At 52.1% G+C, this 230,686-nt stretch carries 214 protein-coding genes, 8 tRNA genes and 1 other annotated feature (1 of these 223 cut by a window edge); of the genes, 185 read left to right on the top strand and 37 right to left on the bottom strand.

Annotation, left to right across the window (positions count from 1 at the left end):
- The 3 genes from ACFVSO_RS08450 to ACFVSO_RS08440 form a co-directional block, all read left to right on the top strand.
- Window positions 1-249: the 3' end of a glycosyltransferase family 4 protein gene (locus tag ACFVSO_RS08450; protein ID WP_387472146.1), read on the top strand. The gene continues 891 nt to the left of window position 1, outside the view; only the last 249 of its 1,140 coding nucleotides appear in the window; its start codon lies beyond the left edge, outside the window; the stop codon is at window positions 247-249.
- 84 nt (window positions 250-333) lie between these two features.
- Window positions 334-1,626, top strand: coding sequence for a metallophosphoesterase family protein (locus tag ACFVSO_RS08445; protein WP_387472144.1), 1,293 nt, complete (start codon window positions 334-336; stop codon window positions 1,624-1,626).
- 45 nt (window positions 1,627-1,671) lie between these two features.
- The gene (locus ACFVSO_RS08440) at window positions 1,672-4,908 is read left to right on the top strand and encodes an AAA family ATPase (protein ID WP_387472142.1); all 3,237 of its coding nucleotides are present in this window, start codon (window positions 1,672-1,674) and stop codon (window positions 4,906-4,908) included.
- 16 nt (window positions 4,909-4,924) lie between these two features.
- Here ACFVSO_RS08440 and ACFVSO_RS08435 read toward each other — a convergent pair whose 3' ends face one another.
- Together ACFVSO_RS08435 and ACFVSO_RS08430 are read right to left on the bottom strand one after the other, a co-directional pair.
- Entirely contained in the window at window positions 4,925-5,971 is a 1,047-nt protein-coding gene (locus ACFVSO_RS08435; protein WP_387472140.1) for a YkvI family membrane protein, read from the bottom strand.
- A gap of 112 nt (window positions 5,972-6,083) precedes the next feature.
- Window positions 6,084-6,749, bottom strand: coding sequence for a hypothetical protein (locus ACFVSO_RS08430; RefSeq protein WP_387472138.1), 666 nt, complete (start codon window positions 6,747-6,749; stop codon window positions 6,084-6,086).
- Between the two features lie 210 nt (window positions 6,750-6,959).
- On the opposite strand from ACFVSO_RS08430, the gene ACFVSO_RS08425 reads away from it, so the two are divergent.
- The 6 genes from ACFVSO_RS08425 to ACFVSO_RS08400 all read left to right on the top strand — a co-directional run bounded on the left by ACFVSO_RS08425 (window position 6,960) and on the right by ACFVSO_RS08400 (window position 10,377).
- The gene (locus ACFVSO_RS08425) at window positions 6,960-7,529 is read left to right on the top strand and encodes a xanthine phosphoribosyltransferase (protein ID WP_387472135.1); all 570 of its coding nucleotides are present in this window, start codon (window positions 6,960-6,962) and stop codon (window positions 7,527-7,529) included.
- An 82-nt stretch (window positions 7,530-7,611) separates the two neighbouring features.
- Complete coding sequence (locus tag ACFVSO_RS08420; protein WP_387472133.1) at window positions 7,612-7,926, top strand: hypothetical protein; 315 nt, start codon at window positions 7,612-7,614, stop codon at window positions 7,924-7,926.
- Window positions 7,927-8,053: 127 nt separating this feature from the next.
- On the top strand, window positions 8,054-8,272 hold the full coding sequence (locus tag ACFVSO_RS08415; RefSeq protein ID WP_387472130.1) for a hypothetical protein: 219 nt from the start codon (window positions 8,054-8,056) through the stop codon (window positions 8,270-8,272).
- A gap of 31 nt (window positions 8,273-8,303) precedes the next feature.
- Complete coding sequence (locus ACFVSO_RS08410) at window positions 8,304-8,783, top strand: TFIIB-type zinc ribbon-containing protein (RefSeq protein WP_387472128.1); 480 nt, start codon at window positions 8,304-8,306, stop codon at window positions 8,781-8,783.
- A 137-nt stretch (window positions 8,784-8,920) separates the two neighbouring features.
- Window positions 8,921-9,406, top strand: a complete 486-nt coding sequence (locus ACFVSO_RS08405; protein ID WP_387472125.1) for an RNA polymerase sigma factor — start codon at window positions 8,921-8,923, stop codon at window positions 9,404-9,406.
- Window positions 9,406-10,377, top strand: coding sequence for a hypothetical protein (locus tag ACFVSO_RS08400; RefSeq protein WP_387472123.1), 972 nt, complete (start codon window positions 9,406-9,408; stop codon window positions 10,375-10,377). Before ACFVSO_RS08405 ends, ACFVSO_RS08400 begins: the two co-directional genes overlap by 1 nt.
- 265 nt (window positions 10,378-10,642) lie before the next feature.
- Here the strand turns inward: ACFVSO_RS08400 and ACFVSO_RS08395 are convergent.
- Window positions 10,643-10,729 (bottom strand) — tRNA-Leu (locus tag ACFVSO_RS08395).
- Between the two features lie 278 nt (window positions 10,730-11,007).
- Between ACFVSO_RS08395 and ACFVSO_RS08390 the strand changes: the two genes are divergently transcribed.
- Genes ACFVSO_RS08390 through ACFVSO_RS08380 form a run of 3 tightly spaced genes read left to right on the top strand, consistent with a single transcriptional unit; the run spans window position 11,008 to window position 13,998 of the window.
- A complete protein-coding gene (locus tag ACFVSO_RS08390; protein WP_387472121.1) occupies window positions 11,008-11,970 on the top strand; it encodes an ABC transporter substrate-binding protein in 963 nt (320 codons plus the stop codon).
- A 25-nt stretch (window positions 11,971-11,995) separates the two neighbouring features.
- Window positions 11,996-13,027 carry a FecCD family ABC transporter permease gene (locus ACFVSO_RS08385; RefSeq protein WP_387472119.1) on the top strand — a complete coding sequence of 344 codons (1,032 nt, stop codon included), beginning with the start codon at window positions 11,996-11,998 and terminating at the stop codon, window positions 13,025-13,027.
- A complete protein-coding gene (locus tag ACFVSO_RS08380) occupies window positions 13,024-13,998 on the top strand; it encodes a FecCD family ABC transporter permease (protein ID WP_387472117.1) in 975 nt (324 codons plus the stop codon). Before ACFVSO_RS08385 ends, ACFVSO_RS08380 begins: the two co-directional genes overlap by 4 nt.
- Window positions 13,999-14,123: 125 nt before the next feature.
- On the opposite strand, the gene pdxR (ACFVSO_RS08375) is transcribed toward ACFVSO_RS08380, so the two are convergent.
- Window positions 14,124-15,557, bottom strand: a complete 1,434-nt coding sequence (gene pdxR / locus ACFVSO_RS08375) for a MocR-like pyridoxine biosynthesis transcription factor PdxR (RefSeq protein ID WP_387472115.1) — start codon at window positions 15,555-15,557, stop codon at window positions 14,124-14,126.
- A 352-nt stretch (window positions 15,558-15,909) separates the two neighbouring features.
- Here pdxR (ACFVSO_RS08375) and ACFVSO_RS08370 point away from each other — a divergent pair, with 352 nt between their 5' ends.
- The 18 genes from ACFVSO_RS08370 to ACFVSO_RS08285 all read left to right on the top strand — a co-directional run bounded on the left by ACFVSO_RS08370 (window position 15,910) and on the right by ACFVSO_RS08285 (window position 57,002).
- Window positions 15,910-17,028: a hypothetical protein gene (locus ACFVSO_RS08370; protein ID WP_387472113.1), complete on the top strand. Its 1,119-nt coding sequence runs from the start codon at window positions 15,910-15,912 to the stop codon at window positions 17,026-17,028.
- 21 nt (window positions 17,029-17,049) lie between these two features.
- The gene (gene wsfD, locus ACFVSO_RS08365; RefSeq protein WP_387472111.1) at window positions 17,050-18,522 is read left to right on the top strand and encodes a glycan biosynthesis hexose transferase WsfD; all 1,473 of its coding nucleotides are present in this window, start codon (window positions 17,050-17,052) and stop codon (window positions 18,520-18,522) included.
- Window positions 18,523-18,550: 28 nt separating this feature from the next.
- On the top strand, window positions 18,551-20,164 hold the full coding sequence (locus tag ACFVSO_RS08360; RefSeq protein ID WP_387472108.1) for a hypothetical protein: 1,614 nt from the start codon (window positions 18,551-18,553) through the stop codon (window positions 20,162-20,164).
- Complete coding sequence (locus tag ACFVSO_RS08355; RefSeq protein ID WP_387472105.1) at window positions 20,161-21,411, top strand: glycosyltransferase family 2 protein; 1,251 nt, start codon at window positions 20,161-20,163, stop codon at window positions 21,409-21,411. Before ACFVSO_RS08360 ends, ACFVSO_RS08355 begins: the two co-directional genes overlap by 4 nt.
- Window positions 21,412-21,426: 15 nt before the next feature.
- Window positions 21,427-23,550: a cellulose biosynthesis cyclic di-GMP-binding regulatory protein BcsB gene (locus ACFVSO_RS08350; protein WP_387472103.1), complete on the top strand. Its 2,124-nt coding sequence runs from the start codon at window positions 21,427-21,429 to the stop codon at window positions 23,548-23,550.
- Window positions 23,547-24,398, top strand: a complete 852-nt coding sequence (locus ACFVSO_RS08345) for a diguanylate cyclase domain-containing protein (RefSeq protein WP_387472100.1) — start codon at window positions 23,547-23,549, stop codon at window positions 24,396-24,398. The genes ACFVSO_RS08350 and ACFVSO_RS08345 overlap by 4 nt, the downstream gene beginning before the upstream one ends.
- Before the next feature lie 187 nt (window positions 24,399-24,585).
- A complete protein-coding gene (locus tag ACFVSO_RS08340) occupies window positions 24,586-25,647 on the top strand; it encodes a glycosyltransferase family 2 protein (RefSeq protein WP_387472098.1) in 1,062 nt (353 codons plus the stop codon).
- Window positions 25,648-26,217: 570 nt separating this feature from the next.
- A complete protein-coding gene (panD, locus tag ACFVSO_RS08335; protein WP_116042935.1) occupies window positions 26,218-26,601 on the top strand; it encodes an aspartate 1-decarboxylase in 384 nt (127 codons plus the stop codon).
- 28 nt (window positions 26,602-26,629) lie between these two features.
- Window positions 26,630-38,803 (top strand): amino acid adenylation domain-containing protein, encoded by a 12,174-nt coding sequence (locus ACFVSO_RS08330; protein WP_387472095.1) that lies wholly within the window; start codon window positions 26,630-26,632, stop codon window positions 38,801-38,803.
- A 67-nt stretch (window positions 38,804-38,870) separates the two neighbouring features.
- A complete protein-coding gene (locus tag ACFVSO_RS08325; RefSeq protein ID WP_387472093.1) occupies window positions 38,871-39,737 on the top strand; it encodes a CPBP family intramembrane glutamic endopeptidase in 867 nt (288 codons plus the stop codon).
- A 4-nt stretch (window positions 39,738-39,741) separates the two neighbouring features.
- A complete protein-coding gene (locus tag ACFVSO_RS08320; RefSeq protein WP_387472091.1) occupies window positions 39,742-40,551 on the top strand; it encodes a CPBP family intramembrane glutamic endopeptidase in 810 nt (269 codons plus the stop codon).
- Complete coding sequence (locus ACFVSO_RS08315; protein WP_387472089.1) at window positions 40,548-41,351, top strand: CPBP family intramembrane glutamic endopeptidase; 804 nt, start codon at window positions 40,548-40,550, stop codon at window positions 41,349-41,351. Before ACFVSO_RS08320 ends, ACFVSO_RS08315 begins: the two co-directional genes overlap by 4 nt.
- 14 nt (window positions 41,352-41,365) lie before the next feature.
- Window positions 41,366-51,592 (top strand): amino acid adenylation domain-containing protein, encoded by a 10,227-nt coding sequence (locus tag ACFVSO_RS08310; protein ID WP_387472087.1) that lies wholly within the window; start codon window positions 41,366-41,368, stop codon window positions 51,590-51,592.
- Window positions 51,593-51,625: 33 nt separating this feature from the next.
- Window positions 51,626-52,597: a cysteine peptidase family C39 domain-containing protein gene (locus tag ACFVSO_RS08305; protein WP_387472084.1), complete on the top strand. Its 972-nt coding sequence runs from the start codon at window positions 51,626-51,628 to the stop codon at window positions 52,595-52,597.
- A 39-nt stretch (window positions 52,598-52,636) separates the two neighbouring features.
- Window positions 52,637-53,353, top strand: a complete 717-nt coding sequence (locus ACFVSO_RS08300) for a thioesterase II family protein (RefSeq protein WP_387472082.1) — start codon at window positions 52,637-52,639, stop codon at window positions 53,351-53,353.
- 20 nt (window positions 53,354-53,373) lie between these two features.
- Window positions 53,374-54,657, top strand: a complete 1,284-nt coding sequence (gene fabD, locus ACFVSO_RS08295) for an ACP S-malonyltransferase (RefSeq protein ID WP_387472080.1) — start codon at window positions 53,374-53,376, stop codon at window positions 54,655-54,657.
- 17 nt (window positions 54,658-54,674) lie between these two features.
- Entirely contained in the window at window positions 54,675-56,039 is a 1,365-nt protein-coding gene (locus tag ACFVSO_RS08290; RefSeq protein WP_387472078.1) for a M20/M25/M40 family metallo-hydrolase, read from the top strand.
- A gap of 207 nt (window positions 56,040-56,246) precedes the next feature.
- The gene (locus ACFVSO_RS08285; RefSeq protein ID WP_387472076.1) at window positions 56,247-57,002 is read left to right on the top strand and encodes a hypothetical protein; all 756 of its coding nucleotides are present in this window, start codon (window positions 56,247-56,249) and stop codon (window positions 57,000-57,002) included.
- Between the two features lie 156 nt (window positions 57,003-57,158).
- On the opposite strand, the gene ACFVSO_RS08280 is transcribed toward ACFVSO_RS08285, so the two are convergent.
- The 3 genes from ACFVSO_RS08280 to ACFVSO_RS08270 all read right to left on the bottom strand — a co-directional run bounded on the left by ACFVSO_RS08280 (window position 57,159) and on the right by ACFVSO_RS08270 (window position 58,065).
- Window positions 57,159-57,245: transfer RNA gene (locus tag ACFVSO_RS08280), tRNA-Leu, on the bottom strand.
- 211 nt (window positions 57,246-57,456) lie between these two features.
- On the bottom strand, window positions 57,457-57,717 hold the full coding sequence (locus ACFVSO_RS08275; protein WP_387472074.1) for a hypothetical protein: 261 nt from the start codon (window positions 57,715-57,717) through the stop codon (window positions 57,457-57,459).
- A gap of 261 nt (window positions 57,718-57,978) precedes the next feature.
- A tRNA-Leu gene (locus ACFVSO_RS08270) sits at window positions 57,979-58,065 on the bottom strand.
- Between the two features lie 184 nt (window positions 58,066-58,249).
- On the opposite strand from ACFVSO_RS08270, the gene ACFVSO_RS08265 reads away from it, so the two are divergent.
- A complete protein-coding gene (locus tag ACFVSO_RS08265) occupies window positions 58,250-59,122 on the top strand; it encodes a divergent polysaccharide deacetylase family protein (RefSeq protein WP_387472072.1) in 873 nt (290 codons plus the stop codon).
- Here ACFVSO_RS08265 and ACFVSO_RS08260 read toward each other — a convergent pair.
- A complete protein-coding gene (locus ACFVSO_RS08260; protein WP_387472070.1) occupies window positions 59,087-59,797 on the bottom strand; it encodes an N-acetylmuramoyl-L-alanine amidase family protein in 711 nt (236 codons plus the stop codon). The genes ACFVSO_RS08265 and ACFVSO_RS08260 overlap by 36 nt on opposite strands.
- A gap of 120 nt (window positions 59,798-59,917) precedes the next feature.
- On the opposite strand from ACFVSO_RS08260, the gene ACFVSO_RS08255 reads away from it, so the two are divergent.
- On the top strand, window positions 59,918-60,163 hold the full coding sequence (locus ACFVSO_RS08255; protein ID WP_387472068.1) for a YqzE family protein: 246 nt from the start codon (window positions 59,918-59,920) through the stop codon (window positions 60,161-60,163).
- On the opposite strand, the gene ACFVSO_RS08250 is transcribed toward ACFVSO_RS08255, so the two are convergent.
- From ACFVSO_RS08250 to ACFVSO_RS08240, 3 genes are all read right to left on the bottom strand, one after another.
- The gene (locus ACFVSO_RS08250) at window positions 60,160-61,059 is read right to left on the bottom strand and encodes a hypothetical protein (protein WP_387472066.1); all 900 of its coding nucleotides are present in this window, start codon (window positions 61,057-61,059) and stop codon (window positions 60,160-60,162) included. The genes ACFVSO_RS08255 and ACFVSO_RS08250 overlap by 4 nt on opposite strands.
- A gap of 125 nt (window positions 61,060-61,184) precedes the next feature.
- Window positions 61,185-62,129, bottom strand: coding sequence for a YqhG family protein (locus ACFVSO_RS08245; protein ID WP_387472063.1), 945 nt, complete (start codon window positions 62,127-62,129; stop codon window positions 61,185-61,187).
- A complete protein-coding gene (locus tag ACFVSO_RS08240) occupies window positions 62,126-63,946 on the bottom strand; it encodes a DEAD/DEAH box helicase (RefSeq protein WP_387472061.1) in 1,821 nt (606 codons plus the stop codon). The genes ACFVSO_RS08245 and ACFVSO_RS08240 overlap by 4 nt, the downstream gene beginning before the upstream one ends.
- 179 nt (window positions 63,947-64,125) lie before the next feature.
- On the opposite strand from ACFVSO_RS08240, the gene ACFVSO_RS08235 reads away from it, so the two are divergent.
- The 5 genes from ACFVSO_RS08235 (at window position 64,126) to ACFVSO_RS08215 (ending at window position 72,632) form a co-directional block, all read left to right on the top strand.
- Window positions 64,126-66,807, top strand: a complete 2,682-nt coding sequence (locus ACFVSO_RS08235; protein ID WP_387472058.1) for an adenosylcobalamin-dependent ribonucleoside-diphosphate reductase — start codon at window positions 64,126-64,128, stop codon at window positions 66,805-66,807.
- A 771-nt stretch (window positions 66,808-67,578) separates the two neighbouring features.
- Window positions 67,579-68,832, top strand: coding sequence for an ABC transporter substrate-binding protein (locus ACFVSO_RS08230; RefSeq protein ID WP_387472056.1), 1,254 nt, complete (start codon window positions 67,579-67,581; stop codon window positions 68,830-68,832).
- Between the two features lie 177 nt (window positions 68,833-69,009).
- On the top strand, window positions 69,010-70,500 hold the full coding sequence (locus tag ACFVSO_RS08225; protein WP_387472053.1) for an aminotransferase-like domain-containing protein: 1,491 nt from the start codon (window positions 69,010-69,012) through the stop codon (window positions 70,498-70,500).
- A 16-nt stretch (window positions 70,501-70,516) separates the two neighbouring features.
- On the top strand, window positions 70,517-71,452 hold the full coding sequence (locus tag ACFVSO_RS08220) for a D-alanine--D-alanine ligase (protein WP_387472051.1): 936 nt from the start codon (window positions 70,517-70,519) through the stop codon (window positions 71,450-71,452).
- Window positions 71,445-72,632, top strand: coding sequence for an aminotransferase class I/II-fold pyridoxal phosphate-dependent enzyme (locus ACFVSO_RS08215; protein WP_387472049.1), 1,188 nt, complete (start codon window positions 71,445-71,447; stop codon window positions 72,630-72,632). The genes ACFVSO_RS08220 and ACFVSO_RS08215 overlap by 8 nt, the downstream gene beginning before the upstream one ends.
- Before the next feature lie 91 nt (window positions 72,633-72,723).
- On the opposite strand, the gene ACFVSO_RS08210 is transcribed toward ACFVSO_RS08215, so the two are convergent.
- Window positions 72,724-73,011, bottom strand: coding sequence for a DUF3977 family protein (locus tag ACFVSO_RS08210; RefSeq protein WP_387472047.1), 288 nt, complete (start codon window positions 73,009-73,011; stop codon window positions 72,724-72,726).
- Between the two features lie 165 nt (window positions 73,012-73,176).
- On the opposite strand from ACFVSO_RS08210, the gene map reads away from it, so the two are divergent.
- Window positions 73,177-73,923 (top strand): type I methionyl aminopeptidase, encoded by a 747-nt coding sequence (gene map, locus ACFVSO_RS08205; protein WP_387472046.1) that lies wholly within the window; start codon window positions 73,177-73,179, stop codon window positions 73,921-73,923.
- 135 nt (window positions 73,924-74,058) lie between these two features.
- On the opposite strand, the gene ACFVSO_RS08200 is transcribed toward map, so the two are convergent.
- A complete protein-coding gene (locus ACFVSO_RS08200) occupies window positions 74,059-75,027 on the bottom strand; it encodes a hypothetical protein (RefSeq protein ID WP_387472044.1) in 969 nt (322 codons plus the stop codon).
- A gap of 36 nt (window positions 75,028-75,063) precedes the next feature.
- Window positions 75,064-75,648, bottom strand: a complete 585-nt coding sequence (locus ACFVSO_RS08195; RefSeq protein WP_387472042.1) for a SurA N-terminal domain-containing protein — start codon at window positions 75,646-75,648, stop codon at window positions 75,064-75,066.
- A gap of 558 nt (window positions 75,649-76,206) precedes the next feature.
- On the opposite strand from ACFVSO_RS08195, the gene ACFVSO_RS08190 reads away from it, so the two are divergent.
- Both ACFVSO_RS08190 and ACFVSO_RS08185 read left to right on the top strand, forming a co-directional pair.
- Complete coding sequence (locus tag ACFVSO_RS08190) at window positions 76,207-78,744, top strand: fibronectin type III domain-containing protein (RefSeq protein WP_387472040.1); 2,538 nt, start codon at window positions 76,207-76,209, stop codon at window positions 78,742-78,744.
- A 15-nt stretch (window positions 78,745-78,759) separates the two neighbouring features.
- Window positions 78,760-81,057, top strand: a complete 2,298-nt coding sequence (locus ACFVSO_RS08185; RefSeq protein WP_387472038.1) for a fibronectin type III domain-containing protein — start codon at window positions 78,760-78,762, stop codon at window positions 81,055-81,057.
- A gap of 75 nt (window positions 81,058-81,132) precedes the next feature.
- On the opposite strand, the gene ACFVSO_RS08180 is transcribed toward ACFVSO_RS08185, so the two are convergent.
- On the bottom strand, window positions 81,133-81,342 hold the full coding sequence (locus tag ACFVSO_RS08180) for a DUF2536 family protein (protein WP_387472035.1): 210 nt from the start codon (window positions 81,340-81,342) through the stop codon (window positions 81,133-81,135).
- Between the two features lie 153 nt (window positions 81,343-81,495).
- Here ACFVSO_RS08180 and ACFVSO_RS08175 point away from each other — a divergent pair, with 153 nt between their 5' ends.
- Window positions 81,496-81,618, top strand: coding sequence for a hypothetical protein (locus ACFVSO_RS08175; RefSeq protein WP_387472032.1), 123 nt, complete (start codon window positions 81,496-81,498; stop codon window positions 81,616-81,618).
- Window positions 81,619-81,778: 160 nt separating this feature from the next.
- Here ACFVSO_RS08175 and ACFVSO_RS08170 read toward each other — a convergent pair.
- The 3 genes from ACFVSO_RS08170 to pdxR (ACFVSO_RS08160) form a co-directional block, all read right to left on the bottom strand.
- A tRNA-Pro gene (locus ACFVSO_RS08170) sits at window positions 81,779-81,855 on the bottom strand.
- A gap of 8 nt (window positions 81,856-81,863) precedes the next feature.
- Window positions 81,864-81,939: transfer RNA gene (locus ACFVSO_RS08165), tRNA-Thr, on the bottom strand.
- Between the two features lie 79 nt (window positions 81,940-82,018).
- Window positions 82,019-83,446 (bottom strand): MocR-like pyridoxine biosynthesis transcription factor PdxR, encoded by a 1,428-nt coding sequence (gene pdxR, locus ACFVSO_RS08160; RefSeq protein WP_387472030.1) that lies wholly within the window; start codon window positions 83,444-83,446, stop codon window positions 82,019-82,021.
- 111 nt (window positions 83,447-83,557) lie between these two features.
- Here pdxR (ACFVSO_RS08160) and ACFVSO_RS08155 point away from each other — a divergent pair, with 111 nt between their 5' ends.
- Window positions 83,558-84,058, top strand: coding sequence for a pyridoxamine 5'-phosphate oxidase family protein (locus ACFVSO_RS08155; RefSeq protein WP_387472028.1), 501 nt, complete (start codon window positions 83,558-83,560; stop codon window positions 84,056-84,058).
- A 105-nt stretch (window positions 84,059-84,163) separates the two neighbouring features.
- The gene (locus ACFVSO_RS08150) at window positions 84,164-84,853 is read left to right on the top strand and encodes an aspartate/glutamate racemase family protein (protein ID WP_387472026.1); all 690 of its coding nucleotides are present in this window, start codon (window positions 84,164-84,166) and stop codon (window positions 84,851-84,853) included.
- Between the two features lie 82 nt (window positions 84,854-84,935).
- Here ACFVSO_RS08150 and ACFVSO_RS08145 read toward each other — a convergent pair whose 3' ends face one another.
- Window positions 84,936-86,255 (bottom strand): hemolysin family protein, encoded by a 1,320-nt coding sequence (locus ACFVSO_RS08145; protein WP_387472024.1) that lies wholly within the window; start codon window positions 86,253-86,255, stop codon window positions 84,936-84,938.
- A gap of 237 nt (window positions 86,256-86,492) precedes the next feature.
- Between ACFVSO_RS08145 and ACFVSO_RS08140 the strand changes: the two genes are divergently transcribed.
- From ACFVSO_RS08140 to thiI, 10 genes are all read left to right on the top strand, one after another.
- The gene (locus ACFVSO_RS08140) at window positions 86,493-87,233 is read left to right on the top strand and encodes a DUF1836 domain-containing protein (protein ID WP_387472021.1); all 741 of its coding nucleotides are present in this window, start codon (window positions 86,493-86,495) and stop codon (window positions 87,231-87,233) included.
- Between the two features lie 52 nt (window positions 87,234-87,285).
- Window positions 87,286-88,200, top strand: coding sequence for a prenyltransferase (locus ACFVSO_RS08135; RefSeq protein ID WP_387472019.1), 915 nt, complete (start codon window positions 87,286-87,288; stop codon window positions 88,198-88,200).
- Window positions 88,201-88,237: 37 nt separating this feature from the next.
- On the top strand, window positions 88,238-88,969 hold the full coding sequence (locus tag ACFVSO_RS08130; RefSeq protein WP_387472017.1) for a DUF6081 family protein: 732 nt from the start codon (window positions 88,238-88,240) through the stop codon (window positions 88,967-88,969).
- Between the two features lie 25 nt (window positions 88,970-88,994).
- Window positions 88,995-90,386, top strand: coding sequence for an ATP-binding protein (locus ACFVSO_RS08125; protein ID WP_387472015.1), 1,392 nt, complete (start codon window positions 88,995-88,997; stop codon window positions 90,384-90,386).
- Window positions 90,383-91,066, top strand: a complete 684-nt coding sequence (locus tag ACFVSO_RS08120; RefSeq protein ID WP_387472013.1) for a response regulator — start codon at window positions 90,383-90,385, stop codon at window positions 91,064-91,066. The genes ACFVSO_RS08125 and ACFVSO_RS08120 overlap by 4 nt, the downstream gene beginning before the upstream one ends.
- 98 nt (window positions 91,067-91,164) lie before the next feature.
- A complete protein-coding gene (locus ACFVSO_RS08115) occupies window positions 91,165-91,863 on the top strand; it encodes a YwaF family protein (RefSeq protein WP_387472011.1) in 699 nt (232 codons plus the stop codon).
- Window positions 91,860-93,455: a DUF2339 domain-containing protein gene (locus tag ACFVSO_RS08110; RefSeq protein ID WP_387472009.1), complete on the top strand. Its 1,596-nt coding sequence runs from the start codon at window positions 91,860-91,862 to the stop codon at window positions 93,453-93,455. Before ACFVSO_RS08115 ends, ACFVSO_RS08110 begins: the two co-directional genes overlap by 4 nt.
- A gap of 159 nt (window positions 93,456-93,614) precedes the next feature.
- Window positions 93,615-94,307 carry a lytic transglycosylase domain-containing protein gene (locus ACFVSO_RS08105; protein ID WP_387472007.1) on the top strand — a complete coding sequence of 231 codons (693 nt, stop codon included), beginning with the start codon at window positions 93,615-93,617 and terminating at the stop codon, window positions 94,305-94,307.
- 83 nt (window positions 94,308-94,390) lie between these two features.
- Window positions 94,391-95,542 carry a cysteine desulfurase family protein gene (locus tag ACFVSO_RS08100; RefSeq protein WP_387472005.1) on the top strand — a complete coding sequence of 384 codons (1,152 nt, stop codon included), beginning with the start codon at window positions 94,391-94,393 and terminating at the stop codon, window positions 95,540-95,542.
- A complete protein-coding gene (gene thiI, locus ACFVSO_RS08095) occupies window positions 95,539-96,759 on the top strand; it encodes a tRNA uracil 4-sulfurtransferase ThiI (RefSeq protein ID WP_387472003.1) in 1,221 nt (406 codons plus the stop codon). Before ACFVSO_RS08100 ends, thiI begins: the two co-directional genes overlap by 4 nt.
- A 50-nt stretch (window positions 96,760-96,809) precedes the next feature.
- Here thiI and ACFVSO_RS08090 read toward each other — a convergent pair whose 3' ends face one another.
- Entirely contained in the window at window positions 96,810-97,526 is a 717-nt protein-coding gene (locus tag ACFVSO_RS08090) for a TerC family protein (protein ID WP_387472000.1), read from the bottom strand.
- 134 nt (window positions 97,527-97,660) lie between these two features.
- Here ACFVSO_RS08090 and ACFVSO_RS08085 point away from each other — a divergent pair, with 134 nt between their 5' ends.
- The 8 genes from ACFVSO_RS08085 (at window position 97,661) to ACFVSO_RS08050 (ending at window position 103,476) form a co-directional block, all read left to right on the top strand.
- Entirely contained in the window at window positions 97,661-98,326 is a 666-nt protein-coding gene (locus ACFVSO_RS08085; protein ID WP_387471997.1) for a TerC family protein, read from the top strand.
- Between the two features lie 58 nt (window positions 98,327-98,384).
- On the top strand, window positions 98,385-98,951 hold the full coding sequence (locus tag ACFVSO_RS08080; protein WP_483875064.1) for a class I SAM-dependent methyltransferase: 567 nt from the start codon (window positions 98,385-98,387) through the stop codon (window positions 98,949-98,951).
- Window positions 98,952-99,138: 187 nt separating this feature from the next.
- Window positions 99,139-99,624 carry a hypothetical protein gene (locus ACFVSO_RS08075; protein WP_387471993.1) on the top strand — a complete coding sequence of 162 codons (486 nt, stop codon included), beginning with the start codon at window positions 99,139-99,141 and terminating at the stop codon, window positions 99,622-99,624.
- Between the two features lie 49 nt (window positions 99,625-99,673).
- On the top strand, window positions 99,674-101,515 hold the full coding sequence (gene typA, locus ACFVSO_RS08070; protein ID WP_387471990.1) for a translational GTPase TypA: 1,842 nt from the start codon (window positions 99,674-99,676) through the stop codon (window positions 101,513-101,515).
- Between the two features lie 69 nt (window positions 101,516-101,584).
- Window positions 101,585-101,896, top strand: coding sequence for a YlaH-like family protein (locus ACFVSO_RS08065; RefSeq protein WP_387471988.1), 312 nt, complete (start codon window positions 101,585-101,587; stop codon window positions 101,894-101,896).
- Entirely contained in the window at window positions 101,893-102,171 is a 279-nt protein-coding gene (locus tag ACFVSO_RS08060) for a hypothetical protein (RefSeq protein ID WP_387471986.1), read from the top strand. Before ACFVSO_RS08065 ends, ACFVSO_RS08060 begins: the two co-directional genes overlap by 4 nt.
- 10 nt (window positions 102,172-102,181) lie before the next feature.
- Entirely contained in the window at window positions 102,182-103,237 is a 1,056-nt protein-coding gene (locus ACFVSO_RS08055; protein WP_387471983.1) for an LCP family protein, read from the top strand.
- 86 nt (window positions 103,238-103,323) lie between these two features.
- A complete protein-coding gene (locus ACFVSO_RS08050; protein ID WP_387471981.1) occupies window positions 103,324-103,476 on the top strand; it encodes a hypothetical protein in 153 nt (50 codons plus the stop codon).
- 49 nt (window positions 103,477-103,525) lie between these two features.
- On the opposite strand, the gene ACFVSO_RS08045 is transcribed toward ACFVSO_RS08050, so the two are convergent.
- Window positions 103,526-104,149 carry a YhcN/YlaJ family sporulation lipoprotein gene (locus ACFVSO_RS08045; RefSeq protein WP_387471979.1) on the bottom strand — a complete coding sequence of 208 codons (624 nt, stop codon included), beginning with the start codon at window positions 104,147-104,149 and terminating at the stop codon, window positions 103,526-103,528.
- 112 nt (window positions 104,150-104,261) lie between these two features.
- On the opposite strand from ACFVSO_RS08045, the gene ACFVSO_RS08040 reads away from it, so the two are divergent.
- Complete coding sequence (locus ACFVSO_RS08040; RefSeq protein WP_387471976.1) at window positions 104,262-105,593, top strand: PhoH family protein; 1,332 nt, start codon at window positions 104,262-104,264, stop codon at window positions 105,591-105,593.
- A 218-nt stretch (window positions 105,594-105,811) separates the two neighbouring features.
- A complete protein-coding gene (locus tag ACFVSO_RS08035; RefSeq protein WP_387471974.1) occupies window positions 105,812-107,119 on the top strand; it encodes an ABC transporter substrate-binding protein in 1,308 nt (435 codons plus the stop codon).
- Between the two features lie 613 nt (window positions 107,120-107,732).
- Here ACFVSO_RS08035 and ACFVSO_RS08030 read toward each other — a convergent pair.
- Complete coding sequence (locus tag ACFVSO_RS08030; RefSeq protein ID WP_387471971.1) at window positions 107,733-108,833, bottom strand: coiled-coil domain-containing protein; 1,101 nt, start codon at window positions 108,831-108,833, stop codon at window positions 107,733-107,735.
- A 163-nt stretch (window positions 108,834-108,996) separates the two neighbouring features.
- Between ACFVSO_RS08030 and ACFVSO_RS08025 the strand changes: the two genes are divergently transcribed.
- Window positions 108,997-110,166, top strand: a complete 1,170-nt coding sequence (locus tag ACFVSO_RS08025) for a class I SAM-dependent methyltransferase (protein ID WP_387471968.1) — start codon at window positions 108,997-108,999, stop codon at window positions 110,164-110,166.
- Between the two features lie 62 nt (window positions 110,167-110,228).
- Here ACFVSO_RS08025 and ACFVSO_RS08020 read toward each other — a convergent pair whose 3' ends face one another.
- Entirely contained in the window at window positions 110,229-110,465 is a 237-nt protein-coding gene (locus ACFVSO_RS08020; protein ID WP_119798306.1) for a DUF2626 domain-containing protein, read from the bottom strand.
- 266 nt (window positions 110,466-110,731) lie between these two features.
- Here ACFVSO_RS08020 and ACFVSO_RS08015 point away from each other — a divergent pair, with 266 nt between their 5' ends.
- From ACFVSO_RS08015 to ftsZ, 21 genes are all read left to right on the top strand, one after another.
- A complete protein-coding gene (locus tag ACFVSO_RS08015) occupies window positions 110,732-111,382 on the top strand; it encodes an RsfA family transcriptional regulator (protein ID WP_387471965.1) in 651 nt (216 codons plus the stop codon).
- Between the two features lie 109 nt (window positions 111,383-111,491).
- A complete protein-coding gene (locus tag ACFVSO_RS08010) occupies window positions 111,492-112,460 on the top strand; it encodes a 2-dehydropantoate 2-reductase (RefSeq protein WP_387471963.1) in 969 nt (322 codons plus the stop codon).
- A gap of 15 nt (window positions 112,461-112,475) precedes the next feature.
- Entirely contained in the window at window positions 112,476-112,874 is a 399-nt protein-coding gene (locus ACFVSO_RS08005) for a DUF3397 domain-containing protein (protein WP_387471960.1), read from the top strand.
- Window positions 112,875-113,047: 173 nt separating this feature from the next.
- Window positions 113,048-114,691, top strand: coding sequence for a bacillithiol biosynthesis cysteine-adding enzyme BshC (bshC, locus tag ACFVSO_RS08000; RefSeq protein ID WP_387471958.1), 1,644 nt, complete (start codon window positions 113,048-113,050; stop codon window positions 114,689-114,691).
- Window positions 114,692-114,721: 30 nt separating this feature from the next.
- Window positions 114,722-115,984 carry an adenosylhomocysteinase gene (locus ACFVSO_RS07995; protein ID WP_387471956.1) on the top strand — a complete coding sequence of 421 codons (1,263 nt, stop codon included), beginning with the start codon at window positions 114,722-114,724 and terminating at the stop codon, window positions 115,982-115,984.
- Window positions 115,985-116,210: 226 nt separating this feature from the next.
- Window positions 116,211-116,648, top strand: a complete 438-nt coding sequence (gene mraZ, locus ACFVSO_RS07990) for a division/cell wall cluster transcriptional repressor MraZ (protein WP_387471953.1) — start codon at window positions 116,211-116,213, stop codon at window positions 116,646-116,648.
- A 47-nt stretch (window positions 116,649-116,695) separates the two neighbouring features.
- Window positions 116,696-117,649 carry a 16S rRNA (cytosine(1402)-N(4))-methyltransferase RsmH gene (rsmH, locus tag ACFVSO_RS07985; protein ID WP_387471951.1) on the top strand — a complete coding sequence of 318 codons (954 nt, stop codon included), beginning with the start codon at window positions 116,696-116,698 and terminating at the stop codon, window positions 117,647-117,649.
- A 19-nt stretch (window positions 117,650-117,668) separates the two neighbouring features.
- Window positions 117,669-118,070, top strand: coding sequence for a cell division protein FtsL (gene ftsL, locus ACFVSO_RS07980; RefSeq protein WP_387471949.1), 402 nt, complete (start codon window positions 117,669-117,671; stop codon window positions 118,068-118,070).
- 11 nt (window positions 118,071-118,081) lie between these two features.
- A complete protein-coding gene (locus ACFVSO_RS07975; protein ID WP_387471947.1) occupies window positions 118,082-120,421 on the top strand; it encodes a penicillin-binding transpeptidase domain-containing protein in 2,340 nt (779 codons plus the stop codon).
- 104 nt (window positions 120,422-120,525) lie between these two features.
- On the top strand, window positions 120,526-122,466 hold the full coding sequence (locus ACFVSO_RS07970; protein WP_387471944.1) for a stage V sporulation protein D: 1,941 nt from the start codon (window positions 120,526-120,528) through the stop codon (window positions 122,464-122,466).
- Window positions 122,467-122,543: 77 nt separating this feature from the next.
- Window positions 122,544-124,031: a UDP-N-acetylmuramoyl-L-alanyl-D-glutamate--2,6-diaminopimelate ligase gene (locus ACFVSO_RS07965; protein WP_387471942.1), complete on the top strand. Its 1,488-nt coding sequence runs from the start codon at window positions 122,544-122,546 to the stop codon at window positions 124,029-124,031.
- Window positions 124,031-125,443 carry a UDP-N-acetylmuramoyl-tripeptide--D-alanyl-D-alanine ligase gene (locus ACFVSO_RS07960; RefSeq protein WP_387472858.1) on the top strand — a complete coding sequence of 471 codons (1,413 nt, stop codon included), beginning with the start codon at window positions 124,031-124,033 and terminating at the stop codon, window positions 125,441-125,443. The genes ACFVSO_RS07965 and ACFVSO_RS07960 overlap by 1 nt, the downstream gene beginning before the upstream one ends.
- 4 nt (window positions 125,444-125,447) lie before the next feature.
- Window positions 125,448-126,404, top strand: coding sequence for a phospho-N-acetylmuramoyl-pentapeptide-transferase (gene mraY / locus ACFVSO_RS07955; RefSeq protein WP_387471940.1), 957 nt, complete (start codon window positions 125,448-125,450; stop codon window positions 126,402-126,404).
- A gap of 76 nt (window positions 126,405-126,480) precedes the next feature.
- Entirely contained in the window at window positions 126,481-127,914 is a 1,434-nt protein-coding gene (murD, locus tag ACFVSO_RS07950; protein WP_387471938.1) for a UDP-N-acetylmuramoyl-L-alanine--D-glutamate ligase, read from the top strand.
- A gap of 44 nt (window positions 127,915-127,958) precedes the next feature.
- Window positions 127,959-129,056: a stage V sporulation protein E gene (gene spoVE / locus ACFVSO_RS07945; RefSeq protein ID WP_387471936.1), complete on the top strand. Its 1,098-nt coding sequence runs from the start codon at window positions 127,959-127,961 to the stop codon at window positions 129,054-129,056.
- A gap of 5 nt (window positions 129,057-129,061) precedes the next feature.
- A complete protein-coding gene (murG, locus tag ACFVSO_RS07940) occupies window positions 129,062-130,174 on the top strand; it encodes an undecaprenyldiphospho-muramoylpentapeptide beta-N-acetylglucosaminyltransferase (RefSeq protein ID WP_387471934.1) in 1,113 nt (370 codons plus the stop codon).
- Between the two features lie 156 nt (window positions 130,175-130,330).
- A complete protein-coding gene (gene murB, locus ACFVSO_RS07935) occupies window positions 130,331-131,236 on the top strand; it encodes a UDP-N-acetylmuramate dehydrogenase (RefSeq protein ID WP_387471932.1) in 906 nt (301 codons plus the stop codon).
- A gap of 15 nt (window positions 131,237-131,251) precedes the next feature.
- Window positions 131,252-132,529, top strand: a complete 1,278-nt coding sequence (gene murA, locus ACFVSO_RS07930) for a UDP-N-acetylglucosamine 1-carboxyvinyltransferase (RefSeq protein ID WP_387471930.1) — start codon at window positions 131,252-131,254, stop codon at window positions 132,527-132,529.
- Between the two features lie 180 nt (window positions 132,530-132,709).
- Window positions 132,710-133,480, top strand: a complete 771-nt coding sequence (locus tag ACFVSO_RS07925; RefSeq protein ID WP_387471928.1) for a cell division protein FtsQ/DivIB — start codon at window positions 132,710-132,712, stop codon at window positions 133,478-133,480.
- A gap of 296 nt (window positions 133,481-133,776) precedes the next feature.
- A complete protein-coding gene (gene ftsA, locus ACFVSO_RS07920; protein ID WP_387471926.1) occupies window positions 133,777-135,024 on the top strand; it encodes a cell division protein FtsA in 1,248 nt (415 codons plus the stop codon).
- Between the two features lie 18 nt (window positions 135,025-135,042).
- Window positions 135,043-136,158 carry a cell division protein FtsZ gene (gene ftsZ, locus ACFVSO_RS07915; RefSeq protein WP_387471924.1) on the top strand — a complete coding sequence of 372 codons (1,116 nt, stop codon included), beginning with the start codon at window positions 135,043-135,045 and terminating at the stop codon, window positions 136,156-136,158.
- A gap of 69 nt (window positions 136,159-136,227) precedes the next feature.
- On the opposite strand, the gene ACFVSO_RS07910 is transcribed toward ftsZ, so the two are convergent.
- Window positions 136,228-137,061: a nucleotidyltransferase domain-containing protein gene (locus ACFVSO_RS07910; protein ID WP_387471922.1), complete on the bottom strand. Its 834-nt coding sequence runs from the start codon at window positions 137,059-137,061 to the stop codon at window positions 136,228-136,230.
- A 613-nt stretch (window positions 137,062-137,674) separates the two neighbouring features.
- On the opposite strand from ACFVSO_RS07910, the gene spoIIGA reads away from it, so the two are divergent.
- The 3 genes from spoIIGA to sigG all read left to right on the top strand — a co-directional run bounded on the left by spoIIGA (window position 137,675) and on the right by sigG (window position 140,253).
- Window positions 137,675-138,595, top strand: a complete 921-nt coding sequence (gene spoIIGA, locus ACFVSO_RS07905; RefSeq protein ID WP_387471920.1) for a sigma-E processing peptidase SpoIIGA — start codon at window positions 137,675-137,677, stop codon at window positions 138,593-138,595.
- A gap of 38 nt (window positions 138,596-138,633) precedes the next feature.
- Window positions 138,634-139,356: an RNA polymerase sporulation sigma factor SigE gene (sigE, locus tag ACFVSO_RS07900; RefSeq protein ID WP_387471918.1), complete on the top strand. Its 723-nt coding sequence runs from the start codon at window positions 138,634-138,636 to the stop codon at window positions 139,354-139,356.
- A 114-nt stretch (window positions 139,357-139,470) separates the two neighbouring features.
- Entirely contained in the window at window positions 139,471-140,253 is a 783-nt protein-coding gene (gene sigG, locus ACFVSO_RS07895; RefSeq protein WP_116045726.1) for an RNA polymerase sporulation sigma factor SigG, read from the top strand.
- A 51-nt stretch (window positions 140,254-140,304) separates the two neighbouring features.
- On the opposite strand, the gene ACFVSO_RS07890 is transcribed toward sigG, so the two are convergent.
- Complete coding sequence (locus tag ACFVSO_RS07890; protein WP_387471915.1) at window positions 140,305-140,730, bottom strand: DUF3995 domain-containing protein; 426 nt, start codon at window positions 140,728-140,730, stop codon at window positions 140,305-140,307.
- The gene (locus ACFVSO_RS07885; protein ID WP_387471913.1) at window positions 140,730-141,299 is read right to left on the bottom strand and encodes a TetR/AcrR family transcriptional regulator; all 570 of its coding nucleotides are present in this window, start codon (window positions 141,297-141,299) and stop codon (window positions 140,730-140,732) included. The genes ACFVSO_RS07890 and ACFVSO_RS07885 overlap by 1 nt, the downstream gene beginning before the upstream one ends.
- Window positions 141,300-141,450: 151 nt before the next feature.
- On the opposite strand from ACFVSO_RS07885, the gene ACFVSO_RS07880 reads away from it, so the two are divergent.
- From ACFVSO_RS07880 to ACFVSO_RS07840, 9 genes are all read left to right on the top strand, one after another.
- A complete protein-coding gene (locus ACFVSO_RS07880) occupies window positions 141,451-141,732 on the top strand; it encodes a YlmC/YmxH family sporulation protein (RefSeq protein WP_116043074.1) in 282 nt (93 codons plus the stop codon).
- Between the two features lie 46 nt (window positions 141,733-141,778).
- On the top strand, window positions 141,779-142,663 hold the full coding sequence (gene pgeF, locus ACFVSO_RS07875) for a peptidoglycan editing factor PgeF (protein ID WP_387471910.1): 885 nt from the start codon (window positions 141,779-141,781) through the stop codon (window positions 142,661-142,663).
- Window positions 142,664-142,671: 8 nt separating this feature from the next.
- Window positions 142,672-143,385 (top strand): YggS family pyridoxal phosphate-dependent enzyme, encoded by a 714-nt coding sequence (locus ACFVSO_RS07870; protein WP_387471908.1) that lies wholly within the window; start codon window positions 142,672-142,674, stop codon window positions 143,383-143,385.
- Between the two features lie 3 nt (window positions 143,386-143,388).
- Window positions 143,389-143,886, top strand: a complete 498-nt coding sequence (locus ACFVSO_RS07865; protein WP_387471906.1) for a cell division protein SepF — start codon at window positions 143,389-143,391, stop codon at window positions 143,884-143,886.
- 7 nt (window positions 143,887-143,893) lie between these two features.
- A complete protein-coding gene (locus ACFVSO_RS07860) occupies window positions 143,894-144,166 on the top strand; it encodes a YggT family protein (RefSeq protein WP_387471904.1) in 273 nt (90 codons plus the stop codon).
- A gap of 11 nt (window positions 144,167-144,177) precedes the next feature.
- On the top strand, window positions 144,178-144,960 hold the full coding sequence (locus ACFVSO_RS07855; RefSeq protein WP_387471902.1) for a YlmH family RNA-binding protein: 783 nt from the start codon (window positions 144,178-144,180) through the stop codon (window positions 144,958-144,960).
- A gap of 123 nt (window positions 144,961-145,083) precedes the next feature.
- Entirely contained in the window at window positions 145,084-145,587 is a 504-nt protein-coding gene (locus ACFVSO_RS07850) for a DivIVA domain-containing protein (protein WP_387471900.1), read from the top strand.
- Window positions 145,588-145,657: 70 nt separating this feature from the next.
- Window positions 145,658-145,958 (top strand) — a binding site (T-box leader).
- A 51-nt stretch (window positions 145,959-146,009) separates the two neighbouring features.
- Window positions 146,010-149,102 carry an isoleucine--tRNA ligase gene (gene ileS / locus ACFVSO_RS07845; RefSeq protein ID WP_387471898.1) on the top strand — a complete coding sequence of 1,031 codons (3,093 nt, stop codon included), beginning with the start codon at window positions 146,010-146,012 and terminating at the stop codon, window positions 149,100-149,102.
- Window positions 149,103-149,332: 230 nt separating this feature from the next.
- Window positions 149,333-149,632, top strand: a complete 300-nt coding sequence (locus ACFVSO_RS07840; RefSeq protein ID WP_387472856.1) for a DUF5665 domain-containing protein — start codon at window positions 149,333-149,335, stop codon at window positions 149,630-149,632.
- Window positions 149,633-149,635: 3 nt separating this feature from the next.
- On the opposite strand, the gene ACFVSO_RS07835 is transcribed toward ACFVSO_RS07840, so the two are convergent.
- The gene (locus ACFVSO_RS07835) at window positions 149,636-150,364 is read right to left on the bottom strand and encodes a TraR/DksA C4-type zinc finger protein (protein ID WP_387472854.1); all 729 of its coding nucleotides are present in this window, start codon (window positions 150,362-150,364) and stop codon (window positions 149,636-149,638) included.
- 223 nt (window positions 150,365-150,587) lie between these two features.
- Between ACFVSO_RS07835 and lspA the strand changes: the two genes are divergently transcribed.
- From lspA to ACFVSO_RS07750, 17 genes are all read left to right on the top strand, one after another.
- Entirely contained in the window at window positions 150,588-151,094 is a 507-nt protein-coding gene (gene lspA / locus ACFVSO_RS07830; RefSeq protein ID WP_387471896.1) for a signal peptidase II, read from the top strand.
- A complete protein-coding gene (locus tag ACFVSO_RS07825; protein WP_387471893.1) occupies window positions 151,091-152,038 on the top strand; it encodes an RluA family pseudouridine synthase in 948 nt (315 codons plus the stop codon). The genes lspA and ACFVSO_RS07825 overlap by 4 nt, the downstream gene beginning before the upstream one ends.
- A gap of 181 nt (window positions 152,039-152,219) precedes the next feature.
- The gene (locus ACFVSO_RS07820; protein ID WP_387471891.1) at window positions 152,220-153,455 is read left to right on the top strand and encodes an LL-diaminopimelate aminotransferase; all 1,236 of its coding nucleotides are present in this window, start codon (window positions 152,220-152,222) and stop codon (window positions 153,453-153,455) included.
- 356 nt (window positions 153,456-153,811) lie between these two features.
- Complete coding sequence (gene pyrR, locus ACFVSO_RS07815; protein ID WP_387471889.1) at window positions 153,812-154,378, top strand: bifunctional pyr operon transcriptional regulator/uracil phosphoribosyltransferase PyrR; 567 nt, start codon at window positions 153,812-153,814, stop codon at window positions 154,376-154,378.
- A 7-nt stretch (window positions 154,379-154,385) separates the two neighbouring features.
- Window positions 154,386-155,285, top strand: coding sequence for an aspartate carbamoyltransferase catalytic subunit (locus tag ACFVSO_RS07810; RefSeq protein WP_387471887.1), 900 nt, complete (start codon window positions 154,386-154,388; stop codon window positions 155,283-155,285).
- A 77-nt stretch (window positions 155,286-155,362) separates the two neighbouring features.
- The gene (locus ACFVSO_RS07805; protein ID WP_387471885.1) at window positions 155,363-156,646 is read left to right on the top strand and encodes a dihydroorotase; all 1,284 of its coding nucleotides are present in this window, start codon (window positions 155,363-155,365) and stop codon (window positions 156,644-156,646) included.
- A gap of 55 nt (window positions 156,647-156,701) precedes the next feature.
- The gene (locus ACFVSO_RS07800; RefSeq protein ID WP_387471883.1) at window positions 156,702-157,847 is read left to right on the top strand and encodes a carbamoyl phosphate synthase small subunit; all 1,146 of its coding nucleotides are present in this window, start codon (window positions 156,702-156,704) and stop codon (window positions 157,845-157,847) included.
- Entirely contained in the window at window positions 157,834-161,052 is a 3,219-nt protein-coding gene (gene carB, locus ACFVSO_RS07795) for a carbamoyl-phosphate synthase large subunit (protein ID WP_387471881.1), read from the top strand. The genes ACFVSO_RS07800 and carB overlap by 14 nt, the downstream gene beginning before the upstream one ends.
- Before the next feature lie 72 nt (window positions 161,053-161,124).
- A complete protein-coding gene (gene pyrF, locus ACFVSO_RS07790; RefSeq protein ID WP_387471879.1) occupies window positions 161,125-161,859 on the top strand; it encodes an orotidine-5'-phosphate decarboxylase in 735 nt (244 codons plus the stop codon).
- Window positions 161,852-162,499 (top strand): orotate phosphoribosyltransferase, encoded by a 648-nt coding sequence (pyrE, locus tag ACFVSO_RS07785; protein ID WP_387471877.1) that lies wholly within the window; start codon window positions 161,852-161,854, stop codon window positions 162,497-162,499. The genes pyrF and pyrE overlap by 8 nt, the downstream gene beginning before the upstream one ends.
- A gap of 315 nt (window positions 162,500-162,814) precedes the next feature.
- Window positions 162,815-163,177, top strand: coding sequence for a hypothetical protein (locus ACFVSO_RS07780; RefSeq protein ID WP_387471875.1), 363 nt, complete (start codon window positions 162,815-162,817; stop codon window positions 163,175-163,177).
- Window positions 163,178-163,665: 488 nt separating this feature from the next.
- Window positions 163,666-165,396 carry a methyl-accepting chemotaxis protein gene (locus ACFVSO_RS07775; RefSeq protein ID WP_387471873.1) on the top strand — a complete coding sequence of 577 codons (1,731 nt, stop codon included), beginning with the start codon at window positions 163,666-163,668 and terminating at the stop codon, window positions 165,394-165,396.
- Between the two features lie 191 nt (window positions 165,397-165,587).
- Entirely contained in the window at window positions 165,588-166,361 is a 774-nt protein-coding gene (locus tag ACFVSO_RS07770) for an ABC transporter ATP-binding protein (protein ID WP_387471871.1), read from the top strand.
- Entirely contained in the window at window positions 166,327-167,409 is a 1,083-nt protein-coding gene (locus ACFVSO_RS07765) for an efflux RND transporter periplasmic adaptor subunit (RefSeq protein ID WP_387471869.1), read from the top strand. Before ACFVSO_RS07770 ends, ACFVSO_RS07765 begins: the two co-directional genes overlap by 35 nt.
- 2 nt (window positions 167,410-167,411) lie before the next feature.
- The gene (locus tag ACFVSO_RS07760; RefSeq protein WP_387471867.1) at window positions 167,412-170,318 is read left to right on the top strand and encodes an ABC transporter permease; all 2,907 of its coding nucleotides are present in this window, start codon (window positions 167,412-167,414) and stop codon (window positions 170,316-170,318) included.
- Window positions 170,319-170,324: 6 nt separating this feature from the next.
- A complete protein-coding gene (locus ACFVSO_RS07755; RefSeq protein ID WP_387471865.1) occupies window positions 170,325-171,221 on the top strand; it encodes an ABC transporter ATP-binding protein in 897 nt (298 codons plus the stop codon).
- Window positions 171,214-172,809 (top strand): ABC transporter substrate-binding protein, encoded by a 1,596-nt coding sequence (locus ACFVSO_RS07750; protein WP_387471863.1) that lies wholly within the window; start codon window positions 171,214-171,216, stop codon window positions 172,807-172,809. The genes ACFVSO_RS07755 and ACFVSO_RS07750 overlap by 8 nt, the downstream gene beginning before the upstream one ends.
- A 57-nt stretch (window positions 172,810-172,866) precedes the next feature.
- Here ACFVSO_RS07750 and ACFVSO_RS07745 read toward each other — a convergent pair whose 3' ends face one another.
- Window positions 172,867-173,394: a 2'-5' RNA ligase family protein gene (locus tag ACFVSO_RS07745; protein WP_387471861.1), complete on the bottom strand. Its 528-nt coding sequence runs from the start codon at window positions 173,392-173,394 to the stop codon at window positions 172,867-172,869.
- A gap of 145 nt (window positions 173,395-173,539) precedes the next feature.
- On the opposite strand from ACFVSO_RS07745, the gene ACFVSO_RS07740 reads away from it, so the two are divergent.
- The 5 genes from ACFVSO_RS07740 to ACFVSO_RS07720 all read left to right on the top strand — a co-directional run bounded on the left by ACFVSO_RS07740 (window position 173,540) and on the right by ACFVSO_RS07720 (window position 175,282).
- Window positions 173,540-173,704 carry a hypothetical protein gene (locus tag ACFVSO_RS07740; protein WP_387471859.1) on the top strand — a complete coding sequence of 55 codons (165 nt, stop codon included), beginning with the start codon at window positions 173,540-173,542 and terminating at the stop codon, window positions 173,702-173,704.
- 96 nt (window positions 173,705-173,800) lie between these two features.
- Window positions 173,801-173,877, top strand: a tRNA-Met gene (locus ACFVSO_RS07735).
- A gap of 38 nt (window positions 173,878-173,915) precedes the next feature.
- Window positions 173,916-173,992: transfer RNA gene (locus ACFVSO_RS07730), tRNA-Ile, on the top strand.
- 19 nt (window positions 173,993-174,011) lie between these two features.
- Window positions 174,012-174,097: transfer RNA gene (locus tag ACFVSO_RS07725), tRNA-Leu, on the top strand.
- A 210-nt stretch (window positions 174,098-174,307) separates the two neighbouring features.
- On the top strand, window positions 174,308-175,282 hold the full coding sequence (locus ACFVSO_RS07720) for a tyrosine-type recombinase/integrase (RefSeq protein ID WP_387471857.1): 975 nt from the start codon (window positions 174,308-174,310) through the stop codon (window positions 175,280-175,282).
- 57 nt (window positions 175,283-175,339) lie between these two features.
- Here the strand turns inward: ACFVSO_RS07720 and ACFVSO_RS07715 are convergent, their stop codons facing one another.
- A complete protein-coding gene (locus tag ACFVSO_RS07715; RefSeq protein ID WP_387471855.1) occupies window positions 175,340-175,870 on the bottom strand; it encodes a hypothetical protein in 531 nt (176 codons plus the stop codon).
- A gap of 852 nt (window positions 175,871-176,722) precedes the next feature.
- Between ACFVSO_RS07715 and ACFVSO_RS07710 the strand changes: the two genes are divergently transcribed.
- The 4 genes from ACFVSO_RS07710 to ACFVSO_RS07695 all read left to right on the top strand — a co-directional run bounded on the left by ACFVSO_RS07710 (window position 176,723) and on the right by ACFVSO_RS07695 (window position 178,563).
- Window positions 176,723-177,142 (top strand): hypothetical protein, encoded by a 420-nt coding sequence (locus ACFVSO_RS07710; protein ID WP_387471853.1) that lies wholly within the window; start codon window positions 176,723-176,725, stop codon window positions 177,140-177,142.
- Complete coding sequence (locus tag ACFVSO_RS07705) at window positions 177,142-177,561, top strand: hypothetical protein (protein ID WP_387471851.1); 420 nt, start codon at window positions 177,142-177,144, stop codon at window positions 177,559-177,561. The genes ACFVSO_RS07710 and ACFVSO_RS07705 overlap by 1 nt, the downstream gene beginning before the upstream one ends.
- Window positions 177,562-177,862: 301 nt before the next feature.
- The gene (locus tag ACFVSO_RS07700; RefSeq protein WP_387471848.1) at window positions 177,863-178,285 is read left to right on the top strand and encodes a hypothetical protein; all 423 of its coding nucleotides are present in this window, start codon (window positions 177,863-177,865) and stop codon (window positions 178,283-178,285) included.
- 59 nt (window positions 178,286-178,344) lie between these two features.
- A complete protein-coding gene (locus tag ACFVSO_RS07695; RefSeq protein ID WP_387471846.1) occupies window positions 178,345-178,563 on the top strand; it encodes a hypothetical protein in 219 nt (72 codons plus the stop codon).
- Between the two features lie 8 nt (window positions 178,564-178,571).
- Here the strand turns inward: ACFVSO_RS07695 and ACFVSO_RS07690 are convergent, their stop codons facing one another.
- Complete coding sequence (locus tag ACFVSO_RS07690; protein ID WP_387471843.1) at window positions 178,572-179,207, bottom strand: hypothetical protein; 636 nt, start codon at window positions 179,205-179,207, stop codon at window positions 178,572-178,574.
- A 25-nt stretch (window positions 179,208-179,232) separates the two neighbouring features.
- Complete coding sequence (locus ACFVSO_RS07685; RefSeq protein WP_387471840.1) at window positions 179,233-179,445, bottom strand: helix-turn-helix domain-containing protein; 213 nt, start codon at window positions 179,443-179,445, stop codon at window positions 179,233-179,235.
- Between the two features lie 372 nt (window positions 179,446-179,817).
- On the opposite strand from ACFVSO_RS07685, the gene ACFVSO_RS07680 reads away from it, so the two are divergent.
- The 37 genes from ACFVSO_RS07680 (at window position 179,818) to ACFVSO_RS07500 (ending at window position 207,020) form a co-directional block, all read left to right on the top strand.
- Window positions 179,818-179,979, top strand: a complete 162-nt coding sequence (locus ACFVSO_RS07680; RefSeq protein ID WP_387471838.1) for a hypothetical protein — start codon at window positions 179,818-179,820, stop codon at window positions 179,977-179,979.
- A gap of 272 nt (window positions 179,980-180,251) precedes the next feature.
- Window positions 180,252-181,196: a SprT-like domain-containing protein gene (locus ACFVSO_RS07675; protein ID WP_387471836.1), complete on the top strand. Its 945-nt coding sequence runs from the start codon at window positions 180,252-180,254 to the stop codon at window positions 181,194-181,196.
- Between the two features lie 54 nt (window positions 181,197-181,250).
- Window positions 181,251-181,493 carry a hypothetical protein gene (locus tag ACFVSO_RS07670; protein ID WP_387471834.1) on the top strand — a complete coding sequence of 81 codons (243 nt, stop codon included), beginning with the start codon at window positions 181,251-181,253 and terminating at the stop codon, window positions 181,491-181,493.
- Window positions 181,494-181,769: 276 nt separating this feature from the next.
- On the top strand, window positions 181,770-181,976 hold the full coding sequence (locus ACFVSO_RS07665) for a hypothetical protein (RefSeq protein ID WP_387471832.1): 207 nt from the start codon (window positions 181,770-181,772) through the stop codon (window positions 181,974-181,976).
- 13 nt (window positions 181,977-181,989) lie between these two features.
- Window positions 181,990-182,148, top strand: a complete 159-nt coding sequence (locus tag ACFVSO_RS07660; protein ID WP_387471829.1) for a hypothetical protein — start codon at window positions 181,990-181,992, stop codon at window positions 182,146-182,148.
- Window positions 182,149-182,661: 513 nt separating this feature from the next.
- Entirely contained in the window at window positions 182,662-183,198 is a 537-nt protein-coding gene (locus tag ACFVSO_RS07655) for a P-loop NTPase family protein (RefSeq protein ID WP_387471827.1), read from the top strand.
- Between the two features lie 449 nt (window positions 183,199-183,647).
- The gene (locus ACFVSO_RS07650) at window positions 183,648-185,012 is read left to right on the top strand and encodes an AAA family ATPase (protein ID WP_387471824.1); all 1,365 of its coding nucleotides are present in this window, start codon (window positions 183,648-183,650) and stop codon (window positions 185,010-185,012) included.
- 96 nt (window positions 185,013-185,108) lie between these two features.
- Window positions 185,109-185,486 carry a hypothetical protein gene (locus tag ACFVSO_RS07645; protein ID WP_387471821.1) on the top strand — a complete coding sequence of 126 codons (378 nt, stop codon included), beginning with the start codon at window positions 185,109-185,111 and terminating at the stop codon, window positions 185,484-185,486.
- A 4-nt stretch (window positions 185,487-185,490) separates the two neighbouring features.
- Window positions 185,491-186,468 carry a toprim domain-containing protein gene (locus ACFVSO_RS07640; RefSeq protein WP_387471819.1) on the top strand — a complete coding sequence of 326 codons (978 nt, stop codon included), beginning with the start codon at window positions 185,491-185,493 and terminating at the stop codon, window positions 186,466-186,468.
- 383 nt (window positions 186,469-186,851) lie between these two features.
- Window positions 186,852-187,460, top strand: a complete 609-nt coding sequence (locus tag ACFVSO_RS07635; protein ID WP_387471817.1) for a hypothetical protein — start codon at window positions 186,852-186,854, stop codon at window positions 187,458-187,460.
- Window positions 187,461-187,878: 418 nt separating this feature from the next.
- Window positions 187,879-188,454 (top strand): hypothetical protein, encoded by a 576-nt coding sequence (locus tag ACFVSO_RS07630; protein WP_387471815.1) that lies wholly within the window; start codon window positions 187,879-187,881, stop codon window positions 188,452-188,454.
- 254 nt (window positions 188,455-188,708) lie between these two features.
- Complete coding sequence (locus tag ACFVSO_RS07625; RefSeq protein WP_387471813.1) at window positions 188,709-189,503, top strand: hypothetical protein; 795 nt, start codon at window positions 188,709-188,711, stop codon at window positions 189,501-189,503.
- A gap of 96 nt (window positions 189,504-189,599) precedes the next feature.
- Entirely contained in the window at window positions 189,600-190,007 is a 408-nt protein-coding gene (locus ACFVSO_RS07620; protein ID WP_387471811.1) for a hypothetical protein, read from the top strand.
- Window positions 190,000-190,215 carry a hypothetical protein gene (locus ACFVSO_RS07615; RefSeq protein WP_387471808.1) on the top strand — a complete coding sequence of 72 codons (216 nt, stop codon included), beginning with the start codon at window positions 190,000-190,002 and terminating at the stop codon, window positions 190,213-190,215. Before ACFVSO_RS07620 ends, ACFVSO_RS07615 begins: the two co-directional genes overlap by 8 nt.
- A 34-nt stretch (window positions 190,216-190,249) precedes the next feature.
- Window positions 190,250-191,863, top strand: a complete 1,614-nt coding sequence (locus tag ACFVSO_RS07610) for a hypothetical protein (protein ID WP_387471806.1) — start codon at window positions 190,250-190,252, stop codon at window positions 191,861-191,863.
- Window positions 191,864-191,886: 23 nt separating this feature from the next.
- Complete coding sequence (locus tag ACFVSO_RS07605) at window positions 191,887-194,076, top strand: DNA polymerase (protein WP_387471804.1); 2,190 nt, start codon at window positions 191,887-191,889, stop codon at window positions 194,074-194,076.
- Window positions 194,076-194,234, top strand: coding sequence for a hypothetical protein (locus ACFVSO_RS07600; RefSeq protein ID WP_387471802.1), 159 nt, complete (start codon window positions 194,076-194,078; stop codon window positions 194,232-194,234). The genes ACFVSO_RS07605 and ACFVSO_RS07600 overlap by 1 nt, the downstream gene beginning before the upstream one ends.
- Window positions 194,231-194,527: a hypothetical protein gene (locus ACFVSO_RS07595; RefSeq protein WP_387471800.1), complete on the top strand. Its 297-nt coding sequence runs from the start codon at window positions 194,231-194,233 to the stop codon at window positions 194,525-194,527. Before ACFVSO_RS07600 ends, ACFVSO_RS07595 begins: the two co-directional genes overlap by 4 nt.
- Window positions 194,527-195,450: an RNA ligase family protein gene (locus ACFVSO_RS07590; protein ID WP_387471798.1), complete on the top strand. Its 924-nt coding sequence runs from the start codon at window positions 194,527-194,529 to the stop codon at window positions 195,448-195,450. The genes ACFVSO_RS07595 and ACFVSO_RS07590 overlap by 1 nt, the downstream gene beginning before the upstream one ends.
- A gap of 180 nt (window positions 195,451-195,630) precedes the next feature.
- The gene (locus ACFVSO_RS07585; protein ID WP_387471796.1) at window positions 195,631-196,506 is read left to right on the top strand and encodes a hypothetical protein; all 876 of its coding nucleotides are present in this window, start codon (window positions 195,631-195,633) and stop codon (window positions 196,504-196,506) included.
- On the top strand, window positions 196,503-196,754 hold the full coding sequence (locus ACFVSO_RS07580; RefSeq protein ID WP_387471794.1) for a hypothetical protein: 252 nt from the start codon (window positions 196,503-196,505) through the stop codon (window positions 196,752-196,754). Before ACFVSO_RS07585 ends, ACFVSO_RS07580 begins: the two co-directional genes overlap by 4 nt.
- On the top strand, window positions 196,702-197,247 hold the full coding sequence (locus tag ACFVSO_RS07575; protein ID WP_387472852.1) for a crossover junction endodeoxyribonuclease RuvC: 546 nt from the start codon (window positions 196,702-196,704) through the stop codon (window positions 197,245-197,247). The genes ACFVSO_RS07580 and ACFVSO_RS07575 overlap by 53 nt, the downstream gene beginning before the upstream one ends.
- The gene (locus ACFVSO_RS07570) at window positions 197,244-197,429 is read left to right on the top strand and encodes a hypothetical protein (RefSeq protein ID WP_387471792.1); all 186 of its coding nucleotides are present in this window, start codon (window positions 197,244-197,246) and stop codon (window positions 197,427-197,429) included. The genes ACFVSO_RS07575 and ACFVSO_RS07570 overlap by 4 nt, the downstream gene beginning before the upstream one ends.
- On the top strand, window positions 197,429-197,791 hold the full coding sequence (gene nrdI / locus ACFVSO_RS07565) for a class Ib ribonucleoside-diphosphate reductase assembly flavoprotein NrdI (protein ID WP_387472850.1): 363 nt from the start codon (window positions 197,429-197,431) through the stop codon (window positions 197,789-197,791). The genes ACFVSO_RS07570 and nrdI overlap by 1 nt, the downstream gene beginning before the upstream one ends.
- Window positions 197,792-197,802: 11 nt before the next feature.
- Window positions 197,803-199,860: a class 1b ribonucleoside-diphosphate reductase subunit alpha gene (gene nrdE / locus ACFVSO_RS07560; RefSeq protein WP_387471789.1), complete on the top strand. Its 2,058-nt coding sequence runs from the start codon at window positions 197,803-197,805 to the stop codon at window positions 199,858-199,860.
- Window positions 199,848-200,363: an HNH endonuclease gene (locus ACFVSO_RS07555; protein ID WP_387471787.1), complete on the top strand. Its 516-nt coding sequence runs from the start codon at window positions 199,848-199,850 to the stop codon at window positions 200,361-200,363. The genes nrdE and ACFVSO_RS07555 overlap by 13 nt, the downstream gene beginning before the upstream one ends.
- 20 nt (window positions 200,364-200,383) lie before the next feature.
- On the top strand, window positions 200,384-201,358 hold the full coding sequence (gene nrdF, locus ACFVSO_RS07550; protein ID WP_387471785.1) for a class 1b ribonucleoside-diphosphate reductase subunit beta: 975 nt from the start codon (window positions 200,384-200,386) through the stop codon (window positions 201,356-201,358).
- Between the two features lie 141 nt (window positions 201,359-201,499).
- Window positions 201,500-201,835 carry a hypothetical protein gene (locus ACFVSO_RS07545; protein WP_387471783.1) on the top strand — a complete coding sequence of 112 codons (336 nt, stop codon included), beginning with the start codon at window positions 201,500-201,502 and terminating at the stop codon, window positions 201,833-201,835.
- A complete protein-coding gene (locus tag ACFVSO_RS07540) occupies window positions 201,835-202,149 on the top strand; it encodes a hypothetical protein (RefSeq protein WP_387471781.1) in 315 nt (104 codons plus the stop codon). Before ACFVSO_RS07545 ends, ACFVSO_RS07540 begins: the two co-directional genes overlap by 1 nt.
- The gene (locus tag ACFVSO_RS07535) at window positions 202,146-202,334 is read left to right on the top strand and encodes a hypothetical protein (RefSeq protein WP_387471779.1); all 189 of its coding nucleotides are present in this window, start codon (window positions 202,146-202,148) and stop codon (window positions 202,332-202,334) included. The genes ACFVSO_RS07540 and ACFVSO_RS07535 overlap by 4 nt, the downstream gene beginning before the upstream one ends.
- Window positions 202,331-202,987 (top strand): dUTP diphosphatase, encoded by a 657-nt coding sequence (locus ACFVSO_RS07530; protein ID WP_387471777.1) that lies wholly within the window; start codon window positions 202,331-202,333, stop codon window positions 202,985-202,987. The genes ACFVSO_RS07535 and ACFVSO_RS07530 overlap by 4 nt, the downstream gene beginning before the upstream one ends.
- Window positions 202,984-203,283 (top strand): hypothetical protein, encoded by a 300-nt coding sequence (locus ACFVSO_RS07525; protein WP_387471775.1) that lies wholly within the window; start codon window positions 202,984-202,986, stop codon window positions 203,281-203,283. Before ACFVSO_RS07530 ends, ACFVSO_RS07525 begins: the two co-directional genes overlap by 4 nt.
- Complete coding sequence (gene thyX, locus ACFVSO_RS07520; protein ID WP_387471773.1) at window positions 203,280-204,041, top strand: FAD-dependent thymidylate synthase; 762 nt, start codon at window positions 203,280-203,282, stop codon at window positions 204,039-204,041. The genes ACFVSO_RS07525 and thyX overlap by 4 nt, the downstream gene beginning before the upstream one ends.
- Window positions 204,038-204,586, top strand: a complete 549-nt coding sequence (locus ACFVSO_RS07515; protein ID WP_387471771.1) for a hypothetical protein — start codon at window positions 204,038-204,040, stop codon at window positions 204,584-204,586. Before thyX ends, ACFVSO_RS07515 begins: the two co-directional genes overlap by 4 nt.
- Window positions 204,587-204,612: 26 nt before the next feature.
- On the top strand, window positions 204,613-205,005 hold the full coding sequence (locus ACFVSO_RS07510; RefSeq protein ID WP_387471769.1) for a 3D domain-containing protein: 393 nt from the start codon (window positions 204,613-204,615) through the stop codon (window positions 205,003-205,005).
- 3 nt (window positions 205,006-205,008) lie between these two features.
- Window positions 205,009-206,457 (top strand): hypothetical protein, encoded by a 1,449-nt coding sequence (locus tag ACFVSO_RS07505; RefSeq protein WP_387471767.1) that lies wholly within the window; start codon window positions 205,009-205,011, stop codon window positions 206,455-206,457.
- On the top strand, window positions 206,457-207,020 hold the full coding sequence (locus tag ACFVSO_RS07500; RefSeq protein ID WP_387471765.1) for a nucleoside/nucleotide kinase family protein: 564 nt from the start codon (window positions 206,457-206,459) through the stop codon (window positions 207,018-207,020). Before ACFVSO_RS07505 ends, ACFVSO_RS07500 begins: the two co-directional genes overlap by 1 nt.
- Here the strand turns inward: ACFVSO_RS07500 and ACFVSO_RS07495 are convergent.
- Window positions 207,017-207,289 (bottom strand): hypothetical protein, encoded by a 273-nt coding sequence (locus ACFVSO_RS07495; protein WP_387471763.1) that lies wholly within the window; start codon window positions 207,287-207,289, stop codon window positions 207,017-207,019. The two genes, ACFVSO_RS07500 and ACFVSO_RS07495, sit on opposite strands and share 4 nt — an antisense overlap.
- Complete coding sequence (locus ACFVSO_RS07490; RefSeq protein WP_387471760.1) at window positions 207,289-207,636, bottom strand: hypothetical protein; 348 nt, start codon at window positions 207,634-207,636, stop codon at window positions 207,289-207,291. The genes ACFVSO_RS07495 and ACFVSO_RS07490 overlap by 1 nt, the downstream gene beginning before the upstream one ends.
- 51 nt (window positions 207,637-207,687) lie before the next feature.
- Between ACFVSO_RS07490 and dcm the strand changes: the two genes are divergently transcribed.
- The 4 genes from dcm to ACFVSO_RS07470 all read left to right on the top strand — a co-directional run bounded on the left by dcm (window position 207,688) and on the right by ACFVSO_RS07470 (window position 210,982).
- Window positions 207,688-209,127, top strand: a complete 1,440-nt coding sequence (dcm, locus tag ACFVSO_RS07485) for a DNA (cytosine-5-)-methyltransferase (RefSeq protein WP_387471757.1) — start codon at window positions 207,688-207,690, stop codon at window positions 209,125-209,127.
- Between the two features lies 1 nt (window position 209,128).
- The gene (locus ACFVSO_RS07480) at window positions 209,129-209,575 is read left to right on the top strand and encodes a sigma factor-like helix-turn-helix DNA-binding protein (RefSeq protein WP_387471755.1); all 447 of its coding nucleotides are present in this window, start codon (window positions 209,129-209,131) and stop codon (window positions 209,573-209,575) included.
- Window positions 209,514-210,071 carry a hypothetical protein gene (locus tag ACFVSO_RS07475; protein WP_387471753.1) on the top strand — a complete coding sequence of 186 codons (558 nt, stop codon included), beginning with the start codon at window positions 209,514-209,516 and terminating at the stop codon, window positions 210,069-210,071. Before ACFVSO_RS07480 ends, ACFVSO_RS07475 begins: the two co-directional genes overlap by 62 nt.
- 62 nt (window positions 210,072-210,133) lie before the next feature.
- The gene (locus ACFVSO_RS07470) at window positions 210,134-210,982 is read left to right on the top strand and encodes an ATP-dependent DNA ligase (RefSeq protein ID WP_387471751.1); all 849 of its coding nucleotides are present in this window, start codon (window positions 210,134-210,136) and stop codon (window positions 210,980-210,982) included.
- A gap of 4 nt (window positions 210,983-210,986) precedes the next feature.
- Here ACFVSO_RS07470 and ACFVSO_RS07465 read toward each other — a convergent pair whose 3' ends face one another.
- The 4 genes from ACFVSO_RS07465 to ACFVSO_RS07450 form a co-directional block, all read right to left on the bottom strand.
- Entirely contained in the window at window positions 210,987-211,313 is a 327-nt protein-coding gene (locus ACFVSO_RS07465) for a YolD-like family protein (RefSeq protein ID WP_387471748.1), read from the bottom strand.
- 254 nt (window positions 211,314-211,567) lie between these two features.
- Window positions 211,568-211,768, bottom strand: coding sequence for a hypothetical protein (locus ACFVSO_RS07460; RefSeq protein ID WP_387471746.1), 201 nt, complete (start codon window positions 211,766-211,768; stop codon window positions 211,568-211,570).
- Window positions 211,769-211,856: 88 nt separating this feature from the next.
- A complete protein-coding gene (locus tag ACFVSO_RS07455) occupies window positions 211,857-212,312 on the bottom strand; it encodes a type II toxin-antitoxin system HicB family antitoxin (RefSeq protein ID WP_387471744.1) in 456 nt (151 codons plus the stop codon).
- 72 nt (window positions 212,313-212,384) lie between these two features.
- Window positions 212,385-212,582: a type II toxin-antitoxin system HicA family toxin gene (locus tag ACFVSO_RS07450; RefSeq protein WP_387471742.1), complete on the bottom strand. Its 198-nt coding sequence runs from the start codon at window positions 212,580-212,582 to the stop codon at window positions 212,385-212,387.
- Between the two features lie 179 nt (window positions 212,583-212,761).
- Between ACFVSO_RS07450 and ACFVSO_RS07445 the strand changes: the two genes are divergently transcribed.
- The 21 genes from ACFVSO_RS07445 to ACFVSO_RS07345 form a co-directional block, all read left to right on the top strand.
- A complete protein-coding gene (locus tag ACFVSO_RS07445; protein ID WP_387471740.1) occupies window positions 212,762-213,613 on the top strand; it encodes a hypothetical protein in 852 nt (283 codons plus the stop codon).
- 139 nt (window positions 213,614-213,752) lie between these two features.
- Window positions 213,753-213,920, top strand: coding sequence for a hypothetical protein (locus ACFVSO_RS07440; RefSeq protein WP_387471737.1), 168 nt, complete (start codon window positions 213,753-213,755; stop codon window positions 213,918-213,920).
- A gap of 183 nt (window positions 213,921-214,103) precedes the next feature.
- A complete protein-coding gene (locus ACFVSO_RS07435; protein WP_387471735.1) occupies window positions 214,104-214,319 on the top strand; it encodes a hypothetical protein in 216 nt (71 codons plus the stop codon).
- 6 nt (window positions 214,320-214,325) lie between these two features.
- On the top strand, window positions 214,326-214,751 hold the full coding sequence (locus ACFVSO_RS07430) for a phBC6A51 family helix-turn-helix protein (RefSeq protein WP_387471733.1): 426 nt from the start codon (window positions 214,326-214,328) through the stop codon (window positions 214,749-214,751).
- A gap of 488 nt (window positions 214,752-215,239) precedes the next feature.
- On the top strand, window positions 215,240-216,664 hold the full coding sequence (locus tag ACFVSO_RS07425) for a hypothetical protein (RefSeq protein ID WP_387471731.1): 1,425 nt from the start codon (window positions 215,240-215,242) through the stop codon (window positions 216,662-216,664).
- An 85-nt stretch (window positions 216,665-216,749) separates the two neighbouring features.
- Window positions 216,750-216,971, top strand: a complete 222-nt coding sequence (locus ACFVSO_RS07420) for a hypothetical protein (RefSeq protein ID WP_387471729.1) — start codon at window positions 216,750-216,752, stop codon at window positions 216,969-216,971.
- A gap of 211 nt (window positions 216,972-217,182) precedes the next feature.
- Complete coding sequence (locus ACFVSO_RS07415) at window positions 217,183-217,755, top strand: hypothetical protein (RefSeq protein WP_387471726.1); 573 nt, start codon at window positions 217,183-217,185, stop codon at window positions 217,753-217,755.
- 108 nt (window positions 217,756-217,863) lie between these two features.
- A complete protein-coding gene (gene terL, locus ACFVSO_RS07410) occupies window positions 217,864-219,573 on the top strand; it encodes a phage terminase large subunit (protein ID WP_387471724.1) in 1,710 nt (569 codons plus the stop codon).
- A gap of 326 nt (window positions 219,574-219,899) precedes the next feature.
- Window positions 219,900-221,483, top strand: a complete 1,584-nt coding sequence (locus tag ACFVSO_RS07405; RefSeq protein WP_387471722.1) for a phage portal protein — start codon at window positions 219,900-219,902, stop codon at window positions 221,481-221,483.
- Window positions 221,483-222,298: a phage minor capsid protein gene (locus tag ACFVSO_RS07400; RefSeq protein WP_387471720.1), complete on the top strand. Its 816-nt coding sequence runs from the start codon at window positions 221,483-221,485 to the stop codon at window positions 222,296-222,298. Before ACFVSO_RS07405 ends, ACFVSO_RS07400 begins: the two co-directional genes overlap by 1 nt.
- 80 nt (window positions 222,299-222,378) lie before the next feature.
- Window positions 222,379-223,098 (top strand): phage scaffolding protein, encoded by a 720-nt coding sequence (locus ACFVSO_RS07395; protein ID WP_387471718.1) that lies wholly within the window; start codon window positions 222,379-222,381, stop codon window positions 223,096-223,098.
- A 68-nt stretch (window positions 223,099-223,166) separates the two neighbouring features.
- A complete protein-coding gene (locus tag ACFVSO_RS07390; RefSeq protein WP_387471716.1) occupies window positions 223,167-224,255 on the top strand; it encodes an SU10 major capsid protein in 1,089 nt (362 codons plus the stop codon).
- A 2-nt stretch (window positions 224,256-224,257) separates the two neighbouring features.
- Window positions 224,258-224,521, top strand: coding sequence for a hypothetical protein (locus ACFVSO_RS07385; protein ID WP_387471714.1), 264 nt, complete (start codon window positions 224,258-224,260; stop codon window positions 224,519-224,521).
- A 12-nt stretch (window positions 224,522-224,533) separates the two neighbouring features.
- Window positions 224,534-224,923 (top strand): hypothetical protein, encoded by a 390-nt coding sequence (locus ACFVSO_RS07380; RefSeq protein ID WP_387471712.1) that lies wholly within the window; start codon window positions 224,534-224,536, stop codon window positions 224,921-224,923.
- 27 nt (window positions 224,924-224,950) lie between these two features.
- Window positions 224,951-225,271, top strand: coding sequence for a hypothetical protein (locus ACFVSO_RS07375; RefSeq protein ID WP_387471709.1), 321 nt, complete (start codon window positions 224,951-224,953; stop codon window positions 225,269-225,271).
- The gene (locus ACFVSO_RS07370) at window positions 225,268-225,678 is read left to right on the top strand and encodes an HK97 gp10 family phage protein (RefSeq protein WP_387471707.1); all 411 of its coding nucleotides are present in this window, start codon (window positions 225,268-225,270) and stop codon (window positions 225,676-225,678) included. Before ACFVSO_RS07375 ends, ACFVSO_RS07370 begins: the two co-directional genes overlap by 4 nt.
- 3 nt (window positions 225,679-225,681) lie before the next feature.
- Window positions 225,682-226,056 (top strand): minor capsid protein, encoded by a 375-nt coding sequence (locus ACFVSO_RS07365; RefSeq protein ID WP_387471704.1) that lies wholly within the window; start codon window positions 225,682-225,684, stop codon window positions 226,054-226,056.
- Between the two features lie 72 nt (window positions 226,057-226,128).
- Window positions 226,129-226,665 (top strand): hypothetical protein, encoded by a 537-nt coding sequence (locus tag ACFVSO_RS07360; protein ID WP_387471702.1) that lies wholly within the window; start codon window positions 226,129-226,131, stop codon window positions 226,663-226,665.
- Window positions 226,666-226,738: 73 nt separating this feature from the next.
- Window positions 226,739-227,149: a hypothetical protein gene (locus ACFVSO_RS07355; protein WP_387471700.1), complete on the top strand. Its 411-nt coding sequence runs from the start codon at window positions 226,739-226,741 to the stop codon at window positions 227,147-227,149.
- A 14-nt stretch (window positions 227,150-227,163) separates the two neighbouring features.
- Window positions 227,164-227,454, top strand: a complete 291-nt coding sequence (locus ACFVSO_RS07350; protein ID WP_387471697.1) for a hypothetical protein — start codon at window positions 227,164-227,166, stop codon at window positions 227,452-227,454.
- Window positions 227,455-227,474: 20 nt separating this feature from the next.
- The coding region (locus tag ACFVSO_RS07345; RefSeq protein WP_387471695.1) for a phage tail tape measure protein at window positions 227,475-230,686 on the top strand (3,212 nt) is incomplete at its 3' end.

The raw sequence follows: 230,686 nt of genomic DNA, 5'->3' as shown, positions 1-230,686 counted from the left end.
CTTGTGGGCACGAATGTCGGGGGCATCGCAGAGCAGATTGAGGATGGTGTGAACGGTCTGCTTGTACCGCCTGAAGACCCGGGTGCGCTTGCTGATGCGCTGGAGAAGGTGGTAGTTGATCCAACGTATCGCTATAACTTAGCCCGATCCGGCTGGGACAAGGCAAAGAAGGCATATTCGCTGCAGCGCGTTATCTCCCAACTGAAGAAGGTATACAACGAAGTGAATGCGGGAGTCAAACCCGAGTAGCTGCCTGTTAGTTGCTGCTGGAGCAGCTTCTGATTAATCAAAATCTATTTCATTATTTTTGCATAGTAAAAGGCTGGTGACGGTATGAGTGTGTCATTTCGGTTCATTCACGCAGCCGATCTGCATCTGGATAGCCCGTTCAAGGGGCTGTCGAAGGCGCCGGAAGCGGTCAGGAAAGGGCTGGCGGAATCGACTTTCGCCGCCCTGAGGAAGCTGACGGATCTTGCGATAGCGGAGGAAGTGGATTTTATCGTCATTGCCGGAGATCTCTTCGACGAGGCCGATCGCTCCCTGCGCGCGCAGCTGTCTTTGCTTCAGGAATGGAAGCGCCTTGCAGCGGAGGGGATAGCGGTCTATGCCATTCACGGCAATCATGATCATCTGGGCGGCAAGCGGGCTCAGATGGAGCTTCCGCCGAATGTGCATATATTTGGCGCGGCCAGGCCGTCTGAGATACCGGCTTACCGGAGGACAGGTGAGCTGGCTGCGTATGTGTACGGTATGTCCTACGGGGAGCGTGCCGAGACGCGCAATTTGGCTGCTGCTTATCGGACAGCGCCGGAGGCGCCTTATCATATTGCTCTGCTGCACGGCAACGTCGGGAGTAATGCTTCGCATGACCCCTATGCGCCTTGTACGCTTGAGGGGTTGATTGGCAGCGGCTTTGATTATTGGGCTCTCGGACATATCCATAAGCGTGAGCTGCTGCACGAATACCCGCATATTGCTTATGCCGGCAATCTTCAAGGCCGGAACCCGAAGGAAACCGGGGCCAAAGGCTGTTATGTGGTGGATGTGTCGGAAGCAAGAAAAGTGGATATGCGTTTTATGCCGCTGGACCAGGTACGATGGCTAGAGGAAGAGGTATCGATCGAAGACATCGTGACGGAGCAAGAGCTGCTGCGAGTATTGGAACGGAGAGTGGCACAGTACGAAGAGAAGGAAGAAGGGGGTTCCTTGATGCTGCGGCTGCGACTGACAGGCAGCGGGGAGCTTCACCGGACGGTTAGCCAGCCTGCATCGCTGGCAGCATGGCTTGAACAACTGCAAGAGAGCTGGCCTAAGCTGTCAGACGGGCGCTGGATTTATGTCTACGGGTTGTCGTCGTCTACGAGTACCCCGATCGATTGGCAGGTCTTGCAGCACGAAGACAGCTTTGCCGGGGAGCTGCTCCGGCTGAGCACAAGACTCCGCCAGAACGAGGAGCAATGGCGGGAGCTGGCTGGACAAGCGGTTGCGGATATGACCGATCATCCCAGGCTGAATCGGATTAGCCGGGAGAAGTGGAATACGCCGCAGAAGGAATGGCTTCAGCAGGCGAAGGAACTGACTTTGGGACTCATTGCCGGACATGATGAACATAATCGCCGTACTTAACGGCAAGCGAGATGTCCTTAATCCAGCCAGGTAGGAGGCAGCGGAATGAGACTGCAAGAAGCTTTCATAGATGGATACGGAAGGTTTCATAACCGGCGCCTGGATTTGGATGCGCCGGTTATCGTCGTATATGGACCGAACGAAGCGGGCAAAAGCACGTTATTCGGTTTTTTGAGAACGATGCTGTACGGCTTTGCCCGCCGCTCCTATCCCGCTCTTCGAGCTGAACCGCTGTATGGGGGACGGCATGGCGGGCGGCTGTTGTTCCGCGATGGCATGGGGAAATCCTATTATGTGCTCCGGCATGCGGATGAAGCAGGCGGCAAGCCGAGATTGCGAGAAGTGTCCGATTCTTGGGGAACGGCCTATGAGCCCGCAAGTCTTGAGGAACGGATGATGGAGCAGCGGGAATGGGAAGGACAATATTTGGGCGGCATCCAGGAGCGGTTGTTCCGGGGATTGTTTGCGGTAACGTTGACGGAGCTTCAGGAAGTGGGCATTTTGTCAGGTGCAGAGCTTGGCCGTCATCTCTATGAGGCTGGTTGGGAGAGCGGCGGGGCGGTCGCGGCTGCTGAGAAAGAAATCACTCAGGAGCTGGAGCAACTGTTCAAGCCCAAGGGGACCAACCAGCGGATGAATGCCGGCCTGCGGAAGCTGGAGCAGCTTGAGGCGGAATGGAGGCGGCTTGAAGACGGCATAGAGAGCTATAATCAGTGCAAGCAACATGAAGCAGCAGCTGTGCAGAAGCTGGAGGCTATAGCTGATCGACTGCCAAAGGTGCAGCTGCAGCTTAGATATACGCAGAAGGCGCTGGCATCCAGGCCGGCTTGGCTGCGCATGTGTCAGGCGGTGGGAGAGGCGGAGAAGTACCGTTATACGGAATCGCTTCCCCTCGGAGCTGAGCAGGCTTGGCATGAATGGCTGAGCAAGCGTCAGGAGGCTGAACAGAAAAGGGATGCGCTGAAGCAGGAGGCCGGAAGACTGGAGCGCCAGCTAGCTGATTTAAGTTATGACGATGGCTTGATTGCCAGGACGGTAGACACGGAAGCTGCGCTGCAGTCCGCGGAGCGAATGCATGCATTAAAGGAACAAGTGTCGGAGTGGGATAACGAACTGGGGATGCTGGATGAGACAATCGGCGGTTTGGTCATGAGCATTTCGCCAGAGTGGACCGAGCGTCAACTGCGTGAACTGAACGTAACCATTGCGGACCGCGACTTCGCGCGCACGATGCAGGAGCGTGCACATTCGCTGCTTCGGCAAGAGGAGCGTCTGGCCTCCGAGCTGGATGCGCTTCGCCTGCAGAGGAAAGAAATGGTTACACAGCAAGATGAAGCAAAAACTCGGATGCAACAGGCGAAAGGAGCTCTTCATCCTAGTGAGAAAGGGCGATTCGCACTCAATTCGACCTCCAAGAACGGCTTGATGGCAGCCTGGAATGAATTGGATGATGCACTGAGAGAGTGGGAGTTTCAGCTTGGACCGGATACTGGCGATCAGTCTGGAACTTACGGAGCTCACAAGGCTTCTTCGGTCAAAGGGGTGGCTGGGGCCGTTATTGCGGCAATATCCGCTGTTGTGCTTGGCGGCGCATCCGCGCTCGGATGGCTGGGCGAAGCGACGTTGCTTGGCGGGGTAGCCGCTGTCGGAGCGGGCGGGATTTTCGTTGGCTTAATGATTAGTCTGCGGTCTAGAAGCTCGGCTGCGGATTCCAAGTCTCGTTCAGCTAGCGGGAGAGGTCGCCGCCGTCCGTTCGGACAAGGCGAGCAGCGAGTGCGCGAGGCGTTTGCCGGTATGACGAAGGAGGCGAACAGCCGGACGGAGGCGTTTCTGGAGCAGTTTCGCCAAAGCCTATTAAGCCATTCCGGCAGCATGTTCCGCGCGATGATCCGGCAAGACGTGCAGGATCGTATTGAAGCTTTAGGTGAATATGAGATCTGGCGCATGAAGCATGACGAGGCGGAGAGCCGTTTGGCGCGCCACCGGGAATCGGCCAGCGAGCGCGCGGCTGCGGCGGGCGAGTTGAAGCGGCGTTCGGAGGACTTCTCCGCGCAATGGCGAGAGTGGCTGGCCGTACGGTCGCTGCCGGGCACCTTGTCACCGTCGGCGGCGCTGGAAGTCTTCGAGCTCGCTGAGTCGGCGATTGAGCAACTGAAGCGTTACGACCGAATGACGATACGCCGAGAAGAGTCGTGCAAGGAGCTGTCCCGGTATGAGCAAAAAGCAGTGCATCTATGCGAAGGTGTCGAATCTGCCGATCGGCTGCTTCGGCAAGATCCGGCGCTTGGCTTGCAAGCGCTGCTGACCGAGTGCAGGAGGCATGCTGATATTCGTAGGGAAGCCGGAGTCTTGGAGGCGCGGGTGCGCGAGCTGAATCTGGAGCTGGCTGATGAAGAGAGCAAGCTTGACGCAATTGGGCAAGCGATTAGCGCGGCGATCGGAGAAGCGGGGCTTGCGCTGGAAGCGGAATATGCGGCCGTTCTTGAGCATTTTCGTCTATGGACGGGGCTTGCAGATGAGGGACGAAGGCTCCAATTGGAGCTTACGGCGGGTCTTGCAGGCGAGGAATGGGAAGAGGTGGAACGGCTTTTAACCCATGCTGATGAGGAGAGGTTATTGAGCCGTCTGGAGGGGCTGCGGCAGGAAGAGGCCGGATTGACCCAGGATCACCAGGAGCTGCTGGAACGAAAGGGCGCTTTAGGCGCGGCAATGGAGCAGCTGTTGCAGGAAGGAGAGCGCCAGCGTTTGGTTGCAGAACGCGAGATGATTTTGGCGGGGCTTGACGCTGATATGGAGCGTTATGCGGTCTTATCGGTAAGCAAATCGCTGATTGAGCGTACGAAGCGCATCTACGAGCAGGAGAAACAGCCGATCGTCCTGCGCCATGCTTCTTCTTATATGAACAAGCTGACGGAGGGCCGTTATGTGAGAGTCAGCGCCGATCCAAGCCGCTCAGGCATTCGGGTCGAGGACAGGGAGAACACGGTGCTGGACAGCGGTTTCTTAAGTCGCGGGACGGCTGAGCAGCTTTATCTGTCCATGCGGCTCGCACTCGCGAAGGAGTCCTCGCAAGCTGCCAAGCTCCCTCTCATGCTGGACGATCTCTTTGTCAACTTCGACGGCAACCGGTTAAAGGCTGCCGCCGCATTAGTGGCGGAGCTGTCCGAAGAGCGACAGATTGTATTTTTTACCTGCCAGGAGCATACCCGAGATGCCTTGCTGGCCGCTTGTCCGGGAGCCAAGCTTGTTGGTCTCGATACAGCTGCCGCAGTTAGCGGATAGCTCCATAGAGGGTCGCCTACGTTCGTCGGTAGGCGACTCTTTTGCGTATAATAAGCACCAGCCAGCCAAGGCTGATGAGACCGAATAGCGGATACAGCGTCGAGAGCAGAGGGCCAAAGCCGATCTGGCTGGCCAAATAACAGATGATCAGCACGCCAAGCGTCAGCAGCTCGCGCGACCATTTCATCCGCTCCTGCAACTGCAGCGTCAAGCCGTAGATATCGGCAATCAAGGTAGTGAAAATTTCGGCGAAGATGAGGAAAATATAGATGAATTGCACATAATGGCCCAGCTGTCTGGCGATTCCGCCCATGGGGATTGCGAATTGCTGAATGCCGGGCATATGAACGGACAAGGCGATATGGCCGGCAAGCAGCATAAAGCCGATGCCGATCCCTCCGACCCAAGAGCCGATAACGATCGTTTTTCGATCGCGAATTTCTGCGCCTAGCGGGACGAGCACAGCTTGTGCCAGCGAGAGGTTGAAGGCGGTATAGAGGAAAGGGGAGGCCCATGCCGCCCAAGGCGAATAATCGGTGACAAGGGTAATGAACTTGTCCGAGCCAGGTGTCCGGAAGGTGTCGATCATAACCAGCACGGTAAATAGGAGCATAACGGGCACGACGATCGCATTGACGGTCAGAATCGCCTTCATGCCTTTGCGCAGAAGAAAGAAGCTGGCCACAATCGTAATGAGGAGACCAGCCTGATAGGAAATGTTCCAATGTTCGTAAAAGATTGTGCCTGCGCCTGCCAGCATCACAGCGGTGACGCCAAGCAGAATCACGAGCATGAAATGGCTGATCAGGCGCCCATATCGATCACCGAACAGCACTTTGTTCAAATCCTCGTACGAGCGCGCGCGAATCTCGCTGGCAATTAGCATCATCTTGGTACCTAGCCAAATAAACAGGACGGTTGCCAAAGCGATTGTTAACGATCCCCAGTAGCCGAATCTTGTAAAAAACTGCAAAATTTCTTGTCCGGTGGCAAAACCTGCACCAACAATGGTTCCCATATAGGTTGAAGCTATCTGCAATACTTTGCCTGTCCGCTTCTGCATCGTACCCTTCCTCCGATCGACTGCCTTCTCTATTAAGAAGGTATGTCCAAGGGGGGACAGGCATGACATAATTATTGGAAAATTCCATAGGCAACTTCCGATACTTCCGGGCTTAACCCTGTGCGATCAGCTTCATTGCGACAATTTCGTCCCGATCGGGATTGACGTCCAGCTTGAGCGTGGCGCCGGCGGCGTCATAGATAAAGAGATAATCGGATCTGGAATCGGGCTTGCCCAGTTCCTTCAGCGCCTTATCTGGATCATCGCCGATTCTAAGTCCGCTGAGTCCGGCCAGCGTATCGGCTCCGAAAACCTCGACAAAATGCACAAAGCCGCTTTGATCAAGGCCAATGGAGAACCCGTCATACTCCAGTACGCGTATGGATTCCGCTTCTTCTTCGAGATGGTAGCTGTCCTCCGCTTGGCCGAAGTAGCGGTGAATCACCTCATTGCTGTCGCCAATCGCAACGCCTTTCAACCGCGGCTCGTCCAGGCTCCACTCATCGGGCTTGCCGGAATTTCCGGGTCCAGTCTTGTTCAGTGATGAGGTCTCCGTCGAAGCTTCGCGGTCCGGATGATGCGTAGCAGGCGGAGCTGTTGCTCCGTTCTTCTCGTCATAAGACTTCTGAGGACTGTCGATGACGATGCTCTCGTTCTGCTGCGGCTTGCTCTCGCCCAGCTTGTCAGGGCTTTGGCAGGCCGTGAGGCTGACGGTCAGCGCAAGGGCTGGCACGAGCAGTAATCTATGGTAGTGATGAGCGTTCCGAAATAGGTTCATATGCGCTCCTCCGAATCTTGTTTCTATGTATATATAAACGTTGCAACCTGGGGTAAAGTTGCTTTTTTTCTCTATTAAATGGTTCTCATCTTTCGGGGAGTCAGTGAGCGTCAAATTCGTATAGCCGGCAATCTGGACATATCAGGTTGCGCTTTTTGCCTTGCGTGTGGTACGTTATCGAAAAGGAATTTTTGGCGGAGGTTATTTCGAATGGAAAAGTTAAAGCAACGTATATTGGAAGAGTCGTCGGTATTGTCGAGCGATGTGCTGCGGATGGATGCCATCATCAATCATCAGGTTGACCCGGCGCTTACGATGGAGATGGGACAGGAATTCGCCAAAAGATTCGCGGAACAGAAAATTACAAAAGTGATTACAGTGGAATCATCGGGTATTCCGGCCGCATTCGCTGCAGCTTACGTGCTGGGCGTGCCGCTTGTATTCGCAAGAAGGAAGAAGACCCTTATCGCGGATCCCGATGTTTATATGGAGCGTGTGCCTTCTTTCACGAAGGGCATAGTCACGGACATTATGGTATCCAAGCAATTTCTGTCGAGTGACGACCAATTGCTGTTTATTGACGATATTATCGCCAACGGAGACGCTGCGCGCGGACTGATCAAAATTATCGAGCGTTCCGGCGCGACGCTGGTCGGCATGGGCATCGTGGTGGAGAAGTCGTTCCAGGCAGGAGCCAGAACGCTGCGGGAGCAAGGCATTCGGGTGGAGTCGCTGGTGAAAATCGCTTCGCTCGACAACGGGGAAATCAAATTTGAGTAAGATGTACCAGTAGTAAAACTCTTTTCCCGGGCGATAATTTCGCTTATAATAAAAGGTAAGTGATCGAGGGGAGGCACAAGTGATGGGGAATATGTCTGCTGAGTTTTTACAGTCGAAACTGACCGATGCCAAGACACATTTTGAGAGAGCATTGGATTGCAAGCATACGGAATTCGATGATCTGTACCCTTATATGATTGAGCATCCGCAGTTTTTCTGGTACAAACGTTATGTTGCCTGGTCAGAATTGCTTACAATCGTGAAGCTTTGTGAAGAGCTGTCTGTCGGTTGGCAGGAGCAGTTCACCGAGAAGCAAGCCGAATATATCGGTAAACGTGTGATGTCTTCGCGCGTGCTGGACGAATGGTACGAGACGAACCGGGAACATGTCGGATAAGGATAGGGCAAGAAAGCATATTGAAACCTCGATGATTCGCATAATGTGAATGTCGAGGTTTTTTTAGTATAATGGAATTTGTAAGCATGTTTGGTAACACAGCATGAGAAGGAGGACAAGTTCGTCTATGGTGTCAGAGGAGCAATTGGACGCATTCCGGCAATCCGGCGAGACCGTCAGAGTTGTGCGGGACGAGATAGAGGCTAATGACGTGCTGGGGATCGTCGTTGCATGGGACGAGACTACTGTTCTGGTACGCAAACGCAGCCGCCGTGTCGTCAAGCTGAGCAGGTCCTACCGGTATATTCCGATCTCGGAGGAACGCATGTCTCCGCCGTCCGTATAAAGCTTTGTAGATCAAAAACAGGAGTGATCGTATGAAGTGTCCAGTATGCGAAGATGTACGCATGAGAGAAGTCGTCAAGGATGATGTTCTGATCGACGTCTGCCCGGATTGCAAGGGCGTATGGCTTGACCGGGGCGAATTGGAGAAGCTGATGCAAGGCGTTCGCGAGGTTCGCCAGGACTATGAGCGGATGGAGCAACATCTGCATGTGGATCCAGCAGCGGGCAATCCTGCGCAGCAACAGCCCGGCGCTTACGGAGGGCAGCCGTCCCAACCGGCGCCTGGCTACGGGCAGCCGCCGCAACAAGGCGGGTATGGCGCACCACCGCAGGGCGCTCCAGGCTACGGACAGCCACAGGGCGGTTACGGCTCCGGCCAGCAGCCGTACAACCAGGGCTACCCGCAAGCAGGCTACGGCAAAAACCAAGGCCAATACGGCTATGACAAATACGGCAGGCCGTATAAGAAGAAAAAGACGGTGCTGGACGTATTCGGCGATCTGTTTGACTAAAAAGTAATGTTCAACCCAAGCTTTCTGCTGCGATGTATGTCGCAGGGAAAGCTTTTTTTTGTATAGACGGGATTATTTTGTATCGAAATGTGACCATACGGCGTCTATAGTTGTGTTTAGGGAAAGGGGGCTCCACTATGCATAGCAACTCGCTCCGGCCGGGCGCGGATTTTACAGAGAGCTATAAGAAACACGGCATTATGCTGTATAAGCTGGCGATGGTTCATCTGGGCCATCCGCATGATGCAGAGGAAGCGATGCAGGAGGCGTTCATGAAGCTGCTGTACCACGCTCCGGTATTTCGGGATGACGAGCATGAGAAGGCATGGCTAATTCGGGTTATGACGAATCATTGCCGGAATATCCGTCGCAGCGCCTGGTTCAGACGCGTGGTCAAAAAAGCGGAGTTGCCGGATGTCAGCGGCAATAGCCCGGCGCATCCGTTAGTGGAGCTGGTGCTTGCGCTGCCTTTCCGCTACAGAACCGTTATTCATCTTTATTATTATGAAGAATATAGCGTCAAGGAAATCGCCGGCATCCTGCATATTAGCGAGTCGGCGGCGAAGATGAGACTGAACCGCGGCAGGCAGCGGCTTAAGCTGGATTGGGAAGGAGAGGTGTAATGATGAATCGGCAAGACTATCAAGATGCGATGGAATCCATAGTGCCGGACCAAGGGATGGAAGAGCGGCTTAAAGGGGCAGTCGGCGCACCGAAGAAGCGCAAACGCCGCTTTATCACCTATGGTGCCGCTTCCTTGGCAGCGGTATGCCTGGTCGTCTGGGCGGTAGCTCAGTATGGACCGGAACGCTTGAATACACTGGATATGATTGTACAACCCGTATCGGATGCAGTCGTCATCCCCAAGATAAAGCTGCCGAAGAAAAGCAACGCATTGGCAGATATGATCGGGCTGATCGTCTATGAAGGCAATATCTACACGCAGACGAGCACCCGAATGACGCCTGCCGACGCCAAGCTGCTGCGCGGCGAGCGGCTCGGACGGACAAAGGGCGGTATCGACGAGTGGAGCAAAAAAACCGATTATGAAGAGCTGGCTTCCACGATTGGAGTAACGGATATATTTGCGGTGAACGGATATGACCAGAGCTTTCGTATTATGTCCTATCACGAAGAGAACGGTGAGATCTATGCCGAACTCTACGAGTGTTTGAATGGGATTACGATTCGGACAGGGGAAGACCTGATTGGAAAGCTAAGGCTGAAGGATCGTGTGCAATCCGTAACCTGGCAGCCCTATGATGCCTGGTACTACAGTAAGCCGGAGTACGGGGAGCTTGCAGCAGATGAGACGATTGATCAATTTGTAGCGGCGTTGTACGAAGCCAAATCGTTTGACCGGGATCGGTTGAATGCGGAGGGAATTTATGAGCGGGATAAGCTGCTGCAGAAGATGCTGTATCTGATGCTGGAAGACGGAACAGAAGTGCAGCTGTGGCTGTTCCCGGGCAACTATGTGATGTATGTTGGCGCGCCGGTTTTCTTCCAGGTGGAGGAGCAAGCCTACCAGGCTTTATGGAATGGGATGGAACAAGCCGATGTTATAACCCATGAACCAACAGCTTTAAAATGAAAACGCGATGACCGCTGCCGGATCTGATCCGAGGGGCGGTCATCGCGGTTTTCTAATGCTGAACGGGATCGCTTATCACGAAGGAAACTTTTGGCCATCAACAGCCGATTTTGAAAGTGGGGAAGTAGCGGTTACATTAGGCCAACGAGGAAGCCGAACCATTCTCATGAAGTAGGGAAATCATCAACTACGATGTTGAATTCCAAATGCAAAAAAGCTCTTAAATTTCCTTGGTAGGAAACTTAAGAGCTGTCCGTTGTTAAGATGGTGCGGTCGAGAGGACTCGAACCTCCACGGCTGTTACACCACTAGAACCTGAATCTAGCGCGTCTGCCAATTCCGCCACGACCGCATGTTGTTGTGTCAACATGAAATAATATATCACAATGAGAAATTCGGGTCAAGCATTATTTTTATATAAAAAAGAGGAGCATGAATCCAACTCATAAAGGCCAGTTTATGTAGTGAGCAACAGCTAAAACAAGCAGGCAAGCCGGTACATTCAGCCTCATAAGCCAACTGGATGGTATCGATTGATGAAAACTGGATGATGTCAAAGCGAGATCCTTCTATTACAATCGGTAACTGAGAATAATAATCATTAACGGTGAAGCTAAGGGGGAGCAATGTATGCGCAAGTTTCAAATGTTCGCGATCATTATGCTAGCGTTCAGTATAGTGCTATCGGCTTGTGGGTCGGACAAAAACACGGGAGCGGCAAGCAATGGCTCAAATCAAGGCAAGACGGTGGATAGCGGAGCTGCAAAGGGAAGCAGCATCAAGCATGAATGGGGAACATGGGAAGGGGACCAAGTGCCGCAAAAGGTCGTAACGCTGGACTTCTCCTTTATTGACACATTAACAAGCCTCGGCGTCGTGCCTGCCGGCAATGCCGGTGTAGGCACAACGAAGATCCCGGAATACCTGCAGGGCTCGATCCAAGCGGACGTAACCGATGTCGGCGAGCGCAAGGCGCCTAACCTGGAAGTCATTCAATCTTTGAAGCCGGATCTGATCATCGCGAGCGTGGATCGCCATAGCATGATTCGCGCCGAGCTTGAAGGCATCGCTTCAACGGTTGCATTCGACGACGCGAGCTACACGCAGGTGTTGGACAACGTCAAGAGCATCGGCGAACTGCTGGGCAAGCAAGCTGAAGCGGAGAAAGTCATCACCGATCTGACAGTCAAAATTGCTGATGTGAAAGGACAAATCGAAGGCCAGCCTTCCATTGTCGTTGCCGGATTTTTTGACGATGAGTTCACGGTATGGATCAAAGACTCCTTTGTCGGTTCGCTGCTGAGCAGCACCGGAGCCGATTATGCCTTCAATGGAGAAATTTCCAAGCTGGAAGGGAAGGGCGAAGGCAGCAAGATGACGCTGGAGCGTCTGCATGAGATCAATCCGGACTATATTATGGTCTACGGAGACAGCACAGAAAAGCTGAAAGCCAATCCGCTGTATCAAGACCTGAAATCGGTCAAGGACGGACACTTTATCGAGGTTGACCGTAATTTGTGGGCGCGCGGCCGCGGGCCCATCGCAGCGAACAATATCTTGGACGAGCTTCTTCTCCATCTGAAAGCAGAATAGGTATGCAAGTAAGGAGATTGAATAGATGAGCATCATGAACAAAGAGCGGCGGGGACTGCAGTCAGCAGGTTCCCTGCGGCTGCTTTTTGCCATTCTGGCCTTGCTGCTGGTTGGAGTGGCCTGTCTGACAGTTACGTTCAAGGTGAACGGCTTTGCCTGGAAGCCGCTTTTCTTTCCTGCCGCCGATTCGCAGGACGTGCTGCTTACTTATACCGTTTGGCATATTCGGATGCCCCGGCTGCTGCTGGCGTTGTCGCTCGGGGGAGCTCTGGCGATTGCGGGCTGTCTGTTGCAGGCAGTGACCCGCAATTTTCTTGCCGATCCCGAAATTATGGGGCTGAACCAGGGGGCATCATGCTTTGCTGTCATTGCGCTGATGGTCATCGGGGGCGCCAATAGCGCGGACGTCATTCTAATGGCGGCACTGTGCGGAGCAGCAGCAAGCGGCACCTTAATCTACTTCTTTTCTCGGTTCAGCGGAAGCGATCCTTCCCGGCTTATATTGGCGGGGGTAGCGATTAGTGCTTTCATGGGCGCGCTGACGACCGGTATTATTTTATTGTTCGAAACCCAGCTTACCGAAATATTATATTGGATGGCGGGCAAGCTGTCCGGGGCGGAGTGGAGAGATAATTATCTGGTGTGGCTGCTTGGTGTTCCTGTCCTCATTGTCGCATTCCTGTTGTCCAATACACTGAATGTGCTTACGCAAGGAGAAGAGATTGCCAGCGGATTGGGTGTTAATGTACGACGCATCCGGGGGATATTAGGCTTCATTATTATTATCTTAACCGGCAGCGCGGTTGCTGTTGCCGGTCCAATCGGATTTATCGGGTTAATCGTGCCCCATATGGCGAGGCGGCTGGGCGGGATCAGCTATCGCATCATGCTCCCATTATCCGCCTTGCTGGGCGCGCTGCTTCTGGCATCCGCGGATTTTGCGGCGCAGTGGCTGTTCTATCCAGCGGATATCCCTGTAGGCATCATAACCGCTATTCTCGGCGTACCCTTCTTTCTCTATTTGCTTCGCCGCCGCAGACAAGGGGGACGATCATGAGAAGGAGCAAATTTCTGATTATAATGGCAGGGCTTTCGGTGCTTCTTCTCGTTGTGGCTGTACTCAGCCTCCGTCTTGGAGCAGTAAGCACACCGGTAGCCGATATAATGGAGGAGCTGCGTTCTGGCGAATGGCTCGTGTTGAAGTACCGTCTGCCAAGGCTTCTCATCGCCATACTTGTCGGCGTTAATATGGCGGTTTCGGGCTCTATTCTGCAGGGCATTACCCGGAATCCGCTTGCCGCGCCCGATATAGTCGGCATCTCTGCCGGCGGCGGATTGTTTGCTGTAATCGTATTGCTGGTATTCCCGCATTTGGGTGCGCATGTCCTGCCCCTTGCTGCGTTTGCCGGGGCACTTCTGGCCGCGACGCTGGTCTATCTGGTTTCGTATCAGCGCGGAGGCATCCGGCCTATGAGACTGGCTCTGACGGGCGTGGCGATATCGACGGGCTTGCAGGCGCTCATCACTTTTATGATCGTCAAGTTCGCGCTTACCTCCTCTCAGGCACTCGTATGGCTGAAGGGAAGCCTGTATGCGCGCTCTTGGCAGCATGTGGAGCTCCTCTGGCCATGGACAGTGGTCGGAGTTTTATTAACGCTCATGTGTTATCGGCTCTTAAATACGCTGCAGCTGGATGAGGATACAGTGAAGGGTCTGGGCATGCGTATTCAGCTTGCGCGTATTGCCCTGCTGGCCATTGCGGTTGGTCTGGCTGCAAGCTCGGTTGCCATTGCAGGAACAATCGGATTTGTTGGTCTTGTTGTTCCGCCGCTGGCGAGGCTGCTCGTCGGGTCTGACAGCAGGTATGCCGTGCCGGTCGCTGCCATGATCGGGGCGGTGCTCGTCGCAACGGCAGATATGCTGGGGCGCATCGTGCATCCGCCGCTCGAAATACCGGCGGGTATTATAACCGCTCTGATCGGAGCGCCTTACTTCTTGTATATCCTGCTCGTTCGCAAGGGCAAATAGCCGACAACAATAGGATGACATGCAGCTTGCCGGATAGATTCAATAGCAGGCCATAACAAAGGGCAATGCCAGGTCAATAATGATCTGGCATTGCCCTTTTCTTGCGGGATTAATCGTTTCAGCAGTCATTCCATCACTGCCCGAAGGGACTCCGCCAGCTTTACGACCCCTGCCTCTATCTCTTCAACCTGCGGTCTCGCATAGGTAAGCCGAATGTAGCCGGGTTCGGCTCCGTACACGCTTCCCGGAACAAAAGCGACACCGCTCCTCAACGCTTCATCCAGAAATCGACCGTCATGGACCTGGGGGACGACCCTGCACCAGAGATGCATGCCTCCTTGCGGCACCGAAAAATGAACGAGTCCATCCATATGCCGATGCAGCGAGGCAACCAATGTATCCAGCTTAAGCTGCAATTGCCTGCGAAGCCGTTCCATATGCGGTTGAAACAGCTGCGACTCGATGAAGGAGGCGGCGATCTGCTGAGGAATGACGCTGAATCCCATATCCATTTGCCTTCTGGCGTCGGCCAAGCGCGCAATAACGGACTTGGGAGCTACAATCCAGCCGATGCGCAAGCCAGCGGCAGCGATCTTGGAGAAAGAGCCGATGTACAGTGTGTTGGATGAAGCATCCTCAGCCCTAATCGGCAAAGGATAGTTGTTGCTATAGGCCGTCAAGCTGAGAGGGTCATCCTCCACAATCGGAAGTCCCAGCTCGCTTGCCGTATCCAGAAGCTGTTTCTTCCGCTCCGCTTGAAGCACCGTGCCTGTCGGATTCTGAAAGTTGGGATTGACGAACAGCATCTTGATGCGATGACGGCTGTACAGCTCGCGGATGCTCTCAGGACGGACGCCATGCTCGTCCATCGGGAGCGGATAGATTCTCAGCCCGGCTGATTGGAACATAGACAGCGAACGGGTGAACGACGGCGTCTCGACCGCGATGGCGTCTCCGTGAGACAGCAGGCATTGCGAGATCAAGTATAGCGATTGCTGGGAGCCGCTCGTAATGAGAATGGATGATGCAGAGGTCCGAATGCCGCGGTTACGCTCCAGAAAGGCTGCAAGCGCCTCGCGAAGTGGAGGGAACCCTTGGCTCACGTCAGATCCATTGTCAGGATGATACGTGCAGGTATGCATGATCTCATTGATTTCCCGAATGGGCGACAGATCGGTGGAGAGCTTGCCGCTGGCCAAATCGATAATGGACTCGTCTTGTGCCAGTGCATCCCGAATTCGCCGCAAAAAAGGCAGGTTGGGAAGGAAGCCTCCACTCTCGGCATAGCGGTGCCACTCCGGTGTACGGCTTGCGGATTGGTTCCAGCCGGGGCTGACCAGAGTCTTGCTGCCGGGGCGGCTCTCAACGAGACCGAGGGAGCGAAGCTCGGCATAGGCAAGCACGACGGTGCTTCGATTGACGCCGAACTGTTCTGCGAGCTTTCGCTCGGAAGGAAGCGGGCTTCCTGGCGGATATTCTCCGTGTACGATCATCTCCTGCAGATGATCGGCAATTTGGCGATAAAGAGGAATTGCGCTATCACGATCGGGCTTCCACATGCTGTACACCTACTTTATATATAACTTTGGAAGGATAGATAGACGGATGAAAGCCATTTTATCGTATCACATGGCGAGGATGATCAAAAGAGAAAGTCCTTCGCTCCATTAAGGATTAGGTAGCAGCAAAACTTGTAAATCCCTATAATTCCATCGACAAAATTGGATAGGTTATATAATAACTGTCAATTATTCGACATTTCTGTAGAGCTATAGTATGATGGAATCTAGTTCTATTTAACTAGGCGATATTGATAGATTGGCTATCAGATTGTGATAGATAAATTTCAGTATTCAATAATTGTTTGAGTTAAATAATAGCGAGTGTATGAAGTAAGGAGAATGGCTTCACATGCACAGACGGAATGTATTGCTACTTATGATCTCCATTCTTCTTGCAGGGTTAACCGCGTGTGCTGCAGAACGCGATGCGGCTGACACCCCATCGAAGGAGATTCAAGTAGATCATCAGCCCGCTGAATGGAAGGAGGAAGCGCAAGCACTGCACACTTTCATTGCCGAACAGATGACGGGCGAATATGGCGTATATACGAATTGGAAGGACACCGGCCAGTCGGAGGTTGCCGCAACCGGACATGAGGCACTGAGCGAGTCGGCCGGAATGCTGCTGCGTTATTATGCCCGGACAGGGCAGAAGGAAGCCTTCGATCGGACATGGGAGCAAGCAAAGGCAACGTTTGATCTCGATACCGGCTTCAGCTACCGATACAGTCCCGTACATCAAAAGGTATATACACTTAATGCAGCCGTTGACGATCTGCGTCTTATTCGCGCGCTGTACGAAGCGGAGACGGTGTTTGGCACGGACCAATACCGGGAGGAAGCGAAGTCTTACGGTGAACGGTTTATAACTTATAATGTGCAAAGCAGCCGAATGTATGACTTTTACGATGAAGCGTATCGCGTGACCAATGATTTTGTTACGTTATGTTATCTCGATCTGGAGACGCTGCGGCTGCTGGAAATTCCGGATGAGCAGAAGGCGCGGCTAATCTCCGGAATGAACGACATTATTCAGAATGGCTATTTATCCGACACGTTTCCATTCTATGAAACCCGTTATGATTATAGCGCCGGAAGCTATTCATCAGAGGGGATCAATACGGTGGAATCGCTGCTTACGATTCTGCATCTGGCAGAGACAGGGCGTCATCAGGCGGCAAGCATCGAATTCATTAAGGAACGTGTTGCTGAAGGGAATCTGTATGGTCAGTATACAAGGGATGGTGTGCCGACGAATGATGTGCGATCTACCGCGATTTACGCCATTACGGCTATGATCGGGGCCGAGATAGACGATCAGGAGCTTTATGATGTCAGTATTCGGAGAATGCATGAGTTCAAGGTACAGGACACCAGCCATCCGTTATACGGCGCTTTCGGCGATACCGTATCCGGGCAAGCCTATTCGTTCGATAATCTAATGGCTCTGCTGGCGTACACTTATTAATAGAAAGAAGGCTGTGAAGCGATGTTCGTCCGTTCAGTCAGCCGTAATCTGGTACGGTTCGGAACACCATCTGTTGTGGCGGCATTGGGAGTATTGATCATCACGATTCTCGCGTTGTTCGTCCCGCCATTCATTGGCATGGCAGACAATGGAGACTACTTCCGTATTATATACAGCAATGGTCTGTACTTTAGTGCGCCGGATTACGATCAGCAGTATTTGGGTTATTTCGTTAAGGAATACGGTATTTTCCAATATTTTAATGAGAACAGCGCATCTCTGTTTTCATCGCAATCCCTATTTATACGCATGGCGATTATCGTCAATCAATGGTTCAATAGCAGTCTGTTGTTTGATATCCGGTTTCAGGCAGCGATCTACTTGCTTCTATATGTGGCAGCCGTCTATTTGCTGGTTGAAGCGTTGACCTGGAAGCTGCCGGCCAAGCGAGGCTATCTGATTGCGGCGCTAGCGGTCTTCTTGTTCGCGGATACAGGCTATACGGCGTACTTCAACTCTTTCTTTGGCGAAAGCATTGTGTGGATCATGACGCTGCTCGTATTAGCCTCAGGACTTCTGCTCTGGCGCAAACGATACAATGATTATGTACTGCTGGCCATCTTCGTTATCAGTGCGCTTATTCTGACGACTAGTAAACAGCAGAACGCGCCCGTTGGCTTGATTGTGGCCGTACTGGGCATTGTGCTGGTCTTTATCCGCAAGGAGAAGAAATATCGCCTTATTACCTGGACGGCGCTGATCAGCTTGTTCGTAGTCGGGGTCGGCACGTATGTGCTTATTCCGAAGGAATTCGTCAATATCAACAAATACCATGCCATGACCAGAGGCGTGCTGCTTTACTCCGAAGACCCGGAAGCTACGCTGAAGGGATTCGGTATCGACCGGCAGTATGCCGTGTTAAACGGGACGATACATTATCTTCCGTATACAACGGTCGATGTGGATTCACAACTGTTGGAAGACAACTTTTACAGCAAATATGGCTTCGGTTCCATTCTGACGCATTATATTTCCCACCCCGACCAAGCGGTCAAAATGTTAAATTTGGCAGCTCGCAACGGGTTTACGATACGCCCTCCGGCAATGGGAAACTTCGAGAAGTCAGAGGGACGTGAATTTGGCGAGCACACCACCTTCTTCTCAGGCTACAGTCTGATGAAGGATGCGCTGGCGCCGAAGACCTTCGGCTTTGTCGTCATCTGGATGGCTGTTGTCATCGGCTTCTATATGCCTACGTTCGTACATGCTGTGAGGACGCGAAATGCCCGGCAGCAGCTGCGGCTGGGGCTTGTGCTGATGTTAATGCTGATGGGCTTGTCCGGCGTGCTCGTGTCGATTATCGGGGCAGGCGATGCCGATCTTGCGAAGCATCTCTTCCACTTTACCGCTACGTTCGACCTGGTTACCTTCTTGCTGATAGCCGATTTGATCGGTAAGCGGCTGTGGGGCAAGCAGGACGAGGCGGTGGCGTAACGGATGGATAAGGAAAGGAGGTTTCGGCATGCAAGAATGGCGTAGACTGCGAGAGCTGGACATTCCGTTTTTACAGTCAGGGCTGAGTAGTTCAATCGTTGTTAAGTTTATCATGCTCATCCTATGCCTCTCGCTGGCAGTCCCCGGAGTGGTGGCTGCCGCGTCTGATGAGAAGCAGCCGGCGCATGTGCTGATTGTATATGACAGCCTGGCGCTGGGCAGCGCGAAAGAAGGCAACATTGAGGCGCTGAAACGCATGGTAGCCGCGTTCGGAGCTAGCGCCACGGTGCAGTCCTTTGATCAATATGTCCAGGGTTCTATCTCTTCATACGAGTATGTGATTGGCGTGCGGAATCGGAATGATCTGTCTGCTGGCAGTACTGGCTTCTTGCAAGATTTGTCCGCTTACCAAGGGGCCTACCTGCATATCGGAGCTAATCTGCCGGACTCCAAGCGCGCCACGCTTCAGCTTAAGGAGGAGTCGCGGGCCAAGGAGACGGTGTCGCTGTCCATCGGACAGCTTACAGAGTCTTCCATCAAGGTGGGCGACGGCCGTTTTATTGCTTCTTATGACGGGGTAGGCTACGGCACGATTACGATGGACGGTCAGCAAGGGACGCATCCGTACGGCGTTCGGAATGGATCAACCGCATATATTCCGCATTACGAGAAAGGCAATCTAAGCGAGCTGGCGCTTGGCTACCTGCTGAAGGATTGGCTGAAGTCGGAGAAGCAGACGCAATTGTATGTGCTGTTCACTGAAATCTATCCATTCTCGGATCTGAAGGCGCTTGTTCGATTGGCAGATTCGCTCTATGATGCGGGCATTCCTTTTATCGTAAGCGTGCGGCCTGTGTTCAGCAACACGGATTATCCTGCCATGAAGCGGTATCTGGAAGCCTTGAAGCATGTCCAGTCGCGCAATGGCAGCGTTGTGGTCCAGGCTCCGAATGTATCCGCAACGATCAGCCAGGATATGACGACACTGGATTTGAAGATGGCGGAATTCATCAATGTGCTGGCGGACTACGGTATTGCGCCATTAGGCGTCGGGTCGGAGATGTACTGGGTGTATGATCAGCACTACAACACAAAAGGGATGGGCGCATTCGATTCCAGCGTGTTGTTTCCTAACGAGGAGATCAAGCATATGGCGAGAGTGGATACGTCGAAGGCGTTCTCCTCGTCGCTGTATACGATCGACATGAATCGAATCGAGCAGTTGCAGCGGAAGGATCTGTATCTGGACCCGCTGCCGATGGATACGGCGCTTGTGCTGGATTTCCCGTCCGATGAAGAGGAGCTGGAAGCGACCATCGATCAGCTGATGGAGGAATGGACATCTTTTGGGGATTATAAGAATATCAGCCATGCGGTCCATACAGAGAAGCATGATATTTCTTCACGCGGCGGAATCTTGTACTTTAATGGACAAGCCGTAACGCTTAACGCGGCAGACAGGCTGATCAGCTCGGAATACGAGTACATCGCCAAGGGCGAGAAGAGCTTCGAGAAACTGTTTACTATGCAAAACAAAATCTTAATCGTACTCATTCTGCTCTCTCTATTCATCTTCGGCTGCTTCCTGATCATCGGCTACCGGATGTACAAGCGGAAGTACGTAATAAGGAGGCGCCTATGACACTTGCCGACATTCTGATGCTCATTTCGGTCATTTGCATTTGGTCGCTCTTGCTGGTCAATGTTGTGCTGATCATCGCCGGCTATCTGTATTATATCGAGCTGGAAGACAAGCCGGTCCCCGAGCTTAAGGGCGAAGCGCCATTCGTCTCTATCATGGTTCCCGCTCATAACGAGGGCAAGGTTATCGTCAAGACCGTAGAATCCTTGCTGAGCCTTGATTATCCGCATGACCGGTATGAGATTATCGTTATAAATGATAACTCGTCAGATAACAGCCGGGAGCTGCTGGCCGAGCTGCAAGCGATGCACCCGGGACGCAATCTGAAGGTCATTAATACGGATGCGGTGACAGGCGGGAAGGGCAAATCCAATGCGCTCAATATTGGTTTTGCGCAAAGTAAAGGCGAGCTGATCGCGATCTATGACGCTGACAATACGCCGGAGCGGAAGGCGTTATTGTACCTCGTCTCGGAAATTATGAACGATCAGTCGCTGGGAGCGGTAATCGGGAAGTTCAGAACGCGCAACCGCAACGCCAGCTTGCTCACGCGGTTTATTAACGTAGAGACGCTGTCATTCCAATGGATGGCGCAGGCGGGCCGGTGGAAGCTGTTCAAGCTGTGTACCATTCCCGGCACAAACTTTATTATGCGCCGCGAGATTGTCGAACGAATAGGCGGCTGGGATGTAAAGGCGATTGCCGAGGACACCGAGATCAGCTTCCGCATTTACATGATGGGCTACAAGATCAAATTCCAGCCCAAGTCCGTCACATGGGAACAAGAGCCGCAGACGGTCAAAGTATGGTTCAAGCAGCGAACTCGGTGGGCGAAGGGCAATATATACGTCATTGTGAAAAACATCCCGCTGTTGTTCGATAAGTCCGCCCGCAACATTCATTTTGATATCTTATATTTTCTTTCGATTTACTTCTTGCTTCTCACATCGCTCATTATGTCCGATACGCTGCTCATTCTGCATGCGCTTGGGTATGTGACAACCACGATTGCGAGCTTTAGCTCCTTCCTGTGGCTGCTGGCGATCATTCTATTTATTATCGGCACATATATCACCCTCGTCACGGAGAAGGGGGAGATGAGGCTGTCCAATCTGTGGATCATCATGCTTATGTACATATCGTATTGCCAGATGTGGATGGTCGTGGCGGCTTATGGTCTGTACCAATACATAAAGGACCTCATCTTCAAACGCGAGGCCAAATGGTATAAGACGGAACGTTTCTAATGCGGAGGGAAAAAGGTGAATAAACGTTTATTGCTCACAGCACTTATAGCTTTGCAGTTGTTTGTTGCCATGATTGCGCCGGCCTCAGCCGAGCAGTCCGTAACGACAGTCACAAGCGAGAATGAGAATGCAATTGCAAATGCGAATGCAACGAAGACCTATGGAAGCAATCTTGCGAATGCGTCCATGATGGGCGGCTTCGCCACTAGCCAGCAATACTTCCAGCTGGAGTCGTACTGGAATGTAGAGATGGTTGATCTTTATTTGGATTATAAGGCAACGCCATTGACACAGGACGAGTCGTCCAGCGTGACTCTGCTGATGAACGGAAAGCCGTTTCATTCGTTTCGTCCGGAAGTGAATGATCAGGAGAAGCAGCATTTGACGGTCAACGTTCCATTAGAGTTTCTGCTGGAAGGGTCCAATTTGCTGACGGTACAAGGCAATATTCAGACCGTCAAGCCAGGCTCGGAGCTTGTCTGTTGGGCCACCGATACGAAAAACAGCTGGCTGCAGCTGTTCGATAGTTCCAGAATAGCGTTGCAATACAAGACAAAGCCAATGGAAGGCACGATTCGTGATTTCAATGTCCATTTCAAAGGACTGGATACCGTGAACGATGGCAAAAATGCCATTGTCGTGCCAACAGACAGCGTTCCGGCAGAGCTGGAAGCGGCAGCCTACGCTTTATCCGGACTGGCCAAAGCGAATCCGCTTAAGCAAAATGTCGTTCCATTGCTTGAGCTTGGCGCAGACAGCGTGAAGAGCAAGAGCGCTATCGTCGTTGTTGCACTCTATGATCATCTGCCCGATGACATCAAGAAGCTCATTACGCGGGAGAGCATGCAGGGGAAAGCCCTTATTCAAGTCGTGCAGCTAGGGAATACATCGGCGCTGGTCATTACGTCCGATGATGCGGAATTGCTGGTTCGCGCAGGAAGACTGGCGGCCAATCAATCCCTGCTGCAGCAGCTGGACCGCGCTTCCAAGCTGGTTGATGCCTCCACAGAGGTAGAAACGCCGGCTGTTGAGATTAGCAAAAATGTGAAGCTGACCGAAACAGGGGATCAGCTGACAGGCGCGCGCCATCGGGAGCAGGTCTATTTTGTCTCCATGCCCGGCAACCGTTCTATTGCGGATGCCAGCAAGCTAAGCCTGGATTTCCGTTATGCCAAAAATCTCGACTTTGACCGTTCCATGGTAACGGTCTATATCAACGATACGCCAATCGGCAGCAAGAAGCTGTCCATGGAGATGGCTGATCGCGATCACATGGCGCTGCAAGTGCCGAAAAACCTGAACATTTCTGGAAATTTCTCCGTCAAAGTCGCGTTTGATCTGGAGATGACGAACCCGGGCTGTATTGAAGAGCAGGATCAGATGCCGTGGGCTTTTGTAGACAAGGAATCCATGCTCCAGCTTCATACAAAAGACCGGGCCGACTTGCTGCTCGATAATTATCCGTATCCGTTCGTTAGAGACGGCAGCTATAATCAGGTAGCAGTCGTACTGCCGAAGGACAAGGACGCTTATCTCTACCAATCGCTTGCGAATGTATTCAATCTGCTGGGCCAATTCGCCCAAACCAATACAGGGGACATTCAATTCTACAGCGATGAAGCGGGAGAGAAGGAGCTATCCGGGAAGCAGATTATTGCCATCGGCAGCTATGAGAACAATCGTGTCATCCAGTCGAATAATGAATCCTTGTATTTTCGGTTTGATTCGAACAGCAAGGGATTTCATTCCAATGAGAAAATGAGCATTGACATCGATTATGGCAAGCGGGTTGGTTCATTACAGTTGATCAACTCCCCTTATGATGACCGGAACGGGATGCTCGCCGTGACAGGCTACAGCCCGGAGTATTATGAATTGGCTTCGCAGCTGGTCTCAACGGAAGGGCTGCTGTGGAAGGTATACGGCGATGGCGTAATAACGGATAAGGATGGAGCCGTGCGGCCGTTCCGCTTCAAGGAAGCGGCAGCGCCTGAGTCGCCGTCTGTCATTAGCGATATCATGGACCGGTCCGATGTGCTGAGCTTTATGGTCATCCTGGTACTCGTGCTGCTGTTCGTTCTCGTCTCCTTGATTCTGATGATTCGGAAATATAGAAAGAAACGGGGGAATGTAGAATGAGGCGATTCCAGAGCAGCATGGTTTCGGACGCGGCGTTTATGCTGCTGTTCGCAGCTTGCTTTGTTTCGGTTGTCTTTACGGCCCGTGACCCCGATTTGTATTTGCAAAACATCATATTCTTGAACGTAGCGTTTCTGATTGCGATTATTACGTACTTTACAACGGTGACGACCGGCTTGATTCTTAACATCTTGTTTATATTCGGTTACGGCACCTTTACACTGTATCAAACCGTTATAGTCGGCGGGCTGATTGGTTCGCAAAATTACTTTTGGCTGATTATGACGCCGGTGTTTACACTGGCTACTTGGATGATCACGATGTCGAGCAAGAGACTGCAGGCCGAGAATGAGGAGCTGCTTAAAAACAATTCATCCCTTGCAACAGTCGATGCAAATACGAGTCTCAAGAACACACTGTCCTTCCAAAACGATGCGACGATCTTTATGGCGCTGTCCTTGCGTTATGAAATTCCGCTTACGCTTCTGGTCATTCAGGTGAAGTATTGGGACGAGATTAAGCGGATGATTAGCGAGGATCAGCTGACCGAGGCGATTCAGGACATGTCGAAGCTTAGCCAGACCAGCATTCGGACCAATGATGCTTTGTATATGCTGAATCGGGAGCATCCGACGTGGGGCATGCTGCTGTTCACGGATCGTCCTGGCGCGCAGATGGTCATCGATCGGTTGAAGCGTCGAGTGGATGAGTTGAATGAAATGGAATCGGAGAAATATAAAGTTTCGCTTAATTTAAAGATTGGCGCGATTCAATATGAACGCGAGTCGATTCCGACTCCGCTCGACTTCATCGCGCAAGCGAAAAAGCAGCTGGAGTATGATGTATAGCAGCGTATCTTTCCACCACAAATGAGTGAAACATGATAAAAGGAGCAGGCGGATCATTCATCCGTCCGCTCCTTTTTTGTGCAATTTAACTAAAAATTATAAGAACTGGACTTGACGTCTAGTTGTTCTCGCATATACACTGACGATGATTTAGGAGCGCCAATAATGAAAGAAGGGAGTTGAATTAGTGGAGCAATTAGTAAGCATCGTGATGCCCACCTATAACCGGGCAAAGGTCATATCAGGCGCCATTGAGTCCATCTTGCGTCAGCCTTATTCGAACTGGGAGCTCATCGTTGTGGATGATCGCAGCACGGATGATACCGAAAAGGTTATCCGGGAATGGATGTTAAAGGACCCCAGAATTCGGTATGTATGCAATGAGCGGGCCAAAGGACCGGGAGGTGCGCGGAACACGGGCATGCTGGAGGCGAAGGGGGATTACTTGGCCTTTCTGGATTCCGATGACGCATGGTTTCCTTGCCATCTGGGCGACAGCATGAATGTACACGCCCTTACGAAAGCCGATGTTACCTTTGCGCTTTGGGTGGAGCGCCATGGAGAGGTTGAGTCCTACAATTTCGAGAATGCGGTGGAACGAAATTTATTGAATAAGATGAGGACATCGTTTGAAACGCAGAATGACGGCAACATCATTATATGCGAGAGAGGGCTGTTCGAAGCGTTTCTGTCACATACCCGCAATTTTTTTCAGCTGAATACGATGGTGTTCCGCCGGGAGCTGTTGGACGAAATCGGGTTGATCAACGAGCAGTTTTATTTGGGAGAGGATACAACCTATCTGCTCCGTTTTTTTGACAACTACCGAATTGCGCTTCAGACGAAGCCTCATTCCGTCTATCAGGAGTCGCCTGACAGTCTTTACTTTTTTTGCGATCGCTGGCTGCTGGACCCGGATACGATTCATCTGCACGAGGAAATCTATGCCAAAATCGAAGGCCTTAGCTTCAAATCAATCAAGGTGCGCGAGCATATTCGCGAGCTTGTTGTGCAATCCGATTCGATCAGCCACAAATCGAAGCAGCTCATGTATATTGATATCGGCATCGCCAGCAAATATTACACGCTTAGTTATTTGAACCGCCACGAGCGCAAAAAGGCGCTGCAATATTGCCGCCAGTCCATTCGCAGCAAAGTCACGATCTTTAATTTGTTGTTGTATGGCAAGCTGCTGATTTCCAACAGAAGAGGGAACGTTTTTTTGCGCAAGGCTCTAAACCTTTGGTAGGCTGAACTTGAAAATAATAGAATTTCCCCCTCTTTTGATACAATTATCACCCTTACGCAAGTGGACAATTAGCTCTACTATAGGGGTAAGGATGCAAGAATTTTCGTGGGTATATATCATTTTTCTGATATATGTATCATTTTTTGCATCTGCTACCCGCACATTGACAACTTCATGGGAATTGTTTTTTATTTTGCAACTACGCTTTAACTCATTACCGCTACACACAATTACACTGTTATGCTCTCCCTACAGGAACCTGCTATCTTAAGACTTTTGGAAGGCTTAGAACTTACTCCACGTTGACACTTTCAGCATTTTCACTCAACATGACCCCACTGACTCAGCACGACCCTCTCACCAGCATGAACTCACCGGCTCAGTATGATTAACCCATCCTTATGCAGTCACCCGCTATGTTTTTGCTTTCATTTTTTTACAGAGAGAAGTAATGGATAGTTGTATACTGATTGTTCTTTTCAAAGAATACTTGGATACCAACGTTCGTTATAAGAGGTTTATTTAGGCTAGGATTCTTTTTAAAGACCACCCCACAAGGAGAGTGTATTCATGTTCAGAGAGATGCATAAGTCCAAAATCCACCGTGCAGTTGTTACGGAGGCGAATTTGAATTACGTAGGAAGCATTACGATTGATCAAGATATTTTGGATGCATCGAACATCTTGGAGAACGAAAAAGTGCAAGTGGTCAATATAAATAACGGAGCCAGACTCGAAACCTATGTGATAACAGGGCCAAGAGGCTCGGGTATGATTTGCTTGAACGGCGCAGCTGCCAGGCTCGTACAGCCAGGGGACCGCGTCATTATTATCTCGTACGCGATGATGGAGGAATCGGTCGCGCGCACATACCGTCCGCATGTCGTCATTATGGACGACCAGAATCGGATCGTAACGGAGGAGTATCAGGAACTGCATTCCACAACGGTGTGACAAAAAGTCGAATCGGGGGATGCCAAATATGAAAACCATCCGTAATCTGACCGCCGTTTTGCAGGAGCGCAAACAAAGCGAAGCGGGAATTCGGTTTTGCGAAAGCGGCCAAGAACGCTTTTTATCCTATGGCAGCTTGCTGGCATCGGCTAGCAGGGTGCTGCATGCGCTTCATGAACAAGGTCTTCGGGCAGGAGACTTTGCGGTTATGCAGACGGAAGAAAACGAGCCGTTTATCGTTCTGTTCTGGGCTTGCGTGTTAGGAGGCATTATCCCTGTTCCAGTGACAGCGGCGCGGACGGACGAAGGCCGTCATAAGCTGATTCAGGTATGGAAGCAGCTGGAATCGCCGAGATTGCTTTGCGATGAAGCGCTTTGGCCCGGTATTCAAAGCTACGCTTTGAAGCAGGGAGAGGAAGAATTGGCAGCGCAGCTGGAAGCCGGCAGCCTGTCGATTGCGGCATTGCTGGAGACAGCCTCGGACATAAACGGGCGGCAGGCGGAGCACCATGATGCTGCCGAGACAGACATCGCCTTTATTCAATTCACTTCGGGCTCTACCGGAGATCCGAAGGGAGTTGTGCTAACGCACGGCAACCTTCTAGCCAATATGCGTGCCATTCAGAATGGCGCTCAATCGACGCAACAGGATTCATCGCTTAGCTGGCTGCCTCTGACGCATGATATGGGGCTGATCGGATTCCATCTGTCTCCGCTGCTCTGCGAGATGAACCAGTTGCATCTGCCAACCTCGACTTTTGTACTTCATCCGATGAAGTGGCTGGAGCTGGTGAACCGGCATCGGGTGACCTGCCTGTCTTCGCCGAACTTTGGGTATGTGCACTTTCTCCAGCATTGGAAGCCGGAAGGCGCCGCGGAGTGGGATTTGTCTTGCGTCAGGCTGATCTTCAACGGCGCGGAGCCGATCTCGGCCGCTCATTGCCGCGATTTTCTGGAGGCGATGCAGCCGTACGGCTTAAAGCACAATTGTATCTTCCCGGTGTATGGGCTGGCGGAAGCGAGTCTCGCCGTTACCTTTCCGGGCACCGAAGAACCATTGAATACTGTTACGCTGGAACGTAATTCACTTGCTATCGGCGAGCCCGTGCAGTTGTCCGGGCCGGATGATCACGCCGCTATTGAGATCGTCGAGCTGGGCTCTCCTGTTCAGGAGTGCGAAGTGCGAATTTGCACGGAGACTGGAGAGCTCTCGGAAGCTGGAAGCGTAGGCTTAATTCATATTAGAGGGCGCAACGTAACCGCTGGTTACTATAAGCGTCCTGATGTAAACGAACAAATCATCTCGCCAGAGGGCTGGCTGAATACCGGTGATTTGGGTTTCATGCTGAATGGACGTTTATATGTGACCGGCCGTATGAAGGACGTCATTTTCGTCAACGGGCAAAATGTTTATCCGCATGACCTGGAGGCGTTGATTAGTGTTCTAAAAGGAGCCGAAATAGGGAAAACGGCGATCACCGCCGTTCAGGATGAAACGACTAAACGGGACGCAATCGCGGTATTTGTTCAATACCGCGGGAAGACAAGCGGATTTTTGCCGCTTCTAGCCGATGTGAGAAAGCTGCTGAACAGAGCTGCCGGGCTGGAGGTAGCCTTTGTTGTGCCGATCCGGCGCATACCGAAAACAACCTCTGGCAAAATTCAGCGTTACGTACTCGCTGAAGCGCTCCAGGAAGGAGCATTCGCAGAGGTGCTCTCAGAAATTGCGGAGTTCGAAGCGGCAGCCGCACTTGAGATGACGCAAGCCTCCGGGGAGGGAACAAGCCTGGATTCCCGCTTGGAACCCGTGACGGAAACCGAGCAGCAGGTCATGTCCATATGGCGCGAAGTGCTGGGGAAGGATTATATAAGCCGGACAGACAGCTTCCTTGAGCAAGGAGGAAATTCGCTGAAGGCGGCTTATGCTGCTGCCAATCTTCAAGAGCAATTCGGAGTCGAGCTTACGCTCACCGAATTGTTTTTGCATGATTCGGTGGAGGCGCTGGCTGCTTTGCTGGACCAAAGGACGAAGGAGCGCGGGGCTGCTGGCAAGGCCGTGACGCTGCCGCTTACCAAAGCGGCGGAGCGTGCATACTATCCGGCGACCTCCGCGCAAAAACGGCTGTATATTTTGGAAGAACTGAATCCGGGGCTGCTTAATTACCACCTGCCGTTTGCAATTGAGGTGAGCGGCCCGATGGATATAGATCGATTCGGCGATGCGTGGAGAGCGCTTATCCGCCGGCATCCGGCGCTTAGAACCTCCTTCTTCATGGAGGAAGACACTGTCATGCAGCGCATCGAAGAAGAAGTCTGCCTGCCGCTTACGATGGTTGACGGTCGCGGCTGGTCTGAATCGGAGCTGGCAGCGCGGCGGCGCGATTTCCTGAAGCCATACCATTTGGAGCAAGCCCCGTTATTCCGTATGGAGCTGTTGCAGCGGGAAGGGGAATCCAGCCTGCTGTTGCTGGACATGCATCACATCATTACCGACGGCACGTCGATGGGCATCCTGATGCGCGATCTTGCGGCGCTCTATGACGGGACGGTTCTTGAGCCCTTAACGATCCATAGCGGGGATATCGCGTTATGGGAGGAAGCGGGCAGGGACAGCGGCATGCTGGAGCGCCAGCAGCGTTATTGGCGCGAAGCCTATCAAGACGGAGTGCCGTCTCTGGTCATCCCGACTACCCGCCCAAGACCGCAGTCTCCGAGCTATCGGGGGGCTATTGAGCGATTCGAGCTTGAGCCTGCGCTAGCGGTAAGTCTTCGGGCGTTGGCTGAACGCGAAGGCGTTACCTTGTACACGGTGCTGCTTTCGCTTTATTATTCTTTGCTTTCGAAGTATACAGGCGAATCCGATCTTGTGGTCGGCACGGCAGCTGCAAGGCGGATGCGACCGGAGCAGCAGCACATGGTCGGGATGTTCGTCAATATGGTGCCGATCCGTCTGCGCGCGGAAAGCGATACAGGATTTGATCAATGGCTGAAGCTCGCTAATGGTGAGGTGCTTGCGGCTATCGGTAATGGAGATGTGCCGTACGAGGACATTGCAGAGCTGGCGCATGCCAGACGGGAGCTCGGGCGGAATCCGCTATTCGATACGGTCTTTACGCTGCAGAATATGGAGCTGCCCGAATGGCGGAGCGGGGATGTGGCTTATGCGCCAAGAGCGATGGATACCGGGTCGGCCAAATTCGATCTGACTTGGGAATGCATCGATACCGGAGCTGGCATCGCCTTCACGCTGGAATATGCGCTTGATTTGTACGACGAGGTGGCTGCCAAGCAACTGGCGCGGCATTATGTTGCGCTTGCAGCGGCGGTTGCTGCCAAGCCGCAAATGACATTAGCCGAGCTCGATCCTCTCGGCAGTCAAGAGAGAGAGCATATTCTGGAGCTTAGCCGCTCAGGCGCAGCTTCTCCGCAGGAGCTGTCGCTGCACAGACTGTTCGAGCGGCAAGCGGCTCTCATGCCGGATCGTATTGCCGTAGAGATGGGAGAGCAATCGTATACCTACAGCGAGCTGAACAGCCGTGCCAACCGAATCGCGCATGTACTTGTGCGAAGCGGCGTTCAGCCGGGCTTCAAGGTCGCGCTTCTGATGAAGCGCTCGCGCGATATGATTGCGGCGATATTTGCTGTGTTGAAAGCTGGGGCCGTCTATGTGCCGATTGATCCGCAATATCCCGAGGATCGGATGCGGTTTATGCTGCAGGATACAGAAGCTCGGGCTATCGTGGCTGCGGCATCGACAAGGGAGCTATGCGCCCGGTTAGCCGATGACAGCATCAGTGTCATCGACTTGGAGGAGGCGGGTGCGAGCTGGACCGGCGAGTCCAGCCATAACCTGGCCATTGACGGAGCTGCGGACGACTTGGCTTATATGATGTACACCTCCGGCTCGACGGGCAGGCCGAAGGGGATTATGACCTCGCATCGAAATGTGTCCAGAATTGCTATCCATACCGATTATGTGCGCATCACCGAAAGCGATGCGCTATTGCAGCTTTCGAATTATGCGTTTGACGGATCAACGTTTGATATATACGGAGCGCTCCTGAACGGAGCAAAGCTAACGCTGGTCGGCGAAGAGGAAGTAGCCGATATTTTGCGTCTGACCGAGCTGATCGAAGCTCGGGGCATCACGGTCTTTTTTGTAACGACGGCATTATTTAATACTTTAGTTGATCATGGACTGGAGTCGCTGCGCAGCCTGCGCCACATCTTGTTTGGCGGGGAACGGGCTTCTGTACGGCATATCCGCAAGGCTCTCCAGGCTCTGGGGCCAGGTGTGCTGCTTCATGTGTACGGACCTACGGAAACGACAGTTTTCGCCACTTGTTATCCGATTGCGGAGAACTGGGACGGTGAGTCGGCGGCTACGGTGCCGATCGGCGCACCGATTGCCCGTTCAGAGACGCTTGTGCTGGATGAGAGCGGCAGACTGCTGCCGTCGCTTGTGCCAGGCGAGTTATGGATAGCGGGAGACGGAGTGGCGGCCGGTTATGTGAATTTGCCGGAGCAGACCGCTTTGAAATTCCAGCCGCATCCTCTTCGAGAAGGGTCGTTTGTGTACCGAACCGGCGATCTGGTGCGCAGGCTGCCTGATGGCAATCTGGAATTTCTGGACCGGATCGACAGTCAGGTCAAGCTGAGAGGCTACCGGATCGAGCTGGGTGAAATCGAAAGCCGATTAGTAGACTGTCCAGGTATCAAGGAAGCGGTTGTGGTGCTTGTGGAGGGCGAAGGCGCGCCGTTTCTATGCGCGTATGTCGTTGCAGAGCAAGCTGAGGCGCAGCCGGACATTCGGAGTCAATTGGCGGGTAAGCTCCCTTCCTTTATGATTCCGTCCGCATTTGTCCCGCTGGAGAAGCTTCCGCTTAATGCCAATGGCAAGGTGGACAAGAAGCAGCTGCCTGCACCGGAGGATATCATTGCCGGGGCAACGCGGTCCGTTCCTTATGAAGCGCCGGCTACGGAGACGGAGAGAATCGTTGCGAGCCTATGGCAAGAGGTGCTTCATGCCGATCAGGTCGGTGCGCTGGATGATTTCTTCGAGCATGGGGGGCATTCCTTGAAGGCTGCCGCACTGGCGGCGGGAATCTACAAGCATTGCCGGGTGCGCATGCCTATTCGGGAAGTATTCGCCCTGCCGACGGTTCGAGAGCAGGCGGCCTGGATTGACGAAGCGGCAACGGAAGTCTATGAGCCCATTACCGCTATTCCCGAAGCGGCTTCTTATCCGCTTAGTCCGCCGCAGCAGCGCATGTTTTTGGCGGAGGGCATGGCGAATATCGGAATGGCCTATCATATACCGCTCGCTCTCAGATTGTCTGGCACCGTGGAAGCGGCCAGGATTGAAGAGGCGATACGTGCATTGATTGCCCGTCACGAACCGCTGCGCACCTCATACCGGTTCATAGACGGGGTTCCAAGTGGAATTGTTCAAGCCGATGCTCCATTCGCGCTGCAAAGGGCCGATCTCTCTTATCAGTCCTTGGAGGACTGCTTCGGCGGGTTTTACCGCCCGCTGGATCTGGCTGCCGCTCCAGTACTTGCTGCATGTTATTGCCGTTCTGCAGCAGATGGGGAGGATGCCTATTTGCTGCTGAATCTTCATCACATTGTGGCGGATGGTATTGCTGTCAAGCTGCTGCTGGAGGAACTGGCAGCATTGATCGATGGAGCAGAGCTTGCTCCCATTACGCTGCATTACAGGGATTATGCCGCATGGCTTGAACGGCAATACGGCTCGGAGCGGGAGAACTCAGGTCTCGCCTATTGGACGGCGCAGCTTGCCGGTCCATTGCCGCTGCTGGATATGCCGCTTGATCATCCGCGCGGCGAGCGTCAGACCTTTGCCGGAGATACGTATACGTTCAGCATTTCGTCCAAGCTGGCGAAACGGCTGAAGGAGATGTCGTCGAGAGCCGGCGCCAGCTTGAACAGCCTGCTGTTTGCGGCCTATGCGCTGCTGCTCAAGGGGACCTCGCATCAGCATGAATTCGTTATTGGTTCATTGGCTGCGGGAAGAACGCATCCCGATACGGCCCGGATGATTGGCATGTTCAATCAGTTCCTGCCGATTCGGATGACGGTTGCCGATGAGCTTGCTTTTCAGGATTTTGTAAGCGAGACGCATGAGAGGCTGCTTGCCGCGTACGAGCACGGCGATATCGGATTTGAGCGGGTGATGGAGTCGGTCAAGCTTCCGCATGACCCGTCGCGCAACCCGTTATTCGATACGATGCTGATCGTCCACAACCAATTTGAGGACGATCAGCTGATAGTTCGCGGCAACGGCTGGAGCATGGAACCCCTCCCTGTCAGCCACGGAACGTCCAAGCTGGACTTGAAGCTGGATATCTACAATGACGGCGATGGGGCTTTAAGGGCAGAGCTGGAATACAATACGGGGCTGTTCCACCGAAGTACGATGGAGCGATTGGCGCATCGGCTGCTGCACCTATTGGAGCAAACGGCTGATAATCCGGAAATAACCTGCGGCGATGTGTCGATGGCGACGCCTGCGGATAAGGCCAGCTTTGCTGAATGGAATGATACCGCGCATCCCTATCCGCAGGACGGGACGATTCATGGCTGGTTCGCCCAGTCGGCGGAGCGGTGGCCGGACCGGATTGCAGTAAAGTCAAGTGAAGGCTCTCTGACGTACAGAGAACTGAATGCTCGGGCGGAGCGCCTGGCTGTTCTACTCAAAAGCAAAGGTGTGACGGTCGAAACGGTGGTACCGATTGCTGCCTACCGTTCGCAGTCGATGATGGTTGCGATTATGGCGGTGCTGAAGGCGGGAGGGGCTTATTTGCCGATCGACCCGGAGCATCCGGCGGAGCGGATTCGCGGCATATTGGAGGATAGCGGAGCTCATTTGGTTCTTGCAGGAGCCAGATGGACGCACACCCTTCCAGCATTCCATGGAGAGGTGCTGGACCTCGATGCGCTTGCGGATGAGGCAGCATTAGAGCGAGAAGAGCTTGTCTTGCCGTTGTCACAGGCGGCTGGGCCGGACAACTTGGCGTATGTGATCTATACATCGGGTTCTACCGGCAAGCCCAAGGGCGTGATGGTGGAGCATCGGTCGGTTATTAACCGCCTCCACTGGATGCAGGCGGCATATCCGCTGGACGAGCATGATGTGATTTTGCAAAAAACGCCAATTACATTCGACGTATCGGTATGGGAGCTGTTCTGGTGGAGCTTTGCCGGCGCTTCGCTCTATTTGCTGGAGCCTCACGGGGAGAAGGAGCCGTCCGTCATGCTGCGCGTGATCGAGGAGCAAGCGGTTACGGTTATGCATTTTGTTCCGTCTATGCTAGGCGTCTTCTTGCCTTATGTGAGGGATACCGGACGAGGCAGCGAGCTACGAACGCTGAGGTTTGTCTTCGCAAGCGGAGAGGCGCTTAAGCCGGCGCATGTCTCAGCCTTCTACAGCATGATGGAGCTGGAAGGTCATAGCTCCCGACTTATTAATCTGTACGGTCCGACGGAAGCGACAGTTGACGTCAGCTATTACGATTGTACCGGCCACGCATCGGGACCGGTTCCGATTGGCCAGCCGATCCATAACATCTCGCTCCATATCGTGGACGAGAGAATGAGGCCGCAGCCGCTCGGCGTATCCGGCGAGCTCTGTATTGCGGGCGTTGGTCTTGCTCGCGGCTACCGCAACAGGCCGGAGTTGACGGAGCAAAGCTTCGTTCCGAATCCGTTTGCCGATGGCGAGAGACTCTACCGAACAGGCGACCGGGCAAGATGGCTGCCGGACGGCACCATTGAATATTTGGGACGCTTTGACCATCAGGTCAAGCTGCGCGGATTGCGCATCGAATGCGGCGAGATCGAGCATGCGCTGCTCATGCAAGAAGGCATTCGCGACGCCGTGGTGATGGCTGTTGCAGACCGGGCTGGCGAGGCGGCGCTCTGCGCTTATCTTGTCACTGCGGGTGGCATCATGCCGGATGAGTCGGCGCTGCGGGCCTCGCTTAAGGGACTTTTGCCCGACTATATGGTGCCTTCGTATTTTGCAGCTCTGGAAGCTTTCCCGCTTAGCCCGAGCGGCAAAGCGGACCGGGGCCGGCTTCCACAGCCGTTGTTTGCCGAGACGGTAGCATCCTCTGGCGAAGCTCCGGCTACCGCAACGGAAGTCAGTCTAGCCGAGCTATGGACCAACGTCCTTGGTATCACGGACGGAGATGAAGCTGCCGCATCTGCCAGCACAATCGGCAGAGACGATCATTTCTTCCAGTTGGGCGGCCACTCCTTGCGCGCCGCACAGCTGGCGGGGCTAATCGAGCAGCGCTACAGCGTAGCGTATGCGATGAAGGATGTATTCGAGGCACCGGTGCTGCGCGATATGGCTAGCCGTATCGACGCTGCGGAGAAGAAGGCAGCTGCCGTAATTGTACGGGCGGCAAGCCGGACGCACTATCCGTTATCGCTGGCGCAAAACAGACTGTTTGTCCTGCAGCAGCTGTATCCTGCGAGCACGGCGTACAATTTGCCGCTCATGTTAAGGATCAACGGGTTGCTGGACGCGGATCGGCTTCGGGAAGCCATCCAAGGGCTGATCGATCGTCATGAGCCGCTGCGCACCAGCTTTGATTGGGTGGACGGCAAGCCGATGCAGCGTATTCATGATTCGATTTCGATTGAACTGGATTTGCAACGTCTGTCCGCTGATATGGATGTGGATGCCTGGGCCCGTGAGCTTATTCGGCCGTTTGATCTGCGCGAGGCTCCGCTGATCCGGGCGTTCCTGGCCACGGATGGCGCTGGCTGCCATACGCTGCTGCTGGATATTCATCATATTGTAGCTGACGGTGTGTCCATGAACGTCATGGCACGTGATTTCGAGCAATTGTACGGCGGTCAAGCTCTGACCCCGCTATCCATTCAGTACAAGGATGCTGCCGTCTGGCAGCAGGAGTGGATGGCTTCAGACGAGAGGAAGCAACAGGAGCACTATTGGGTCTCCCTGCTGTCGAGTACGCTTCCCGTGCTTCATCTGCCAACCGATCATCCAAGGCCGGCTGAGCAAAGCTTCACCGGAGCCAAGCTTGCGCTTCCGATTCCTGGAGCGCTTGCCGGGCTGGTGAAGTCCGAAGCGGAGCAATGGGGAATGACGCCGTTTCATATTTGGCTTGCAGGCTATCACACGCTGCTGCATCTGATGACAGGAGAAGACGATCTGATCGTCGGAACGCCGGTTGCCGGACGCTTCCATCCCGGCACCGAAGCTTTGGTCGGCATGTTCGTCAATACGCTGCCGATTCGCAGCAGGCCGACTGGCGAGCTTCCGTTCAGAGCATTTGCCGAACAGCTGAAGGAAGCGGCTCTTGCCGCACTGGACAACGGCATGCTCCCGTTTGAGCATATGGTGACCATGTTGGATGTGCCGCGTGATATAAGCCGTAATCCGTTGTTCGACACGATGTTTGTCATGCAGCATTCGGAGTCCGGTCAGAAGGCTGCCAACTCCCTGCAATTCGAGGCTGAAGTACCGGACAATCGCGTATCGAAGCTGGATTTAACGTTTGAGATCGCGGACCAAGGCGCCAAAGGAATCGCATTGACGATTGAATATGCAGATTCGCTGTTTAACGCAGACAGCATACAAAGAATGGCTGATTGGTACTTGCGTCTATTGACAGTTGCACTTGCTGAGCCGGAGCGTCCGCTGGGAACAATCGGATTGCTCGATCCTATGGAGGCGAAGGAGCAAGCGGAAGCGTTCAATGGGACGACAGTTCCCTATGCAAGCCATTTGACGGTTGAAGCTTATATGGAGGAGCAGGCGGCAGAGACGCCGCAGGCGGTTGCGATTCAAGCGGAAGACGGACAATTGACCTACGCGGAATTGGACGAGCAAGCGAATCGTCTGGCCAGAGCGCTCAGGAAGCAAGGCATCATGCGCGAGGAGCGTGTGGCGGTCGTTATGGACCGCAGCCTGACGATGATGATAGCGATCTTTGGCGTGCTGAAAGCAGGCGGCGCTTATGTGCCGGTCGCTCCAGGCTTGCCGCAGGAGCGAATCCAGTACATGCTGGACAATTCCGGCGCCAAGCTTGCCTTGGTTCAAGGTGAAACGCCAGAGGGACTGGGCACTTCTATCCCTGTGCTGCAAGTGAATGAGGCGATTGCGCTGGAGCGGGACGCATCCCCGGTGGAGAAGCTGCATGATCCCAGCTCGCTTGCGTATGTTCTGTATACGTCGGGATCGACCGGACAGCCCAAAGGCGTCATGATTGAGCATCATTCCGTCGTGAACCGAATCGGCTGGATGCAGAAGGAGTACGGGCTGGACGCAAGCAGTGTGATCTTGCAGAAAACACCAATTACGTTCGACGTTTCGGTGTGGGAGCTGTTCTGGTGGAGCTTCGCTGGAGCCAGGCTGGTGCTGCTGCCTCCGGGCGGCGAGAAGGACCCGGCGCTTATGCTGGACACCATTAATCGCCACAGCGTGACAACGATGCACTTTGTGCCGTCCATGCTCCATCTGTTCCTGGAGCATCCCGATCTGCTGCGCGGCGAGGCCAAGCTGGAGAGCCTGACGCATGTATTCGCCAGCGGCGAAGCGCTGACCACCGATCAGGCGGAGCGGTTCCGCGAGCGAATCGGCGTTCCGTTCGGAGCCAAGCTAATTAATTTGTACGGTCCGACGGAAGCGACGGTTGACGTCTCGTATTATGACTGCTCCACCGGACCTGTTCCGATTCAAGTGCCGATCGGCAAGCCGATTGACAACATCGCGCTCTACATCGTGAGCGGAGCGATGGCGCTTCAGCCCGTAGGCATAGCCGGGGAGCTATGCATATCCGGCGTTGGCCTGGCGAGAGGTTACATGGGGCGGCCGGATCTGACGGAAGAGAGGTTCGTCCGCAATCCGTTCCGGAAGGGCAGCCTGATGTACCGGACCGGCGACCTTGCCAGATGGCTGCCGGATGGGACGATTCAGTATTTGGGACGGATCGACCATCAGGTGAAATTGAGAGGCCTGCGCATTGAATGCGGAGAAATCGAGCATGTGCTGCTTCGCCATCCAGCAGTTTCGGAAGCGGTCGTTATGAAGCGGACGGCGGCTAGCGGCAGCGAATATTTATGCGCCTATGTCGTTTGCGACGAACAAACGGAGCATCAGGCATTGCGAGACTTTACGGCGGTTCACCTGCCGGATTACATGGTTCCGTCGGTCGTGGTAGAGCTTTCGGCCATGCCGCTGTCCCACAGCGGCAAAGTGGATCGGAAGGCGCTGCCCGAGCCGGAGATTGCGGCAGACCGCGGAGTGGAATTTGCGGAAGCGGCAAGCGATACCGAGCAGGCCATTGCCGCGATATGGCGCGAGCTCTTGCAGCGAGACGACTTCGGCATTCATCATCGTTTCTTCGATGTCGGGGGAGAGTCACTGCTGCTGGTGCGTGCGCATCAACAGCTGGAGGAGCGATATCCCGGCGCACTAAGCGTAACGGATTTGTTCACGTATCCGACGATCGCCTCCCTTGCGGCCTACTTGGATTCCAAGAGCCGCGAGCTGGCGAGCTGGGAATGGAGCGGACTGCCGATGTCCCGCGATTTCGCGAATGACGGCTATGCCGCAGAGCGCTCCGGCAGCATCCGGTTTGTGCTGGACGAAGCTGTGGCGGAAGGGTTAGCTGAGCTTGCGAAGGCTCAATCATTGTCGGTGGAAGCCGCCGCATTCGCCGTTTACCTGTATTTCTGGCGAGGGCAATCCGGACTAACGGAGCTTGTTCTTCCTTGGATGACCGACAAAGGGCTGATCGCACCAAAGGCTATCGACTTTGGGGAGGTTCGCGACTTCGATCTGCTGCTGCGTCTAGCCGCCAAGCCAGCTTCTGCAAGTGATTCCTATGCCGTACGGCAAATTAAGAAACAGCTTCATGACGAGTATGAGTTTGCCCTGTTCCCGTTATTTGCAGGGGGAACGCGGCATGACTTCAAGGAGCAGGAGGAGCTCTTCGACATATTTGATCTGGTGCTGTATATCGGGGAGGATACCTCTTCAAGCGATTCGGGTGAGCCGCCAATCGGCGGAGTATGGTCGTACAATGCCCGGCGTTTGGAAAGGGCAACGGTAATGGACTTTGCCTCTGACTATTTGGAGCTGCTCTCCAAGGTTGTCGAGCAATATCGGGCCGCAGCGAATAGCGCAGCTACAGGGGGATAAAGCGGCATAGCCGGGTTGCACCGGACCCCAGAGAATTTCAATACAGAAGGAAGAAAGGAGCTTTCTTGTGAAAAAAGTCTTAACGATGATAGGGAATATTGCGCTGTATCTCGGGGTCTTTTATGCGCTGCTCTATCTGCTTCGCTCCACTTACAATTACGAAGTGACACTGTCCTTCGCCAAGTTTCTGGACCGCAACCCGGCTATGTTTATGGCCGTGCTCTTTACGCTCATCACTCTAGTGTACATGCTCATCTTTCGAATCAAGGGCTGGATATGGCCGAATGCGGAGAGGAATTTGTTCCGTGCCGCAGGCTTCAAGAAGCTAAGCGCATCGCGCGTTCTGCTGATGATTGGGTTAGGACTGGCGGGAAGCTTGTTCAGCATCGGACTTATCGTCATTGACGACATTGCGAATCTATTCCCGTCCATCCCTTTTCTGGTCGACGATTTGATCAGAGGCGATTCGATTCTTTATGTCATTCTGGGAGCGGGCTTGATTGCGCCGGCATTCGAAGAAGTTTTGTTCAGGGGTCTTATCTTTGGCGAGCTTCGCAAAGTCATGCCTTTGTATGTTGCCTTGGTGCTGCAAGCCGCGGCCTACGCTTATTTCCAGCCTAGCGCTGTGCTTTCGGTCATTAGTATCGGATCGGGACTGATATATGGCGTGCTGTATTTGCGTACGGGGTCCTTATGGGCGCCGATTCTGGTGCAGAACACAGCTATGGGCACGATTTTCCTATTCAAATACGTTGGATTCTACGAATGGTACGACAAGCTGGGCGATGTTGCGCTGTATATCCTTACAGCATTGTTCTTGGCTGCACTGCTGGGAGGCTCCCTCTATGTATGGCGGACCTCGGGCAGCGGCAAGGATGGGCACGCAGTTCACACGCTGACGGCAGATGCGCCGCCGGTAAGGAAGGGGATCTAACGATATGAAGCCTTGGGCTATTATGCTGTCTCGCGTTGTGGTCATTATCGGCCTGTATTTTGCTTGGTTCTTCACCGTTACGACGCTGTTTTTTGATTATATTTATCCGTTAAGCCCATGGTTTGAGCGAAACACGGTTACGGTCATTATTTTGAATGATATTGTGGGTCTGCCGTTAATGGTTCTGGCTTGGCGCTTTTTGTTCAAAGGGAATTTGTTCAAGGCCGCCAAGTTCCGCGTTATGGATCGCAGATCGGTCGGGATCGCCTTGTGGATCGGGCTTGGAGCGGGGTTGTTTACCGTCGCCTTCTCCCAGCTTCCCGCTATCGCGTCGGATAAATATCAATTCCGTGAACTGTTTGATTATCTGAATCGTGCGGAATGGTATGTGTTCTTTACCTTTTTAATTCTCGGCAACATCTACAAGGAAACGTTGTTCAGAGGCGTTCTGATGAATGAGTTCAGCCGCGTATTTCCGGTCTGGCTGGCGATCGGCATTCAAGGCGTGCTGTATGGAGCCCTGTTTTTCTTCGGGGATATCCCGCTGTCGCTGTACGGGTTCCTCGGAGCGGTTATTTTCGCGCTGCTGTACGTATGGTTCAAATCCATATGGGCGCCGATTGCTGCGCAAATCGCCTGTCAGGGCAGCCAATATCTGCTCTGGCATTACGGACCCGAATCGGACAATGTAGCCGTCCTGTCTGTCGTCATGGCCATTGCGGCTGCCATGATTGCAGTCGGTATATTCTTCGCCGTGAAGCATCGCGGACGGATTGCCGCGTCGTTGCCTGACGAGGCGGTGACATCGGCTTGAAGGGTTTCCTGATAGCGGCAAAAGCCGTGCTGTATTTGGTCATCTATGCAGCGATCGTGATGCTGGTCAATCAAGCGATGTACAACTGGATCAGCGATCCCAAGCTTCACGACTGGATTGTGAACAACTCTGGCATCGTGCTGATTGTCTCTAATATCATCGTGCTGGCGGTATATATCCCGATATTGCGATGGCAAAAAATGACGCTGAAGGATTTGGGCTTTGTCCCGCCGCGCAGCGGTTCGTTCTGGCTAGCCGCCGGGACGGGGATATGGCTGGGTCTGTTTATCGCCACGTTTACCCGGTTGCCTTGGATCAAGGTTAACTTCCCGGCGATTGCGGATTTGGTCGCATTCGTAGCCGGAGGCCGGTTCATCATCTTCCTGCTGGGCAGCTTGCTGCTCGGTTCCTTGCTGGAGGAATGGCTGTTCCGGGGGATGATCTTCCATACTTTAAGGCAGCGCTTGTCCGTGACGTGGACGATTTTGATTCAGGCCGTATTGTTCGGCGCCGTATTTATGAATGTGACGGTGGGGGCGTTCGCGGCGTTAGGCGCTGTCGTATATGGCATTGTCCGCGCCGGATCGCATTCGCTCTGGGCGTCGCTTGCGGCTCATATCCTCAGTACGGGCAGCCTGTACATCTTACTGAAATGGTCGGGCGATTGGCCATCCGGCACGCTCGGCTTGCTGGCCCTGATTAGCGGGCTCGGCATTGTCGCGCATGCAGGCTTGCTGCTGCGCCGGTCTAATAGAAGCGTGGACAAGGGAAAAGCCATCAGCGGTACTACTACTAGCTAGGAGGGATTGGCGCCATGTTTCAACTGGATCTGCTGGATGCCAAAAAAGATCATGACACATCCGGGCGGAAAGGGCGGAGTGGAGGTTCCATCTCCGAAATTTCCCTTAAGGATATTGCAATTGTCGGGATATCCGCCAAGCTGCCTCGCGCAGAATCGCATGAAGCTTTCTGGGAGCTTCTGCGCAGCGGGCGAGATCTTGTAGGCGGATTCCCTGAATCACGCAAGGAGGAACTGAAGCCGTATTTGCGCCTCATGGAGGCGCAATACGGCTCCATCTCCTTTTTTGACGGAGCGTATTTGGACGATATATCTGGTTTTGATTATTCCTTTTTCCGGCTTTCACCCAAAGAAGCGTCGTTAATGAGCCCTGCTCAGCGGTTGTTTCTGCAGACGGCCTGGCAGGCGCTTGAGGATGCGGGGTATGGCGGAGATTCGCTGCATGGCTCGCGTACCGGAGTCTTCATCGGGCATAACGCAGATGCGCTTCATGATTATAAGCGGCTGATTGAAGTGCTGAACCCGGACGCTTTATCCATGGCGGCTCCCGGCAATTTAAGCTCTATGATTCCAAGCCGAATCTCGTATCTGCTTAATTTGCGGGGGCCGGCGATCAGCGTGGATACGGCTTGCTCTTCCTCGCTGGTGGCCCTGCATCTCGCTTGCCAATCTATTCGCAGCGGCGAATGCGAGGCGGCAATAGCCGGCAGCGTGAAGCTGAATGTGCTGCCGATGGATACAGGCATTCGCCTTGGCATTGAATCGAGCGACAACCGGGCCAAAACGTTCGATGAGTCGTCGGACGGCACCGGAATCGGCGACGGCGTTGTGGCGTTGCTGCTGAAGCCGCTAGCCCGCGCCCTGGAGGACGGGGATCACGTCTATGCCGTCATCAAAGGCAGCGCGATGAATCAGGATGGCAGCTCGGTCGGCATCACCGCGCCGAATGCGCTGGCGCAGGAGGACGTCATTGTACGCGCATGGCAGGATGCGGGCATTGATCCCGAGACGGTGACGTATATGGAAGCCCACGGCACAGGAACTTCGCTGGGCGATCCGATCGAAATCGACGGCCTTACGCGCGCTTTTCGAAGATATACGGACAAGAAGCAATTTTGCGCGATCGGCTCGCTGAAGACCAATATCGGCCATCTGGACCATGCGGCAGGCATTGCAGGTCTGCTAAAGGCGATATTGTCGCTGGTGCACAAGCAGATTCCCCCTACGCTGCATTACCGTTCGCCCAACCGCAAAATTCCGTTTGTTGATTCCCCGGTTTATGTGAATGACGAATTAAGCCCGTGGGAGACGGAGGACGGCGGAGCCAGAAGATGCGGAGTCAGCGCGTTTGGCATGAGCGGAACTAACTGCCATGTCATTCTGGAGGAAGCTCCGGCTAAGCGGCAAGCGGGACGAGGAGGCATGGGAGGAATCGGGACAAGGCAAGCTGTTACAGCCGCCGCATTGCAACCGGATTCCGCCGGGACAGAGCTGTTCTGTTTGTCTGCTCACAGCAAGACGGCACTGGAGCGGCTTGTACAGCTGTACCGGGACTGGGTTGTACAGCATAGCGACGACGAGAGCTGGAACCTTGCCAATGTCTGCTACACCTTGGCGGTAGGCAGAGGCGCGCACCGATACCGGCTTGCCATTGCGGTGAGCGGCCGGGAAGAGCTTGCGCAAGCGCTGCATGCCGCAGCACAAGGCGAACTGTCCGAGCTTGCGCTGCCTCGCGTTTATTACGGCGTAGCGGATTCACAGACGGCCGGGGATTTGCGCAGGCAGCAGGATGAGCACGAACGGGAGCTGGAAGCCGCGGAGCTCGGCCGTCGCTTTGCCGCCGGTCATACCATCGATTGGAAGAAGGTTTATGAGGGGAAACGCAGACAGAGGCTGTCGCTCCCGGCTTATGCGTTCGATCTTCATCGTTGCTGGGTGGAGGTGGATCCGCACGCAGCAGCGCTTCGAACGCCGTCGGCCATGTGGAGCGATAGGTGGCTGAACGAGGATATGCCCCAGCCGCTTCGTCAGGAGATAGAAGAGTCCTTCACCAGATGGCAAGCAGCACTGGAAGCGGTGCAGGGACGGTCTGAGCAGAGCGGCAAGCGCGTGTTGTTAACCGGGATGCGTTCCGGCCTGGCGTGGGAGCAGCGTGTCGCAGATGTATGGGGAGACTTGCTCGGCTACGCCGAAATGCCTGCGGATGCCGGCTTTTACGATCTTGGCGGTGATTCCATCATCGCGCTCAAAATAGTAAACCGGATTAGCGAGCTTGCGAGTGTCCGAATTCAGGTCGTGGATTTGCTGGCCCATTCGGATTTGCCGGCGTTTACAGCAGTTATTGAACAGCGGCTGCGGGAAAAGGATGCGGCTGCTTCTGCGGGCGGGGAGTCTTCCCGCCTTGGATCGGAGGGTTCCATTTCATCTGTCGCAGAGCTTGAGAACGAAGCCATACCGATGGCCGACTGGCAAGAGCATTATCCGGTTTCTTCGCCGCAGAAGCGCATGTACTTGCAGCAGCAGGCAATGCCGGATGACCGAAGCTATAATTTGCCCGAATTGCTGGAGCTTGACGGGGAATTGGACGCGGACCGGCTGGAGACTGTCCTGCAAATCATTGTGGAGCGGCATGAAACGCTTCGGACTACGTTCCATGTGATAGACGGACAGATCAGGCAGCGCGTTCACGCCAGCATCCCCTTTCAATTAGTACGGTTGGAAGCGGAGGAGCAGGAAGCCGGCAGGATGCTGCAAAGCCTGTATCAGCCGTTCAAGCTCGATTCGGCGCCGTTATTGCGCGCGGCATTGCTGAGGCTTGAGCCGGAGCGGCATATGCTATTCCTGGATATGCATCATATTGCTTCTGACGGCATGTCTGCGGGCATTCTGCTGTCGGAACTGATGGCCTTATACCAGGGCCAAATGTTGCCGCCGCTTGAGCTGCAATATAAGGATTATGCAGTGTGGCAGGAGACAAGGCTTCCTGCCGAAGCAGCGGAGCGGTATTGGCGAGAGCAATGCCAGGGAGACTGGCCGGTGCTGGAGCTGCCGACCGACTTTCCTCGACCGCCTGTCAAAGGCAATCGAGGCGAAACGTTCGAGCTCTACGTCGATGCCGATCTCATGGCGGAAGTCCGAGGCCTCGCCACGCGGTCAGGCGCAACGCCGTTTATGGTGCTGCTGGCGGCGTACTACACGTTCCTCGCCCACTACACGGGCGCCGAGGATATCGCCGTAGGAACGCCGATTGCGGGACGGTCGAGGCGCGAGCTGGAAGCGGTGGCGGGCATGTTCACCGGCACACTGGTCCTGCGCGCTTATCCTGAGGCGAATAAGCCGTTCAAGGCTTTTTTGAATGAAGTGAAAGAGATAGCCACCGGAGCATATGCGCATGCGGATTATCCGTTTGAGGAAATGACGCATTGGATGGATAGAAGGGATGCCAGCAGAAGCCCGTTGTTCGACACGATGTTTATCATGCAAAACTTAGGCATTCCGGCTTCTTCGACGGAAGGTTTGTCGTACCGCCATAAGCGATTCGAGCATGGCACGGCCAAATATGATTTGATGATTCAAGCAGTGGAAAATGGCGATCGATTGCGCCTTGTCGTGGAGTTTAATACAGATTTATTCCTCCGCGCGACAGCGGAGCGGTTCATGAAGCATTATGTGCAGCTTCTGCGCAGCTTGACGCTCCAGCCAGGCGCTGCGCTAGGCGAAGCGGTCATGCTGACGGAAGAAGAGCGCAAGCAATTGCTTGCGGTTGGAAGGCGCGAAGCGGAATTCCCGCCTCCGCGATGCCTGCATGAAGTCTTCAAGGAGCAAGCGGCAGCTGTACCCGACTTGCCGGCCGTATCATTCGGCGGAGATGCCTTGACGTATCGGGAGCTGGATGCCCGTACGGATGCGCTTGCCCGAACGCTGCGTGCCAAAGGTGTTGGACGCGGCAGCGTGGTCGGGATTATGGCGGAGCGGTCCATACCGATGTTCACTGCGATGCTTGCCGTCATGAAGGCGGGAGGCGCTTATCTGCCCGTGGATCCTCATTACCCAGAGGAGCGCATCCGTTATATGCTGTCGGACAGCGGCGCGGAGCTGGCATTCACAGATGGCTCTCGTCCCGATGCGGCAGCTTGCGTGCCTGCAGCGCTTCACATGCTGGATTTGGCGGATGAAGCCCTGTATTCGAACGAAGAACATGCCTTGATCTCTTTGGCGCAAAATGCGGCAAGCGCAGATGATCCCATGTATGTGATCTATACATCCGGCTCGACTGGTCAGCCGAAAGGGGTTATTGTGCCGCATCGCAGCTTCTTCAACTTCGGACATTCGCTGAGGACGTTTTTTGACGGGCAATATGGAGCGGGGGACAGAGCATTAAGCCTGACTAACATTTCATTTGATGTCAGCGTAGCGGAGTTGTTTATGCCGCTTATGTTCGGCGCCTGCACGGTGCTTTATCCTGAGCCGAAGCATCTTGATCCGCGCAGGATAGCTGCGATTATAGCGGAGGAACAAATTACTTTTGCCTACATCCCTCCTTCTCTATTGAAAGAGGTAGCCCGTCTGCTAGAGCAAGAGGACGGCGGCATTAAGCTGGACAAGATGCTCGTTGGCGTAGAGCCGATCAAGGACGAGACGCTTGCGCTGTATACGGGGCTGAATCCCGCTATTCGCATTATTAACGGATACGGTCCGACGGAGGCGACGGTCTGCTCCAATATGTATGTCTATAAGCCGGGCGCTTACCGCGGCGGTTATGTGCCGATTGGCGGGCCGATGCATAACGTTCAGATTTTCATTTATGGATATGGCGGTCAGCTCGCTCCCTTCGGCGTAGCCGGAGAGCTGTATATTGGCGGGGACGGCCTTGCCCACGGTTATATGAATAATCCGGAAATGACAGCCAGCCGATTTCTGCCTCATCCGGAGCAGCAGGGACGCGCGATGTACCGCACCGGAGATATTGCGAAGTGGTTGCCGGACGGCAACGCCATGTATGTGGACCGTGCCGACCAGCAAATCAAAATCAGGGGCGTCAGAATCGAGATGGGCGAAATTCGCTCCCAGCTTCTCACCCTTCCCGAAGTGGAAGATGCGGCCGTAGTGGTCCGCATGCACGAGCATGGCGAGAAGGAGCTATGCGCGTATGTGGTAGCTTCCGATAAGCTACCATCGCGAGAGTGGAGAAGGAAACTGAAGGATAAGCTCCCGGAAGCGATGATTCCTGCTTATGTCGTGGCGATTGATGCAATCCCGCTTACCCCGAATGGAAAAGTAGACCGGCGCGCTTTGCCGGAGCCGGAAGCCCAGACGCGGGAGCGTTCGGAGCTGGAGCTGCCGCGCGACGAGGCGGAGGAGCGGGTTGCCGCGATATGGAGTGAAGTGCTTGGCGATACAATAGGGCCGTTCGGCATTTACGACGACTTCTTTGAGCTAGGGGGCCATTCCCTGAAAGCCGCTGTTGTCGCAGGGAAATTACAGCAGGCTACAGGCATTGAAGTGCCGCTCAGCGTCATGTTCGATCGCACGACGATTGCGGACATAGCTGCGTGGCTGCAGGAGCAGGACATCTCCGCAGCAGCGAATCAGCCGATTCCAAAGGTGGAGCGCCGCGAGTGGTATCCGATGTCGCGCTCCCAGCGCCGGCAATATATGATGCAGCTGCTGGCCGGTGAAGCCACGATGTATCATGTACCGTTTGTTATCCGGCTGCAGGGCAGACTCGATGCAGACCGGCTGGAAGCGGCATTCACGTCGCTCATTAGCCGGCATGAGAGCTTGCGGACGACATTTCATCTGACCGATGAGCAGTTCATGCAAGTGGTGCATGAGCCTTATTCGTTCCATCTGGAAAGGCTGCATCAATCAGCATGGTCCGTGGATGGGGCGGCTAGTGAAGACCGGCCAAGCGAGATGCCGGTGACGGATCTGATGGAGACGTTCAAGCGGCCGTACCGTCTGAATCAGCTGCCGCTGCTGCGGGCAGGATTGATGAGGCTGAATCATGAAGAAGAGTATCTGCTGCTGCTGGACATTCACCATATTGTGACGGATGGCGTGTCCTCCGGCTTATTGGTGAAGGAATTGACGGAGCTTTATTCCGGTCGCGCTCTTCCGGAGCTTCGTGTGCAGTACAGCGATTATGCGGTATGGCAGGAAGCCAGATTTACGGATTCTGTCTATGAGGAGGATGAACGCTACTGGCTGGACACCTTCGAGGGCAAGCTGCCAGTGCTGGAGCTGCAGACGGATCGTCCAAGGCCGCCTATGCAGAGTTATAGAGGCCACAGGCTTGCGTTCACCTTGGATGCCGGGACAACAGCGATGGCGCGAAAGCTGGCGCGGGAATCCGGGGCGACGTTATATACGGTGCTGCTGGGCGCGTTTGCCGCGATGCTGGCGAGATACAGCGGCCAGTCCGAGGTGATTGTCGGCACGCCCGCAGCAGGCAGGGAGCATGCCGATACGCATGGCATGATCGGGATGTTCGTCAATACGCTTGCGCTGCGAACACGGCCGGAAAACGGCAAAACGGTGCGCAATTATGTGGCAGAGCTGCATGATCATGTCCTGCAGGCGCTTCAGCGTCAGGCGTATCCGTTCGAGGAGCTGGTGGAGAAGCTGAAGCTGGATCAGGATAACAGCCGCAATCCTTTGTTTGATGTCATGTTTGTATTGCAGAATATGGATCGTGCTGTCATGGAGGGGGATGGCGTCGTATTTGGCGAGATGCCGTTCGATGCCGGAACCAGCAAGTTTGACCTGACTTTGGAAGCGGTGGAGCAGGAGCATGAGATTGAGCTGCAGCTGGAGTACGCCGTGGATTTGTTCCATGAGGACACGGCCCGCCGTATGGCGGGAAGCTATGCTGTGCTCCTGCGGGAGATGTGCAGCAATCGGGACGGGACGATCGGTGAGCTGGAGCTGATTAGTGCGGACGAGCGCGAGCAGCTGTTGGCGGTATTAGCTGGAAGGAGCGTGCCGGTACTGGGCGCGGACAGAGAGAGGAGCAATGACTGGATGGAACAACAAGCGCAAGAGGGGATATCGGAGCTGCAAGGAGACAGCGCCCGGGTGGTACCGCAAGCTACGGCAGAATGGATCGGAATTGTGCAGGAAGTGGAGCGTCAAGCTGCGCGTACGCCGGATGCTCCAGCGATTCAATTCGGCGCAGTAACGGTGACGTATGCCGAGCTGAACGAGCGTGCGAATCGGCTGGCTCATTCCCTTAGAGCACAGGGAGTGGGGCCGGAACGTGTTGTAGCGCTAATGGTCGATCGCAGTCCGCTTATGCTCATCGGCATATTCGGCGTGCTGAAAGCGGGCGGCGCATACGTAGCTATTGATCCGGCGTATCCGAAGGAGAGAATCGACTGGATGCTGGAGGATTGCGGAGAAGCGCTGCTGCTGACCGAAAAAGCGTATGCCGGGCAGGTATCCGGGGCGATTGTCGAGTGGTACTTGGACGACCCTGAGCTTTACGCTATGGACAGAGGCAACCCGGAGCCGCTTAATAAACCTGGGGATTTGGCCTATGTGCTGTACACGTCAGGCTCGACCGGACGTCCCAAAGGCGTGATGATCGAGCATCGCGGCTTGTCCCATTTCATCAGCGGCTTCAAGGACAGAATTCCGCTTGAGCGGGGACAGGGCATTCTGGCGATGGCATCGGTCTCCTTCGATATCTTTGTCGTGGAAAATCTGCTTCCGCTGACGCTGGGAATGCGGATCGTACTGGCAAGTGAGGAAGAGCGCAATGATGCCATCCTGCTGCAAGGATTAATCGCTGCTCATGGGGTGGATGTGGTGCAAATAACGCCATCCCGCTTTAAGTGGTGGAGGAACCAAACGGGTGAAACCGACGGCTTGCAGGGACTAAGCGTGCTCATGATTGGCGCGGAGCCGCTGACAGCGGATTTGCTGGCCAGGCTGCGCGCTGCAACGGGAGCCCGATTGTTTAATCTGTACGGACCGACGGAGACGACGGTCTGGACCTCGATCCGCGAAGTGACCGAAGGCGAGGATATTACGATCGGAACCCCGATTGAAGGCTCTGTCATGATGGTGCTTGACGAGGGATTGAAGCTGCAGCCGACAGGCGTTGTCGGCGAGATATGTATTGGCGGCGCTGGCGTCGGACGAGGGTATCTTAGCCATCCCGAGTGGGATGTAGCCTTTGTGACGAACCCTTATGCGCAGGGCGAGAGGATGTACCGTACGGGCGACCTCGGCCGCAGGCTTGAAAACGGCGAATTCGTCTACGCGGGCCGCCGTGACTTTCAAGTCAAGATCAGAGGTCATCGGATTGAAATCGGGGAGATTGAACAGCTGCTGCTGCGCCACGAGCAAGTGATAGAAACGGTTGTTACGGCTTTCCAGGAGGAGGACGGAGATTATGCGCTATGCGCCTATATCGTCCTGAATGATCCTCAGGCTGCGGAGTCGGAAGGGGACGATCACACCCGCAGGATGGTCGGAACGCTGCGCGATTATTTGGGGGACAAGCTTCCAGGGTATATGGTACCTGCTTTTATGATGTTTCTGGATGCCATTCCACTCACGCCAACGGGCAAGATCGACAGAAGGGCACTGCCAAAGCCAGGAGAGGCTGATGCAGGCAAGCGTGAGCTTGTTCCGCTGACGACGGATACGGAGCGCAAGCTGGCGGTGATCTGGCGGGAACTGCTGGGGACCGATGCAATCGGGGCCAAAGACAGCTTCTTCGAGCTTGGCGGACATTCCTTGAAGGCGGCTAGCATGGTGGGCCGCATTGCGGAAAGATTCGGCCTGCAAGTGACTTTGCGCGATATATTCATGAATCCGTCGCTGGAAGGTTTGGCCGCTTTGCTGGACAACAGCGGAACGGAAGCGGGCGAACGAATTCCGAAGCAGCCCGAACAAGAGCACTACCCCATGTCCCGGGCGCAGCGCCGCCAATATATGATGGGGCTCATATCGGGCGAGGCGACGATGTATCATGTTCCGTTCGCCGTCCATATGCAAGGAAAGCTTGATGTGGACCGGCTGGAGGCGGCTTTCCTCGCCATCATGAAGCGTCATGAATCGCTGAGGACAACGTTCCATCATGAGGAGGACGAGTTCCGCCAGCGTGTGCATGCGGAGCCGGTCTTTACACTGGAGCGCAACGCGAGGCTGAGAATGGCGGCAGTCAAGCTGCTTGCGGAAGGCGGAGACGAAGGGTTTGATAACGGAATCAGCATGCTGATGGAGCGCTTTATCCGTCCATTTGATCTGGGAAGCCTTCCGTTGTTCAGGGCTGGGTTGATCCAGCTTAGCGAAGAGCGTCATCTGCTGCTGTTGGATATGCATCACATCATCACCGATGGCGTATCGGTCAGCGTGCTGCTGAAGGAGCTGACGAGCCTGTACGGCGGCAACGAATTGCCGGAGCTCAGCGTTCAGTATCGTGATTATACGGTATGGCAAGATAGCAGAATCGGCAGCGAGGTTTACAAGGGACATGAACGTTATTGGCTGGAGGCGTTCGACGGCGAATTGCCTACGCTGGAGCTCAAGACGGACACGCCAAGGCCGGAATTGCAACGGTTCGAAGGCAATCTGATTTTGTTCACGTTAGATGCGGAGATGTCCGACAAGCTGCGGACGTATGCGCGCGAGCGCGGCACGACGTTGTATACGGTATTGCTGGGAGCCTATTCGCTCATGCTGAGCAAATGGAGCGGGCAAGAGGATATTATTGTGGGTACGCCGGTAGCGGGACGCAATCATGCGCAGCTGGAAGAGCTGATCGGGATGTTCGTCAACACGGTAGCTATTCGCAGCTTCCCGGAGGCGTACAGAACGATTGGCGATTATCTATCCGAGCTGCATGAGGATGTACTGCGGGCATTGGAGCATCAGGATTACCCGTTTGAGGATTTGGTGCAAAAGCTGGAGCTTGAACAAGACCGGAGCCGTAATCCGTTGTTCGACACAATGTTTATTCTGCAAAATATGGACCGTGTCGCATACCGCTCGGGCGGAATCGAATTTGAGCCGAAGGAATTTGACCCGGCGGTCAGTAAATTTGATTTGACGCTTGAAGCGGGAGATCGCGATGGCGCCATCGGATTCGTATTGGAGTATGCAACCAGCCTCTTCCGGAGAGAGACGGCACAAGCGATGATAGATGATTATCTAGCAATCGTACATGCCATGGTCGAAGGCGGCGGAAGCCGTAAAATCAGCGCAATTCTAGCAGGCCCTAACGGGGGCTAAACCTATCCATTGAATTGAAGGAGGCGGCAAGACATGAAGCAGTCGATGGAGAGAAAACCATTTAACGAGTTTTGGATGAACTGTATGCTAAATCAGGCGTTTTCTATTGCGGTGTCGGAGGAGCCCAGCTACAGGGATGCGGCTTATCTGAATATTTACCGTTATTATCCGTGGGAGGCCGCAACGGACAAGGACTTCCGCTATCCGACGATCGACACGCTGTATTACCTGGATAATCCGGCGAAGTTTCCTTTGTCGCAAGCGATCCGCTTTATTGAGCCCGGGCATTTCCGCAGCAAGGACACGGTGTTGGAGGAAATTAGGGACATGCTGCGGGGTGGACGAAATCTGAGCGTAAACGTCGATTTATATGATTGGCTGCCGGGCAGCATGGCATGGAAGAAGTTTCATTGGTATCATTATTCGCTGTTTAACGGATATGACGAGGAACGCGGCACCTTCTATGTCATTGACGATACGCTAGCGGGATACGAGGAGCATGAAGTGCCGTCGGAAAGGCTGCTTAAGGCGTATGGCAATGCTGAGTACAATGTGAATCCGAACTACATGGGACCTGCCTACTACGTATACAATTTACAGGACAATATTCAACCCTACGAGCTGAAGCTGGCCGAGGTGGTAGAAAATGCGGAGCGGCTTGTGAAGGAGCTTGGCGCATTTTCGATTGAGGGCATGTGGAATGTAGATCCGGACCCGGAGAAGAAGCAAGCCCATCTGACGTACGGCCTAGTCGGCGTTAACATTATATGCAACCGGCATGTCGCCAACACCTCGCTGCTCCGTTCCATGCAGGAGAAGAAGCTGATAAGCGAGCCGCTCTGCCAGTCGCTGTCCGAACAGCTCGGTGTAGTTCGCGACGGATGGGATCTGGTGAAGGACCGGTTTGTGACCGGCGATTTCGAGCGCGGAAGAGAACTGGAATTGGCAAACGATTTGTTCGCAAAAGAAAAAGCGTTCTGGACAACGCTTGCTGCAGGCGCTTAAGATCAATCGTTCAATCATGCTACCCGAGAGGCGGGCGTTATGATGGTCACTTTAATTTGTTTGCCTTATGCAGGAGGCTCCGCTCAAGTCTACAAACGCTGGACGGGAAAGCTTCATCCCTCCGTGCGTTTAGTCCCTGTCGAGCTGTCGGGCAGGGGAAGCCGGATGGGGCAGCCGTTCTACAGGAATGTAGCGGAGGCTGTACAGGATGTATTGCCCCTGGTGCGGGAAGCGGCGCTTGGCGGCGGATCGTATGCTTTATTCGGACACAGCATGGGAAGCTTGCTGGCTTACGAGCTGCTCCATGCGCTGAGAGAGGAGAATAGGCCGCTGCCAGTCGCGGCCTTTCTCTCGGGCAGAGGCGCGCCTCATTGCGAGCATGAACAGAGGCGCCGCATACACGAGCTGCCGGATGATGCGTTTCTGGAAGAGGTGAAGGGGCTTGGCGGGATGCCCGCCGAGCTGTTCCAGCATCGTGAGCTGCTGGAGCTGTTCATGCCCATCCTAAGAGCTGATTTCAAGCTGGTTGGCGAATACGAGGCTCAGCCGCGGAAGCCGCTGCCGCTCCGGCTGACGATACTTAGCGGCAAGACAGACAGCACGGTGAAAGGTTCATTGAGCGATTGGGAGCCTTATGCGGCAGGAGGCTGTGATCGGTTTCTGTTCGAAGGCGGACATTTTTTTGTGCATGAGCAGGAAAAGGATGTTGTGGCGCTGCTGAACAAGACGCTAACGCAGGTTCCTGCCTTACTATGATCCCGGAAGGAGCGTGACGGATGATGCTGGACAAACATGCGATATGGTTTCCGGGGCAAGGCTCACAGCGCGTCGGAATGGGGAAATCGCTGAGCGAGCGCTACGGGATCGTCAAAGAAACGATGGATGAAGCGAATGAAGCGCTTGGGCTGCGGCTGGATCGCTTGATGGTTGAGGGGCCGACGGCCGAGTTGACCAAAACGGAGAATGCCCAGCCGGCTATTCTTGCGCTTGGGGTAGCGATGTACCGCGTGTACAGCAGGGAGTGGGGATATGCGCCCGTGCTGGCAGCCGGACATAGCCTGGGCGAGATCACGGCATTAACTTGTGCGGGAGCCATTGCGTTCCCGGATGCGCTCAGGCTTGTGCGCAGACGCGGAGAGCTGATGCAGGGGGCTGCGGCTTCGGGCATCGGCGCGATGGCAGCTGTAAACGGTCTTAGCCCTGAAACGGTTGGGGTTGCTTGCTCGGTCATCAGCTCAGATGCTGCGGGCGGCAATGGCGTCGTGGTGGTATCCAATCTGAATTCAGCCCAGCAAACGGTCATATCCGGTCATCAGGAGGCCGTCAGGGAGGCATCCGAGAGGCTGATTCAATATGGCGCGGCCGTCATTCCTTTGCAGGTAAGCGCGCCGTTCCATAGTCCGTTGATGGCACCTGCCGCTGCGCAATTCGCGGAGGAGCTGAGCCGTATTTCCTTCGGTGAGCTAGGCTTTCCCGTTGTATCTTCCTTGACAGGCTTGCCTTACGGGAATGCGGGTGAAATTCCAGAGCTGCTGGCGAGAGGGCTGACTGACCCCGTTAATTGGATAGCGGTTGTCCAGTTTCTGCAGAGCCATCATATTACTGCCGCTGTCGAGCTTGGGCCGGGCACGGTGTTAAAGCGATTGTCGCAATCGGATCGTCTAAGCGTATTTGCATTCGATGACAGGGAGGATGAAGCGCATCTGGTGGCGGCGAGCCGGCAAACGAGCGCTTTTTCGATTGAGCTGCTGAATCGCTGTCTCGCGATTGCTACCTGCATCCGCAACCGGAACTGGAATACTGATGAGTACGAGCAAGGCGTTGCTGCACCTTACCGCAAGGTGCAGCAGCTTATCGAGCGGCTGCGCGAGACGGACGAGCGAGTTCTGGAAGAGCATGTGGCAGAGTCGCTCTTGATGCTGGAATCGGTGTTCCGCACCAAAGGCGCACCTGCCGAAGAGAGGGAGCGGCGGCTCGCAAGCCTGCGGGATGAGTTCGGATTGCATGAGCTGCCAGACTTATCATCTTACGCACCACAATATGCAAGCAGTCTTCAATAGGAAGGAGCTGGGGTATAGTGATCCGGCAAGCTCTAGATTGGGATGAACGAGATATAAGCGACAGCTCCGCATCACTGCCTGCTCCCGTCGAAATTCTGCAGGAGCTGATCCGCTTCAATACGACCAATCCGCCGGGAGAGGAAGCCGCATGCATCATGTATATCCGGCAATTGCTGGAGGATGTGGGCATCGAGACGCGGATTGAAGCACTGGATCCCGGCAGGCCCAATCTGCTGGCAAGGCTGAAGGGCAGCGGAGCTGCTCCTCCGCTGCTGCTGTACGGTCATGTGGATGTCGTCGGCGTCGACAAGCAAGTGTGGAGCCGGGACCCCTTCGGCGGAGAGATCCATGACGGCTTCGTCTGGGGACGGGGCGCGCTCGATATGAAAGGTGGCGTGGCGATGCTGGTGTCCGCCTTTCTTCGGGCACATGCCCGCAAGCTGCCGCTGCGCGGCGACCTTATTCTGGCGATTGTGAGCGATGAGGAAGCAGGCGGCGAATACGGCGCCTCCTTTCTGGTCAACCAACATGCCGACTATTTTAAGGATGTCCGTTACGCAATTGGCGAGTTCGGCGGGTTCTCATTCCATGCGCTCGGAAAAACCTTTTATCCCGTTATGGTGGCGGAGAAGCAGCTTTGCTGGCTGAAAGCGACGATCAGGGGAGACGGCGGGCATGGCTCTATGGGCAAATCAGGCGCCGATTGCATGGCGCAGCTTGGCCGGATGCTTCAGTCGCTGAGCCAGAACAAGCTGCCGATTCGCCCCCATCCGGCAGCCCGATATATGATTGAAGGCATGGCTGCTGCGCTGCCGATTCTGCCAGCCTTGCTCCTGAAGGGGTTGCTGCGGCCGCGGCTGGGCAATGTGATCTTGAAGCTGCTGGGAGAGAAAGAGAGCACGTTTGCCCCGCTTTTGCGCAATACCGTGAACGCTACCGTTGTTCGCGGCGGTGAGAAGATTAACGTTCATCCCAGCGAAATTTCGGTCGAGCTGGACGGCAGAACGCTGCCCGGCGTAACGCCAGAGCAGTTCATTGAGGAGCTGTATGAGCATGTGTTAGATACGTCTATCCAGCTTGAAGTGCTTCGCCATGATCCCTGTGCTGCCGCTCCCGATATGGGGATGTTCGGACTCTTGTCCGATGTGCTGAAGGAAGCGGACAAGGAGGCTGTACCCGTGCCGATGCTGCTGCCTGGGGGAACGGACGGAAGATTATTTGCGAGGCTCGGCATTCAAACCTACGGGTTTCTCCCCATGCCGCTGCCCAAGGAGCTGCAGTTCACCAAGCTGATTCATGCAGCGGATGAACGTGTTCCGGTGGACGCAATCGACTTCGGCACAGATGCGATCTATCGGGTGCTGGAGCGTTACGGAGAATAGCGGCGCACATGAGCAAAGCCCCCATGCTAGGAATGGAAATAGCGCAAGCTTTCAGGCGATATCAGCCTCGAAGCTTGCGCTATTTATTTAACTTTTATCAACTTTCTGCTTCACATGAACGTCTTTAACTTTACAGTCATTGGTAATTGCTTCAAAATAGGGTTGAATGGAAAAAGGTCCGCTGCATGTTGGCAAAGGGGGATTCCTGTGCATGTAAAGAAAATATTCCATATAAGCGGTTGGATTGTTTTCATTTTGTTTGCAGTTTGTCTATCTGTTTGGGCAGTGAAGGTTAACAGTAACGCACATTCAACAACGGTTCCATTTCCTTATACGCATACAGACCATATAGATCCCGAAACGCTAACCAACGAGATCCTGCACGCAATTGGATATCCGAATGCCGTTCCGATTGTCACAAAAGCAGATACGTTCAGAGTTGTATTATATAATCATCCCCATCAACAAGAGCTTGATATGAAATGGCATAGCTTAACGTCCAATTTCACGATTCGTATACCCGAAAAAAATCTTGGCTTATCCTATCAACTGCAAATTCTTCCAAGCGGGGAACTTCATATTTTATACCGAAATGAAATTAAATTTGATGGGCTATTCAATGAAATTCCTCATCCGACTACCGGTTATGCTCTGATCGACCTATTCCGTGCAATACGGGATTTCCCGGCCGTATCGTATCGTGAGCTTACTGAATATGGGGGCGAGAGCGCTGACTTATACACAATTGGACTTAATGAGGGGCTATTATTAGCTGAGAACTTTTCTTATAACAAGTATGGTCCTGTGGAAAATGATGAGCAGAGAGATGGAATTCCCTTTTTGGTATCGAATATGAAGTGGGGCAAGATACGTGATGCTTCTCTGGAGGATGACGATCCTATGCGTTACTACAGTTATGGAGGAGAAGGTGGAACAAACGTATACTATTACCCCGGAAGTTAGTCCAATTGGATTATCGAACAGAAGGCGCTAAATGATTAGCGCCTTTTTATATTTATCAAAATAGAGGTCAGATGGCGTTGACAGGAGAGTTTCTCAGAGTAACAAAAAAGGTTCCCGATCTGGTGAAGCCAGATTGGAAACCTGTTAATTACGTTATGGTGCGGTCGAGAGGACTCGAACCTCCACGGCTGTTACACCACTAGAACCTGAATCTAGCGCGTCTGCCAATTCCGCCACGACCGCATGTCATTTGACGTCAACGAAAATGATCTTACCATAAAGCTTGAATGCAGGTCAAGCATTTATTTCCTGATACTAAAAATAGTCGGGAATCAAAAAAGCCCGGGAGCAAAGTTCCCGGGCAAGGTTCAAGCATTAGTTAAACGTAAAGGTAACATCGGAAATGGACCATGGCTGGCCGGGGAAGAAGAAGTAATACGTGCCTTGCGGCAAATTATGAATAGGTATAGCTGAAATGACCGATTCCAAACATACTTGTTTGATTGTACAAAGAGCTGCCTTTGTAAAGCTTAACGTCATTATCACCCGGATAAGCGCCTCGTGTCGAGTAGCCGGTAATCGTAAGATCTCCTCCTCCTACAAGGGTATAGCCATAAGGGTATTGCAGCGCAGGTGTCGAAGCGGAAGCGGGCATTGCTAATATAAACGCCATTATAACTGCCAGCATGGTCAGCATAGCTCTTTTGGTTCTCATCGATCATCGTCCTTTCCAATCCGATATCTGAAGGGGATGTCTAGACAGATGCTGGCCAGCAAGGGGATGAAGAGGCGTTCACCTTCAAATTAAATCTAGCAAATAATGTAAAATTAGTCAATGAATATAAATAATTTCAAACTGCTCTTTTGGGACCGAAATAAAAAAACATGCCATATGAGTGGCTGAGTCTGATCTAATAAAAGCACAAAAAAACTCACCGGTTGCGTCTCCGCAATGGATGAGCTTATCATGCATGGTTGGTGCGGTCGAGAGGACTCGAACCTCCACGGCTGTTACACCACTAGAACCTGAATCTAGCGCGTCTGCCAATTCCGCCACGACCGCATATGTTACTGACGAACCTTATTGTCGCATGTTATTGGAGGACAAGTCAACCATTTGCCTGAAGTTTAAATTTTCAGTCTAGTCCCTTAGTTCAAACAAGCCAGCTTTTCATAATTCATTCCTGTAAAGGAAATAATAAGCGAGACATTGCAGAACCTATACTGAGAGAACAGGAGTCTTGCTCATGAAAATGAACCGGAACAACGGACAACGAAAGCAGCTAATTCAAGCACGCTTATTGGTGAAGTGGTTCATCGGCTTTCTGATGCTTGCGGCATCGTTGACGGCACCTGCAAGAGCTGACGCTTCCGTTATTCAAGAGTTGGCGGAGACGGGGAGCAAAGCTGCAGACAGCCGGAGTTTGGCTATCGTTATTGATGATTTCGGCAACGGAATGCCCGGCACAGAGGAGATGCTAAAGCTTCCGGTGCATATCACCGTTGCCGTTATGCCGTTCATGCCAACGACCAAAGAGGATGCGGAGGCTGCCCACCAGCTTGGACATGATGTAATTGTACATATGCCGATGGAGCCGAACAAAGGGCTGAAGAAGTGGCTTGGACCAGGTGCGATCACAGCAGATCTCAGCGATGAAGAGGTGCGAAAACGGGTTGAGGAAGCGATCGACAATGTGCCTCACGCTATCGGGATGAACAACCATATGGGCTCCAAAATAACAGCGGACGAGCGCATTATGCGCGTCGTACTGACGGTATGCAAGGAGCGCGGCTTGTTCTTCCTGGACAGTCGCACGACATTCAAGACGGTTGTGCCGAAGATTGCCGAGGAGGTCGGCATTACGCTGCTCTCGAACGATGTGTTTCTCGATGATGTGTACACCGAGCAGCATATCTCGAAGCAAGTATCCGTATTGCGCAAGCATCTGGAAACCCATGATAGCGCCGTGACGATCGGCCATGTCGGCCCCCCGGGCAAGAAGACCGCTTCCGTGCTGAAGCAGTCTATTCCTCGAATGCAGGATATTGCTACCTTCGTTAAGCTATCCGATATGGTGAACGAATCAATGAGCGACCCATTTATATTGCCGAATCCCTGAAGCAATGGCATGTGCGATTTCATTCTGCTTAGCCGGGTTGGTCAGCATGGCTCTGTCCTCCGCATTGCTGATGAACCCCATCTCGATAATGACGGAGGGCTGGTCGACGCGACGGAGCAAATAGAACGGCTCACCAAGCCGTGGTAGGCCGAGGGTTGCTTGCTGTCTGTTCAGCGCGTCTTGCAGGCAGAAGGCCAGCAAGGCGCTTTCCCCAGCATTCTGATGCAGCACAAGCGGCCCGCGCTTCGTGCTGTTTCGCGCGGCGTTCACGTGAAGGCTGACCAGCAGCTCGCTTCCAATCTCTTCGGTTAATTGTCTGCGCTGGGACAAATCCTTGCGATGGCGCGAGCGGGTATTATGCCATCTGTTCTCTTCGCTGAGCGCATAGTCGCCCGTCCGATTCATGATGGCGGGAATGCCTTGGCTTCTCAGCATGAGATAAAGCTTGCTTGCGACAGCAAGATTAATATCCTTCTCCAGGGTGGAGCCATGCGATGCGCCGCCGTCAATGCCGCCATGGCCCACATCAATAATGACGGTAGTATGAGGGAGCGTCCAGTTCTGCTCCTCGTCATAACGTTCGGAACGATCTTCTTGTGAAGCACTAGCCGCAGGGGCATATCCCCATATCGCGTATGTTAGCGCAATAAAACCTATGACAAGCAACCGATACATGATTGCAGCCTCCCGCATTCTGTTTATATTCACCAATCAGTCCACCATGACGAACTAGCCTGCCTTTACATTATCGTGGCTATTCAGAGGTAAACTCATGCATGGTTAGGCGCAAAAAGAATGGGGAAAGCTTTAGATAGCAAGACATTACGGGAGGTGACGGATATGGCGGGAGGCAATGATCTGGTTAAGTATATGACCGAACAATTGGTGCAATATATAGAGACGCCTGCTGAAGAACGGAAGCAAGCACGAACAACAGCCAAAGCGTTAAGAGAGCCTTGGCTGACGCGCTGGTTCGGATGGGGACCTGCAAGCTTGCTTATCTGGTGGCGCAGCAAAAACCGTACGGAGCGTAATTCTTAACGATAAAACTTCCCTTGCTTCGTTAGAAGATCAATTGGCATATAACGGCGGTCATCTGACTCTTCCTTGGTTAAGGCAAGATAAAGCTGGCCGCCTTCCCACGTATCATAGCCCACAATCGACCACACTTGAAGCAGCTTGCCCTCATAGGATTCCACTGTATAACGAATTTCTTTCTTTTCTCCAATCCACTTCAACAATGCGGAATATTTCTGATCAGTGAACGATATAGGTGCCTTCGTGAGCCACGGCAGCCGGCCATATGGATTAAAAGAGGGGATCACGGTAGACTTTTTCACTTTTGCTTGGGCTTCAGTCAAACCTGCAGGCGGAGAATGGTTATCCTCGCCAGTCTGATTCCATTCGTCATCCTTGCTGACAGGAAGCTGCTCTCCCGATACGGCATCGGCGTAATGGACCCTCGATTTGGATGTGATCCGCCAGGCTGCATGAAGGGGATGAGTGTATACGCGCTCCGCTTTGATCTGCTTATATATAAGTTCAAGCTGCAGCAGCGAGAGCTGCAGCGATTGTTCATTGAATAAAGGGTAAGACCCGGTACCGTATTCGCCCAGTTGGAAGCTGCCTTCCTCCGTCGCATGTATGACCAAATATCCGACGGAAGCTTGGGTGGTATTTTGAATAACGGCAAGCCAGCTATGTGTACCTGGACCAAGGGGAGATACGGAGATCGTTGTCCCCTGCCAGCTTTTGTATCCGGGTTTGGCTGAAAGCTCGTCCACCCAGAACTTTGCTTGTTTCTGCACATCAGAGCTTGCCGAATCGGATGCTTGTCCGGTCGTCGACGCGTCAGCCTGAAAGCTGCCGATTCCTGCGGCAAGATACCAGAGGATTAGTAGAGCTGCGATCCATGATTTGGATACGATTTTTGACATTTCGTCATCACCTCAATACTTAGTGTAGCGGACGGGCTCGAAAAAGGTTGTTGCAACCTGTCGCACAGCACGATGAATATTGAAGGTTTTTTTGCCGCAAAGATGCGATTCCCGTCTATTTCTTTTCAATTGATCCCCTCCAGATGAAAAACGCCGCAGTTAATGACGGAAGCCGTCACTCTCGGCTCGAATTGCCACCTTGTCTCGGCTTGGCGCTGCTCGTATTGCTCTTGAATGGCAAGCTTGTTCTCGTCTGTCGCATGCTGCAGAAGGGTCTTGTAATAAGCGTCGATTCGATCCAGCTCTTCTTGCAGCCTGGCGGAGGCGTCTCCCGCCCACGTATAATCATAGTTTTTCAGCTTGCGTTCCAGCGCTTGCTCTACAATCGCTTGCGCTTTGGCGAACGAAATCCCGTTTTTCGTCACATGAATATTGGCGGGCAGGCGGGGAGTAAGCCGCAGCTCCAGCAGCCGGTCATGGAAGTGATCGGCGCAATAGCCCGTTACAAGCGATACACCGAGGCTGTGAATTTCCTCGCGTTTACGGTCGCAAGCGAATTCCACCCGTATGTTGACGCCAAGCCATGCGGTATAGGGTGTCGAGCTGAACGGGCTTGCTCCCCGCTTGTCCGGCTCCTGGAACAAATAAACGAAGCTTCCGCGGGACTTCGCGGCGCCGAACAGCTGCTCCAGCTTTTGCGAGCCGAAGTAGACGTCTTGCCTGGGAATGCGCGGCGCATTGACCGAGCTGTTGATGAAGCCGAAGGAGCGGACAAGAGCCGCATCGGCAGCAGCGGCTTGGCTGTCCGGCGCTTCCGTTTTCTCTGGCGGAGCTTCGCTTACCAGTCCTGCCTCATACTTCTCCTTATCTGTGACGAACAGGAAGGTCATCGTCTCCGGTTCCGCGCCTACCCGGTCCACAAAGCTCCAATAATAGGGCCGATTGGTGAGCTCGCGATCAGCATCCGGAGATAGCTTAACGGTAAAGTGGGCTGGCGATTTCTCAATAATAGAGCAGTCCGTCGCCTCCAAATAACGGTTCACATACTTATGAATCTGTTTCGTGTTCACGGCTTCACCTCCACGGACTGACCGAGCTTATCCATCTTCACCAGAAGATCAGGGCCGGCGGAATAAGGGTTGTTGCCGGATGACTTCACTTCGTTGCGAATTTGGCTGATTGAGCTGCCCAAAGAGTTTAATTGCCGCTTCAAATCCTGGTCGTTGCCGGATTCCAGCAATACTTTGGCAAGCCGCTGCTCCAGCGATTCGCCGCCCTCCAGCTTCTCCAGAATATGATCCAACTCCCCGATGACCAGCTCGAATAGGTTGATTTTCTCATGCAGCAGATTAACGATATGTTCTTCAATTGTACCTAGCGTGCACAGGTTATAAATCTTGACGTCCTCAGTCTGTCCAAGCCGATGGACGCGGCCGATCCGCTGCTCCACCCGCATCGGATTCCAAGGCAGGTCAAAGTTGATCATATGGTGGCAAAATTGCAGGTTGATTCCTTCACCGCCGGCTTCGGTTGCAATCAGAATTTGAGCGCGTCCGCGGAAGAGATCCATCATCCAGTCCTTTTTGCCCCGGTTCATGCCGCCGCGATAGGGAACGGCCATCAAATTGTGGGAGCGGAAAAACTGCAGCAAATATTCCTGCGTCGCCCGGTATTCCGTAAAGATGATGACCTTCTCATTCATTTCCTTGATGAGTTCCATCGCTTTTTCAGCTTTCGTATTGGCCGTGATGCCTTTAATTTTCTCTACCAGCTCCCAAATCTTCGGACGAAGAGGGGAGTCTTCCGTTGTTTTCTTGAATAGATTGACTAAGGTAAGGAAGACAGCGTCCCTGCTGCTGCATACTTCACGCTGCAGCGTCACAAGCGACAGCATGCTGGTCAGATCGCCGCCGCTTTCATCGTACCGTTCCTTCACGAAGCCGGTTACGGCATCGTAGAGCGCTTTCTCCTCTGGAGAGAGGGAGAGCGGGATATTTTTGACGAAGCGCTTGGTGAAATGAATGCCGCCATCGCCTCTCCGGTTGCGAATCATGACAGAGGACAACGCTTCCTGCAGCTGGTCTTCGTTTTTCGGGAGCCGTTTGTCGACTACGAAGTTCGCGGCAAAATCACTTTGCCCGCCCAATTGGCCGGGCTTCAGCAGCGTAATCAGGTTGTACAACTCGTCCAGATCGTTCTGGATCGGAGTAGCTGTCAGCAGCAGGCAATATTTTTTGCGAAGCTGCGTCGCGAATTGGTAATTGGTCGTTTTTTTATTTTTCAGCTTGTGAGCCTCGTCGATGATAATGAGGTCATAATCGGTGCCAAGCACGCGCTCGCGGTGCGGATCACGCTTGGCTGTATCCATCGAGGCGACGACAATGTCATAGCCCCATGTATGTTCTTTTTTCTGGGCAACGGCGGAAATGCCGAACTTCTGGTTCAGCTCTCTCACCCATTGGAGCACCAGGGAGGCGGGTACAAGAATAAGCACGCGTTTCACGAGTCCGCGCACCATATATTCCTTCAGCACCAGCCCGGCTTCTATCGTCTTGCCGAGGCCTACCTCGTCGGCCAGAATGGCCCGGCCTCCCATTTCGTGCAGCACTTTGCTGGCTGTATCGATTTGATGGGGCATAGGTTCGAAGGATGGCAGGGTTCGAAGGCATTGTAGCTGCTCGAAGCTCTCAACCCGCTTCGCTTGCTCTGCTTCCATAGCCAGCTGGTAGAGTGTCCAATCATCCCAAGGGCCGTTGCGGCTCATCCGGTGCTGAAGCTCATCAAACCAGGAGCGGTCAATCTGCAGGTCGACATGCGGATGCAGCTTGCGTCTTGCGAATGTCGAATCGTTGTCCGCTGTGCTCTGCGTCTTAGAGTCGAAGGTCATCTTAGTGCTCCTTTCACTACTTACAGCGATTAGTTGTCATTAGTATAGCCTTCCGGAGACATATTAATAAGATTCACGGTTCTGTCATAAGAATATCTATATATAGTGTGTTATAATCTTATTTACATACAATATGTTGATTATAGTGTGATTCATAGGTGTGAAGGGAGAGAATCGAAATGCGGAGATTAACAGGTTTGAGCGAAAAAATCTTTCTGGACCGGTATGCGCGCAAGCATGAGGACGCGCGTCGGGTGAAAGCTGGGGATACGGTACTTGCCCTGCTGAAGGATGATGCTAAATTTCCTGTGAAGGAGGTTGTTGAAGTTGTCAGCCGGGACGGGGAGCAGGTGACCGTGAAGACTGGCGAAGGCGAACTGCTGCAGACGACGACCATGCGGCTGACCCACCCCATCGAGCTGTCGCCGGAGCAGATGTGGGACCGGCTTGCCGAAGCGATGTCATCGGTGGAGCGTACGCCTGCCAAGAGTGTAGAGTGGGAGCGGAAGTTCCGGGAGATCCTGGATGATTGGAAGCTGGTGCCTGGGGGACGCATTGCAGCGGGAGCCGGGGCGAGCGATGAGCTTACCTTATTCAATTGTTATGTTGTTCCATCTCCGCATGATAGCCGGGGCGGCATTATGAAGACGCTCACGGATATGACCGAGATCATGGCGCGCGGCGGCGGTGTAGGCATGAATCTCTCTTCGCTCCGGCCTCGCAGAGCCATTGTCGCAGGGGTCAATGGCAGCTCCAGCGGTTCAGTCTCCTGGGGCGGGCTGTTCAGCTATACGACGGGCTTGATTGAGCAAGGCGGCAGCCGCCGGGGCGCGTTAATGCTGATGCTGAATGATTGGCATCCCGACCTGCTTGAATTTATTACGGTGAAGGAAACAATGGGCCAGGTGACCAATGCGAACCTGTCCGTCTGTGTGAGCGACGCCTTTATGGACGCGGTCAAGCGCGATCTGGAATGGGAGCTCGTCTTCCCGGATACGAAGGACCCGGATTATGACGAGGTGTGGACGGGCGATCTGGAGGCGTGGCGCAGCCTTGGCAAAAATGTGGTGACCTATAACAAGCTCCGGGCAAAGGAAATCTGGCATCGGATTATCGGCTCGGCGTGGAAGTCGGCAGAGCCGGGTGTTGTCTTTATGGAACGTTACAACAAGATGTCGAACAGCTGGTACTTCAACCCCATCGTCTCGACAAATCCGTGCGGCGAGCAAGGCTTGCCTGGTTGGGGCGTATGCAACTTGTCCGCGATTAACCTGTCCAAGTTCTACGATGCAGGGAAAAGGGATGTCGATTGGGCAGAGCTAGGGAAAGTGACGCAGTGGTCCGTCCGGTTCCTCGACAATGTCATCGACAAGACGCCTTACCACTTCGAGGAGAACGAGCGGAATCAGAAAAACGAAAGACGGATCGGGCTCGGTACGATGGGACTTGCGGAGCTGATGATTAAGCTCAAGATCCGATACGGCAGCGAGGAATCGCTGGCGTTCCTGGATAAGCTGTACGGCTTTATGGCGAAGGAAGCTTATGTGGCATCGTCCCGCATTGCATCGGAGAAAGGTTCGTTCCCTGCCTTCGATCGGGAGAAATACGTTCAGAGCGGCTTTATGAAAGAAATGATCAAGGCGTATCCCGAAGTAGGAGAGGCGATTGGGAAAAGCGGCATCCGCAACGTGACGATCATTACGCAAGCTCCGACGGGCAGCACGGGGACGATGGTCGGCACGTCGACGGGAATCGAGCCGTATTTTGCCTTCGAATATTTCCGCCAGAGTCGACTTGGCTTCGACAAGCAGCTTGTTCCGATTGCGCAGGAGTGGAAGGATGCGCATCCCGGCGAGGAACTGCCGGACTACTTCGTAACAGCGATGCAATTATCCGCCGAAAATCATATTCGCGCCCAGGCTGCTATCCAGCGCTGGGTAGACAGCTCGATCTCCAAGACGGCCAATTGCCCGGCTGACTTCACAGTGGAAGAGACAGAGCGGTTGTATGAGCTGGCATACGAGCTTGGCTGCAAGGGCGTTACGATCTATCGCGACGGCAGCCGTGACGTGCAGGTGCTGTCTACGGCCGATAAGAGCGGAGATGATAATGGCGATGCAGGCAAGGAGAAAGTTGATGCTCCGTCTGTGGAAGCTGCAGTTATGGGAAGGGTGGAAGCCGTAGAGCCTGACGGAGCAGCGGAAGCTGTGGCAACAGTGTACAGTGAAGCTGACTGGGCTGCGCAGGAATCGACGGTGACAGCTGAAGCATCTCCAGTGTTCGCTGCTCCAGGAGTGGATAGACAATATAAGAAGCGGCCGTCGGTGCTGCGCGGAGCGACGTACAAGATTAACACGCCGTTCGGCATGGCCTATATTACGATCAATGATCTGGACGGTACGCCTGCTGAGATTTTCCTGAACGTAGGCAAGGCAGGCTCCGATGTATTCGCTATGGCGGAGGCGCTTGGACGTGTCTGCTCGTTATTCCTTCGTTATGGAGACCATGGCCAGAAAATCCGTCTGTTGATCAAACATCTGAAGGGCATCGGCGGTTCGGGCGCCATCGGCTTCGGCGTCAATCGGGTGGAGTCCATCGCAGATGCGGTGGCGAAGGCGCTGGAGATGCACGGGGACAGCGTAGCGGCTGGGGTTGAGACGGAGGCTCCAGCGAATGTGGAGGATGAGCATTTGTCTATTAGCGTGACGGATGACTCTATCGAGTTGCAGACTGTGGAACCCTCTGAGGAGGTTGCCTATTATCAAGAAATAGACCTTTGTCCGTCCTGCGGTTCCGCTACTTTGATCAATTTGGAAGGCTGCAAGCAGTGTGCTAGCTGCGGGTTTAGCAAGTGTAATTAAAAAAGGGTATGTTCGAATTTATACTTGATGTGTAACAATGAATAAAAGTCCAATGGGGTAGGCAATGACGACAATTGCCTGCCCTATTTTAATTGAATGAAAAGAGATATAAACGTTCTGGATTGTTTTTATTAATCATGAAAAAAGCGGTTCCCTGAGACTTCGTTATGAAGTCGTAAAATGATCAAGAAAAGCAAGTTCTAACCATGCATTGCGTGATAGGGGTTGTCCCAATAGTGCTCACATGATAGGGGAACGTCCTAATTTATACGCGAAAGGACCTCGAATACCACTATAGAGTGGTATTCGAGGTCCTTTTTCTTGAAAATAAGGTTCGACGTAGGTCTCAAAAAATTACAAATTAGCTTTTAAATCTATCTCAGTATTGTTATTTAATGTATAACGGTAAGATTATAAACAAGATATTACAAATATTTGACATGTGTGGACATCATCCTGATATGGTTTCAAACAAAATGATAGAGACATTCATATGGAGTCTTGCGTTGCTGGGATTATACGCTTCGTTATTCGAAAAAGAGCATAGCGTTGAAGAAGTATATCATAGACACATAGGAACCACCAGGGATGAAAAATCCAGCGGGGTGGTTCTTCTTTTCATGACGCGACTATGCCATCATACCTACATATTTTTAAGTAATTCTACCAAAAATATATATATTAATGTATAATTTTACTTGGACATCTAGCCCTGAATTTCTGATATCTAACCCCTTTTTAAAACTAAAAATGTATACAGGAGGTAATCTATTGAAAAAAATTTTCGTAATGTGCACATTAATTGTATTGATTATAGCAGGCTGCTCCAAAGTGGGTCCCGTACAGAAAGAAAATATAAAATTGTCGATTGGTGCTTCTGGGGAGATTCTAGAAGAATTACAAACGAAAATTAACAACGCATTTCCAAATTATGAAATAACCTATGAGATCCTTTTATACCATGAAATCGAATCATTGTACGAAGAAAAGAATTTACCCGATATTATTTTTGATACAGATTCCGCGTCCGTCCCGCCCCATTTGCGGGATAAATTATATACGGACTTAAGTCCTTTTATAAGCAAGGAGAATGTGGATTTATCCCGATTTGCTCCGGCTCTGTTGCAAAGAAACTCCCGTGAGAACGGCGAGTTATATGGGGTGCCTATCCAAAGGATTTTAACCGCGTTATTTTATAATAAAGCCCCTTTCGATGCTTTCGATATTCCCTATCCAACCGATGGAATGACTTGGGACGATGTGATCCTGCTTGCAAGTCGGTTCTCTGATTTTCCTAACGGATCGAAATATGTAGGTCTAGACCTTATAAGTGGCAACGGAGTACAAATGCTATTAGATCAATACAACGTCACGTATTTGGATCCGCAAACCGATCAATTCAAATTATCTTCCGAATTATTGGAAGTGATACAAAAGATTGATAACGTTTATGAAAAGAACGGGAATAGACCGACGAGGAGCTTTTTGAGTTTCCCAGATGGCTTTTTGAAACACGGGACAACGGCAATGTTTCTTGGTGTTCCGGTATATCCAATCGTAGATGGAGCCGCCAACAATCAAGATATCGATTTGGTGACCTTCCCCCGAGTTGATGCCAGTTCCAATATAGGATCTGGAACGAGGGCAATTTCTGTTCACATCAACAGTGAAAGTGAAAATAAAGAAAGCGCGTTTGAAATCATACAATATCTGGTATCGGATGAAGTGCAAAAGTTCTTGGTGGAAAATGGAGGAGGAACTGTACTGAGCGAATTAATTCATAATGATGATTTTGGAAAAAATATTCCGGAACTCCACAACAAAAATGTAAAAGCACTGTTTGAGTTGGAACTTCCTGAATTAGATAGACCAAGCAAGTACGAATGGATAGCATATCAAGGGGCAGGCCCCTTATTGGCTGAGCTCATTATGGGCACAAAATCAGTGGACGACGTAATGGATGAAATGGAAAGTGCTGTGAATGATGCCGTTATTGCGGCAAAAACTAAGGAAGTCGAAGAGTAAGAGGAGGCGGAGGTGGGCACTAGCGCGCTCGATTCGGAAATGGAGAGATAGCTTCAACATGCGGTAATTATTTACGATACATGATACATAGGAACCACCCCAGGATGAAAAATTCAAGGGGGTGGTTCTTTTTTTCGCGACGCGACTATGCCATCATGTAAGTGGGGGCGATGAAGGATGTTCCAGGATTTCAAGCTCGTTAGCGATCGGCCGGTCGTCATACAAGTGAAAGAATACATTCAACGTTTAATTATAAAAGGGGCGCTTCAAGGGGACCAGAAGCTGCCCTCCACACGCGAGATGAGCAGTCTGCTGAAGGTAAGCCGCAATACCGTTATTGCCGCCTATGAAAGCCTGGAGGATGACGGTTTTGCGTATGCCATCCCCGGCAAAGGCAGCTATGTTGCCGCGATGTCGGGCCACTCAGCAGCAGGCGGCAGCACTTCAGACGGTTCTGCAAGCTTGCAGATCGATTGGATGGCCAGAATGAACCGATATGCCCTATCGGCAGTTGAGCTGGATATTATGAAGCCAGGCATTCGCGGCTCGAAGGACATGATATCGTTCACCAGCATTGCTCCGGATGAGCATTTGTTCGATCTGGGAGATGTCAGGCGAGCCTTCATGGATCGGATGGCGATTGAAGGGCAGGTACTGCTCAATTACGGATACGCCAAGGGCTATAAGCCGCTGATTGACTACTTAATGCGCTATATGGAGAATAAGGGCGTCGATCTCAGCGGCAAAGATATGCTCATTACAAGCGGCTTTACGGAAGGCTTCGACATTGCCTTGTCTGCACTACGTCCTGAATCACGAAGCGGAGCGGCTATTTGTGAAAATCCGACGCATCATACGGCACTCAAAAATTTGAAGCTGCAAGGCTTCCAAATTACCGGGATACCGATGGAGCGCGACGGTATTTCTACTGAGAAGCTCGAGCAGGTGTTGAAGCAAGGGCGCACATTCGACCTGGCTTATCTGACGCCTTCCTATCACAATCCGACTGGTATTGTCATGGCGCCGGAGAAGCGCAGCGCCGTTATGAAGCTGATGACACGATACGGTGTACCCGTGATTGAGGATGGATTTAACGAGGAGCTGCGATACTCGGGAGCGCATATTGCACCACTCATTGCGACAGCAGGGCAAGGGAACGGGGTTATCTATATCGGCAGCTTCTCCAAAGTGCTGTTCCCCGGTCTGCGGGTAGGCTGGGTGCTGGGAGACCGTGCGCTGATCGACCATCTGGAAAGCATCAAGCGCGCAAGATCAATCCATACGTCTACTATCGATCAATCGATTTTGTATCAATATTTGCTCAACGGCAATTTCGATAAGTATGTGAAAAAAGCGCGAACGGAATATAAGCGCAAATATGAGCTGACCAAAGCATGCTGCGAAGTCTATCTGCCTGATGCGAAGCTGACAGGCGACGGAGGATTGCATCTGTTCCTCACTCTTCCCAAGGGCGTGAATACACGCGAGCTGCTGGCAGCCTGCAAGGAGCAAGGCGTTATATTCACGCCGGGAGACCGCTTTTTCATTAGGGAAGGCGAAGGGACGAATACGCTGCGGCTTGGATTCTCAAGAGTGGCGGATGAACATATTGAGCAAGGAATACGGATGATTGGCGAACAGGCAAGCAAGCTGATGCGCGCAAAATGATAAATGGGGTGTCAGGATGAAAATCGGAGTTATAATGGGCGGCATTTCGACTGAGCGAGAGGTTTCGTTAAAGACGGGGCAAGAGATGGTGGGACATCTCGATCGCAGCCGCTATGAAGTGGTTCCCATCGTAATTGATCAGCGGGAGGATTTGATTACGAAGGTTCAGCAATCTGACATTGATCTGGCATTGCTGGCTTTGCACGGACAGTTCGGTGAAGACGGAACGGTGCAGGGGGCGCTGGAGACGCTTGGCATTCCTTATACGGGCAGCGGTGTGCTGGCAAGCAGTTTGTGCATGAACAAGGAGCTGTCCAAGACGCTGCTAGCCTCAGGCGGTGTGCCAACGCCTGAGGGGCTGAGCTGGAAGGGGATGCATGAGTATGACCCGCAGGCGGTGGAGAGACTTGGCTACCCTGTTATTGTGAAGCCGAATACAGGCGGCTCCAGCATCGGCATTCAGCTTGTGCATAATGAGCGGGAGCTGCAGTCGGCTGTCCAAGAAGCCAGCGATCTGGATGGAACGATCCTGATTGAGCGTTACATCAAAGGAACGGAAATTACTTGCTCCATTGTGGACGGCGAGGCGCTGCCGATTATCGGCATCCGTTCCGCGCACTCGGAGTGGTTCGATTATAAAGCGAAATATGAGGACGGCGGCGCGGAAGAGAAGGTGATCGAGCTGCCTGCCGCAGTGGAACAGCGTGTCCGCGAGGCGGCGCTTGCCAGCTACAGGCTGCTGCAATGCTCGGTCTATGCAAGAGTTGATATGATATTGTGCGGCGATACGCCGTACGTGCTGGAAGTGAACACTTTGCCGGGCATGACCGCCAACAGCCTGCTTCCCAAAAGCGCAGCTGCCGCAGGATTTACTTTTGCCGGACTGCTGGACCGGATTATTGAAATCTCTTTGCAAGAGCGGAGTCCGAAACGGGGGATGGCTCATGTGTAAGAAAGAAGGTTCGGAACGATTTTTATCCTCCCGTGTGCAGCTCATTCGGCCGTCAGGCATTCGTAAGTTTTTTGATCTGAATGTGGCATCTGGCGGCGATACAATCGCTCTTGGCATTGGCGAACCGGATTTTGTCACGCCAGAGAAGGTACGCGAGGCATGTATTCAGGCATTGCGCATCGGACATACGAAATATACTGCCAATGCCGGGCTGTTGGAGCTGCGGGAGGAGATATCGGCGTATTTTTCGAACAGCTTCGATCTAACCTATAATCCCGAGCAGGAAATCATCATAACGGTGGGGAGCAGTGAAGCAGTCGATCTGGCGCTGCGGACCGTCATTAATCCCGGGGATGAGGTACTGATTCCGGCACCAAGTTATGTTGCATATGAGCCGATCACTCATCTGCATGGAGGGAGAATCGTAGAGGTAGCAACCTCGGCAGAGCAGCAATTCAAGCTGACGCCAGAAGCACTCCTGGCCGCTATTACGCCCAATTCCAAGGTTTTAATGCTCAATTATCCGAGTAATCCTACCGGATCAGTAATGACGGAGCGGGACTGGCAGCCGATCGTCGATCTCATTATTAAATACGATCTGGTCGTCATTTCGGATGAGGTGTATGCCGAGCTAACTTATGGAAGAGGGCATGTCAGCATCGCTTCCTTGCCAGGCATGAAGGAGCGTACAATCGTGATCAGCGGCTTTTCCAAAGCGTTCGCGATGACAGGCTGGCGGATAGGCTATGCATGCGGGCCGCAAGAATTTATAGCCGGCATGCTGAAAATTCATCAGTATACGGCTGTGTGCGCGCCAGCCATTGCACAGATCGCCGCACTGGAATCATTGCGTCATGGCTTGACTGCTAAGGATGAGATGATGGCAAGCTATAATGAACGCCGCAAGCTGTTTGTAGCCGGCTTAAATGCGATTGGGCTGACGTGTCACGAGCCGGAGGGAGCTTTCTATGCGTTTCCGTCTATCGTATCAACGGGCATGTCTTCCGAGCAGTTTGCGCTTCGTTTACTTCAGGAGGCGAAGGTGGCGGTCGTTCCGGGACATGTATTTGGACGGGGTGGCGAAGGGCATGTGCGCTGCTCCTATGCCACTTCCATCGTAGATCTGGAGAAGGCGCTGGAGCGGATGGGGAAATTTATGCAGGCGATGCAGCCGGTTTGATGACATTTAACGATATCGAATGTACGGGGAGCTTCAACCTACGCTGTGGCGGGTGGAGGCTCTATTCTTTTAGACAAGTAGGTTGAAGGCTCTAACTTCTGCTCCTAAATTCTGTACGCCTTGTCTTTAACTCTACTTCGTACGAATAGCTTGCGACTCCTAAAATAAACTTAAAGGCACGACGAGGCTTTTTCGTTTTCTTGAACCTTTCTTTGGTATCCCAAATGTACACCGTTTTGCCGATCCAAATTCTCAAGTATGCGGAGTGAAACAGGATTGGCTTCACAATCCCCCGCTGTTCAATCTCCGTTCCATCATCGAGCTCAGTCTCTGTTCGAATGAACCATCGATTGCCGATTCCTGCTTCGATATATTTCAAGTTGTAACCTCATTTCTTTTTCTCTTGCACGTGACCGAGGCGAATATCTTCCTTTATTCGTCATATATTCGTCATAGCCAGGTCATACTCCTTGTGGGTAGAACCGAAGCGGGGAAACGCGATATAATAGGGGAGAAGCAGCAATAAGATTTGAGGGTGAATGAAATGATTGTGTTGAAAACAAAAGAAGAAATTGCGAAAATGCGAGAGGCTGGCGTGCTTCTGGCGCAATGCCACAAGGAAATAGAAGCCATGCTCAAGCCTGGCGTTACAACCTGGGAGATCGATCAATTCGTAGAGCGTTACCTCGCCGAGAACGGTGCGACACCGGAGCAGAAGGGGTATCACGGCTTTCAATATGCAACATGCGCGTCAGTTAATGAAGTGATGTGCCACGGCTTCCCTGCCAAAAATCCGCTTAAGGATGGGGATATTGTAACGATCGATATGGTCGTCAATTTAAACGGCTGGCTAGCCGATTCTGCCTGGTCCTACCGTGTGGGCAATGTGTCCGAGGAAGCGGACGCTCTGCTGAGAACAACAGAGGAATCGCTGTATCTCGGGATCGAAAAAGCCGTCATCGGCAACCGTCTAGGCGACGTGTCGAATGTCATTCAGAAGTATGCCGAATCAAAAGGTTATGCTGTCGTGCGAGATTTCACGGGCCATGGCATCGGCCAGAAGATGCATGAGGAGCCTCAAGTGCTCCACTACGGTCCTGCGGGCAAAGGGGTCCGGCTCAAGGAAGGCTTCGTCTTTACGATCGAGCCGATACTGACGACAGGTTCGCATCGTATGAAGATCGATTCGGATGGTTGGACGGCGCGTACGGTCGACGGCTCCCTGTCGGCCCAATATGAGCATACTATCGCGATAACAGAGGACGGTCCGGTTATCCTGACCAAACTATAAACCGCCCTTCCATGGGGACGTACAGCCAAAGAAGCTCCGTGAGGCAGAAGCCTTACGGAGCTTTCGCATGTTGGCGCATATGCGTCGATAGTTGCGAGATGAACTAGCTGCATCGTCAGCAGATGAGTAAAACACTTAAGACGGGTTAATTGTAGAGGGCAGCCGGAAGCTCTGCTCGTTGCTAAGCAACACGATTTGGCGGTCGGTATGAAACCGGATGAAACCTTCCTTCTTGGGTGCGGTCTTGTACGTCTGCCATTGGCCAGTTTTCCAAGTTGCCGGGTCCATAGCAGCCAGCATGAGCTGAGAGGAGTTGTCCGGTACGAGATGCGTCCATACGGCGATAGCGGAGCGATCGTCCGACAAGCGAACATCCAGAAATTGCGTCTCATACAACGATTCTTCGAACAAATCATGCAGCGCGCCGTCGGATGTCAGCACAGAGATCGTAATCGGATAATCTTTACTCACGATCGATTCAAGCTCCTCAGGCGGGTCAAATCGAAGCAGATAGCTGCTTCGGATATCTGTCTCCTGAAGCCGCTGGAACACTTGACCCGTTCTTGTCCGCTCTCCAGTGCTGCCGCTGTACATGGCGAACATCGGAGCATGCGACTGCCTGGCGTCCATGACGAGAACTTGATCGCCTGCCCAGAGGTAATCGCCAAGCACAGGCAAATGGGAGTACGTATCCAGCACAGTGATCTTGTCTGTATCGATTGCATGAAGGGCTATAGCCAGCGGGCTGCTCATATTGGCCGTATCCATGAATTGGTAGACAATAACAGAGCCGTCCATCGATAGCTTGGCTCCTCGCTTCGTCACAGCGCTATCGCCGATCTCAACGGTATGCTGATCGGCTCCGACGAGATATAGATGGCCGAACGCTTCATACACATCCCCTTGGTCGCTCTTGCCAATATAGATCGCTTGCTCGATATGGAATGGTGCGGGTTCAGCGGTGACCGTTGTTGGTATAGTCGTCGAAGTTGCGTCCGAACCGGAAGCAGCAGGGGATGATGACTGTTCGGCTTCCTGAACTCCGCCCCAAATCGTACAACCTGATAAAAATAAGGAAAGCATCATAACCCATACCATTTTCATAAGATCCACTCATCCATCCGTTTGTATGATTTTTGGCTAAGACTTCTCCAGAGCATCCCAGTTTACCTTTATTGAACTTTTATTATCTTGTAGCAATTTCTTTTGGAATTCCGCGAATTTACCCCCTTGAATGATGTCTTCTTTCACTAACAGCTCCGTGAGTTTGCCAATGGTAATGAAATACCTGTAGCCGTCTACCGTTGCCTTGTCTTGCCAGAACGATTCTTCATCCATTCCTGTCAGGCGGATACGTTCTTGCATCAACGCTGCCATTTCCACTTGATCCGTGTCCTCCAGCATAGCTTTTTGCTCATCAATAAACTGTCTCAATTCCTCTTCGGGGATGGACACCCCTTTTTTCTTTGCGTATGAATAGAGAAGCTCGTCAGTCAGAATCTGATCCAGCAGCTCCTCGTCGGTTCGGGCCTCCGGTTCGACAGCCAACATCCTTTGGGCCAGTTCCAGGTTTTGCTTCGCATCCTTAAATCGCTTCACCGTCACCTCGACTCCGGCTCCCTTTGCCAATACCGGCTCGGATTGAAGGGAGGGATTGACGAATGCAAAAACAGAAATACCGATCGCAATAACAATGAGTACCGCAAGGACTACCCTTTTCTTCAAAATATATCGCCTCCTAAAGCTGGGAGTAGTTAAGATTATAAACGAATGAAAAGTAAAAAAGTTACATTTTTAGCCCGATATGCTCAAAAAAATATTGCTTGTTCACAAAATTGCTTGCGTTGGCAATCCAACGAAACGACAATGTTCTTGTCGACATTCTTCATACTTGGACATATTTTTCCATTTATTTAGAGCTTTTGAATCAGAACATGCAGGTCTAGCTGTCTATCAACTTCAAACTACTATGAACCATAGATATTTCCCCTACCACTATAGGATTATCTCCTTTCCAACAAGGCCTGCTCCGCTGCAAAATATAGGTATCTTCTCTATCCATTCCAATATTCTTCATGTTTTCCGCGTCATTATCTTCTTCTCTTTCATGCTTTCTGCCATTCCAGCGAGTCGCAAGCCGCAAGTCCACTGCAAGAAAAGCAAGGCTATCACTCTAGTTCCGTCTTATCGAAAGGGGGCACTATTTCGTCAGTCCACGTAATGTAATCGCTTACATCTAAGTTTTCATTCTTGTAGTCAAAAATCGAAGGGAGATTAGGATTTATGAATCGTTATTCACGAACAATGTCGCCGATTGAGCGGGTTTGTCTCATTACGCTTGCGTTGCTTGTCGTATGGTCGGGGTTTCAATGGGGGGCTTCGACAGTGAAAGCGGCCGCGCCGGGCGGCAAAATTATAGTAGGTTATTGGCATAACTTTGATAATGGTTCCACTAACATTAAGCTTCGGGATATATCGCCAGACTACGATGTGGTGCAGGTTGCGTTCACCGAGCCGGTGGGCGGCTCGCATACAGGCAATATGGCATTTACGCCATACAATGCGACAGTTAGCGAGTTCCAGGCGGATGTTGACTTCCTTCAGGCTCGCGGGCAAAAGGTGCTTATCTCCATCGGCGGAGCAAACGGCACGCTCGAGCTGGACACAACGCAGGCGAAGCAAACCTTCGTCACAACGATGAAAAATATTATTAATCTGTACGGCTTCGACGGATTTGATATCGATCTGGAGGGAAGCTCGCTCGCACTAGGCGCTGGCGATACCGACTTCAGAAATCCGACTACGCCGAAAATCACGAATTTGATCGCGGCTTCCAAAGAAATTATTGCAAGCTACGGACCGAATTTCCTGCTGACGATGGCGCCGGAAACGGCTTACGTGCAAGGCGGGGCCAGCACATACGGCGGTCCTTGGGGGGCATATCTGCCTGTCATCCACGCACTGCGCGATGATCTTGATTACTTGCATGTGCAGCATTACAATTCCGGCACAATGCTTGGGCCTGATGGAAGAGCTTATGCGCAGGGTACGCCGGACTTCCATGTAGCGATGGCAGAGATGATGCTGATCGGCTTCCCGATTGCCGGCAATGCGAACAACATCTTCCCGCCGCTCCGTCCCGATCAGATTCTGATTGGACTGCCGGCTTCTCCTCAAGCTGCGGGTGGAGGTTACACCACCCCGGCGAATGTGCAGAAGGCGCTTGATTATTTGATCAAAGGACAGTCGTTCGGCGGCTCCTATGTGCTGCGCAATCCGGCGGGCTATCCAGAGCTGAAGGGTCTGATGACCTGGTCGATCAACTGGGACAAATATGTTAACTACCAATTCTCCAGCAGCCACCGGGCTTATCTCGATCAATATGGCAGTGGAGGCGGAAGCGATACATCGCCGCCAACGCAACCTGCCAATCTGCAAGTTACGGGCAAAACCTCGACCAGCGTCAGCTTGTCCTGGAACGCTTCCACCGATGATCGCGGTGTGACCGGTTATATCGTTGCTTATGGTTCCAATCAGACGACCGTAACTGGTACAAGCGCAACGATTAGCGGGTTGACGCCGAACACGGCGTACACCTTTACCGTCAAGGCCAGAGACGCGGCGGGCAATCAGTCTGCAGCCAGCGCGCCAGTGACCGCAACGACGGATGCGCCGGTCGTGGATGTGACGCCGCCGTCCCAGCCTGCGAACCTGCAGGTGACAGCGAAGACGTCCACGAGCGTCAGCTTGTCCTGGAACGCATCGACGGACAATGTAGGCGTGACCGGTTATACCGTCAGCTATGGCACGACGAATGTGAATACAAGCGCAACCAGCACAACGATTAGCGGTCTTACGCCGAGCACGGCCTATTCCTTTACGGTCAAGGCTTATGATGCAGCGGGTAATGTGTCTTCAGCGAGCGCGGCGCTATCCGTAACGACGGATGCAGCGAATGTCTGCTCCGTTCAAGCCTGGAGCGCAGACACAGCTTATTCGGGAGGCCAACGTGTCTCCTACGGTGGAAGCGAATATGAAGCGAAATGGTGGACGAGAGGCGACCGTCCAGACCTGAGCGGGGCATGGGGCGTATGGAAGCTGATTGGTTCATGCGGCGGCGGAGCTGACACAACAGCGCCTACTGCACCCACCAACTTGATCTCGACAGCCTCAACGGCGACCAGCATCAGCTTGTCCTGGGGAGCATCGACGGACAATGTAGGCGTGACCGGTTATACGGTCTACTATGGTACATCAAGCGTGAATGTGACAGGCACAAGCGCGACGATTTCCGGCCTGCTGCCGAATTCAGCCTATACCTTCACAGTCAAGGCAAGAGATGCGGCGGGCAATCTGTCGCCAGCAAGCAATGCACTGACCCGTACGACGCCATCACAGGATGATACAGTGGCGCCTACGACGCCATCCAATTTGCAAGTATCGGCTGTAACAGGTTCCAGCGTATCGCTTTCGTGGAGCGCGTCCAGCGATAATGTCGGCGTCGCCGGCTATACCGTCAGCTATGGATCCACTAGCGTCAACGTGACGGGTACAACAGCCGTCATTAGCGGTCTTGCATCTGGCACGACGTACACATTTAATGTGAAAGCCTATGATGCGGCGGGCAATCAATCGGCGAACGCTTCCGTACAAGCGACAACCGATGTTTCATCAGGACCGGCGGCATGGACACCGAACGTAAGCTATAAGATCGGCGATCAGGTGACATACGGAGGCCGTACGTACAGCTGCCGCCAGCCGCATACATCGCTTCCGGGCTGGGAACCGACCAACGTTCCCGCGTTGTGGACTTTGGTGTAGGGGAGGGGAGCGGCTATGACAACTCCGATTCGGATGAACAGCCCAGTTGTTCGCGCGCTTCTGCTGGCGCTAATGGTGTCGCTCATATTAACGGGTATGCCTTGGGGCGCTGAGAAAGCCAGCGCCTCCATCCCGGCCGATAAGAAAATAATCGTCGGGTACTGGCATAACTTCGATAACGGCTCCGGCAATATTAGGCTTCGCGATATTTCACCCGACTTTGATGTGATCAACGTGTCCTTTGCGGAGCCGACGAACGGCCCGCAAGGCGGCACAATCGGATTTGCACCGTATAATGCGACCGATGCGGAGTTCATCTCCGACATTCAATATTTGCAGAGCCAAGGGAAGAAAGTCATTATTTCCATCGGGGGAGCGAACGGACAGGTGCAGCTGGCTTCCACGGCAGCGAGAAACGCCTTCGTCTCCTCGATGAAAGCAATCATTACGAAATACGGGTTTAACGGACTGGACATTGATTTCGAAGGACATTCGCTCTATCTGAATAGCGGGGACAGCGACTTCCGCAATCCGACGACGCCTGTCATTACGAATCTGATCTCGGCTGTAAGAGAGCTTCATGATTTCTACGGCGACGCCTTTATGCTGACGATGGCTCCGGAAACCTTTTTCGTACAGGTAGGCTATACGTTCTACGGAGGAAGCTGTATCTCATGCGATAACCGTGCAGGCGCTTACTTGCCAGTCATCCATGCACTGCGGGATATTCTTGATTGGCTGCAGGTGCAGCATTACAATTCCGGCTCCATCACCGCGCTGGATAATCAGTATTATGCGATGGGCAACGCCGACTTCCATGTCGCGATGGCGGATATGGTACTGACCGGCTTTCCGATTGCGCGCAATGCCAACTACTTCTTCCCGCCGCTGCGTCCGGATCAAGTCGTCATCGGCTTGCCTGCGAATCAGAATGCGGGCGGAGGTTTTACCTCAGTAGCAGAGGTACAGAAGGCGCTTAATTATTTGATGAAAGGCCAGTCCTACGGCGGGGCCTACCAGCTTCGGGGCGGGTCTCATCCCGGCATGAGAGGGCTAATGACGTGGTCGATCAACTGGGATAAATATAACAACTTCCAGTTCTCCACCAATCACAGGGCTTATCTGGATCAACTCGGAGGCGGGGGAGGAAATGACGTTACACCGCCGACTGCGCCAGCCAACCTGATCTCCACAGGCAAAACGCAAAATTCGGTCAGCTTGTCCTGGAGCCCGTCCACGGATGACCGGGGAGTCACCGGCTACATCATCTATTACGGCAACAAACAGACGACCGTAACGGGCACCTCAGCCACTATTAACGAATTGTTTTCGAATACGGCCTATACCTTTACGGCCAAAGCCAGGGATGCTGCTGGCAATCTGTCTGCGGCCAGCGCGCCGCTAACCGTCACAACGGATGCGCCGATTCTGGATGTTGCTCCGCCGACCGTACCGGGCAATGTCCAATCGACAGGGAAGACGTCTACCAGCGTATCGCTGTCTTGGAATGCATCCACGGATAACGTTGGTGTCATCGGTTATGAAGTGAAATATGGCTCCATTACCGTTAATGTGCCATCGACGAGCGCGACCATTAGCGGGCTTACGCCTGGCACAGCTTATACCTTTACGGTCAAGGCCTATGATGCAGCGCTTAATATTTCCGCTGCGAGCGCACCGGTTACGGTTACGACCGATCCGGCGAGCGTTTGTACGGTCCAGGAGTGGAATGCGAGCACTGCCTATAACGGTGCCCAAAGAGCTTCTTATGGCGGAACGATCTACGAAGCGAAGTGGTGGACGCGTGGCGACCGGCCAGACCTAAGCGGCGCATGGGGAGCATGGAAGGTGATTGGACCATGCGGCGACGGTCCAGGCACAGGCGGCGATACAATTGCGCCATCCGCACCAAGCGGACTGGCAAGCACAGGCGCAACCTCCAGCTCCATTAGCCTCAGCTGGAATGCTTCCACTGATAATGTCGGCGTGACCGGCTACACCGTCTATTACGGCACTTCCAGCGTGAACGTAACGGGCACGACTGCTACGATCAGCGGCTTGTCGCCTAATACGTCGTATACCTTCACTGTCAAAGCCAAGGATGCGGCGGGCAATTTGTCGTCCGCGAGCAATGCCCTGCAGGCTTCAACTTCGGAGGGCACAACCGGCCCGACGACTTGGGTGGCCCAGAAGAGCTACGTGGCAGGCGATATCGTCACTTATGCCGGCAAAACCTATCTCTGCTTGCAGCCTCACACTTCACTGACAGGCTGGGAGCCATCCAACGTTCCAGCCCTGTGGAGACTGCAATAATCGACTGAATAGGAAAAGAACTGTCTACGGACTTCCAAAGGTCCGAAAGACAGTTCTTTTTTTTGCGCGAGGAGCTTATTTCTTGATGCGAAAATGAATCATCGCGCTATACAGCATCTTCTCGCTGCGCGGATCGAAGGTCGTCTGATGCGAGACCGCATGCACATCGAGCATGAGCGCCTTATTGATCTCGATGGCCTTCTCAAGCTGGGCTTCCAGCGATTTCATATTGTACGCTTCATAGCATTCTACCTTTGTATCGATCAGATCAATTCTGAATTCCATGGGTGTATCCTCCTAAAAAGCGGCTGCCTATGTTCATAGCCTTTCTATTATACCTAATGCGAGATAAAAATTGTTCCAAATTTGTTAACTTAATTGATGAATGTTCCTCTTGATTTCATGTACAATAAGGGGGACAAGAGAGGAGGTACTGCGATGGGCAATGTTCCGGCATCGGTATGGATATTCTCGGCAATTATTATCGTCCTTGTTTCCTGGGTCACGCTCTGGGTGACGAAAAAAGCGTACTCCAGAAAGTGGGACGAAGCGGACGAATAAATAGGTGTGCGCAGGGAGACCTCGCCTGATAAGCGGCGGTATCAGCTACTATATAGCTGGGCCGTCGTTTTTATTAGTCTATCCGAAAATTCGAAAAAAACGCCCTCGCTGCTTATAAGCTGCGAAGGCGTTTGTCATATGTATGGCAATAAGTTCATGATGGTCGGGACGACACGATTTGAACATGCGACCCCCTGGTCCCAAACCAGGTGCTCTACCAAGCTGAGCTACGTCCCGAGAAGAGATGGTGCCGCCGAGAGGACTTGAACCCCCAACCTACTGATTACAAGTCAGTTGCTCTACCAGTTGAGCTACAGCGGCACGTATTATTCTCGAACACAAGATGTATTATTACATAGAAAGGTTGGGATATGCAATACCTTTTTTGAAGTTTAAATTTTCAAATAATTAATGGGGGTAACCAAGCCTGACTAAGCCTTCGGACGCCGTCCTGCAGCTGGCGCTCATCCAGTCCGCCGAATCCCAACATGATGTATGATGCCGGGCAGTCCGAGGGATTGTTCCAATGCTTATCGGGGGGGTAGACCCTGCAGCCGAATCGCTCCGCCAGCGGGATCAGCTCTGACGCTTGCCGCCCCTTCACATCCAGCAGGAGATGCATGCCCGAGCTGTCGCCGATGATGCCGCACTTGTCCCCGAAGACCTCTCGAATGGCATCCGTCAGGGCTTTATGGCGCGCTTGATATACGCGCCTCATCCGCCTCAAATGACGAGCGAAGTGGCCTTGTTTCATAAAGAGCCAAATGGCCTCCTGAATGAGCGGGGATACCGAAGGACTGATCGAATTCAGCTTCTCGCTGCATGTCTCCAGCAGTCTATATGGCAATATCGCGTAGCTTAGTCTGGCAGACGGCAAAAACGACTTGGAAAAAGTCCCCATATAGATAACGCGGTCTTGGCTGTCCAGCGCTTTTAACGCCGGAATCGGGGCGCTGCTGTAACGATATTCGCTGTCATAATCATCCTCCAGGATGTAGCTGGCGTTCTCCGTCGCCCATTGGAGAAGGCGATAGCGCTTCTGAATCGGCATTACCATGCCGAGCGGGAATTGATGGGACGGCGTTACATAGACGAGCTTGGCGTTCTCCGTCTCGCTTAGCCGCGAGAGCTGAATCCCGTCGCTCTCCACCTCAATGGGGATTAAGGTACAGCCCAAATTGCGCAGTACGGATTTTACCCCGTAATAACCGGGCTCTTCCATCGCAATCGGTTTCCTGTTTAGTTGAAGCAACTGGACCAGCACGCTCATCAAATGTTGCGTGCCTGCGCTAATAATAATCTGATCAGCCTCGCATATGACGCCTCTGGACTGGTAGACATAATCCGCGATCTCCTTGCGCAAGCCGGCATGTCCCATGCGATTACCGTAGCCAAGCACCTGGACATGGTCGGCTGACAGCGCTTCGGTCACACATGATTTCCATAGGCTGTGGGGGAAGCGGTCGAATGCAATGTCGCCATAATGAAAGTCGTATTGAATGGCAGCACGGGGCTGCTGGCTGTGGCTCGTCTGCTGCACATCGTTTTTGGATGCTTGGACAGCAGCAAAAGGGAATTGCTCCAGCGGAAGAATTAGATATCCCGCTCGTTCCCGGTTCTCCAGGTAGCCTTCCGCCACCAGCTGCCCATAAGCGGACTCTACTGTATTTTTGCTAATGCCGAGATGCTGGGCGAGCTGGCGAATGGATGGCAGAGCTTCTCCCGCGGGCAGACTGCCCCCTTCAATGCTGCTTCGAATATAGCTATATAGCTGGCTGTACAGCGGTGTGATCCTGCTTCTCTCCAGCAATGGAGTAATGGATAACATGGATTGTCTGTCCCCTTTAATTTTATAGAAACTGTCTCTTTTGAAAGTGACAGTTTCCCTTTAAAGTGACTGTATCATAATCAAGTTTGGAATGTGAAGGGGATGTTGCAGATGTTTACCGTTCGGCTTAGCAAAAGGGAATGCAAGGATGACGAGAAGATTGAGCAATTTTTGCAGGAGGCACAGACCGGATTTCTGGGACTGACGGATGGACTTGCTCCATATGTGGTGCCGCTTAACTTCGTATGGCTGAGGGAGCGAGGCGCCTTTTACTTTCACGGTGCGGAAGAGGGACGCAAGATGGAGCTGATGGATCGGAATAAGGAGGCGTGTCTGACGTTAAGCGAGTCATTCGGGACGATTCCAAACCCGATTCCGGCGAAGACGGATACGGCGTATATGAGCGTCATGGCCTTCGGAGAGATGCAGCCCGTTCCCGATCTGACCGAGGCGACAGAAGCGATGCAGGCGCTGCTCGACAAGTATGTGCCGGGCTACTATGAGTCGCCTCTTGCTGCCTCGCATGTGGAACGCTATCGCTCCTCTATGGGAAGCCGTACGTTCGTCTTCAAGCTTGTCGTACGCGAGCGCACAGCGAAGGAGAATGCTTAGCAAGAGGCATGGTATTTGATGCATCCAACCAAACCTTTTATAATTTGAGCAAATGCAGTTCGTAAAAATGAAATGTTGGTTTGCTAATAGGAAGGAGTGGAGCGGGTGAAAACGATTGGACTTATAGGTGGCATGAGCTGGGAGTCAACGGCTGCCTATTATGAAATAATCAATGAAGAGGTTAAACATCGGCTCGGAGGCCTGCATTCCGCAAAATGTCTGCTGTACAGTGTTGATTTCGCGGAAATTGAACGTTATCAAGCAGATGGCCGGTGGGACAAGGCTGGCCTGTATTTAGGGGAAGTCGCCCATTCCCTGGAAACGGCGGGAGCAGACTTTATCGTCATATGCACGAATACGATGCACAAGGTCATTGAATATTTGGAGGATAAAATAACCATTCCCATCTTGCATATCGCCGACGCTACGGCAACTCAAGTCCAAAAAACAAACATTCGAACGGTAGGGTTGTTGGGAACAAGCTATACAATGGAGCAAGACTTTTATAAGTCGCGTCTAGTGTCACACGGCATCACGGTATTGGTTCCAGATCAAGCAGAACGAGAAATCGTCAATAAAGTAATCTTTGAAGAGTTATGTGTAGGGAACATTCAACCATCATCCAGAGACTATTATAGGCAAGTGATTCGAAATTTGGTTGCTCGCGGAGCAGAAGGGATTGTCCTCGGTTGTACGGAAATCGGCTTATTGATCAAGCAAGAGGATTCAGATGCGCCACTATTCGATACTGCGCTCATACATGCGGTTGAATCGGTGAACCGAGCATTGGAATAAATGCGGTATAACAAAATAAAAGACGCGCCAGCTGATGTTAGCCGGTGCGTCTTTTTTATTACAATATATTTAAGATATCCAATTAGGCCGTTTCGACTTCCACTTCAGGCTCTTCAATCTGCAGTTCGATCTTGCGGATACGGTTTTTGCTCGTTTCACGGATGATGAATTTCAAATTTCCGATATAATGCTCTTTGCCCGGCTTCGGATCTACCAGCTTGCTGTATAGCCAGCCGCCGACCGTATCGACGTCTTCTTCCTCGAAGCTCATGCCGGTAAGCTGAGCCAGTTCATCGAGCAGTACCTTGCCGTCCAGAAGATAGCAATTGTCGGCTAGCTGTTCGATTTCCTTGCGCTCGTCAGCATCAAACTCATCGCGAATCTCGCCAACGATTTCTTCCAATATATCTTCAATCGTAATTAGACCGGAAGTTCCGCCATATTCGTCAACCAGGATAGCGATGTGAACGCGTTCCTGCTGCATGCGCTTAAGGAGCATCTTGACCGGCGTTACTTCGGATACACTAAGTACGGGATGAATGAGCTTTTTCAGATCAAACGCTTTGTTGGCATCGTACTCCAGAAACAATTGCTTCGTATTGATCATGCCAACGATATTGTCCTTGCTCTCCAGTGCGACCGGAAAGCGTGTATATTGTTCCTTGCGGATAATGTCCAGGTTTTCCATAAGCGAATAGTTGGTATGCAGACAGATCATATCTGTACGCGGCACCATAATTTCTTTGGCAAGCAATTCGTCGAAAGCGAAGATACGACTTACATAGCCGTACTCTGTATTGTTGATTTTGCCGCTTTGGAAGCTCTCGTTCAAAATTAATTGAATCTCTTCCTCGGAGTGAGCATCTTCATGCTCCTTCATCGGCTTCAGGCCGAACAAGCGCACAAGCGCATTGGCGGAGCCGTTAAGCAGCCAGATGAACGGGTACATCAAGGTATGGAAAAAAATAATCGGTTTTGCCGTCAAAAACGTAAGAAACTCCGCTTTTTGAATTGCCCAGGATTTCGGAGCCAATTCGCCAACGACGACATGGATAAAGGTAATGAAGATAAACGCGATACCAATGGACAAAGCGTGGCTAAGCGTCTCGTTCATTTCCATGCCATGAAATACGGGTAAAAGTATTTTCTCTACAGTCGGCTCTCCCAGAAATCCGAGTCCGAGAGCGGTAATCGTAATACCAAGTTGGCATGCCGACAAGTAGGCATCCAGATTGCTTGTAACCTTCTGAACGGCAACCGCGTTCTTCCGGCCCTCCAGCACCAACTGTTCAATCCGGCTAGGGCGCAGCTTGACAATGGCAAACTCCGTCGCGACGAAAAAAGCAGTCAAAAAGATAAGAAGAGCAATCAAGATTAAATTAAGTTCTATACCACTACCCATTTTCGATTCTCACTACCCTTTATATTTATAGTTTTTTATTTACTTATGCTTTACTATAGCGAAAGATTACAGGTTATGACAACTGCCAAAAGGAACGTTTTGAGGCGTTTAAATGTCGTTAGGCTCATTTAGATATGGAGGAATCATCGTTCTCATCGTTTTTCGAGTCTTTACAACGACAATTCGCAGCCGTAAGATGAGTTCATATGAACTTGAAGCACGGCAGGAGGTGGGCGGATGGACCGTTATTGGCTAACTCGCCAGGAGCTCGCGGACGTGCTGCGATCGCTTGAAGAGCACGGCGGCAAGAAGCCTTCCGATATATTGCGCCATGCATGGACGAGGAATGGACAGGGAGTCGGGGGAAATGAAATGCGCGGCATGCTTCCCGGAAGCCCGCTTCCGCCTATTGCGGAGAAGCTGATGAGATGCAAGGAGAGACGGGGCTTTTCCCTGCACGAGATAGCCGAACTCGGCCATCTGCTGGAATTTTCTACCCTATCGGTCACGTCCATGCAAAACTGGGTGAAAAGAGATTTCAAGATTTATTTTCACCCCCCGCAAGCGGGCAAAAAATATTCGCTTGATCAAACGGCACTTCTGCTCATGATTGATGATCTGAAGGCCAATCTGGATTTTGAGTCGATCAGGCGGCTGTTCGCCATGCTGTTCAGCGATTGTATTGCTGCCGGAAAGCCGGGGCTGGACGGGCTTACGCCACTTTCGCTTTTTGAGCGTTATACGAGCTTGTACCAAGCCTTGGACAGACGCAAGCTGTGGGATTCGATGAATGAAGAGCAGCTGGAGCAGGTTGTCTGGGAGGAAGCGGCCAAGCTCGCCGAAGCGGTGTCTTCCTTATCTGTCGATCAGAGGGCAGCGCTTCATACGGTGCTGTTCGTCGCGGTGATTTCGATACAGGCTGCCCGCCTGCAGGCTATGGCCAGACGTTATTGCCAAGCTGCGCTCTATATGAGGTAGCCCTTATAGATCAGTCCTGTTTTTCCAAAACTAGAAGAGAGGTCGTACAACTATGCTGAAGTCATTTCTAAAAGCCTCACGGTTCAGGGTTATTCCCGTTATGCTTATTCCGGTGGCGCTCGGTGCGCTTGGCGCTTATGTCTGGAAAGGTGAATTCCAGCCCTGGCTGTTCATCCTGACCTTGATTGGTGCTGGCGCTGCCCATCTGTTCTCCAATATGGTCAATGATCTGTGGGATTTCAAGAGCGGGACGGATATAGCGGCCAAAGGAACGGAAGGCGCTATATCGACGAATTCCGGTTTTCTGACGAACGGAACATGGAGCCTCGGCAAATTCAAGGCGGTAACCTGGCTGATGTTCGCCATTGCGGCACTGTCGGGCGTTGCGCTGAGTCTGATCAGCGGCTGGCCTGTGCTGGTGTTCGGCCTGGTGGGTGCGTTTATCGCGTATTTCTATGTCGCGCCGCCGATTCGATTCGGCTACAGAGGGAAGGGATACAGCGAGGTTGCGATTCTGCTTTCCTTCGGCGTACTGCCAGTCGCAGGAGCGTATTATGTTCAGGTCTCCCAGTTGGACTATCGGGCGCTGTTGCTGTCGCTGCCGATCGGTCTGCTGACGACGCTGATCCTGTTCAACCACCACTTCCTGCACTGGGAAGCGGACCGGCAGGCCGGCAAGAAAACGCTTGTGGTCGTATGGGGCGAGCAGCGGGCGCTTCGTTTCTCCCGAATTTTGATGTTCCTGGCTTATGCGGCGCTGATCCTGTGCGTGGCTGCAGTCGCTTTGCCTGTATATGCCTTGCTTGCCCTGCTTACGGCGATTCCGATATATTTGGTATATGGACGATTGGGTTCGCATAATCAATCCGTCGCCTATCTGCCGCTAATGGGCGCTTCCTTGAAAGCAACAATGAGCTGCGGCGCGATTCTGATCGTGGCGTTGATTGTCCAAGGAGCGCTGCAATAATTTATTCCAACCAACAACTTAGAAAGAAGGGCTATCAATGAGCACGACATGGACGCTGGGAGATTTCCATACGATACTGGATGAAGGGGCCACCTGGAAGATCGGCGGATTCCAACTGCCTGACGGAACGCTCTGGCAATATCGGGAGCCGGAGGCGGTCGTTATTGTACGTAACGGCATCCTGTATGTGCGCGCAACCATCAGCCGGGGTAACGACAAGGTACAGATTCTGGACAATGCGAAGCATATGTATTATTCCAATGAGCCGGTGAAAGTGCCGGAATCAGGCGAAATCAGCTTCGAACTGAAGATTCGCGCCAGAACGGCCAATACCGCTCCAGGCGATCTGTATGATGGATATGTATCGCTTAATCTGCTGGACTTCACTACGGGAGGCGCGCTGGACTTCTTCGTCAGCAACGATCAGTACGCCAGCGTGTATGCGGTGCTGCCATTCCCGGGCGTGCAAGTGCCGGATAGCGACCGCACCAAATACTTCTGTGTATTTAAGGAAGAGAAAGAAGGATTCGAGCCGCGCGAGTTCAATACCTATAAAATTACGTACAATCGTCCGAATGACGAGGTTATCTTCTATGTCAATGGGACAGAAATACGCAGAGAGCGGAACACGCCGGTGAAATTCAATGAATTTACGGTAGCGCTCGGCATTATGACCGAGAAGGACCTGACGCCGGAGGGCAGTGTATCCGCGCATGGGCAGACCGTCATTGCGGAATGGTCACCTATTACAATAGAAGTAAAGGAATAAGAGTTATTACTGAAGGAGCCGAAGCATGTTATTTGTGTTCATTGCTTTATGGACCGTAGCCAGCATCGTGTGGTTATCCGATCCGGGTTCTGCCGTGAACAGGCGGCTTGGCGCGCTCGCATTCAGCGGGGGCGCCGGTGCGCTTGCGGCGCTGCTGGATCTGAGCTGGCTGCCTTATGCGATCGAGCAAGGCGCAAAGCCAAGCGTTCAACTTCTCTTGTACCGGCTGCAAGCGTTCTCATCTGTGTTCTCCTACTACTTTGTGCCGTACTTCTTCCTGTTGTTCGCTATAGCTTATCGAGGCATCCGGCTAAAACGCGCCTATGCGTTATCGCTGCCTTGGCTGCTGCTCATCCCGATTGTGCTTTGCACACTGTTCACACCGGCGTATAATACGCTGCATCCCATCACCTTTACGATTGTCGTATGGTGGGCGGTGCCATACATCATTGCGGGTGCTTATCTGGTCTTAAGCAAGCGGGTTCCGCCTGCGGCGATGGCCCGGACGCACTGGCTGGTCTGCTTCGCCGTATTGCCGCCGGTATTGTTCGCCATGGCGATGAACTACATTCTGCCAAGTCTCGGCATGCTGCGGATGTGGGTATATAATACGTGGATTGTCGGACTCGGCACGCTCGTATTTGTGCTCGGATTATTTACATACGGATTTATGGGCATTCGCATTCTCATTGACCGCAAAAGATACGATTCTACCCTTCGAGCCGTGACTTCCGGCACCGCGATGCTCAATCATGCGATCAAGAACGATGCCGGCAAGCTGCGGCTGTTCGGCGAGAAGATGAAGCGCTATGCGATTCAGACCTCGCAAGAGGAGCTGCTGGCGGATGTGGAGGCGGTGCTATCGGCTTCCCGCCATATGGAGGAGATGGTGGCCCGCGTTCACCGGAGAACAGAGGATTTGACGCTTCGCCCCGAGCGGGTGGATTTGGCGGTAGTGGTGGAAGAAGCGCTTCGCGCGCTGGAGCCCTCGCTTGGTGCTATTCAGCTGCAGGTCTCGATGGCGAGAGGCTGGATCTGCAGCATCGACCGCGCTCAGACTGCCGAAGCGGTGACGAATATTGCGATGAATGCGATCGAGGCGATGAACGGACAAGGCAAGCTGACCGTTATACTGACGGAGACGAAGCGCGAGCTCATTCTGGAGCTGGCGGATACCGGCCCCGGCATGGATCGCACGCTGCGGATGAATGTGTTTGATCCTTTTTATACCACGAAAAGAACGGGGCATAACTTTGGGCTTGGCCTGCCGTATGCGCTGCATGTCATGAGGAAGCATAAGGGCACGCTTCAAGTGCGAAGCAAAAAAGGTGAAGGCACGTCCTTCTACCTGTCCTTTCCTAAGCAAGCGCTGCAGGCGGAGTATCATCCAATACGGACAGAGGAGCGAATGCGATGAGTGAAGCGATTCGTATCGGAATCGTGGAGGACGATCCGGACTGGCGCAGGGGGCTTGCCGATTATTTGGCGGGTGAACCCGGCTTCCAGCTTATTTGGACAGCGTCCAGCGGCAGCGAGCTGAGAGAGGCGCTGCTGGGTGATGAGGGATCGCCGGATGTCATCCTGATGGATATTATGCTGGATGGTCGTCCCGAAGGCATCTTGCTGGCAGAGGAAGCCTCTCTCGCGACAGGGGCGCGCATTATTATGCTGACCTCCATGGAGGAGAAGGAGCTGATTCTGCAGTCCTTCCATGCAGGGGCGATCGATTATCAGATCAAAAGCAGCTTCGAGAAGCTGCCGGATGCGATCCGCCAAGCGTATCGCAAGCAATCGCCGATCAGCCCGGAGGCGGCGGAGCAGCTGCGTGAGGAATTCAAGCGGCTGAAGGCGCTGGAGCGGGAGTTCGAAGCCAAGAAGATGAGCGATCTCATTACACCTTCTGAGCTGCAGCTGCTGGGGCTTATCCAAGAAGGGTACTCCCAGCCCCAAATCGCGGATAAGCTGTTCATTACGCTGCGTACGGTCAAAAACCATGTCAACCATATTCTAAAGAAGCTTGGGGTGGAAGGCTCGAAGGAAGCAGCCGCCAAGGTGAAGGATATGGGGCTCCTGGATCATAAGAATGAACGAAAGTAGTACCATATACAATTGGTACTACTTTTTTTATGAAAATATTGTAAGCTGTATTTGAGGCCAGGTACTAAAGTTTGGAAAAACAATGATCGGGGTGGCGGATGATGTTCGAGATGTTTTCGGTCCAGCATATGGTTGCAATAGCCATTGCGCTTATCGTATTCGCGGCAATTGCCTTCGGACGCAAGCGGCTTAGAGGAGAGCGAAGCAACCGGATCTTCCGCCTCGGCATGGCGGGCTTGCTGGTTGCATGCGAGATTGCGCTTCAAACCTCCTATGTCTTGGAGGGGAGCTGGGGAGCTGGATCGCTGCCATTCCAGCTGTGCAGCTTGACGCTGCTGCTGGCTGCGGCTGCGCTGGCCTTTCGGATTAGGCAGCTGTACAGCATCATTTACTTCCTCGGTACGCTTGGTGCTCTGCAGGCGCTCGTGACCCCTAATCTGGATGAAGCATTTCCGCATTTCAGATATTTTCATTTCTTTATCGCGCATATCGGCATCATCGCCTCGGCGGTGTATCTCATGACGGTAGAGCGATATAAGCCGACACTGCGATCCGTCTTCGGAGCCTGGCTGTGGCTTCATGTGCTGGCTGTTCCCGCTGCCATCGTCAACATGGCGACCGGGACGACGAACTTTATGTTTTTGGCCCATAAGCCTGCTACGGCCTCCATGCTTGATCTGCTAGCTCCATGGCCGTGGTATTTGCTCCAGCTGGAATTGGTTGCTGTTCTGCTATGCCTGATTTTATATGGTGTATCACAGTTTGCTTATTGGATGAATGGGAGGAAATCAACATGATGGATATGTTAAAAAAACATTGGACCTCACTCCTTGGCGCTATTTTCATCATCGCTGCATTTGTCACGCTATTTCAATATTCGGTAGATCGCGGCTGGATATCGGATGCCATGAAGATCGGCTTCGGCTTGCTGGCGGGGGCGGGTCTTGGCGTAGCGGGAGGCAAGCTGGCTCAGCGCCCGAAGCTTGCCATTACGGGGGAAATAGTACTGGGCATCGGCGCTTGTCTCCTGTATGCTACCTTTTCCTTCGCAGGCATCTACTATAACTTGTGGGAGCCGACGCTCGTCCTGCTGGGCATGACGGCTGTGACGATCGGCATTTCCGTCTACGCCTACCGGTATGATTCCCGCATGCTCATGAATGTTGCCATTGTTGGCGCCTTGCTTGCGCCGCTGCTGATGCGGCCGGAGACGGATCAAGTATTTACGCTGTTCCTATACTTGTTCGTGCTGAATGCGGCGTTCTTCTATCTTAGCATCGTCAAAAGCTGGATGGAGCTGCGTATCGTCAGCTTCGCGGGAACCTGGATCATGTATACGGTCTACTTTGTTCACTTCTTGCCGTCCATGGATGGCTTATGGAGCATGCCGATCCGGTACGCGCTGGCTGCGTTCCTGTTCTATACGCTTGCCTTTATGGCATCGTCGTGGAAGAACAAGCTGAGCTTTGACGGATTGGATCTGTATTTGAGCGCGGCGAACGGTATTATCTTCGGCATCTGGGCGCTGATCATCTGGCATGGTGATCTGGATTACGGCTTCGTGCTGGCGTTCATTGCACTTGTGTACCTTATTGCAGGTGTGACGATCTATAAGCTAAATGGGAAGATGTCGGCATCTTCCGTTACGTTCGGCCTAGGCGGCGTACTGCTTCTGCTTATGTCGATCAACAGCTTCGGCGAAGGCGTCCTGTTCAATGTGCTGATGTGGACTTCATACGCCTGCATGCTGACCGCATTAGGTTATGTGAAACGGTGGATTATTCCGACCATTCTGGGCATCGTGATCTGGCTTTATGTCGGCGTCTTCTGGTATGCCGTCACCTGGTGGACTCCGCGCGGGGAATGGTTTGGCGTCTACATTCCATTCCTGAACTGGGGAGCGATTGCTTGGATGCTGTTGGCTGCGCTTGGTTTCTTCTATGCAAGAAAGCTTGCCTTTGAAGGATTCTCGGATACAACCAACCGCGTATTATCCCGAATCTTCGCTCTTGCCTCCCACCTGATTGTCGGCGGATTGATGGCAAGACAAATCCAAAATATTTTTACGGAATATTTTGCTGACGCGCCTGCCGTCTACATGAATTTGACCTTGTCGGTCGTATGGGCTGTATACGCGCTTATGCTCATGCTGTGGGGCGCGTATTATAAGGAAAGAACATTCAGGTGGTTCGGTACGGTCGTGCTTGTCATCGTGGCGATCAAAGCAATCTTTATGGATCTGAGCGGAAAGGACGCTCTGTTCAAAGTGCTCGTTCTGCTCGTTCTTGGTGGCTTGTCCTTCGTGATGACTTGGATTAACAACAAGTGGCAAGCGCCGGAGCAACCGTCGGAGCAGGCTGCCGCAGAGGGGAATAACGGCAGCTTATAATTGCAGATGGAGGCCTTTCGTACCGCAAGCAGCGGGGCGGAAGGCTTCTTGACGTACACTAATTGGGAAAGACTAGCCGCGGGGGCTAAAAACATGTACAATGAATACCGATATAAAACTCATGTGCGATTTTTCTGACTAAGTTAGGGGGCATCATTCATGAGTATCGACCCGCGCTCCATGAAGGCGCTGTTGCAGGCGCAATTAGCGCCGAAGTTAGACTTTGGAGCTAATTCCAAAAAATCGGCGAGCAGCTCATCCGATGAGCTGGTCTCGCCATTCGATACGATCTTAACGTCCCGGCTTGCCGGCACGCAAGGCGAATCTGCTGAATCCGGCAAGACGCCGGTCTGGTCGGACACACTATGGGAGCAGCTGTCTACTTATTCGTTCGCCCCGGTAAGTCAGGTGTCTGCGCTGACGGAGTCATCAGACAGCTTCGACTCGTCGTCGCCGTTCGCAGGGCTGATCCAACATGCATCGGCCAAGTATGGCGTAGATCCTTCTCTGATTCAAGCCGTGATCGCTACGGAATCGGGCTTCAACCCGATTGCCCAGTCCCATGCAGGGGCCAAGGGGCTCATGCAGCTGATGGACGGCACGGCGAGAGGACTTGGCGTGACTGACTCCTTCGATCCTGTACAGAACATCGAAGGCGGCACGAGATATCTGGCGATGCTGCTGCGGAAGTACGGAGGAGACGAAGCGGTAGCGCTTGCGGCATACAACGCTGGACCTGGCAGAATCGACCGTCTGGGCATTTCTTCGCAAGAGGAGCTGCTGGCGAAGTGGAACGAGCTGCCTGGAGAGACACAGCGTTATATCGGCAAAGTGCAGCAGGCTAAGCTTTAACGTATCGAGATCACGATTCATGGTTCGCAAGATTTGCGACGGAATCGCGATCTCTTCTTTTTTTCAAGGAAAGGATGATCAGGATGTTATATTTCGACCATTGTGCATCAACACCGCCATATGAAGAGGTCATCACCGCGATGATGGATGTGATGAGGAAGCATTATGCCAATCCTTCGTCCTTGCATGCCGGCGGAGTGGCAGCGGCGAAGCTGATTGAGCGATCCCGCGCGCTGGTCGCCGCTCAGCTCGGCACGACTAGAGGAAGCTGGCTGTTTACCTCCGGCGGCACGGAGTCGAACAATCTGGCGCTTAAGGGCGCTGCCAGACACTATCGTTCGCGCGGCAATCATATTATTGCATCGGGCATCGAGCATGCTTCCGCGAATGAAGCGCTCAAGCAGCTGGAAGCGGAGGGTTACCGGGTAACGTTCCTGCCTGTCAGCGAGTCGGGTCATGTGTCGGCAGAGTCCGTGCGGGACGCGCTGACAGACGAGACGATTCTGGTCACGGTCATGCATGTGAACAACGAGATCGGAACGATTCAGCCCATTCGTGAGATTGGCGAGCTGCTGCGCGATTATCCGCAGATCCTGTTCCATGTCGATGCGGTACAAAGCCTAGGCAAGGTTCCGATGGAGCCGGAAGCATGGGGTATTGATCTGGTCAGTGCGTCAGCCCATAAGCTGCGCGGTCCCAAAGGGATAGGCTGGCTGTACGTGAGAGATGGGGTAAAGCTGCATGCGCTCTCGTCAGGCGGTTCGCATGAAGGAGGCTTCCGAGCGGGTACGGAGAACGTTCCGGCCATCGTCGCTTCGTCGAAGGCGCTGCGCATGTCGATGGAGAGCATGGAGGAGCGCGCAGAGCGAATGTACGCGCTTGCCCACCGCCTTCGCGCATTCATCGCGACCAGGCCGGGGCTGAAGCTGAACGGTGCGGAGCCGCTTGCACCCCATATCGTTCACTTCTCCTATCCCGGCATGAAGCCGGAAGTCATCGTTCATATGCTGGAGCAGCATGATATAATAGCTTCGACGAAATCCGCTTGCTCCTCGAAGGACAACAAGCCGAGCCGTGTGCTGCTGGCGATCGGGGCGAGCCCGGCGCAAGCTTCGGGCGGCGTGCGCATCAGCTTCGGGGACGAACACCAGGAAGAGCATGTGGAGCGGCTGATCGCAGCTCTCACGGACGTGATGGAACAATTAAAGCCGCTTGAGAGGGGTAACCAACATTGATATACGACCAGATAGTGCTTCGCTATGGCGATTTGATCATGAAAGGCAGAAACCGCAACCAATTCGAAAAACGGATGCAGCGGCAGGTGAAGAACGCGCTGACGCCATTCAAAGGCGTGACCTACTGGAAGACCTTCGGGCGGCTGTACGTGAAGCTGAACGGCCAACCCTATGAGCCGATTGCGGACAGGCTGAAGGACTTGTTCGGCATCATATCGCTCAGTCCGGTCATTAGCTCTGAATCGGAGCTGGAGGCGATCAGGGCGGCTGCGATGACCTTGATGAATTCCTTGAAAACGCCGCCGAAGACGTTCAAGGTCAGCGTAAAGCGGGCATGGAAAGGCTTCCCGCATCAGTCCCAGCAGATGAATCATCTCGTCGGCGCCCATATATTGCGGGCATTCCCCGAGCTGAGCGTAGATGTGAGAAATCCAGAAGTGGAATTGAAGGTGGATATCCAAGAAGAGGCCACTTACTTGTTCTGCGAGGTCATTCCTGCGGCCGGCGGTTTCCCGTTCGCTTCGAACGGCAAGGCTATGCTGCTGCTCTCCGGCGGCATTGACAGTCCGGTGGCAGGCTGGATGGCGCTGCGGAAAGGGCTGGAGATTGAAGCGGTCCACTTCCACAGCTATCCGTTCACTAGCGAGCAGGCGAAGGACAAGGTCGTCGCGCTGGCAAAACGTCTGTCCTACTTCAGCGGAGCGCCTCTGAAGCTGCATCTCGTGCCGTTCACGGAGATACAGACGACACTTGCCCAGAGCGGGCAGGATAATCTCATTATTACGCTCATGCGCAGAATCATGCTGAGGATTACGGAGGGTCTTGCAGTCAGAAGCGGAGCGCTCGGTATTGTTACCGGCGAAAGCCTGGGGCAGGTCGCAAGCCAAACGCTGCCAAGCATGAACGTCATCGGACGAGCAACCCCATTGCCGATGCTGAAGCCGCTTATTATGATGGACAAAAGCGAGATTATTGCCATGGCTGAGAAGATCGGCACGTTCCAGACCTCCATTCTGCCCTATGAGGACTGTTGTACTCTGTTCTTGCCGAAATCGCCAAGCACGAATCCCAATCTTCATATTGTGGAGAATATCGAGGCGGGAATTGCCAATCTGGATACGATGATTGAAGATGCGATTAAAGGAACGGAATATATGTACCTGTCACCCGGCGAGACCAAATCCAAAGAGTCTGCCGAGGAAGACGATTGGTTCTAAGGAATGAAAAGTGAATTTTCGGCTATCAACAAAAAAGAAGCAGCCATCCCTTAATGGGACTGGCTGCTTTTCTGTGCTGCGGAGGCTTGTTTTCGTTTGTTTGTGAAGTAGCCGGAGCCTACCGTCACGATGACCACGACGATGATGAACGCCCAGTAGATGAGTTTGTTTTCATCCAGTGCACCGTGGAATTGTTTTTCATGCGTAATCATTTTGGATGCGGTATAAGCAAGTACGGCGGAGCCTACATAGACGATCCACTCGTATTTGTTGATAAGCTTGATAAAGAGCGTGCTGCCCCATACGACGACCGGAACGCTGATGATCAAGCCGAGAATGACGAGTATGATTTCATGCTCACCATGAGAGGAGCCCTTTGCCGCGCCAGCGACTGCGATAACGTTGTCGATGCCCATCGCCGCGTCCGCGATAATGATCGTGCGGATGGATTGCCATAGCGTATTGCCTGCCTTGATGTTATCGTGGCTGTCTTCCTGCACGAGCAGCTTGAATGCGATCCAGAGAAGCAGCAGACCGCCTACCAGATTAAGCCAAGGTACGGAGAGCAATTGAACGACAAGCAGCGTCGCGATGACTCGAATGCCGACGGCTCCGACGGTACCCCAGATGACAGCTTTCTTCTGCTGATGCTGCGGAAGCTTGCGTGCGGCCAATCCTATGACAATGGCATTATCCCCGGCCAGAATAAGGTCGATGAATACGATAGTCAACAGGGCGGTGAAAAATTCGACCGTGAAAAAGTCCATATTATGTTTCCTCCTCTCTATCTCTATGCTTGCTTATTGAAGTCTACAATAAATCAGGAATTTCGGGAAGATGGATTTTTGGACATATTCCCCATAGCTTGTTCATACCTCTGTTATGAGAGGGGAGATCGATCGTGGACAGCGTACTTATTTTTCTTCAAATCGCGTTAATTAATGTATTGCTTAGCGGAGACAATGCGATCGTCATTGCGATGGCGAGCCAGCATCTGCCGCCCAAGCAGCGCCAGAAAGCCATTTGGTGGGGCGCATTCGCCGCGGTGGGGCTGCGATGCATCCTGACGGTCGTAGCGCTGCAATTGCTGCAAATTCCGTATTTGCAAGCGGCTGGCGCTATTCTGCTGCTGTATATAGCCGTTAAGCTGCTGGGAGATGCAGGGGCCGTGCCGGAGTCCCATCACGTCAAGCGCGCGGCAACTCTGGGACATGCGGTATGGACCATTGTGACAGCCGACTTCATTATGAGTCTAGACAATGTCCTGGCAATCGCTGCAGTGGCAGACGGAGATCTTGTCCTTATTTTGCTCGGGATCGCGCTAAGCATACCGATGATTATATGGGGCAGCCAATTGCTGGGCAAGCTGCTGGTCAAATTCCCTTTTCTCGCCTATATTGGCGCGGCTCTGCTCGCCTTCGCAGCAGGAGAGATGCTAATGAAGGACCCCGGCCTCCATGCCGCCGTATTCCATGGCAACGGGACGCTGGAGCAGCTCATTCCGCTGCTGTGCGTGCCGCTTGTTGTCATCTTGGCGATTTTGAAAAAACGGGTGGAATATCGATAAGTTTATTCAATAATCGATCTGTATATGGAACTTTGTTACAATCAAAATAAACGGGAGAGTGTGCAGGGTGGTTCAAAGGGAAATAAAAGTAGTGATTGGAGCCGGTGCGTTCAATCATAATCCGGACTGGCTGCAAACCGAGGAGTCGGAATTAAACTTGCTTATGCCTTCCCAATGGGAGAGCAGATTCGAACTTCAATCCATATCTGCAATCTTGGCTGAACATGTATGGGAGCATCTCTCTTATGAGGAAGGCCTTAAGGCCGCTAAACTGTGCATCCAATATTTAAAGCCGGGCGGATATATCCGATGTGCCGTGCCAGACGCAAATTTCCGCAACGAATGGTACCAGAGCATGGTGAAAGTTGGCGGTCCTGGTCCCGCTGACCATCCGGCGGCAAGTCATAAGATCGTTTATGACTACATGAGCCTAACCTCAATGTTTACGGAGGCAGGCTTTCAGGCCAGGCTGCTGGAGTATTGCGATGAGGACGGAAGGTTCATTTATCAGGATTGGGATGAGCGTGACGGTTATATTTATCGTTCGAAGCGGTTTGATCATCGCAATCAGGATGATAGCCTCGGATTTGTATCCCTCATTGTTGATGCAATAAAACCGATATAATCAAAGCTATATCGGAAGGTGCAGGAACAGCGAGCAATCGCTGTTTTTTGCAAGGTTTTGCTTTTTTTTGTGAATCTCTCGACAGATTACTGGTTTTTTTGCCGCAGTTCCATTAAACTAATAAAGATAAAAAAACTGGCGTCTTTCGTCTTTCTATACGATCGATGTTGTAAGGAGCGGAATGGATATGCCTACTAACAAATATTCCGCTGGAATTATCCTGCTGTTAGCTGGGGTCGTTATCTTGTTGGGCAAAATAGGTGTGTTCGGCTTTTTGGGAGCGATATTTTGGCCGCTGCTTGTTCTGATACCCGGGGTACTGCTTCACGTGCTTTATTTCGGCAGAGTAGTTCCGGCCGTCATGCTGGTTCCCGGCGGAATGCTCGTAGTATACGCACTGCTGTTTATCATTTGCAACATTTTTGGATGGGATAGCTTAAAGTATCTATGGCCGATGTTCATCTTCGGTTTTGCCGCAGGGTTATATGAATACTACATGTTCGGAGGGGCTGCAGTGCCGCGTGTCGTGTTTACGGCTGCCATCGCGCTCGCAGTTGCGTCCGTTCTGTTCCTGGTTCTTATTTTGATGTGGAGCTGGGGCATATATCTCATCGCGGCGCTGTTCATTGCGGCCGGTGCCTGGATGATGTTTGGGCCGCGCAAGCGCTGGTAGGTCAGATTCAACAGGTTAATCTAAAAACAATTGGAGTGGATTATTTCTTATGCAAGCAAGAGAGAACTTACGCAACATCGCAATTATTGCACACGTTGACCATGGCAAAACAACACTGGTTGACAAGCTGCTTCAACAATCGGGAACGTACAGGGACCATGAATCGGTGCAAGAGCGTGCAATGGACTCGGGCGATCTGGAGCGGGAACGCGGCATTACGATTTTGGCGAAAAACACAGCCATTACGTACAAGAATTACCTGATCAACATCGTGGATACGCCAGGCCATGCCGACTTTGGCGGCGAGGTTGAACGCATAATGAAAATGGTTGACGGCGTGCTGCTGGTCGTGGACGCATTCGAAGGCTGCATGCCACAGACGAAGTTCGTATTGCGCAAGGCGCTTGAGCATCAGCTTACGCCAATCGTAGTAGTGAACAAGATCGACCGTCCGAACGCAAGACCAGTAGAAGTAATTGACGAAGTTCTCGACTTGTTTATTGAACTGGGTGCGAATGACGACCAATTGGAATTCCCGGTAGTCTATGCTTCGGCGCTGATGGGCACATCCAGCCTGGATGCCGAGAAGCAAGATGATAATATGATGGCGCTGTACGATACCATCGTCAGCCATATCCCTTCCCCTACTGAAAATGTGGAAGAGCCGCTTCAATTCCTCGTCACTCTTCTTGACTATAACGAATATTTGGGCCGTATTGCGATCGGCCGCGTCAATCGCGGAACGATCAAGCAAGGCCAGGCTGTAGCCGTTATTGACCGTGAAGGCAAGCCGAAGCAGGCGAGAATTGAGAAGCTGTTCGGCTTCCAAGGCCTGAAGCGCATCGAAATCGCAGAAGCAGGAGCAGGCGATATCGTGGCAATCGCAGGTATTCGTGAAATCAATATCGGTGAAACCATTGCCGACCCTCAACATCCTGAAGCGCTGCCGGTTTTGAAAATCGACGAGCCTACGCTTCAAATGACTTTCCTTGTCAACAACAGCCCGTTCGCAGGCCGCGAGGGCAAATGGGTAACATCCCGCAAGCTGCGTGATCGGTTGTTCAAAGAGCTGGAGACAGATGTTGCGCTTCGCGTGGAAGAGACCGAAAGCCCTGACGCCTTTATCGTATCGGGCCGCGGCGAGCTTCACCTTGGCATTCTGATCGAGAATATGCGCCGTGAAGGGTACGAGCTTCAAGTATCCAAGCCAGAAGTTATCGTCAAGGAAATCGACGGCATCAAGCAAGAGCCGTACGAGCGCCTGTTGATCGACGTTCCGGAAGAGAGCATGGGATCGGTTATGGAGAGCCTAGGAACTCGCAAAGCCGAAATGGTCAACATGATCAATAACGGCAACGGCCAAGTGCGTCTGGAATTCATCATTCCGGCGCGCGGACTGATCGGTTACCGTACATCGTTCCTGACGCTGACGCGCGGATACGGCATTATGAACCATGCGTTCGACAGCTACGGGCCTCTTGCGGGCACGGGCGTAGGCGGCCGCCATCAGGGCGTGCTTGTGGCAAGCGAGAACGGCACATCCACCTTCTACGGCATGCTGGGTGTAGAAGATCGCGGCCTGATGTTCCTGGAGCCGGGTGCAGAGATCTATGAAGGCATGATCGTAGGCGAGCATAACCGCGACAATGATATCATCGTCAACATCTGTAAAGAGAAGCAATTGTCCAACGTCCGTTCGGCGGGCAAGGATGATACGGTGAAGCTGAAGACACCGGTTATCTTCTCCCTGGAGCAAGCTTTGGAATATTTGAACGACGACGAATATTGTGAAATTACGCCGAAATCGATTCGTCTGCGCAAGAAGATTCTTGTGAAGAGCGAGCGCGAGCGTGCGGAGAAGCATCGTAAAATGTCCCAAGCTGGTGTATAAGCAAACTGCGAAGTGACATCAGAGTGTATCGTTTCGCAAGCTGCCAACTTGCGTTAGGAGGTAAGTAAGATGCAGGAATGGTTGAGCGAGCATAAGCTCGTCTCCTATCTTCTCATATTGGGATTCACGATCTTTATCTTTAATTCGGTGTTCCGCCCTCAGGCGAAGCTGCCGATTTTGAAGGAAATTATGGTCTATCTCGTGATGGTAATTGGCTCGTTCGTCCTGATGATTATGCAGGTCGACAAGCTTCCGATCATTCAGTGTATGGCGGTTGCCGTCATCATGATGTTGATGCTCAGAGGCCGTCAAATGTACGATAAGTGGAAGAAGGGCAAAACGGGTGGTACGGAATCGCGCAAAGCGGAGCAAGGGCAATGAGACTGGAGGATGCGCTGTTCAATTGGGTGCAAATCCGGCTCGTCGCCGATGCGAGACAAGAAGATGGGGCTGCGCGCGACACGCTTGCTTTTTTTGAAGAAATTTTGCAGGAAGATCATGGTCTGTCGTCCTTTGAGATTGAGCGGGCTGACGAGACCATGCTTTACGTCCGTTATGTGAAGGACGGACGCGCCTTGCTGAAGCTGTATCCCCGGGAAGCCGGGGAGCAGCTGCTTCATGACATTAACGCTACTCCCAAATATAACGAAGCTTGAAGGTGAGAGGATGAGCCAACAATCGAACTCATTGCCGCCGCGTTCAAGCGGGCGAAAAGGTCCTCCTGCCAAACCTGGCAAGGTTAAGAAGAAAAAAAGAAATCCGTTTCTTAAGGCTTTCTTTTTTCTTTTTTTTGGACTGCTGCTTACGGCGGCGGCACTTATCGTTGTGGTGGCGCTTAAGACTTCGGATGCAATCGACACGATTGCACTGGATGAGACAGAAGCTACGCCTGTACCTGTGAAGGAATCGGTCAAGCAAAAGCCGGTTGCTTTTGTGTTGATGGGCATTGATTCACGCGACCACGGTGGAGGACTGAATACCGATGTTATGATGGTAGCAGCCTTTAATCCGTCGACGAAAAAAGCGACAGTCGTGGCAATTCCGCGTGATACATACGTCGAAGTGGAAGGATACCGCGGACGGAAGGCCAATCGGTTCTACGCTGACAACTACGTCGTTGCAACGCGCGACAAAGGGATGAAGAAGGAAGCAGCCGATCTGGAAGCGAAGAAGGCGGTAAAGGAAGTCATGGGCAAGCTGTTTGATATCGATATCAAATATGCCTCCATGATCAACTTCCAAGGCTTCTCGGATGTTGTGGATGCCTTAGGCGGAATTTCAGTCAACGTAGATATGCGAATGAAGTACAAGGATACCAGGGACGGCACAGATATTGATCTGCAGCCTGGTATTCAGGACCTAAAGGGCAAGGAAGCGCTAGATTTCGTCCGATACCGGAAATCGAACGACGGCAAAAACATGTCCAGCGACTTCGACCGCAACCGCCGGCAGACCGAAGTGCTTGGCGCAATCGTAGACAAGCTCGTCAGTATAGGTGGCATCCCTAAAATTGGCGGCGTCATCGAAGCTGTGGGGAAAAATATTTCTGCTGATATGCATAAGCAAGAAATTACCCGCATGCTCGAAACGTATTATTCGATCAGAAGCAGCGACATTGAGTTCCTGTCCCTTGAAGGCGTGTGGAAAAGTCCGAATGTATACATCGATGAAGCCAGCCTTGCAAAGGTGAAAGCGGCCCTTCAGGCAAAAATGGCTGAATGACCGTAGACTGACGGTAATATAATAGCTATAATAGGAGCTAAGCAGCTGCTTTTGAATGAAGGCCGATTCAGAAGGAGGTTATGCGGATGAACAATCCAGCAGTAATGGCGGTAGATCCGCATCCTGACGATATGTATGGTTGGAGCAAGCGGCTAGCTGTGTTTTCTGTTGCCAAAGGGAAAGATGAGGACAAGTATAGAGCCATGCATATGGTTGCATGTGCATGTGAAGAAGCCTAGTGATCTGATCACTAGGCTTTTTGCGTCTTTTGGACAGCTTTACCGTTTCTTAACGTGAGCGCGAAGGAGCAGGCTTGGTGAGACTGTTTTGCTCAAGGAGCTCACCTTCCGCATCATTATCCGGGCCTTGCTCTGGATCCGGTTCTGGCTCGGTCATCCCGTTGCTGTCGTCGAGCTCTGAGTCAGGAGGAACGATATCGCGCGGGAGCTGGGGAACGAGACGTCCCATAATGTCCGCAAGCTCTTCAGCAAAGCCGGAGAACGGATGTCCGTTGCGAATGTCGTTGCCGATCTCCGCCAGACGGTTGGCAATATCAACATCGGCTGTGACGAAGGCGTCAACGCCGTATTCGTCATTACGGAACGCCTCAGCCACCGAATATTTGATCGTGCCGACACGCGAACGCTCTAAGGTGCCGTCGACATCAATGCCTACTATTGCGGTATTACCTACAATGACGCAATGCGCATTCTCTACACCGCTCACGCCTTTGGCTAACTCTTCCAAATGTGTTTCCACTTCGCTGCGATTTTCTATGAGCTTCTTGCCGCTGCCGTCTTGCGCAGCCTGATAGCGGCGATCATTTTGCGGAGAGGGTGATGCATCGTTTCGTGCGCCACAGCCTGTAGCCAGTAACGCAATAACGATTGCCGCAGATAACCATTTGTACATGTATGCCACCTCTTTATCAGTATGTGTCGCGCCGTTTCGCTTGTATACTAGTGTGTCCGCTGCCATCTGACGCTATGTATGCGGAAGTATATCCGACGCCGGGAGGGTTCTCATGAAAAAAATATTCGTGCTCGATACAAACGTATTGCTCCATGATCCTCAATCGCTTTTTGCCTTTGACGACAATGAGGTAATCATCCCTGCCATCGTATTGGAAGAAATTGATTCCAAAAAAAGGCTCGCTGACGAGCTAGGCCGCAATGCCAGGCTGGTGTCGAGATTGCTTGATAATATGAGAGAGCAGGGCCATCTGCATGAAGGCATAGCACTTCCGGGAGGCGGCTTGCTGAAGGTGGAATTGAATCATCGAAGCTTTGTGCGCGTGCATGAGATGTTCGGTGAGATGTCCAATGACAACCGTATTCTGGCCGTGGCGCTTAATTATCATATGGAGCAGGAGAAGGTCGAGGAGAAGAGGAGCGTCGTGCTTGTCAGCAAAGACGTACTCGTTCGCATCAAGGCCGATGTGCTTGGACTGGAGGCACAAGATTATTTGTCTGACCGGGTTGTGGAGCATTCCGAGTTTTACACCGGCAACGTTACGCTTCATGTTCATCCTTCCGTGATTGATGAATTTTACTCCTATCGCTTCCTAAGTGTTAGTCATTTGCAAATGAAGGATCGGTTGAGCCCGAACGAATTTGTCATCTTGCGCGATGAGATGGGAACCTCCAAATCCGCCCTGCTTAAAGTGAGCCAAGATGGCGTGCGACTGGAGCCGCTCTTTTTGAGCAATGATCCGGTATGGGGAATTACAGCTCGCAACGCGCAACAGCGGATGGCGCTGGAATTGCTGCTTAACGATGACATTCCGCTCGTGACCTTGTCCGGCAAAGCCGGCACAGGCAAGACGCTGCTGGCCTTGGCGGCAGGCTTGCTGAAGGTCGAAGATGAGCATAAGTATAAGAAGTTGCTGATTGCAAGGCCGGTCGTGCCTATGGGTAAGGATATCGGATATTTGCCCGGCGAGAAGGAGGAAAAGCTGCGGCCATGGATGCAGCCGATATACGATAATCTGGAATTCCTGTTTGATACGAAAAAAGCGGGCGATATTGATAAAATATTGATGGGCATGGGCAGCATTCAGGTCGAAGCCTTGACATACATTAGAGGCCGCTCAATCCCGGGTCAATTTATCATTATTGACGAAGCCCAAAATCTGACCAAGCATGAAGTGAAGACGATCGTCTCCAGGGTTGGGGAGGGCAGTAAGATTGTATTGATGGGCGATCCGGGGCAAATCGATCATCCTTATCTGGATTCCATTAGCAACGGGCTTACGCATATCGTGGAGAAGTTCAAGCGAGAGAACATCAGCGGTCATATGACACTGGAGAAGGGGGAGCGGTCCAAGCTTGCACAGCATGCTGCCGATTTGTTGTAGCGCAGCCATGGCGGCTATCATAAATATCAAGAAAGGGTTATCCTTCGAGCTGTCGCTGAGGGATAACCCTCTTTTAACGTTAGTTTCATTTGTCCATAGAGCTGGAAAATCGTTTTTTTGGGAAAACCGTCGTTCTTTTGTCTCATTAGGGTTGTACAAGTCGGCTGCAAACTGCTATTCTATACCCATAACGAAGGTAGCCGGAAAGGAAGAAAGCTGTGTCTCCTCGCAAGTATGCGCCGCTCATTATCGGTGCACTGCTACTCACCGCTTTGTTGCTGCTGTATTTCTCGCGATCTGTGAGCTGGAACTGGAATAGAGTGAATCATTCCGACGGAATTACGCCGATTGAGCCGGCTGGGGGCCAGCGAATTACGCAATTGTCGACTGATCTTTATGTAAACGTTTCCTTGCCATCCGCAGATTACGCTCGGCTGGTAGAGCGTACGGAACGATTTATGCTAGAGTATCCGCATATCCAGGTTGATATCTCTAATGAACGGAATAGCGCCGGCAGATATGAGCATCTATTGACGTTGAGCAATCAAGGAACGGCTCCTGATGTAATGCTGCTCGACAATGGGGGCGTTATTCCGCTTGCAGTGAAAGGGTTACTGAAGCCGGTAGACAGTCTGATGACAGGAGAAGTATTGACCGATCAATTGCCGCGATTAATGGAGACGCTGAAGTGGAACGGTTACTTGTGGGCGGTGCCTTATCGGATTAATCCATATGTAGTGGCTTGGAACAAGGAGCTACTGGCTGAGGGAGGACTGTCGGAGCCGCCGAAACAATGGGATGCTTTTCAATCGGTGGTAGAGAAGATCACTTCAGCGAGGGCATCGCTTGAGCCTGGCCAAGAGCTGTACCTGATGAATTTCAGCCCTGATGAGTTAGAGCAGCTGCTCGTCTGGTCAAACCGGATGAGTGGCGGCAAGGAGCGGCTCATTAATTTGCATGCGCTGCCGGATCCGCTTCTGAACCGGTTAACCTGGATGCAATCGGCAGGGAAAGTGTCCGCGATTCCGTCTCATCGCTCGACAGAGCTGAATGAACTCATTGAGCAGCAGAGACTGCTTATGCTCATCATGCCGTGGGAGGAGCTGAGCGGCTTAAGCCAATCGGCTCGCAGCAAGCTGATCGTGGAGCAGCAGGATATTCATTATCCATGGCTCAACGGAGCCAGCTTTGCCATTAGTTCGAGCAGTCCTTCGGAGAGCGAGGCTATGCTGTGGATACAGGAGATGACAAGCCCGTACAGCAGCTTGAAGGACTTTGAAGAGGGCGGCAAGCTGCCGGTGAGGCCGTCCTTGTACGATCAGATGAGGCTGATTACGAAGTCTGGCGATACACCGCCATACTGGTGGCTGGAGGCGCTTAGCGCTAAGGTACAGAGTGCCGACAACATGCTGCCTGATCCGGACTGGCCGAAGCGCTGGAAGGACTGGTCTAGCGCGTGGAGGGCAGCAGGCGGGGAGACAGAGGTGTTCGTGCAAAAGATTGCAGCCGAAGAAGCGGAGGAATAGGCTGCGTTTGGTGAGAGGCGAGCGTAGTGCGGAATTGCTGGCAGAGTGGGGAGCTGTAAGCCGAGAAAATCGGCTTGCAGACCGTGGAAGAGGATGCCGAGCAGCTGTAAGCCGAGAAAATCGGCTTGCAGACTGGGAAAGAGCGGCACGAGCAGCTGTAAGCCGAGAAAATCGGCTTGCAGTCCGTGAAAGAGGAGGCCGAGCAACTATAAGCCGAGAAAATCGGCTTGCAGACCGTGAAAGAGCTGGCCGAGCAGCTGTAAGCCGAGAAATTCGGCTTGCAGGCCGTGAATGAGCCGACCGAGCTGCTGAAAAATTAGTTACTTGTCTGTTATGCTCACGATCGACGGTATCATCTTAATCGCGAGAATGGAGATTACTTCGAAGAAACAATAAGCGCAGGTTCTACGGCTGATTTAGCCATGGACTCTGCGCTTTCTTATGAGTTTAACAAACTAACCCGCCACCAAACTATCTACAGCAAAATAGATATCCTAACTCGCTCACCAAACCAACCATAACAAATTAGATTTCCTAACCTGCTCACAAACGACCGCACCAAATAAAACGCCTGATCCGGCACCAAACTAACCACTATTTAATTTGACGCCGCCTACAAAGTAACGCTCAATTTGATGATTAGCTCGCCGTCTTTGATCTCTACTGACTTGGCTTTCAGAAATGTCGTAATGAGACCGGGATAAAATCCGAGATCGAACTCATCCTCCAAGGATTTGCGTGTTGTGTCCGGAAGCATGAATCCATTGAACAGCAGCTCGTCGACATGGAAGAGCAGTCCGTTGCGCGGCTCCTGAATCAGACTGTAATGACCAGAGATGCTGATTTCTATATTGTCACGTTTTCCGAAGGCGGTGATGGTATCATCCTCGAACCGGAAGGAGAAGTCATTGAACCGCTCATCCTGCTCGCGCAAAAACTCGTTCAACTTATCTTCAGGCACACGAATCGTATATTGCAGCCCTTTGATCTCCATCAAATCCTTGTTGTCTTGAATCCAACCCGGAAGCTTGCCCATCGACTGGGACAACGCGCCGAAGTAGGCGCGGACTTCCTTCAAGCCCGCAGATTCCCAAAAACCTGTTAGTTGTTCGATCAACAGGCGAATGCGGTCGCTGTCCGAGCGTCCGGCCAACTCGCCTTCAAGCTGAGACTCCAGCGCCAATACTCTATCCCGTTGAAGGTTCAATTTCTCTTCCATAGCCATAAGCTCGGCTTGCTTGCCTTCTAGCTTGGCATAACGGTCCTGCAAATCCCGATATTGCCCGATGTAAGCATTCAAGGTATGCTTGTCTTGCGAGACAATAATATCAATATAGTCCAGCAATGTAAAAAACTTCGTCCACGAATCCGTCGTCAGCAAGGACAAGTACAACATGTCCCTCTCACCCATATAATAGGCCCGCAATACATCTCCAGCCTGCTCCCGTTTGCCGTCAATAGCAAGCTCCTGTGTGGCGAGCTGTTTCTCCGCTTCTGTCATCGTAAGGAGCAGGGCTTCTTTCTCTTGCTGGATTCGGGCGATTTCCTTGTCAATTTCAACGACTGACAGGCTTTTCTCCAGAAGCGAGTGCAGATCGTCGGGGGACTTGGCCCGCTCTTCGGCGAGCACAGGCAGCCGGAGCATGATGAAGACGCAGAGCAGCGATGCCAGCAGGGCGGCTGCGATTCGTCTCCGGATGTTGAATTCAGTCAACGTCATCCTCCCTTCTAAAAGGTTTGCGCGAAGCAAACCTTGCTTCGTAAGCACTACTTAAACTTTGCGAAGCAATCCTTACTATGTAAGCACAGGCTCACCAACTAGTTTATGCGGAAGCCAATTCTATTATATCTTACATTTGGAAAAGGGTGAAACATGCATGACAAGCTTTCCAGATACTCCGCTGGCCCATCGAATCGCTGATCATATCAGTCGGTCCCGCCAGAAGGGGTGGTACGTACTGCCAGGCGGGGCAACACAATTGCTGCCTTGCATTACCTTTCATGAATATATGGAAGCCTGCCTGTATGATGAAACCTACGGCTATTACCGTGCAGGTGAAACAAAAGTCGGGAAGGAAGGAGACTTCTATACCAGCTCTGCCATCGGCAGCGTCATGTCGGAGGTCGTATCCCGGTATGCCTTAAAGCTTCAGTCCACACTGGGCCTGCCAGTTGTCCTTGCCGAATGGGGGGCTGGCACGGGGCGATTGTCCGCAGGCATCGCCGCATCGCTGCGCAAGCTAACGCCCCAATGGGAGGAGTGCTTCAGCCAAGTGCTGATAGACGATCATCCCGGGCATCGGAAGAAAGTAAAGGAGTCTTATCTGGAGGCTGAATTGCCGGGCGCTCCACCGGTATATTCGTCCAGTCAGTCTTTAACATATTGGCAGTCCAGGCAAAGCAAAGGATCGGTTCTGCTCATAGCCAATGAGCTGCTCGACGCTTTTCCCGTTCACCGGATCGTTCGCAAGGGGGATGCATATAAGGAGCTGGGGGTTGCGGTTGCGCCTGGTCAAGGTTTTATTTATACAGAGATGCCTATATCGAATAAGGACTTTCTTGAGTGGCTGGAGAGGGACGGCATTGTTTTGCGGGACGATCAAATAACAGAACTATGCCCGGGAGCACGCGATTGGCTATTGCAGCTTGGACGCTTGCTTTATGCAGGTGACCGCGTCATGTTGATTGATTACGGCTACGAAGCAGACGAGTATGCGGCGGAGCACCGAATGCAGGGGACGCTTATGACCTATTTGCGCCACCAGGCCAGCGATTCGCCCTTCCGACATGCAGGAGAGAGGGATATTACCGCTCATGTCTCCTTCTCCTTTATACGGTCATCCGCGGAGGAGGCGGGATTCCGTGTAGACTATTACGACACGCAAAAGCAATTTCTGCTGGACAACGGAATTCTTGAGCTGCTTGGCAGTCATGATGGCTCTAATCCCTTTGGCGAGGAGGCCAGACGCAATAGGGCGGTCAGGCAGCTGTTGCTGAGCGACGGGATGAGCGAGAGCTTCAAGGTGATGATCTTGAGGAAGACATAGAAAAAGGCTGTCTGTATGCGAGTGACTCGCCGTACAGACAGCCTTGTTTGTTCTTGTCGTTGTTAGAATGGCAGGCTCATCTTGAAGACTGACCAATAAGTGAATCCAATGAAGGAAACCGCCATATAACCCCAGAACATCATTATGTACGTTCTTTCGGAGAAATTCAAGTACCCCAAGAATACGAAAGCGACGGCTTGCGCGAAGAAGAGCAGCGCGAATTCCGTCATATGGCCTGCAAAAGCCATAAGCCCGATGACTAAGCACCAGAAGCCAAGTACCCGATACATGCGTGCCATGTTACATCCCCCTTTTTACCCTGCGCCGATTTTCTAAACTTCATTATAACGTTTGCCTCCGCGAGTGTAAACCTAAAACCGTGACGAATTGACAATTTTTTTGACTAAACATGTTATTGTTTTATACAGTTTGCTCATGAATCATCCTAATCATGTATGAGGTCGCAAAAAATTGGTTATACAATTTAGTATCCAATAGATTCTATGAACTCTACCAAGGGCATAGAGATAAGTAAGCGCCTTTTACGTTAGGAGGTTTTGATTGCATGACAGCAGTTAGACAAGACGCGTGGAGCCCGGACGATGATCTCATTCTCGCAGAGGTAACTCTACGCCATATTCGCGAAGGAAGCACACAGCTCGCAGCATTCGAAGAAGTGGGCGAAAGAATCGGACGCACGTCCGCCGCTTGCGGCTTCCGCTGGAACAGCTGTGTTCGCAAGCGTTATGAGGATGCGATACAGATTGCCAAGCAACAGCGTCAAAAACGCAATTACTTGAAAAAGCAGACTGTTACAGCAACATCACAAGTTTCATCGCTTGCGGTATATGACACAGAAGAACGTTCATTCAAGCATGATGTAGTCACACTGGACGAAGGAATTTCGATTGACGCCGTAATCCGCTTCCTTAGAAGCTGGAAGTCCACTTACCAGGATTTGTCGCGGCAGATCAAGCTGTTCGAGAAGGATTTGAAAGACAAGGAAGAAGAGCTTTACCGACTGCGCAGCGAGAATGAGAGACTGGCGAAGGAAGCGAACAGCGCTCAGACGGATTACCGTGCTGTAAATGACGACTACAAAACCCTCATTCAGATTATGGATCGTGCGCGTCGGCTGACCGTGTTATCCAGTGAAGAGGAAGCAAAGCCCAGGTTCAAGATGGATGCCAATGGCAATCTGGAACGCATTGAATAAGTTATAGCGATACTAGGGAAGCCCGCCGTATAAGATACGGCGGGCTTTTCATCTGAAAAGGGCCCAGTGTATAATACGGGGGACGAGCGATAGGACAGGGGGCAGTAACTTGCAAATCGAGGTTGTGGGCGGGGGAGCTATAGGACTATGGGTTGCGGCTAATCTCGCATCGGCGGGAGAAGCCGTGACATTATGGACGCGGACGGTGAGGCAGAGCCTTCGTATAGAAGAAGCCGGCATTCAGCTGGTGGACACGGAAGGAAGCAGCAGAACGGTTCGTCTGGCGTGCGTGCCGATGGAGAGGCATCGCCTATCGGTCCAGTCGCCAAGGAACGGGGGAGAGAGCTGGATCATACTTGCGATCAAACAGACGGCAATCGATGATGAGCTTATTGGACAGCTTCGTGTATTGGCTCAGACACGCAGGCATACAGCCGTATTATGCTTGCAGAATGGCATCGGTCATCTGGAAAAGCTGGCCGCGGGACTAGGCGGCGTGCCTGTCTATGCGGCTGTCACCACGATGGGAGCCAAACGCGAGGATGAGCGAACGGTCAGACTTGCCGGTACTGGTGAGCTATGGATTAGTGAAATAGCCGAGAATAGCCCCAAGATTGACGAAAATCGCGTAAAATCTCAAAAAAAGTTTCTATTATCTCTGCAAAAGGCAGGATTTCAGGCCTTCTTGTCGAATCAGATCAATAATCGGATTTTCCATAAATTGCTGATCAACGCGGTCATTAATCCGCTAACTGCAATCTTTGATGTGACCAATGGCGACCTCCCTAAGCATGAGCGGCGTCTACATATAATGCGGGCATTACATAATGAAACGTTAGAAATTTTAATAAGAGCAGGGATGCAAGATCCCGGCGACAGCTGGGAAGGGGTGCTGGACGTATGCGTACGGACAAGCGCCAATGTCTCTTCCATGCTGGCCGACGTCCGCGCAGGCAGAGTGACAGAGATAAGGGCTATTAATGGCGCTGTAGCGGAGCTGGCTGCTTCGTATGGGATGAACGCACCGATGAATGCGGCGATGGCGGCAATCGTGGAATCTTACGAACAGATGCATTAAAGAGAGGGGACAAGCATGGGCGCGATATGGAATAGCATACAAATCGTTTATACGGCACTCGCGGTTATACCGATTCTTCCTTTTGCGATCGTTCTGTTCGGCTACGGCGCCGTTGTTCAGAACCGAAAAAAGGCGCTCATTATGGCAATGGACGTATCGACTGTATTTTTTATTTTGTGCGTATCGGCTTTATTCAATATGCTTTTCAAAAGCTCCTTTGGACTTTATGGCATTCTACTGGTCATGATCCTGGCAGGCGGATTGCTGGGCAACGCCCAATTCCGCAAGCGCGGCAACGTAGACGTCAAGCGCGTCTTCCGGGCGATCTGGCGGCTAAGTTTTTTTGCGACAACCGCGTTGTACCTGGTGTTTATGCTGATTTTGTTAAGCAAGCTTGTTTTTACCGTCGCATAAAGGACACTATATATAGAAGAAACGCCTCTGCCGCGCAGAGGCGTTTTTGCTTTGACGGGCCTATCGTTCTTTGTGTACAATGGCTTTGGCGTTACTTTTTACATGGGGTACCGTATCGGATCGGATCGTCTGACCCATTCAACATAATATTACACATAAGGGAGGATTGGCTGATGATGTCAACAGAATCGTATCGTCTTCCCGTTGGCCAGCCATTGACGGAGGCATACATTCATCGATCGGATGCAAGAATCGAGGAATTATACGGTTATCATGCAGGTACCGCATCAGATTGGGAGCGTCGTTACCGTGCATTGCGCGACTTGACTCCAACCAGAGCGAATGCGGCTGACGTGGCAGAGAGCCTGCGCACGTATCAAGCAAAGTGGGGAGCATCTGAGGAAGCGCTGGCTAATATTGCTGCAATTAGCGAAGGCGCGCCTGTCGTAATCGGCGGTCAACAAGCAGGGCTTTGGACTGGCCCGCTTCTTGTCATACATAAAGCCGTCTCTATCATTAACGCGGCGAAGTCGGCAAGCGAGCAGCTTGGAACAACCGTTGTACCTGTGTTCTGGATTGCCGGAGAAGACCATGACTGGGATGAAGCGAATCATGCTTATGTCATTACAGCAGAGCAGGAGCTGAAGAAGCTGGCGGCAGCCAGACCGGAAGGGCCAAGAACGTCGGTCAGCCGGACGGCAATTGTGCCAGAAGGTTGGGAGCAGTTGATTGCCGAGCTGGAGCAATCGCTGCCTCATTCGGAGTTTAAGCCGCATATGCTGGAGAAGCTGACAGACCTGTCTCGGCAATCGTCTTCGCTCTCGGATATGTTCGCGGGGCTGCTTAGCAGCTTGTTCGGAGGGGAAGGTCTTGTGCTGCTTGATGCGGATTGTCCAGACATCCGCAGCTTGGAATCCCCGATGTTCCGCAAGCTGATCGAACGAAATGACGAGCTGGAGCAAGCTTACTTATCAGTCGCAGGCAAAGTGAAGTCGCTTGGCTATACGCTTCAGGCAGATGTCGTACCGGGAAGCGCGAATGTGTTCCTGTTCCATCCGGAGAAGGGCGGAGAGCGGACTTTGCTTCATAAGAAAGAGGGGACCTTCCAGGATCGGAAGGGGCTTTCTTCATGGACTGCGGAGGAGCTGCTGCACTTTGCGGATGAGCAGCCGGAGCTGCTGAGCAACAATGTGCTGACGCGCCCACTCATGCAAGATTATTTGTTCCCTGTGCTTGGAACAGTGCTTGGCCCTGGGGAGATCGCCTACTGGGCGCTTACAGGCGAGGCTTTCCGAACGCTTGGCATGGAGATGCCGATTATAGTGCCGCGCATGTCCTATACGCTAATTGAAGGCACGATCGCCAAAAATATGACCAAGTACGAGCTGTCGTTCGCTGATGTGATGGAACGCTTCGACGCCCGCAAGGAAGCTTGGCTGAAGGAACAGGACGGACTGGCCATCGAAGAGAAGTTCGGTGCTGTGAGAGCGTCGTTCGAGGAGATGTATAAGCCGCTCGTTGATATGGCGGCTTCCGTACAGGCAGGTCTTGCCAAGCTGGGCGAAACCAACATGACCAAAATCCTGGAGCAGATCAGCTACATGGAATCCAAGACGGTGGATGCGCACAATAAGCAATTCGAGGCATCGATCAGGCAGCTTGATCGTATTGCCGGCTCTATTCTTCCAGCGAATAAGCCGCAGGAGCGCGTGCTGTCGATGGTCGGTTATTGGAATCGCTATGGCGATGCTTGGTTAGGCAAGCTGCTTGATGCGCCCTATGACCGCACGGGCGGACATGAAATTGTATATTTGTAAGGTGAAAAACTTTATTGGAGGGGAATCGTAGTGAGCCAATTGGAAAGAAGCATAATCGCTGATCCGACGCTTGCGCCGGAAGGGCATCTGAAGATTGATTGGGCAAGCGCCCATATGCCAGTCCTGAACAAGATCAAAGAGCAATTCGAGAAGGAACAGCCGTTCAAAGGATTGAAAGTGACGATCTCGCTTCATCTGGAGGCGAAGACGGCATACCTGGCGAAGGTGGTTCAAGCAGGCGGCGCAGATGTGACGATTACCGGCAGCAATCCGTTGTCCACACAGGATGATGTGTGCGCGGCACTTGTAGAAGACGGCATTACTGTATTCGCCAAGTACAACCCGTTGCCAGACGAGTTCAAGGCGCTGAACATCAAGGCATTGGAATCGAAGCCGGATTTGATCATCGATGACGGCGGCGACCTTGTGACACTGCTTCATTCCGAATGTCGCGAGCTTGGGGTTAATCTGCGCGGTGGCGCGGAAGAAACAACGACGGGCATTATTCGTCTAAAGGCACTCGAGAAGGAAGGTTCGCTGAGCTTCCCGATGGTCGCTGTGAATGATGCGTACTGCAAATATTTGTTTGACAACCGTTACGGAACAGGCCAATCGGTATTTGACGGCATTAATCGTACGACGAATCTCGTCGTAGCAGGCAAAACCGTTGTTGTTGTCGGCTACGGCTGGTGCGGCAAAGGTGTAGCGATGCGCGCCAAAGGCCTTGGCGCTACTGTGATTGTGACTGAAATTGACGCGATTAAAGCAGTAGAAGCTTACATGGACGGCTTTGCGGTCATGCCGATGCAAGAGGCGGCAAAGCTTGGTGATATGTTCGTAACCGTGACGGGCAATCGCGACGTTATTCGCGGCGAGCATTACAAAGTGATGAAAGACGGAGCAATTCTATCGAATGCAGGCCACTTTGACGTGGAAGTCAACAAAGTGGAGCTGGAGGCCCTGTCTACCGGCAAGCGTACGGTACGCCGCAATATCGAGGAGTACAAAATGGAGGATGGCCGCAATATCTACCTTCTGGCAGAAGGCCGACTGGTTAACCTGGCAGCCGGCGACGGACACCCTGCCGAGATTATGGATATGACGTTTGCGCTTCAGGCGATGTCTCTGAAATACGTGAACGATGAGTTCCAATCTATCGGAAGCAAAGTGGTCAACGTTCCTTACGAGCTGGATGAGCAGGTAGCGAGACTGAAGCTGCAATCGCTGGGCTTTGGCATCGACCAACTGTCGTCAGAGCAGATCGCTTATCTGGACAGCTGGACCGAACATTAATTCGCTGTCCATTTACCCAGGACCTTTTGCCGTGGTGAGACATGGAGTTAGAGCTTATGAACTAACCCTTGAAGAACGGCTAGGAATAGATGATTAATAGGCTAAAATATTTTTCTAAAATCCTGCTCTTGGAGCAGGATTTTTATTTTAGGTGGCGAACTACTGTATCAAGGTGGGGAAAAGTGGGGCAAAGTGGAGCGTTTAGGGGAAGGGGTGGAGCGGCATCATGTTTATGGGTGAATATCAACATAGCATTGATGAGAAGGGGCGCATTATTATTCCTTCGAAATTCCGTGACTCGCTCGGTTCAACCTTTATCGCCACACGCGGCCTGGATAATTGCTTATTCGTCTACCCGATGAGCGAGTGGAGCGTGCTGGAGCAGAAGCTGAAGACGCTGCCGCTTATGAAGTCCGATGCGCGCGCCTTCACCCGGTTTTTTTTCTCCGGGGCGACGGAATGCGAGCTGGACAAACAGGGAAGGGTAAATATACCAAGCCATCTGCGGGAATATGCGAAGCTCGATAAGGACTGCATGGTGCTGGGCGTGTCCAGCCGCGTGGAGATTTGGAGCAAGCAGACCTGGGAGGGCTATTACGAGCAATCGGAGCAGACCTTCAATGAAATTGCCGAAAAGCTGGTTGATTTTGACTTTAACTTTTAAGTTTGGCCTGACATCAGGGTGGACAATAGAAATGGGAGGACGAAAGCGTGTTTCAGCATAAGACCGTGTTATTGGAGGAAGCGGTTGACGGCCTGGCGATTAAGCCGGACGGCATATACGTCGATTGCACGCTCGGAGGAGCGGGACATAGTGAGCTTATTGCGTCTCGCCTCGGTGCAGGAGGACGATTGATCGCATTCGACCAGGACGACTGGGCGCTGGATAATGCGCGCAAGAGGCTTGCCCCTTATATCGATAAAGTAACGCTTGTACGAAGCAACTTCCGTTACCTGGAGCAAGAGCTGCGGGGATGCGATGTGCCGATGGCGGACGGAATGCCGCAGGTAGACGGCATCTTGTTCGATCTTGGCGTGTCGAGTCCGCAGCTTGATGAAGCGGAAAGAGGCTTCAGCTACAATCACGACGCGCCGCTGGACATGAGAATGGACAGAGAGAGCGACTTGACGGCCCACGAAATCGTGAATACATGGGACGTGCGGGATATTGCCCGTATTCTAGACAGGTATGGCGAGGAGAAGTTTGCACGAAATATTGCCAAAAATATTGTAAAGGCCCGGCAGCAAGCACCCATTGAACAGACAGGCGAGCTGGCGGAGCTAATTAAAGTTTCGATACCAGCCGCAACGCGCAGAACAGGCGGCCATCCGGCCAAACGTTCCTTCCAGGCGCTGCGGATCGCAGTCAACGATGAGCTGGGAGCGGAAGAGGAAGCGCTGGAGCAGAGCATCAGATGCCTGGCTCCCGGGGGGAGAGCTTCCGTCATCACCTTCCACTCCTTGGAGGATCGGATCTGCAAGCAGATCTTTGCCAAGTATGTGGAGAAATGCACATGCCCGCCGGACTTTCCGTTATGTGTATGCGGGAATAAAGGCATACTCAAGCTCATTAACCGCAAGCCGATTCTGCCAAGCGAGGCAGAGCTGGAGGATAATCCAAGAGCGCGGTCGGCGAAGCTAAGAATAGCCCAAAAGCTGGGATAAAAGAGGGGGATATCTACTAGTGGCGTACGTTAATGGTAATCTGGCGCTTCAGCCGAAGCGAAAGCCGGAACAGAAAGAAGTTATTCGCGAAACGAAGAAAGTTGTCATCAAACGCAAGTCATTGCCTGTACAGGAGAAGCTTTTGTATCTGTTCACGGTTATCATCTGTGTTGTCGTAGCCGGCATTATTATTTCTCGTTTCGCACACATTTACGATATGAATCTCCATATCAAACAATTGAATTCGGAGCAACAGACGCTCAATATAGAAATGGCGGAGTTAAAGCGGCAGGTGGAAATGCTCAACGATCCGGAGCGTATCCGCAAGCTGGCGGAAACGCAAGGCATGGTGAGTAATATGGATAACGGTATCACCGTGAAGAAAGATAGCGTCAATCCCAGCATAGCTATGCATGAATAGGGTGTGACATTATGAGTAAACGGATTAAACTGCGCACGTTGTTGTTCGGAGGGGTAATGACCCTCCTTTTTCTCGTTCTCATCGGCAGAATCTATTATGTGCAGGTAATAGACAGAGATACCTATTATTCTATGGCGAAAAACCGCTGGTCAGCGGCAGAGACGCTGACAGCGAAGAGGGGGACGATTACGGACCGGGACGGCAACGTTCTGGCAATGGATACGCTCGCTTACAATGTTTCGGTCAATCCGAGGTTAATAGACAAGCTGGGTATAGCAGAGGAGGTTATTAAAGGACTGAAAGATTCGCTAGGCATCTCGGAGAGTGCAGCGCGCGAGGTCGTTACCGCCAAAAATGATGAAGGTGTGTATTACGCCCATAGAGAGCTTCGCAATGGGGGCTTGCAGATTGAGAAAGCTCTGGCGGATAAGCTGCTTGAATTCCGGGAGGAATTAAAAAAGGATTTGATTGAGCAGAAATTGGGCAACGATACGGGCATTATGATCAACGAGACGCTGAAGCGTTATTACCCGCGCAAAACTTTGGCTTCGCAGTTGGTAGGCTATGTCAGCCTCGACCGCGAGAAGATGACGGGCGTCGAGGCGTACTTCAACGACCGGTTGACCGGTGTGGACGGCTTCTTCCGCTACGAGAAGGATGGGGCGCGTGTACAGCTTGCCAAAGGCGAGGTGGACTTCCAACAGGCGCAGGATGGCAATAATATCGCTCTGACGATCGATAATGATATTCAGCATTATGTGGAGGAAGCGCTGCGCGAAATTGTGAAGAAATACAATCCGAAAAACGCAACAGCGATTGCAGCCGATCCTAATACGATGGAAATATTGGCGATGGCCAATATGCCGGAGTATGACCCGAACGAATATTGGAAGAGTCCATATACCAACATGTACAATCATGCCGTCGGCTCTCTCTATGAGCCCGGCTCTACGTTCAAGATCGCCACGCTTGCCGCGGCGGTGGAAGAAGGACTCTTTGATCCGGAGGAAGAGTATATATCCGGCCGATATAAAGTACCGGGCGACACGGTTGTCATCCGTGACCATAATCTGGATGGTTGGGGCCAAATCAGCTTCCTGAGAGGTTTGAAATTGTCCAGTAACGTTGCGTTCATCAAGCTGGGTCTGGAGCGTCTGGGAGCGGAACGTCTGCGAGACTACTTTACTCGCTTTGGCTTCGGCCAGAAGACAGGTATTGAACTGACGAATGAAGCGACCGGATCAATTCGCTTCCAGTACAACAGTGAGGTTGCTACGGCTTCTTTCGGCCAAGGCGTCGCCGTAACGGCGATCCAGCAGGTGGCGGCGGTTGCCGCCGTGGCGAACGGCGGCAAGCTTATGGAGCCGCATATAATCAAGAGTATTACCGACCCGAACACCAAAACCACAACGGTGACGGAACCGAAGATGGTCAGAAGAGTCATCTCGGAGCAAACCTCTCGTCAAGTAAGCGAGTATTTGGAGCAGGTTGTATCCGACCAAGTGGAAGGCACCGGTAAAAACGCCTATATCGAAGGCTATCGTGTAGCGGGCAAGACAGGTACGGCCCAGAAGTTCATCAACGGCAAATATTCAAAGGAAAAATTCATGGTCTCCTTTATCGGCTATGCGCCGGTCGACAACCCGAAGATCGTTCTGTATATTGCCGTCGACGAACCGAACAACCCGAATGTGGGCGGCGGTACAGTCGCGGCGCCGGCCTTTCGCGAGATTGTGCTGAAGAGCTTGCGCAAGATGGGCGTTGCACCTAATTGGGTGCCTGAGAATGATGTGGAGACAAAGGAAGTTAAAGTAAAGGTTCCAGATATGAAGGATGCCAATATCTCGAAGGCCAAAGCGCAATTGAAAGCCAAGGCGATGCCGTTCGAGATTGTAGGCAATGGCGGTACGGTCGTCGCCCAGATTCCGGCGGCGGGCTCCCTGATCCATCCAACTCAGCGGCTCTATCTCATCACGGAGCAGCGGAACAAGATTGCGGTGCCGGATTTGACTGGCGTATCACTAAGGGATGCTCTAGAGCTGTCTTCGCTAATTGGAGCGAAGCTCGTAACGGAGGGAACTGGCTTCGTCGTCTCGCAGAAGGTGGAGGAGAAAAACGGAGTGAGGACGATACGAGTGAAGCTGTCTCCTCCGATTGGCTCGGATGATTATGTGGAGCCTGATCCGAATGACGTTGAAGAAACAAATACGGAAGGTGGCGAAGGCGAAAGCGGCGAAGGCGATGCCGAGGGAACTGACGCTTCCGGAGGCAACAGCAATGCCGATCCGCCGGGCACGACAGATGGCGATCCGCCTGACATCACAGATATTGAGCATGTCGGAGAAAATTAGGACGCGGCCCGATAGCTTGTCATAACCCCCCCTTGTCCCGAATAGGCTGGGAATGAGCGTTAGCGTACGCTCGTTGCCAAGCGGCGGTACAAGGAGGAATAGAAATGAAAGTATCGAATGTGACGGTTAGACGTCGGCTGTTCATTGTGCTGATCCTTGCGGGCGTTGCGTTCATTGCGCTGGGATTCCGGCTTGCTTACGTTCAGCTGTGGAAAGGTGCGGAGCTGGCGGAGAAGGCGGAGAATTCATGGAGACGGGACATTCCGTACGTCGCCAAACGCGGCGAGATATGGGATCGCAACGGCGTGCAGCTTGCATACAATATCAGTTCTCCAACGGTTTGGGCCATTCCTGTGCAGGTGAAGAATCATGAGGAGACAGCCGCGACATTGTCCAGAATGCTGGATATGCCGCAGGAGAACATCTTGAAGAAGCTCAAGACCAAATCCATGATCGTGAAGCTCGCTCCCGGCGGCAGGAAGATTACGCTGGAGAAGGCGGATGAAATTCAGCAATTGAGTTTGCCGGGCATTGTGGTCGCGGAGGATAATAAGCGGTTTTATCCCTATGGCAGCCTGGCTGCGCATCTGCTTGGCTTTACGGGCATTGACAACCAGGGACTTACGGGTGTGGAGTCCAAGTATAACGAGATGCTCAGCGGCATCCAGGGGAATGTCTCCTGGCTGTCAGATGCAGCCGGACGACAGATGCCGAATTCCTCGGATATGTACGTCGAGCCGAAGGAAGGGCTGACGCTTCAGCTAACGATCGACCAGGCGGTTCAGACGGTTATGGAACGCGAGCTTGATCAGGCGATGACGTCGCTGCAGGCTGATAGCATAATTGCTATCGCGATGGACCCCAGCAATGGGGAAATCCTCGCCATGGCTAGTCGCCCGACGTACGAGCCTGACAAGTACAAGGAAGTTGCCTCTGAGGTGTACAACCGTAATTTGCCGATCTGGATGACGTATGAGCCGGGATCTACCTTTAAGATTATTACATTGGCAGCAGCACTCGAAGAGAATAAAGTGGATTTGAAAAACGAGCGGTTTTTTGACCCCGGTGCGGTAGAGATCGGGGGAGCGCGCTTGCGCTGCTGGAAGAAGGGCGGCCATGGCAGCCAGACCTTTCTGGAAGTCGTAGAGAACTCCTGCAACCCCGGCTTTGTTGCATTAGGCAACAGGCTGGGCAAGGATACGCTGTTCCAATATATTAAGAATTTCGGCTTCGGCACCAAGACAGGTATCGATATCGGCGGTGAGGAGAACGGCATCCTGTTCAAGCTGAGTCAGGTAGGGCCGGTAGAGCTGGCCACAACTGCATTCGGCCAAGGTGTATCTGTCACCCCAATTCAGCAAGTAGCGGCCGTGTCAGCCGCTATTAATGGGGGGACGCTTTACAAGCCGCATGTGGCGAAGGCGTTCATCAACCGCGAAAGCGGGGAAGTCGTGCAGACGATGGAGCCGGAGGCGGTGCGGCAGGTCATATCCGAGGAGACATCGCGGGAGGTGCGCGAAGCGCTGGAGAGCGTTGTCGCCAAAGGCACAGGTCGCAATGCCTTTATTGACGGCTACCGCGTAGGCGGCAAGACGGGAACGGCGCAGAAGGTTGTGAACGGGCGCTACTCCCCGAACGAGCACATCGTATCGTTCATTGGCTTTGCGCCTGCGGATGATCCGAAGATTGTGGTCTACGTCGCTGTCGATAATCCTCAGGGCATCCAGTTCGGCGGTGTCGTCGCGGCACCAATCGTACGCAATATCATGGAAGACGCTTTGACGATTTTGGATATCCCTCCTCGGGAGAAGCAGATCGACCGGCTGTACAAGTACGGCGAGACGCCGATCGTTACGGTTCCTAATCTGATTGGGAAAAGCGTATCCGATCTCTATGAGGATTTGAATATGAATTTCAACCTGACTTCCGCAGGAACCGGCAAAGTGGTCATTCGCCAGGCGCCTGCGGCAGGCACGCGGGTCGATCGGGGCTCCACGATCCGCATCTATCTGGGTGATGAAGAGGATATTCCTCACGCACACTAAGCTTTTCTCCCGTTAACGCGTTTGCTCTGGGCGGCATATAGTATTCCGTCAGAGTATTCGAGGGAGGATTGAAGGAGATGCGTCTGCGCGATCTTACGGATTTACTCATTACGTCTCGTTTGGTTGGGGATGGAGAGACGGAGTTTAGCGATATGGAGAAGGATTCGAGACTGGTGAAGCCCGGGCAGCTGTTCCTGTGCGTGCCGGGGATGACGGTAGACGGCCATGCATATGCGGAAGAGGCCGTCCGCAAGGGAGCTGTAGCTGTCGTCACAGAGCGGCTCCTTACGCTCGACGTGCCGCAGCTGCTCGTTAAGGACAGCAGGCTTGCAACAGCTATAATCGCGGATCATGTCTATGCCCATCCAAGCGAGCACATCAAGCTGATCGGCGTGACGGGCACAAACGGCAAGACGACTACGACTTATTTAATAGAAAAAATATTGAATGACCAGCGGATGCGTACAGGCGTCATTGGAACGATCGAGTGGCGCTACGGCGGCAGGTCGTTCCCCATGAAAGGGACGACGCCGGATGCGCATGAGCTGCAGCGGCAGCTGGGTGAGATGCGGGATGCGGGCATGCGCTATTGCGCGATGGAGGTGTCTTCGCATGCGCTAGAGCAAGGCAGGGTGAAGGGCTGCCGATTCCGAACGGCGATCTTCACAAATCTGACGCAGGACCATCTGGACTATCACGGCACGATGGAGCAATATGCCGATGCGAAGGGGTTATTTTTCTCCAGGCTTGGCAATGCTTACTCGCAGCCGGCAGAGGAGCGTTCCTATGCCGTGCTGAATGCCGACGATGAGGCATCGGCCCGCTTCAGGCTGCTCACTTCTACTGAAGTGATCACCTATGGCACGGAGCAGGGAGCCGATGTGCGGGCGACTTCCATATCCGTAACGGCCAGAGGTACTTTCTTCCATGTCCAGACGTTCCGCGGAGACGCCGATATCCAGCTTCGCCTGCCCGGGAAGTTCAATGTGTACAACGCTTTGGCAGCGATCTCCGCTGGGCTCATTGAAGGCGTCGCGCTGGAAGCGATTAAGGCTTCGCTGGAATCGATTCCCGGTGTTCCCGGTAGGGTGGAGAGCGTGGAGGAAGGGCAGCCCTTCTCCGTCGTGGTCGATTACGCCCATACACCAGACGGTCTGGAGAACGTGCTTCGAGCGGTACAGGAATTTGCGGACAACCGCATCATATGCGTATTCGGCTGCGGAGGCGACCGCGACCGGACCAAGCGGCCGCTCATGGGCAAGATTGCAGCCCGGTACGCAGATATGGTCATCGTGACATCCGATAATCCGAGGACAGAGGACCCGGACCGGATTATAGCGGACATCGCGGCGGGGCTGGCAGAGGAGGAGACGGACGCGTCCTGCTGCCTATTCATACCAGATCGCCGTGCCGCGATTCAAAAAGCGGTTGAAATGGCAAGCCAAGGCGATGTAGTATTGATTGCGGGGAAAGGTCACGAAACCTACCAACTTGTCGGAGGGAGAGTCTATCCTTTCGATGATCGAATAGAAGCAAAAGAAGCTATAAGGGGACTATTACATTGATAAAACGGACAGTAGGGCAGCTCGCGTCCATGTGCGGCGGAGCGCGCAAGGGCGGCCGCCCGGAGGACATGATAAGCGGTATTATGACGGATGGCAGATTAGCGGGGAGCGGCGAGCTGTTCGTACCGCTAGTCGGCGACCGATTTGACGGACACAACTATGTGGAGCAGGCCGTCGCCAGCGGGGCGAAGGCGATCATGTGGCAGCGGGGCAGAGAGATTCCGGCTTCGCTGTCGCATCTTCCGTTCCTGCTCGTCAAGGATACGCTGGAAGGACTGCAAACTCTGGCGGGAGCTTACCGCAATGAGCTTATGGCCCGTGTGATCGGCATTACCGGCAGCAACGGCAAGACCACGACAAAGGACATGACGGCAGCCCTGCTGGGCACGCAATATCGCGTACTTAAGACAGAAGGCAACTTGAACAACCATATCGGCTTGCCCCTGACCATTCTGAAAATGGACGAGGAGACGGAAGTCGCTGTACTGGAGATGGGCATGAGCGGCTTCGGCGAAATTGAGCTGCTGACGAAGATTGCGCAGCCTGACGTGGCTATCATTACGAATATTGGCGAAGCCCATATGCTGCAACTGGGCTCCCGCAACGGAATTGCGAAGGCGAAGCTCGAAATTGTGGCTGGCCTTGGCGATGACGGCATCCTTCTGTTCAATGGCGACGAGCCGCTTCTTCATGAAGGGCTAGAAGCTATGCCCCTGCCTGAGGGCATCACGCTTCGCACGTTCGGCCTACAAGACGTGAATGAGTGGTCAGCGGCTAATATTGAGCTTGCAACTGATGGGAGCATGTTCTCCGCTCGTTACAAATCCGCGGACACGGGAATGGAAAAGCTTCATATTACCACCCCTGGCCGTCATAATATTAGCAATGCCCTTGCTGCAATTGCAGCGGCCCGCGTATTCGGGGTCAAACCCGGAAACATTGCAAGTGGTTTTCAGGAGCTGCAGCTAACTGGCATGCGGATCGAGCCGTTGAAAGCCTATAACGGAGCAACTATACTTAACGATGCTTATAACGCTAATCCCACGGCGGTGCGCGCCGCAATTGATCTGGTAAGCGGACTCGGCGGCTTCGGCCGCAGATGGATCGTGCTGGGCGATATGCTGGATCTCGGTCCGGAGGAAGCGTCCCTGCATAGGGAGATTGGCGAATATATAACGGAAGGCAAGGCGGAAGCGGTGGCAACATTCGGGGCATTAGCGGCGATCACGTCGGAAGCTGCCGCGAAGAATTTGCCGAATGCGGCGGAAGCTGGCTATATCCGGCATTTTGAAAATAAAAAAGAGCTAACCGAGTGGGTTAGGGAACAGCTGCAGCCGGGGGATCTTGTCCTTGTAAAAGGCTCGAGAGGAATGCAAATGGAGCAGGTTGTCCAAGCTTTGGAGAAGGGGTGAGGAAATGGACATGATGGTCATTTTATTTTCGATAGGCGTTTCATTCTTGCTAGCAGTATTGCTCGGGCCATTGTTCATTCCTTTGCTTCGGCGACTGAAGTTCGGCCAGCAGATCCGCACCGAAGGCCCGCAGAGTCACCTGAAGAAGGGCGGAACGCCTACGATGGGCGGCATTCTCATCATGATCGCCCTTATGATTGCGTTCATCCGCTTCGCGGATAAAACACCTGAATTTTGGGTGCTGCTGACGGCTTCACTCGGCTTTGGACTGGTCGGCTTTTTGGACGACTACATTAAAATCATATTTAAGAGATCGCTTGGCCTCACGGCGAAGCAGAAGCTGTTCGGACAGCTTCTGTTCTCAATCATCGTGTGCGCCATGCTCTACAATATGAATCACAGCACGGAGATTACAGTGCCAGGAACGGCATGGGGCTTTGACCTGGGCTGGTTCTACTATCCGCTGGTTGTCATTATCCTGTTCGCGGCGAGCAATTCGGTCAACTTTACAGATGGTCTCGACGGCTTGCTGGCGGGGACAAGCGCGATTGCGTTCGGCGCATTCACGATTGTAGCGCTGCAGACGTCTGCGCATGAATCTGCCGTATTCTCGGCTGCGATGATAGGCGCAGTGCTAGGCTTCCTGGTGTTCAACGCTCACCCGGCGAAGGTGTTCATGGGTGACATGGGTTCCCTTGGCATTGGCGGCGGTATTGCCGCAGTTGCGATTCTGACCAAGACGGAGCTTCTGCTTATCGTCATTGGCGGCGTCTTCGTTCTGGAGATGCTATCGGTTATTATTCAGGTTGCTTCGTTCAAGACAAGAGGAAAACGCATCTTCAAAATGAGTCCAATCCATCACCACTTCGAGCTGGTCGGCTGGTCGGAGTGGAAGGTCGTGACGGTATTCTGGCTGGTCGGGCTGCTGTTCGCCGCGGTTGGCATTATGTTCGTCATCTAACAAACCAACATTATTACGCAAGGGGCGGTTCTCGCACGGAGAGCCGCTTCCTGCATCCATAGAAAGGGATGTCGTTATGAATCATCCGTCAACCTATCGTGACAAACGTGTCGTTATCCTGGGTCTTGCCAGAAGCGGCGTCAGCGTAGCGAAGCTATTCCATAAGCTGGGCGCAGATGTGATCGTAAATGATAAGAAGGAGACATGTCCCGAAGCGGACGAATTGACCGCTTTGGGCATTTCTGTGCTATGCGGCTACCATCCGGACGATCTGATCGACGAGCGAACCGCTTTGCTGGTCAAAAATCCCGGTATTCCCTATTCGGCTCCTCCGGTGCTTCAAGCGCTTGAGCGCGGGGTAGAAGTGATTACGGAAGTAGAAGCGGCGTATTGGTTTTCTCCCGCTCCGATTATCGGAATTACAGGTTCTAACGGCAAAACCACGACAACGACACTCATCGGCAAGCTGCTGGAGGCGGCGGGCATGAAGCCGATCGTGGCAGGGAATATCGGATTGCCTTTATGTGACGCTGTCGGGGAAGCAGAAGAGGATGGCTGGATTGTAGCGGAGCTAAGCAGCTTCCAGTTGAAAGGCACCTCTGCATTCCGTCCACGGATTGCCCTGCTGCTGAACCTGGCTGAGACGCATCTGGATTATCACGGAGACATGGAGGATTATGTCGCCTCCAAGCGCAAGCTGTTCGCTAATCAGGAGAGCGGGGATACCGCCGTACTAAATTGGGATGACGAGACTTGCCGGGGTATTGCGGGAGGCCTCTCTGCCGATGTGCTGCCGTTCTCCATATACAAACGGCTGGAGACGGGTGTATGCGTGGAGCCTCCGTACAACAGAGACATTCACGCAGACGGATTAGAAGAGCCGAGGCGAATGATCGTGTATCGCCGTCCGGCTTCGGCAGGCGGTGGCGAGACCATTATCATGCCGGTCGACACGCTGGGCATACCGGGGCGGCATAATACAGCCAATGCGCTTGCGGCTATTGCGGCGGCGCTTGCAGCCGGGGCTCCGCCTGAAGGACTCGCGAAGCCGCTGGAGCTCTTCAAGGGTGTCGAGCATCGACTGGAATTTGTCCGCGAGCTGAATGGCGTAAAGTTCTATAATGATTCCAAAGCGACCAATTCGACCGCTTCCACGATGTCGATTCGCTCGCTCAAAGGACCTATCGTGCTCGTAGCTGGCGGACTGGACAGAGGCTCCGATTATATGGAGCTATTGCCTGCATTCCGCAATCTGAAAGGTCTGGTAGCGCTGGGAGAGACGAAGGAGAAGCTTCTTCGCGTCGCAGAGCTGGCAGGTTTAGCTAATGCCCATTCGGTGAACGCTGAAGGTGACGCCGAAAGCACGCTCAGGGAAGCCGTGCGCCAAGCGGCTGCGCTGGCAGAGCCGGGCGATACCGTCCTGCTGTCGCCTGCATGCGCAAGCTGGGACATGTTTGCATCCTATGAGCAGAGAGGGAGCATTTTTAAGCAATCGGCGCATACCTTGTAAGTAGGGGGCCTGTCCCTACTTTCCCATGCTAAGAGGTGTTCGCGATGGCAAAAGCGCGGTCTGCCCCGGATATTTGGCTGCTTGCCGCAATAGGGCTTATTCTTACGATCGGTATTGTAATGGTGTATAGCGCGAGCGCCGTGCTCGCTTTCCATGAGTTCGGCGACCGGTTTTATTACGTGAAGCGGCAGCTATTGTTTGCCGTACTAGGCGTAGGTGCGTTACTATTTACTATGAACGTCCATTATTCCGCTTGGAAGAAGTGGGCGCCGATGGCCTTAATTGTATGTTTCGGGCTATTAGTTATTGTCTTGATCCCCGGTGTGGGCGTCGTCCGCGGCGGAGCGCGCAGTTGGCTTGGCATCAGCTCCTTTGGCATTCAGCCATCGGAGTTCATGAAGCTGGCCATGATCTTGTTCCTATCGAAGTGGCTGTCGGAGAAGCAGCAGACGATTACTCATTTCTCGAAAGGGTTAATGCCGCCGCTTGGGCTTGTCGGTCTTGCATTCGGCATGATTATGCTGCAGCCGGATCTCGGTACCGGCGCGGTGATGGTAGGCGCATCCCTCATTCTGATCTTTACGGCAGGGGCCAGATTGTCCCATCTGGGCGGTCTGGCGATGATCGGCGTCGTCGGTTTAGTCGGCTTGATCCTTGCCGCTCCTTATCGCTTGAAGCGTATTACATCCTTTTTGGACCCATGGGCCGATCCGCTTGGCGGCGGTTATCAAATCATTCAATCGCTGTTTGCGATCGGCCCCGGCGGCTTGGTCGGACTGGGCCTTGGCATGAGCAGGCAGAAGTTCAGCTATCTTCCTGAACCGCAGACGGATTTTATCTTTTCCATTCTGGCGGAGGAGCTTGGCTTTATCGGAGGCGTCGCTCTAATATTATTATTCCTGGTGGTCGTCTGGCGCGGAATCCGCGCTGCAATCGCGGCGCCAGACACGTTCGGCAGTCTGCTCGCAGTCGGCATTACCGGCATTATCGGCGTGCAGGTGCTCATCAATATTGGTGTCGTCATCGGCATGATGCCCGTAACCGGCATTACGCTGCCGCTGGTCAGCTATGGGGGCTCGTCGCTCACCTTGCTGCTGACAGCGCTCGGCATCCTGCTGAACATATCCCGTTATTCGAGGTGAAGATTATGCGTATCGTGTTGACCGGTGGAGGAACCGGCGGCCATATTTATCCCGCGGTCGCCGTAGGCAAGCATATGATGCAGAACGATCCGGACACGAAGCTATTATATATCGGCACAGCCAAAGGCATGGAGAGCAAAGTCGTGCCGGAGCAAGGCATCCCGTTCGAGGCAATTGAGATTACCGGTTTCCGCCGGAAGCTGTCATTCGAGAACGTCAAGACGATTGTGCGATTCCTGAAAGGCGCGCAGCGTTCCAAAGTGCTGCTCCGCGAATTCAAGCCGGATGTCGTTATCGGCACAGGCGGCTATGTGTGCGGTCCTGTTGTCTATGCGGCAGCCAAGCTCGGCATCCCGACGTTCATTCATGAGCAGAACGCCATTCCGGGCCTAACCAATCAGTTCTTATCCCGTTACGCCGATCATGTCGGCGTCAGCTTCCCGGAATCGGCATCGCAGTTCCCTAGGGCGAAGGAAACGTCGTTCACAGGCAATCCATGTGCGACCAACGTGCTCCGAGCCGTTCCTGGCAAGGGGCTTCAGTCATTAGGCCTGCCGCCGTCCATGCGTCTAGCGCTTGTCGTGGGGGGCAGCCGCGGGGCACGCGCCCTGAATGAGGCCATCATTGCGATGGCTCCTATGCTGGAGCGCATTGGAGACGCACATATCGTCTTTGTGACCGGCGAAATTTATTATGAATCCACGAAGGAGCGCATCAGTAAAGAAGCGCCCGGGTCGCTTAAGAAGCTGACACTGGTGCCATATCTTCATAACATGGCGGAAGTGCTGAAGGATGCTACGCTAGTCGTCAGCCGGTCAGGGGCATCTTCACTGGCGGAGATTACAGCGCTGGGACTGCCGTCCATTCTGATTCCATCCCCTAATGTAACCAATAATCATCAGGAAGCGAATGCGCGCAGTCTGGTATCGGCGGGCGCAGCCGAAATATTGCTGGAGAAGGACCTGTCCGGCGCAGCTTTGCTCGGCTTGATGGAAGAGCTGCTTAGCGACACGGACCGTATGAAGGCGATGTCGGCGTCCACGGCGAAGCTGGCTGTACCCGATTCGGCGAACCGCATTGCGGATGCGCTGATGCGAATGGACCGCAAGCGGAGATAGGCCGGGCGAACTGGGCGATTGTCACACAACGTGCCAGGGGGGCATAAGATACCTTATATTCGTGACCGACACCAACGGGAGCGTAAGATCACATAATAGCGGCTATGCAGCCGCAGCGAACGGCAAGAAACGCAGCATCGAAGGAGGTAGTCGCAGATGGAAGCACTTATAGCGGAGCTTGAGCAAGCGAATCTTGGAAAACTATTATATGATGAACCGCTAACCAAACATACAACATGGAAAATCGGCGGTCCCGCCGATCTATTAATCCTTCCCGCAGGAAAAGAACAACTTATTGCCATTGTTAAGCTGTTGATTAAACATGGGCAAAGCTGGACCAATCTGGGTCGCGGCTCCAACATGCTTGTCGGCGACAAGGGCATTCGCGGCATTGTGATCAAACCGGCCAATGGTCTCGATTACGTGCGTTTTGAAGGGGCGACCGCGATTGCGGGCGCATCTTATTCTTTTATCAAACTGTCGGTTATGGCAGGCAAGCAAGGCTTGACGGGGCTTGAATTCGCGGGGGGAATTCCGGGCACGGTCGGCGGAGCCGTCTACATGAACGCTGGGGCGCACGGATCGGATGTGTCACGTATTTTCAAATATGCTGACATTGTACTGGAAACAGGAGAATTGGTTCGTTACGGAGCAGAGGAAATGCGCTTTGAATACCGTCATTCCGCTCTTCACGAGATGAAGGGTCTGGTCGTGGAAGCAGCGTTTGAGCTTGCGGAGGGAGACCGGATGGAGATTGCATCCGCTATGGCCTCCTATAAGGAGCGTAGGCTGAGGACCCAGCCCCTGCAGCTAGCAGTTGCAGGCAGCGTGTTCCGCAACCCGCCGGGCGATTATGCGGCGCGGCTAATCGAGGAAGCAGGGCTTAAAGGATTCCGAATCGGGGAAGCGCAAGTATCCGAAATGCACGCCAATTTTATTGTCAACACCGGGCAAGCGACAGCTAGAGATGTTCTCGCCCTTATGTCCCATATTCAGAGCACTGTAGAGCAGCGTTTTGGCGTCAAGCTGGTGCCGGAAGTATTGGTGGTGGGCGAGCGGTAATTCGGAGGTGATACATTGGACAAATTGGTGATTGAAGGCGGGAAACCACTCTCAGGAACCATAGTTATCCAAGGAGCGAAAAATGCCGCCTTGCCGATATTGGCTGCCAGCTTGCTGGCAGAAGGCACGACGACGATCGATTCCGTGCCGCATTTGCTGGATATCGACGTCATGTTGAACATTTTGCGCGAATTAGGATGTCGCGCCGAGCATACGGACGACACGGTGGTACTGGATACAACATCCGCCCATACGTCCCATGTGCCGGAGAACTTGATGAAGCAGATGCGCTCCTCCATCTTCCTCATGGGACCGCTGCTGTCTCGCTTCGGCGAAGCACAAGTCTACCAGCCTGGCGGATGCGCCATCGGCGAGAGAAAAATTGATTTGCATCTGAAAGGTCTGCAAGCGCTTGGCGCGGAGATCGAGGAAGTGGGCAACCGGATTGTATGCCGGGCAAGCAAGCTGACTGGCGCCGACATTCATCTGTCCTTCCCGAGCGTCGGGGCTACGGAAAATATTATGATGGCTGCCGTTCTTGCAGAGGGGCGTACAACGCTCAGCAATGCTGCGCGAGAGCCTGAGATTCAAGATTTGCAGCGATTCTTAAATGCCATGGGCGCCAAAATTATGGGAGCGGGCACCGACACCATTACCATCGATGGCGTCAATCGGCTTACGCCTTGCCGTTACAAGGTCATTCCGGACCGTATCGTAACGGGAACCGTCATGGTAGCAGCCGCGGCTACACGCGGCCAGGTCACGCTCCAGAATACACAGCCCGCCCATTTATCCTCGCTTATTCATGTGATGCGCCGTGCAGGTGTTCAAATTGTCGTCGACGGTGATATAATAAAGGTCGGCAGTTCTGCCAGACCAAAGGCGGTTGAACGGATCGTCACATCGCCTTATCCGGCATTTCCAACTGATCTACAATCTCAGATCATGGTTTTGCTGTCGCTGGCCGACGGAGTCAGCATCTTGAAAGAAACGATTTTCGAAGGCAGGCTTAAGCATGTGGATGAGCTGTCGCGCATGGGAGCCGATATTCGCGTCGACTTGAATGCCGCTTTCATTCGGGGCGTGCCGCGCTTGTACGGAGCGACGGTGGAGGCGACCGATCTAAGGGCTGGAGCCGCCCTTGTTATCGCAGGGCTTGCCGCGCAAGGCCGAACGATCGTGGAGCAAGTTCACCATATCGATCGAGGCTATGATCGGATCGAGAACATGCTAACCAGGCTTGGAGCGCGCATATCCCGGTCTTCACCTGTGCCGCAGGTGCCTAATCTTTAAATCCTATGCTAGACTTCGGCTATATAGAAACGAATGGCTTTCCTTTACATCGGCCATTGGTGATGACGTGTGTTTCCGATGTGGGTTTGCTCACGCAAACCCTGAGCTTATGCTTCCGATGTGGGTTTGCTCCGCAAACCCTTTAGGAAGCCTTCGTTTCACAGAAAAGAGGGACAAGTTATGAGCACACAAATGCCTGTGCTGAAGGAACCACCGCGCAAACGCAGAGGCAATAAAAAGCTGCTTGCCGTTCTATTTCTATTGTTTATCGCGCTGCTTGCGGTACTATTCTTTAACTCATCCATTAGCAAAATATCCGAAATTCAAATTACCGGCACGCATTTCACCTCTACGGAGGAAATTGCCGGAGCCTCGAGAATCGAAGTAGGTGACGCTTTCTTCCAGATCGCGTCAGCTGATATATCCGCAAACGTCAAGACGCTGCCTCAGGTTGAAGATGCAAAAGTAATGAAGGTCTTCCCGGGAATTGTGAAGATTACGGTACAGGAATATCCGGTTGTTGCATTTGAATTATCAGCACAAGGGGATTTGACAGCGCTGTTATCAAACGGGACAAGCGTGTCAGCCGAGCAAGAGGGCTTGCAGCTGCTGGACAAGCCGGTATTATCCGGCTGGGAGACAACTGATCCGGTGAAGCTGGAGCTAACCAAGCAACTGGCTCTGATACCGGCGAAGCAGCTGTCGGATCTGTCGGAGATATCTCCGATACCTTCAAAGGCGTATCCGGACCGCATTCGCATGTACACGCGTACCAAATTCGAAGTCATCACAGCCGTCTCTGTATTAACGGAGAAAATTGATGCATTGAATGCCGTTATCGAGACGCAGGAGCCGGGTAAAATTACCATGCTTCTTGCCGATACGTACGTTCCTTTCCATACTGAGGAAGACGGAGACGAGTCTCATTCAGAAAAAGTGGATTCTGAGTAAAAATAGACTACTAAATTCCTTGAAAGAATGGTAGAATTTTATTTACGATGTTTCTAAGAATAGGCATAACCATGCGCTGCGGGCGGCGGCGCTATGTCCATTCAGTTTCCTTTTCGCACTGACCAAAAACATTAAATCGGCATAAAAGCCACACTTCGACAATGCTTCATGAAAGTTATGAAAAATTTGTTGAAAAAAGAGGGAAAATATTAAGAGCGTTGAATAAGTAGAGAGACTTACTCGTATTCACAACATAAAACGCACTCATTATTATTTGGGAACGGAGGTGCCGCAAGTTGAGCAGCAATGACATCATCGTCAGTTTGGACATCGGTACATCCAAGGTTCGTGCTATTATTGGCGAGATGAACAATGGAGCCATTAATATTATTGGAGTTGGATCTGCCGACTCAGAGGGTATACGCAAGGGAGCAATCGTCGATATTGATCAGACTGTGCAGTCGATCCGCAACGCTGTAGAGCACGCGGAGCGCATGGTCGATATTCAGATATCCGATGTTTATGTCGGTATACAAGGCAATCATATTGGATTGCAGACCAATCATGGCGTTGTTGCCGTATCCAATGAGGATCGGGAAATCGGAGAAGAAGATATAGAACGCGTGCTGCAAGCCGCGAAAGTCGTAGCATTGCCGCCGGAGCGGGAAATCATCAATCTGGTGCCGAAGCAATACTTGGTGGATGGACTGGAAGGAATATCCGATCCGCGGGGCATGATCGGCGTCAGACTTGAAGTGGAAGCAACAATTGTAACTGGCACGAAGACAGCCATACATAACTTGATGCGCTGTGTGGAGAAGGCGGGTCTGCGCATATCGGGCGTCATCTTGTTGTCCTTAGCTTCGGGCGTCATGTCGCTGACGAAGGACGAGAAGATGATCGGAACCGTGCTCGCCGATATTGGCGCGGCTTCGACGACGATCGCTGTGTACGAGCAAGGCGGCCTCGCTGCCATCTCGACTTTGCCGATCGGCGGCGAATTTGTGACGAACGATATCGCCTACGGCTTGCGTACGCAAAGCGACCAGGCGGAGAAGTTCAAGCTGAAGTACGGATGCGCGATCGTGGCTGATGCTGCGGAAGACGTGAAGTTCAAAGTAACCCGCATGGGCAGCAATGTCGAAAAGGAATTTTCGCAAAGGGACTTGGCTAGCATCATCGAGCCGCGGATGCAGGAAATTTTCCAGCTGATCCGGCAAGAGGTGCGCCGTTTAGGTTACGGCGATAAAGTGAATGGGTATGTGCTGACAGGCGGTGCGGTTGCTCTTCCAGGAACGCTCGCTCTAGCCCAGTTAGAGCTGGAGAGCTCAGTCCGTACAGCATTGCCTGATTATATCGGAGTGAAGGATTCTGCCTATAGCAGTGGTGTGGGCATGATTCAATATGTATCGAAATATATGGGCGTTCGAGGCGCTGGCGCAGTGAAGAAAGCATCGGCGCCAAGCCGCAAGGCGGGTCCTGCACCTTCATCTAAACCCGGTATGTTCGAGCGGATTAAAAATATGTTTAATGAATTTATTTGAACTGGGGGAAAATGAGAGATGTTGGAATTCGATTTGGAGCTTGAACAGCTCGCTCAAATAAAAGTAATAGGCGTAGGCGGCGGCGGCAGCAATGCCGTGAACCGAATGATTGAGAACGGTGTAAAAGGCGTTGAATTCATTACGGTGAACACCGATGCGCAGGCGCTTCATCTGGCGAAATCCGAGCACAAGCTTCAGATCGGCGATAAGCTGACGCGAGGACTTGGCGCGGGTGCCAATCCTGATGTAGGCAACAAAGCGGCTGAGGAATCCCGTGAGCTGATCATGAATCAGCTTAAAGGTTCAGACATGGTATTTGTTACAGCAGGTATGGGAGGCGGTACAGGTACTGGCGCTGCTCCTGTCATTGCGGAGATCGCTCGTGAATGCGGAGCGTTGACGGTAGGTGTAGTTACTCGTCCGTTCACATTCGAGGGACGCAAGCGCGCCGCTCAAGCAGAACATGGCATTGAAGCACTGAAGGAGAAAGTCGACACGCTGATCGTCATTCCGAATGACCGATTGCTTGAGATCGTCGACAAGAAGACGCCGATGCTTGAAGCATTCCGCGAAGCGGACAACGTGCTTAGACAAGCTGTACAAGGCATCTCCGACCTGATCCAAGTACCTGGCCTGATCAATCTTGACTTTGCCGACGTTAAAACGATCATGACGGAACGCGGTTCCGCTCTGATGGGCATCGGTATTGCAACAGGCGAGAACCGTGCAGCTGAAGCAGCTCGCAAAGCAATTATGAGCCCTCTTCTGGAGACGTCTATCGACGGCGCGCGCGGCGTAATCATGAACATCACAGGCGGCAGCAACCTGTCCCTGTATGAAGTGAACGAAGCTGCAGAAATCGTCATCTCCGCATCCGACCCGGATGTGAACATGATCTTTGGCGCAATCATTGAAGAAGATATGAAGGATGAAATCAAGGTTACCGTTATCGCGACAGGATTTGAAGCCAAAGCGACTGCGCAGCCTGCACGCAGAGGCGCACAAGAGCCGGCTCAACAGGAACCGAAGTCAAATGCTAATTCTTCCTCTGTGAAGCCGTTCGGCCTTGGAAGCTCGAGCGATCAACTGGAAATCCCGGCGTTCCTGCGCAAGCAGCCTCGTTCGGATAGATAGGAACAAAAATGACGGTCAGGAATCTCTATCCTGCACCGTCATTTTTTTGGTTGACTATCAATCCAAAGTTCAAACCATCCGTGCTTCCGTTTCCTGAATCAGCCCACGCATCATGTAAATCGCTCTCTTCAAATTCTCATGATCCTCCGTGATTAAAGTAAAAATCTCATTTATTCTCTGCGAGTATTGGCTAGGCACTATGCTGAATGAATCCGCAATGGCTGCAGCCCCTTTTTCATTCATCGAAAAAGTCTCGTTCATTGCAAACAAAACCTGATTCAAGCAGGACACTGACCTGAAAAGACATCCGGCAACATACGATAAATCTTTTTTGTAGATGCCTTTATATCCATTGTCGAGAGCAAAGGTTGACTCCCATAAAAATTTTTGGATGTTGGCTTCTTGAAAAACAGAGGGGTATGGAATGGTCCTGCTTTTAAGTTCCCCTATAATTCCCGAAGGGTCCCACAACACTTTACACCATGCAATCTCAGCCAAATAAATCGAGTTGACAAATCCATGGGGATGTCCCGGTTGATAATCAATGGTGATGCTTCCCATGATACATTCTTCCATTACACGGGACACTTTTTTTTGATCCCGAAACAACAAATCAACTGAAATCTGATTGACCTTCAACCAACCCCCGCCATTCACCCATGGCCCCCAGTCACCTATTTCTGTCACTAAGTTATCTCTATGGTCGTCATCGATTGCTGTGGCAACCTGACGAAGCCGGGTAATGTCCAGCCCTTTTTCGGAGTCGTAGTAGATGCCAATATCAATATCGGAGTTGTGGTTTTCAGTTCCTTTGGCTCTTGAACCGCCAAGCACGAGAGCATTTATTCCAGTGATAGGTTTTAAGCTCTCAACAATATTCGAAATGGTGTATTGCACGTTCATCGTCTAACTCCATTCTAAAAGTTCGATTATCTCTATATTAATGAATCACTGTTCTTGGTTTCAAGGGAGAATATTCATTAAACAATTGTGTCCATCAGTCTTCTTATCGTAGAGGGAAGATTCTCCCATCAGCTCAGGAAGATGTTCGACAGCATGTTAGGGACAATTAAACGAAATGATCATTTTGCTGCGTACTAGACCGGAGAAAGTACAGGAAAGTCGAATGGAAGCGAATAAACAGGCGATTGGCAGCCGAAAGCGGCCATTCATTGCATGGTTTAGCGTTATTCACTGAAGTAAAGCGCTTACTTCTAGGGGAAATATATAGAGCATCTCATTAGAAAGATGCGCTTCCTGAGAAGAGGGGATAGTGAGCCCTATTGTGGAAGCCCTCCCCTCATAGAAGTCACTCCTAGAAGAGTCTAAAGGTTAAGGAATCATATTGCGGTTAAAATGGCCTCGTTTTTTGTTTGCGAAGTCGACAAAAAAAGATGGGTGAACCCGTCATGAATAGACAGACTTTGAAATACGATTAACATATACTAGTCTCAATCGTTCTCCCCAAACCGAATCTATGTGAGCATTCGGCAGAAAAGGGAGGAGGAGGAATGGCATGACGGTATATGTGGATATTCTGTTTTTGCGTGAGCTGCTGGTAGACGGTGCTGTATTGCTGACCACGGCCTGGGTACGCCATACGAAGCCAAAACCGTGGCGCATATTGGGTGCATCGGCTTTTGGAGCCTGTTATGTTGTACTTATGCTGTACCCCCAGCTATCATTCCTGTTTACGCTCGTTGTCAAGGTCCTATTCTCCTTAGTTATGGTATGGATTGCGTTCGGATTCTCGTCGTTGCAGCATTATATGCGGAACATTGCAGCTTTCTATTCCGTTAATTTTGTTGCAGCTGGAGCTGTGCTCGGGTTGTATTATTTGTTCATGCAAGGGTCAGGCGCGATGTGGAAGACGCTTACAATCGCCGGGGGCAGCATACAAGCCGAGATTAAGCTGTCCATCTTTTATTTGGCTGCTGCATTTGCGATAGGGCTGTATGTATACCGGGCAGTCATGACCGGGCGGCGGGAGCGCGAGCTTGTGCGCAATCATATGGCCGAGGTCAAGGTTATTATAGGGGACAAGACATATGCTTGCACAGGTCTGATTGATACGGGCAATCAGCTGTATGATCCGCTCACACGCACCCCTGTTATGGTCATGGAGGTCTCCCGCTGGGAAGGAGCGCTGCCGGAATCATGGATTAAGAGCGTAAGGGAAGGCGGAGTTGACCGGCTGATCGCGGGCATGGATGCGGATTCATTGTTCGAGTGGCAAGACAGGCTGCGGCTGGTGCCGTATCGGGGAGTTAATAGAGGCTCGCAATTTATGCTCGCCTTAAAGCCCGATTCGGTGGAAGTGGCGCGCGAAGGACAAGTATTTGAAACAAGCAGGGTGTTGATTGGATTCGATGGCGGCAAGCTTGCGGCAGATGGGGCTTATCAAGCGATTATCCATCCGGCTATGGTACAAACGTAAGTTTTATATGCACACTACATCGGGGAGGGATGGGCCACATGCTCGTCAAGTATAAACTGGTACTGCAACTATATTATTATCGTATTTTATTTTTATTCGGACTAAAGAGCGAAGAACTTTATTATATCGGCGGCAGCGAAGCGTTGCCTCCTCCCCTTACGCGAGAGGAAGAGGAATATCTGCTGGAGAAGCTGCCTTCCGGAGACTCGGCGATACGGGCGATGCTCATCGAGCGCAATCTGCGGCTCGTAGTCTATATAGCTAGAAAATTTGAGAACACAGGGATACACATTGAGGACCTGGTCTCGATTGGCGCAATCGGATTGATCAAGGCAGTCAATACCTTCGACCCGGAGAAAAAAATCAAGCTCGCTACCTATGCATCCCGCTGTATCGAAAATGAAATCCTGATGTACCTGCGCCGCAACAGCAAGACAAGAACGGAGGTATCGTTCGATGAGCCGCTGAATATCGATTGGGACGGCAACGAGCTTCTCCTCTCGGATGTGCTTGGAACGGAAAACGATACGATCTACCGGAATATTGAGGAGCAGGTAGACCGCAAGCTGCTTCACAAGGCGCTCGACAAGCTGTCGGAGCGCGAGCGGATCATTATGGAACTGCGCTTCGGTCTGGCCGACGGGGAAGAGAAGACGCAGAAGGATGTCGCCGATATGCTGGGCATCTCGCAATCTTATATTTCCAGGCTGGAGAAGCGGATTATTAAGCGGCTGCGCAAGGAATTTAATAAGATGGTATAACGGACGGGGCGCATAGCGCCCCTTTTGCATTTGTCGAAGGATGTCAGAATAGGAATAAAAAGAGGGTCCGGGGAGATAATGAACATTAATGTTTCTCCTTGGGAGGTAATCACGTTGACCCGAAATAAAGTCGAGATCTGTGGTGTGGATACCGCGAAACTGCCTGTATTAACTAACGTCGAAATGAGGGAGCTGTTTACGGCGTTGCAAGCCCGGGGTGAATGGGCAGCAAGAGAGAAATTGGTGAACGGCAATTTGCGGCTCGTTCTGAGCGTCATCCAGCGGTTCAACAATAGGGGAGAGTTTGTAGACGACCTGTTCCAGGTGGGCTGCATCGGACTTATGAAGGCGATCGATAATTTCGACCTTAGTCAAAATGTTAAATTTTCCACCTATGCCGTGCCTATGATTATCGGGGAAATAAGGCGTTATCTGCGCGACAACAACCCGATCAGGGTGTCCCGGAGCCTCAGAGATATCGCCTACAAGGCCTTGCAAGTACGCGACAGCCTGACGAACAAAAATTCCAGGGAGCCGACGATCTTCGAAATTTCGGAGGCGCTCAATGTGCCGAAGGAAGATGTCGTATTCGCACTTGATGCGATTCAGGACCCGGTCTCGTTATTCGAGCCGATCTACCATGACGGGGGAGATCCCATCTATGTCATGGATCAAATCAGCGACGATCGCAACAAGGATGTGTCGTGGATTGAGGAGATTGCGCTTCGCGAAGCGATGCACAAGCTGAACGACAGGGAGAAGATGATTCTGTCGATGCGCTTTTTCGAAGGCAAAACCCAAATGGAAGTAGCCGACGAGATCGGCATTTCGCAGGCACAGGTGTCGCGGCTCGAGAAGTCGGCGATTCAGCAAATGCAAAAGCATGTTAAAACTTGAAGGACAGGTTTCAAAGACGGCAGCGCCAACTCGGCACTGCCGTCTTTGCTGTTAGTTCAAGAGCAGGATTAGGGTCGACGCTCCGAGGGCCAGACAAAGCGGAGAATAATAACGGCTGTCCATTCGCGCGAAGGGGCTGCTGCGATGCGTTTTGAAGAAGCCGATATAGCGAAAGTCTCCTATGCTCCGAATAAAAAAAATGGCGCTAATTGCATAGGCGCCTGTAGACACAAACCATGACGGCAATAGAGACGGCCACTCTTGCCCCAGCAAAAGCATCCAGAATGCGGCGAGCCAGAGCAGCAGCATAACGGCAGTAGTCGCAAATTTCCCGGGTACGAATAATGGTTTGTCATGTTCGGCTACGGTGGGGATGGCCGCATGAATTCCCCGCCTGCCTCCAAGGAGCCAGTACAAATGAAGTCCGCCGAGCAGGGTGAAGATGCCGGCAAGGGTCCAGCTTAATATAGAAATCATCAGCATTCGCTTCCCTTCCGTTCCAGATAAGGCCATATCAATGCGATGGCTGCCTCTGATTCAGCAGCATGCTGTTCTCTTCCATGCTGGCGCTCATGCCAGCCCAAGTAATAGCTGTAGAGGAGCTCGGCTTTATGTCCCGCGATTCCCGGTGGATGGCCCATCGCGGCGAGGAGTGCTGACATGTGGGACAGTCTGGCTGTTTCAATCTGTGCTAGCTGCTCGGCATAATTGGGTGTTGAATGCCCCAGCCTGCGCAAATGATAGAGAAAATCCCGGCTTTGGTTGGGGGCGAACATGCCTTGCAAAACAATCAAAATGGCCTCCTGCGCGGAGAGGCCATCAAGCGAGGAATCCGTGATAAGCGAGGCGGTGCTCCTCTGCCGCCATTCATCGATGATTCGGCGCAGGAACGAAGCCCGGTCTTTGAAATACCAGTAAAAGCTGGTCTTGCTCGTACCAAGCGATCTTGCGAGACGTTCAATGACAAGCGCCCCTTCGCCTCCTTCCGCAAATTGAGCAAAGCCAAGCTGAATCCAGTCCTCTTCGGTCGCGATTTTTTTGGGCATAGACGGAATCAAACCTCCCTATTGTACGATGTCGTACAATAAGGGTATCATGTCTTCCTTTTTTTGTGAAGGGGACATATTGGGCGAATGAATCATATACTGATACAAGAAGCTGCGTTTGATTAATTCGCAGGAAATGTGGTGATTCAAAATGAAAATTTCCGATTTTCAGTCCAAGGACGTCATTAACATCGTAGACGGAAAAAAACTGGGACACATTAGCGATCTGGAGCTGGATTTGCGTCAGGGCCGCATTGATTCCATTGTCGTGCCGCAGTATACGAAAGTATTCGGCCTGTTCGGGAGCAATGGCACCGAGATGGTCATTCCGTGGCGCAATATTGTCAAGATCGGAGCGGATGTCGTTCTGGTCCGCATGGATGAAGCGAAGGCGCTGCGGTCTGATGAAGATGATTTGCACGTCCGCGCGTGAGGCGGTAAACTGGACATAGGCGGCTTGCCCAGAAGGGGAGCTGTTTATGTCCAACTCATGGGGTGAGAGAATGGAACCGTTTGTACAAAGCAAGAGGGAAGATTCAGCGAAGGAGCCTTCGCTTTTTTTGTTGCCGGAATGGATGAGCGTTGACGAAAGGCTGACTGCAGGCTTTACGGGCAGGGGCGGCGGCATCAGCGGAAATCCGTGGACTGGCCTTAATATAGGACTTCATGTCGGAGACGATGAAGAGGCTGTTATCGAGAATCGGAAGCGCGTGACAGAAGCGCTGGGATGGCCGTTCGAGGCGTGGACCTGTGCCGAACAGGTTCATGGCAGCCGAGTCGCGCAAGTGACGCTGGCGGAGCGGGGCAAAGGCAGAGAAAGCATGGACGATACGATCACAGGATGCGATGCGCTGATGACGGATGTGCCAGGCGTGCTGCTGACTTCCTTTTATGCGGATTGCGTGCCGCTTTATTTCTATGCGCCTGAGGCAGGCGCAGTAGCTCTTGCTCATGCTGGTTGGAGAGGCACCGTAGGAGGGATTGCGGCGCGTACCGCAGAGGCTATGGAGAGCGCATACGGCGTTCGCCCGAATCAAATGTTTGCCGCTATCGGACCTTCCATCGGCCATTGCTGCTATGAGGTCGACGGGCTCGTGATCACGGAGGTTGACCGCGTAATGGATGAATTGAAGCTCACAGACGAAGTGCGGGAAAACTGCATGCAGAGGAAGAAAAATGGAAAAGCTTCTCTAAACTTGAAAGATTTAAACCGACAGATTATGATAAAAGCAGGAATTTTGCCGAGTCGTATCGAATTAACTACTTGGTGCACCGGCTGTCGGACTGATTTGTTCTACTCTCATCGGGTGGAAGGCGGCAAAACGGGACGAATGGCCAGCTGGATTGGCATTCGGGAAAGGTGAAAGCAAAGATGTCTATGCTAGATAGAATCCGCTCGGTGGAAGAGAGAGTAGCCGCAGCATGCGAGCGCTCAGGCCGGCAAGCGGAAGATGTTCATATTATTGCGGTAACGAAATATGTGTCGCTGGATACAGCCAAGGAAGCGTTCCGAAGCGGCCTGTCGAATCTCGGCGAGAACCGTTGGCAGGATGCGCAGGAGAAGTGGCTGGCGCTAAGCGGCGGCGAGCACGCATCGGACGATGAAACGCCGGTATGGCATTTTATCGGCTCCCTGCAGACGAATAAAGTCAAGGACGTCATTGGAAAATTCACATATATACATTCACTGGACAGGCTGTCGTTGGCAGAAGCGATACATAAGCGCGCCGCGCAGCTCGGTATAATCGTCCCTTGCTTTATTCAAGTCAATGTGTCGGGCGAGGAATCCAAGCACGGACTCCAGCCGGAGGAGCTGCCTGCTTTTCTGGACAAGCTTGCGAGTTATCCGGGGGTTAGGCCGATCGGGCTGATGACGATGGCGCCTTACGAATTGGAGCCGGAGGAGACGAGACCGGTATTCCGGGCGCTGCGTCAATTAAGGGATGAGATTAGGGCCTCTTCGGCTCATGCGCAAGATCTGATTCATCTCTCGATGGGTATGTCTAATGATTTTGAGGTTGCCATTGAAGAAGGCGCGACATGGGTTCGGCTTGGCACAACATTAGTCGGGAAAGAGGAGGAATGAGGAATGAGCGTCATGAACCGGTTTATGAACTTTTTTGGACTGCAGGAAGAGGAAGAAGTAGTCGAGCGGGAGCGTGTCACGCAATCGGATGAGCAAGAGTCTGAAACCTCGCCGTTCGAGACACGTAGAAACTTAAGGAACAATAGCGGAATTACGGGCAGCGGTACCGGAAGCGGTACAGGCAGCGGCAATAACGTCGTCAGCATCCACTCGCAGAAGAACGTTCGGGTCGTGCTCAGCGAGCCTCGTTCCTATGACGAAGCGCAGGAAATCGCGGATCATCTGCGTTCCCGCCGCGCAGTAATCGTCAACCTGCAGCGGGTCAGAAGTGACCTTGCCCTACGCATTGTTGATTTCTTAAGCGGTACAGTGTACGCTTTAAGCGGCAGCATCTCCAAGCTCGGTCCTAATATATTTCTGTGCACACCGGACACGGTTGAAATTCAAGGTGCCATAACGGAAATGCTGGCAGAGGAGATCGATTACAACAAAATGAGGTGACCTTGGATTGGAATTGTATATTTTAGGGCTTATTGGTACGGCAGGCACCATCTACAGCTATCTGATTATCGGATATGTTCTGTTATCCTGGTTCCCTAACGCTCGGGAGAGCTTTATCGGGCAATTGCTCGGACGGATTGTCGAACCGTATATCGGCATCTTCAGAAGATTTATTCCGCCTATCGGCGGCGTGCTCGACTTGTCCCCGATCGTCGCAATCTTTGCGCTGCGTTTCATTGTGATCGGCTTGCAGTCTGTGCTTGAATTCCTGCTTCTGTAGAGGACAGCGACATGAAAACAGCAATTTATAATCATTTTCACCCCGAAGAGAAGCCGTTTGTCGATCGGGTACTGGAATGGATAGATCGGTCCGCCATGCAGCATGAGCTGAAGCGGACCGATTTTTTGGACCCCAGACAAGCGCAGATTGTGGAAATGCTGGCTAACCGCAATCCTGATGTGCTTCTGCGGCTGGATGGCGGTCATGCGAATGCGGAGCGCAAGCGTGCGCTGATCGCGCCAGATTACCGCGACGTAGACAACGAGCCGATGCATATTACCGTTCTTGAAGCGAGAGCGGCCGGAGCAACCCATCTTGAACTGGATCATGGCGACTTCTTGGGCGCTTTGCTTGGCCTGGGCATTAAACGCGACCGGATTGGAGATATTCATGTTCATGAGACGTTCGCGCATATTATGGTTACGGATGAGATAGCCGATTATTTAAATATACACCTCCGTCAAGTGCACCGATTAAACGTGCTGACGGATATTCTGCCCCTTGAAGGGCTGAAGCCGATCGTATCGAAGCTGGAGGAGATGAGCTTCACGGTTGCTTCTATGCGGCTGGACGGCATCGCCAGCGATGTGTACCGCATTAGCCGCTCGAAGATTGTGGACCCGATTCGGGCGGGCCGCTGCCGGGTGAACTGGAAGACGGAGGAGAATCCGTCGGAGCCGCTGAAGGAAGGCGATACCGTATCTTTTAAGGGTCTTGGTCGATTTAAGGTGCTTGAAGTCGACGGCGTGACAAAAAAGGGCAGAATTCGTGTAAAGATCGGCAAATTTATTTGACCGGATGCAGGAAAAGGCGAGGGACTGTCGAATCTCTTCTCATCGGAATGTAACGGGTGGTGAACGTGCGATGGCTGCCGCCGGTTGCGTGGGGAACCATAACAGGAATAGGGAGGTGCGCCAATGCCGCTTACGCCATTGGACATACATAACAAGGAGTTTTCGCGCCGTCTGCGCGGCTACGACGAGGATGAAGTGAATGAGTTCCTGGACCAAGTCATCAAAGACTATGAGTCGCTCATTCGTGAAAACAAAGAAATCCAAAATCAGATGTTGGCGCTGCAGGAGAGACTGAATCACTTCTCCAATATCGAAGAGACGCTGAGCAAGACGATTATCGTCGCGCAAGAAGCGGCAGATGAAGTGCGCAACAATGCCAAGAAAGAAGCGCAGCTGATTATCAAGGAAGCGGAGAAAAACGCCGACCGCATCGTGAACGACTCGCTGAACAAGTCGCGCAAAGTTTCGCTGGAGGTCGAAGAGCTGAAGAAGCAAGCCTCGATCTACCGTGCTCGCTTCCGCACGCTTGTCGAAGCGCAGCTTGATCTGCTGAAGCAAGATGGATGGGATACGTTGGATTCGTCGAATTCGGCGCGCGACCCGGAGCGCGAGCTCCTGCGCGGTTAAGGAGGAATGGGTGAAAGCCCGTTTGACAAGAACCGCCGATTTAAGCTATAACTAAACTACTACAATCAATCGAACTTCCATGACGAGAACAAGTACGTTATGCGTTCATTCCCCAGAGAGCCGGATGATTGCTGCAAGTCCGGCGTGTGAGCCATTACGGAATATCATCTCCGAGAAGAGGCGCCTAACCCGCTGTTCAAGCGGCATTAAGCGTCGACGGGCCGTCCTCCGTTACAGGGACCGCGAATCAGCCAGATTCGCTGCTAAGTGCCGCAGATCGCATCGTCTCTATGGGGACGCTGCCAAGCTCTTCATCATGAAGAGGTTCAGCGGAACAAGGGTGGTAACGCGAGACAAGCCTCGTCCCTTCTACAGGGGACGGGGCTTTATTTATTTTCAAGACATGAAAGGGGTTATGACACATGCAACGCGTAGACGTGAAGGAACGCGCGCGCAGCCGCGAGCTGCGAGTGCTGCAGCAATGGAAAGACAATGATACGTTCAAGCAATCGATTCAAAATCGGGAGGGCAAACCTAACTTTGTCTTCTACGAAGGACCGCCAACAGCGAATGGCGCGCCTCATATCGGCCACGTACTGGGCCGCGTCATCAAGGACTTTATCTGCCGCTACAAGACGATGGCGGGCTACCGCGTCGTCCGCAAAGCGGGCTGGGATACACATGGCCTTCCGGTTGAGCTTGGCGTGGAGAAGCAACTGGGTATCTCCGGCAAGCAGGAGATCGAGAATTATGGTGTGGAAGCTTTCGTAAAAAAATGTAAGGACAGCGTATTCGAATATGAGAAGCAATGGCGGGAATTGACGGAAGGGATCGCGTATTGGACCGATCTCGACAATCCGTATATTACGCTGAAGAATGAATATATCGAGAGCGTATGGCATATTCTCTCCACGATTCACAAGAAAGGCCTGCTGTATCGCGGTCACCGCGTCAGCCCGTATTGCCCTTGCTGCCAGACGACATTAAGCTCCCATGAAGTGGCGCAAGGCTACGAGGATGTGAAGGATCTGAGCGCAACGGCCAAGTTCAAGCTAATCGATTCCGGCGACTATGTGCTTGCCTGGACGACGACGCCTTGGACGCTTCCAGCGAACGTAGCGCTGGCGGTTAATCCGGAGCTGAATTATGTCCGCGCATCGAAGGACGGCGAGGTTTACATCGTAGCGGAAGCACTTGCGGAGAGCGTGCTGAAGGAAAACTACGAGGTATTGTCCACACTGAAGGGCGCCGAACTGGCTGGCAAAGCATATGAGCCGCCATTCCGTTATGTGCCGATCGAGAAGGGCCATATCGTCATTACGGGCGATTTCGTCAGCGACACAAGCGGCACGGGTATTGTTCACATCGCGCCTGCTCATGGCGAAGACGACTACAAGGTTGCACGCGCGAACGGCATCAGCATGCTGAGCGTCGTAAACAATGCCGGCCGTTATGTCGATGAAGTGACGGATCTTGCGGGACGCTTTGTGAAGGATTGCGACGTTGATATCGTGAAGATGCTGAGCGAGAAGGGGCTGCTCTATTCCAAAGAGCGCTATGAGCATAGCTACCCCTTCTGCTGGCGCTGCAAATCACCGCTGCTCTATTACGCGACAGAAAGCTGGTTCATTGAGACGACAGCAGTTAAGGATCAACTGATCGCCAACAATAATGGCGTTGACTGGTATCCAGGCCATATCCGCGAAGGACGCTTCGGCAAGTTCCTGGAGGATCTGGTTGATTGGAATATCAGCCGCAATCGCTATTGGGGTACCCCGCTTAACGTATGGGTATGCGAAGCGACCGGCAAGGAATACGCGCCGGAGAGCATTGCGGATCTCCGCGCCCGCGCGGTAGGCGATGTGCCGGAAGATATCGAGCTTCACAAACCTTATGTGGACGATATTATACTGAAATCGCCGTACGCTGAGGGTGCAGTCATGAGACGTACGCCGGAAGTGATCGACGTATGGTTCGACAGCGGCTCCATGCCATTCGCTCAGCAGCACTATCCGTTCGGCGACGAGACGAAGTTCCAGGATCAGTACCCGGCAGATATTATCTGCGAAGGCATCGACCAGACGCGCGGCTGGTTCTTCAGCTTGCTGGCGGTATCGACACTTTACAACGGCAAAGCGCCGTACAAAGCGGTTATCTCGACCGGCCACATTCTCGATGAGAACGGACAGAAGATGTCCAAGTCGAAGGGCAATGTTATCGATCCTTGGGAGATCATCAACGAATACGGCACGGACGCCTTCCGCTGGGCGCTTCTCTCAGACAGCGCGCCATGGAACAGCAAGCGCTTCTCCAGAGGCATCGTAGGCGAAGCCAAGTCGAAGGTAATTGACACAATCGTTAATACGCACGCGTTCTTCGCGCTGTATGCTTCCATCGACGGCTACAAGCCGGAGGAGCATGCTGAGAAGGTATCCGGCAATAAGCTGGACCGCTGGATCGTATCGCGTCTGAACAGCTTGATCAAGACGGTTACGAAAGGCCTTGAAGTAAACGACTTCCTGAACCCTGCCAAGTCGATCGAGCAGTTCGTCGACGAGATGAGCAACTGGTATATCCGCCGCTCCCGCGACCGGTTCTGGGGCAGCGGACTGACGGAAGACAAGGTGGCGGCATACCAGACGCTTCGCCACGTGCTTCTGATCCTATCCCGTCTAATCGCGCCATATGCGCCGCTCCTTGCGGATGACGTATACGGCAATCTGGGAGGCGAAGGCAGCGTTCATCTGGCTGACTTCCCGGTCGCAGATGAAGCGGTTATCAACGATACGCTTGAGCGCGATATGGAAAGCACAAAGGGTATCGTCGAGCTGGCGCGCAACGTACGCAACGAGACGTCGATCAAGACGCGTCAGCCATTGTCCGAATTGATCGTATCGCTGGACGGTGAATTCCCGATCTCGGATTACGAAGAAATCATCAAGGACGAAATCAATGTGAAGAGCATTGTCGTTCAGCATTCCGACAGCGGCTTTGTTGACTTCAACCTCAAGCTGAATCTGAAGGTTGCGGGCAAAAAATACGGCAAGCATGTCGGCCCGATCCAAGGCGCGCTGAAAGCACTGTCAGCTGACGAAGCTCGCGAAGTCGTAACCGGAGGCAGCTTCGGCTTTACGACGGCTGATGGAGAGGCGTTGTCGATCGCTCTGGATGAGCTGCTTGTCGAGAAGCAAGCGAAGTCCGGCTTCGCATCCGCGTCCGGCGGCGGCATGACGGTAGCGCTGAATACGGACATCACGCCTGAGCTGGAGCAAGAAGGCTGGGTGCGTGAAGTGATCCGCGCTGTGCAAGATACGCGCAAGAAGCAGGATCTGCCGATCGAGAAGCGCGTCGACCTGGCGCTGGACGTAGACAGCGAGCTGAAGGCTGCGCTTGAAGCGTTCTCGGATGTTCTCCATGACAATGTGCTGCTTCAATCCGTTTCGTTCGAAGCTTTAGAGGGTATGGAAAGAGTAAAGCTGGGCGAGAAGGAAGTAGGCATTTTCATCAAAGGTTAGGGAAATAGTAAGGGAACAATTGCAAAGTTCATAAATCGCGAAGGCGGTTATGCTTGTTCCGCAAGAGAAGGTTAAGACGGCTAAAGCGCTAAGCTTACAGGATGAAGCCCGCTTGCCCGCCATGCTGGCGGAGCGGGCTTCTCTGCTTTGAACCGGAGGTGATGGGTATGGCGAAGAGAAGACATCAAGGGAAACATCCGCTCCCAGAGCAAGAAGCGAATGACTTAACCATGCTTCAAAAATCGCTGACCGCTCTTAATAAGCGAATGCAGCATATTGCCTCGGAGATGGAGAGAACCCATATTGCGGAATATGTTGATCTGCTGAATCGTCCCATCTCGCTCATCTGGCGCAATCTGTTGTCAGGTGTAGCAAGAGGCGTCGGCATCGCAATCGGGTTCACGTTTTTTGCCGCAACAATTCTGTATGTGCTGCAAATCCTCGGAGCGCTCAATCTTCCCATTATCGGGGATTATATTGCAGATATCGTACGAATTGTACAGATTCAGCTGGAAGGGAAGGGCTATTAGGCGCTACGCCTGATCGTCCTCGTCCTCCAGCATGTGATCGCCTTCCTCGCCCTGCATGTAATGCTCATATTCGCGATTGCGGATAACTGTTACATAACGGCCAGTAATGTCGGTTGCGAGAAAGCTTTCGAGCGATTCCACGTAGCCGTCGTTTTCTTGGGATTCAATACCGATATGCTCGTAATCGGTGGCGTTTCGATTCTCTGACATCGCCGGCGAATCGGCGTTGCCCCAAGACTCGACGATCTGCCAGGCGTCTTCGCCGTCGAAGCCGTTGTAGCCGTCCTCGTGCTCGTCCATGCTCGTCCGGCCAAATGGAGGCTGAAGGAAAATCTCCTCTACAGGACGCCGGTCAGAGACAATATTCCTTGGGGCGTGGCTGACACAGTATAGCGTGTCCGGGACCGCATCCAGCCTTTCATAAGGGATTGGCTCGCTGCAGACGGCACAGACGCCGTAACTGCCACTTTCCATGGCGGCAAGAGCGGCCTCAATCCGGCGAAGGTGAAGCTCTTCCTGCTCCAGCAGGGAGATGTCCTTCTCCCGCTCGTACAGCTCGGTTGCAAGGTCGCCGGGATGATTATCGATAGGCGACAATTCGCCAGTCTGGTCGCGAAGGGAATCGCCTTTGCCGTAATGCTGGTTATGCATCAATCGGGATTCAATTTCCTTATGCTCGTCTTGCAGGCGAAGACGAAGCAGGGCGAGCTGGGAACTGGATGGATTAGACATAAGAAAAAGCACCGTCCTTTGTACCATACATAATTGCTCCATTAGCTTTTGCCGAAGCGGGCGATTTCAGTATGGGCATGGCTGGATGGCAGCAGGGCCCAACCGCTTAGGATATAACTGGTTTCCAGCCGCTCGCCTATGCTACACTAGGTGAAGCGGATATTGCCATGTAGGAACGATGGCGGCATGCCGAATGCAAGTTACCTTTTTTAGGAGTGATCAGATGCGCTATTACTATTACTACCTCATTACTGTGATCGTACTCATCCTGGATTACGTGACCAAAAAAATCGTGGCGACCAAAATGAATCTGTACGATGAAATTAGCGTAATTGGCAACTTCTTCCTCATTACGTCGCACCGCAATCGCGGGGCTGCCTTCGGCATTCTGGAAGGACAACGCGTATTTTTCATTATTATTACGGTAGCTATCGTGTCTGGACTAATCTGGTACACGCATACGATGCGCAAGACGGGCAAGCCGAGATTGTTTATCGGTTTGACGCTGGTATTGGGCGGAGCTGTCGGAAACTTCATCGATCGCGTACGTTTCGGCGAAGTCGTCGACTTCTTCAAATTCAACTTCGGCAGCTATACGTTCCCAATCTTCAACATTGCGGATTCCGCAATTGTAATTGGCGTGGGGCTTATTCTGCTGGATGCGCTGCTTAGCGCCCGCGAGGAGAAGCTCGCGCAAGGACAGGACAACAAGGAGCCAAATGGAGCATGAATAGCAACCTACTGCAAGATGATGACGCAACGCTCGTGGAATGGACAATAGAGTCTGAGCATGCGGGTGAGCGAATTGATAAATGGATTGCCGAAACAATGGACATGCCGGGCTTGTCCCGGACACAAGTTCAGGAGTGGATTAAGGCTGGAGCGGTAACCGTGAACGGCAAGATCGTAAAAGCAAATTACAAGCTGGTTCTCGGCGATGTGCTTGCGATCGATGTGCCGGAATCGGCGGATGCGAATATCGAAGCCGAGGATATACCGCTTGAAGTCGTATACGAGGATTCGGATGTCATTGTGATTAACAAACCAAGAGGAATGGTCGTTCATCCCGCGCCTGGGCATTCCTCCGGCACAGTAGTGAACGCGCTGATGCATCATTGCAAGGATCTCTCAGGCATTAACGGCTTGCTGCGCCCCGGTATCGTACACCGGATTGACAAGGACACGACAGGCCTTCTGATGGCGGCCAAAAACGATCTGGCGCATGTATCGCTTGCAGAGCAATTAAAGGAACATTCCGTCACGCGGAAATATATCGCGCTGGTGCATGGCAACGTGCCTCATGATCAAGGCACGATCGATGCGCCGATCGGACGCGACCGGAACGATCGCAAGCTGTTCACAGTAACGGAGCATAACAGCAAGCCAGCGGTTACACATTTTCTCGTGCTGGAGCGGCTAGGCGACTATACGCTGCTAGAGCTTCAACTGGAGACGGGCCGTACGCATCAAATTCGTGTTCATATGAAATATATCGGCTATCCGATGGCGGGAGATCCCACATACGGACGGAACAAGACGGTTGCGCTGGACGGACAAGCTCTGCATGCTGCGGTACTAGGATTCACGCATCCGCGCACAGGGGAGAGGCTGCTGTTCGAAGCGCCGCTTCCTGAAGATTATGAGCATGTGCTCGCAAGCTTGAAGTCAAGATAAGAGGGTTGTCAGCCGGTGCATATGCATCGGCTGCTTTCGTCTAGCCGCATGGTGATGAACGTATGAATGCGATACTGAAATAAGTGCAAACTTTTGACGATATCCTGCATTATGTTCGATCCTCAAGTGCGCTATCCTAAACGTAGATTAGGTGGATTCTACAAAAGGAAAGGTGAAAGCAATGACAGCCATAAACAACAACTACTTGGAGCTGCAAGGCAGCTATTTATTTTCCGAAATTGCCAAACGCCGTACAACATTCATTCAGGAGAACCCGAATGCCGAGATTATTAGCCTGGGCATCGGCGACGTAACTCGCGGTCTGCCGGAAGCGGTACTTAAGGCGATGCACGAAGCGGTCGATGAACTGGCTCAGCCAGGATCGTTCCGCGGCTATGGGCCGGAGCAAGGCTATGACTTCCTGATTCAAGCGATCATCGAAAATGATTACAAAGCGCGCGGTATTGATATCGCATTGAACGAAGTATTTCTCAGCGACGGTTCCAAATGCGACGTAGGCAACATTCAAGAAATCTTCAGCCAGGACAGCATTGTAGCCGTACAGGACCCTGTGTATCCGGTATATGTAGATACGAATGTTATGGCGGGACGCTCCGGCAAGTACAATCAGGAGACCAAGCGTTACGAGAACATCGTCTACCTGGAATGCACGGCCGAGAATAACTTCAAGCCAAGCTTGCCAGATCGGAAAGTGGATCTGATCTACCTGTGCTATCCGAACAATCCGACAGGCATGACGCTGACGAAGGACGAGCTTAAGGTATGGGTAGACTATGCGAGAGAAAACAATTGCCTGATCTTGTTCGACTCTGCGTATGAGGCATTCATCCAGGAGAAGGATGTGCCGCATAGCATCTATGAAGTAGAAGGCGCGCGCGAAGTGGCTATCGAATTCCGCAGCTTCTCCAAAACAGCCGGCTTCACAGGCGTACGCTGTGCCTATACGGTCGTGCCGCGCGAACTGAAGGGTCTGGATGCAAGCGGCAATTCTGTCTTGATCAACGATCTGTGGAACCGCCGCCATACGACGAAGTTCAATGGCGTATCATATGTGACGCAACGCGGTGCTGCTGCGATCTATTCTCCTGAGGGCAAGGAGCAAATCTCTTCGCTTGTAGAATACTACATGACGAATGCAGCGATTATCCGCGACGGACTGGCATCGATCGGCCTTGAAGTGTTCGGCGGCGTGAATGCGCCTTACATTTGGCTGAAGACGCCGCAAGGCATGGATTCCTGGAGCTTCTTCGACAAACTGCTCTCCGAAGCGAATATTGTCGGCACGCCGGGCGTGGGCTTCGGCCAAAGCGGTCAAGGCTACTTCCGTCTGACGGCGTTCGGCAGCCGCGAGAATACGGAGAAAGCGGTAGACCGCATCCGCCAGCTTAGCCTGTAATCGATATTTGATGAACAAACCTATGGCATTGCCAGCGCTATCCTTGTATAGTCGGGTACGGATTTCTTACACTATGACTATGCGAAGGGCACTACGCTCTTGACTTCTTATGTCGAACATGGGATAATTCCTATGATACAGAGCAGTACCTTTAAATCAGTCCCGTGAGACTGGCAAGGTAGCGTGAATATAGGTCTATATTCGGATAGGATGGGGAACCCTCGACTTGCGGCTCATACCGCAGGTGAGAATGGACCTGCTCTATTCCTGACTAATCACACCAACTCCTTGCGAACTCCGCAAGGAGTTTTTTTGTCGGAGCTACGGAAAAAAGTTGAGTGAAGAGGTGAGCGGCTATGGCAGAAGAAGAGCATCTGGTCATTATGGACGAAACGGCGATTCGCCGGGCGTTGACGCGAATCGCGCATGAAATTGTCGAAAAGAACAAAGGCATCGACGACTGCATCATCGTAGGGATTCGGACAAGAGGCATCTATTTAGCTAACCGCGTCGCGGAACGGATCGGAGAGATTGAAGGAAGGCCGGTTCCGGTTCGGGAGCTCGATATTACACATTATCGGGATGACCGGCTGGATGCGGCGGCGACGAAGACGGAAGCCTCGGCTGCGCTTGGCGAGCTGGAGGGCATGCCTTTTACTACGAAGGACAAGATCATTATTCTGTTCGACGATGTGCTGTATACAGGCCGGACGATCCGCGCCGCCATGGACGCCCTGATGGATTGCGGGAGGCCGAGAAGCATTCAGCTTGCTGTGCTGGTCGACCGGGGTCATCGTGAGCTGCCGATCAGGCCTGACTTTATCGGGAAGAACGTTCCTACCTCCAAGCAAGAACAAATCCAAGTCGCGCTAACAGAGATCGATACACTCGATCAAGTGACCTTAATCAACCAAAGGGGGTAGACCTGACATGACGCTTGCACAATTGAAAGAGCGCAGCTTGCTCGGTCTGAAAGACCTTGACAAAGAAGAAATCGAATCCATCCTGGAGCGAGCGGCTTATTGGGAGAAGCACCCGGTTAAAGTGCATGGGGGTCAGCAAGGAAAGTTTGCGGCGAACATGTTTTTCGAGAACAGCACAAGAACGAGATTTTCGTTCGAGGTAGCGGAGAAGCGGCTTGGCGCCGAGGTGATCAACTTCTCTTCGGCTGCATCCAGCGTTGAGAAGGGCGAGTCGATCTATGATACGGTACGGACGCTTGAATCGATGGGCATCGACGTCGGCGTCATTCGACTCAAGCCGTCAGGGCTGCTCGCCGAGCTGGCTGAGAAAATCAAAGTACCGCTGGTCAATGCGGGAGACGGCAATAACGAGCATCCTACGCAGGCGCTGCTCGATCTATATACGATGCGCAAGCAGTTCGGTTCGCTGGGCGGCTTGAACGTATCGATCATCGGCGACATTCTTCACAGCCGGGTAGCGCGTTCCAATCTGTGGGCGCTGCGCAAGTTCGGGGCCAATGTAAACTTCTGTGCACCGGACAACATGCAGGCGAAGGAGTTGGACGCGCCTTACATCTCCATGGACGAAGCGCTTAAGGCGGATGTGGTCATGATGCTGAGAGTACAGCTGGAGCGCCATGAGGGCGGCATGCTGAATTCGGCGGAGTCCTACCGCGAGCAATATGGCTTGACTGTAGAGCGCGCACAGCGCATCGCGCCTCATGCGATTATCATGCATCCCGCTCCGGTCAACCGGAACGTTGAGATCGACGGAGATTTGGTGGAACATCCGCAATCCCGCATTTTCCCTCAGATGGAGAACGGCGTACCGATCCGAATGGCGGTAATCGAACGCGCACTTAGCTAAGCGCGCAGGGACAAGGCTTCCATGGAAGCCACTGGCAGCAGGCGACAGAGCGAATACAATCGGAGGGTGATCAGAACATGTCATTGTGGATAATTAACGGCAACGTATGGAATGAAGAGAGCGGCAAGCTGGAGCAAAAACACATACGCGTAAGCGACGGACGAATTGCTGAGATTGTTGACGCCGGAGTGATCGACACTGGCAGCGCGGAAGTGATTGACGCGAAGGGCAAGCTGGTATCGGCAGGCTTCATCGATATGCACGTCCATCTGCGCGATCCTGGCTTTGAACATAAAGAGGACATCGTGACAGGTTCCCGGTCGGCGGCCAAAGGCGGTTTTACAACAATCGCATGCATGCCGAATACACGCCCTGTCATCGACAAGCCTGAGACCGTAAAATATGTATTGGACAAAGCGACTGAAGCTGGACTGGTGAAAGTGCTGCCTTACGCAGCCATTACGAAAAACGAGCTTGGACGAGAGCTGACGGATTTCGCTGCCTTGAAGGAAGCGGGAGCAATCGGATTCACGGACGACGGCGTAGGTGTACAGAATGCGCAAATGATGAAAAACGCGATGGCGCTGGCCAAATCGCTGGATATGCCGGTCATTGCACACTGCGAGGACGATTCGCTGGTGGAGGGAGCTTGGGCTTCGGAAGGTGAATTCTCCCGCAAGCATGGCATTAAAGGCATCCCGAATGAATCGGAAGCGATCCATGTGGGCCGGGACGTGCTGCTCGCTGAAGCGACAGGCGTGCACTACCACGTCTGCCATGTCAGCACGGAGCAATCGGTACGCCTCATCAGACTGGCGAAGTCGATCGGCGTATCGGTAACCGCGGAGGTATGTCCGCATCACCTGCTTCTGTCAGACGAGGATATCCCGGGTCTGGACGATGCGAACTGGAAGATGAATCCGCCGCTGCGCACGCCGCGCGATGTGCAGGCCGTCATCGAAGGGCTCCAGGACGGCACGCTGGACATGATCGTAACGGACCATGCGCCGCATAGCGCGGAAGAGAAAGCTCGCGGCGTTGACCTTGCGCCATTCGGCATCGTCGGCTTCGAGACAGCCTTCCCGCTTCTATATACGAAGTTTGTTGCGACAGGCAAGTGGACGCTTGGCTTCCTCTTGAAGCGCATGACGCAAGATCCTGCCCGCGTGTTCCGCCTGGAGACAGGCCGCCTGGAGCAAGGCGCGCCGGCAGACCTGACGATTGTAGATCTGGAGAACGAGCGCGCGGTTGACCCTGCGACGTTCTTGTCGAAGAGCAACAATACACCATTTGGCGGCTGGGAGCTCAAGGGCTGGCCGGTTACAACGATTGTCGACGGTAAAGTCGTCTGGTCGGAATAAGGAATAGATTCGGATACCATTTTAAGCATAAAAGAACACCAGAGGAGTGATACGGATGCAAGCAAGACTATTGTTGGAAGACGGAACATTATTCACCGGCTTGTCCTTCGGCGCGGAAGCGCAGATGATGGGCGAGGTTGTATTTAATACAGGCATCACAGGGTACCAGGAGGTTCTCTCAGATCCTTCCTACTGCGGACAAATCGTGACCATGACGTATCCGCTGATCGGCAACTACGGCATTACACGCGATGACTTCGAAGCCATTCGTCCTTACATTCACGGCTTTGTCGTTCGCCGCCATGAGCCAGTGCCAAGCAACTGGCGCGCTCAATATTCGCTGGGACAACTGCTGAAAGAATACGGCATTCCGGGCATCAGCGACATCGATACACGCATGCTTACCCGCAAATTGCGCCACTTCGGCACAATGAGAGGTCTGATTACAACGGGCAATGAGCGTGTGGAAGAATTGGCAGAGCGCCTGAACCTGTCCACTTTGATGACAGACCAGGTTGCGCGCACATCAACAAAGCATGTATTCGCAAGCCCAGGCAACCGCGAGCGCATCGTATTGGTTGACTTCGGTGCGAAGAGCGGCATTCTGCGCGAGCTGACGCAGCGCGGCTGCGACGTTGTCGTTGTGCCTCACGATACTACGGCAGACGAGATTCGCCGCCTGGCGCCGGACGGCATCCAGCTGTCCAACGGCCCTGGGGACCCGAAAGACGTACCGCATGCGGTTAAGATGATCTCTGAGCTGCTTGGTGAAATTCCGATCTTTGGCATCTGCCTCGGACACCAACTGTTCGCACTGGCTTGCGGAGCGGATACAGGCAAGCTGAAATTCGGCCATCGCGGCGGCAACCATCCGGTTAAGGAACTGGCGACAAACCGCTGCTACATTACTTCCCAGAATCACGGATACACGGTTGTGGATTCTTCGATTGAAGGAACCGAGCTGGAAGTTACACATATCAACAACAATGATAAAACGATCGAAGGACTTAAACATAGCAAGTTCCCGGCATTCTCCGTGCAGTACCATCCAGAAGCGGCACCGGGACCGTTCGACTCCAGCTATCTGTTCGATGAATTCCTGGAGATGATCCGCACGCACAAACAAAACAACCCACAAAAACCTCGTCAGGCTGTGTTGTCGGAGACGTTGAAAGGAGAGCTTCAATATGCCCAAAAATAATGAACTCAAAAAAATTCTCGTAATCGGGTCCGGCCCGATTGTCATCGGACAAGCGGCGGAATTCGACTACGCAGGCACGCAAGCTTGCCAGGCGCTGAAGGAAGAAGGCTATGAAGTTGTACTGATCAACAGCAACCCGGCTACGATCATGACGGATACCAACATGGCAGACAAAGTATACATTGAGCCGATTACGCTTGAATTCGTAAGCCAAATCATTCGTCAAGAACGTGCGGATGGTCTGCTGCCTACGCTTGGCGGACAGACTGGCCTGAACATGGCCGTTGAACTGGCGCGCGCAGGCGTGCTGGAACGCGAAAATGTGAAGCTGCTCGGCACACAGCTGACAGCAATCGAGAAAGCGGAAGACCGCGACCTGTTCCGAGAGCTGATGCGCGAGCTGGAGCAGCCGGTACCGGACAGCGACATCGTTACGACAGTTGAAGACGCGGTAGCATTCGCGAACAGCATCGGCTATCCGATCATCGTTCGTCCTGCCTACACGCTGGGCGGCACAGGCGGCGGTATCTGTGCGAACGAGGAAGAGCTGCGCGAGATCGTAGCCTCCGGCATCCGCTACAGCCCGATTAGCCAATGCTTGATTGAGAAATCGATCGCCGGCATGAAGGAAGTCGAATACGAGGTTATGCGTGACGCAAATGACAACTGCATCGTGGTCTGCAACATGGAGAACTTCGATCCGGTTGGCGTACACACAGGTGACAGTATCGTCGTAGCTCCTTCCCAAACCTTGTCTGACCGTGAATATCAAATGCTGCGTTCGGCATCTCTGAAAATCATTAGAGCGCTGAACATCGAGGGCGGCTGCAATGTTCAGTTCGCGCTTGACCCGCACAGCTACCAATACTATGTCATCGAAGTGAACCCGCGTGTAAGCCGCTCCTCGGCGCTGGCATCCAAAGCGACTGGCTACCCGATCGCGAAGATGGCTGCAAAGATCGCAATCGGCTACACACTGGATGAGCTTGTAAACCCGGTTACAGGCCAAACTTATGCATGCTTCGAGCCTACACTTGACTATATTGTATCGAAAATTCCGCGCTGGCCGTTCGACAAGTTCGTAAACGCGAACCGCAAGCTCGGCACGCAAATGAAAGCGACTGGCGAAGTTATGGCGATCGGCCGTACATTCGAAGAGTCGATTCATAAAGCAGTGCGTTCCCTGGAAATCGGAGCACACCGCCTGCATCTGAAAGAAGCGACTTCCCTTGAGGAAGACGTGCTGCGCATGCGTCTGGCTAAGCCGGATGACGAGCGCATGTTCCTCGTAGCGGAAGCATTCCGCCGCGGCTTCTCCCTGCAAGAGCTGCAGGACATTACAAATATCGACTGGTGGTTCCTGGACAAAATCCAATCCATCGTCGCTTTCGAGGATCGTCTGCGCAAGGAAGCGACACTGTCGGCTCAGTCGCTGTATGAAGCGAAGCGCAAAGGCTTCTCCGACCGCTCCATCGCAGAAATCCGCAAGGAAGGCTTCCCGAATGGCAGCCATACGACAGAAGCGGATGTACGCGCGTTCCGTCTGCAAAACAACCTGAAGCCAGTCTACAAAATGGTTGATACTTGCGCAGCGGAATTTGAAGCGACAACACCTTACTACTACTCGACGTATGAAGTAGAGAATGAAGTCATCGAAACGACGAAGCAGAAGGTGCTGGTGCTTGGCTCCGGACCGATCCGTATCGGCCAAGGCATCGAGTTCGACTACTCGACAGTTCACGCTGTATGGGCGATTCAAAAAGCGGGCTATGAAGCGGTTATTATCAACAACAACCCGGAGACGGTATCCACCGACTTCAGCACTTCCGACCGCTTGTACTTCGAGCCGCTCTTCTTCGAAGACGTGATGAACGTCATCGAGCAAGAGAAGCCTATCGGGGTCATTGTACAGTTCGGCGGACAAACTGCGATCAACCTGGCTGCTCCGCTTGCCAAAGCGGGCGTGCGCATCCTGGGCTCCAGCCTGGAGAGCATTGATGCTGCGGAAGACCGCAAGAAGTTCGAAGCGCTGCTTCGCAAGCTGAACATCGCGCAGCCTGAAGGCAGCACGGTAACATCAGTCGACGAAGCGGTTGTAACGGCACAGAAGCTCGGTTACCCGGTGCTGGTACGTCCATCCTACGTTCTGGGCGGACGTGCTATGGAAATCGTCTACTCCGACCAAGAGCTGCTTAGCTACATGGAAGTGGCTGTGAAGATCAATCCGGAGCATCCGGTTCTGGTCGACCGCTACATGCTGGGCAAGGAAGCGGAAGTCGACGCGATCTGCGACGGCGAGACCGTACTCATCCCGGGCATTATGGAGCATGTCGAGCGCGCAGGCGTTCACTCCGGCGACTCCATTGCGGTCTATCCGCCGCAATCACTGTCTGATGATATCAAGCAGCAAATTGTCGACATCACGATCAAGATTGCCAAAGAATTTAAAGTTATCGGTCTGGTTAATATCCAGTTCGTTATCCATCAAGAAAAAGCTTACGTCATCGAAGTTAACCCGCGCTCCTCGCGTACGGTTCCGTTCCTGAGCAAAGTAACGAGCCTGCCGATGGCGAACCTGGCGACACAAGCGATTATGGGCACAAAGCTGTCCGAGCTTGGCTATACAGACGGTCTGTGGCCGGAAGACGAATACGTATCGGTAAAAGTACCGGTATTCTCCTTCGCGAAGCTGCGCCGCGTCGACCCTACGCTGACACCGGAGATGAAGTCGACAGGCGAGGTTATGGGCCGTGATGTGCAATATGCGAAAGCCCTTTACAAAGGACTTATCGGTGCAGGCATGAAAATTCCGACAGCGGGCACGATTGTGGCAACCGTTGCGGATAAAGATAAAGAAGAAGCTACGGAGCTGCTCCGCGGATTCTACAATATCGGCTACAAAATCATCGCAACCGGCGGTACGGCCGACGCGCTTGAAGCAGCAGGTCTGTATGTGACCCGCGTGAACAAGCTGAGCGAAGGCTCGCCGAACATCCTGGATCTGGTACGCGAAGGCAAAGCCCAATTCGTCGTCAACACGCTGACGAAAGGCAAGACGCCGGAGCGCGACGGATTCCGTATTCGCCGCGAAGCGGTCGAGAACGGCGTGGTCTGCATGACCTCCCTGGATACCGTTCGCGCATTGCTGAACATGATGGAGACGATCAACTTCTCCTCGCATGCCATGCCGGTTGTACAGAAGTAAGCAATAAGACGAAGCTTCTGGGGCGTTCATCCGCCTCAGAAGCTTCAACACTATATAGAGGGGGACATGGCTGTGAAACTGACAAGAGAACAAGCGGCGAAGCGCATTATGGTAGCGCTGGATTACCCGGATGCTGCTGCAGCCGAGAAATTGATCGGGGAGCTGAAGGGCATTCCTTGCTATATGAAGGTTGGAATGCAGCTGTTCTACGCGGCGGGACCTGCTTTCGTATCGAGCTTGAAGGAACGCGGCTATTATGTCTTCCTGGACGTGAAGATGCATGACATTCCCAATACGGTCAAAGGCGGCTCCAACAGTGTAACAAAGCTTGGCGTAGATATGTTCAACGTACATGCAGGCGGAGGACAAGCCATGATGGAAGCGGCGCTTGAAGGCGTGGATGCCGCCTTGTCTGGCGGTGCAGTGAAGCCTGCAGTGATTGCGGTTACTCATCTGACCAGTACAAGCCAGCCGGTTCTGAACGAGCAAATCGGGATCGGGGGAACGGTGGAGGAAGCGGTGCTTCGTTATGCTTCGCTTGCGAAGACAGCGGGTCTAGACGGCGTCGTGGCTTCTCCATCGGAAGTGGTGGCGATCAAGTCGACGCTGGGCGCTTCCTTCCAGACGGTCACACCGGGCATCCGGCCTGCCGGAGCAGCGCTGAACGACCAGTCCCGCATTATGACGCCAGCTGAAGCGCTTCGTCAAGGTACGGATTATATGGTCATTGGCCGCCCGATTACTGCGGCTGCAGAGCCGCGCGAAGCATTGGAATCTATTATCGAGGAGCTGATTTCGGTTGAGTAACGTATCATTGGCGGCACTGCCTAACGAAATTGCAAAAAGTTTGCTGGAGATCGGAGCAGTTGCGCTTCGTCCGAACGAACCGTTTACCTGGACTTCTGGTCTAAAATCCCCAATCTACTGCGATAATCGTCTTACCATGACGTATCCGGCTATCCGTGATCTGGTGGCGGAAGGCTTCGCAACGATTATCCGCGAGCGATACCCTGACGCGGAAGTGATTGCAGGTACCTCGACTGCAGGCATCCCGCATGCAGCTTGGGTTGCTCAGAAGCTGAATCTTCCGATGGCTTATATTCGCGACAAGGCGAAAGGCCACGGCAAGCAAAATCAAATCGAAGGCCGGATCAACCCGGGTCAAAAAGTCATCGTTATCGAGGACTTGATTTCGACTGGCGGCAGCTCCCTGAAGGCTGCGCAAGCTGTTCGTGAGGCAGGGGCTGAAGTGAGCGCCGTTCTGGCCATCTTCACTTATCAATTCCCGCATGCGGCTCAAGCGTTCGAGAATGACGGCTTCACGCTTGACACGCTATCGAACTATTCAGCCCTGATTGAGACGGCTGTTCAGCTTGGGAAAGTAGCGGAAGCAGACGTTGCAGCGCTTCAGGCTTGGCGCAATGATCCGCAATCGTTCGGCAAGTAATAGCCGGCAATAAATAATGAAGAACGTACTGTCTCAATGAGACATTAGCTTATCGAGAAACCTTGTGTTTATTTAAAACGCAGGGTTTTTCTTTTTTTGCCTATGTACATAAAATGCCGAGGACATTTATCCTCTCCACTCTCCTCTTCAGACTGTCGTGAAACCTTTTACAAAGCTCCATGCGCTTGATGTACGAAGTGGTAGTTATCGAGAAGTTTGTCGAACCATAAATTGGATATTAAGCCTCATTGAACCAACCTTCTAATAATCGTAAACTCAAACTGTATTCCAATAATATCCTATAGGAGGTTTTTTATGAGAAAAATATTTCGAATCTACGGACTTGCTGCATTGATCTTAATTATGACTGCAACCACTGTATATGCTGCCAATCAATCCAGTTCCGCTTACGCCAAAGGAGGAGGGAATGACGGAAGTTCCTCGTATATTACCGGTCAAGGTCAAATGGGCAGAATGAAATTTAATTCATCCGGCGGCGGCTATGGCTTCTATGAAAAAGTTTGCTCAGGAACGACCACTTATAGCCCTGCCACCTTTATCCCAGCCAGCGGCGGTTCAGTTGATGAACTTGTACCCATGCCATCCGGCTGCCAGTTCAAGCTGCACATTACTAGCGGAACGTTCCCGGTAGCCGGCACCATTCAAAACTACGATTAATACTCACGCAAGCGCTTTCCCATTAGGAAGAGCGATAGACTGTCGGGATAGTTTCGGCAGTCTATTTTTATACCTATTTCTTTTAATATAACGCCTTAATGATTAGGTATAAATATACAAATTCACATAATTACATGGTTATTTTATGCTCGTTCAAATATCGGAAAGTAGAATACTATGCTTCGATCCGGAGAGATGGAACGTCCCTCTGAAGTTTGATAAATGCTTCCGCTCAAAGAACACCGAAGTTTCTCATCATAGCAAACCCCGGACATAAAATGACGGGGTTACTCAACACACTGACGTACTGTCCATTGAGACAGTACGCTTTTTTTGGTGCAAAACGCGCTTGGAATGCGCTTTCTATTTGTCCAGATCGAAAATTCGACAATTTTCTTAAAAAATCTTGTCTTCTCCTCTTTTTTTCCATAGGGTGAGTAACCGATATACATATAGATAGTTTTAGAATCGCGGAAGGTTGGGGGTTAATGATGAATTTTTCATTGCGTTGGAAGATTGCGCTGTTAGCGGTGCTGCCGCTATTGTGCTACGCACTGTCCGTCCTGTATGTACTGGGCGAACAAAGAAAGACATTCGATATTATGGCGGAGGAAATTTATGAGAAAGCGAATCAGGTAGAATCCTTGATTCTGAATGCTGACCGCGACATGTATCAGGCTTACGTTGCTTATTTGAAAATCGAGTCCGGGAAGCTGGAGCATGAACGGTTCGTCGCCGCTCAAACCGAGATGACGGAGAACAGGGACCAAGCGGTAGAACGTGTAGCGGCTGCCAAAGAGATGCTCGAAAAAGCGGATTTGCTTCATCTGGCCCATGGATCTTCAGGAAAGACGGCAGGCGAAATTTTTGATGCGTTTGACACGGCATTCAATAACTGGTTCAAGGAAGTGTATTCGGCTAGCGAAGACGGCAAGTCCGAGATTAGCGAACTGATCGACAATGACTTTCAGCTAAGCCGGAGCGGTATTGATGAAGTAGGCGAGAGCATGGATGTCCATGCCGAGGAGACGATTGCCCGAATTGAAAAGGAACTGGATAAAAACCAGTTGTCAACTCTAGTGTCCATGATCGTAGTGGCGATATTGCTTATTGGATATTCGGTTGTGATGATCAAGTTGATCATGAATACAATCCGTACTGTCGTACAGAAGACCAAGCTAGTCGGCGAAGGAGACCTGACTGTTCAGCCTGACAGCAAATACAAGAAGGACGAGCTGGGCCAAATTTCGCGTTCAGTGGACGATATGATTGCCAATATGAATGGGCTGATCGCCGGTATCGTTAACAATACGCGCAAGGTTGGCGAATCCTCCTCGCAGCTTGCAAGCGCCGCAAGCGAGTCCGCATTGGCTTCAGAGAATGTCGCGCAGAACATTCAGGAAGTAGCGACCAGCTCTGAAAGCCAGGCGCGTGGAGCGGAGGAGATGTCGCGAGCGATTGAAGAAATGGCGGTAGGCATCGGGCGAATTGCTGAGAATACATCGGATATTGCGGATCAATCAAATGTCACGACAGCGCAGGCGGATCAAGGTCAAGAATCGCTCCACCGCCTTGTAGGCCAGATGGACGAGATCAAGACGGTTATTACGAAGCTGTCCGATACAATCGGCACGCTGGAGAACCGATCGCAGCAGATTGGTGCTATTGCCGAGAACATTACGGCCTTCTCCAACCAGACGAATATCCTGTCGCTGAATGCTTCTATTGAAGCCGCGCGGGCTGGGGAGCATGGACGAGGCTTTGCCGTTGTCGCGGGCGAGATCCGCAAGCTGGCGGCAAGCTCGCTGGAATCGGCTGAACATATTAACGATCTGGTGTCGCTCACGCAGAGGGAAATCTCCGGTGCGTCGGGCTACATGAGAGAGACGATGCAGCAGGTGGAGTATGGCGGAGAACGGATGAAGGACGTAAGCCATAATCTGAATCTGATTGCGGAATCGATTACGCAAATGACGCAGCAAATTCAGGAGAATTCTGCGATTACACAGCAGATGTCGGCAAGCTCCGAGGAAGTAAGCGCATCGGTGGAGCAGAGTGCAACAAGCACCATAGCCAACTTGGAGAAGACGGAAAGCGTCGCAGCGGCGACAGAAGAGCAGCTCGCGTTAATGGAGAGTATCTCTTCTTCGTCGAAGGAACTGGATGCGATTGTCAGGGAGCTTAATAGCTCGGTGGCGCACTTTAAAGTGAAGAAATAGAAACGAGTTATCCGCTCTGGCCAAGGAATATTGGGTCGGGGCGGATTTTTGCTTGGAAGCTGAAGACAAGCTGAAAAAATGTTTTAGAAAATCATGTCACTTATCGTAACTTTTTTATACTTATCACCGTCTATGTCTGTAGATTAGAATTATGAAGTTTTAGGTAGAGGATTGGGGGAGAGGAGAAGCCTATGGCCATCATACAAAATGCTGAGATTAACGATGATCAAGAGGCTCAAACAGAGGAAGCCGTGCAGCGAGAGAGTGCAAGCGAAAGGCTTTCGCAAGGGCCCGGTGAAACGTTGCTGTCTGTCAACCAGGTTGAACGCATCTTCCAGGTTGGAGGCAGGTCTTTGCATGTCTTGAAAGGCATCCAGATGGAAGTAAAGCAGCAGCAGCTCGTTATGCTGAAGGGTCGCTCCGGCTCCGGCAAGACGACGTTGCTTAATTGTCTTGGGGGTCTGGATACACCGAGCAAAGGTGAGATTATCTTCAACGGCCAGCCGTTCAGCACGAAGAGCGACGATGAGAGAACGCTCGTAAGGCGCAAAGATATGGGGTTTATATTCCAAGCGTTCGCCTTGATGCCCCTGCTGTCTGCATGGGAGAACGTCGAGCTGTCGCTTCGCATGGCGGGCACGCCGAGGTCTGAGTGGAAGGAACGCGTAGAGGAATGCTTGACGCTTGTTGGACTTGAGAAGAGGATGCATCACCGTCCGTTCGAGTTGTCCGGCGGTGAGCAGCAGCGCGTTGCGATAGCTAAGGCCATCGCCCATAAGCCGATTATGCTGCTTGCCGACGAACCAACGGCCGAGCTGGATACGGGGATGTCTGCGCAAGTTATGGCAGTCTTTCAAAATATTATTCGCACTGAAAATGTCTCTATCTGTATGACTACACACGATCCTACAATTTTGGAGGTTGCCGATCATGTCTATGAAATGGTGGACGGGAAGTTTATTTAAACGTTCATTGATTGTTGCAATGAGCACGACAATCGTATTTACAAGCGGCTGCTCGCTGCTGCCTAAGGAGAAGGAAGAGGAAGTATTGCCGGAGATTGTGCCGGCGCAAATCTCGAAGAAACCGGAATACGAAGTCACAACAGCGAATCTGGTACAGGGCGTTCCTTTGACAGGAAAACTCATCTCCATGGAGGAAGAAACGCTGTACTTCACTCTTAACGAGAAGCATATTCAAGATGTTTATGTAAAGACAGGCGACAAGGTTCAGGCGGGCGATATTATCGCGGTGCTGGACGTTGAACTGTTGGAGAAGCAGCTCCGAAATGACCGTCTTGCGTTCCGCCGCGATGAGAACGAGATGAAGAAGACGCTTCGGGACCGCGACACGATGGAGCCGCTCGAATTCGAGGAGCAGCAGATCCAATTCGAGGAGAAGCGCCAAAAGCTCGTTGATCTTGAGGGAGAGATCGCAAAAGCGACGCTGGTTGCGCCGTTCTCCGGAACAATCGTATCGCTTAATGTTCAGAAGGGCGACACGGTGAAGGCTTATGATCCCATCGCGATCGTAGCGGACACTTCGCTCATTACCCCGGCTTCCAAGCTGACCAAAACGGAGCTTGAGAAGGTTGCAGTAGGCATGGAAGTAGAAGTGACCATTACAGGCGTAGGCAAGCTCTCCGGCAAGGTTAAGCAATTGCCGGTCAAGTCAACCGAACAGAACAACGGCGGAGGCGGCTTCCCTGGCGGCGGCAATGGCGAAAACAACAAGCCTGAGCGTCCGGAAGACTTTATGCTGCTGGATATTCCGAAGCTGCCGAAGGATCTGAACCGTGGCACGCCGGTAGCGATCAACGTCATTACGAAGCGCACTGAAAACGCCATCGTCGTTCCGCCGTCGACACTGCGCAAAATCGGGTCTCGCACCTATGTGCAGATCGTTGATGAAAACGGAAAGCGCGAGGTGGACGTTCAAGTAGGTCAGCAGACGGCTACTCAAGTGGAAATTTTACAAGGGCTTAAGCCGGGGCAGAAAGTCGTAGGTCAATAGCCATGGGTATTCCGCTGTTTCGATTCTTATTCCGCAAAATGTGGAATACGCGATGGTTGACGTTAAGTACGCTGGCTGGACTGATCCTGGCCGTCGCCTTCGCAACAAGCATACCGATGTATGCGGACGGAGCGCTTAAGCGGGTAGTAGCGGAGTCATTGCATGAGAAGAGCGAAGGCATGCCCGCTGGCTCCTTGCTGATCCGCTATCAGTCTACTCCAGGACAGACGACCGAACTGGGCGCACTGTCAACGCTGGATGAGTATATCAAAACGGAAGTTCCGAAGGACATCGGCTTTACATACTCAACTTATTTGAAAAACTACTCCATTCGCAGTGCCGATGTCGTGCCTGAAGATCCAACAAAGGTCGATGCCGGCCGTAACCGTCAGTTGACCATCATGTCGCTGACGCAGCTTAAGGACCATGCGGAGATTGTGCAAGGCCGCTGGTTCGAGGAAAGCGCAGGCAAGTCGGATATTATTGAAGCCGTTATGCTGGAAGAAGCGATGTTCCGCAATGACGTACATATCGGCGATATTTTCGAATACCCGGTATATGGCGGTCTGAACCTGACGCTTCGCGTTCAGATTGTGGGCGCGGTCAACCCGCTTGACGCGTCGGATGCTTATTGGTATCAAGGCTTCGACAGTTTGTTCAACACCCTGCAAGTGAACGAAGAGACCTTCCAGAAAGTGCTGATGGAGCAGAACAAAATCCCGCTTCATAACGCAGGCTGGTACTACTCTTTCGACTTGTCTGAGGTGAAGACGAGCCAGCTCTCTCCACTGGGACGCACGCTTAACCGGATGGATATTGAGCTGTATCAACGCTTGAAGGATACGCGGGTGGAAATTTCATTCGCTTCCATCCTGACTGAATTTAAGAAACAAAGTCTGCAATTGCAGACGCTGCTCTTCACGCTTGCCGCGCCGATGATTGCGATGGTTTTCTTCTTCATCGCGATGAACGCGCGTCAATCGCTCGACAAGCAGCGCAGCGATATCGCTGTACTGCGAAGCCGGGGGGCGGGAACCAGGCAGATTATATCGATCTATCTGCTTGAAGGTCTGTTGCTTGGCGCAATAGCGCTTGGACTTGGGCCGTTCATCGGCTGGTTCATGGCGAAGAGTATTGGCTCCGCCAACGGCTTCTTGTCCTTCGTCAATCGGAAGTCGATTCCGGTAGGTTTCTCGACGGAAGCGATGATAGCCGGCGGCAGCGCCGTTCTGCTTGCCATTATGGCGACGGTAATACCGGCCGTTATGTATGCGCGAGCATCCATCGTTAGCTACAAACAGGATCTGGCTCGCTCCGACCGCAAACCGGTCTGGCAGCGGTGGTTCCTTGATGTGCTCTTGCTGGCTGCTGCCGGATACGGCTGGTATATGTTCAACGAACGCCAGATGCTGACGTTCAAAACGGGCATGACAACGGATCAGCTGAACGTTCAGCCATTCCTGTTCTTCGTACCGGCGCTGTCGATCTTCGCACTGGGCCTGTTCTTCCTGAGACTGTTCCCATGGCTGCTGAAGCTGTTCAACTGGTTAGGACGCAAGTTCCTGCCAGTGCCGCTCTATTTGACGCTAACCCAGCTGTCCCGTTCGTCTAAGGGGTATTATCCGTTGATGATTCTCCTTGTGTTAACGCTTGGACTCGGGGTCTACAATGCGTCGGCGGCAAGAACGATCGACCTGAACTCTACGGAACGCACTCTATATAAATACGGATCAGATGTCATCATTGAGACCGTATGGCACGGATCGCCTGAGATTACTCAGCCGCCGGCTGGCGGTGGCAACGGCGGCGGTGGCGGTAATGGAGGCGGCGGTGGAGGCGGTGGCAACGGTGGCGGTGGCGGAAACGGCGGTGGAGGCGGCGGCAACAATGGCGGCGGCGTACCATCCCGTATTCTGTATAATGAACCGCCATTCGAGATTTACCGTCAGTTGGATGGCGTAGAGGCTGCTGCCCGCGTTCTGACGACGAAAGGCAACATCGTCATCTCCGGCAAGTCGATCGGCCAAGGCAATATACTTGGCATCGACAACAAAGACTTCTCGGAAGTCGCTTGGTTCCGCGACGATCTTTATCCCGTGCATCCGTACTATTATTTGCACAACCTGGGGTTATACGAGCACGCGGCGATTATTCCGAAAGGAGTTGCCGACAAGTATCAGATGAAGCTCGGCGATATCGTCTCCGTTGGCTTACCTGATGGGATGATTGAATTTACGGTTGTTGGGATTCTGCCGTATTGGCCGAGTCTGTACCCGGATAAGGCGCCATTCATTATTACGAACCTAGATTATATTTTCGACCAGATACCGATTATGCCTTACCAAGTGTGGCTGAAGATGGAACCTGACGCGCTTGTTGCGCCAGTCGTCGATGGCTTACAGAAGGCAGGTATGGAAATTGCGAGCATAAAAGACGTTCGCAGCGAGCTCCTTACTCAATCGAAGCATCCGACAAGAGGCGGCGTCTTCGGCATCCTGAGTCTTGGCTTCCTCGTATCGGTTGTCATTACGCTGGCGGGCTATGTGCTCTACTGGTTCTTCAACCTGTCGGGCCGGGTCGTACAATTCGGGGTTCTGCGAGCGATGGGATTATCGCGCAAGCAGTTGACCGGCATGCTACTTCTGGAGCAGCTGTTCACAGCAGGCCTTGCGATCGGACTTGGTGTCCTGATCGGCAAAGTGGTCAGTAAGCTCTTCCTGCCTTTCTTGCAGACGACAGAGAATGTCGCTGAGACGGTTCCGCCGTTCCGCGTTATTTTCGAAGCGAAGGATACGAACCAGCTCTTCATTGTCGTTGGCGTCATGATGCTGATAGGTGCGGGTCTGCTCTTCCTGCATATCCGCAGGCTGAAGGTGCATCAAGCAGTGAAAATGGGAGAGGAGCGTTAACGGCCAATGATCCATTGCGAAGGACTAGTTAAAATCTACAAAACAGACGATCTCGAGGTCGTTGCGCTGCAAGGTCTGAATCTGACTGTCGAGGACGGCGAGCTGATGGCCATTATCGGCAACAGCGGCAGCGGCAAATCGACGCTTCTCAATACACTTGGAGGACTTGACCGGCCATCAGCCGGTCAGGTAAAAGTCGGTCCATGGGACCTGCTTAAAATTACGGAAGAGGAATTGGTGCAGTACAAGCGGGATACGGTCGGTTTTATCTGGCAGAACAATGCCCGCAACCTCTTGCCTTATCTAAGCGCGCTTGAGAATGTGGAGATGCCGATGATGCTCTCCGGCAAGACGGATCGCGCGTACGCGAAGCAACTGCTGGAGTGGGTCGGATTGAAGGAGCGGATGCACAACAAGCTGCATCAGCTCTCCGGCGGTGAGCAGCAGCGGGTAGCGATTGCGATTTCTCTGTCGAACCGCCCCAAGCTTCTGCTGGCGGATGAGCCAACAGGCTCTGTCGACACCGCTACCTCTGACATGATTATGGGCATCTTCCGGAAGCTGAACCGGGAGATCGGCATCACGATTGTCATTGTTACGCATGACATGACCTTGGCTGGCAAGGTTGACCGCGTCGTGGCCATACGTGACGGTCTTACTAGTACGGAATTTATTAAACGCAATCCCAATATTACGGATGGGGGGGATTTAATTCAGTCTGCGGGCCGAAACCTCAATTCCGTTCATGAAGCGTACGTGGTCGTGGACCGGGTCGGACGGCTTCAGGTGCCGAAGGAGTATCTTACGGCACTGGGTATTAAAGATAAAGCATCCATGGAATTCGACGGAGAGCGGATCGTCATCTCTTCACCAAAATCATTAGGAGGTAGTGGCAATGAATAAAAATGGCCAAATCAAATCTCGTTTTTCAAGATGGACGATGATTGCTCTGACGCTCACGCTCCTTACGGGCTTGCTGTCCGCATGCAGCGGAGGCAACGATCCGTCTAAGGCTGAGTCATCAGTCATACGTATCGGCGTACTGTATGGCGGTGCCGACAATGAGCCTTACTTCCGTCAGCAGTATACGGATATGTTCGAGATGCAAAATCCGAACGTACAGTTCGAAATTGTAGGCGCGATCAATTACGAAGATCAGCGTTATGTACAGACAGAGCCTGGCAAAGAACAAGAACAGCCTGATCCGTATGAAAAAATGAAAGAAATGATGACGGGCCAAAACCCGGTTGACGTCGTCGTATTGGATTACAACATGCTGCGCCGATTCACGCAAGACAATCTGCTGCAGCCGCTTGATCCGATGATTCAGAAGGACAAATTTGATATTAGCGACTATGTGCCAACGGTTATCGACGGCATCAAGTCGGTAGGCGACAACAACATCTATGCGCTGACGCCGACGTTTACGTCTTCGGCACTCTATTATAACAAAAAGATCTTTGCAGATATGAATATTGAGCCTCCTACGGACAAAATGCAATGGGAGGATATCTTCAACAAAGCTCGTCAGGTAGCAAGCGGCGAGGGTGAAGATCGCGTCTTTGGCTTCTCCTTCAATCGCTGGGCTAACGATCCATTCAGTGACGCAAACTACTATAGCAATGCTCTGCAGCTGCGTTATTGGGATGAAAAAGGCGAGACGATGCTGGTCAATAATGATCAATGGCTAAATGTATGGGATTCAGTCTACGGTCTTCACAAAGACAAGATCGTACCAGATCAGCAGCATATGAATCAGCTGTATGAAAAGAGAAGCAGCAGCTCAGATGCGCCATTCGATCCATTCTTCGGCGATTTGTTCTTGAGCGGCAATGTCGCCATGATGATCGGCGAATCGTATTACGTGAACGAGCTTCGCAGAGCCAACGACAATGCTGCGAATATTAAAGATTTTAATATGGTAGACTGGGATGTCGTAACAGTGCCAGTAAGCGCAGCAAATCCGGATGCGGGCGGCAATATCGGTCTCAGCCAGCTGATGGGCATTAACTCGAAGGCACAAAATCCGGATGGTGCTTGGGACTTCGTCAAGTTCTCGAACAGTAAGGAATGGGCGAAGCTGAAATCGAGAAGCAACTATGAGCTTGTAGCGCGCAAGGAATTCTTGAAGCCGGTTGGCGACTTGACGTACAATATCGACGCATTTACTTCGCTTAAGCCGCTGCCGCCAGTATCCAATAATGACGATAAGCTGTCTCGTGAGAAGCCGGGTCTGTGGCAAGCTCAGAGCTTTGGCTATGAGCTGTTCCAAGAGGTCATGAACGGCACCAAGACGACGAAGGAAGCGCTCGCTGAGTGGGAGACGAAAGGCAACGCCGCGCTTCAGCAAACAAACGCAGGCGGGGGCGATGGCAACATCGATATTATGCCTGTGCCAAGAGCGATGACGGAAGAAGAAGCTGTCAAAGCTGCTGCTGGGGAAATTGATGTGGAAGAAGTATCAGTTGACGAAGTAGCAGTTGAGGAATAAGAAATGAATAAAGCCGCTGTGCAGCCTCTAAAGGCCGTACAGCGGCTTTATTCATGTTCAGGAGCTGGAGACGTTACCTTCCAGTTGGAAGGATTGATAAGCCGTCCAGGCTCCTTGATCGGTCTGGTAAAGCAGATGGATTCTATCCACATGGCTGGTATAGCGGATCTTACTTAGTTTCAGCTTGCCGTGAAGATCATGCAGTTCACCTTCGGCCATCCCTTGTCCGATCGTCACATGGGGCGTATAGACGTATTTCGGCTGTGTGATGGCTAGTGGTCCGCTGCAGATTGCTTCATGCAGCTTGATGACCGGGGCAGGGTCCTCCAGCGCATAATACAGGACAGGGCTAACTGGAAAAAAGGTGGAGACGCGATTGAAGGTCATATGGAACGGAGACGTCTGGCTCGCTGCAGCTTCTATCTGCTGGATCGCCTGCTGCAGCTGCTCATCACTCCAATTCTCTGCTTCACGCAGCGTCATATGGGGAGGAATATGGCAGTAATGCGGGTCATGACGGATGCGCCAGCTATTGGCGGCATCCTGAACTTCCTTCTCCGGGAATATGGCAATACCGAATTGCATTGCATTCAGCTCCTTTCCAAGGTTATGGTGGCTTGTTACTATTAGTATACCCGAAACATGGAATTGCTAAGAACAGAACATGCTTGTAAACGCATATTTTGGGGTATTCTATACGCAACATCGGCGCAAATGGAGGCATGCTTTCATGAAATGGGTATATTGGCTTCGCTTGTATGAGACGAAATTTCAAGCGGGATGCTTGGTGAAGCGTATGGAAAATGACTGGTGGATCTATGGCTATGATTGCCCTCGTGAGGTGGAGGTTTTTCGCTCGCGCAAGGGACGATATGGGGTGCGTTTTCTCCCGTAGCATATTTTAGAAAAAAATGCTTGACTGTAAGTATTGACCTATAGTATATTAATTCATGTCGCCATTTATTGAAGCTATTGTTCAAATGGAAATTGTCGCGGGGTGGAGCAGCTCGGTAGCTCGTCGGGCTCATAACCCGAAGGCCGCAGGTTCAAATCCTGCCCCCGCAACCAAACTTGTCGATCAATACGTTGAAATATACGTTATTCGAGGGCCCTTAGCTCAGTTGGTTAGAGCGGTCGGCTCATAACCGATTGGTCGGGGGTTCGAGTCCCTCAGGGCCCACCATTTGTCTTAGCATCACCATGCCGGGGTGGCGGAACTGGCAGACGCACAGGACTTAAAATCCTGCGGTGGGTGACCACCGTACGGGTTCGATTCCCGTCCTCGGCACTTTTACGAAATAACCCGTAGCTACGCGGTTTGCCAACGATAAGCCAATCGGAAGCAGCCGGTAAGCATACGATACATAATCGGTATATTACGCATCGTAAAACACAATCCTGACGCGCTTGGTACGTAGATGGCCGCGTAAAAGACACCTTATAACCGCGCTTTATTCGGGTCATTCCGAAAATTACGCGGAGAGGGTGTCTTTTTTATATGCGGGATCAAAGCGGACCTAGACGTAAGAATACGGTTGCTGTCAGCGGATATAACGCCAACAAATTACCGGCTGAAGCGGAGAGTTTCGAGGTTGCGGAGAGTACGTTTATACGGCGTTGTAAGATTAAAAACTTATCCGAGTTAACGGTTATTTACTACCGAGATGTACTCGGAAGGCTGCGTTCTGAAATGGGAAAGGTCGGCGTGGAAAGGCCGATAGACGTTACCCACGACCATATACACGACTTCATGTTGGAGACGCGAGAGGCCGGATCTACTGACGCGACCGTCGATAAATATATTAGGGGCTGGCGTGCATATTTTAACTTTATGACAACGGAAGGTTACGTAAAAGAGAATCCATTCGATAGTGTTATGAAAGTACGGTCGGAGAGTCGGATTATCGAAACGTTTAGTAAGCCGCAACTAAAAGAATTGTTTGATGCTCCTGACAAGTCGAAGTTTACCGGTTACCGAGATTACGTGATAATGCTTCTTCTGTTCGAGACGGGAATCCGTATTTCTGAAGCGGAGGGCGTCTCGATCCCTAATATCAATTGGCGGGAACGGAGAATAAAAGTCTATGGAAAAGGACGTAAAGAACGGTATGTCCCGTTTCAGAAAACGTTGGAGACACACTTACGTCAGTATATCGAGATACGCGGTTTGCTTGATCACGATTTCTTATTCGTTAATATCGATAACACACCGATGAGGATACGAACAATGCAGGAGAATATCCAGGAGTATGGAGTTAAGGCCGGAATCAATGGCGTACGAGTGTCACCGCATACGTTCCGGCACACAATGGCGAAGATGTACGTTATGAATGGCGGTGACCCATTATCGCTTCAGATCATACTCGGACACACGACGCTAGATATGGTGCGTAATTACGTAAATCTATTTTCGAACGACATTTCGAAGAAACACGAAAGGCACTCGCCGCTTGAAAACTTGGACGTAGATTAAAATAAGCCCCGTATAGAACCGGCATTATCCGCTGGCTCCGTACGGGGCTTTTTGTGCTTAGTATATCCGTTTCAGTAAATCCTCAATGCTTTCCTTCAAATCTACCGCGTATGTATAGTAATCCTTACCTAGAGCTTCAGGTATGTCCGCAAGACGGGCTCGTGACTCAATCATACTTATTGATAAGGTCTCTTTTTGTGCTTTTTTTATATCGATGCTACTTCTTAGGCTACCGTCAACCTTTGCTTTTACAAGTGTGTTTGTAGCTTCGAGTACATTATCAGCTAACTCAACTAGACTTTTTCGATCCCTTATATTTTCTAAATCAGTAACTGCCGACTCTAGTGCCGTGCGAAAATTTGCATAGAGAGTAGCGGCTGCTAATTCCTTCTTAGTATCCTCGTACTTTCTCCGCACTTCGACATCCTCTTTTAAATCGAGGGCTTTCTCATACACCGTGAGCGCTGATTCAAATTCGCTTCTCTCATAGTGTTGGCTAGCTTTTTCTACAAGATTTCCAAATTCTTTAGTATTTCCACATCCAGTTATGACAAAGAGCGCGACCACGATTAAAACTACCTTCCTCAATTCATCGACCATCCTTCCTAGATATTTATAGTTCAATTTTACCAGTTAGTCCGAATGTTTACGACAAATATTTTCGTCAAAGTGTGCGAACTATCCCGTCATTACGACTATGTAAGTGTAAGCCGATTTAACCCGTTAATTCCCCGTCTAATCGCGCCCTAAGATCGCTGGTCACTGAATGCACTACCGGTCGATTACGACGCGTCTACGGGCAAATTAGACGGAAATTTCACGCTGATATGTGCGAAACGGAGTACAGCGGCGGTTATACGTATGAGGGCGAAATACAATCGATCCCTATCGCAATCCCGACGTATCAACTCGTATTTGCACTTTTTGTATACTACGGAGTTTTCGCCCGTACGGTTCCGTCCATTTCACGGCTGTTTACGTGGGACAAAAAACGTCCCCTGAAAATTACGTGAAATTATCGGTTAATTGTCCGATCGGCTACCGTAACCCTATTTCGTAGCTAGGACGACAAAAACGCCGTGTTCAGAACGGTAAAAACAAGGAACGGAGGTGGCGGGCTAATGTCGGATATTCGGGCGGGTCCGGAAATGGGTGGGCGTAAGGGGTTTTCTTTTATATTAAAACCTCAACGTGTCCGATATGTATTGATAATCCCGTTATTCAAACACGATTTTCGTTTGAATGGCGGAAGTATTAATAGAACGTAGTGATATTAATACTTAAGTTCTTTAAAGTCTTTTAAATCTTTAAAGATAAAAGATTTAATAAAATAACGTATCGGCCGCATAATGTCAACCGTTATTTTCATTTCCGCTACAATTCGCCTTAATCGTTTGCACTATTTGTATACTCGATAAATTAACGAGGAGTGACGTATTCATGACGAAAGTAAACGAAACTATCCCGCAAGTCCCAACGATTCCCTGCGATGTTGCGGAAGCAATCGAAAAGATGAAGGGGACGTTCGGGGCGACGAATATGACGGCAATAATGCGGTCAGTACTCGATTCAAATTATAACGGTCCTGTTACGTTAAAGCTCCGATCCATCCCGTTCAATACGTTACTGGCCGCGATCAGCAACGGTTATGAAATCGAACTGTCTCCGGAAGAAGCTGCGGAGAAGGAACGTAAAGAGACCTACGAAACTCTACGCAGAGAGTACGTGTCTATCCGACGTAAGCAGCGTGAGTGGGTTAGTTTACACTGGAAGACGGCTGAAGAGTACCGTCATTTAGCGGACGGCATCCAATTCGCGGTCCGCACGTTAAAACTCGATATCCCGGAGGTGACCGAATAATGACGACTAACGTAACGAAGTCGAAGTCCACCGCAGCCGAACCGTCCATTATCGCAATCAATGCGACGTACGGGTTCACCGTTTCTGACCGCGAATACAGCTTATACAAACGCGTTACCGTTGACCCAACGAAAGCACCGTCATATAAGGTGCAGCCGGGCGTAACTCCTCCGGAACCCTACGAAGACTGGCGGCCGGTCAATCGCTATTATCCGCAAACGACGGACGGGCTCCGTTCGATGCTCTTATTCGTAACTCACCGGTCCGTTAACGATTCATTTATCGGCAGTAGCGTCGGGGAATACTTGTCCGCGATGCCATGGCGGAGCTGCTGCGCGAAAACGACGCTTATCATAATGCGCGGCGTGCGGAACTACAAGCGGAGGTTGACCGGCTGCGGGCAAACATACAGGTGCTGAAGACGTACGCGGCTGGACAAGCGTGTCATTACGGAGACTTAGCGCCGAGAGCCCGTTTGATGGCGGGTTATTACCAGGGCAAGGCGGACGTGTACGCAGAGGTGGCGTATATAGCAGATAGTGCTTATATCATACGTGAGGATATCTCGCAAGAAGAATAGCATTGGGATACAACGGTAAAACTCCAAATTCGTTCAATTTACGTATGTTTTCAAGTCGGGATCTGGAAGTGTTTCTCCCGAATGCTCTGTTTTTCTCAGAATTGCTTAGTTGCGAGAAATTACGAAGGAAGGTTACGATTATGCCACAAATAGGAAAAACAACACGCAACCGAATAACCGCCGAACAACGCCGCGACTGGCCGAATCTTCCTACGATGTATTGGAATACGTTAACTTTTACGGAGTATTTTCGCGGTATGAACAAACTGTTGTACGGGGCCGAATATGCGCCCCTCCGCAATTGGAAGTTCGAGCAAGGCGTGATTAAACGTCAGCTCGACGAATACGGTCCGGAGATCCTCCGCGCCGCGTTTGACGAGTGTTTCCGAACCTATCGGTCTACCCACGATTATCCGATCTTAACGGCTGGATTTGCGGTCGCGTATCGGATTAACGGGATTATTCCGAAGCTGCTGGCGGAGAAAGCGGAGGCCGAGCGGCGGGAAACGGAGAAGCAGGCGGCGTCAACGGTGAGCGCGGCGGAGCTGAAGGCGCTGTGGTAATCGAGTAGAGCGTGTGATTTCGGACAACTTCTGTATAACTATTAAAAGGGGGCGTCGCAATGAAACGACGATTAAATCGGACGGAATACGCAACGTGTCAGCAAGCGCTGGCCGAACATACGGAAACGTTGTGGCTGCGGTTTGCTGACAGAGAGATTAGCGAAGGTACATTTGCGCGGCTGGATACGAAATTGACCGAGTGGGAGGCGGAGTTGGAACGGAAGAGGCCGGTTCGTTTATGGAGGGAACGGACTCGGCCGAGCGTTGGCGTGGGATGACGTGAATATTAACGTCTAAGTTTTCCGTAAGCCGACTCGTAATTAGAAGCGAGTCGTTCCTCACGAACGAACGTCACATAACCGCTTGATGTCAAAGTAAACGGGGGTAAATCTTCTGGACGAACGGAGTTGGCGACTATTGCAGCGTTGTTTTGACCGTTAATATCAGTAATTAATGCGATTAGCGAAGGGTCGTTCCGCTCTGCAATATCTTGTAATACGTATTGTCTGTAAGTGTACGCGTTAAGATAACAAAGAAGATCAACGGCCATCCTTTTTTCAACTTGGACTCGTTTGCTAAGCATGGGAAGAATATCACGGTCCCATTCAGGCCATTCAATCGGAACGCCAGGAAGAACATCTAAAAGTTGGTACTTCGGTTTTATACTATTAAGTCCTATCCACATCAAAAGCAGTCTAATCAGAGTATCATTATCGGATACATACTTTAGAGCGGGAAGTGATGTGTTATACGCTGCAATCATTCTTTTCGTATTTGCTTTGTGAAAGTTTGACATACCGAAGTGTTCAGCGGAAAGACTATTCGACTTGTTGACCATCTCGACCGCTTCTGAAACACGGCCAGTAAAGAAAACTTTTTCGGCTTCATTGAATAGGGTATCTGACTGTTCTTTTAGGGTCATATTTTCCCTCCAAGAGTTCTTTCAATTAGTCAAAATCGACTTCGTCGGAAAGTCCGAGAAGAAAGTCAGCAGAAACGTTCAAGTACTTGGCTACTTTTACTACGACATCAACTGGAAATTCCCTCCGGCCTGACATATAGCCGTTAAAAGTTTGCGGGAGAACATCTATAGCGGCGGCCAAGTCTTTTTGCTGGATACTTCGCTTATTAATGACTACATTTATACGTTCGGAAATCATTTAAAACACCTCTTGACAATACGCGAAACGCGTATTAGTATTAAAGCGTAGGAGAAACGCAAAACGCGTATTGAAATCGATTTTACAAACCGAATTATACCATACAACGTATCCACTTACCACGTATTACAATCCGCTTCCTCAAACGCAGCGTCCGATCTTCCAACGGCATCCTCGCCATCATCGGACAAGCGCGCAACACCCCGCATCAAACCTCGAAATAACCTCCGTATAGTTATCGTTAATCTGACGTTTCCTCAACGCAGAGTTGACGAAAAGGGACGAAGCCCTCTATTTCGTTCCGAAACTGGCGAGAGGCTATTCGTGTCTCTGCGTCAAGAAGTACATCGAATAAGAAGGGAGATGATCGTTATGCAAAAAAGAAGACCGTCTACTTTTATTCAGCCTGAAATACTTGAAGATTATTTGGAATACTTGACGGACCAAGTGGAAAAAGGCGAAGAATTTGCAACGTTATCTATACACCAAATATCTTCGTTAATAACTGCTTACTTAGAACTACTACGAAAGTAAAAGTAGTTGCTTCGCATTATACCGAAAGCATAAAGGGAGTTGTGAAAATGTTACAGGTCAGCGTTAAGTATAGAACGAACATGGGACATAGAACCGTTAAACGCACTCTGCGAACCGACGACAAAGGTAGTCTGTACGTCATAATCAACAGTTACAAGTGGTTTGTTAGTCCTGTTACTTTAAATGATGGAACCATTGTGTGGTACGTCGGCGAGTATTGCGTAAGCCTTAAGCCTATAACAGTACGATTACAAACGAAGGAGCTGACGAAAATGGGCAACGAAAAACCACGATACATCGCAAGCCCATACAGTTATTACGGAGACAGCAGCCGCCCACGCACCTATTCCGTTTGGGATACGAAAGGAGGCGAGTGGACCGGAGATTTCGTCGGCAACAAGGAAGGCGCGCAGGAGGTGGCGGATAACTTGAATTACAAATACTACGAATGTACCGAATGCGGTTACGTTCAAGTCGAAGAGGCTACGCTAACCGAATTTAAATGCGACCATTGTAGCCGTCGTGTGATTATTTCGTACGAAGCCGTATTAGCCGAAACGCCAGCAGCCACGCCAGCCCTTCCGAACATCAAAACGGCGACCGACGAACTTCACCGCTGCTTCCGCGCTTTCAATGACCACTACTTTAACGGCGAGGTCGCCGAGCCCGCTATTACGATCCAAGCGGCAGGTAAACGCCAGGCTTACGGATGGTGTTCGCTTGTACCGTTCTGGCACCGGCCCGGCGCGGAAGGTGACGGAAGCGAGCCGGATGGTCATCGTTACGAAATCAACTTGTCGGCCGAACATATGGCACGCGACCATTACGATATCCTGCGTACGCTGCTACACGAAATGGTCCATTTGCACAACGTACACATCGGCGTTCAAGACGTATCGCGCGGCGGAACGTACCACAACCTACGATTCAAGGCGGCCTGCGAACGGGATAATATGTTCTATTACGATTTCGACAAGCCAGATAAGAAAATCGGATGGTCTGCGGCCAAACTGACGGATGAGACGCGGGCGTTCATTGATACAATCGGTGTCAGCTCGGAAGCCTTCGGATTGTACCGGGCAGTTCCGGAAAAGGCGAAGAAGACGTCCAATTCGTTCAAGCTCGAATGTCCGGACTGTGGCGCAAAAGTACGGGCGAGTAAACCGGGATTGCTAATCCGATGTAAGCCGTGCGACGTCGATATGGAGGAAATCTAACGGTAAGTGAAACGTTGAATATTCATATTCAATCTAACGAAAGGATGACGAAAAATGAACGAATCGACTCGTAATCGAAAGTCCGCACGACCTACGGTTAACACTTCGCTTGCTGCCCGTATCGCAACCGGACGCCATCTTCTACGCGTCAAACGGCTTGGCCTGGCGGATCATATCGGCGGCTTCGGCGAATGGATTGCGCTATGCGGCTACACACGGCAGCAGGCGGACAGGCTCGTGCGGCTGGCGGTGATAGCGGAAGGAACGGGAAGCGTTGAAAGCGCAGCAGCGGTATGAAGAAGCAAGCCGACCGCGTCCGTTACTATGTACGGAAGATACACATATGCGGACAACGGAAAATGAGCGGACAATTTGTTCCGAGTAATCGACACGAACGGTTATTATCGTATCGTGACGCAATGCGGAGGAGGCTAACGAAATGAAATACGTTTCTGATTACGTAGGTCGAGCGCCAGTTATGTTTCGCGAGTTGGCGGACATGGCGAGAACTGCCGGTAACGAGCGGCTACGGCGAGTATGGGCTGCGAATATAGAACTAAGGAGGACGATGAGATGAACGAAGCGGTGACCGCTGTACTAATGGACATCCAACGCGAAATAGCGCAGCAGATTGGTGCAGGCGTTGACGTACATTATTCCGAAGGAAAAGGCGCGTTGTTTGTTCCGGAAGGTGCAGCACTGACGCCGGATAACGTGATTTATGCGGAACACGACATGAGTCTGCGGATTAAGGAGCAACTACGTAGAATGTCTGCGTAAGGAGGGAAACGAATTGAGACGACAAAGAGTAGTGAGAACATATCCGAAAGGATTCACTAATCCAACAGCGGCATTATCTACGGCATTAAACGAAGGTTGGATAGTGATAATTTCTAATCCTTTTGATTGCGGAAATGGTCAAATAGGAACAGAGTATATTCTCGAAAAATAATTTCACTTGCGAAGTACGGAGGTGAGCAGTAGTGACAACGAGATCTCAGGTATTACTCGAAGAGGGACTATATGCCGTTAGAAGTGGTTTGTCAATAATCGGATTCGTACGCGCTATGGACGCAATGTTGGCGCATAAAAAAGCGACAGCCATTTTCGGAACGCACGACGGCGTCACATCGGCAATTATCGTTTTCGATACGTAGGGACTATAGTCATTGACGTTATAGTATTTATAGTATATATTTACAATAATCACTATAGTATCGAGAGGTGACGAACTATTAGCGCCAATAATCACTCATCAAAATGCATTCTACGTAAACCATGCGGAATAGCCGGACGTGACGGCTGCGACCGATTCTGCCCGTCATACATCGCAATCCACGGACTTAATGGCGACGGCGGCCGTAATGGTGCAGCGGGCATACCCGCCGAATATCGGCTGCTAACGCTTAATACGAGCCCGGCCCGCGAAGGTCAATCGGCGGTCTACACGGCGTTGGTGGATTACGTGAAAACATTCGGCCGACAGTTTGTTCCGGACGGCGATCGGATCAAATCCGTATATCTATATTCGGCGGAACCAGGCACCGGAAAGACAACGACGGCGGCTGCGCTGCTCAATGAATATTTAACCGTTCATTACATCGGATCGGTTCAGCGCAGGCAGCAACCGGTGGAGAAACCCGTGTATTTCCTTGACGTTAACGATTGGCAGCGACTCTATAACGGATTCACGCGTAAGGGCGTGCCGCAAGATGTAGCGGAAGTAAACTCACGTGAATATTACAGACGTGAGGGAATCGCCAGTCGTACGCCATTTCTCGTAATGGACGATATAGGCGTTCGGGAATGTACCGAAGGATTTCGCGGTGATATCCACGCGCTCATTAACGAGAGGGTGACGTCCCGGCTTCCGACAGTCTATACGTCCAACGTTCCTTTATCGGAGTTGGCGTCCGTTTATGACCGGCGGCTGGCGGATCGAGTACGGGATATGTGCATTAACCTAACGTTCCAGGGCGAGAGTAAGCGTGGGATACGGTAAATCAGTTCGGGAAATAAGGGAAATATTCATTTCATGCAAAAAACAAATGAAAATAGGTAAAAACGTAAACCCGAAAAACGGAATTACGAGTAAATCTGAGATAAAGCGAGTAAAACGGAGAAAATACAAAAATTCCCTCTGTGAAGAAAATCGCCGAAAATGACCGAAAATGCCGTTTGAGAAACACGAGCAATGGTGCTAGCATTAATTTATTGAATTATTGAGTAAAACGGAGCATTCGAGAGGAAATGTTTTAGTAGTAATGATTACGATATTACCAAAATGCGCGTGAAATAAGGGAAAATTACGTATATTTTGATATAACGGCATATCAGAGCATATACCAAACTACGTACTTTTAAGTGTGTTTCTAAATAATCCCAATTTCAGTCTTACCAAAATTTTGACGGATAACGGGATTCGACAGTTCAATAGGAGGTGACGCATAATTGAGCGTAGAAGAGGCGTTAATATCGAAAGTGATCGACGGGAATGAAATGTCCGTATTCGATCAATATGACATTGTAGGCGAATACTTTTTGACGGAGATTGGACGAAAAGCATACGAATATACGCGAAGTCACGCGGAGAGTAACGGAGGGAAGGCTCCTTCGTACGCAATACTCGTCGAAGCGGTGCCGGAGTTTACGTATATACCAGGCGTTACCGACGAGTACACGTTTCTTGTGTGGAAATTGAAGGAAAATTGGGGGAAGATTGAGGCAGCAAAAGTGCTTCAAGGCCGCGATTTACCTGAGAAATTCGGCGAAATCGGAAAATCGCTGACTATATCTGACTTTACGGAGTGGTTGACGCTTGTACTTTCCGATATTAAACTAAGAACAAGCGTTCGCAAAAGTGTCGGGATTGATATCGCGGAAGCATCGGAGAAATTCCTAACAGAGTACCGTGCGCGCAAGGACGGCACATCGTTCCGTCTATGGCCTTCTAAATTTACGAGCGTAAATAAAGCGATTGGCGGTGGATACTACAGCGGAAACATGTATACGTGGTACGCACGTTCCGGCCGTGGAAAATCTGTTCTTACGATGGAGGAGGCGTTGGAAGCCGCAGTAAATGGCGCAACCGTACTCGTATGGCTTATGGAGATGGCACTATACGAATACCTGGCACGCTCTTATACGTCAATTTCCGCGCGGCTGGGCGTTATGTTGGCGAGTGTAGACGGAGTGGACTACGAAGCCGGATTTGACAACCGAGCGATGCTGGCCGGTAAGCTGCCAGAAGAAGCGGAAGCGGAACTCGAAACGTTTATCGCGGGGATTAACGAAGTTATCAGCGGTAAAATTATCGTACGCTCCGTTGATGATCCCGATTTCCGCGACCGTACGCTACGGCAGCTTGAAGCGGATATACGCGAGGTTAATGCGGACGTGGTCGTAATCGATCCGATCTATTACATGGATTATGAAGCAAACACATCGAAAACGGCGGGAGGCGACGTTGCGGCTACATCAAAGGGATTACGGAGGCTTGCTGGGTCAACTGGTGCCGTTATTCATGTAATTACCCAGGCGGAAGAGAATGCGGCTGAGAAGGAAGACGATGGGGCTCGCGAATTGAAACCGCCTAAACGTGCCGAGATTAAAAAAACGAAAGCGGTACTCGAAGATGCAACGAACGTATTCGGTATCGACACTCTGGCACACGAAGGACGCGGCGTAATCGAAATCGGAAAAGGGCGTTCGGGCGGCGAGGATACGCGGATTGAAATCGTATATCTGCCGAATTACGGGATAGTGCGGGAGCCAGTCACGGAGGATGTGGCGGCTAAGTTCGTAGGGAACTTTTGAACTGCGAATAAAAGTATTAAAGCTTTAATACATTTCGCATATCCTATTGCTAATGTGAAATCCGTGTGGTAGTATTTGTCTACAGGAGGTGTTTTTGTGTCAAATTTAAACAATTATCTACAGAAGATGGCCGACGAGGTAACCGCAAAAAACAAACGTGCAAGAGGCGAAGAGAAGCGACTTACTGTGGTTCTTAGTGATTACGACCACAGGCGTCTAAAGTTTATATCTGACAAGCTCGGTGAATCGGCTGGGGCGTTTGCTAGGAACATAATCGTAGAAGCCTTGAACGACGCTGAGAAGGTTCTAAAACTAGACGAATACGAGCCCGAACCGATTGGTACTGATATGTTTGGGGATGATGTCTATAGGTATAGTGACTACGGAAATTTTATTAATGACGCTACAGATTTCGACGTAGAAGTGCCGGAATTGCATACTGACTTAGATTTCGATTGGGACGAGGATAAGTGACGCTATGATAGCGATACGAGGACCTAACGGAGCCGAAACGTCGCTCCCCGTAGACATCCGCGCCGAACTCGAAGAGTTTCCGTGGACATCCGCTACCTGGTCGTCGGACAAGTTAATCGCGGCCAGTCCGTTCCGTTACGAGCGGCACCCGTCTTTCGCGGTAATTTTCGAGCATGGCGGCTGGCGCGATTATGGGGCGCTCGACCCGCGTTGGCAGTCCGGTTCCTTCATTCGTCTGCTTTCGTTCCTTAGGCAAGAAACGTACGAGGAAACGGAAGACTATCTCGCGGTGAAGTATGGCGTTAGCCCGCGTGACCCGACCGCCGAAATTACGCTGAAGGTACCGAACCTTATAATAGATAAGCCGCGAACAGTCCGAATAGGCACCCAACTGTTGGACCAGTACAACTTCCGGTCACCGTATCTCGGCAGCCGGGGAATATCGGAGTCCGTTCAGCAGCTCATGCGTATCGGGTATGATCGGCAGCGGCGCGCAATTACGATTCCTTGGTTCAATCCGGAGGGGTCGCTCGGAAACGTGAAGTATCGGAAGGTCGCAGATAAGACGTTTTGGTATGCGAAGGCCGGACGTCCGATCCGCGAAATGCTTTACGGCATTAACGTGGCGTATGAGCGTCGTATTAAACGGGCGGCGATCGTAGAAGCGGAAGTCGACGCAATGACGTTGATGTCACGAGGAATCTTTGCTGTAGCGACCGGCGGTACGGCGTTCACACGGGCGAAAGCGGAATTGTTATTACGTTCGCCAATCGAAGAATTGACGTTGTATCGCGATAATGACGGGCCGGGCCGTGCTTGGCGTAATGCTATCGTTCGGGAGCTGGCGGGAAAGATGGACGTTCGGCTGGCGTTGATTCCGAGGCGATACGGTAAGGACGTGAACGAGGCAGTAAACGCGGGTTGGAATCCGTTGGAAGCGAAGGTCGATAAATGTCGAATGATAGCGGTTTATTTACGTTGATGTCGAAGGGGGCGGCGTGTACAATGGAATTACCATTTCGCAAATCTGCGAATTTTACCGCAGTCGTGCGCTCATTCGTGAGCCCACTCGTAAAGTTTCCGTTCTGGAACGCCAAGCGCGTCAGCAATCGGAATCGCGTCACACAACGGCATATGCTTAACCGACATAGTGACGTACTTCGATATCTTCTTTTCGTGGACTCCGGAGTATTCGGCAAGTAATCGTTGAGTCCACCCGAGGTTCTCGAGTAGGTCCGGAATGAGGCAACGACGCGGTTCGAGACCCATCGTATACCCTCCGAAAATATTATGAAATTAATTTGTGCGAATATGTGCGAAACGGCAATCCAAAACGACTATGTATGTATAAGGAGTGTGATGGTGTTGAGTGATGTAAAACTGAATATGGTTTACAAGGCTTACATAAATGACGAAGTTGGTTTCAGCGACGTCTATCGAGCAGCCAATAGAATCCGCGAAATTAATAGGGACAAGATAATTAGTTTCGCATTAGGAGATGAGGCTGACGCCGTTGAGTTATTTGATGATACGTTGATGAAACTGACATTAGGTCCGGAAGTTCCTGATTTCGAGCGTTCACTTAACGTAAGGCTTCGACGAAGAAGAATAGATTTACTTAGGAGAAAGACATCGAAGGAAGCCACTGAATCTTACGAAGCAATACTCGAATCGACAGTCGAAGAAGGGACGGCAATCCCTGACTCATTCCAAAGCAGTCATAATCTAGAACATGAAGTACTAATGAAGGAAGCCGACCACCGGCAAGTGATCGACTCCTTAGTAAATGACCCTACCCAGGTCGACCCTGTTACGACGCTAATCGTAACTGAGTTCCCGAAGTACAAAACCGTCACGGCGCTCGCTAAAGCGCTAGGTTTGCACCACGAGGATATTAAACGGAAATTACGTAGACTTTCTCGTAGATACGACGCTAATCGTTTCGGAGATTACTACGAATATTTGTCCGCTTAATACTTCAATTATAACATATGCGCAACTCAATCGCTAAATTGGTAAATGTTAACGTAGCTTTCGCCCTCCCCGGCGAATAGGCATTACGTCGGGGAATTTCGTTAACCTGCGCTTGTTGTTGGCTAATAATTACAGTTCCATTAACAGTTTCTACTATAACGCAGATTTTTATACGTGTCAATCGAGTATGCATCATATAAATGTCCGTTTTGCAAGATTTCACACTATATTCATATTTGACGGAGGTATAACGAATGTCTAACGAACTTTTACGTAATAACATACGCATTTCTAACGCAAAGGTTTCGAATAAATCCGAAATTCTACGAAATAATTACGGCTACGATGGCGGTACCGATACGCACGAAGACGCGGCCGACTACGGAACTTCGCGGTACTTAAAGGCGGTGCGGCTCGCATGAGTATTAATAACGTACTTGATCCGAAGGCCGGTACGCATTTTAGCGGTAAAATCTTCGTAGTTCCGCACGCCCTCGACCGCGTGACCGAGCATTTTGGCGTAGATAGATCGGCCGCGCCCGCTTGGGTAATGGACCGGCTCCGTAAAGCAAGCCTCGTCGATCCGGACGTTATCGGAGAGGACGGCACCGCGCGTAGACTTTTCGTGTACCAGCGCATCGCGTTTATCGTGGCGCAGCATGAAGATACGGTTGTGACCGTATATCAACAGGAAAAAGCGCCGGAAGACATCCGTAACAACGTCGGCAAAGTTTTGATGCGTGCGTTGAAGTCGGCGCAACGTACGGAGAAGCGCGAGTTGAGACGGCTCAACATCGAAAAGGCGGAGATTAACGTTAAGCAGGCCGAGTTAGAGTTGCGGCGGCTGAAGACAAATCTACTATCGCTTCAACGAAAAATTGACGAAGAGTTATCGCTGCTGGCTTACGAGTTGAAGCGTATTGAATCGGATATCTTCGCGGTCAAACGGGAAAAATCGTCGCTGGCGAAGGGGATTTGCGCTTACATGTCGTAGGGACGCATGTCCCTCGGCCATGAGGCGGTATTAACGTGAGAGGGCGGAACAGGCAGCCGCCGCCATGCAACGTAGGAGATTCCGATTGTCACCGGACTCCGTTAGTACCGTCTCCTGGACGAACCTTACGGTTTGGCCCGACTTTATAACGGAGGTGAGATCGATGTAAAGCGTCGGCAGATGCTTGACGCAAAGTTGACGAAAGTGAACGAAAATACTAATGGCCGGAATGGCCGAAAAGGATGCGTGATTAAATGAGTCAATTTACGAAACGCGGTACAGCGGCAGTAGAATCGGCAACAGCGGATAAGGATACGAGTTCGTCGTTGCACGTACCATTCCCTTCCGGTACGACGCTGAAGGTCCGAATCAAGTCGGCAGAGGACTCGGCGGAGTACTATGCGCACGGTATCTTCGGCAAGGTAAACACGTTTGTACCGAAGGTTCCGGCGGAGCGCAACGCGAAAGGTTACGTTACTGCGAATCCATCCGTATGGGACAGCGCGGCTGACTTACTTTACGCGGATGCTAAGGCCGCAAAGGACGCGGGCGACGAGAAAGGCGCGGAGGAAATTCGTAAACAAGCGTACCTATTCAAGTCAAAGGCGCGCTACCTTATCGGCTTCGGTAACCTCGAAACTGGCGAAGATGGTTTCGTAGACCTTACGCCAAAGCAGGCGAAAGGCGTATTCGCTGCCATCACCAAGTATGCGAAGCGTCTCGATAAGGTTGCGTTTGAGCTGACGAAAACGGGATCGTCAACGGATACGGCCGTAACATTGTCGCCGGTGCTCGACATGGACGAAGATTTGACGGAAGCTGAACGCGCTAACTTCGAAAAATGCGGAGCGCAGCCGTTCGATTTCGCGGCATTCGAAGGCTTCCTGTTTGAAGCGGACGAAGCGGAGCAGACGAAGAATCTCGTTGTCGCCGGATTTGATATCGCGCGCCTCGGTCTGAGTATCGGAGCTAGCGGAGGCAACGCAGGCAAGCCGGAAGCGGCCGAATATACGCCGATCGAAGTAACCGAAGGCAAACTACCGTTTTAATACGCCGGGGGAGAAATCCTCTCCCTACGGTCACGCAAACGAAAGGGGTCGTAATTTATCGCACATATAACGGAAATTACCGGCAAGTATTCGGAGTTGATCGCAAGGGCGGCGCTACTCGCCAATGGCTGGCGGGTTCATACGTCTGATACCGAAGAGGCATACGACATCCTAGCGACCGATCCGGTATCCGGCGAACACGCCCGTATCCAGGTTAAGACGATTAAGCAGCGGGACGACCGGCGCGGCGATCTCGTAGTGTATGCGCGTAAAGGTAACGGGACGGCGTACGACTATTCCGAGGCTGACTATTTCGTTGGCGTATGGGCTGTCGACGGCGAGATTCCCCGCATTTACATGTTTGAGAACCGGCTGTTAACGGAGTATTGGGCGCGGGAAGCTGACGGAAGTAACCGCTGGGTCGAGCTGCCTATCGCGTTGGACCGAACCGCGTTTAGGACGTTAACCGAAGCTCGAACGGAACCGGTCGAAGCCGTTGCCTAGACGCGATCCAGCGGAGGCGGCAGTCGTTGCGGAGTGCGTGCATTGCCTGGGCGAGATTTACGAAGGCGACGAGGTTAAGCGAATCGATAGCGACGTAGGAACCGGATTCGTACACGATAATTACGGTCAAGCGTGTGCGGCCGAATATGCAGCTTTACGAGCGTACGACGGAGCTGGCGTAATCAAACGAGATTTGACGATCGAATAAACAGCCGATAAGGCCGAATAGGAGCGATGTATAAATGGCGAAATTGAACGTTGTTAGCGAAGGTACTTTCGTAGAGGTGCGTCAAGATGGTGCTACGGTGAGGTATCGTAAGGTTGACCGTAAAGCGCAGACGGGCGATATCGTAAGGGCGCGAGAATCCAGTACCGATATTACGCAAGGTGCGTTTTATAGAGTAACTGCTTCCTACGGTGACCGCATCGAGTTTAACGACAACGACGGAGACCTACGTAATCGTAATTTGAGCAAATACGAAGTCTATGAAAAGGTTACGGAGCCGAAGCGTCTGACTGTCGGCGACTACGGCCGTGTAACTTCGTCTGCAACTGGTCGCATTTCGGACCAAATCGGAAGTGTCGTAAAAATCGTACGTGATGACCCTGATGAGCCGAAAGCACCGTATCAATGCGAAGATATTAACGGAGAGAACGTCGGGCTTGCGTTTATCTCCGAACTGGAACCGGCAACTAAAGCGGAGTTTGACGCACAGATACCGAAGCCTGCCCGCCTCAAAGTCGGCGAATATGCCAAGGTAGTTAACGTAAGTGTAATCGACGGGTCGACAGCGGATTGGGCGCGAATCAATACTATCGTAGAAATCATAAAAGACGATTATTCGGACATCCCCTACTCTGTAAAACGCGTAGATAACGGCGAGACCGGATGGTCGATGGCAGCGCGTCTTGTACCGGCAACCAACGAGGAAGTTCACCAGGCTAAATACTCCGTAAAAATTGGCGACTTCAAAGACGGAGATTGGGCGGAGATCGTTAACCCGACGGATAAAAATGCGGACCCTGTAGCTATTCGCACAAGAGGTCGCGTCGTAAAGGTAACGTTGTACGGACCGCGCGGCCGCTGCGGTCTAACACTTACGAAAGAAGACGGAAGTCACGCCGGATTCGCTAATGCTGACGCGCTCCGTAAACTTAGCGATACTGAAGTCGCATTACTGGACTACGAAATCGTCGGTAAGCGAAATTCCGCCGGTTCGAAAATTGGCGACATCATCGTATTTGATGAGCTGCCCGGATCATTCGTGTCCCTCGGCAGGCTTTATACGGTAGAGAGCGTAGATAGTTGCGGAGACGCGCAAATCGTGGACGACGAAGGCGACAGCTACGACACGTGCGGCGAGGACTTTACGCTTTACCGGAAAAAGGCGGAAAAGAAAGCAGCACCATCATTAAAAGTAGGTGACACTGTTAAACTTTCAATTCCAGAAGGCGAGAGTCCTCGTTATGGTTGGGGCAGCGTTAAAAATGGGAACGTTGGCAAAATTCGATACGTCGACGGAAACGGAGTAACGGTAGACTTTCCGAATCAACGCGGCTGGAACGGACTAACTAGCGAATTTGTCATTGTATCGGAGGATGACGTTAAGGCTGAAGCCGAACGTCTGAAATGGGCCGCAATCGGACGTAAAGTCGGCGAGTATAAGACGGGCGATGTCGTTGAGTGTATCGATTCTTGCTCCGGACACCGTATCGGAACTGTCGGTATTGTAACCGCAGATTCGGACGATTACGAGTTGGTATACGTTAAAGCTAACGGTAAGTCCTACCTACACTCGGTCAAACTCGTAACACCGGTAGAGCAACGTTTTGACGCGAAAGGAGATGCTGCGTAATCGAAATCAAAGTTACGTTAAACGTGCGGAGTCCGAGTATTACAGACGAAGCGGTAACGAAGGAAGCCGTGAAGTCTGCGGTCAAACGTCGGCAAGCTGCGGAGCCGGAAACGATAGATGCCGCTTGGCAACGGATTCTATCGATGAAGAACACGGACACTGACGCTGAAAGGCTACGAGCGGTCCGTGTGGCAATGGCGGAGGGGCTTATAGGCAGAGTCCCCTCTCTCGCTGCCAAACGGTTCAGTAAGGCGGAGGCGCTCCGGTTATGGGCGGAATTGCATGAGTTGAATCGTGCGGAAACGTTGCGCAAAATGGTCGAGGAGATGCCGGTCAATTACCTTTTGATTACTACGGCGGAGGCGCTGGCGTGGATCGTCGAGTTACTACGTGACGAAACGATAGTTGCGGTAGATACGGAGACGACGGGCGTTGACGTGTATACGGATGTGATCGTCGGTATTTCGCTGACATTGCCGGTGGCCGATGTACACGTATATATTCCGGTTGCACACGACGAAGGTCCGCAGCTCGACCGCAATTACGCATTGTCCGCGCTGCGGCCGTTTTTGTACGATACCAGCATCGGTAAGGTACTGCACAACGCCATATTCGACATTGCGATGTTCAGACGGCACGGCTCCGATCTTCGCGGCGTGACGTGGGATACGATGACGGCAATGCACGCCCTTAACGAAAACGAGGAGTCATTCCGCTTAAAAGATTTAGCTACGAAATACTTGGCGGTTCCTTCCGATACCTTCGACTCGCTGTTCGGCAAGGCGGCGAAGTTCAACATGATTCCGCTAGACATTGCGCTCGTATATGCCGCGAAGGATACGGACTTGACGTGGAAGCTGTATCAATTCCAGCGCAGGCATTTCGTTAAGCTACCGTCTATTCTCGAATACTACCAAACGGTAGAGGTTCCGTTGCTGTACGTCATCGTGGACTTAGAATCTAACGGATATATACTCGACCTCGACTTTGCGGCAGAGTATGGACGTTCCCTACAGGAGCAGGCCAAACGGTTACACACGGAATTATTTGCCGCGCTTTCTCCGCATCACACCGGAGACGAGCCGCTTAATCTTAATTCAAACCAGCAGCTTAAGCCCGCGCTTTCCTCCGCAATTGGCGAGGAGCTACCGAATCTCGATGCTAAGAAAACACTAAAACCGCTCGCCGGGCAGCACGAAGTCATTGCGAAGTTGCTCGAATATCGCAAGATAACGAAGCTGTCCGGAACGTATATCGATACACTACCGACGAAACAGAATCCGACGACCGGTCGCTGGCACTCGCGATTCAATCCAATGGGAACCGTTACGGGACGATTCAGCTCCGGTAAGGATGAAGACTCCGGTAGTTCGCAACAGTTTAACGTGCAGAATCAGCCGTATGAGGCCCGTAGGATGTTCGTGGCACCTCCCGGCAAGGTTATCGTCGGTGCGGACTTCAAAGCGCAGGAGATTCGGTGCGTAGCGTATTTGAGCGGCGAGCCAGCGTTAGTAGAGGCGTTCGAAAAGGGACTCGACCCGTATGCGATGCTTGCCGTGCGTTTTACGGGTAAGCCGTACGAACAAGTTAACAAGAACCCGGACGGCTCCGATACGAAGGAACGTAAAATGATGAAGGTCGCGTGGCTGGCGGCGCTATACGGCACATCAAAGTATACGATGGCGGAGCAGCTCGGAACGACTCCGGACGAAGCCGCTAAATTCATGACGGAGCTCTTCGATAGCTTACCGGTTCTACGCGACTGGATCAAAAGTAACGAACGGTTTGCGGAAAAGCACGGATTCGTATGGATGGATCGCGAGCAGCGGAAACGGCGTTTACCTGACGCTACAATCCGCGCCAAGTGGGGCGACCGCGATACCTTCCGTAAAAAGAACCGGGCGATGCGCCAGGCAACAAATGCCCGCGTACAAGGATCTTCGTCAATCCAAACGAAAGTAACGATGAATGAGGCGGACGATTACTGTAAGTCGCGTGACGGCTGGCGTCTGTGGGGATCGGTTCATGACGAGCTGCTTTTCGAGATACCGGAAGATTTTACGCGGAACGATATCGAGGTAATCCGTAAACTCATGACGGAGTCCTATGCGTGGGGTGACGTTAAAAATGGTACGGATATCGAGGTAATGCGTAGATGGGGCGAAGGAATGTCGGTGGACGAATGGTTCAACGCGAAGGAGCGTGCTGCGTAATGGACGAAGAACTCCGTTCAACAATCCGTGAATATGTCGCGAGCAGCGGTTGGGACGCGTTGACCGTTTACCCACGCTTCAGCAACGTACCTGGCCGCGAGATACAACGAATAATTGACGAGGAAGTAACGAAGTCGAAGGAGCGTGCGAACGTATGAGCAAGGTTATGATGACGCAACGAGAACTTATCGATTTATGGCGTGAAGACGAGTTGGAAATCGGCGGAGTTACGTATTCGACCGTCGAGGAAGGCGAGTGGGACGGCGCGGGCGTGAAGTATCAAACGCTTGGAGTCGTATTCACCGACGGCGAGCGTTTCTATAGCGGTACGATTACGCGGTCCGGTTCGTACTTTTCCGATTGGGAGTATGACGATTGGGGTAACGCCGACATTACAGAGGTAACGAAGGTTACGCGTACAATCGAAGTCACACGTTGGGAGGCGGTTTAGTGAGCGTAGAACAACGTAAATATACCGATATTATTCGGCTCGGACACCGTGATTCGGCGGGCGTAGTCGTAGAAGGTTCGTATATCACCGTTTTCGAAAAGCTGGACGGGGCTAATGCATCATTTCGCGATGGTTCGGGGCTTCCCGTGGATGCTTTTGTCGAAGGGGTGGTAGCATACTCGCGCAACACACGACTCTCACCGGAGAACAATCTGCGCGGGTTTTACGAGTGGACGCAACAACTCGATCGGACAAACCTGTTACCTGACACGATTTATTACGGGGAGTGGCTCGTTAAACACAAGGTTGATTACGGCCAGCACGCCGGAACTTTCTACTTATTTGACATTTATAACGAAGAGGACGGGTGCTACGCGCCGACGGACTTCGTTATCGCGGAAGCTGCCCGTCTTGGACTCGCGGTCGCACCAATCTTATACGCAGGCCCTTACGTATCTTTCGAGCATCTGACGTCACTTGTAGGCCGGTCCGCAATTGCTTCGGCGGCAGATGGCGGTGAGGGCATCGTAGTTAAGAACGTCAACTTCCGTGACCGATTCGGCCGTCAAACCTTCGTTAAGCTTGTATCCGATTCGTTCCGCGAGATGCAACCGCAGAAGGCTCCGCGCGATCCGAACACCGAAACGCCAGAAACTACGTTCGTGAAGACATATTTGACGCAAGGCCGTGTCGATAAGCTGACGCACAAACTCGTTGACGAAACGGTGATTCCAGAAGCGTTCGGGCTCGAAGATATGGGTGTCATTCTTCGCGAGTTGGGACCGCGAGCCTACGACGATTTATTGAAGGAAGAGGCGGCCGAGCTTCCTGTTAGTCATGAAGAGAAAGCGATCAGACGAGCGATTGGAAAGATATTACCAATGCTAGTCAAAGCGGTTATTAGCGAAAAGGAGGCGGTATAAATAACGCATTTTACACGAATCGGTTACGAAGCAGCAGCGCCAGACCTGACGCAAGAAATCGCGGCCAACTTCCGCACGCATCTCGATAAATGGTTCGCCGCGCCGGAAGTGTACGACGACGCCCTGGACGCGCAAATCCACCGCTGGTACGCGGACATACTTACAAATAGGCAACGTAAGGTGTGGCCCGCGCGGGGCGTTCCGTATTTCAGTCCGTCGTCCGCTAACGCCGATCCACGCTCATTGTACGAAAAGCTGCGCGGCGCGAAAAAGGACAAGACGGATACGCCGCCGCATCAAGGCCGGTGGACAACGATCGGAACTGCGATAGGCGACGCGATGCAACGTTCGTTACTCTTCGCGGAGAAGCATATGAGTGGCGGACGTTTCCGATTCGAACGGAACGCGCTGGGTGAGCCAATGTACGAAGACTTCGCGAAGGTTAACCGAATGTTGACGCATAACGGCAAAACGTTCTCTCTATTCGGGACCGGCGACGGAATTATGACGTACGTGTCCAAAGATGGCGAGCAGCTCCGTGTCGGCCTCGAAATTAAATCGAAGCAAACGACGTCGGCGCAAACGTCCGAGTTTAGCCAGCGGAACGGTCCGAAAGAGGATCACGTCGCGCAGACGGTATGTTACTCGTTGATGTACAGCGAAGACGGCCGCCCGCTCGATTACTACGTTATCCTCTACGTCAACGCGTCTAAGAAGGCGTGGGAGATGACACCGGAGGATTACGCTAAGAATCCGGACATTGCCGTTCATTGCGTTAAGATCACGGATGCGATGCGGAATGCCGTGCTGGACCGTTTCGCCGCGATCGTGACGGCCGCCGAGTTGTCCGAAGCTCCGGCGCTTGATGTCGGCAAATGGACGTTCAACAACTTTAAGACGGCGTGCGCGACCGGACTGTCTGACGAGGAAGTGACGCAGATTGAACGACAGGTTGCGGCGGTCCAACGTTCCGGACTGAAGGACTTCGTTAAGCGACAATATTCGGACGCGCTGGCGGATATTAAGGCGTTGAGAGGAGGCGTTGCAGCGGCATGACGAAGACTGACGAAATGTTCCGCGTCGGAGTTTGGGTGGGTGACGCATGGTTTGGCGGAGGTTTTGACGACTTTCTCGGCTGGTTGTCGTCGGAGCAGCGAAAATGTATTCCACGAGGACCCTGCGGCCAGTCGATGTGGATTACGTCAGGCGCAGCCGGGCTTAACGGTAAGTATCCTACGTTCCTAGACGCATATCAGGCGTGGAAAAAGGAGGCGGAATCCCACGGCGAAGAAACCGGAAATTGATATTTACGTTGGACTCGACATCTCGTTATCCTCGCCAGGTTACGCAGCCATCTCCGTCCGCAACCGAAAGCCCACGCTGATCAAAACGGCAGCCGTTCCGACCGATGCGAAGCAGTCCGATGGCCTGCGTTATAGTCTCGTTGAAGCCGGTACGGTCACGTTCGTCAGCCAATATCCGGACCCGGCTGCGGTCGTGCGCGAGGACTATAAGCGCCCGGCGAGCAAGCGGCAGGGTCAGGTGATATTCGGCGCGTGGGCGGCCGTCGATACGGGTCTGCAACGGTGCGGGCTACGGGTTACAGACGAGGTTAACGCTAGCACCGTAAAGTTGATCGTAGGCGGTCACGGCAAGGCGGATAAAGACGAAGTAGCTGCGGGCGTGCGGCGGATACTACGGCTCAGCGATGATTACGTGTTCGCTACGGACGACGAATCGGATGCGTCCGCGATTGTGTTAACGTACCTTATCGAAAAGGGACTGATTGACGTATGACAACGCCGACAGCGATAACCGACCGCTTATATGCGTCATTGCTCCGCCAACGCGATGAGCTGCGTTATCAGATCGAGCGGCAGGAAACGTGGCTATCCGAAAAGCGGGCGAAGCTGGCGCAACTTGACGTACAGATAGCCGAATATGAACGAAGCCGAAACGGAGGTGACTTCTCGTTCTAATCGTTTACTATTCGCTCACTGGTAACGTTAGGAGGTTCGTTCAGCGGGCGGGCCTCCCATACCGGGAGCTAACGAATCCATATACAGTAATTGACGAGCCTTACGTTATCGTTACGCCGACGACCGGCTTCGGGCAAGTTCCGGCGGCCGTTGACGAGTTTATCCGATACAATGCCGGTGATCTGCGGGGCGTGGCGGTAAGTGGTAACGCGAACTGGGGTCGGAATTACGGCGCGGCTGGCGAGAAAATAGCGGAGGAATACGGCGTGCCGTTGCTACTCCGGTTTGAACTATCGGGGACGGACGAGGATGTACGAAAGTTTAAGGAGGCGACGGAATCATTACGAATCATATCGAACTAAACAACGAAATTATGCAGCGTGACGAGTCCGGATGGTATCGGCTCGACCGTGACCAGGCGGCAATTGACGCGTTCATGGCGGAGGTGGACGTGAAGACCAAACGCTTCAAGAGTAGCCCGGACCGATTCCGCTGGCTTGTAGAGAACGGATATTACTACGATGCTTTTGCGCAATATGACATGGAGGATATCGCTCGCATCCATCGCATTTGCTATTCGTATCTCTTCCGGTTCGCTTCGTACATGGCCGCGTCCAAGTTTTATAAGGACTACGCGCTGAAGACGGACGACAAGACGGAATATCTCGAAGACTACGAGCAGCATGCCGCAATCGTGGCGCTATACCTCGGCGAAGGTAATTACGAAGCTGCCGAACGGTTCGCCCGCGCGATGATGGAGCAACGGTTACAGCCCGCAACGCCGACGTTTATGAACGCTGGCCGCGCGAAACGTGGCGAACTCGTATCGTGCTTCCTACTCGAAATGGACGATTCGTTAAACTCGATTAACTACGTACTTACAACGTGTATGCAGCTTTCGAAGATTGGCGGCGGCGTAGCGGTTAATCTATCGAAACTACGGGGCCGGGGCGAGCCGATCAAAGGCGTAGAAGGCGCGGCAAAAGGCGTGCAGCCCGTTATGAAACTGATGGAGGACGCGTTTTCTTACGCCGATCAGATGGGACAACGGAAAGGGTCCGGCGCTGCGTACTACAACATTTTCGGATGGGACGTTGTCGAGTTCCTGGACTGCAAAAAGATTAACGCCGACGAAAAAGTCCGGATCAAAACGTTATCGATCGGTCTAATCATTCCGTCGAAGTTTTACGCACTGGCCGCCGACAATCAACCGCTGTATGTATTCGGACCGCACTCCGTGTTCAAGGCGTACGGACGTCATCTCGACGATATGGATATGACGGAGATGTACGACGAGCTGGCGGCAAATCCGGCCGTTAAGAAACGTAGTCTCGGACCGGCCCGCGATATGTTGGAGCGGATCGCTATTACGCAGCTCCAATCGGGTTATCCGTATATCTGCAACGTCGATAATGCGAATAAGCAGCACGCGCTCGGCGGCATCGGCAACGTTAAAATGTCGAATCTCTGCACGGAGATTTTTCAGTTGCAGGAGACGTCTGACATTGCGGACTTGGGCGAAGAAGGCACCATCTACCGCCGCGACATCTCGTGTAATCTGGCGTCGCTGAACATCGTTAACGTAATGGAATCCGGCAAGCTGCGCGAGTCGGTACACGAAGGCATGGACGCGCTGACGGTCGTATCGGACAAGTCTCGTATTCCGAACGCGCCGGGCGTACAGAAAGCGAATGCTGAGTTGCATTCCGTAGGGCTCGGCGTAATGAACCTTAACGGATTCCTAGCGAAGAATAAGATACCGTACGAGTCCGAAGAGGCTCGCGATTTCTGCCGGACGTTCTTCGCGGCGATGAATTATTACTCGATAGAACGTTCGATGCAGATTGCGAAGGAGCGCGGCGTTACGTTTGAGGGCTTCGAGCGTTCGGATTATGCGGATGGATCGTATTTCGAGCGTTACTTAGCGGAGGACTTCTCGCCGCGTACGGAAAAGGTAGCGAAGTTGTTCGAAGGTATTCCGCTGCCGCGACGTAGTATGTGGGTTGGATTACGTGACGCGACGAAAGTATACGGACTATACCATGCGTACCGGCTCGCGATCGCCCCGACGCAATCCATTTCGTACATCCAGAACGCGACCAGCTCCGTTATGCCGATCGTAGAACACATCGAGACGCGGACATATGCGAATGCCACTACGTACTATCCGATGCCGTACCTATCTCCGGACAACTTCTTCTACTACAAATCCGCGTACAATATCGACCAGTTTGCGTTAATCGATTTGATAGCGGAGATTCAACCACATATCGATCAAGGCATATCGACGATACTGCACGTTAATTCGGACATCAGCACACGGACGCTTGGCCGGTTGTATGCGTACGCGCATTATCGCGGGCTAAAAAGCCTTTACTATACGAGGACGAAGCGCCTGTCCGTCGAGGAGTGCACCGCATGCCAGGTGTAAGGAGACGAATAAATAGGCGTAGCTTCAGTTATTCGTACGAGGTAATGGAGGACCGCGCCATATTTACGGTGAAACACGCAACGCACGGACTATTCAAAGTAGTGACTGATTTAGATGGACTAGAGATGATCATTAAAGACGGTAGAAGATTAAGCGTAACAAAGAGAGACAATTCGTTTTACGTGAGAATAGGCCGTGCATATTTACACAGGTTTTTAACTAATGCACCGCCAGGTAAAGAGGTTGACCATAGAAATCATGATACTTTAGACAATCGTGCGGCCAACTTACGAGTCTGTACCGGTAGAGAAAATCGGCAGAATCGAAGAGGCGCACAAAGAAACAGTCGATCAGGCGTTCGAGGCGTGTGGTTCGTTGCATCAAAGAATAAATGGGTGGTTCAGGTCCTGCACAAGTCGCAAGGCTACTACAATACCTTAGAAGAGGCCGAGGCCGTAGCTAGAGAGGTACGAGCAAGACTTATGACACACTCCAACAACTAAGTTAATATGGAGGTTTTTAATTGAAAGCTGTTAACTGGAACGTACCGGAAGATTATGTCAACGTCTTCTGGAATCAGAACGTTATGCAATTTTGGACCGACGAAGAGTTTCCGATATCCGAAGACAAGGCGGATTGGTATAGTCTGACGTCTGCGGAACGAACCGCATACAAACGTATTCTCGCCGGGCTAACCGGTCTTGACACGCAGCAGGCAGACGAAGGCATGCCGTCTATCGCACGCCATATGGAAGACGGCCGCAAGAAGGCAGTTATGCGTTTTATGGCGATGATGGAAGAAATTCACGCTAAGTCGTATTCGTCCATATTTGCAACGCTGACCACGTCGGAGGACTCGGCGTATTTACTCGACGAGTGGGTACCGAGCCAGCGGAATCTAACATATAAAGCCGAACGGATCGGCCGCTATTATCGTGCGTTGCTGAAGCCGGAAGCGACCGTATACGAGCGCTACATGGCGTGCGTGGCTTCGGTGTTCCTCGAATCGTTCCTGTTCTATAGCGGATTCTACTACCCGTTATATCAAGCGGGACAAGGCCGCATGACCACATCCGGCGAAGTCATCCGTAAAATTATGCTGGACGAAGCGATTCATGGCGTCTTTGTCGGCGTCGTGGCGCAGGAACTCCGGGCGAAACTTACGGAAGCCGAGCGCGAACGGGCCGCCCAGGAAACGGAGTTGCTACTGACGGACTTATACGATAACGAAGTCGAGTATACGCGCGAAATCTACGACGAAATCGAGCTGGCCGACGACGTAGTCCGTTTTATCGAATACAACGCGAATAAGGCGCTTATGAACCTCGGACTAGAGGCGGTGTTTACGCCGGAACCGTTTAGCGCGATCGTGGCGAATGGGCTATCGACTGGGACGCATCAGCACGATTTCTTCAGTAAAAAGGGCGACGGTTACGTTATGGCGCTCAATATCGAGAAGATGTCGGATGACGATTTTATTTTCGAGAATCGTCCGTAAAGTGTGCGGAGAGTTGAGCGCCAGCGGTTATAAATATGAGCAGCGAAATTTCGTGCGAAAGTGTGCGAGATGACTAAATCATACGACTATGTACGTGAGGGACAGAAGAGTGACGTGTCCCTCCGAAAAGGAGGCGGTTAAATGAACGAGGGAAAGGACGTAGTTGTTGAGGGTTTTAACGTACTTAGCGTGAACGGTAGTGGAGGTACAGATGGAGGGTTGATCAGTTTAGGCATCATCCTTGGTGTACTTGGGTTGGCGCTACTAATTGTGAGTTTGATTTCAGAAGAAGGCGCAGTAGGATTTTTCGGACTGCTTCTCCTTTTAATTGCGTTCATCGCGTTTGCGAACGCGGATGACCCGGTGCAGTACGAAGTCACCGTACAGCCCGGCCATGTTATCGATGCGGCACGGTGGGAAATCGTAGAGCAGCGCGGACAAATTTACGTAATTACGGAAAGGGAGGCGGCGGAGTAATGAAACGGAAATATCGTGAGGTTAAGCGGAAAGCCCACGTCGGCGAACGGATTAGAATCGTTAACGCACAATTGCACTTCGGCCACTATCGGAATGGCGACGTAAAAAAGGTCGTCGAAGTAGGCGCGGATGGTGACGCGTGGTTTGATTCGAATACCTCTGTTAGTGGGCGGTTCTTTGCGACTCGTCGAGAATATGTTGTACTGGTACCGGTCAGCGATTTCGCTAATCGCGAAGTGACCACGTACAAGCTGATTGGGATTCCGATATGGCGTAAAACTATCGTTCACTACGAAGCGGAGGTAGCGGAATGAGTGGTAAAATCAGCACGCAAACAGTAGCAGACGTCGTGATAAACGATGGAATGGGCTATGCAATTCGGCACGGAATAAGCGCAAACGCAATCGAAGACAGCGACCTTGCAGAACAGTGGCGTATTGCTGATTCCGCTATGACGAAGATCGAACGTATTTTACTCGAAAGGACGGATTATGAGTGAAGAGCGTACCCGTAAAAATCCGTCCGCTATCGCCAACCGGCCGCATCCCAACGTACGCAACCGACGGAGCCGCCGCGTTCGATCTCTACGCGGCCGAGGACACGATAATCGGGCCGGGCGAAACGAAGAAAGTTCCGCTGGGATTCGCGGTCGAGATTCCGCCGGGCTACGAAATGCAGATACGGCCGCGATCGGGTATATCGTTGAATACGAAGCTACGCGTCGCCAACGCTCCTGGCACTGTGGACTCAGATTATCGCGGGGAAGTCGTGGTGATTATCGATAACATTGCGGAGCCTCACGAAGTCCATCCGCACCGTGCGGTACACGTTTGTTTAGACGGTACTGCGGAACTCGCGTTAACAGCACGTCAGCCTACGTATAAAATCCGTAGCAGCGATCGTATCGCCCAGGCCGTCATCGTCCCGGTTCCGCGTGTTAAGTTCGTTGAGACTGACGAAGAATTGGCGAAGACGGGACGAGGATGCGGCGGATTTAGTAGTAGCGGCATCTCGTTAACTGAGCGTGATTGTCTCGTTACGCTTGGGTATGACGTAAGGGAAATTATGTCGATGAGTGAGGCGGAGGTACACGCTAGACTGGAAACGAGGCTATCACCGTACGTTACAGCAGCTAAGGAGGAAGCCGAATGAACCGTATTCAACTCGTAAGCCCAACGTACAAGATCGTTAGTGTTAACCGTAAGACAGCGGCAGAAACGCTGAAGGAATGGCGGCCAGGCGAACACATCCGATTTAGCACCGTAATGAAGGCGATGGCTGGCGCGTCTGGCGGCGGAGTATATGCGTCGGCATTTACGGCGGAGAACTTGACGCAGGGTACGGTCGTTACGAAATCCCAAACGCAGCTTTCCGGATTTTTCGGATTTGGCGGCGACTCAGCGTACGATCGATACGCGACGTTCACACTAAAGGAGGACGCAAATTGAACGTAAAGCTAATCGCACATACGGCATTATCCGAAAACTTCCGCGCCGCGTTGGATTACGAAGCGGAGCAGCATTTGAGCGTAATTCCGCCGAAGACTGTTTACGATAATGAACGCGCAGCCGTCGCCCTTACCGCCATCCGAACGTGCTACTCTCCGCTGAAGCCGACGGAGATCATTCCGGCCGAGGGCGCTAAATACTTCGGACAAGCTGCGGCTGACGGCGGCGAAGGTACGGAATCCGATCGGTTGTTCCGTCACATTTCGCGGTCTGGACACACGTCAACGCTCGAACATATCACGTACACGTTCGCGGCCGAAGGCGTATCCCGCTCGTTGCTGGCGCAGCTCACACGGCATCGGATCGGATTCAGCTTCTCCGTACAGTCGCAGCGGTACGTACGGTTCGGTAGCGGCGATAAGTCCGGTGGCTATGAACCGGTACTGCCGCCTTCTATTGCCGGAAACGTCGATGCCATGCGGGAGTATGCGTACGCGGCAAACTTCTTACAGGACGTATACGATACGCTGCGCGAATATGGCGTTCCAGCCGAAGATGCCCGTTACGTCCTACCGAATGCTGCCGCCTGCAATATCGTAATGACCGTTAATCTCCGGGCGCTGCTCGAATTTTACGGTAAGCGACGGGCGGGAAACGGGGCGCAGTGGGAAATCGCGGACTTAGCGGAGCGGCTGCGCGAAGAGGTAACAAGAGTTGACGCTTGGACTACTAAATTTTTCGAGGAGGTTTCGGAATGATCAAGAGACCCACAAAACGTGGCGACAAAGTACGAATTGTAAACGCTGAACGGGGTTCGTTAGAGGATTACGGATACCAAAACGGAGATGTTTACGAAGTGAAATGCTTATTGAGTGACGGTGAGCCGTGCATCTGGCCGGACGGAGACCCAGAGCGAGAGGTTTACTTGGGTCACAGTGAATACGAAGTTATCGACGAGGAACTTGGTGCTAGTACGAAGTCGACAGCGCAGCAATTGGCGGAAGCACGCGCAAAAGTTGCCGAATTGGAAACGAAGCTGCGCGACGAGACCGTCGGTTCAGTCGCCATCGTACGCAATTCCGGTTATCACGAAGATATTCCCGTTGGCACGTTCGTAAAGGTTACGGAGGTCGACGAAGACTACGAAGATTATCCGTATAAAGCCGAGTTACTCGACGGCTCCGACTACGATCGATTTGATCTCGATAGTCTCGAAATTGTCACGTACGATTCCGCCCGCGCTCACCTCATCGCCGAAGTCGACCGTCAGCTTGCCGAAGCGTTTCCAGGAGCTGCCGCCTAATTAACGTCATCTACGCGTTACTAGCGTTGGCGGCCGCGTTATTATCGGCTAATCCGGTCGCGGAGCCGGAGGCTGTTGCGGAAGTAGAGGCGGAGTGGCTAGCGTTTGAAGCTACGGCATATACGGCCCGCTGCCGGGGTTGCTCCGGTATCACGAAAACGGGACTGGACGTCCGACACACGCAAACAGACGACAGTGGAAAGCGCATTGTAGCGGTCGATCCGGCCGAGATTCCGTTAGGCTCAAAGTTGGAAATCCGAATAGGCAACGGAGATTCCTGCGAAGTAATAACCGGGGTTGCGGCAGACATCGGCGGCGCGATAAAAGGACGGAAAATTGACGTATTAATGGCGACGTATGACGAGGCTATCGAGTTCGGGCGGCAGGCGGTACAAATACGAATAGTATCGGAGGAATAGCGAATGAATAGCGAAAACGTAACGGTAATTAAGGACGAAACGATGGGCGGAGTTGAACGGGAGTATCGCGAGGTTAAACGTAAGGCGAAAGTTGGTGAGCGCGTTAAAGTTGTGAAGGTTGTTATCGGTACGTACAAGAAAGGGACGGTAGGAATCGTAAGGAGTATTGCAGACGATGGTAGCGGCGTGCGCGCTTATTATCTCGACAAGGGCGACTACATGCCTCTATTTCACGAAGAATACGTAGTCCTCGAGCCGACCGATATCGTCCGCATCGACGGAAGTAGATTCCGGATGGTTGACCGTAAGGCTGCGAAAGGCGATCGAATCATATTCGTTGCGGATTGGTACACTGCGGGTAAAAAGCGTATCACCGCTGGGAAGCCGTATATTATTACTTACCTTGATTACGAGGGTGAGCCTGGCTTCAACGATGATTGCGACGCCTTACGTCTACAGTTTTTCGGAGATAAGCCGAAGTCTTTCGTGATCGAAGCAGAATCCGATTGCCCGGCAGCTTCAGATGCGAAACTACTCGTACTGCAACGTCAAATCGATAAGCTGTCCGATCGCGTGACGAAGTTGGAGACGGCGGTTCGTGTGAATGCGGAAAATATCGTACTTATCGAAGAAGGCGTAACGGCCGATATCGACCGGTTGGAACGGGCCGTCGGCGTTGGGAGGTACGGATCGAAACCAGCCAAGTCCGAATTATGCCGAATCGACATTCGTAACGCAGCCGTTGAGCGTGCGAAGGCTGACGTTACGGAATTGCTATCGGCGAGAGATGGAAAATACACGTACATGGACGGCGTTGGGTTCGTAACGGTAGACTTCGTTATTAATCGCGAAAAACGAACGGTAGTCGCGTTAGTACGCCGTGCGTTCGTATCGCCAGACGAAGTTAGGGCGCGTGGTATCGCAAAGGCCGCGCCGGACGACTGCTTCAACGTTCACATCGGAAAGGCGATCGCACTCCGCCGAGCGTTGGCGTTGCCAATTCCGTCCGAATACGTGAATGCGCCGCAGCCGACGGAACCGCGCGTTGGGGATGAAATTGAGTGGCGCGGCGGACTCCGCTATAGATTAACGAAGGTTGACGGAAAGCGCTACAGCTTTTACTCACACGCAACAAAATCGTTCTGTAACGGAGTTTACTATGCGAATAGATTAACGGAGTATTGCCATATCATCGATGACAGCCGAGACGGTGCTGAAGCGGAGGTGGCGTCAACTAAACGCTCATTCTCCGTCGGCTCACGCGTTAGGATTATCGGAAATAGTTCGGACATTAGGTACCATTTCTTCAACATTGATGACGTAGGCAAAATTGTGAGCGGTCCGGACAAATGCGGAGATTACCTTGTAAAAGGAATCAAAACTCTCGAACCGAGACGGTCGATGATCGGTTACGATCAATTCGTCAACGTTGTCGATTTGGAGGCCGCGTAATGACCCCGCTGCCAAACATCGCATTAACCGGACATCTCCGTAGCGGCAAGGACGAAATAGGCAATCGTCTTTGTCAGCGGTACGGTTATGCCAGGTTCGCGTTCGGCGACGGAATCAAGGACGTATGCAGACGGTTATATCCGGATCAATTTACGGACGAGGCCGGGAACGACGTAAAGCCCCGCGCGCTATTACAAGGCGTAGGGCAGGCGTTGCGGTATTACGATCCGGACGTATGGGCGCGGCAATGTTTCGATAAGATTGCGTGGGACGAAGACGGCGGTCCTTACGTTATAACCGACCTACGTCAGCCGAACGAGTATCACCGGTGCCGCGCGGAAGGTTTCGTAATCATCCGCGTAAAAGCTCCGTCCGGGCTCCGTATTCAACGGGCGGCTGCGGGCGGCGACGTGTTCGATTACGGCGACCTGACGCATGAGACGGAACAGTACGTTGATAGCTTCGACGTTGATTACGAAAGCATTAACGACGGGACGCTCGACGAGTTATATGCGAAGGTTGACGCGATTATGGACGTAATAGCTTCCGAATATCGTCGTTAATCGGACTTAACTTCTTTATCTCTTTTCTTATCTATCCAATCAGCTAGCTTCATCATAAGCATACCGGCAATAAAAATAAGCGGGACTGTGGCGTATTTCCCAAACCATTTTGCCAAGAAATACAACGCTGTTATGAACAAGGGGGTATAGATAAATACCATAAATAAAAATATAAATCGGCGAGCTTTAGGGACCAAAAAATATATTACAAACGGTGCAACAATAAGTGCACTTGGGCTTATCACCCATACTGCTATAGCGCTAAACACTATTTTACCTCCTGAAATGTGTCCTCGCTAACAAATACGAGCCAACCGTCTTGTTCCGCCGCGAACACGTAACGACCCGCCTTTGCTTCGAGTCGGACACGTTTATAAAAGCGGCTGGCCGATATGTACCCGCGCTTATCAACGTTAGCGGCCGTCGGGTCCTTCGGATTGGCGGCCCGCTTGACGGCGATAGCACGCTGCTCCGAATCGTATCCGAGCGCGACACGGTTACCAGCGGACAGTTCGAACATTTCTACGATATCGGTTGAGAGCCGGAGCCGCTTTTGCGAATCGGTTGCGATATATAGGCTAACGAGCGGGACTTCTTCGATATTAAATTGATCCATACGGAATCCTCCGATTATGTAACGAGATTAGAACGATTATATCACGAAAGGATGGCGGTTACTATTTCGTTTAAGTATATCGAACTGTTTGCAGGGATTGGCGGATTTAGACAGGCGTTGGGCACGTTGGGCGGCGAGTGCGTATTCGCCTCCGAAATTGATCCGTTCGCAACGAAAGCATATCGTGCCTTGTACGGCGAGACATCCGAGTTACACGGAGATATTACGGCAATTGACGCGGGTGATATTCCGGACCACGACGTACTGGTCGGCGGCTTTCCGTGCCAGGCGTTCTCGGTCGCAGGTCAGCGTAAGGGGTTCGAAGATACGCGAGGTACGTTGTTTTTCGAGATTGCGCGGATTGCGAACGTTAAGAAACCGCGGCTAATACTGCTGGAGAACGTTAAGGGGCTACTGTCGCACGACGGCGGCCAAACGTTCGATACGATGTGCGCCGCGCTTAACGATATTGGCTACGCGATCGACTTCCACGTACTTAATTCGAAGCACTACGGAGTTCCGCAGAATCGCGAGCGTATCTTTATCGTAGCCAGCCGTGAAGCCGCGCTTGATCCGTGGGTGCTATCGAAATCGAACGACGTTGTAACGAAGGCGAAACGTAGGGCGACGGAAGCTGGCGTTCGGACGTTTAACTTCGAGTGGCCGACGGACGGAGCCGTAACGAGCCGATTACGTGACGTGCTGGAGACGAACGTTGACGAAAAGTACTATTTGAGCGATGAGAAGACGGCGAAACTAGTGACGCAATTGAGCGGACGTGAAGATTTGCGACAAGTCGGTTACGTTGGTGAAAACGTCCAAGGCAATCGCGTTTATAACGTTGATGGTGTTGGGGCGACATTAGCGGCTCAGACCGGCGGTCTTGGCGGTAAGGGGGTATCGCTTATAACCGAAAGCCCTATCATCGCCGGATCGCTCGACCACTACGGAAACGACCAGATGAACCGTGTGTATTCGATCGAAGGAGTAGCGCCTACTATCACGGTAGTAAGCGGCGGCGGTCGTGAGCAGAAGATTGCGGAACCTTGTGTCAATGATCGCGGAACACTTCGGCTTAATATGGGGGGCGTCTCGGTCGCCGTCGATGCTAACTATACGAAGGGAATGGATAAGCATAGTCAGCGAACGCACGTACTAGAACCGTATACCGTAATTCAAAAGACGCATTCGACGTGTACGACCGTTAAGTATAATCAAACAGGTACGTTACAGGTAGCGCGCCTCGATAAGGTTCCGCAAGCGGTAGAAGGCACGCCACGTTACCGCATTCGTAAACTTACGCCACTCGAATGCTGGCGGTTACAGGGGTTTAGCGATAGCTCGCACGAAACGGTCAAACTCGCAGGCGTTTCGGACAGTCAACGCTATAAGCAAGCGGGGAACGCCGTGACGGTTAACGTAATCAGCGCAATAGGCAAGCGTCTGATAGTGTTACTCCCCGTCACGATAAACGTAAAGGAGGCGGCTTAATATGGGCGGAACTAACGTAGATTTGACGAAAGATACACGAAAGTATATGGAGAGCTATTCGCTTTCTACGGCGGCGGGTGTTAAAGCGTTGCTCCGCGATAGACATCGTATCGGGGCGCGACGTTATAAGGGCGATACGGCCGCGTCCGATATTTTGATCGATTTACACTCCGCGATCAACTCCGCCGGGCTCACGGATAGGCAAACGGAGGCGGTAGCGTTGGTATACGGCGCGGATGCAACGTTGGAGAAGGCGGGCGAAATAATGGGCTGCACGAAACAAGGCGTAAAAGCATTCGTCGACGGCGCGGCTGAGCGGGTGGCAGCGGTATTTAAACGCTGGGAGTACGGTGAGGTTACGGTACAACTGGAAGGAGACGTAGCAGATGACGAAGCAGCGATTGACGGCGATTGTAGCGGAGATACAACAGAACGTAAAGGAGCGTAAACAAGACGAAGGGCTGCGGTTTACGTATAACGGAGTCGAATACGATCTCTCCGACCGGACGCAGCGTATTGCGCTAATCGATCGAATTACGTACGACTACGTTGACGAGCGGGACCCAGCGTTGCTGGAACGTTTGACCGACGCGATATTAGACGAAGAGCTGACGGATATGCATCCGGATAAAGTTACGAATACGGAATATCCGTTCATGTCCGAATGGCAACTCGATCTTCGCCGCGATCGCGAAACCGGACTGAAAGCGGTCGAGGAGACGGGAACGGACGGCCGCGATTACCGCAGACCAACGAAACGCCGCCGCACAAATTACGAAAACTGGCACGTTGATAAGCACGCGCACGGCCGGAATAAGGCGCGAGCGGAACAATATCGGAAGGATACGGCAGCCGGTCCGGTCTTGAACGTGAGGAGTACGGAATTTGTATCGGCAGCGACGGTTGCTCAAACGTGGCGCGAACGATTAAGCCTCGTACATTGATACCAATAACTACCGCCTCCTTACGGTTGAGCCTAGCGCTATAATCGTATTGAGGTGGTTTTATGTTTATCGAACCGATGTTACTCGGTAAACGCGAAGTTCCATTCGACGATGATCGCTACGTTTTCCAGCCGAAGATTGACGGTCACCGGTTAATACTTTCGCGGGCAGCCGGACAAGTACGTTTATATACACGGCATAATAACGACGTCACACGTCAATACCCGGAGCTGCACGACGTTCCGGTGAGCGGCGGAGCTGACGTCGTATTAGACGGCGAAGTCGCACGTATGGACGAGACGGGATGGATCGACTTTGAAGCGATAATGGAGCGGTTTCGGATTACGAAGCAAGCACGAATTAACACGGCAGCTCGTATAATGCCGGTGCATTATTATGTGTTCGACGTGCTGCGTTATAACGGAGAGGAATTACGAGGATGGCCGCTGACGGACCGATTGGCGTTACTGTCGGATATTCTTTCGCCGAATCCGTATTATTCCGCCGTGTTGACGGTTCCAGGCGATGGCCGGGCGCTTTTTGATACGGTAAAGACGCGCCGACTTGAAGGTATCGTAGCGAAACGGCGAGATAGCGTGTACGTCGGGCGGCGGTCCGATAGTTGGCTGAAGATAATCAACTACGAGTACGCGGACGTGACTATTGCGGGTTGGCGGAAAGGTGATTTCGGTTGGCTCGCGCATATAAACGGACGGCCAGCGGGCGTTATCGAGTTGGCGGTCCCGGCGGCGCATCGGAAGGCGTTTTATAACGTTGCCCAGCCGCTAGTGACGGGCGAGGACCGGAATTTTGTGTATGTACAGCCGCGTATTAAGGCGCGCGTCCGATTCCGGAATTATTATAAGAGCGGAATGTTACGCACGCCAGAGTTCGTGAGTTTCGTTAATTAACCGATTACTCTACGCCGATTACGTCTGTTATACTGAACCATTCGCCATCGACACGTACGCGGCGGCCAATTGTATCAATACGTTCGACCACGCCAATGGCACGTGTATCCTCGAATCGGTCAAATAGGACGAGCGTAATTTCCGTTTTGTTTTCGTACGACTCCGATATTTTACGGTAGATGACTTCGAGTTCATCGCCGTAGAGTATCGGTTTATCTTTTGCTTTTATATCATTATTGTACTCGTTAATGCGCTTTATATGTTCCGGCAGCATCATGCGGGACGATTCCCACATACCGTTACCTTCGAGTTTCTTACGCTGAGTGGTCATTGATATCACCTCAACGCCATTATACGGGAACGTGTGTTCGTTAGTCAACGGTTGCAGAAGCTACATATACGGATAGTATACCCGGTGAATGCTTGCGCGGACTCAATCGCTTCCTCTACGGTGCTTGTTTGTTGCCATGACGCTGCTTTCTTTGACGACAAACCCCGATGTATAAACGAACAATTTTCGTTATGCGCTGTCGCTGTCTTCGTAACAGTATCTACGTTAAGCCACGCCATACGCGTAACCCTCCTTTATTTTGCGTATACAAACGTACAATTATCGCGAAGAAAGATTTCACCGCCAATTTTAACGGTTGTATCCGTTATTTCTTCAATGTGTCCGCTTCCAATAAGTTCGCCGTTCTGGAACGCGAGGATAATATCGTTATCTAACGCTGCTGTATGGAGATGGATCGGGGAGGAGAGCTCGCGGAATCCGAAGATTTTCGTCATAGTTCATCACCTCAACGACTTATTCGGCGTGTGCGTCCGTATCCCTTCCGTGAGACGAAAAAAGCCCGCCAAAACGACGGGCCATACGTTATTGTTTTTTACGTTCCGTTACGGAGTCCTCAACACCAAGATACGATTTTAACCCGTCCTGCAAAATACGTGAGTAGTTAACGTTATGTTCCGCGGCTAAATCGTCGAGCCACTTCGGGATCGTTAGCGTCTTTTTAACGGCCTTCTGCGCCATCTCATCGCGAAATGGCGGCATCCAGACTTCTACGAGTACGACCGCTTGGTTATCCTCAGCTTTGACGTCAATTACACGAGAAGGTGACGTAATGACGTCATTATCGCATTCCATTCCGTAAAGATGCAGCGCCATACACTCGCGAGCCATACGTAAAGCCTCTTCCTCAGTGTCGCCGCACGTAATAGCGCCTGGCAAATCCGGAAACTCCACAGAGATGCCGTCGTCGGCGTAGTCGAAGATAGCGGGGTAAATATAACGATTCTTTAATGCAGTCTCGCGCTTTTTTTCTTTAATCAAATGTCTCACCTCTTACTTACAAATGTAAACCACTATATCTACGTTTTATGATTAAATATCCAGCAAGAAGGGCTATTTAAGCCCCGCCTGCTTTAGGATACTTACGATTGTTTTAATTGGTAAATCTTTCTCAGGGTGCGGAATGGTTACTCGGCCTGGTTTCGTATGGTGTTTGAATTGCCAGTGGTCGCCTTTAGTATGTACATGAAACCAACCATCCGCTTCAATTAACTTTATTAACGACTTAGATGATTGCCCGCGTAGTTGCATCGTGTTATTGTAATTCCTCCTTTCTGTATTTATTATAACACGTACTTTTATACGTGTCAAGGAATTGATACGTATTTTTATACGTACTTTACTTTTGCCACGTTAGTTACCTATACGTTATAGACAGCGCTTAATAAACGAATGAGACGGCCTATACTCCGTCCGATTAGCGCACTTTTTTGAAGGAGGCGCTAGATATTACGAACGCACTACGTAATAACACCGACGTCCCGCAGGACGTTTCACTCACGCTTAATCCTGGCGAAGAGGTCCGTAAGTCCACCGCTAAGCAACGGGAAAGCTTCCGGGAACGCGAAGAGTTTACCGGACGGGCTCCGGATTTTACCTTCGCAGACATCAGCGAGATAGACAGCGTTATAGGCGCTCTAACGACGGCACAATGCGGCTACTTACTCGTCCTACAGTGTTACGTCGGTTACGATGACGGACGCCTTGTAGACGGAAATAAACGGGTATTAACGACGGCGCTGATGATGGACGTTCTTCAGCTTAAACGTAAGCGGCAGACATTCTATGATTTCCTTACGGTATCGCTCGATAACGGAATACTTACGAAAAACGATGACGGTTCTTACTGCGTTAATCCTCGGTACCACTTTCGAGGCGCGACGCAGAATAGAGCCGTCATTCGTTCGTATACGGCAAAAGTCCGGCATTTGTACCGTGAGGTTAACGCGGCCGACATCGGGCTTATGTACCGGATGTTGCCGTATGTCCATTACGGAACCAACGCTCTATGCGCCAATCCAACGGAAACCGATCCGATGAAGATACGGTGGCTTAACGGTAAGGAGCTGGCGGAGGCAATCGGCGTACACGAGAAGTCGTTAAGCCGTAGCCTGCCCCGTATGAAATTCGGCGGCGAATATGTGATTGCGCGGCTGAAGTTCGGGGCAAGTAACGAGCCGGTCCGCTATTTCTTCAATCCGAACGTGTTTTACCGTAAGAGTAAAGCGCCGGACGATACGCTGCTGGCGATGTTTAACGTCGGCTACCGGACGAAAAGGTAACCTGATTCGTACAATTCGGCAAAAAAGGTAACCTGATTCGTACAACGAAAAACGCCGAGATCCCGCGTGGATCTAAGCGAGTCGGCGATTCGGGGCCGAAATTATTTCTTAGTCTTCTACTCGGACGGAGGTTAGCGAAATGTTAACGATAATTATATGCGTGTACTTGGCGTTAGGACTCGTGTTCCAGCCGTACAGTATTACGTCATTTCCGTGGTATGTGCGGGTTGTAGCGCATGTACTGTGGTTACCGGGGATTATTACGTTCTTTATTATCGTATGGACTTCGGATGAATCGTTGTTCTAAAACATTACCGTCCTCTTTATAAACCGAAAGAGGCCGGGACTATGAATGATAAATAATACTCGGATACGTGGTGGTCTTTCCACGTAGACGGGCAAGGAACGAAGTGACGCGGCAGGCACTTAAGCTCCCGGTCAATCAGTGTGATTGTACGTGAGCTAACGTATAGAAGAACGGAGGTGTCGTATGAGACAGTATATCGACGTATTGATTGTAACGGATACACAAGCGGAAGCTGACGATATTAATGCGTTAGGTAACGATACGATACTCGCTATTCCATACGGAAGTACACTGTATCATGGACGGAGATATCGCCGAATAATTATCGCGTATGAGTGTAAGGGACCGGATTATGAACGGGAATATACGAGTGTACTTAAGTCAGGATTACGGAGGTGAAGCGATATGGCGATGAAATCGTTGAACACGGAGCATTACGTAGCGATACGTTATCTAGCGTTACCGAAGTCGGAACGACCGACTGTAGACGAAATAGCGGAGGAAGTTGGCGTTCATCGATCGACTATCTTCGAGTGGAAGAAGGACCCGTTGTTCGAAACGGAGCTGAAGCGTCAGATGGTCCGTAACAGTTCGGACATGTTACCGGACTTGATCGAGTCATTACCGAAGATTGCGATACGAGACGGCAACGCAGCAATGGCCAAGCTAGCGTTACAGATTAACGGACTGTTGACGGATAAGATCGAGGTAGAGACGCGGGATAGCGGTAGTACCGATGTTGAGGCGTTGAGGTTACGGCTAGAAGCGATGAAAGCCGTAGGCTCGTTGAAGAAACGTCAAGGTGACGGAGTAAAGTCGGATAGCGAGTAAGGTGCGTTAAGAGGCCGCTATTAGATGTAGGGATACGTAGAGGTAGCGTATAGGGATATCCGACTGATTACGACTTATGACGTAATATCCTGCAGCGCGCCTTTTTCGGACGCCCTCCGCAAAACTTTTCGGACCGAGCCGGAATCGACCGTATTTCGCCGCCATTTCCGCACAAAAGTGCAAATGGAGCGGTGATTGGGCGGTAGGTTACGGAAGGGGAGCGGGCAAGAATGGCATAGTGTCGCGGGTTGCGGGCGATTGTGGAGGCGGTAGACATGTGCGTCAAATACGGATTTTGCGCATATGCCAACGCTGTAACGCGGTAAAGCGCAGACCCCCAGGGCCGTATTCCGAATATGCCGTCTCTGGTCACAGAGAAATCAACGCATATTTTTTATTTTTTGAAATCTGTGCGAAATACCATCGTCATACGACTATGTAGGTAAGGCCACGGTTGCCTACGCAGTATACTGGGGAGTTGACGGTACATGACGGCACGTAAGATGAATACATTATACGACTTGGACGTAACAAACGAAATGCTCTATGCGTTATCAAAGTCCGGACATAGTATGCGGTCAAATCAAGTGGAAGATAAGCGATTGATATACGCTGTTGTTCGGCATTATGGATCATGGCGCAAGATGATAATCGCGCTAGGTTTCCGGCAAGCTGCACGTATTAGTAACTACGAAGTAACGTTAGCACGTACCCGCGCTAATTACGACAAGATTAAGTGGACGCGAGAAGTCATTTACGAATCCTTACTTCCATTGATAAACGAAGGGCTGCCCGCCATGAAGATAAAGGAGCGAAACTCGGCATTATACTCAGCGGTAACTAAGCACTATGGTGGCGTGGCTCAGTTCTGTGAAGAGCATGGGTTACCATTAATCCGCGACGAAAAATACACTAAGGCGGAAGTAGACGCTTTTATAGACCGTGTCGCTGATACTTACGAAAACTATGCCAGCGTGTGGCTTAAAGCGTCGGGAACGGTGGATGATCGTCGTCTGTGTTATGCGGCTATAAAACGGTACGGATCGTGGAATAAGGCGCTTATTGCCCGAAACAAACCGTTAGCCCACAAGACTCCGGATAAGGTGCGACCTAAACCTACGCTCGTTCGGAGGCTACCGCCACCACTCGTATTATACGATAAGGATAAATTAGATAAGACAATATCTGAAGCCATTCGAGGATGCTCAGACAGTCACGTTACTATAGCGTACTTAAACGAACTTGACCGCAATATAGTACACAGTATCAGACAGCACTACGGGGATGTATTCACGTACTTTAGCGGGTTGGACATCGATTATTACACAGCCCCTTACGTACCTTTCCGGTGGAATCACGATAATATCAAACGACAGTTACTTCGGTGGATTTCCGAAGGGTATCCGGTCAATTACGTATGTATTGCACAGCGACATACAGGGATTATCAATGCGGCTCGTAGTTTATACGGAGGTTGGAAGCAAGTATTCGAAGCGTGCGGACTTGACTACGAAGATTATCGGGTTGATACGACTATGGCCTCATTCTATGGGCACCGATTTGAGGACATCGTTGGGGAAGTTCTCACCGCAATGGGCGTTAACTACACAAAATATCATACAGACGGCCCATGCCATCCGGACTTTGTAGAGGGCAACGTGTGGTATGATGCTAAGTTATCTCAGTGGACGGTACACCAAAGCGATAACGACACGGTTAAGAAATATGAACCGTATTGCGACAGTCTCACCATCATTTTCTTACGTGGAGATCGATCTGCTGATAAAATGATTAGTGAAAAGACCCGACTAGTTAATATTTACGTGTTAATTGAATCTCTCGATGACACCGTTTCAACGAAAATAAAACGAGAACTTGACGATATTGAGACGGAGCTCGCTGCTATTGCTTAAATAACCCGTCTAAAATCCGTTATACGCCGTTCTGGCACATCGGAGGTATAATCCGTCCACTTACGTAGTGAGACGGTTATTTGACGTGAAATTTACGGAGGTGTACGAAGCCATTACGAAACATATCGTATTCAATTCGGGCGGCATCGGATCATGGTCGGCACTCTGTCGTGTAATTAAACGTCACGGGTCGGAATCCGTCGTTAACCTATTTACGGATACACTCATCGAAGACCGTGACCTATATCGGTTTATTATCGAGACTACGGCGGCCGCACTCGGCCTAGATCGGCCGCACTCGGCCTAGATCGGCCGCACTCGGCCTAGATCGGCCGCACTCGGCCTAGATCGGCCGACGGAATTGTTACGCAGATGCTCCGAAATACCGGATATTCATTCGGAAGCTGACGTTGAGTATCGGAAAAAGCTACTTCCTGAGATCGCGGAAGAAGCTATGCGTCTGATTCCAGGTTTCGTATGGATAGCTGACGGTCGTACTCCGTGGGATGTATTTTTCGATGAAAAGTATCTCGGTAACGCGGTTGGCGCATTGCTCGCACAAGCTGAAGCAAGACGTAGCCGACCGCTATGTGAGAACGAATTATAATCCGGAAGACTGCGTATTGTATCTCGGAATCGACTGGACAGAGGATCACCGTAAGACCGCGCCAATTGCGAATTGGGCACCGTATCGTGTTGAATTTCCGATGTGCGAGGAACCGTACGTAGACAAGTCGGATATGTTAGCGGATTTGGATTCGCTAGGGATCGCCAGGCCTCGTCTGTACGGCTTAGGATTCGCCCACAATAACTGCGGCGGATTCTGCGTTCGAGGAGGTCACGGTCATTTTACAAACCTATACGAAAGGTTCCGCGAACAATACGCTTATCATGAAAGCAAAGAGGAAGAGTTCCGCGCTAAGACTGGCAAATCGGTATCGATGATGAAGAAAGAACGGCGAGTCGGTCCAGATAAGAAGCGGACGTCTTTCCCGTATACAATGCGTCAATTGCGTGAGGACATAACGGCTGGTGCGGAGGTCGATCGTCTGGACGTAGGCGGCTGCGGGTGTTTCGTTACCGCAAGTTGACGAAAAAGTAACGAAAGGAGGCGGAGCAATATCGCATGGATTAGCGAAGAAAGCCGTTGGATTAACCGGTCTGAGCGCGAACAAACGCTAGCCGGGTACGCTGCGTTAATGAAATCGTTGGCCGATGTCGATATTGCTTCGTTGCCTGACGAGGTTTTACGTGAAATTGACGTAGCAACGGCGGAATATGAACGGCTTGACCGGATTAACCGCGCCGAAGACGATCTGCTCGAATTTGCTCTCGAATACTTTTCCGAGTCTCGCAATCCGGGCAACATCGGCAATTGGGACGGATTCGATATCGAAGAAGTGGCGGACATGCCGGAATTTCACCGCGAAATCGCCGACATCATGGACGATGTGTCTAATAACGAAGTCAATGCGAAGATTGCCGTTGCAGCGCCGCGCTCGCACGGTAAATCGACGTACTTATCGAAAGCATCGCCGCTGCGGGAGGTCATATACCGGAAAAGGAGGTACTGCATCCTTATATCGGAGACGCCGACGGTAGCGTCCGGAAACCTTGATTGGATCGCAACGCAGCTTAAACACAACGCCAAGCTTCGGGCCGATTTCGGACCGCTACTATCTATTAAGCAGCAGGAGAACGCTAAAGATAACTCAGCGGAGTTTATCACGTCCGAACCGCAGTCAGACGGAACTAAGCGGCCACTAGCTCGTGTCGAAGCGGCATCGACCGGACAAGCGCTCCGGGGCCGAAATTGGAACGGTGTGCGACCGGATTATATCGTATGCGATGACCTCGAAGACAAGCGCAACACGAATACGGAGTTGTTACGCCAGGAGATGCGCGACTGGTTTTCGCAAGTTGTAATGCCGCTCGGTGATCCGAAAGGTAAACGGACAGCCATCGTATATATGGGTACAACCGTACACCACGACGCGTTACTTATCCGTATCCTCCGGGACCGTACAGACTTTAAGACGCGAGTATACAGGGCGATTATCGAATGGCCGGAGCGGATGGATCTGTGGGAAGCATGCCGTCTCGTCTATCAGAATCCGGATAAGTCGAAAGACGAGCGCAAGGCGGAAGCGTACGCTTTATATCTCGCAAATAAAAACGAGATGGACCGAGGATCGCGGGTGCTGTGGCCTGAAGTTAAGCCGTTATGGGATCTACTGGTATGGAAATGGGACAACAGCTCAAAAGCGTTCAATACGGAGTATATGAATAACCCGATCGATGAAGAGTCCGCCGTTTTCCGGCCGGATTCTTTTTCGTATTGGGACGGAAAGGACATCGCGCAGCTTCTAACGCAGTATCCACGCCCAGCCGCCGAGTATGACGTTTTCATGGGCGTTGACTTCGCGATGGGTAAGACGCGGGGCGACTATTCCGCCATTGTTACGATTGCCCGGCATAAAAAGTCCGGCACGATATACGTAGTCGATGCGTGGGGAGAACGTGTGCATCCGGACGTGTTCTTGCGGGTGATTACGGAGAAAGTGACGCGTTATCAACCGAACTATATCGCTGCTGAGTCGCAGGCGGCGCAGGAGTTTTTCGTACACAAGCTGAAGCAGGCGCTCGCGGCCGCTGGGTATCCGGCTCGGACCCGCGTAAAGGAGATATACCAACGTAGCCGTAAGGAGCTGCGGATTGAAGCGATGACCCCCGATATCGAGTCCGGAGCTATTCAGTTTACGAAGCGGCATGCGCTGCTTCTCGAACAATTCGAAATGTACGGGACAGGATCGCATGATGACGTTATTGACGCGCTCGAAATGGCCGTGAGCATATCGAAAACAGGACGTAAGAAGGTACGGAATAAACCGGCTGTATTTTACCGTTAAGGAGGCGAGTGTCTGTACGATTTAACGAATTACTACCGGTCGATCTCGGAGGAATACGGTAAAGCCGAATTGATCGACGACTACGATACGTGGGCGGTATATTCCGCGCACGCTAACCGGGCATTGCGACAGTATCTATCGACGATTCAGCGCGGTACGGACGTGTTCGTTAAGGCGTTCGCCGCCTTTTCGTTGTGGTCCGACTATAACGAACACTTACGAACTAAGCGGAAAGACTCCGGTTGGTATAAACGTACTGAGCGACGCAAGGAACTATTAGACGGAATTATTACGGTTGACGAATACCTACGAAGGGAGGCTGAAGAGTGACGAAATTATTCGTAACGGGAGCGCAATATCCACCACAAGCGGACATTGAGCGTATCTCTAAATACTATCGCGGAAAAGCGATATTTGCCGGTAAACAGGCGGAGATTTACGAACGTGCTGCGGATTTACTTAAAGGTACACCGCATGAATCGCAGCTTAAATCGCTATATATCGCAGTTAACATAATGGACGTACTGCTTACTAAACCGGCCGACTTAATGGTCGCGGACCCGCCCACGTTCGAGTCCGGCAAGGAAGGGGACAGTGCGGAGCAAACGCGGCTCAACGCTATTGTCGAAGAGAACGACCTAACGCAGATGATACACGAAACCGTAATCGGAGCTGGTTACCGGGGCGACTCGTTTATTAAAACGTATTATGCGCCGCGTGTCGACGTAACGATGACGGAAGAGTTGGCGGGCGAGTACGAAGGGATTACGCTGCCAGAAAGACCGGCCGAACCGATTATCGAAACCGTTGACGCGGCGATTGTATTCCCGGAGTTGTCGCGCGGCAGTCGAAAACGATTCAAAGCCGTTAACATTGCGTGGGTCGAATGGGTAGAGGAACGGACGGGCATCGTCGAGTCGGTATTGGCGCGTACGAAAATGAAGGAAGTTCCGTACTTAAACGTTGAGAGACATGTTCCAGGTTACATCGTACATGAACGGTATGAACTATCGGAGTCCGGCGTTGTGACCGAGTACGGGTATCCAGTGTCAACGTATCTAATCGGCGATCGAGTATCGACCGGTCGTGAATCCGATATTGATGCGACATGGATTCCGCAGCTACTCGTCCACCACATTCCTTACAAGACGACTGACGATGATTGGCGCGGTATTAGCGGAGTCGAAAAACTCGAATCCACGCTGGCTGCGATCAATGACCGTCTTGTTCAAATTGATTACATCTTATGGAAACACTCAGACCCGATTGCCTACGGGCCAGAGGACATAGGAGACGACGATGACGGGAATGGGGCGGTTAGGTGGGGCGGTAAATACATTCCCGTTGGGAAAGAAGACCCGCCGCCGGGCTACATGGTCTGGAACGGACAACTTGACGCAGCTTTTAAGGAACTCGATATCCTACTCGGTCTAGTCTTCCAGATGTCCGAAACGCCGCAATGGTTGTTCGGAACGACATTATCCTCGGACAAGGGCGGAACAGGTACGTCACACACGGACGGCGGCGCTATTAAGGCTCGTTTTATGCCAATTCTGACGAAAGTCAAACGCATCCGTAACCACGTTGATAGAGCGATCCGCGATGCGCTATGGACGGCGATGCAGCTCGAAAACGCTGCGAATGAAGGCGTAGCGGGTTACCGTCCATACAACGCCGTTTATCCGAAGATTACTTGGCATGACGGTATTCCGCGCGACGAGAAAGCAGAAGCGGAGGTTTACTCGATACGTACCGGGGCCAAACCTACGGTTGACGTTAAAACAGCCATCAAACGTATGGACGGACTCGATGACACACAAGCTGACCAAATCGTTAAACGGATTTCTGACGACGAGACTCGCATCAATGGAACCGTAGACGGAACGGTATTTAACGAGGTAGTCGTATAATGACCGAACGTGATATCGCGGAACTCGTCGCTGCCTATAAGGACGCAGTCAAACGTATTCGGGCGGAGTTGCTGTCGCTCGACCTAACGGATATGTCACGGGCAAACACGGAATCGGCCCTCCGAGAAGTTGCGCGCATCCTTACATCGCTAAACGAAGAGTCCACCGGCTGGGTAGCGCAATACGTGCCAGAAGCCGCTCGTGCTGGCGTTGCTCAGACGTTAATCGGACTTGGTGTCGCGGATACGATTAAGGATGCCGAGAAAATAGCGAAGTTTAACCGAATCAATTCGAACATGGTCGCGGCGGCTGTTTCGGATACACAAGCGGATCTACTTGCCGTAACGCAGAATATCGACCGGCGGACAAAGGCGGTTATACGGAAAGTCACGGCGGAATCCATACGCGCTAATATGACCGCAGGCATTAACGGCCGCCGTACGATAAGCCGCGACATCTTAACCGGGATGCGGCGCGATCTCGAATCCGCCGTCGAAACCGGAATTATTGACGCAGTCGGACGTCGATGGAAGCCGGAAGTATACGTCGATATGGTTACTCGGACGAAGACAGCCGAAGCTAGCCGGGAAGCTACGGTAAACGAAGCGATTGGTCGCGGCGCTTATTACGGCGTCATATCAACGCACGGTGCTACGGACGCTTGTAGCAAGTACGAAGGTATGATCGTAAAGTTAACGCCGGATGCGCCAGGTGATTACCGATACATTGGCGATTTGCCTCGTCGGGAGATATTTCATCCTAATTGCAGGCATTCGGTAACGCCGCTTCGCGATCCGGCGAGACTTGAAAAATAATATTCAACGCTTTGTCCGAACGTACATGACATTAAACTGCTACGGATATTGGTGACGACCATTATACGGAGGTATGACGAATGAGAAACGAGTTTAATGCGAAGGCCGAAACAATCCGCAAGTATAGATTGCCGTTAAATCTGCAAATGTTTGCGGAGGGCGATCCGGAACCTACGCCCGAACCAGAACCAACGCCGGAACCAAAGACGGTGACAATGACGCAGGACGAACTCGATGCGTTAATTGGGCGCGAGAAAGCGAAAGCAAAAAAACCGTACGCCGACTATGACGAACTGAAAACGAAGCTATCCGATTACGAGACAGCGGAAGCGGAGCGTCAAAGATCGGCAATGACGGAACAGGAACGACTACAAGCGGAGCTTGACGCAGCCCGCACAAAAGCGGAAGAAGCCGAAGGGAAAACGGCCGCAGCAATCACATCCGCAAATCAACGATTGATTAAGGCAGAGTTCCGTGCCTTAGCGAAAGAGTCAGGCGTAAGAACCGAGGCACTCGATGATGCATTTAAACTAGCGGATTTGTCTACGGTTAAGGTAACCGAAGAGGGCGATGTTGAGGGCGTAACTGGCGTAATTAAAGCGCTGATCGAATCGAAGCCATACCTCGCGGAGTCATCGAAACCAACACCGCGTCAAATTGGTGGACCCACTGGTGGCGACCCTAAACCGGATAAGACGAAAGAACAAAGACTCGCTGAAGCAGCGGATAAGGCGCGCAAATCCGGAAAGATGGAAGACAAAGTTGCATACGCCACGCTCAAAGCAGAACTGAATAAATAAGCCAAAGGCCGAGCTGTTGGGCCTTTTTGTTATACCCAAAAACAATTATACAGGGGGAAATAATTACCATGCCAAAAATTTATGACGCTTCACTAATCGGTAAACGAGAATCGGTCGTTGACGAAATTCTATTGCTCAATCCGCACCAAACTCCGCTACTAAATGCGCTAGGTTTCGCGGCGCCAGTGTCGCAAGTTGAACACGTTTGGTTTGAGGACGAAATGTTCGCGGACGAAACGGTAACAACCGCATCGGCGCTAATCGACGCAACGGCCGTCGTAGTCGCTAACGTTGAGCCTTTCCGTGTCGGTTCCGTAATCAAAATCGGTGAGGAGTTGCTGTTCGTTTCCGGTGTTAATTCCGGTACAAAAACGCTGACAGTAACGCGCGGTTATGCGTCGACTACAGCGGCTGCTATCGCCAATGCTGCAAAAGTAGAATTCATGTTCGTGGAGGGTACGGAAGGTGCGGACGCTCGTGTTGCACGTTACAAACCGCGCGTACGGAAGTCGAACCTGACGCAAATCTTCGACGACTCTATCGAAATCTCCGGTACAGCGCAGGCGGTAACGCAATATGGTATCGACGATCTGTACGAATACGAGAAACAGAAGAAACAACTTGAACTCGCGCTACAAATCGAAAAAGCGCTGATTAATGGCGTACAGTACGAGTCCGGCCAAGTCCGTCAAATGAAAGGCATCCGTCAATGGATTACGACTAACGTAACGAACGTCGGCGGCGCTCTTACAGTTGGAGCAATCAATACGCTGGCACAATCGATCTACGATGCGGGCGGATTCGCAACTGGTGGAGATTACAAAATTATGGTCGCGGCCAAGCAAAAAATCGCTCTTTCCAGTACTGACGCGAACAAAATCACGCTAACACGTAGCGAGAATACACGCGGTCAGGTCGTAGATAAAATCGTAACGGACTTCGGCGAGTTCGAAATCGTGCTGAACCAAAACCTCGCATCTGATGAGCTGATCCTAACGGACGCTAACCGTATGGCAATCAAGCCGTTGAACACTCGCGAATTCGGCCACACGTACCTGGGCGTTAAAGGCGATTACACAACCGGTATGATTGTCGGCGAGTACACGTTGGAGTTCCGCCAAGAGAAAGCGCATGGCCGTCTGAAAGGACTGTCGTAATAATGGCGAAATTCGAATCGCCGCGATATCCGGAACTCGGATTTTACGTAAACGGAGGCTTCCGCAAATTTAGCGGTGGCCTCTACGTTACGGATGATCTGGGTGTTATAGCGGTATTGAGCGGAATATCTGACGCGCGAAGAGTTGACGTCGAGGACACGGTTCTTGATCCGGTACCCGAACCGGATATTATCGAAGTAGAGACGGCAGAGCCGGAGGATAAGCCGAAACAGCCCGCCAAGGGACGTAAGCCCTCCGGTAAATAAGGAGGCGAAACCATGGCGGTAAATATCCTGGACGCGGACGAGTATATAACGCTCAATTGTATTGACAACGAAGACTGGTCGGACGCTGATGAGGCGAAAAAACAACGGATACTGAACGTCGCCAGCCGGAAGCTAACGACCAAATACGCTCGATACACGATACCTGACGCGGCCGTTTACGAATACTCTAACGAATTGTCCATCGCGTACAACGATACGAACAGGCTTCAGCAGCAAGGTGTCGCGAGCTTCGGACTTACTGGCGTCGCCAACTTCACGTTTAAGGATTGGGCAAAGTCCGGTTTGGACGCATGGATCTCAGATACCGTCCTCGATTTGATTTCGGAAGCAAACGGTGGGGTTTCGCTCTCGCGTCGTACCGTGAAATGGACGGTATTATGACGGATCGAAGAGGAGGCACGATGTGATATGGCGTTAATCCCACTGAAGCAGACGGTTACCGTATACCCGCCCGGCGATAATGATCCGTGGAATCCGTTACCTCCCGCCAATCCGTTTACACTCCGCTGCCGTTTCCAGGAAGGCACCGAAGTCGTTACGGACCAACACGGCCGAGACGTCGTATCGTCCGCGCAAATCTACTTCGACCGTTACGCGCCCGTTAAGTCCGATTATGAGTACGAATATACCGACGAATCCGGCGAGACGGTGCGGTATCGGACGGTTAACACGGGTCGGAAGCGGTGGCTTAACGGCAAGGCGGTATTAACGGTGGTGTATGTACGATGACGGATAAGAGCGGATTAACATTCGATACCTCGGCGTTTACTGCCGGGCTAGACTCGATTGGCGGCAAGGCACTAGAGGGTGGTAAACGCGGAATGCACGACGCTATGGACGATCTACTCCGCCGTTCCCGCGAACTGGCTCCGCTTGACAAAGGTACTCTCCGGACTACGGCCTGGACCGAAGTGGAGACGGAAGGATCGAGCGTTGTCGGTGAAGTTTACTATAGCGCGGTTGAGGACGGAAATTCGGGCCGCTTTAACTACGCGCTATATACGCACGAGATGGGCGAGTTTAAAAATCCGACGACGCCCGGTACACAGCCGAAGTATCTCGAACGGCCGTATAAGGAAAACGTCGAGGAATACCGGAATTGGATCGCGGAGGAAATCCGGAAGGAGTTGGGATAACGCATGTTTACTATCGCGGAATTAAAATCATTCGTAGAGTCCGTCGTACCGTACACGTACTATCACAACGAGTTTCCGGCATCGTCCGTCGACAATTCGGGGTATGTTCGGATTCATGGCGGCTTTCGTCCCTCACAGTGGACGAACAAGCGGCGGCCATCGTTCCAGGTCGTTATACGCGGAAAGAACGGTATCGCAACGGAAGCGCTGGTGAATACGATCTATGACGAATTTCATCAGCGTCAAGACTACATTATCGGCACGCAACGGATCGTCGCAACGTTTGCCGACCAGTCTGCGCCGCTTTATCTCGGCATGGACGCAAATAATAGACCGATGTACTCCGTTAATTTTACGGCTACAATGCTAGCGAAATAGATAACGCACCAATACGTCGGGCCTTCGGGTCCGGCGTTTTTTGACGTGCAAATACAAGGGGGAAATCACGTAATGGCATCCGATACATCTAAGGTTAAACTCGGCCCATGCAAGGTAACGTTTGACGTCGGCGGTACAAGTCCGATTGTCTTCGAAACAACGCAAGGCGGAGTCGTACTGACTTACGAAATGACTACGCGAGAAGTAGTCGTTGACCAATTCGGCACTACGCCAATCCGCGAAATTATCACAGGCCGATCCGCAACACTGGCCGTACCATTTGCGGAGTATGACGTCGCCAAAATTGCGAAGGTTATTCCGGGCTCCACGCTCGTAACTGACGCGACCGATCCGACCAAGCAGCGCGTAGACGTTGACGCATCGCAAATCATCGACCTAATCGATTTTGCGAAAGAAGTCCGCATCGAACCGCTATCTTCGGCGGCTACGGCAAACGATACAGTTACGCTGTATAAAGCCGCACCGACAACGAACCTCAATTACACGTACTCGTACGATAACGAACTCATTACTAACGTGACATTTAAAGGTTATCCGGACGCTAACGGTCTACTTATCGGCATCGGCGATCCGGACGCAGAAGCTTAATAACGGCAGACTCAACGGCGGCTCCTAACAGGGCCGTCTTCGTTTTTACAACGAATTGGAGGCGAATATAAACGTGATTTCACGGTTTTTAAATAAATCGGCTGACTCGGTAATGCTCGGCGATAAGTCCGTCAAGATTCCGAAGCTCACACCGGAAAAATATAAGTTGCTATTCGAAAGAATTGAGACGTTACCGTCCATTATCGTAAACGTCCTAGCGGCACGTCACTCTGGAGATTTCGTTGCAACGTTAATCGTAGGCGCTAATTTGACGTTGGATGAAGCGGTAGGTATTGTCGCCGTACTCTCGGACATCGACGCGGAATATATCTCGAAAAACGCTGACTTGGCCGAGATTTCCGAATTTATACGGTTGACGCTCGAAAAGAACGACCTACAACGTGCGTTAAAAAACTTCCGGGCCGTCCTCGGTCAATTCGTAACGAAGCCGGCGAGTCCGGGCGACGGCAAGACCGAAGCTTAACGTTTGACGAGTTTATGGCGCAAGCAGCCGTAAAGCTCGGCGTAAGTCAACGCGTGCTGGAAACGGAATATTATCTCGTCGACTTACCGCTCATTCTGCGCTATAAATCGCAGTCCATCGCGGAAGACCGATTGATGGCGCTTAGTATCGCGACGGTGAGTCAGACGACGGACAAAGAGACGTACGAACGATTCGCGGCTGGGTTGCGATCTGACTTTGCGGATTCCAACGAAAAACAAACGAATGATGACGAATTTGACCGAACAGCTTTCGAACGGCTGCGGGGTCGAGTCGGCCGGAAATGAACGTGGGAAGGAGGTAACGAATGACAACGGGAGCAACGGAAATTGGCGCGATAAAGGCACGTTTAGAGCTGGATACTGCCGGATTTAAGACGCAAATAGACCAGTCAAAACGCGATATGACCGCGATGGCGGATAACGCTAAGAAAGCGTCCGGTAACATGGCGGAGCTTGCGGCAACCGTAAAAAAGGTCGGAGAGACGCAGCAAGAGATCGGTCGGCTGACGGGAGTCCTCGATAACGTTAACGCCCGGATTGATATACAACGTAAGAAGCTGTCGGAGCTGAAGCAATCGTATGATACGACGTTTAACGATAGCAAAAAATCGAAGCTTCAGGAGCAAATCGTCAACACGGAAGCTACGCTCCTGAGACTAACGAAGACGTCGGACGATACGGCAGCAAAGGTATGGGAACTCGAAGACAGCTTGAAGGACGCCGAAAAGCAAATGGCCGAATTTGCAACGGAAGCGGACGCGGCCAGCGGTAAAGTCGGCTTATTCGGTGATCAAACGAAGTCGGCCGTCGGTAAACTGAGTATAGCATTTGCGGCACTTACGGCAGCAACTACGGCTATCATCGCGAAATCCGTTAACGCGGCTGCAACGTTCGAATCGTCCATGGCTCGCGTACAGGCGGTATCTGGCGCGACGGCTGCGGAGTTTAAAGCGTTGGAGGATCAAGCGCTAAGTCTCGGTGCGACAACGGTATTTACTACGGCGCAAGTTGCTGACGGACAATCGTACCTCGCGATTGCCGGTTTCGACGCCAACGAGATTATCGCGGCAATGCCCGGACTACTCGACCTCGCGGCGGCTGCGCAAATGGATCTCGGCAAAGCGGCGGACATTACATCGAATATTCTAACGGGATTCCGACTCGAAGCATCGGAGACGAGTCGAGTGTCGGACGTATTGGCGAAAGCATTTACGTCATCGAACACGTCGATGGAGCAACTTGGCTATGCGATGAAGTACGCGGCACCAATTGCAGCGGCAACCGGGATCAGTATCGAGGATACGGCGGCAGCCATCGGTAAGTTATCGGACGCCGGTATTCAGGGCGAGATGGCCGGTACGCAACTCCGGGCGATGCTACTACGTTTAGTTAGACCGGTAGGCGAAGCGAAAGACGTAATGGAACAACTCGGTATTAAAACGGCAGACGCGTCGGGGAACATCCTGCCCTTTACGCAGATTATCCGTCAGCTCGAAACGGCATTCGGCGGGCTTACGCAAGCGTCACAGGCGGAAGCGGCGGCTATGATCGCAGGGACCGAAGCAGCAGCCGGATTTCTGACGCTGGTATCTACGGGAGCGGACGATCTCGATGCCTTCGCGAACGAGTTACGTGATTCAGGCGGAACAGCGCAACAAGTCGCCGAAACGCAGATGAACACGTATAACGGCGCGTTAGAAGAGATGAAATCGGCGCTAGAAGCCGTCGGGATTACGGTAGGTAACGATTTTAAACCAGCTATGCGAGCGGTCATGGAAGAAATCACGAAAATGCTACTCGGCTTTAACGAAATGGACGATGGTACGCGGGCTTTTATCGTAACAATGACGGTAGCGACCGGCGGCGCTGGCGTGCTAGCAACTGGTATTTACGGGTTGGTTGTCGCGATGCGTGCGTTACAAGCTTCGGGGATCGCCGCAAACGCCGCGTTAGGTTGGATCGGAGCATTATCGTTAGTAGTCGGCGGACTTGCTGGCGCGTTTATGTCGTACAAGGTCGAGGCGGAACAGGCAGCGGAAGCACAGCGGTCATTTAACGAAGAAATTGCGAAGAATCCAATGGAGCGTACGGTTGAGGATGTTAAATCCCTCAAAGACCAACTGGATGAAGTGAACGTTCTTGTCGATCGTCAACGTGAGTTGCGGCAGAAAATCGCCGAACAACCGTCAATGGCCGGTACCCACGCTATGACTGAGGATGTCCGCAAAGCAACTGATGCTACGCGGGAACTCAGCCGAGAGTTAAGCGATGTAAACGCGGCGTTGAAAGTGTTCGGTATTGATACGCCGGTTGACGCATCGCGAGTTATTGCGCAGATGAACGAAGAGATCAATAAGTCGCTTCCGGCCCTCCGTGAACTCCGTATTGAGGAGCTTCGGGACATTGCGGCTAAACAGGACCAAGTAACGGAGTCTGAGCGGTTAATTGACCGTTACAACGAGCTTAGATCGCAAACGGAACGAACCGCCGACGAAAACGAACAGTTGACGCGAACTGTCCGCCAGCTTTCCGAGAAATATCCGGACTTGGCTACGGAACTTGACGCGCAAGGTACGTTGTTAATTACGAACGAAGATTTGATCCGCAAACTGATCCAGGCGGAACAGGATTCGTTGGATAAGCGCCTTGAAGCGGAAAGGGAAAACACGGAGTCACGGCGTCGGGAAGCGAACGAAGCGCTTAAATCCGCGAGGAAACAAGTCATCGCAATACAATCGGTCATAAACGCTGAAAAGAAAAGTCCGCAATGGTTAGATGACGACGTTGCTATGCTCTTGGGTAAGAGTTCGGATACCGCCGCTAAAAAAGCGTTAGCTGTAGTACAAGAGGAATCGGACCGTGTCAGTCAAGTCTTAAACGAAATCGATACGGAATTAGCCGCAATTGACAACGGAACTTGGCGAGGTCTGCTCGGCACAGGCGAAAGTAGCCCGAAATCCGGTACCGGTACGATTGATACCGATAAGGATAAAAAGAAGAAAGCGGAGAAAACCGCCGAACAGCTCGCACAAGAGGCGTATCGCGCGTCGTTACAAAAGCTCGATGTACGTAGACTCCTCGGTGACCTAACGGGCGAGCAGGAAATCGAAGAAATGGCGAAGTTAGCCGAAACGTATAAGAAGTTTGACGCTATCTGGATCGATGCCGAAACGCGTCGCCAACGTATCATCTCGCAATTGGCCGCCGAAGCCGATAAAGCCGAACAGGATCGCGTTAAGAAAACGGAGGAGCAGCAACGTGACGCCTTCCGGAAGTCGGCCGATTGGGTTGACGCAGAAACCCGCCGTATGCGGGAGCGCGGCGAATCCGAAGAGGCGATAGCGCAGATGCAGCTCGAATCCTGGGCGCGTGTACGGGCTCGCTACGATAAGGATTCGGACTACTTTAAACAGGCGGACAAGTCGATGTTTGATGCGCGGATGAATCTACGTAAACTTGACGAAGCAGCCGCGAAAGAAGCCTCGGATACGGTCACGAAGTCGCAGCGTGATCTAAC

Origin of the sequence: Paenibacillus sp. NPDC057967, from assembly GCF_042887015.1 — a bacterium.
In the GTDB taxonomy this organism is placed as follows: Bacteria; Bacillota; Bacilli; order Paenibacillales; family Paenibacillaceae; genus Pristimantibacillus.
This window is presented reverse-complemented; position numbering and strand designations above follow the sequence as displayed.

What these genes read in the sequence shown, in the direction of transcription:
- ACFVSO_RS08445 (WP_387472144.1), top strand. Translation starts at nt 334, where the DNA reads ATGAGTGTGTCATTTCGGTTCATTCACGCAGCCGATCTGCATCTGGAT.
- ACFVSO_RS08440 (WP_387472142.1), top strand. Translation starts at nt 1,672, where the DNA reads ATGAGACTGCAAGAAGCTTTCATAGATGGATACGGAAGGTTTCATAAC.
- ACFVSO_RS08435 (WP_387472140.1), bottom strand. Translation starts at nt 5,971, where the DNA reads ATGCAGAAGCGGACAGGCAAAGTATTGCAGATAGCTTCAACCTATATG.
- ACFVSO_RS08430 (WP_387472138.1), bottom strand. Translation starts at nt 6,749, where the DNA reads ATGAACCTATTTCGGAACGCTCATCACTACCATAGATTACTGCTCGTG.
- ACFVSO_RS08425 (WP_387472135.1), top strand. Translation starts at nt 6,960, where the DNA reads ATGGAAAAGTTAAAGCAACGTATATTGGAAGAGTCGTCGGTATTGTCG.
- ACFVSO_RS08420 (WP_387472133.1), top strand. Translation starts at nt 7,612, where the DNA reads ATGGGGAATATGTCTGCTGAGTTTTTACAGTCGAAACTGACCGATGCC.
- ACFVSO_RS08415 (WP_387472130.1), top strand. Translation starts at nt 8,054, where the DNA reads ATGGTGTCAGAGGAGCAATTGGACGCATTCCGGCAATCCGGCGAGACC.
- ACFVSO_RS08410 (WP_387472128.1), top strand. Translation starts at nt 8,304, where the DNA reads ATGAAGTGTCCAGTATGCGAAGATGTACGCATGAGAGAAGTCGTCAAG.
- ACFVSO_RS08405 (WP_387472125.1), top strand. Translation starts at nt 8,921, where the DNA reads ATGCATAGCAACTCGCTCCGGCCGGGCGCGGATTTTACAGAGAGCTAT.
- ACFVSO_RS08400 (WP_387472123.1), top strand. Translation starts at nt 9,406, where the DNA reads ATGATGAATCGGCAAGACTATCAAGATGCGATGGAATCCATAGTGCCG.
- ACFVSO_RS08390 (WP_387472121.1), top strand. Translation starts at nt 11,008, where the DNA reads ATGCGCAAGTTTCAAATGTTCGCGATCATTATGCTAGCGTTCAGTATA.
- ACFVSO_RS08385 (WP_387472119.1), top strand. Translation starts at nt 11,996, where the DNA reads ATGAGCATCATGAACAAAGAGCGGCGGGGACTGCAGTCAGCAGGTTCC.
- ACFVSO_RS08380 (WP_387472117.1), top strand. Translation starts at nt 13,024, where the DNA reads ATGAGAAGGAGCAAATTTCTGATTATAATGGCAGGGCTTTCGGTGCTT.
- pdxR (WP_387472115.1), bottom strand. Translation starts at nt 15,557, where the DNA reads ATGTGGAAGCCCGATCGTGATAGCGCAATTCCTCTTTATCGCCAAATT.
- ACFVSO_RS08370 (WP_387472113.1), top strand. Translation starts at nt 15,910, where the DNA reads ATGCACAGACGGAATGTATTGCTACTTATGATCTCCATTCTTCTTGCA.
- wsfD (WP_387472111.1), top strand. Translation starts at nt 17,050, where the DNA reads ATGTTCGTCCGTTCAGTCAGCCGTAATCTGGTACGGTTCGGAACACCA.
- ACFVSO_RS08360 (WP_387472108.1), top strand. Translation starts at nt 18,551, where the DNA reads ATGCAAGAATGGCGTAGACTGCGAGAGCTGGACATTCCGTTTTTACAG.
- ACFVSO_RS08355 (WP_387472105.1), top strand. Translation starts at nt 20,161, where the DNA reads ATGACACTTGCCGACATTCTGATGCTCATTTCGGTCATTTGCATTTGG.
- ACFVSO_RS08345 (WP_387472100.1), top strand. Translation starts at nt 23,547, where the DNA reads ATGAGGCGATTCCAGAGCAGCATGGTTTCGGACGCGGCGTTTATGCTG.
- panD (WP_116042935.1), top strand. Translation starts at nt 26,218, where the DNA reads ATGTTCAGAGAGATGCATAAGTCCAAAATCCACCGTGCAGTTGTTACG.
- ACFVSO_RS08330 (WP_387472095.1), top strand. Translation starts at nt 26,630, where the DNA reads ATGAAAACCATCCGTAATCTGACCGCCGTTTTGCAGGAGCGCAAACAA.
- ACFVSO_RS08320 (WP_387472091.1), top strand. Translation starts at nt 39,742, where the DNA reads ATGAAGCCTTGGGCTATTATGCTGTCTCGCGTTGTGGTCATTATCGGC.
- ACFVSO_RS08310 (WP_387472087.1), top strand. Translation starts at nt 41,366, where the DNA reads ATGTTTCAACTGGATCTGCTGGATGCCAAAAAAGATCATGACACATCC.
- ACFVSO_RS08305 (WP_387472084.1), top strand. Translation starts at nt 51,626, where the DNA reads ATGAAGCAGTCGATGGAGAGAAAACCATTTAACGAGTTTTGGATGAAC.
- ACFVSO_RS08300 (WP_387472082.1), top strand. Translation starts at nt 52,637, where the DNA reads ATGATGGTCACTTTAATTTGTTTGCCTTATGCAGGAGGCTCCGCTCAA.
- fabD (WP_387472080.1), top strand. Translation starts at nt 53,374, where the DNA reads ATGATGCTGGACAAACATGCGATATGGTTTCCGGGGCAAGGCTCACAG.
- ACFVSO_RS08275 (WP_387472074.1), bottom strand. Translation starts at nt 57,717, where the DNA reads ATGAGAACCAAAAGAGCTATGCTGACCATGCTGGCAGTTATAATGGCG.
- ACFVSO_RS08265 (WP_387472072.1), top strand. Translation starts at nt 58,250, where the DNA reads ATGAAAATGAACCGGAACAACGGACAACGAAAGCAGCTAATTCAAGCA.
- ACFVSO_RS08260 (WP_387472070.1), bottom strand. Translation starts at nt 59,797, where the DNA reads ATGTATCGGTTGCTTGTCATAGGTTTTATTGCGCTAACATACGCGATA.
- ACFVSO_RS08255 (WP_387472068.1), top strand. Translation starts at nt 59,918, where the DNA reads ATGGGGAAAGCTTTAGATAGCAAGACATTACGGGAGGTGACGGATATG.
- ACFVSO_RS08250 (WP_387472066.1), bottom strand. Translation starts at nt 61,059, where the DNA reads ATGTCAAAAATCGTATCCAAATCATGGATCGCAGCTCTACTAATCCTC.
- ACFVSO_RS08240 (WP_387472061.1), bottom strand. Translation starts at nt 63,946, where the DNA reads ATGACCTTCGACTCTAAGACGCAGAGCACAGCGGACAACGATTCGACA.
- ACFVSO_RS08235 (WP_387472058.1), top strand. Translation starts at nt 64,126, where the DNA reads ATGCGGAGATTAACAGGTTTGAGCGAAAAAATCTTTCTGGACCGGTAT.
- ACFVSO_RS08225 (WP_387472053.1), top strand. Translation starts at nt 69,010, where the DNA reads ATGTTCCAGGATTTCAAGCTCGTTAGCGATCGGCCGGTCGTCATACAA.
- ACFVSO_RS08220 (WP_387472051.1), top strand. Translation starts at nt 70,517, where the DNA reads ATGAAAATCGGAGTTATAATGGGCGGCATTTCGACTGAGCGAGAGGTT.
- ACFVSO_RS08215 (WP_387472049.1), top strand. Translation starts at nt 71,445, where the DNA reads ATGTGTAAGAAAGAAGGTTCGGAACGATTTTTATCCTCCCGTGTGCAG.
- map (WP_387472046.1), top strand. Translation starts at nt 73,177, where the DNA reads ATGATTGTGTTGAAAACAAAAGAAGAAATTGCGAAAATGCGAGAGGCT.
- ACFVSO_RS08200 (WP_387472044.1), bottom strand. Translation starts at nt 75,027, where the DNA reads ATGAAAATGGTATGGGTTATGATGCTTTCCTTATTTTTATCAGGTTGT.
- ACFVSO_RS08190 (WP_387472040.1), top strand. Translation starts at nt 76,207, where the DNA reads ATGAATCGTTATTCACGAACAATGTCGCCGATTGAGCGGGTTTGTCTC.
- ACFVSO_RS08185 (WP_387472038.1), top strand. Translation starts at nt 78,760, where the DNA reads ATGACAACTCCGATTCGGATGAACAGCCCAGTTGTTCGCGCGCTTCTG.
- ACFVSO_RS08180 (WP_387472035.1), bottom strand. Translation starts at nt 81,342, where the DNA reads ATGGAATTCAGAATTGATCTGATCGATACAAAGGTAGAATGCTATGAA.
- ACFVSO_RS08175 (WP_387472032.1), top strand. Translation starts at nt 81,496, where the DNA reads ATGGGCAATGTTCCGGCATCGGTATGGATATTCTCGGCAATTATTATC.
- pdxR (WP_387472030.1), bottom strand. Translation starts at nt 83,446, where the DNA reads ATGTTATCCATTACTCCATTGCTGGAGAGAAGCAGGATCACACCGCTG.
- ACFVSO_RS08155 (WP_387472028.1), top strand. Translation starts at nt 83,558, where the DNA reads ATGTTTACCGTTCGGCTTAGCAAAAGGGAATGCAAGGATGACGAGAAG.
- ACFVSO_RS08145 (WP_387472024.1), bottom strand. Translation starts at nt 86,255, where the DNA reads ATGGGTAGTGGTATAGAACTTAATTTAATCTTGATTGCTCTTCTTATC.
- ACFVSO_RS08140 (WP_387472021.1), top strand. Translation starts at nt 86,493, where the DNA reads ATGGACCGTTATTGGCTAACTCGCCAGGAGCTCGCGGACGTGCTGCGA.
- ACFVSO_RS08135 (WP_387472019.1), top strand. Translation starts at nt 87,286, where the DNA reads ATGCTGAAGTCATTTCTAAAAGCCTCACGGTTCAGGGTTATTCCCGTT.
- ACFVSO_RS08130 (WP_387472017.1), top strand. Translation starts at nt 88,238, where the DNA reads ATGAGCACGACATGGACGCTGGGAGATTTCCATACGATACTGGATGAA.
- ACFVSO_RS08125 (WP_387472015.1), top strand. Translation starts at nt 88,995, where the DNA reads ATGTTATTTGTGTTCATTGCTTTATGGACCGTAGCCAGCATCGTGTGG.
- ACFVSO_RS08120 (WP_387472013.1), top strand. Translation starts at nt 90,383, where the DNA reads ATGAGTGAAGCGATTCGTATCGGAATCGTGGAGGACGATCCGGACTGG.
- ACFVSO_RS08115 (WP_387472011.1), top strand. Translation starts at nt 91,165, where the DNA reads ATGATGTTCGAGATGTTTTCGGTCCAGCATATGGTTGCAATAGCCATT.
- ACFVSO_RS08110 (WP_387472009.1), top strand. Translation starts at nt 91,860, where the DNA reads ATGATGGATATGTTAAAAAAACATTGGACCTCACTCCTTGGCGCTATT.
- ACFVSO_RS08105 (WP_387472007.1), top strand. Translation starts at nt 93,615, where the DNA reads ATGAGTATCGACCCGCGCTCCATGAAGGCGCTGTTGCAGGCGCAATTA.
- ACFVSO_RS08100 (WP_387472005.1), top strand. Translation starts at nt 94,391, where the DNA reads ATGTTATATTTCGACCATTGTGCATCAACACCGCCATATGAAGAGGTC.
- ACFVSO_RS08090 (WP_387472000.1), bottom strand. Translation starts at nt 97,526, where the DNA reads ATGGACTTTTTCACGGTCGAATTTTTCACCGCCCTGTTGACTATCGTA.
- ACFVSO_RS08075 (WP_387471993.1), top strand. Translation starts at nt 99,139, where the DNA reads ATGCCTACTAACAAATATTCCGCTGGAATTATCCTGCTGTTAGCTGGG.
- typA (WP_387471990.1), top strand. Translation starts at nt 99,674, where the DNA reads ATGCAAGCAAGAGAGAACTTACGCAACATCGCAATTATTGCACACGTT.
- ACFVSO_RS08065 (WP_387471988.1), top strand. Translation starts at nt 101,585, where the DNA reads ATGCAGGAATGGTTGAGCGAGCATAAGCTCGTCTCCTATCTTCTCATA.
- ACFVSO_RS08060 (WP_387471986.1), top strand. Translation starts at nt 101,893, where the DNA reads ATGAGACTGGAGGATGCGCTGTTCAATTGGGTGCAAATCCGGCTCGTC.
- ACFVSO_RS08055 (WP_387471983.1), top strand. Translation starts at nt 102,182, where the DNA reads ATGAGCCAACAATCGAACTCATTGCCGCCGCGTTCAAGCGGGCGAAAA.
- ACFVSO_RS08050 (WP_387471981.1), top strand. Translation starts at nt 103,324, where the DNA reads ATGAACAATCCAGCAGTAATGGCGGTAGATCCGCATCCTGACGATATG.
- ACFVSO_RS08045 (WP_387471979.1), bottom strand. Translation starts at nt 104,149, where the DNA reads ATGTACAAATGGTTATCTGCGGCAATCGTTATTGCGTTACTGGCTACA.
- ACFVSO_RS08040 (WP_387471976.1), top strand. Translation starts at nt 104,262, where the DNA reads ATGAAAAAAATATTCGTGCTCGATACAAACGTATTGCTCCATGATCCT.
- ACFVSO_RS08025 (WP_387471968.1), top strand. Translation starts at nt 108,997, where the DNA reads ATGACAAGCTTTCCAGATACTCCGCTGGCCCATCGAATCGCTGATCAT.
- ACFVSO_RS08020 (WP_119798306.1), bottom strand. Translation starts at nt 110,465, where the DNA reads ATGGCACGCATGTATCGGGTACTTGGCTTCTGGTGCTTAGTCATCGGG.
- ACFVSO_RS08015 (WP_387471965.1), top strand. Translation starts at nt 110,732, where the DNA reads ATGACAGCAGTTAGACAAGACGCGTGGAGCCCGGACGATGATCTCATT.
- ACFVSO_RS08005 (WP_387471960.1), top strand. Translation starts at nt 112,476, where the DNA reads ATGGGCGCGATATGGAATAGCATACAAATCGTTTATACGGCACTCGCG.
- bshC (WP_387471958.1), top strand. Translation starts at nt 113,048, where the DNA reads ATGATGTCAACAGAATCGTATCGTCTTCCCGTTGGCCAGCCATTGACG.
- mraZ (WP_387471953.1), top strand. Translation starts at nt 116,211, where the DNA reads ATGTTTATGGGTGAATATCAACATAGCATTGATGAGAAGGGGCGCATT.
- ACFVSO_RS07975 (WP_387471947.1), top strand. Translation starts at nt 118,082, where the DNA reads ATGAGTAAACGGATTAAACTGCGCACGTTGTTGTTCGGAGGGGTAATG.
- ACFVSO_RS07970 (WP_387471944.1), top strand. Translation starts at nt 120,526, where the DNA reads ATGAAAGTATCGAATGTGACGGTTAGACGTCGGCTGTTCATTGTGCTG.
- ACFVSO_RS07965 (WP_387471942.1), top strand. Translation starts at nt 122,544, where the DNA reads ATGCGTCTGCGCGATCTTACGGATTTACTCATTACGTCTCGTTTGGTT.
- mraY (WP_387471940.1), top strand. Translation starts at nt 125,448, where the DNA reads ATGGACATGATGGTCATTTTATTTTCGATAGGCGTTTCATTCTTGCTA.
- murD (WP_387471938.1), top strand. Translation starts at nt 126,481, where the DNA reads ATGAATCATCCGTCAACCTATCGTGACAAACGTGTCGTTATCCTGGGT.
- spoVE (WP_387471936.1), top strand. Translation starts at nt 127,959, where the DNA reads ATGGCAAAAGCGCGGTCTGCCCCGGATATTTGGCTGCTTGCCGCAATA.
- murG (WP_387471934.1), top strand. Translation starts at nt 129,062, where the DNA reads ATGCGTATCGTGTTGACCGGTGGAGGAACCGGCGGCCATATTTATCCC.
- murB (WP_387471932.1), top strand. Translation starts at nt 130,331, where the DNA reads ATGGAAGCACTTATAGCGGAGCTTGAGCAAGCGAATCTTGGAAAACTA.
- ACFVSO_RS07925 (WP_387471928.1), top strand. Translation starts at nt 132,710, where the DNA reads ATGAGCACACAAATGCCTGTGCTGAAGGAACCACCGCGCAAACGCAGA.
- ftsZ (WP_387471924.1), top strand. Translation starts at nt 135,043, where the DNA reads ATGTTGGAATTCGATTTGGAGCTTGAACAGCTCGCTCAAATAAAAGTA.
- ACFVSO_RS07910 (WP_387471922.1), bottom strand. Translation starts at nt 137,061, where the DNA reads ATGAACGTGCAATACACCATTTCGAATATTGTTGAGAGCTTAAAACCT.
- spoIIGA (WP_387471920.1), top strand. Translation starts at nt 137,675, where the DNA reads ATGACGGTATATGTGGATATTCTGTTTTTGCGTGAGCTGCTGGTAGAC.
- sigE (WP_387471918.1), top strand. Translation starts at nt 138,634, where the DNA reads ATGCTCGTCAAGTATAAACTGGTACTGCAACTATATTATTATCGTATT.
- ACFVSO_RS07890 (WP_387471915.1), bottom strand. Translation starts at nt 140,730, where the DNA reads ATGATTTCTATATTAAGCTGGACCCTTGCCGGCATCTTCACCCTGCTC.
- ACFVSO_RS07885 (WP_387471913.1), bottom strand. Translation starts at nt 141,299, where the DNA reads ATGCCCAAAAAAATCGCGACCGAAGAGGACTGGATTCAGCTTGGCTTT.
- ACFVSO_RS07880 (WP_116043074.1), top strand. Translation starts at nt 141,451, where the DNA reads ATGAAAATTTCCGATTTTCAGTCCAAGGACGTCATTAACATCGTAGAC.
- pgeF (WP_387471910.1), top strand. Translation starts at nt 141,779, where the DNA reads ATGTCCAACTCATGGGGTGAGAGAATGGAACCGTTTGTACAAAGCAAG.
- ACFVSO_RS07870 (WP_387471908.1), top strand. Translation starts at nt 142,672, where the DNA reads ATGTCTATGCTAGATAGAATCCGCTCGGTGGAAGAGAGAGTAGCCGCA.
- ACFVSO_RS07865 (WP_387471906.1), top strand. Translation starts at nt 143,389, where the DNA reads ATGAGCGTCATGAACCGGTTTATGAACTTTTTTGGACTGCAGGAAGAG.
- ACFVSO_RS07855 (WP_387471902.1), top strand. Translation starts at nt 144,178, where the DNA reads ATGAAAACAGCAATTTATAATCATTTTCACCCCGAAGAGAAGCCGTTT.
- ACFVSO_RS07850 (WP_387471900.1), top strand. Translation starts at nt 145,084, where the DNA reads ATGCCGCTTACGCCATTGGACATACATAACAAGGAGTTTTCGCGCCGT.
- ileS (WP_387471898.1), top strand. Translation starts at nt 146,010, where the DNA reads ATGCAACGCGTAGACGTGAAGGAACGCGCGCGCAGCCGCGAGCTGCGA.
- ACFVSO_RS07840 (WP_387472856.1), top strand. Translation starts at nt 149,333, where the DNA reads ATGCTTCAAAAATCGCTGACCGCTCTTAATAAGCGAATGCAGCATATT.
- ACFVSO_RS07835 (WP_387472854.1), bottom strand. Translation starts at nt 150,364, where the DNA reads ATGTCTAATCCATCCAGTTCCCAGCTCGCCCTGCTTCGTCTTCGCCTG.
- lspA (WP_387471896.1), top strand. Translation starts at nt 150,588, where the DNA reads ATGCGCTATTACTATTACTACCTCATTACTGTGATCGTACTCATCCTG.
- ACFVSO_RS07825 (WP_387471893.1), top strand. Translation starts at nt 151,091, where the DNA reads ATGAATAGCAACCTACTGCAAGATGATGACGCAACGCTCGTGGAATGG.
- ACFVSO_RS07820 (WP_387471891.1), top strand. Translation starts at nt 152,220, where the DNA reads ATGACAGCCATAAACAACAACTACTTGGAGCTGCAAGGCAGCTATTTA.
- pyrR (WP_387471889.1), top strand. Translation starts at nt 153,812, where the DNA reads ATGGCAGAAGAAGAGCATCTGGTCATTATGGACGAAACGGCGATTCGC.
- ACFVSO_RS07810 (WP_387471887.1), top strand. Translation starts at nt 154,386, where the DNA reads ATGACGCTTGCACAATTGAAAGAGCGCAGCTTGCTCGGTCTGAAAGAC.
- ACFVSO_RS07805 (WP_387471885.1), top strand. Translation starts at nt 155,363, where the DNA reads ATGTCATTGTGGATAATTAACGGCAACGTATGGAATGAAGAGAGCGGC.
- ACFVSO_RS07800 (WP_387471883.1), top strand. Translation starts at nt 156,702, where the DNA reads ATGCAAGCAAGACTATTGTTGGAAGACGGAACATTATTCACCGGCTTG.
- carB (WP_387471881.1), top strand. Translation starts at nt 157,834, where the DNA reads ATGCCCAAAAATAATGAACTCAAAAAAATTCTCGTAATCGGGTCCGGC.
- ACFVSO_RS07780 (WP_387471875.1), top strand. Translation starts at nt 162,815, where the DNA reads ATGAGAAAAATATTTCGAATCTACGGACTTGCTGCATTGATCTTAATT.
- ACFVSO_RS07775 (WP_387471873.1), top strand. Translation starts at nt 163,666, where the DNA reads ATGATGAATTTTTCATTGCGTTGGAAGATTGCGCTGTTAGCGGTGCTG.
- ACFVSO_RS07770 (WP_387471871.1), top strand. Translation starts at nt 165,588, where the DNA reads ATGGCCATCATACAAAATGCTGAGATTAACGATGATCAAGAGGCTCAA.
- ACFVSO_RS07765 (WP_387471869.1), top strand. Translation starts at nt 166,327, where the DNA reads ATGTCTATGAAATGGTGGACGGGAAGTTTATTTAAACGTTCATTGATT.
- ACFVSO_RS07760 (WP_387471867.1), top strand. Translation starts at nt 167,412, where the DNA reads ATGGGTATTCCGCTGTTTCGATTCTTATTCCGCAAAATGTGGAATACG.
- ACFVSO_RS07755 (WP_387471865.1), top strand. Translation starts at nt 170,325, where the DNA reads ATGATCCATTGCGAAGGACTAGTTAAAATCTACAAAACAGACGATCTC.
- ACFVSO_RS07750 (WP_387471863.1), top strand. Translation starts at nt 171,214, where the DNA reads ATGAATAAAAATGGCCAAATCAAATCTCGTTTTTCAAGATGGACGATG.
- ACFVSO_RS07745 (WP_387471861.1), bottom strand. Translation starts at nt 173,394, where the DNA reads ATGCAATTCGGTATTGCCATATTCCCGGAGAAGGAAGTTCAGGATGCC.
- ACFVSO_RS07740 (WP_387471859.1), top strand. Translation starts at nt 173,540, where the DNA reads ATGAAATGGGTATATTGGCTTCGCTTGTATGAGACGAAATTTCAAGCG.
- ACFVSO_RS07720 (WP_387471857.1), top strand. Translation starts at nt 174,308, where the DNA reads ATGCGGGATCAAAGCGGACCTAGACGTAAGAATACGGTTGCTGTCAGC.
- ACFVSO_RS07710 (WP_387471853.1), top strand. Translation starts at nt 176,723, where the DNA reads ATGACGAAAGTAAACGAAACTATCCCGCAAGTCCCAACGATTCCCTGC.
- ACFVSO_RS07705 (WP_387471851.1), top strand. Translation starts at nt 177,142, where the DNA reads ATGACGACTAACGTAACGAAGTCGAAGTCCACCGCAGCCGAACCGTCC.
- ACFVSO_RS07700 (WP_387471848.1), top strand. Translation starts at nt 177,863, where the DNA reads ATGCCACAAATAGGAAAAACAACACGCAACCGAATAACCGCCGAACAA.
- ACFVSO_RS07695 (WP_387471846.1), top strand. Translation starts at nt 178,345, where the DNA reads ATGAAACGACGATTAAATCGGACGGAATACGCAACGTGTCAGCAAGCG.
- ACFVSO_RS07690 (WP_387471843.1), bottom strand. Translation starts at nt 179,207, where the DNA reads ATGACCCTAAAAGAACAGTCAGATACCCTATTCAATGAAGCCGAAAAA.
- ACFVSO_RS07685 (WP_387471840.1), bottom strand. Translation starts at nt 179,445, where the DNA reads ATGATTTCCGAACGTATAAATGTAGTCATTAATAAGCGAAGTATCCAG.
- ACFVSO_RS07680 (WP_387471838.1), top strand. Translation starts at nt 179,818, where the DNA reads ATGCAAAAAAGAAGACCGTCTACTTTTATTCAGCCTGAAATACTTGAA.
- ACFVSO_RS07675 (WP_387471836.1), top strand. Translation starts at nt 180,252, where the DNA reads ATGGGCAACGAAAAACCACGATACATCGCAAGCCCATACAGTTATTAC.
- ACFVSO_RS07670 (WP_387471834.1), top strand. Translation starts at nt 181,251, where the DNA reads ATGAACGAATCGACTCGTAATCGAAAGTCCGCACGACCTACGGTTAAC.
- ACFVSO_RS07665 (WP_387471832.1), top strand. Translation starts at nt 181,770, where the DNA reads ATGAACGAAGCGGTGACCGCTGTACTAATGGACATCCAACGCGAAATA.
- ACFVSO_RS07640 (WP_387471819.1), top strand. Translation starts at nt 185,491, where the DNA reads ATGATAGCGATACGAGGACCTAACGGAGCCGAAACGTCGCTCCCCGTA.
- ACFVSO_RS07630 (WP_387471815.1), top strand. Translation starts at nt 187,879, where the DNA reads ATGAGTATTAATAACGTACTTGATCCGAAGGCCGGTACGCATTTTAGC.
- ACFVSO_RS07625 (WP_387471813.1), top strand. Translation starts at nt 188,709, where the DNA reads ATGAGTCAATTTACGAAACGCGGTACAGCGGCAGTAGAATCGGCAACA.
- ACFVSO_RS07610 (WP_387471806.1), top strand. Translation starts at nt 190,250, where the DNA reads ATGGCGAAATTGAACGTTGTTAGCGAAGGTACTTTCGTAGAGGTGCGT.
- ACFVSO_RS07600 (WP_387471802.1), top strand. Translation starts at nt 194,076, where the DNA reads ATGGACGAAGAACTCCGTTCAACAATCCGTGAATATGTCGCGAGCAGC.
- ACFVSO_RS07595 (WP_387471800.1), top strand. Translation starts at nt 194,231, where the DNA reads ATGAGCAAGGTTATGATGACGCAACGAGAACTTATCGATTTATGGCGT.
- ACFVSO_RS07580 (WP_387471794.1), top strand. Translation starts at nt 196,503, where the DNA reads ATGACGAAGACTGACGAAATGTTCCGCGTCGGAGTTTGGGTGGGTGAC.
- ACFVSO_RS07570 (WP_387471792.1), top strand. Translation starts at nt 197,244, where the DNA reads ATGACAACGCCGACAGCGATAACCGACCGCTTATATGCGTCATTGCTC.
- nrdE (WP_387471789.1), top strand. Translation starts at nt 197,803, where the DNA reads ATGCAGCGTGACGAGTCCGGATGGTATCGGCTCGACCGTGACCAGGCG.
- ACFVSO_RS07555 (WP_387471787.1), top strand. Translation starts at nt 199,848, where the DNA reads ATGCCAGGTGTAAGGAGACGAATAAATAGGCGTAGCTTCAGTTATTCG.
- ACFVSO_RS07545 (WP_387471783.1), top strand. Translation starts at nt 201,500, where the DNA reads ATGAACGAGGGAAAGGACGTAGTTGTTGAGGGTTTTAACGTACTTAGC.
- ACFVSO_RS07540 (WP_387471781.1), top strand. Translation starts at nt 201,835, where the DNA reads ATGAAACGGAAATATCGTGAGGTTAAGCGGAAAGCCCACGTCGGCGAA.
- ACFVSO_RS07535 (WP_387471779.1), top strand. Translation starts at nt 202,146, where the DNA reads ATGAGTGGTAAAATCAGCACGCAAACAGTAGCAGACGTCGTGATAAAC.
- ACFVSO_RS07525 (WP_387471775.1), top strand. Translation starts at nt 202,984, where the DNA reads ATGAACCGTATTCAACTCGTAAGCCCAACGTACAAGATCGTTAGTGTT.
- ACFVSO_RS07515 (WP_387471771.1), top strand. Translation starts at nt 204,038, where the DNA reads ATGATCAAGAGACCCACAAAACGTGGCGACAAAGTACGAATTGTAAAC.
- ACFVSO_RS07505 (WP_387471767.1), top strand. Translation starts at nt 205,009, where the DNA reads ATGAATAGCGAAAACGTAACGGTAATTAAGGACGAAACGATGGGCGGA.
- ACFVSO_RS07500 (WP_387471765.1), top strand. Translation starts at nt 206,457, where the DNA reads ATGACCCCGCTGCCAAACATCGCATTAACCGGACATCTCCGTAGCGGC.
- ACFVSO_RS07490 (WP_387471760.1), bottom strand. Translation starts at nt 207,636, where the DNA reads ATGGATCAATTTAATATCGAAGAAGTCCCGCTCGTTAGCCTATATATC.
- dcm (WP_387471757.1), top strand. Translation starts at nt 207,688, where the DNA reads ATGGCGGTTACTATTTCGTTTAAGTATATCGAACTGTTTGCAGGGATT.
- ACFVSO_RS07480 (WP_387471755.1), top strand. Translation starts at nt 209,129, where the DNA reads ATGGGCGGAACTAACGTAGATTTGACGAAAGATACACGAAAGTATATG.
- ACFVSO_RS07475 (WP_387471753.1), top strand. Translation starts at nt 209,514, where the DNA reads ATGACGAAGCAGCGATTGACGGCGATTGTAGCGGAGATACAACAGAAC.
- ACFVSO_RS07470 (WP_387471751.1), top strand. Translation starts at nt 210,134, where the DNA reads ATGTTTATCGAACCGATGTTACTCGGTAAACGCGAAGTTCCATTCGAC.
- ACFVSO_RS07465 (WP_387471748.1), bottom strand. Translation starts at nt 211,313, where the DNA reads ATGACCACTCAGCGTAAGAAACTCGAAGGTAACGGTATGTGGGAATCG.
- ACFVSO_RS07460 (WP_387471746.1), bottom strand. Translation starts at nt 211,768, where the DNA reads ATGACGAAAATCTTCGGATTCCGCGAGCTCTCCTCCCCGATCCATCTC.
- ACFVSO_RS07450 (WP_387471742.1), bottom strand. Translation starts at nt 212,582, where the DNA reads ATGCAACTACGCGGGCAATCATCTAAGTCGTTAATAAAGTTAATTGAA.
- ACFVSO_RS07440 (WP_387471737.1), top strand. Translation starts at nt 213,753, where the DNA reads ATGTTAACGATAATTATATGCGTGTACTTGGCGTTAGGACTCGTGTTC.
- ACFVSO_RS07435 (WP_387471735.1), top strand. Translation starts at nt 214,104, where the DNA reads ATGAGACAGTATATCGACGTATTGATTGTAACGGATACACAAGCGGAA.
- ACFVSO_RS07430 (WP_387471733.1), top strand. Translation starts at nt 214,326, where the DNA reads ATGGCGATGAAATCGTTGAACACGGAGCATTACGTAGCGATACGTTAT.
- ACFVSO_RS07425 (WP_387471731.1), top strand. Translation starts at nt 215,240, where the DNA reads ATGACGGCACGTAAGATGAATACATTATACGACTTGGACGTAACAAAC.
- ACFVSO_RS07415 (WP_387471726.1), top strand. Translation starts at nt 217,183, where the DNA reads ATGAAAAGTATCTCGGTAACGCGGTTGGCGCATTGCTCGCACAAGCTG.
- terL (WP_387471724.1), top strand. Translation starts at nt 217,864, where the DNA reads ATGAAATCGTTGGCCGATGTCGATATTGCTTCGTTGCCTGACGAGGTT.
- ACFVSO_RS07400 (WP_387471720.1), top strand. Translation starts at nt 221,483, where the DNA reads ATGACCGAACGTGATATCGCGGAACTCGTCGCTGCCTATAAGGACGCA.
- ACFVSO_RS07395 (WP_387471718.1), top strand. Translation starts at nt 222,379, where the DNA reads ATGAGAAACGAGTTTAATGCGAAGGCCGAAACAATCCGCAAGTATAGA.
- ACFVSO_RS07390 (WP_387471716.1), top strand. Translation starts at nt 223,167, where the DNA reads ATGCCAAAAATTTATGACGCTTCACTAATCGGTAAACGAGAATCGGTC.
- ACFVSO_RS07385 (WP_387471714.1), top strand. Translation starts at nt 224,258, where the DNA reads ATGGCGAAATTCGAATCGCCGCGATATCCGGAACTCGGATTTTACGTA.
- ACFVSO_RS07380 (WP_387471712.1), top strand. Translation starts at nt 224,534, where the DNA reads ATGGCGGTAAATATCCTGGACGCGGACGAGTATATAACGCTCAATTGT.
- ACFVSO_RS07375 (WP_387471709.1), top strand. Translation starts at nt 224,951, where the DNA reads ATGGCGTTAATCCCACTGAAGCAGACGGTTACCGTATACCCGCCCGGC.
- ACFVSO_RS07370 (WP_387471707.1), top strand. Translation starts at nt 225,268, where the DNA reads ATGACGGATAAGAGCGGATTAACATTCGATACCTCGGCGTTTACTGCC.
- ACFVSO_RS07365 (WP_387471704.1), top strand. Translation starts at nt 225,682, where the DNA reads ATGTTTACTATCGCGGAATTAAAATCATTCGTAGAGTCCGTCGTACCG.
- ACFVSO_RS07360 (WP_387471702.1), top strand. Translation starts at nt 226,129, where the DNA reads ATGGCATCCGATACATCTAAGGTTAAACTCGGCCCATGCAAGGTAACG.
- ACFVSO_RS07350 (WP_387471697.1), top strand. Translation starts at nt 227,164, where the DNA reads ATGGCGCAAGCAGCCGTAAAGCTCGGCGTAAGTCAACGCGTGCTGGAA.